This window comes from Pseudomonas sp. Tri1, assembly GCF_017968885.1.
Lineage (GTDB): Bacteria > Pseudomonadota > Gammaproteobacteria > Pseudomonadales > Pseudomonadaceae > Aquipseudomonas.
In genome coordinates this window covers 847,672-1,078,357 of sequence record NZ_CP072913.1, presented here as the reverse complement: position 1 = coordinate 1,078,357, position 230,686 = coordinate 847,672, and the positions used below count along the sequence as shown (strand labels likewise).

General features: G+C 59.7%; 198 protein-coding genes, 3 tRNA genes, 1 other RNA gene and 1 pseudogene (2 of these 203 running past the window's edge). 89 read left to right on the top strand and 114 right to left on the bottom strand.

Features of this window, described 5'->3' with window-relative positions:
• Positions 1-606: the start of a DUF1329 domain-containing protein gene (locus J9870_RS04615; RefSeq protein WP_210642893.1), read on the bottom strand. 762 nt of this gene lie to the left of the window's left edge; only the first 606 of its 1,368 coding nucleotides appear in the window; the start codon lies at positions 604-606; its stop codon lies off the left edge, out of view.
• Positions 607-628: 22 nt separating this feature from the next.
• Positions 629-2,422, bottom strand: coding sequence for a DUF1302 domain-containing protein (locus J9870_RS04610; protein ID WP_210642892.1), 1,794 nt, complete (start codon positions 2,420-2,422; stop codon positions 629-631).
• Positions 2,423-3,203: 781 nt separating this feature from the next.
• On the opposite strand from J9870_RS04610, the gene J9870_RS04605 reads away from it, so the two are divergent.
• Complete coding sequence (locus J9870_RS04605; protein ID WP_210642891.1) at positions 3,204-3,971, top strand: N-acetylmuramoyl-L-alanine amidase; 768 nt, start codon at positions 3,204-3,206, stop codon at positions 3,969-3,971.
• A gap of 43 nt (positions 3,972-4,014) precedes the next feature.
• Here the strand turns inward: J9870_RS04605 and J9870_RS04600 are convergent, their stop codons facing one another.
• The 4 genes from J9870_RS04600 to J9870_RS04585 all read right to left on the bottom strand — a co-directional run bounded on the left by J9870_RS04600 (position 4,015) and on the right by J9870_RS04585 (position 7,577).
• Positions 4,015-4,926: an SDR family oxidoreductase gene (locus tag J9870_RS04600; RefSeq protein ID WP_210642890.1), complete on the bottom strand. Its 912-nt coding sequence runs from the start codon at positions 4,924-4,926 to the stop codon at positions 4,015-4,017.
• Between the two features lie 340 nt (positions 4,927-5,266).
• A complete protein-coding gene (locus J9870_RS04595; protein ID WP_210642889.1) occupies positions 5,267-6,163 on the bottom strand; it encodes an alpha/beta hydrolase in 897 nt (298 codons plus the stop codon).
• Positions 6,164-6,169: 6 nt separating this feature from the next.
• A complete protein-coding gene (locus J9870_RS04590; protein WP_210642888.1) occupies positions 6,170-6,952 on the bottom strand; it encodes a class II aldolase/adducin family protein in 783 nt (260 codons plus the stop codon).
• A gap of 169 nt (positions 6,953-7,121) precedes the next feature.
• Positions 7,122-7,577 (bottom strand): flavodoxin, encoded by a 456-nt coding sequence (locus J9870_RS04585; protein ID WP_210642887.1) that lies wholly within the window; start codon positions 7,575-7,577, stop codon positions 7,122-7,124.
• A gap of 160 nt (positions 7,578-7,737) precedes the next feature.
• Between J9870_RS04585 and J9870_RS04580 the strand changes: the two genes are divergently transcribed.
• Together J9870_RS04580 and J9870_RS04575 are read left to right on the top strand one after the other, a co-directional pair.
• The gene (locus tag J9870_RS04580) at positions 7,738-8,214 is read left to right on the top strand and encodes a PAS domain-containing protein (RefSeq protein WP_210642886.1); all 477 of its coding nucleotides are present in this window, start codon (positions 7,738-7,740) and stop codon (positions 8,212-8,214) included.
• A 54-nt stretch (positions 8,215-8,268) separates the two neighbouring features.
• On the top strand, positions 8,269-8,874 hold the full coding sequence (locus J9870_RS04575; RefSeq protein ID WP_210642885.1) for a hypothetical protein: 606 nt from the start codon (positions 8,269-8,271) through the stop codon (positions 8,872-8,874).
• Between the two features lies 1 nt (position 8,875).
• On the opposite strand, the gene J9870_RS04570 is transcribed toward J9870_RS04575, so the two are convergent.
• Complete coding sequence (locus J9870_RS04570; RefSeq protein WP_210642884.1) at positions 8,876-9,835, bottom strand: MerR family transcriptional regulator; 960 nt, start codon at positions 9,833-9,835, stop codon at positions 8,876-8,878.
• Between the two features lie 220 nt (positions 9,836-10,055).
• Between J9870_RS04570 and J9870_RS04565 the strand changes: the two genes are divergently transcribed.
• The 7 genes from J9870_RS04565 (at position 10,056) to J9870_RS04535 (ending at position 14,634) form a co-directional block, all read left to right on the top strand.
• Positions 10,056-10,616 (top strand): antibiotic biosynthesis monooxygenase, encoded by a 561-nt coding sequence (locus J9870_RS04565; protein WP_210642883.1) that lies wholly within the window; start codon positions 10,056-10,058, stop codon positions 10,614-10,616.
• 184 nt (positions 10,617-10,800) lie between these two features.
• Positions 10,801-11,511 carry a dihydromonapterin reductase gene (folM, locus tag J9870_RS04560; protein WP_210642882.1) on the top strand — a complete coding sequence of 237 codons (711 nt, stop codon included), beginning with the start codon at positions 10,801-10,803 and terminating at the stop codon, positions 11,509-11,511.
• A gap of 20 nt (positions 11,512-11,531) precedes the next feature.
• Positions 11,532-12,092, top strand: a complete 561-nt coding sequence (gene folE / locus J9870_RS04555; RefSeq protein ID WP_210642881.1) for a GTP cyclohydrolase I FolE — start codon at positions 11,532-11,534, stop codon at positions 12,090-12,092.
• Positions 12,093-12,464 carry a dihydroneopterin triphosphate 2'-epimerase gene (gene folX / locus J9870_RS04550; protein WP_003178065.1) on the top strand — a complete coding sequence of 124 codons (372 nt, stop codon included), beginning with the start codon at positions 12,093-12,095 and terminating at the stop codon, positions 12,462-12,464.
• Positions 12,465-12,568: 104 nt separating this feature from the next.
• On the top strand, positions 12,569-12,865 hold the full coding sequence (locus J9870_RS04545) for a DUF1244 domain-containing protein (protein ID WP_063324421.1): 297 nt from the start codon (positions 12,569-12,571) through the stop codon (positions 12,863-12,865).
• Positions 12,858-13,196: a HopJ type III effector protein gene (locus tag J9870_RS04540; RefSeq protein WP_210642880.1), complete on the top strand. Its 339-nt coding sequence runs from the start codon at positions 12,858-12,860 to the stop codon at positions 13,194-13,196. Before J9870_RS04545 ends, J9870_RS04540 begins: the two co-directional genes overlap by 8 nt.
• Positions 13,197-13,383: 187 nt before the next feature.
• Complete coding sequence (locus J9870_RS04535; protein WP_210642879.1) at positions 13,384-14,634, top strand: aspartate aminotransferase family protein; 1,251 nt, start codon at positions 13,384-13,386, stop codon at positions 14,632-14,634.
• A 185-nt stretch (positions 14,635-14,819) separates the two neighbouring features.
• Here the strand turns inward: J9870_RS04535 and trxB are convergent, their stop codons facing one another.
• Positions 14,820-15,782 (bottom strand): thioredoxin-disulfide reductase, encoded by a 963-nt coding sequence (gene trxB / locus J9870_RS04530; RefSeq protein ID WP_030139882.1) that lies wholly within the window; start codon positions 15,780-15,782, stop codon positions 14,820-14,822.
• 312 nt (positions 15,783-16,094) lie between these two features.
• Here trxB and cysZ point away from each other — a divergent pair, with 312 nt between their 5' ends.
• Entirely contained in the window at positions 16,095-16,850 is a 756-nt protein-coding gene (gene cysZ / locus J9870_RS04525) for a sulfate transporter CysZ (RefSeq protein WP_210642878.1), read from the top strand.
• 40 nt (positions 16,851-16,890) lie between these two features.
• Positions 16,891-18,087: a glycosyltransferase family 1 protein gene (locus J9870_RS04520; RefSeq protein WP_210642877.1), complete on the top strand. Its 1,197-nt coding sequence runs from the start codon at positions 16,891-16,893 to the stop codon at positions 18,085-18,087.
• 138 nt (positions 18,088-18,225) lie between these two features.
• On the opposite strand, the gene J9870_RS04515 is transcribed toward J9870_RS04520, so the two are convergent.
• The 3 genes from J9870_RS04515 to J9870_RS04505 form a co-directional block, all read right to left on the bottom strand.
• Entirely contained in the window at positions 18,226-19,329 is a 1,104-nt protein-coding gene (locus tag J9870_RS04515; protein WP_210642876.1) for an NADH:flavin oxidoreductase, read from the bottom strand.
• 211 nt (positions 19,330-19,540) lie between these two features.
• Positions 19,541-20,023 (bottom strand): glutathione peroxidase, encoded by a 483-nt coding sequence (locus tag J9870_RS04510; protein ID WP_210642875.1) that lies wholly within the window; start codon positions 20,021-20,023, stop codon positions 19,541-19,543.
• Between the two features lie 115 nt (positions 20,024-20,138).
• The gene (locus tag J9870_RS04505; RefSeq protein WP_003205467.1) at positions 20,139-20,624 is read right to left on the bottom strand and encodes a peptidylprolyl isomerase; all 486 of its coding nucleotides are present in this window, start codon (positions 20,622-20,624) and stop codon (positions 20,139-20,141) included.
• On the opposite strand from J9870_RS04505, the gene J9870_RS04500 reads away from it, so the two are divergent.
• Genes J9870_RS04500 through J9870_RS04490 form a run of 3 tightly spaced genes read left to right on the top strand, consistent with a single transcriptional unit; the run spans position 20,593 to position 23,998 of the window.
• On the top strand, positions 20,593-20,931 hold the full coding sequence (locus J9870_RS04500) for a DUF3565 domain-containing protein (RefSeq protein WP_210642874.1): 339 nt from the start codon (positions 20,593-20,595) through the stop codon (positions 20,929-20,931). The genes J9870_RS04505 and J9870_RS04500 overlap by 32 nt on opposite strands.
• 58 nt (positions 20,932-20,989) lie before the next feature.
• The gene (gene pta / locus J9870_RS04495) at positions 20,990-23,089 is read left to right on the top strand and encodes a phosphate acetyltransferase (protein WP_210642873.1); all 2,100 of its coding nucleotides are present in this window, start codon (positions 20,990-20,992) and stop codon (positions 23,087-23,089) included.
• A complete protein-coding gene (locus J9870_RS04490) occupies positions 23,090-23,998 on the top strand; it encodes an acyltransferase (RefSeq protein WP_210642872.1) in 909 nt (302 codons plus the stop codon).
• A gap of 179 nt (positions 23,999-24,177) precedes the next feature.
• Here the strand turns inward: J9870_RS04490 and cysN are convergent, their stop codons facing one another.
• The 3 genes from cysN to J9870_RS04475 form a co-directional block, all read right to left on the bottom strand.
• Positions 24,178-26,076: a sulfate adenylyltransferase subunit CysN gene (gene cysN / locus J9870_RS04485; protein ID WP_135843723.1), complete on the bottom strand. Its 1,899-nt coding sequence runs from the start codon at positions 26,074-26,076 to the stop codon at positions 24,178-24,180.
• Positions 26,077-26,085: 9 nt separating this feature from the next.
• Entirely contained in the window at positions 26,086-27,003 is a 918-nt protein-coding gene (gene cysD / locus J9870_RS04480; RefSeq protein ID WP_092329398.1) for a sulfate adenylyltransferase subunit CysD, read from the bottom strand.
• Positions 27,004-27,256: 253 nt separating this feature from the next.
• The gene (locus J9870_RS04475) at positions 27,257-28,015 is read right to left on the bottom strand and encodes a Nif3-like dinuclear metal center hexameric protein (RefSeq protein ID WP_210642871.1); all 759 of its coding nucleotides are present in this window, start codon (positions 28,013-28,015) and stop codon (positions 27,257-27,259) included.
• Between the two features lie 104 nt (positions 28,016-28,119).
• On the opposite strand from J9870_RS04475, the gene algW reads away from it, so the two are divergent.
• The 3 genes from algW (at position 28,120) to J9870_RS04460 (ending at position 32,432) form a co-directional block, all read left to right on the top strand.
• Positions 28,120-29,280: a Do family serine endopeptidase AlgW gene (algW, locus tag J9870_RS04470; protein WP_210642870.1), complete on the top strand. Its 1,161-nt coding sequence runs from the start codon at positions 28,120-28,122 to the stop codon at positions 29,278-29,280.
• Between the two features lie 316 nt (positions 29,281-29,596).
• On the top strand, positions 29,597-31,699 hold the full coding sequence (locus J9870_RS04465) for a TonB-dependent receptor (RefSeq protein WP_210642869.1): 2,103 nt from the start codon (positions 29,597-29,599) through the stop codon (positions 31,697-31,699).
• A gap of 13 nt (positions 31,700-31,712) precedes the next feature.
• Positions 31,713-32,432 carry a DUF4198 domain-containing protein gene (locus J9870_RS04460; protein WP_210642868.1) on the top strand — a complete coding sequence of 240 codons (720 nt, stop codon included), beginning with the start codon at positions 31,713-31,715 and terminating at the stop codon, positions 32,430-32,432.
• 251 nt (positions 32,433-32,683) lie between these two features.
• Here the strand turns inward: J9870_RS04460 and hisC are convergent, their stop codons facing one another.
• The 10 genes from hisC to J9870_RS04410 all read right to left on the bottom strand — a co-directional run bounded on the left by hisC (position 32,684) and on the right by J9870_RS04410 (position 40,657).
• On the bottom strand, positions 32,684-33,736 hold the full coding sequence (hisC, locus tag J9870_RS04455) for a histidinol-phosphate transaminase (protein WP_210642867.1): 1,053 nt from the start codon (positions 33,734-33,736) through the stop codon (positions 32,684-32,686).
• Positions 33,733-35,076 carry a histidinol dehydrogenase gene (hisD, locus tag J9870_RS04450; protein ID WP_210642866.1) on the bottom strand — a complete coding sequence of 448 codons (1,344 nt, stop codon included), beginning with the start codon at positions 35,074-35,076 and terminating at the stop codon, positions 33,733-33,735. The genes hisC and hisD overlap by 4 nt, the downstream gene beginning before the upstream one ends.
• A 123-nt stretch (positions 35,077-35,199) precedes the next feature.
• Positions 35,200-35,835, bottom strand: coding sequence for an ATP phosphoribosyltransferase (hisG, locus tag J9870_RS04445; protein WP_210642865.1), 636 nt, complete (start codon positions 35,833-35,835; stop codon positions 35,200-35,202).
• A gap of 127 nt (positions 35,836-35,962) precedes the next feature.
• Complete coding sequence (gene murA, locus J9870_RS04440) at positions 35,963-37,228, bottom strand: UDP-N-acetylglucosamine 1-carboxyvinyltransferase (protein ID WP_025211869.1); 1,266 nt, start codon at positions 37,226-37,228, stop codon at positions 35,963-35,965.
• A 22-nt stretch (positions 37,229-37,250) separates the two neighbouring features.
• Positions 37,251-37,490, bottom strand: a complete 240-nt coding sequence (locus tag J9870_RS04435) for a BolA family protein (protein WP_135843715.1) — start codon at positions 37,488-37,490, stop codon at positions 37,251-37,253.
• 114 nt (positions 37,491-37,604) lie between these two features.
• Positions 37,605-37,910: an STAS domain-containing protein gene (locus J9870_RS04430; protein WP_210642864.1), complete on the bottom strand. Its 306-nt coding sequence runs from the start codon at positions 37,908-37,910 to the stop codon at positions 37,605-37,607.
• A gap of 8 nt (positions 37,911-37,918) precedes the next feature.
• On the bottom strand, positions 37,919-38,572 hold the full coding sequence (locus tag J9870_RS04425; protein WP_210642863.1) for an ABC transporter substrate-binding protein: 654 nt from the start codon (positions 38,570-38,572) through the stop codon (positions 37,919-37,921).
• Positions 38,573-38,583: 11 nt separating this feature from the next.
• Complete coding sequence (gene mlaD, locus J9870_RS04420) at positions 38,584-39,051, bottom strand: outer membrane lipid asymmetry maintenance protein MlaD (protein ID WP_210642862.1); 468 nt, start codon at positions 39,049-39,051, stop codon at positions 38,584-38,586.
• On the bottom strand, positions 39,051-39,848 hold the full coding sequence (mlaE, locus tag J9870_RS04415) for a lipid asymmetry maintenance ABC transporter permease subunit MlaE (protein WP_210642861.1): 798 nt from the start codon (positions 39,846-39,848) through the stop codon (positions 39,051-39,053). The genes mlaD and mlaE overlap by 1 nt, the downstream gene beginning before the upstream one ends.
• Entirely contained in the window at positions 39,848-40,657 is an 810-nt protein-coding gene (locus J9870_RS04410) for an ATP-binding cassette domain-containing protein (protein WP_210642860.1), read from the bottom strand. Before J9870_RS04410 ends, mlaE begins: the two co-directional genes overlap by 1 nt.
• A 275-nt stretch (positions 40,658-40,932) precedes the next feature.
• Between J9870_RS04410 and J9870_RS04405 the strand changes: the two genes are divergently transcribed.
• The 10 genes from J9870_RS04405 (at position 40,933) to J9870_RS04360 (ending at position 47,939) form a co-directional block, all read left to right on the top strand.
• Positions 40,933-41,907 (top strand): KpsF/GutQ family sugar-phosphate isomerase, encoded by a 975-nt coding sequence (locus tag J9870_RS04405; protein ID WP_210642859.1) that lies wholly within the window; start codon positions 40,933-40,935, stop codon positions 41,905-41,907.
• Positions 41,908-42,432, top strand: coding sequence for an HAD family hydrolase (locus tag J9870_RS04400; RefSeq protein WP_210642858.1), 525 nt, complete (start codon positions 41,908-41,910; stop codon positions 42,430-42,432).
• Positions 42,433-42,439: 7 nt separating this feature from the next.
• The gene (gene lptC, locus J9870_RS04395) at positions 42,440-43,009 is read left to right on the top strand and encodes an LPS export ABC transporter periplasmic protein LptC (protein WP_210642857.1); all 570 of its coding nucleotides are present in this window, start codon (positions 42,440-42,442) and stop codon (positions 43,007-43,009) included.
• Complete coding sequence (lptA, locus tag J9870_RS04390) at positions 42,996-43,544, top strand: lipopolysaccharide transport periplasmic protein LptA (protein ID WP_210642856.1); 549 nt, start codon at positions 42,996-42,998, stop codon at positions 43,542-43,544. Before lptC ends, lptA begins: the two co-directional genes overlap by 14 nt.
• Positions 43,544-44,269 (top strand): LPS export ABC transporter ATP-binding protein, encoded by a 726-nt coding sequence (gene lptB, locus J9870_RS04385; protein ID WP_047228667.1) that lies wholly within the window; start codon positions 43,544-43,546, stop codon positions 44,267-44,269. The genes lptA and lptB overlap by 1 nt, the downstream gene beginning before the upstream one ends.
• Before the next feature lie 163 nt (positions 44,270-44,432).
• Positions 44,433-45,926: an RNA polymerase factor sigma-54 gene (locus tag J9870_RS04380; RefSeq protein WP_025211857.1), complete on the top strand. Its 1,494-nt coding sequence runs from the start codon at positions 44,433-44,435 to the stop codon at positions 45,924-45,926.
• A 76-nt stretch (positions 45,927-46,002) separates the two neighbouring features.
• Positions 46,003-46,311: a ribosome-associated translation inhibitor RaiA gene (gene raiA / locus J9870_RS04375; protein WP_210642855.1), complete on the top strand. Its 309-nt coding sequence runs from the start codon at positions 46,003-46,005 to the stop codon at positions 46,309-46,311.
• 12 nt (positions 46,312-46,323) lie between these two features.
• Positions 46,324-46,788, top strand: a complete 465-nt coding sequence (gene ptsN, locus J9870_RS04370) for a PTS IIA-like nitrogen regulatory protein PtsN (protein WP_210642854.1) — start codon at positions 46,324-46,326, stop codon at positions 46,786-46,788.
• A 2-nt stretch (positions 46,789-46,790) separates the two neighbouring features.
• Entirely contained in the window at positions 46,791-47,648 is an 858-nt protein-coding gene (gene rapZ / locus J9870_RS04365) for an RNase adapter RapZ (RefSeq protein WP_210642853.1), read from the top strand.
• A gap of 15 nt (positions 47,649-47,663) precedes the next feature.
• Positions 47,664-47,939 carry an HPr family phosphocarrier protein gene (locus tag J9870_RS04360; protein ID WP_210642852.1) on the top strand — a complete coding sequence of 92 codons (276 nt, stop codon included), beginning with the start codon at positions 47,664-47,666 and terminating at the stop codon, positions 47,937-47,939.
• Between the two features lie 85 nt (positions 47,940-48,024).
• Here J9870_RS04360 and J9870_RS04355 read toward each other — a convergent pair whose 3' ends face one another.
• From J9870_RS04355 to pmbA, 6 genes are all read right to left on the bottom strand, one after another.
• Positions 48,025-48,915 carry a ZIP family metal transporter gene (locus J9870_RS04355; protein ID WP_210642851.1) on the bottom strand — a complete coding sequence of 297 codons (891 nt, stop codon included), beginning with the start codon at positions 48,913-48,915 and terminating at the stop codon, positions 48,025-48,027.
• A gap of 29 nt (positions 48,916-48,944) precedes the next feature.
• On the bottom strand, positions 48,945-49,556 hold the full coding sequence (locus tag J9870_RS04350) for a superoxide dismutase (RefSeq protein ID WP_210642850.1): 612 nt from the start codon (positions 49,554-49,556) through the stop codon (positions 48,945-48,947).
• A 2-nt stretch (positions 49,557-49,558) separates the two neighbouring features.
• Positions 49,559-49,999, bottom strand: a complete 441-nt coding sequence (locus J9870_RS04345; RefSeq protein WP_210642849.1) for a hypothetical protein — start codon at positions 49,997-49,999, stop codon at positions 49,559-49,561.
• A gap of 26 nt (positions 50,000-50,025) precedes the next feature.
• Positions 50,026-51,402 carry a class II fumarate hydratase gene (locus J9870_RS04340; protein WP_210642848.1) on the bottom strand — a complete coding sequence of 459 codons (1,377 nt, stop codon included), beginning with the start codon at positions 51,400-51,402 and terminating at the stop codon, positions 50,026-50,028.
• A complete protein-coding gene (locus J9870_RS04335) occupies positions 51,395-51,790 on the bottom strand; it encodes a FagA protein (RefSeq protein WP_210642847.1) in 396 nt (131 codons plus the stop codon). The genes J9870_RS04340 and J9870_RS04335 overlap by 8 nt, the downstream gene beginning before the upstream one ends.
• Positions 51,791-52,060: 270 nt before the next feature.
• Positions 52,061-53,407 (bottom strand): metalloprotease PmbA, encoded by a 1,347-nt coding sequence (gene pmbA / locus J9870_RS04330; protein WP_210642846.1) that lies wholly within the window; start codon positions 53,405-53,407, stop codon positions 52,061-52,063.
• Positions 53,408-53,660: 253 nt separating this feature from the next.
• On the opposite strand from pmbA, the gene yjgA reads away from it, so the two are divergent.
• A complete protein-coding gene (gene yjgA / locus J9870_RS04325; protein ID WP_003197830.1) occupies positions 53,661-54,185 on the top strand; it encodes a ribosome biogenesis factor YjgA in 525 nt (174 codons plus the stop codon).
• A 45-nt stretch (positions 54,186-54,230) separates the two neighbouring features.
• On the opposite strand, the gene tldD is transcribed toward yjgA, so the two are convergent.
• From tldD to mreB, 8 genes are all read right to left on the bottom strand, one after another.
• Positions 54,231-55,673 carry a metalloprotease TldD gene (gene tldD, locus J9870_RS04320; protein WP_135843693.1) on the bottom strand — a complete coding sequence of 481 codons (1,443 nt, stop codon included), beginning with the start codon at positions 55,671-55,673 and terminating at the stop codon, positions 54,231-54,233.
• A gap of 5 nt (positions 55,674-55,678) precedes the next feature.
• Positions 55,679-56,542: a carbon-nitrogen hydrolase family protein gene (locus J9870_RS04315; RefSeq protein ID WP_210642845.1), complete on the bottom strand. Its 864-nt coding sequence runs from the start codon at positions 56,540-56,542 to the stop codon at positions 55,679-55,681.
• A gap of 138 nt (positions 56,543-56,680) precedes the next feature.
• A complete protein-coding gene (locus J9870_RS04310) occupies positions 56,681-60,484 on the bottom strand; it encodes a YhdP family protein (protein ID WP_210642844.1) in 3,804 nt (1,267 codons plus the stop codon).
• Positions 60,485-60,544: 60 nt separating this feature from the next.
• A complete protein-coding gene (gene rng, locus J9870_RS04305) occupies positions 60,545-62,002 on the bottom strand; it encodes a ribonuclease G (protein WP_025211842.1) in 1,458 nt (485 codons plus the stop codon).
• Between the two features lie 55 nt (positions 62,003-62,057).
• Positions 62,058-62,654, bottom strand: coding sequence for a nucleoside triphosphate pyrophosphatase (locus J9870_RS04300; RefSeq protein ID WP_210642843.1), 597 nt, complete (start codon positions 62,652-62,654; stop codon positions 62,058-62,060).
• Between the two features lie 37 nt (positions 62,655-62,691).
• Entirely contained in the window at positions 62,692-63,180 is a 489-nt protein-coding gene (mreD, locus tag J9870_RS04295; RefSeq protein ID WP_003197820.1) for a rod shape-determining protein MreD, read from the bottom strand.
• Positions 63,177-64,283, bottom strand: coding sequence for a rod shape-determining protein MreC (mreC, locus tag J9870_RS04290; protein WP_246883134.1), 1,107 nt, complete (start codon positions 64,281-64,283; stop codon positions 63,177-63,179). The genes mreD and mreC overlap by 4 nt, the downstream gene beginning before the upstream one ends.
• 178 nt (positions 64,284-64,461) lie before the next feature.
• On the bottom strand, positions 64,462-65,499 hold the full coding sequence (gene mreB, locus J9870_RS04285; RefSeq protein WP_002555108.1) for a rod shape-determining protein MreB: 1,038 nt from the start codon (positions 65,497-65,499) through the stop codon (positions 64,462-64,464).
• Positions 65,500-65,713: 214 nt separating this feature from the next.
• Between mreB and gatC the strand changes: the two genes are divergently transcribed.
• The 6 genes from gatC to J9870_RS04255 all read left to right on the top strand — a co-directional run bounded on the left by gatC (position 65,714) and on the right by J9870_RS04255 (position 70,940).
• Positions 65,714-66,001, top strand: a complete 288-nt coding sequence (gatC, locus tag J9870_RS04280; protein ID WP_210642842.1) for an Asp-tRNA(Asn)/Glu-tRNA(Gln) amidotransferase subunit GatC — start codon at positions 65,714-65,716, stop codon at positions 65,999-66,001.
• 16 nt (positions 66,002-66,017) lie between these two features.
• Positions 66,018-67,469, top strand: a complete 1,452-nt coding sequence (gatA, locus tag J9870_RS04275) for an Asp-tRNA(Asn)/Glu-tRNA(Gln) amidotransferase subunit GatA (RefSeq protein WP_210642841.1) — start codon at positions 66,018-66,020, stop codon at positions 67,467-67,469.
• 10 nt (positions 67,470-67,479) lie between these two features.
• Positions 67,480-68,925 carry an Asp-tRNA(Asn)/Glu-tRNA(Gln) amidotransferase subunit GatB gene (gene gatB, locus J9870_RS04270; protein WP_210642840.1) on the top strand — a complete coding sequence of 482 codons (1,446 nt, stop codon included), beginning with the start codon at positions 67,480-67,482 and terminating at the stop codon, positions 68,923-68,925.
• 149 nt (positions 68,926-69,074) lie between these two features.
• The gene (locus J9870_RS04265) at positions 69,075-69,452 is read left to right on the top strand and encodes a septal ring lytic transglycosylase RlpA family protein (RefSeq protein WP_210642839.1); all 378 of its coding nucleotides are present in this window, start codon (positions 69,075-69,077) and stop codon (positions 69,450-69,452) included.
• A gap of 49 nt (positions 69,453-69,501) precedes the next feature.
• Positions 69,502-70,563, top strand: a complete 1,062-nt coding sequence (locus tag J9870_RS04260; RefSeq protein WP_210645102.1) for a calcium/sodium antiporter — start codon at positions 69,502-69,504, stop codon at positions 70,561-70,563.
• Positions 70,560-70,940 carry a carboxymuconolactone decarboxylase family protein gene (locus J9870_RS04255; RefSeq protein WP_210642838.1) on the top strand — a complete coding sequence of 127 codons (381 nt, stop codon included), beginning with the start codon at positions 70,560-70,562 and terminating at the stop codon, positions 70,938-70,940. The genes J9870_RS04260 and J9870_RS04255 overlap by 4 nt, the downstream gene beginning before the upstream one ends.
• 136 nt (positions 70,941-71,076) lie before the next feature.
• On the opposite strand, the gene J9870_RS04250 is transcribed toward J9870_RS04255, so the two are convergent.
• The 9 genes from J9870_RS04250 to J9870_RS04210 all read right to left on the bottom strand — a co-directional run bounded on the left by J9870_RS04250 (position 71,077) and on the right by J9870_RS04210 (position 83,089).
• Positions 71,077-72,018, bottom strand: a complete 942-nt coding sequence (locus tag J9870_RS04250; protein WP_210642837.1) for an AEC family transporter — start codon at positions 72,016-72,018, stop codon at positions 71,077-71,079.
• A 274-nt stretch (positions 72,019-72,292) separates the two neighbouring features.
• Positions 72,293-73,846: a galactarate dehydratase gene (gene garD / locus J9870_RS04245; RefSeq protein ID WP_210642836.1), complete on the bottom strand. Its 1,554-nt coding sequence runs from the start codon at positions 73,844-73,846 to the stop codon at positions 72,293-72,295.
• Between the two features lie 13 nt (positions 73,847-73,859).
• Complete coding sequence (locus J9870_RS04240; protein WP_210642835.1) at positions 73,860-75,224, bottom strand: MFS transporter; 1,365 nt, start codon at positions 75,222-75,224, stop codon at positions 73,860-73,862.
• A gap of 85 nt (positions 75,225-75,309) precedes the next feature.
• On the bottom strand, positions 75,310-76,755 hold the full coding sequence (locus tag J9870_RS04235) for an aldehyde dehydrogenase family protein (RefSeq protein ID WP_210642834.1): 1,446 nt from the start codon (positions 76,753-76,755) through the stop codon (positions 75,310-75,312).
• Between the two features lie 127 nt (positions 76,756-76,882).
• The gene (gene kdgD / locus J9870_RS04230; protein WP_063322936.1) at positions 76,883-77,794 is read right to left on the bottom strand and encodes a 5-dehydro-4-deoxyglucarate dehydratase; all 912 of its coding nucleotides are present in this window, start codon (positions 77,792-77,794) and stop codon (positions 76,883-76,885) included.
• Positions 77,795-78,427: 633 nt separating this feature from the next.
• Positions 78,428-79,174, bottom strand: coding sequence for a FadR/GntR family transcriptional regulator (locus tag J9870_RS04225; RefSeq protein ID WP_003197797.1), 747 nt, complete (start codon positions 79,172-79,174; stop codon positions 78,428-78,430).
• A 279-nt stretch (positions 79,175-79,453) separates the two neighbouring features.
• Positions 79,454-81,181, bottom strand: coding sequence for an ABC transporter ATP-binding protein/permease (locus J9870_RS04220; RefSeq protein WP_210642833.1), 1,728 nt, complete (start codon positions 81,179-81,181; stop codon positions 79,454-79,456).
• A gap of 92 nt (positions 81,182-81,273) precedes the next feature.
• Positions 81,274-81,834 (bottom strand): response regulator transcription factor, encoded by a 561-nt coding sequence (locus J9870_RS04215; RefSeq protein ID WP_047229017.1) that lies wholly within the window; start codon positions 81,832-81,834, stop codon positions 81,274-81,276.
• Complete coding sequence (locus J9870_RS04210) at positions 81,827-83,089, bottom strand: ATP-binding protein (protein WP_210642832.1); 1,263 nt, start codon at positions 83,087-83,089, stop codon at positions 81,827-81,829. The genes J9870_RS04215 and J9870_RS04210 overlap by 8 nt, the downstream gene beginning before the upstream one ends.
• Before the next feature lie 239 nt (positions 83,090-83,328).
• Between J9870_RS04210 and J9870_RS04205 the strand changes: the two genes are divergently transcribed.
• From J9870_RS04205 to J9870_RS04160, 10 genes are all read left to right on the top strand, one after another.
• The gene (locus tag J9870_RS04205) at positions 83,329-84,045 is read left to right on the top strand and encodes an SIMPL domain-containing protein (RefSeq protein WP_210642831.1); all 717 of its coding nucleotides are present in this window, start codon (positions 83,329-83,331) and stop codon (positions 84,043-84,045) included.
• A 1,029-nt stretch (positions 84,046-85,074) separates the two neighbouring features.
• Positions 85,075-86,676, top strand: coding sequence for an ABC transporter substrate-binding protein (locus J9870_RS04200; RefSeq protein WP_210642830.1), 1,602 nt, complete (start codon positions 85,075-85,077; stop codon positions 86,674-86,676).
• Positions 86,677-86,932: 256 nt separating this feature from the next.
• Positions 86,933-88,558 carry an ABC transporter substrate-binding protein gene (locus tag J9870_RS04195; protein ID WP_210642829.1) on the top strand — a complete coding sequence of 542 codons (1,626 nt, stop codon included), beginning with the start codon at positions 86,933-86,935 and terminating at the stop codon, positions 88,556-88,558.
• Positions 88,559-88,956: 398 nt separating this feature from the next.
• Positions 88,957-90,558, top strand: a complete 1,602-nt coding sequence (locus J9870_RS04190; protein ID WP_210642828.1) for an ABC transporter substrate-binding protein — start codon at positions 88,957-88,959, stop codon at positions 90,556-90,558.
• A gap of 170 nt (positions 90,559-90,728) precedes the next feature.
• Positions 90,729-92,144: an OprD family porin gene (locus tag J9870_RS04185; RefSeq protein ID WP_210642827.1), complete on the top strand. Its 1,416-nt coding sequence runs from the start codon at positions 90,729-90,731 to the stop codon at positions 92,142-92,144.
• Positions 92,145-92,219: 75 nt separating this feature from the next.
• Complete coding sequence (locus J9870_RS04180) at positions 92,220-93,815, top strand: ABC transporter substrate-binding protein (RefSeq protein ID WP_210642826.1); 1,596 nt, start codon at positions 92,220-92,222, stop codon at positions 93,813-93,815.
• A gap of 74 nt (positions 93,816-93,889) precedes the next feature.
• Complete coding sequence (locus tag J9870_RS04175) at positions 93,890-94,900, top strand: ABC transporter permease subunit (RefSeq protein WP_210642825.1); 1,011 nt, start codon at positions 93,890-93,892, stop codon at positions 94,898-94,900.
• 10 nt (positions 94,901-94,910) lie between these two features.
• Complete coding sequence (locus J9870_RS04170) at positions 94,911-95,822, top strand: ABC transporter permease subunit (protein ID WP_210642824.1); 912 nt, start codon at positions 94,911-94,913, stop codon at positions 95,820-95,822.
• Between the two features lie 10 nt (positions 95,823-95,832).
• Entirely contained in the window at positions 95,833-96,801 is a 969-nt protein-coding gene (locus J9870_RS04165; RefSeq protein ID WP_210642823.1) for an ABC transporter ATP-binding protein, read from the top strand.
• Positions 96,801-97,781, top strand: a complete 981-nt coding sequence (locus J9870_RS04160) for a peptide ABC transporter ATP-binding protein (protein ID WP_210642822.1) — start codon at positions 96,801-96,803, stop codon at positions 97,779-97,781. The genes J9870_RS04165 and J9870_RS04160 overlap by 1 nt, the downstream gene beginning before the upstream one ends.
• 306 nt (positions 97,782-98,087) lie before the next feature.
• Here J9870_RS04160 and J9870_RS04155 read toward each other — a convergent pair whose 3' ends face one another.
• Complete coding sequence (locus J9870_RS04155; protein ID WP_210642821.1) at positions 98,088-98,345, bottom strand: hypothetical protein; 258 nt, start codon at positions 98,343-98,345, stop codon at positions 98,088-98,090.
• A 477-nt stretch (positions 98,346-98,822) separates the two neighbouring features.
• A complete protein-coding gene (locus tag J9870_RS04150; RefSeq protein WP_210642820.1) occupies positions 98,823-100,406 on the bottom strand; it encodes a peptide chain release factor 3 in 1,584 nt (527 codons plus the stop codon).
• A 331-nt stretch (positions 100,407-100,737) separates the two neighbouring features.
• Between J9870_RS04150 and J9870_RS04145 the strand changes: the two genes are divergently transcribed.
• The 6 genes from J9870_RS04145 to J9870_RS04120 all read left to right on the top strand — a co-directional run bounded on the left by J9870_RS04145 (position 100,738) and on the right by J9870_RS04120 (position 108,711).
• Complete coding sequence (locus tag J9870_RS04145) at positions 100,738-101,454, top strand: ABC transporter permease (RefSeq protein WP_210642819.1); 717 nt, start codon at positions 100,738-100,740, stop codon at positions 101,452-101,454.
• A gap of 25 nt (positions 101,455-101,479) precedes the next feature.
• On the top strand, positions 101,480-102,382 hold the full coding sequence (locus J9870_RS04140; protein ID WP_210642818.1) for a glycine betaine ABC transporter substrate-binding protein: 903 nt from the start codon (positions 101,480-101,482) through the stop codon (positions 102,380-102,382).
• Positions 102,383-102,397: 15 nt separating this feature from the next.
• Positions 102,398-103,051 carry an ABC transporter permease gene (locus J9870_RS04135; protein ID WP_210642817.1) on the top strand — a complete coding sequence of 218 codons (654 nt, stop codon included), beginning with the start codon at positions 102,398-102,400 and terminating at the stop codon, positions 103,049-103,051.
• Complete coding sequence (locus J9870_RS04130) at positions 103,048-104,205, top strand: ABC transporter ATP-binding protein (protein WP_210642816.1); 1,158 nt, start codon at positions 103,048-103,050, stop codon at positions 104,203-104,205. Before J9870_RS04135 ends, J9870_RS04130 begins: the two co-directional genes overlap by 4 nt.
• Before the next feature lie 489 nt (positions 104,206-104,694).
• The gene (locus J9870_RS04125) at positions 104,695-105,858 is read left to right on the top strand and encodes a type III PLP-dependent enzyme (RefSeq protein WP_018611340.1); all 1,164 of its coding nucleotides are present in this window, start codon (positions 104,695-104,697) and stop codon (positions 105,856-105,858) included.
• A 327-nt stretch (positions 105,859-106,185) separates the two neighbouring features.
• The gene (locus J9870_RS04120; RefSeq protein ID WP_210642815.1) at positions 106,186-108,711 is read left to right on the top strand and encodes a sulfite reductase flavoprotein subunit alpha; all 2,526 of its coding nucleotides are present in this window, start codon (positions 106,186-106,188) and stop codon (positions 108,709-108,711) included.
• Positions 108,712-108,858: 147 nt separating this feature from the next.
• Here the strand turns inward: J9870_RS04120 and J9870_RS04115 are convergent, their stop codons facing one another.
• The 4 genes from J9870_RS04115 to ptsP all read right to left on the bottom strand — a co-directional run bounded on the left by J9870_RS04115 (position 108,859) and on the right by ptsP (position 116,162).
• Complete coding sequence (locus J9870_RS04115; RefSeq protein WP_210642814.1) at positions 108,859-110,400, bottom strand: alkaline phosphatase D family protein; 1,542 nt, start codon at positions 110,398-110,400, stop codon at positions 108,859-108,861.
• A 200-nt stretch (positions 110,401-110,600) separates the two neighbouring features.
• Positions 110,601-112,343, bottom strand: coding sequence for a PTS fructose-like transporter subunit IIB (locus J9870_RS04110; protein WP_210642813.1), 1,743 nt, complete (start codon positions 112,341-112,343; stop codon positions 110,601-110,603).
• 13 nt (positions 112,344-112,356) lie between these two features.
• Positions 112,357-113,298: a 1-phosphofructokinase gene (gene pfkB / locus J9870_RS04105; RefSeq protein ID WP_210642812.1), complete on the bottom strand. Its 942-nt coding sequence runs from the start codon at positions 113,296-113,298 to the stop codon at positions 112,357-112,359.
• Positions 113,298-116,162 (bottom strand): phosphoenolpyruvate--protein phosphotransferase, encoded by a 2,865-nt coding sequence (ptsP, locus tag J9870_RS04100; RefSeq protein WP_210642811.1) that lies wholly within the window; start codon positions 116,160-116,162, stop codon positions 113,298-113,300. Before ptsP ends, pfkB begins: the two co-directional genes overlap by 1 nt.
• Positions 116,163-116,451: 289 nt before the next feature.
• Here ptsP and cra point away from each other — a divergent pair, with 289 nt between their 5' ends.
• Together cra and J9870_RS04090 are read left to right on the top strand one after the other, a co-directional pair.
• Complete coding sequence (cra, locus tag J9870_RS04095) at positions 116,452-117,447, top strand: catabolite repressor/activator (protein ID WP_210642810.1); 996 nt, start codon at positions 116,452-116,454, stop codon at positions 117,445-117,447.
• 20 nt (positions 117,448-117,467) lie between these two features.
• Positions 117,468-118,244 (top strand): TatD family hydrolase, encoded by a 777-nt coding sequence (locus tag J9870_RS04090; RefSeq protein ID WP_210642809.1) that lies wholly within the window; start codon positions 117,468-117,470, stop codon positions 118,242-118,244.
• 119 nt (positions 118,245-118,363) lie between these two features.
• Here J9870_RS04090 and J9870_RS04085 read toward each other — a convergent pair whose 3' ends face one another.
• The 4 genes from J9870_RS04085 to J9870_RS04070 form a co-directional block, all read right to left on the bottom strand.
• Entirely contained in the window at positions 118,364-120,394 is a 2,031-nt protein-coding gene (locus J9870_RS04085) for a methyl-accepting chemotaxis protein (protein WP_210642808.1), read from the bottom strand.
• Between the two features lie 221 nt (positions 120,395-120,615).
• Complete coding sequence (gene ampE / locus J9870_RS04080) at positions 120,616-121,452, bottom strand: regulatory signaling modulator protein AmpE (RefSeq protein WP_210642807.1); 837 nt, start codon at positions 121,450-121,452, stop codon at positions 120,616-120,618.
• Positions 121,449-122,009 (bottom strand): 1,6-anhydro-N-acetylmuramyl-L-alanine amidase AmpD, encoded by a 561-nt coding sequence (gene ampD / locus J9870_RS04075; protein WP_210642806.1) that lies wholly within the window; start codon positions 122,007-122,009, stop codon positions 121,449-121,451. Before ampD ends, ampE begins: the two co-directional genes overlap by 4 nt.
• A gap of 63 nt (positions 122,010-122,072) precedes the next feature.
• Positions 122,073-124,286 carry a DUF1631 domain-containing protein gene (locus J9870_RS04070; protein WP_210642805.1) on the bottom strand — a complete coding sequence of 738 codons (2,214 nt, stop codon included), beginning with the start codon at positions 124,284-124,286 and terminating at the stop codon, positions 122,073-122,075.
• Between the two features lie 314 nt (positions 124,287-124,600).
• Between J9870_RS04070 and nadC the strand changes: the two genes are divergently transcribed.
• Entirely contained in the window at positions 124,601-125,449 is an 849-nt protein-coding gene (gene nadC / locus J9870_RS04065) for a carboxylating nicotinate-nucleotide diphosphorylase (RefSeq protein WP_210642804.1), read from the top strand.
• A 39-nt stretch (positions 125,450-125,488) separates the two neighbouring features.
• On the opposite strand, the gene J9870_RS04060 is transcribed toward nadC, so the two are convergent.
• Positions 125,489-125,794, bottom strand: a complete 306-nt coding sequence (locus J9870_RS04060) for a DUF6388 family protein (protein WP_053181942.1) — start codon at positions 125,792-125,794, stop codon at positions 125,489-125,491.
• A 303-nt stretch (positions 125,795-126,097) separates the two neighbouring features.
• Between J9870_RS04060 and J9870_RS04055 the strand changes: the two genes are divergently transcribed.
• On the top strand, positions 126,098-126,646 hold the full coding sequence (locus J9870_RS04055) for a hypothetical protein (protein WP_210642803.1): 549 nt from the start codon (positions 126,098-126,100) through the stop codon (positions 126,644-126,646).
• 9 nt (positions 126,647-126,655) lie between these two features.
• On the opposite strand, the gene J9870_RS04050 is transcribed toward J9870_RS04055, so the two are convergent.
• The 16 genes from J9870_RS04050 to rlmE all read right to left on the bottom strand — a co-directional run bounded on the left by J9870_RS04050 (position 126,656) and on the right by rlmE (position 142,201).
• Positions 126,656-126,731, bottom strand: a tRNA-Thr gene (locus J9870_RS04050).
• A 125-nt stretch (positions 126,732-126,856) separates the two neighbouring features.
• On the bottom strand, positions 126,857-128,962 hold the full coding sequence (pnp, locus tag J9870_RS04045) for a polyribonucleotide nucleotidyltransferase (RefSeq protein ID WP_058543783.1): 2,106 nt from the start codon (positions 128,960-128,962) through the stop codon (positions 126,857-126,859).
• A gap of 193 nt (positions 128,963-129,155) precedes the next feature.
• The gene (gene rpsO / locus J9870_RS04040) at positions 129,156-129,425 is read right to left on the bottom strand and encodes a 30S ribosomal protein S15 (protein WP_003197723.1); all 270 of its coding nucleotides are present in this window, start codon (positions 129,423-129,425) and stop codon (positions 129,156-129,158) included.
• Between the two features lie 143 nt (positions 129,426-129,568).
• Positions 129,569-130,486, bottom strand: a complete 918-nt coding sequence (gene truB / locus J9870_RS04035) for a tRNA pseudouridine(55) synthase TruB (protein ID WP_060739216.1) — start codon at positions 130,484-130,486, stop codon at positions 129,569-129,571.
• Between the two features lie 3 nt (positions 130,487-130,489).
• Positions 130,490-130,891, bottom strand: a complete 402-nt coding sequence (gene rbfA, locus J9870_RS04030; protein WP_003177871.1) for a 30S ribosome-binding factor RbfA — start codon at positions 130,889-130,891, stop codon at positions 130,490-130,492.
• Positions 130,892-131,050: 159 nt separating this feature from the next.
• Positions 131,051-133,573: a translation initiation factor IF-2 gene (infB, locus tag J9870_RS04025; protein WP_210642802.1), complete on the bottom strand. Its 2,523-nt coding sequence runs from the start codon at positions 133,571-133,573 to the stop codon at positions 131,051-131,053.
• Positions 133,574-133,600: 27 nt separating this feature from the next.
• Positions 133,601-135,082, bottom strand: coding sequence for a transcription termination factor NusA (gene nusA, locus J9870_RS04020; protein WP_003197716.1), 1,482 nt, complete (start codon positions 135,080-135,082; stop codon positions 133,601-133,603).
• A gap of 59 nt (positions 135,083-135,141) precedes the next feature.
• On the bottom strand, positions 135,142-135,600 hold the full coding sequence (gene rimP, locus J9870_RS04015) for a ribosome maturation factor RimP (RefSeq protein ID WP_013692254.1): 459 nt from the start codon (positions 135,598-135,600) through the stop codon (positions 135,142-135,144).
• A gap of 139 nt (positions 135,601-135,739) precedes the next feature.
• Positions 135,740-135,816 (bottom strand) — tRNA-Met (locus J9870_RS04010).
• Positions 135,817-135,913: 97 nt separating this feature from the next.
• Positions 135,914-135,999 (bottom strand) — tRNA-Leu (locus J9870_RS04005).
• A gap of 21 nt (positions 136,000-136,020) precedes the next feature.
• Positions 136,021-136,404 carry a preprotein translocase subunit SecG gene (secG, locus tag J9870_RS04000; RefSeq protein ID WP_210645100.1) on the bottom strand — a complete coding sequence of 128 codons (384 nt, stop codon included), beginning with the start codon at positions 136,402-136,404 and terminating at the stop codon, positions 136,021-136,023.
• A gap of 4 nt (positions 136,405-136,408) precedes the next feature.
• Positions 136,409-137,164 carry a triose-phosphate isomerase gene (gene tpiA / locus J9870_RS03995; RefSeq protein ID WP_210642801.1) on the bottom strand — a complete coding sequence of 252 codons (756 nt, stop codon included), beginning with the start codon at positions 137,162-137,164 and terminating at the stop codon, positions 136,409-136,411.
• Positions 137,165-137,230: 66 nt separating this feature from the next.
• The gene (gene glmM / locus J9870_RS03990) at positions 137,231-138,568 is read right to left on the bottom strand and encodes a phosphoglucosamine mutase (protein WP_210642800.1); all 1,338 of its coding nucleotides are present in this window, start codon (positions 138,566-138,568) and stop codon (positions 137,231-137,233) included.
• A 16-nt stretch (positions 138,569-138,584) separates the two neighbouring features.
• Positions 138,585-139,436, bottom strand: coding sequence for a dihydropteroate synthase (gene folP, locus J9870_RS03985; RefSeq protein ID WP_210642799.1), 852 nt, complete (start codon positions 139,434-139,436; stop codon positions 138,585-138,587).
• 8 nt (positions 139,437-139,444) lie between these two features.
• A complete protein-coding gene (ftsH, locus tag J9870_RS03980) occupies positions 139,445-141,358 on the bottom strand; it encodes an ATP-dependent zinc metalloprotease FtsH (RefSeq protein ID WP_210642798.1) in 1,914 nt (637 codons plus the stop codon).
• Positions 141,359-141,550: 192 nt separating this feature from the next.
• The gene (gene rlmE / locus J9870_RS03975) at positions 141,551-142,201 is read right to left on the bottom strand and encodes a 23S rRNA (uridine(2552)-2'-O)-methyltransferase RlmE (RefSeq protein ID WP_210642797.1); all 651 of its coding nucleotides are present in this window, start codon (positions 142,199-142,201) and stop codon (positions 141,551-141,553) included.
• A 106-nt stretch (positions 142,202-142,307) separates the two neighbouring features.
• Here rlmE and J9870_RS03970 point away from each other — a divergent pair, with 106 nt between their 5' ends.
• Complete coding sequence (locus tag J9870_RS03970; RefSeq protein ID WP_003197704.1) at positions 142,308-142,616, top strand: YhbY family RNA-binding protein; 309 nt, start codon at positions 142,308-142,310, stop codon at positions 142,614-142,616.
• 9 nt (positions 142,617-142,625) lie between these two features.
• Here J9870_RS03970 and J9870_RS03965 read toward each other — a convergent pair whose 3' ends face one another.
• From J9870_RS03965 to grpE, 8 genes are all read right to left on the bottom strand, one after another.
• Positions 142,626-143,030: an MFS transporter gene (locus tag J9870_RS03965; RefSeq protein ID WP_210642796.1), complete on the bottom strand. Its 405-nt coding sequence runs from the start codon at positions 143,028-143,030 to the stop codon at positions 142,626-142,628.
• Positions 143,031-143,058: 28 nt separating this feature from the next.
• A complete protein-coding gene (gene greA, locus J9870_RS03960; protein ID WP_210645098.1) occupies positions 143,059-143,535 on the bottom strand; it encodes a transcription elongation factor GreA in 477 nt (158 codons plus the stop codon).
• Positions 143,536-143,537: 2 nt separating this feature from the next.
• Positions 143,538-146,759 (bottom strand): carbamoyl-phosphate synthase large subunit, encoded by a 3,222-nt coding sequence (carB, locus tag J9870_RS03955; protein WP_123342831.1) that lies wholly within the window; start codon positions 146,757-146,759, stop codon positions 143,538-143,540.
• A 105-nt stretch (positions 146,760-146,864) separates the two neighbouring features.
• Positions 146,865-148,001 carry a glutamine-hydrolyzing carbamoyl-phosphate synthase small subunit gene (gene carA, locus J9870_RS03950; protein ID WP_210642795.1) on the bottom strand — a complete coding sequence of 379 codons (1,137 nt, stop codon included), beginning with the start codon at positions 147,999-148,001 and terminating at the stop codon, positions 146,865-146,867.
• A gap of 255 nt (positions 148,002-148,256) precedes the next feature.
• On the bottom strand, positions 148,257-149,063 hold the full coding sequence (dapB, locus tag J9870_RS03945) for a 4-hydroxy-tetrahydrodipicolinate reductase (protein WP_210642794.1): 807 nt from the start codon (positions 149,061-149,063) through the stop codon (positions 148,257-148,259).
• Positions 149,064-149,073: 10 nt separating this feature from the next.
• On the bottom strand, positions 149,074-150,198 hold the full coding sequence (gene dnaJ / locus J9870_RS03940) for a molecular chaperone DnaJ (RefSeq protein ID WP_003177841.1): 1,125 nt from the start codon (positions 150,196-150,198) through the stop codon (positions 149,074-149,076).
• Between the two features lie 322 nt (positions 150,199-150,520).
• Positions 150,521-152,437 (bottom strand): molecular chaperone DnaK, encoded by a 1,917-nt coding sequence (gene dnaK, locus J9870_RS03935; RefSeq protein ID WP_210642793.1) that lies wholly within the window; start codon positions 152,435-152,437, stop codon positions 150,521-150,523.
• 101 nt (positions 152,438-152,538) lie between these two features.
• Complete coding sequence (grpE, locus tag J9870_RS03930; protein WP_210642792.1) at positions 152,539-153,105, bottom strand: nucleotide exchange factor GrpE; 567 nt, start codon at positions 153,103-153,105, stop codon at positions 152,539-152,541.
• 240 nt (positions 153,106-153,345) lie between these two features.
• Between grpE and recN the strand changes: the two genes are divergently transcribed.
• Positions 153,346-155,019: a DNA repair protein RecN gene (recN, locus tag J9870_RS03925; protein WP_210642791.1), complete on the top strand. Its 1,674-nt coding sequence runs from the start codon at positions 153,346-153,348 to the stop codon at positions 155,017-155,019.
• A gap of 76 nt (positions 155,020-155,095) precedes the next feature.
• Here the strand turns inward: recN and fur are convergent, their stop codons facing one another.
• Complete coding sequence (fur, locus tag J9870_RS03920) at positions 155,096-155,500, bottom strand: ferric iron uptake transcriptional regulator (RefSeq protein WP_210642790.1); 405 nt, start codon at positions 155,498-155,500, stop codon at positions 155,096-155,098.
• A 97-nt stretch (positions 155,501-155,597) separates the two neighbouring features.
• On the opposite strand from fur, the gene J9870_RS03915 reads away from it, so the two are divergent.
• On the top strand, positions 155,598-156,125 hold the full coding sequence (locus J9870_RS03915; protein ID WP_210642789.1) for an outer membrane protein assembly factor BamE: 528 nt from the start codon (positions 155,598-155,600) through the stop codon (positions 156,123-156,125).
• Between the two features lie 59 nt (positions 156,126-156,184).
• On the opposite strand, the gene J9870_RS03910 is transcribed toward J9870_RS03915, so the two are convergent.
• Genes J9870_RS03910 through J9870_RS03900 form a run of 3 tightly spaced genes read right to left on the bottom strand, consistent with a single transcriptional unit; the run spans position 156,185 to position 158,338 of the window.
• Positions 156,185-156,487, bottom strand: a complete 303-nt coding sequence (locus tag J9870_RS03910; RefSeq protein ID WP_210642788.1) for an RnfH family protein — start codon at positions 156,485-156,487, stop codon at positions 156,185-156,187.
• Positions 156,484-156,927 carry a type II toxin-antitoxin system RatA family toxin gene (locus tag J9870_RS03905; RefSeq protein ID WP_210642787.1) on the bottom strand — a complete coding sequence of 148 codons (444 nt, stop codon included), beginning with the start codon at positions 156,925-156,927 and terminating at the stop codon, positions 156,484-156,486. Before J9870_RS03905 ends, J9870_RS03910 begins: the two co-directional genes overlap by 4 nt.
• Before the next feature lie 7 nt (positions 156,928-156,934).
• Entirely contained in the window at positions 156,935-158,338 is a 1,404-nt protein-coding gene (locus J9870_RS03900) for a sodium-dependent transporter (RefSeq protein ID WP_210642786.1), read from the bottom strand.
• A 117-nt stretch (positions 158,339-158,455) separates the two neighbouring features.
• Between J9870_RS03900 and smpB the strand changes: the two genes are divergently transcribed.
• Positions 158,456-158,938, top strand: a complete 483-nt coding sequence (gene smpB, locus J9870_RS03895; RefSeq protein WP_047229073.1) for an SsrA-binding protein SmpB — start codon at positions 158,456-158,458, stop codon at positions 158,936-158,938.
• A gap of 120 nt (positions 158,939-159,058) precedes the next feature.
• On the opposite strand, the gene J9870_RS03890 is transcribed toward smpB, so the two are convergent.
• Positions 159,059-159,826, bottom strand: a complete 768-nt coding sequence (locus J9870_RS03890; protein ID WP_210642785.1) for an FCD domain-containing protein — start codon at positions 159,824-159,826, stop codon at positions 159,059-159,061.
• A gap of 261 nt (positions 159,827-160,087) precedes the next feature.
• Here J9870_RS03890 and J9870_RS03885 point away from each other — a divergent pair, with 261 nt between their 5' ends.
• The 8 genes from J9870_RS03885 (at position 160,088) to J9870_RS03850 (ending at position 170,040) form a co-directional block, all read left to right on the top strand.
• Complete coding sequence (locus J9870_RS03885; protein ID WP_210642784.1) at positions 160,088-161,782, top strand: lactate permease LctP family transporter; 1,695 nt, start codon at positions 160,088-160,090, stop codon at positions 161,780-161,782.
• Positions 161,783-161,933: 151 nt separating this feature from the next.
• Positions 161,934-162,758, top strand: coding sequence for a (Fe-S)-binding protein (locus J9870_RS03880; protein ID WP_210642783.1), 825 nt, complete (start codon positions 161,934-161,936; stop codon positions 162,756-162,758).
• Positions 162,755-164,212 carry a LutB/LldF family L-lactate oxidation iron-sulfur protein gene (locus J9870_RS03875; protein ID WP_210642782.1) on the top strand — a complete coding sequence of 486 codons (1,458 nt, stop codon included), beginning with the start codon at positions 162,755-162,757 and terminating at the stop codon, positions 164,210-164,212. Before J9870_RS03880 ends, J9870_RS03875 begins: the two co-directional genes overlap by 4 nt.
• On the top strand, positions 164,209-164,880 hold the full coding sequence (locus J9870_RS03870; protein WP_210642781.1) for a lactate utilization protein: 672 nt from the start codon (positions 164,209-164,211) through the stop codon (positions 164,878-164,880). The genes J9870_RS03875 and J9870_RS03870 overlap by 4 nt, the downstream gene beginning before the upstream one ends.
• The gene (locus J9870_RS03865; RefSeq protein ID WP_210642780.1) at positions 164,877-167,687 is read left to right on the top strand and encodes an FAD-binding and (Fe-S)-binding domain-containing protein; all 2,811 of its coding nucleotides are present in this window, start codon (positions 164,877-164,879) and stop codon (positions 167,685-167,687) included. Before J9870_RS03870 ends, J9870_RS03865 begins: the two co-directional genes overlap by 4 nt.
• Positions 167,688-167,814: 127 nt before the next feature.
• Positions 167,815-168,105, top strand: coding sequence for a hypothetical protein (locus tag J9870_RS03860; protein WP_210642779.1), 291 nt, complete (start codon positions 167,815-167,817; stop codon positions 168,103-168,105).
• A 94-nt stretch (positions 168,106-168,199) separates the two neighbouring features.
• Positions 168,200-168,598, top strand: a transfer-messenger RNA (tmRNA) gene (ssrA, locus tag J9870_RS03855).
• 185 nt (positions 168,599-168,783) lie between these two features.
• Positions 168,784-170,040, top strand: coding sequence for an integrase domain-containing protein (locus J9870_RS03850; RefSeq protein ID WP_210642778.1), 1,257 nt, complete (start codon positions 168,784-168,786; stop codon positions 170,038-170,040).
• 102 nt (positions 170,041-170,142) lie between these two features.
• Here the strand turns inward: J9870_RS03850 and J9870_RS03845 are convergent, their stop codons facing one another.
• Complete coding sequence (locus J9870_RS03845) at positions 170,143-172,728, bottom strand: DEAD/DEAH box helicase (protein ID WP_210642777.1); 2,586 nt, start codon at positions 172,726-172,728, stop codon at positions 170,143-170,145.
• Positions 172,729-172,974: 246 nt separating this feature from the next.
• On the opposite strand from J9870_RS03845, the gene J9870_RS03840 reads away from it, so the two are divergent.
• The 4 genes from J9870_RS03840 to J9870_RS03825 are packed head-to-tail and all read left to right on the top strand — an operon-like array spanning position 172,975 to position 176,783.
• Positions 172,975-173,631 carry a hypothetical protein gene (locus J9870_RS03840; protein ID WP_246883077.1) on the top strand — a complete coding sequence of 219 codons (657 nt, stop codon included), beginning with the start codon at positions 172,975-172,977 and terminating at the stop codon, positions 173,629-173,631.
• The gene (locus tag J9870_RS03835) at positions 173,631-175,004 is read left to right on the top strand and encodes a 7-cyano-7-deazaguanine synthase (RefSeq protein WP_210642776.1); all 1,374 of its coding nucleotides are present in this window, start codon (positions 173,631-173,633) and stop codon (positions 175,002-175,004) included. The genes J9870_RS03840 and J9870_RS03835 overlap by 1 nt, the downstream gene beginning before the upstream one ends.
• On the top strand, positions 175,001-176,170 hold the full coding sequence (locus J9870_RS03830) for an XRE family transcriptional regulator (RefSeq protein WP_210642775.1): 1,170 nt from the start codon (positions 175,001-175,003) through the stop codon (positions 176,168-176,170). Before J9870_RS03835 ends, J9870_RS03830 begins: the two co-directional genes overlap by 4 nt.
• Positions 176,145-176,783: a hypothetical protein gene (locus J9870_RS03825; protein ID WP_210642774.1), complete on the top strand. Its 639-nt coding sequence runs from the start codon at positions 176,145-176,147 to the stop codon at positions 176,781-176,783. Before J9870_RS03830 ends, J9870_RS03825 begins: the two co-directional genes overlap by 26 nt.
• A 187-nt stretch (positions 176,784-176,970) precedes the next feature.
• Here the strand turns inward: J9870_RS03825 and J9870_RS03820 are convergent, their stop codons facing one another.
• The 5 genes from J9870_RS03820 to J9870_RS03800 form a co-directional block, all read right to left on the bottom strand.
• The gene (locus tag J9870_RS03820) at positions 176,971-177,588 is read right to left on the bottom strand and encodes a hypothetical protein (protein WP_210642773.1); all 618 of its coding nucleotides are present in this window, start codon (positions 177,586-177,588) and stop codon (positions 176,971-176,973) included.
• 1 nt (position 177,589) lies between these two features.
• Positions 177,590-178,978 carry an AAA family ATPase gene (locus tag J9870_RS03815; protein ID WP_210642772.1) on the bottom strand — a complete coding sequence of 463 codons (1,389 nt, stop codon included), beginning with the start codon at positions 178,976-178,978 and terminating at the stop codon, positions 177,590-177,592.
• Between the two features lie 377 nt (positions 178,979-179,355).
• Positions 179,356-181,305 (bottom strand): DUF3732 domain-containing protein, encoded by a 1,950-nt coding sequence (locus J9870_RS03810; protein WP_210642771.1) that lies wholly within the window; start codon positions 181,303-181,305, stop codon positions 179,356-179,358.
• Entirely contained in the window at positions 181,302-181,799 is a 498-nt protein-coding gene (locus J9870_RS03805) for a three component ABC system middle component (protein WP_210642770.1), read from the bottom strand. The genes J9870_RS03810 and J9870_RS03805 overlap by 4 nt, the downstream gene beginning before the upstream one ends.
• A complete protein-coding gene (locus J9870_RS03800; protein WP_210642769.1) occupies positions 181,796-183,004 on the bottom strand; it encodes an ABC-three component system protein in 1,209 nt (402 codons plus the stop codon). Before J9870_RS03800 ends, J9870_RS03805 begins: the two co-directional genes overlap by 4 nt.
• A 255-nt stretch (positions 183,005-183,259) precedes the next feature.
• Between J9870_RS03800 and J9870_RS29400 the strand changes: the two are divergent.
• Positions 183,260-183,623 (top strand): annotated as a pseudogene (locus tag J9870_RS29400) (hypothetical protein).
• Here J9870_RS29400 and J9870_RS03795 read toward each other — a convergent pair.
• Entirely contained in the window at positions 183,620-184,582 is a 963-nt protein-coding gene (locus tag J9870_RS03795; protein ID WP_210645094.1) for a LysR substrate-binding domain-containing protein, read from the bottom strand. The pseudogene J9870_RS29400 and the gene J9870_RS03795 sit on opposite strands and share 4 nt — an antisense overlap.
• Positions 184,583-184,765: 183 nt before the next feature.
• Here J9870_RS03795 and J9870_RS03790 point away from each other — a divergent pair, with 183 nt between their 5' ends.
• The 7 genes from J9870_RS03790 (at position 184,766) to J9870_RS03760 (ending at position 192,809) form a co-directional block, all read left to right on the top strand.
• A complete protein-coding gene (locus J9870_RS03790) occupies positions 184,766-186,286 on the top strand; it encodes an ABC transporter substrate-binding protein (RefSeq protein WP_210642768.1) in 1,521 nt (506 codons plus the stop codon).
• Positions 186,287-186,389: 103 nt separating this feature from the next.
• Positions 186,390-187,307 carry an ABC transporter permease gene (locus J9870_RS03785; protein WP_116834141.1) on the top strand — a complete coding sequence of 306 codons (918 nt, stop codon included), beginning with the start codon at positions 186,390-186,392 and terminating at the stop codon, positions 187,305-187,307.
• 9 nt (positions 187,308-187,316) lie between these two features.
• A complete protein-coding gene (locus J9870_RS03780) occupies positions 187,317-188,219 on the top strand; it encodes an ABC transporter permease (protein WP_210642767.1) in 903 nt (300 codons plus the stop codon).
• Positions 188,220-188,234: 15 nt separating this feature from the next.
• Complete coding sequence (locus tag J9870_RS03775; protein WP_210642766.1) at positions 188,235-189,251, top strand: ABC transporter ATP-binding protein; 1,017 nt, start codon at positions 188,235-188,237, stop codon at positions 189,249-189,251.
• The gene (locus J9870_RS03770; RefSeq protein ID WP_210642765.1) at positions 189,248-190,237 is read left to right on the top strand and encodes an oligopeptide/dipeptide ABC transporter ATP-binding protein; all 990 of its coding nucleotides are present in this window, start codon (positions 189,248-189,250) and stop codon (positions 190,235-190,237) included. Before J9870_RS03775 ends, J9870_RS03770 begins: the two co-directional genes overlap by 4 nt.
• Complete coding sequence (locus tag J9870_RS03765; RefSeq protein WP_210642764.1) at positions 190,234-191,658, top strand: M20 family metallopeptidase; 1,425 nt, start codon at positions 190,234-190,236, stop codon at positions 191,656-191,658. Before J9870_RS03770 ends, J9870_RS03765 begins: the two co-directional genes overlap by 4 nt.
• Positions 191,655-192,809, top strand: coding sequence for a M20 family metallopeptidase (locus J9870_RS03760; protein WP_210642763.1), 1,155 nt, complete (start codon positions 191,655-191,657; stop codon positions 192,807-192,809). Before J9870_RS03765 ends, J9870_RS03760 begins: the two co-directional genes overlap by 4 nt.
• Before the next feature lie 14 nt (positions 192,810-192,823).
• Here the strand turns inward: J9870_RS03760 and mdeB are convergent, their stop codons facing one another.
• From mdeB to J9870_RS03740, 4 genes are all read right to left on the bottom strand, one after another.
• The gene (gene mdeB, locus J9870_RS03755; RefSeq protein WP_210642762.1) at positions 192,824-195,523 is read right to left on the bottom strand and encodes an alpha-ketoglutarate dehydrogenase; all 2,700 of its coding nucleotides are present in this window, start codon (positions 195,521-195,523) and stop codon (positions 192,824-192,826) included.
• Entirely contained in the window at positions 195,520-195,942 is a 423-nt protein-coding gene (locus J9870_RS03750) for a hypothetical protein (RefSeq protein WP_210642761.1), read from the bottom strand. Before J9870_RS03750 ends, mdeB begins: the two co-directional genes overlap by 4 nt.
• A 60-nt stretch (positions 195,943-196,002) precedes the next feature.
• Positions 196,003-196,467, bottom strand: coding sequence for a transketolase (locus J9870_RS03745; RefSeq protein WP_210642760.1), 465 nt, complete (start codon positions 196,465-196,467; stop codon positions 196,003-196,005).
• Between the two features lie 129 nt (positions 196,468-196,596).
• Positions 196,597-197,613: a 1-aminocyclopropane-1-carboxylate deaminase gene (locus J9870_RS03740; protein WP_210642759.1), complete on the bottom strand. Its 1,017-nt coding sequence runs from the start codon at positions 197,611-197,613 to the stop codon at positions 196,597-196,599.
• 202 nt (positions 197,614-197,815) lie between these two features.
• Here J9870_RS03740 and J9870_RS03735 point away from each other — a divergent pair, with 202 nt between their 5' ends.
• On the top strand, positions 197,816-198,325 hold the full coding sequence (locus J9870_RS03735; protein ID WP_210642758.1) for an Lrp/AsnC family transcriptional regulator: 510 nt from the start codon (positions 197,816-197,818) through the stop codon (positions 198,323-198,325).
• A 30-nt stretch (positions 198,326-198,355) separates the two neighbouring features.
• Here J9870_RS03735 and J9870_RS03730 read toward each other — a convergent pair whose 3' ends face one another.
• From J9870_RS03730 to J9870_RS03700, 7 genes are all read right to left on the bottom strand, one after another.
• Positions 198,356-198,724 carry a RidA family protein gene (locus J9870_RS03730; RefSeq protein ID WP_210642757.1) on the bottom strand — a complete coding sequence of 123 codons (369 nt, stop codon included), beginning with the start codon at positions 198,722-198,724 and terminating at the stop codon, positions 198,356-198,358.
• A 26-nt stretch (positions 198,725-198,750) separates the two neighbouring features.
• The gene (locus J9870_RS03725) at positions 198,751-199,983 is read right to left on the bottom strand and encodes a D-amino acid dehydrogenase (RefSeq protein WP_210642756.1); all 1,233 of its coding nucleotides are present in this window, start codon (positions 199,981-199,983) and stop codon (positions 198,751-198,753) included.
• Positions 199,983-201,410: an amidase gene (locus J9870_RS03720; RefSeq protein WP_210642755.1), complete on the bottom strand. Its 1,428-nt coding sequence runs from the start codon at positions 201,408-201,410 to the stop codon at positions 199,983-199,985. The genes J9870_RS03725 and J9870_RS03720 overlap by 1 nt, the downstream gene beginning before the upstream one ends.
• Positions 201,411-201,414: 4 nt before the next feature.
• The gene (locus J9870_RS03715) at positions 201,415-202,098 is read right to left on the bottom strand and encodes an amino acid ABC transporter permease (RefSeq protein ID WP_210642754.1); all 684 of its coding nucleotides are present in this window, start codon (positions 202,096-202,098) and stop codon (positions 201,415-201,417) included.
• Positions 202,095-202,751 (bottom strand): amino acid ABC transporter permease, encoded by a 657-nt coding sequence (locus tag J9870_RS03710; RefSeq protein WP_210642753.1) that lies wholly within the window; start codon positions 202,749-202,751, stop codon positions 202,095-202,097. Before J9870_RS03710 ends, J9870_RS03715 begins: the two co-directional genes overlap by 4 nt.
• Complete coding sequence (locus J9870_RS03705) at positions 202,751-203,539, bottom strand: amino acid ABC transporter ATP-binding protein (protein ID WP_246883076.1); 789 nt, start codon at positions 203,537-203,539, stop codon at positions 202,751-202,753. Before J9870_RS03705 ends, J9870_RS03710 begins: the two co-directional genes overlap by 1 nt.
• A 78-nt stretch (positions 203,540-203,617) precedes the next feature.
• Positions 203,618-204,487 carry an ABC transporter substrate-binding protein gene (locus J9870_RS03700; RefSeq protein WP_079301735.1) on the bottom strand — a complete coding sequence of 290 codons (870 nt, stop codon included), beginning with the start codon at positions 204,485-204,487 and terminating at the stop codon, positions 203,618-203,620.
• A gap of 158 nt (positions 204,488-204,645) precedes the next feature.
• On the opposite strand from J9870_RS03700, the gene J9870_RS03695 reads away from it, so the two are divergent.
• Positions 204,646-205,674: a GlxA family transcriptional regulator gene (locus J9870_RS03695; protein WP_246883075.1), complete on the top strand. Its 1,029-nt coding sequence runs from the start codon at positions 204,646-204,648 to the stop codon at positions 205,672-205,674.
• A gap of 78 nt (positions 205,675-205,752) precedes the next feature.
• Here the strand turns inward: J9870_RS03695 and J9870_RS03690 are convergent, their stop codons facing one another.
• Complete coding sequence (locus J9870_RS03690) at positions 205,753-207,234, bottom strand: leucine-rich repeat domain-containing protein (RefSeq protein ID WP_210642751.1); 1,482 nt, start codon at positions 207,232-207,234, stop codon at positions 205,753-205,755.
• 368 nt (positions 207,235-207,602) lie between these two features.
• Here J9870_RS03690 and J9870_RS03685 point away from each other — a divergent pair, with 368 nt between their 5' ends.
• Positions 207,603-207,875 (top strand): hypothetical protein, encoded by a 273-nt coding sequence (locus J9870_RS03685; RefSeq protein ID WP_210642750.1) that lies wholly within the window; start codon positions 207,603-207,605, stop codon positions 207,873-207,875.
• A gap of 72 nt (positions 207,876-207,947) precedes the next feature.
• Here J9870_RS03685 and J9870_RS03680 read toward each other — a convergent pair whose 3' ends face one another.
• From J9870_RS03680 to J9870_RS29395, 3 genes are all read right to left on the bottom strand, one after another.
• A complete protein-coding gene (locus tag J9870_RS03680; protein WP_246883074.1) occupies positions 207,948-208,457 on the bottom strand; it encodes an IS110 family transposase in 510 nt (169 codons plus the stop codon).
• A gap of 193 nt (positions 208,458-208,650) precedes the next feature.
• Positions 208,651-209,097, bottom strand: coding sequence for a hypothetical protein (locus J9870_RS03675; protein ID WP_210642749.1), 447 nt, complete (start codon positions 209,095-209,097; stop codon positions 208,651-208,653).
• 202 nt (positions 209,098-209,299) lie between these two features.
• Positions 209,300-209,683, bottom strand: coding sequence for a DUF5376 domain-containing protein (locus tag J9870_RS29395; RefSeq protein ID WP_246883073.1), 384 nt, complete (start codon positions 209,681-209,683; stop codon positions 209,300-209,302).
• Positions 209,684-209,969: 286 nt separating this feature from the next.
• Here J9870_RS29395 and J9870_RS03665 point away from each other — a divergent pair, with 286 nt between their 5' ends.
• On the top strand, positions 209,970-210,983 hold the full coding sequence (locus tag J9870_RS03665) for an IS110 family transposase (RefSeq protein ID WP_210642748.1): 1,014 nt from the start codon (positions 209,970-209,972) through the stop codon (positions 210,981-210,983).
• Positions 210,984-211,178: 195 nt separating this feature from the next.
• On the opposite strand, the gene J9870_RS03660 is transcribed toward J9870_RS03665, so the two are convergent.
• The 5 genes from J9870_RS03660 to J9870_RS03640 form a co-directional block, all read right to left on the bottom strand.
• A complete protein-coding gene (locus tag J9870_RS03660) occupies positions 211,179-211,481 on the bottom strand; it encodes a hypothetical protein (protein ID WP_210642747.1) in 303 nt (100 codons plus the stop codon).
• A complete protein-coding gene (locus tag J9870_RS03655) occupies positions 211,481-220,876 on the bottom strand; it encodes a hemagglutinin repeat-containing protein (protein ID WP_246883072.1) in 9,396 nt (3,131 codons plus the stop codon). The genes J9870_RS03660 and J9870_RS03655 overlap by 1 nt, the downstream gene beginning before the upstream one ends.
• 28 nt (positions 220,877-220,904) lie before the next feature.
• A complete protein-coding gene (locus J9870_RS03650; RefSeq protein WP_210642746.1) occupies positions 220,905-222,611 on the bottom strand; it encodes a ShlB/FhaC/HecB family hemolysin secretion/activation protein in 1,707 nt (568 codons plus the stop codon).
• Positions 222,612-222,845: 234 nt separating this feature from the next.
• The gene (locus J9870_RS03645) at positions 222,846-223,745 is read right to left on the bottom strand and encodes a proline iminopeptidase-family hydrolase (protein WP_210642745.1); all 900 of its coding nucleotides are present in this window, start codon (positions 223,743-223,745) and stop codon (positions 222,846-222,848) included.
• A gap of 90 nt (positions 223,746-223,835) precedes the next feature.
• Positions 223,836-224,597: a LuxR family transcriptional regulator gene (locus J9870_RS03640; RefSeq protein WP_135843586.1), complete on the bottom strand. Its 762-nt coding sequence runs from the start codon at positions 224,595-224,597 to the stop codon at positions 223,836-223,838.
• A gap of 164 nt (positions 224,598-224,761) precedes the next feature.
• Here J9870_RS03640 and J9870_RS03635 point away from each other — a divergent pair, with 164 nt between their 5' ends.
• The 6 genes in view from J9870_RS03635 to J9870_RS03610 are tightly spaced (at most 29 nt apart) and all read left to right on the top strand, a layout consistent with a single transcriptional unit that may run on beyond the window.
• Complete coding sequence (locus tag J9870_RS03635; RefSeq protein WP_210645088.1) at positions 224,762-225,649, top strand: proline iminopeptidase-family hydrolase; 888 nt, start codon at positions 224,762-224,764, stop codon at positions 225,647-225,649.
• Positions 225,650-225,652: 3 nt separating this feature from the next.
• Complete coding sequence (locus tag J9870_RS03630; RefSeq protein ID WP_135843585.1) at positions 225,653-226,600, top strand: ABC transporter permease; 948 nt, start codon at positions 225,653-225,655, stop codon at positions 226,598-226,600.
• Positions 226,597-227,454 carry an ABC transporter permease gene (locus tag J9870_RS03625; RefSeq protein WP_135843584.1) on the top strand — a complete coding sequence of 286 codons (858 nt, stop codon included), beginning with the start codon at positions 226,597-226,599 and terminating at the stop codon, positions 227,452-227,454. The genes J9870_RS03630 and J9870_RS03625 overlap by 4 nt, the downstream gene beginning before the upstream one ends.
• Positions 227,451-228,437 (top strand): ABC transporter ATP-binding protein, encoded by a 987-nt coding sequence (locus J9870_RS03620; RefSeq protein ID WP_134922755.1) that lies wholly within the window; start codon positions 227,451-227,453, stop codon positions 228,435-228,437. Before J9870_RS03625 ends, J9870_RS03620 begins: the two co-directional genes overlap by 4 nt.
• Positions 228,434-229,405, top strand: coding sequence for an ABC transporter ATP-binding protein (locus tag J9870_RS03615; protein WP_210642744.1), 972 nt, complete (start codon positions 228,434-228,436; stop codon positions 229,403-229,405). Before J9870_RS03620 ends, J9870_RS03615 begins: the two co-directional genes overlap by 4 nt.
• Positions 229,406-229,434: 29 nt before the next feature.
• Positions 229,435-230,686: the 5' portion of an ABC transporter substrate-binding protein gene (locus tag J9870_RS03610; protein ID WP_210642743.1), read on the top strand. Its footprint extends 263 nt past the window's final position; only the first 1,252 of its 1,515 coding nucleotides appear in the window; it begins with the start codon at positions 229,435-229,437; its stop codon lies off the right edge, out of view.

Here is a 230,686-nt window from a genome sequence, read left to right as displayed (position 1 = left end):
TTCGAAGCGGATCGGCGTGAAGCTGCCATTGGTTTGCGGGGTGGCCTGGGTAATGACCCGCCGCAAGTTGCCGCCGTGATAGCGGGTAACGTGGTTCCACAGCACTTCCACGCCGTTCTTGGGAATCGGGAACGCGTAGTAGCGGTTGCCAGTGAAATTGGCCAGGCCGTTACCGTCGTTGATCGCGTTCACATTAAGCGCACTGCGCTTGGCCGCTTCGTAGATTTCCGGCGGCAGGCCCACGCTGCGGTGCGTCGGATAGACCGGGATCTTGTAGGTTTCCGGGTAGCGCTTGAACATCGCGACCTGGCCTTCGGACAGCTTGTCCTTGTACTTGTCCACGGTCGCAGCGGTGATGGTGAACAGTGGTTTTTCATTGGCGAACGGATCCGCGAGGAAGCCTTTGCTGTCCACCGCACCGGCGTTTTTGGGAATACCGCCGGTCCAGGCCGGGATCGAACCATCGGCGTTGCCGGCCTTTTCCGCACCGATTGGCGTGAGCGTGGTGCCCAGCTTGTTCGCTTCATCCGGCGAGACTGCCGCCATCACGTTCGCGGCCAGCAGGCTCAGGGCCAGGGCACCGCATTGCAGAATCATCTTGCGCATAGGGTTTTCCTTGTCAGCCAGATCAGAAGTTCACGCCAAAGCTCAACGCGAGGAAATCGCGGTCTTTGAGAACGTTGTAATCGCCGCCGAAAAAGTCGGTGTAGCTGAGGCTGGCGGTGTAGGTATTGCGGTAATCGGCATCGACACCGAGGCTGACGGCCTTGGCGCCTTCGTTGAACAAGCCATTGGGGCCGTAGCCGGCCACGTCATGGGACCAGGACACGTTAGGCTTGAAGTTCACACCACCGATCACGTTGGAGTAGTCGAGAATCGCCCGGGCGCGGTAACCCCAGGAGGTCGAAGTGACGAAGCCGTCGGTGTCGCCATTGAAGCCGTACTGGCCGTAGACCGAATCGCGGCCGTAACGCAGCTTGTCCTTGGACTCCAGCCCGCCGACGTGCACCACCGCGGCCTCGCCCACCAAGGTCAGGCGATCGGCGCCCAGTACCTGGTCGAAGAAGTGCGTCATGGTGCTTTGGACCTGGGTAATTTCCTTGCGGCGGTAGCCGGTGTTGTCCGCACCTGCCGAGGTGGCAATAGGTGAGGCCGCGCCACCGGCAATCGGGTTGAGCAGGGCCAGGGTCAGGTCATTGGTGTTGAGCTGTACCGGTGCGTTGGGGCGATAGCTGATTTCCCCGGTCCACGCGGTGCCGGTAGGCAACGTGGTGGAGAAGCTGGCGCCGTATAGGTGGATGTCCTCGGGGTACTCGAGGTAGTACTGACCGCGTCCCAGCATCACGCTTTGCGCCAGGCCCGCACCGCTGCCGGGAGAGATACCGTTGGCAACCGCGATCATCCCTGGCAGGGCCGCCAGCGTAGAGAGCCCGGCAGTGGTAGTACCAACAGTGGGCGTGCGACTGTGGTAATTCATGAAGTACAGGCCATATTCGGTGTCATCGCCGAGCCAGCGCAACGCCGTGCCCCACTGGCCGGAATCGCGCGCATCGCGGTCACCGCCGCGGGGAATAACGACCCCTTCGCTGGACACCTCAATGCCCTGGCCGAACGCCTGGGTCAGTGGTACGAATGGCGCAATCGCCGGGCTGCCCACGGTGTAGCCGCTGGTGCAACCATCGGCCACCACGTCATTGCCGAAGAACGTGCCGCAGTTGTCGACAACCGTCTGGTCCCACTCCAGTTGGTAGAACCCTTCAATGGTGAGCTTGTCGGTCAGGCCCTGGGAGGCGAACAACATGTTCACCGGAATCAGGCCTTCCTTGATCTCTGCACCCGGACGACGGAACGCAGACACGTCCACCGGGTTGATGCTGTTGATGGAGTTGCCGATGAAGGTACTCTCACCCCAGCTGACCACCTGCTTGCCGGCGCGCACCGTGCCCGGCAGATCGGCGATGGAATAGTTGTGGTAGACGAAGGCATCGAGGATCTGCGCCCCTGACGATTTGGCGCCTTCCTTGCGATTGCTGTCGCTGATGTCCTTGAACGGACGGCTCTCGTCCTTGAGTTCGAAGTCGTACCAGTACTTGCCGCGCACGAACACACCGGTGTCGCCGTACTTGAGTTCGAGGTCGTGCAGGCCCTTGAAGATTTTGGAAAAGGTCTCGCCCTTCTTGAAGTTCAGTCGCCCATCGTCACCGGTGGAGGACTGGCCCCTACCGCCGTTGACCGTGCCGATCAGGTCCTTGTCCGCATCGCGCATGCCCCAGCTCGCGCCCACGGACAGCGAGGAGTCGAACTGCCCCTCGATCTCGCCAATGTTGAATGAAACGGCCTGCGCCTGGGCACAGCAACCCAAGGCCACCGCGACGGCCAGCGCCTGCGGCTTGAAGATGGCGCGCATTGTTATTGTTGTCATGCGTCTTCCCCGGTGAGTGACAGAGGCTTCACCCTACTGCCGCCCGCCATGGGCGATAAGCGCACCAAGGAGGTATTCGTGCTGTACCTCGAAAGGATGACAGGCCTTGCGGTACGGGCCTTTGCGCCGGGCATGAACGGACTGGATGATGGACTATCAGCGCCGCGCATATTCATCGCGTTTTTTTGACTGTTGCACGCCCTGCAAAGGTGCATGTCCGGATCCGGGCTGTTTCCCAGCGGGCTCGATCCCTATGCTGGCCGGGCTTGCAGAGCAACGGGCCTGCAAGCACAAGTCGTCATGGCTCCCCTCGTGCCTGACGCACCGTCCTTCGGATGGATTGGCGTATCGATCCATCATCCCGTGTACACCGACGTTGATTTGTAGCTCCTTTGCAACGTCATGTTTAGGCCGCTGCTTTTGCAGCGGCCTTTTTTATGTGTGGTTATTTGCTGGCGCACATCAAGGATTCGTTAAACGAACCTCGATACACCGCATGAATTCTGACGCGAGTCAGCCTCTGTAATGTCGTGCTAAAACTGCTGTTTTAGTATGCCGACTTATCCGCAACTAAAGTTTTTCACTTCCTACATCACCGCCAGAGTTCGCCATAAGAAATGGCGTACACACCCTGCTTCCATTAATGATCAATTCCCAGATATCCAAACGCCTGTTCCTACAACAAAGCGAGAAACCCACTACGTGCCCGTTAAAAATTCACTGATAGGCTGAAAGTCAGTCGCCGCATTCTGCTTCGACTTTAAACTTCAGTGAGTTCTCTATGACGCCAATCGACTACAGCAGCTATCGATCAATAAAAGGTTATAACAGCCGAGTTCGTTTCCTGGTCTTTCATTACACCGCTGCTAACTTTTCATCCTCTATCAACGCATTGACCGGTGCTTCGGTCAGCGCCCACTACCTCGTTCCGGACATCAGCGATCCGAGCTATGTGAAAGCAGGTTTCAAGGAACAGCAGATTTTCAATCTGGTGGACGAGAACCAGCGTGCCTGGCACGCGGGGGTGAGCAGTTGGGGCGGTCGCAATAACTTGAATGACACCTCGATCGGCGTAGAAATCGTCAACCTTGCCACCGACAACCAAGGGCAATTTACTTTCCCGCCTTATCAACCCGAGCAAATCGAGGCAATCCAATACCTGGCGTTGAACATCCTCGAGCGCTATCCCGACATCAGCCCGGTCAACGTGGTGGGGCATTCGGACATTGCTGCCGGCAGAAAAAGCGACCCCGGTCCGATGTTTCCCTGGCAGGCGTTGTACGCCAAAGGCATTGGCGCCTGGTTCGATGAGCCGACGCAAAGGGCCTACACGCAGGCCTACCAATGCAACGGATTGCCGACCCGCGAGCAACTGCTCGGGCTGTTCAGGAAATATGGCTATGACACCTCGGCAGCCACCACCGCTGCGGGTTTCCAGCGCCTGGTGCGGGCCTTCCAGCTGCACTTTCGGCAGGCGAAATATGACGGTGTGATAGATATCGAGACTGCCGCCAACCTGGCGGCGCTGGTGAAAAAATACTTCCCCTGACCACCGTTGCCGCGTCTGACGGCAACGGGGCGAGGTAGCGAAGTCAGATGCTGTAGCGCTGCAGGTTCGCCATCATTTCCTTCAACGCTTCCAGGTTGTCATTGGGGTGTACCGCATCTTCGAAATCACAGATCTGCTGCCAATGGGCGGCGACGTCTTCGGGCGAGAAACCTTTGCGCGGGTCGAAGCCGGCCCCCAGACTGCGCTCCCAGCGCACCTTGCCCATCCAGCCGCCGCCCACTTCGAACAACCCAGAAGTTTCCTGGCAGGCTTCGCTGGCCAGATACACCACCAACGGGCTGACCAGTTCTGGCTTGAGCTGTTCGAATACCTGTGGCGGGATCAGGCCTTCGGTCATGCGGGTGCCGCCGGTGGGGGCGATGGCATTGACCAGGATATTGTTCTTGCGGCCTTCGATGGCCAGGGTGCGGGTCAGGCCATACAGGCCGAGCTTGGCCATGCCGTAGTTGGATTGGCCAAAGTTGCCGTAGATACCGGACGTGGACGCCGTGAAGATCACCCGTCCATAGTTTTGCTCACGCAGGTGCGGCCAGGCGGCGCGGGTGACTTTGTAGGCCCCTTCGACGTGGACGCGGTAGACCAGGTCCCAGTCGGCGTCGTCCATTTTGTGAAAGGTCTTGTCCCGCAGGATCCCGGCGTTGTTGACCACCACATCGACCCGGCCAAACACGTCGAGCGCATTCTGAACGAGTTTGTCGCCATCGGTCACCGAGTCGTGATTGGCCTCGGCAATGCCGCCGGCTTCGCGAATTTCGGCCACGACCCGGTCCGCGGCCGAAGCATTGGCCCCTTCCCCTTGCGCCGAACCGCCCAGGTCGTTGACCAGTACTTTCGCGCCCTGCCTGGCGAACAGCAGCGCATGGGCGCGCCCCAGGCCACCGCCCGCTCCGGTGACGATCACGACTTTATCTTCGAAGCGCACAGACTCATTCATGGCAGAACTCCAGCAGGCCGACAGGACATTGACCACGAGTGTCCGGCACAAGTCGGCCGGTCACAATCAACACGGTTGGGAGTGAATGGTGGCCGATAAGGTGGGGGGATGATGCAGGCCCAGGCCACAGCGGCATATTCGATTTCCCTGCTGGCAGCAGCACCGCTATTGCAAGCAGGCTCCACATAGTTTTTGGGGGAGCGCAAGAGGAAGGCCTGTTGTCATCCTGTGGGAGCGAGCTTGCTCGCGAAAGCGGTCTTTCAGTCAACCCATGTGATGGATGCCGACGCCTTCGCGAGCAAGCCCGCTCCCACAGGTCTGCTCCTGCAGTGCTAAATCGTCATGAACAAGCCATTTGCCTGCTCGGCATGGCGATAGCTTCGCGAAATTCCAGGTAATGCTTGAGCACTTGCACCGGCGCTTCGGTGTGCGGGTAGTGACCGATGTCGGGCAGCAGCACGGTGTCCGGGTTTGGAATCAAGGCCTCGTAGCGCGCCACCATGTGCTCACCGGAAATCGGATCGAGCGCTCCGTCGATCACCCGCATCGGCACTTCGCCGCGCTGCATCGCTTGCACCCAGCGATCACGCTGCACCCGCCGCTCGGGGATATAGGCGATGAGTTTGTGCATGATCCGCGGACCGCGATGGGTTTGCACCAGACTCCAGAAATCATCCAGCTCACTTTCGGTGGGGGCGGTGTTGGGGCCGAAAATCTGCTGAAAACTTTTAACCAGGCTTTGCCGGGAGAACGCCCGCCCCAGCAGCCACCCCAGGGGACTGAGCAACAGTTTTTGCGCCAGGACCGGGCGATGGGTTTCCGGGAACAGACCGCCATTGAGAAATACACAGCTGGCGATTTGCACGCGCGCCTCGCCATGTCGGGCGATCAGTTCCTGGGCCACGCTGTCGCCATAATCATGGGCCAGCACATGCACGGCTTGCTTCACCTTCAGATGCGCCAGCAAGGCCTGCTGCAGATCGGCCTGTTTCAGCAGGCTGTAGACATGATCCGTAGGCTTGGCGGAGTCGCCGAAACCGAGCATGTCACACGCGATCACCTGATAACGCTGCGCCAACGGCTGCCACAGGTAATGCCAATCCCAACTGGCGGTAGGGAAACCGTGGATCAGCAGCAGCGGCTCGCCCTGCCCCGCCACCCAGTAATGGATGGCATGGCCTTGGAACATGAAGGTCTGGCCGCGCTGGCGCCAGATACGCAGGGGAATCTGGGTCATTTGGCATCAGCTCCTGTAGCCCGAATCTTGCTGATCGAGCTTGCGCAGCAGTGCCGGCCAGGCAAGTGCGCCGCCCATGCCTTGGGCGCTTCTGGTCACCCCGGCGATCATCGCCCGGGCGCCAGCCAGGATCTGCGGCTCGATGGCAATCAGTTCGGCCCCACCGTTCTGGGCCAGGACCTGGATGTCACAGGCGCGCTGGAAGGTGAACATCATCAGGAAGGTATCGGCGATGGTGCCGCCGCACGTCAGCAGGCCATGGTTGCGCAGCATCAGGAAGTTGCAGTCGCCCAGGTCCGCTTGCAAACGGGCTTTTTCTTCATGATTCAGGGCCACCCCTTCATACGCGTGATAGGCCAGGCTCGACAGCACGAACAGCGATTGTTGACTGATCGGCAGCACCCCTTGTTTCTGTGCCGAGACCGCGACGCCGGCAGCGGTGTGGGTGTGCAACACGCAAGCCACATCATGACGCACCTCATGCACCGCACTGTGGATGGTGTAGCCGGCCGGATTGATCTCGTAGGGACTGTCCATCAGCTTATTGCCGGCCTGATCGACCTTGACCAGGCTCGATGCGGTCACCTCATGGAACATCAATCCGAATGGGTTGATCAGGAAGTCTTCGGTTCCGGGGACCTTGGCGGAAATATGGGTGAAGATCAGGTCATCCCAGCCGTGCAGGGCGACAAGCCGATAACAGGCGGCAAGGTCCACCCGGGCTTGCCATTCGGCTGCACTGACCTGGTCTTTGATGCTGAGTGTCGATTGGATGGGTGCTACGCTCACGGCTCGGCCCCTCTTGGTTTCTTATTATTTATATGAGTTTCGTCATAGAAACTTGATACACAAGAAATCCAGTCTAGTCAGCTCCAGCGGGGCCGGTAGTTGCATTGGCAGCCAGCTTACTGGCCGAGCGGGTCAGCGCAGCGGTAGCCCAGATGCCCGGCCAACGGCGTCAACCACGCCAGGCATCGATCAACTGGCCGAGCCATGGCTCTGCATCGGCTTCCGGGGTGACGCTTTCGCTGGCGTCCAGGCGCAGCATCGGCAGCACCTCGTCCACGCCCAGCTCGGCGAATAGCTCGCGCATCTGCTCGCCCCCTGCGCAGAAGGTGTCGCCATAGCTGGCGTCACCCAGGCCGATCACCGCGCCGGGCAGGCCGCGAAAGAACGCCGGCAACTGGTCGCGCAGGGTCGAATACAACGGCATCACATTGTCCGGCAACTCGCCCATGCCGGTCGTAGAGGTCACCGCCAGCAATGCCTGTGGGCCGAATGCCTGGATATCCGCCAGGGTGGCGCGAGGGTCGTGCCAGGCTTCGAGGCCCGCATCGCGAAACAGCTTGGCAGCGTGCCGGGCGACTTCTTCGGCGGTGCCGTATACCGAGCCGGAAAGGATGGCGACTTTCATCAATCGGGTCCTGAACTTGAATAAAAGAACCGAGATGGTAACAGTTACGCCTTCAGGGAGCGCGAATCGCTCTTAATCAGCGCCCCATAATGGCCAGTGGACAGCCAGACGGTTTCTTCTAGAATGCTGCTTCAACAAGGACGTTCAAAGGACTCTCTCCATGATCAACGCGCAACTGATGCAACTGGTCATCAATGCTTCGAACGATGGGATTGTCGTCGCCGAAAAAGAAGGCGATGAAGACAATATCCTGATTTATGTGAACCCGGCTTTCGAACGGCTGACCGGCTATAGCCGCGATGAGATCCTTTATCAGGATTGCCGGTTCCTGCAGTCGGGTGATCGCGACCAACCTCCCCTCGAACACATTCGCAAGACCTTGAAGGAAGGCGGCGCCTGCCGCGAGGTACTGCGCAATTATCGAAAGGACGGCACGCCATTCTGGAATGAGTTGTCTCTGTCCACGGTAAAAAACCAGGCGGATGGGCACACCTACTTCGTCGGTGTACAGAAAGACGTCTCGACCCAGGTCAAGGCTCAACAGCGCGTCGCCCAGCTGGAAAAGGAACTGGCCGAAGCGCGGGAGACGATTGCCCGGCTCGAGGCGACGAACGGCGCAAACAAAACCACGAATTAACGGTCAGTCACTACAATCACCAGTGAAAATGTAAATCATCATTTCGAGCAGACCATGCAGCGCGATGCCCTACTGACCCAGGATGAACTGGATTTCATCCGGACCATGCAGCACAACCCGCAGTTGAATGAGCGGGATGTCACGTCGAGCTTGTTGGTAAACGGTGGATCGCAGATCCGTGACTTGCTGACACGCCTGGCGGCAAATGAGCAGGTCACGCTGCAAGCCAATTTCGAAAACCAGCAGATGACCTTCCCGTTGCATCTGGTGGAAGACGAATTCCATGCGATGCACTTGCGCCTGGGTGTGCCGAGTATCTATGAGGACGGACCGAAGGTACGCCCATGGCGCTTAGTGCTTGAGGAGCCAGTGGCGCTGGAAGATGCCAGGAACCAGCCAGGACCTCTCTGGGTTCATGAGGTGTCCTGTAAAGGCGTGTTGCTGGAAAGCCGCAGCCGTACCAGGCCACCGAAGCAATTCGCCTTGTGGTTCAGCCCGTCAGGCTACGAGAGAATTTCGTTGCGAGGCACCTTCGAGCGGGAAACAGCCCAAGGGTTATTTGCCTACCATCTGAGTCAGAATGACCAGGACGAGACTGAACGCTTGCGCCAATACATCCTGCAACAACATCGCTTGACCCATCCGAGCATGCATCTCTAGCTCAGGTGTCCAGGTTGCCTGACAGAAATTGACGCAGGCGCTTGGGCATCACGGTCCCCTCATTGCCCAGACATGCGATCGACGATCCAGCCAGGCAGTCCTGCGCCAGGTCGGACGCATCGCCGGCCAACATCAACGGACAATCCAGGCTCAGGGCCAGTTTTTCCAGGCGCTTGGGCAGCTCGGGAACCGGTGCATGATTGGACACCAGCACCAGCGCCAAAGGCTGGACCTTCTGGCACACCAGGGTCAGCTCGTCGAACGGTAGGCCGATCGTCAGTACCCTGACGCCGATTTCCGCCTTGGACAAGAACAGCGCCGTGAGCAGCAACTCGAGTTCGCGGCATTGACCGGAGATGGCGCTGACCAGGACTCGTCGGGAATGGCCCTCGCGCTTGAACAAGAGTCGTTGGATGATGCGCGAACGCAGGAAGCCATCGAAGAACACCCATTCGCTGGTTTGCCCGAACTCCTGCTGGCGTTGCAGCAGTTGTCGCCAGAGCGGCATCAGGATGTCCTGGAAGATGATCGGGACCGCGTAGGTGGAAAAAATCTGTCCGTAGATGCGATCCAGCTCTATATCGTCAAAGGTGCCAACCGCGTTCGCCACCTGTTGTTGCCACTGGGCGTAGTCGGCTCTTACCAGCTCCGATGAAATCAATACAGAGACCGGCTGCACCGACTCGGTCTTCGCCAGGATCTTTCCTACTTTGCTGACAGCCACCCCGCGCTCGATCCAGGCCAGGATGCTACGTACCTTTTCGATATCGCCCAAGGAATACAGGCGATGCCCGCTTTCGGTGCGGGTGGGCTGGATCAGACCGTAGCGACGCTCCCATGCGCGCAGGGTCACCGGGTTAACACCGGTCAAGCGCGCCACTTCGCGGATGGGGAACAAATCCTCCCGCTTGAAGGCACCCGACGCCTGGAAAACGAAGTTATCTTCTGTGATTACGCTCATTTTGGCAGACAAGTCCGGCTGGCAAATTGGATCCCAGTTTACTCCCTCCGAGTCATATGATGACAACAAGAAACATTACCGATATGCAGTTTTGTTGTATTTCGTTCGATCAGGAATAATCCTTGCCTGTTTTTTGGTGACCAGACGCTACCCACCACCCCGGGGCGTCCCCCGCGAACCTCCTACCCGGAGTGCCGCGCCTGTCTTACGGAGATGCATGATGTCTACCTCACCCGTCACCCTGATGGTTGCCCGCCGCGTCGCCAATGGACGCTATCAGGACCTGATCGCCTGGTTGCGTGAAGGCGAACGATTGGCCACTGACTTCCCTGGCTACCTGGGCTCCGGCGTACTTGCACCACCGCCCCAGGACGATGAGTTCCAGATCATTTTCCGCTTCGCCGACGAGCAGACCCTGCACACCTGGGAACATTCCGCCTCACGTACGGCCTGGCTGGGACGTGGCAGCGATCTGTTCGCCCACCCCTCCGAACACCGGGTGCGTGGTATCGATGGTTGGTTTGGCACCGTTGGCCAGCGTCCGCCGCGCTGGAAACAAGCCGTGGCCATATGGCTCGCGTTTTTTCCCGTGTCGCTGTTGTTCAATTTCCTGTTGGGGCCACTGCTGGGCGAACTGGGCTTGTTGAGCCGCGTGTTCATCAGCACGCTGATCCTGACGCCGCTGATGGTCTACCTGTTTATCCCGATGTCGACCCATCTGCTGGCGAACTGGCTCAACGGCGCGCCACAGCGGACGTTGCCGGCGGCTCAGAATCACTGATGCCGCCACTGTGGAAGCGAGCTTGCTCGCGATAGCGGCCTGACCTTCAATATCTTCGCTGACGGTCACACAGCTATCGCGAGCAAGCTCGCTCCCACAAGACAGCACTGGATTCACCTTTGTACATAGGACCCGCCCCGCGTCGCTGTTATAGTTTCGCTCTTGCCGTGAACCGAGCCGCCCTATGTCCAGCGCCACCGCTCCGATCCTGATCACTGGCGCCGCCCAGCGCGTCGGCCTGCATTGCGCCCGGCGATTGCTCGAAGACGGCCAACCGGTGATCGCCACTTACCGCACCGAACGCCCGGGCGTGCAGACGCTGCGTGACATGGGGGCGACCGTGCTGTTCGCCGAGTTATCCAGCGAAGCCGGGATCCTGAGTTTTATCGAACAGCTCAAGCAGCACACCCAACGCCTGCGGGCCATCGTGCACAACGCCTCGGCGTGGCTGGCCGAAGCCCCGGGCGACGAAGCGGACGCTTTCAATGCCATGTTCGGGGTGCATATGCTCGCGCCTTACCTGATCAACCTGCATTGCGCCGAACTGCTGCAACGTTCAACCCCGGCGGATATCGTGCACATCAGCGATGATGTGACACGCAAAGGCAGCAGCAAACACATCGCCTATTGCGCCACCAAGGCCGGTCTCGAAAGCCTGACCCTGTCGTTTGCAGCGAAGTACGCGCCGGCCATCAAGGTCAACGGTATCGCCCCGGCCCTGCTACTGTTCAATCCCGAAGACGACGCGGCTTACCGTGCCAAGGCCCTGGCCAAGTCGGCGCTGGGTATCGAACCCGGCAGCGAAGTGATCTACCAGAGCCTGCGTTATCTGCTGGACAATCCCTATGTCACCGGCACGACCCTGACCGTCAACGGCGGGCGGCACGTCAAATAGCCTTGTTTCGAGGATGCCCCATGGCGTTATCCCTGCCCCAGAACTATCGCGAGATCCTCATCGGCCTGGGCGAAGACCCGGAACGCGAAGGCTTGCTGGACACCCCGGTGCGCGCGGCCAAGGCCATGCAGTACCTTTGCCACGGCTATGAACAGAGCGTCGAGCAGATCGTCAATGGCGCCCTGTTCGCCTCGGACAGCGATGAAATGGTGATTGTCGCCGACATCGAACTTTATTCCCTGTGCGAACATCACCTGCTGCCCTTCATCGGCAAGGCCCATGTGGCTTATATTCCTACGGGCAAGGTCCTGGGGCTGTCGAAAATTGCCCGGTTGGTGGACATGTTCGCCCGCCGCCTGCAAATCCAGGAAAACCTCACCCGGCAAATCGCCGACGCGGTGCAGCAGGTCACCCAGGCCGCTGGCGTGGCGGTGGTGATCGAAGCCCAGCACATGTGCATGATGATGCGCGGTGTCGAAAAACAGAACTCGACCATGAACACCTCGGTGATGCTCGGCGCCTTTCGCGAGTCCAGCACCACCCGCCAGGAGTTCCTGCAATTGATTCGACGGAGCCAATAAATGCCACAACTTCAGCCCGCCATGGCGCGCATCAAGGTCAAGGACCTGCGCCTGCGCACCTTCATCGGTATCAACGAGGATGAAATCCTCAACAAGCAGGATGTGCTGATCAACCTGACCATCCTCTACGCCGCCCAGGAAGCGGTGCGTGACAACGACATCGACCACGCGCTGAACTATCGCACTATCACCAAGGCGATCATCGCCCATGTGGAAGGTAACCGTTTCGCGCTGCTCGAACGCCTGACCCAGGAATTGCTCGACCTGGTCATGGCCAACGAGTCGGTGCTGTATGCCGAGGTCGAAGTCGACAAGCCCCACGCACTGCGATTTGCCGAGTCGGTGTCGATCACCCTTGCGGCGAGCCGCTGAGCTGCACGTTTTCAGCCGCAGGCCTCAAGCGGTAAGCTTGTCACCACTGCAATCCATCCCGCAGCTTGAAGCACGCCGCTTGAAGCTGTTCGCCAGAGAACACCATGAACGATCAACAACGCCTCGAGCTTGAAGCCGCCGCTTTCCGCCGATTGGTTGCCCACCTGGACAGCCGCAAGGATGTACAGAACATCGACCTGATGAACCTCGCCGGTTTCTGCCGCAACTGCCTGTCCAAGTGGTACAAGGCCGCCGCCGATGAACGCCAGATCGAGGTCAGCCTCGACGACGCTCGCGAAGTGGTCTACGGCATGCCGTACGCCGAGTGGAAAGCCCAATACCAAAAAGAAGCCAGCGCCGAACAGCAAGCGGCGTTCGCCAAAGGAAAACCCGATGCCTGACCTGAACACCCTGCGCGCCAGTCTCAAGAGTGGCGAACACGTCTTCGCCGACACCCTGGCCTTTATCGCCGCCGGTTACGACTACCAGCCCCAAGCATTCGACAACGGTGGCGTGCACAACGCCGCCGGGCAGAACGAAGGCTCCTGCAAGACCCTGGGCCTGGCCCTGCTCGAGGGCTTGAGCGATGAAGAGGCGCTGCTGGCGTTTGGCGAACACTATCGTTCGGTACTGGCCACGCCCGAGGGCAGTGATCACGGCAATATCCGGGCGTTGATGGGCCATGGGTTGGCGGGTGTGAAGTTCGAGGCGCAGCCGCTGCAACGGCGCTGATCTGAGCCCGGCTTTTTGTGGTGAGGGGGGTTATGCCCGCGCCACAAGGGCCCCATTCATCCTTGCTGACCAACACCTACCCACATCCCGACTTTTAAGATTGACCCGGCAACTTTATTTCGTTTGCCGGGCCCCTCTGCTCGCGGCTTAGATACAGGAAATCTTTCCTTCCTCCGAGCCGTCATCCATGAGCAGCGAAACCATCAGCCAATCGATTTCCATCGTGCATCCCGTCAGCCTCAGCCACGGCAAAAACGCCGAGGTCTGGGACACCGACGGCAAGCGCTACATCGATTTCGTCGGCGGCATCGGCGTGTTGAACCTCGGCCATTGCCATCCACGCATCGTCGAGGCGATCCGCGCACAAGCCACCCGACTGACCCACTACGCGTTCAATGCCGCGCCCCACGCCCCCTACATTGAACTGATGGAGCGCCTGACGGCGTTTGTACCGGTGGATTACCCGGTCAGTGGCATGCTCACCAACAGCGGCGCCGAGGCGGCGGAGAACGCCTTGAAGATCGTACGCGGCGCCACGGGCCGCACCGCCGTCATCGCGTTTGATGGAGGGTTCCACGGCCGCACCCTGGCCACTCTCAATCTCAACGGCAAGGTCGCGCCCTACAAACAGAAAGTCGGCGTACTGCCTGGACCGGTGTATCACCTGCCCTACCCTAGCCAGGACAACGGCGTCACCTGCGCAGAGGCCTTGAAGGCCATGGAGCGGCTGTTCAGCGTCGAGATCGACGTGAACGACGTCGCTTGTTTCATCGTCGAGCCGGTGCAGGGCGAAGCCGGTTTCCTGGCGATGGACGTGCCTTTCGCCCAAGCCCTGCGGCAGTTTTGCGACGACAAAGGCATTGTACTGATCATCGATGAAATCCAGTCCGGCTTCGGCCGCACCGGCAAGCGTTTTGCGTTCTCGCGACTGGGCATTGAGCCCGACCTGATTCTGCTGGGCAAAAGCATCGCCGGCGGTGTGCCCCTCGGCGCAGTAGTGGGGCGCAAGGCGCTGCTGGACAACCTGCCCAAGGGTGGACTGGGCGGCACCTATTCCGGCAACCCCATCGCCTGCGCCGCCGCACTGGCAACCCTGGACGAAATGAGCGACGCGAACCTGCAAGCCTGGGGCACGCAACAGGAAGAAGCGATCGTCAGCCGCTACGAATCCTGGCGCAGCCGTGGCCTGACGCCATACCTGGGCCGCCTGACCGGCGTCGGCGCCATGCGCGGCCTCGAACTGGCCCACGCCGACGGCAGCCCGGCATCGGCGCAACTGACACAACTGCTGGCCCTGGCGCGAGAGTCGGGCTTGCTGCTGATGCCCAGCGGTAAATCGCGGCACATCATCCGGCTGCTGGCACCGTTGACGACCGAGGCGGTGGTGTTGGAGGAAGGGTTGGATATTCTGGAAACATGCCTGGCGAAGCTCGCCTGAAATGCGGTGTTTCTGACCACACAAAAAACCTGAGGGAGCGAGCTTGCTCGCGATGACGGTGTATCAGTCAACATCGATGTCGACTGACCTGGCGCCATCGCGAGCAAGCTCGCTCCCACAGGGGGCACCGACAGAATCCAGGCATGAAAAAACCGGCCGAAGCCGGTTTCTTCATGCCTGACGGATCAGAACGAAGCGTTCTGCAGGCCGTCCAGGTAACGCTCGGTATCCAGGGCTGCCATGCAACCGGCGCCGGCGGAGGTGATGGCTTGGCGGTAGACGTGGTCGGCCACGTCACCAGCGGCGAAGATGCCTTCGACGCTGGTGGCGGTGGCGTTACCGTCGCGGCCGCCCTTGACCACCAGGTAGCCGTCCTTGAGCTCCAGCTGGCCTTCGAACAACGAGGTGTTCGGGGTGTGGCCGATGGCGATGAATACGCCGTCGACCTTGATCTCATCGAAGCTGCCGTCGTTGTTTTTCAAGCGGGCACCGGTCACACCCATGTTGTCGCCCAGCACTTCGTCCAGGGTCGCGTTGAGCTTGAGGATGATCTTGCCTTCGGCGACACGGGCATTGAGCTTGTCGATCAGGATCTTCTCGGCGCGGAAGGTTTCGCGGCGGTGGATCAGGGTGACCGTGCTGGCGATGTTGGCCAGGTACAGGGCTTCCTCGACGGCGGTGTTACCACCACCAACCACGGCCACTGGCTTGTTGCGGTAGAAGAAACCGTCGCAGGTGGCGCAGGCGGAAACGCCTTTGCCCATGAAGGTTTCTTCCGACGGCAGGCCCAGGTAACGAGCGCTGGCGCCGGTGGCGATGATCAGGGCATCGCAGGTGTAGGTCGCGCTGTCGCCAGTCAGGGTGTACGGCTTGGCGGCGAAATCCACGGCATTGATGTGGTCGAAAACGATTTCGGTCTCGAAGCGCTCGGCGTGTTCTTTCATACGCTCCATCAACGCCGGGCCGGTCAGGCCGTGAACGTCGCCCGGCCAGTTGTCGACTTCAGTGGTGGTGGTCAATTGACCGCCGGCCTGCATGCCGGTGATCAGCAGTGGCTTGAGGTTGGCACGGGCCGCATACACCGCAGCGCTGTAACCGGCAGGGCCGGAACCGAGAATAATCACTCGCGAATGACGCACTTCAGACATGACCTGCTCCTGTTGACCGGACCTTGCGGGCCGGAACGCCGGGGTGAGCGGCGCAAATAAAAAAGGACCGTTGATGCACTTGGGGAAGGCTTGGGTTCGACAGTCCTGAAAAAGAATGGGTGCAGCGTATCGAGGGTGGGAAGATTAAGGAAATACGGATTAACAATCCAGCTCATAGGTGAGCTCTATCCGCAGACGACCGTTCAATAGGGCACCCCTTTCCATAAACCTTTGTTACACGCCATGTCGCCGCTTTCCCACACAGGGCAAAGCCGGTAAGGTCGGCGCGTTCACCTTCGCTTGGAGCTTGTCATGCCCGCCCCCGTCCTGTCCGGCCCGCAATATTTGCGCGAGGGCCTCAAGCTGGTCCTGAGCCCGGGCCTGCGTTTGTTCGTACTCTTGCCGCTGGCAATCAACCTGGTGCTGTTCGTCGGGTTGATCTACCTGGCCGGCCATCAATTCAGCCTGTGGGTCGACACACTGATGCCGTCACTGCCGGATTGGCTGAGCTTCCTCAGCTACGTCCTCTGGCCGCTGTTCGTGGTGCTCGTGGTACTGATGGTGTTTTTCACCTTCACCATGCTCGCCAACATCATCGCCGCGCCATTCAACGGCTTTCTCGCGGAGAAAGTCGAAGTGGTCATCCGTGGCACCGACGACTTTCCGGACTTCAGTTGGGGCGAACTGGTCGCCATGATCCCCCGTACATTGTCCCGGGAGGCGCGCAAGCTCGGCTATTTCCTGCCTCGTGCCTTGGGGCTTTTCGTGCTGTCATTCATCCCCGTGATCAATATCGTCGCCGCACCGCTGTGGTTGTTGTTCGGCGTGTGGATGATGGCGATCCAGTACATCGACTATCCGGCGGACAACCACAAGCTGGGCTGGAACGAAATGCTCGCCTGGCTGCGGGAGAAACGCTGGCAGAGCCTGGGCTTTGGCGGCAGCGTGTACCTGGTGCTGCTGATCCCGGTGGTCAACATCCTGATGATGCCGGCGGCAGTGGCCGGGGCGACTTTGTTCTGGGTGCGCGAGCAAGGCGCCGAGACCGCGTTGGCCCGTCAGGGCTGAAGCGGTCACAAATCCATCATCCTCGCGTCACAATGACGAAATGGCCCCGGTCGACACTGGGGTCATGACCACACACCTGCACATCACGCTCGTCACCGAGACCTTCGCGCCCGAAATCAACGGTGTGGCCAATACCCTGGGCCGCCTGTACGACGGCCTGCGCGCACGCGGACACCAAGTGGAACTGATACGTCCGCGCCAGGCCGGTGATCCACGCCAGGCCAGCGACGATCAGTTGTTGTGCCGGGGCTGGCCGCTGCCGGGGTATCCGGGCTTGCAGTGGGGCCAGGCTTCGGTGCACAAACTGTTGCGGCGCTGGAAACGTCATCGTCCAGATGTGCTGTACATCGCCACGGAAGGCCCGCTGGGTTTATCGGCGTTGCGCGCGGCACGGCGCCTGGGCATCTCGGTGGTCAGCGGCTTCCACACCAATTTCCAGCAATACACCCAGCAATACGGCTTTGGATTGTTAAGTCGTGTGCTCACCCATTACCTGCGCTGGTTTCACAACCGCTCCACCCTGACCCTGGTACCCAGCCTCAGCCAGCGCCTGGAACTGGAACGGCGCCATTTCGAACGCGTAGCGCTGTTGTCGCGCGGCGTGGACAGCCAGCTGTTTCATCCGGTCAAACGCTCGGCAAGCCTGCGTGAGGCCTGGGGCCTGGGCGATGACGACATCGCGGTAATCCATGTCGGGCGTCTGGCCCAGGAGAAAAACCTCGGGCTACTCAAGCGCAGTTTCGACACGCTGTGCAGCGCTTTCCCACAGCGGCGGATGAAATTGGTGGTGGTCGGTGACGGCCCGCAACGCGTCGTGCTGGAACAGCAACTGCCCGGTGCGATCTTTTGTGGGGCCCAGCGCGGCGAAGCGCTGGCCAGCCACTATGCGTCAGGGGATGTGTTTGTCTTTCCGAGCCTGACCGAGACCTTCGGCAATGTCGTATTGGAGGCGCTGGCATCCGGACTGGCCGTGGTGGCCTACGATCAAGCCGCCGCGGCGCAGCACATCCGCCATGGTTACAACGGCGTGCTGGCGATGCCAGGGGACGAGGAAGCGTTCTGCGATGCAGCCCGTTGGCTGCTGGAGGAGCGCGAGGCGTTGCGTTGCGTGCGGCTCAATGCCCGCCAACATGCCAGCCGCCAGGGCTGGGCGTCAGTGATCGAGCAATTCGAGGCGCAGTTGCGCGGGGTTTGTGTGGGTGAGCAGGTGATGCCTGCTGCGCCGACCGTGCCCTGAGTTGTTCAGTGTTTTTTAGATCGCCATCGCGAGCAGGCTCGCTCCCACATTCGATCTCCAGCGGACACATATCTTGTGTTCAACCCAGAACCACTGTGGGAGCGAGCCTGCTCGCGATAGCGTCAGTTCAGGTATCGCTTAGACCAACGTCATCAACGCCTCACGACTGAACGGCAAGATCTCCTGTTCCCGGCCTTCACGCACTTTTTGCGCCCAGTCCGGATCCACCAGCAGTGCACGCCCCACCGCCACCAGGTCGAACTCATCATTGTTCAGGCGCTCCAGCAGTTTCTCCAGGCTGGCCGGTTGCGCGACTTTATCGGTGTTGACCATGAACTGCAGGAACTCGCCATCCAGGCCGACGCTGCCGACGGTGATGGTGGGCTTGCCGGTGAGTTTGCGGGTCCAGCCGGCCAGGTTCAGCTCGCAGCCTTCGAACTCCGGCTCCCAGAAGCGCCGTGTCGAGCAGTGGAAAATATCCACGCCGGCTTCGGACAGCGGCTTGAGAAACTCGCCCAAGGCTTCAGGGGTTTGCACCAGGCGCGCGGTGTAATCCTGCTGCTTCCATTGAGAGAAACGGAAAATGATTGGAAAGCCCTCGCCTACTGCTGCGCGTACGGCACGGATCAGTTCGATCGCGAAGCGCGAACGGTTGGCCAGACTACCGCCGTAGCCGTCGGTGCGCTGGTTGCTGCCTTCCCAGAAGAATTGGTCCACCAGGTAACCGTGGGCGCCATGAATTTCCACACCGTCCATGCCGATGCTCTGGGCATCTTTCGCTGCCTGGGCGAACGCGGCGATGACCTCGTCGATATCGGCCTGAGTCATGCCGTGGACCACCACCTGACCGTCCTTGAGCTTTTCGGTCGGACCATAGCCCGGCACGCTGGCATCCGGCTCGGTGCCGAGGCGTCGCACGTTGCCCACATGCCACAACTGCGGAACGATCTTGCCGCCTTCGGCGTGCACGGCATCCACCACTTTTTTCCAACCGGCCAGCGCAGCATCGCCATAGAAATGCGGGACGTTCGGATAACCATTGGAGGCCTTGTGCCCAACGGTCGTGCCCTCGGTGATGATCAAGCCGACCCCGGCCGCCGCGCGACGACGGTAATACTCGACGACCTTGGCATTGGGCACGCCGCCGGGCGAAAACGAACGAGTCATTGGCGCCATCACCACCCGGGTCGGCAGCTCGAATGTGCCGAGGTGGAAGGGTTTGAACAAGGCTTTTGCAGGCATGGGGGCACTCCACGGGACAAGGTCGCAGGTCGATATGACGGCGATAATATGTGGCATGCCCAGTGCTGGGTAGCACTATTGATTTGGGTGATCAAGGATCAGAAGGTAGCCAAGATGATCGACATTCGGTGGGCTGGATCCAACGTAAGCCAGGCGCATGACCTGTGGCGAGGTGATTCATCCCCTCGCTACAGGGTTTGCTGCCTGGCTTTCAGACCAACGCTTTCTCGATCGCCTGGATCACGGCCGGATCATCAGGCGCCGTGCGTGGCGAAAAACGCGCCAACACCCGACCGTCCTTGCCGAGCAGGAATTTTTCGAAGTTCCAGGTAATGTCCCCGGGAAACTCGGCGCCCTCGCCCGCCAGCAGGCGGTACAACTGATGACGGCCATGACCGTTCACTTCCAGCTTGCTGGACAGCGGAAATGACACGCCGTAGTTGAGGCTGCAGAACGCTTGGATATCCTGCTCCGTCCCCGGTTCTTGCCCGGCGAACTGATTGCAGGGCAGGCCCAGCACGGTGAAGCCTTTGGCCTTGTATTGCTGGTAGAGATTTTCCAACGCAGCGTACTGCGGCGTCAGGCCACATTTGGAGGCGACGTTGACCACCAGCACGACTTGCCCCTTGAAAGGCGCCAGAGGAAGGTCCTGACCATCCAGGGCTTTCAGATTAAGGTCGTGAAAAGCACTCATGACGAACTCCAGGTTTGCATATCTTTTCGAAACAGCCTTGGGACGATGCTAACAGCAACCGACTAAAAAGGCGCCGTATGGCGCCTCTCCAGTTCACTTGAGCGTAGCGCAGAAATCAGTGGTGATGGCCACCTTCGCCATGGACGTGACCATGAGCGATTTCTTCCTGGCTGGCGTCGCGGATGTCAACGATCTTGACTTTGAAGTTCAAGCGCTGGCCGGCCAGTGGGTGGTTACCGTCAACGGTAACGTCATCGCCTTCCAGATCGCGGATGGTGACGATCTGCATCTGGCCATCGGGTGCCGACGCGTGGAACTGCATGCCCACTTCCAGTTCATCCACGCCTTCGAACATGCTGCGGCTCAGGGTGCTGACCAGTTCGGCGGAGTACTCGCCATAAGCGTCTTCGGGTTCAACGGTCACGTTCAAGTCGTCACCGACAGTTTTACCTTCCAAGGCTTTTTCCAAGCCCTGGATGATGTTGCCTGCGCCATGCAGGTAGACCAGCGGAGCGCCGCCGGCAGAGCTGTCGATGACCTCACCAGCGTCGTTGGTCAGGGTATAGTCGATGGAGACAGCCTTATTGGCGGCGATCAGCATGGGGCGAGACCTTTTGCATAAGAATGAAGAACGGACAAGTCTAAACAAGGATTTGCCCGAAAGCGAACGGAACCCGGACAAACGGGCTTGCTCGAACAGACCGACGGTCACGGGTTTGCATCAGGACGAAGACGGACACTGGGTGGCCGAGCTGTCCTGTGGCCACACCCAGCATCTGCGCCACCAGCCACCGTGGCAGTCCCGTGCCTGGGTGCTGGACCCCGCGCAACGCATTGAAAAAATAGGCCAGCCCTTTGACTGTGGCTGGTGCGCACAGGCCCCGGTTAGCGATAACCTTGGCGACTGAATTGACGGTAGACGGCAGTTATAGCCTCGCCCTTGCCATGCACCCTTAGAGAATCCGCATGCAAACTTTTTTTATCGCGCCCACCGATTTTGGTGTGGGTCTGACCTCCATCAGCCTCGGGCTGGTGCGTACCCTCGAACGGGCCGGGCTGAAAGTCGGCTTTTTCAAACCCATCGCCCAACCCCACCCCGGCGATACCGGGCCGGAGCGCTCCACTGAGCTGGTGGCCCGGACCCACGGCCTCAAGCCGCCACAACCCCTGGGCCTGGCTCACGTCGAGCGCATGCTGGGCGACGGCCAGCTCGACGAACTGCTGGAAGAAATCATCACCCTTTACCAACAGGCCGCCATTGGCAAGGACGTGCTGGTCGTCGAGGGCATGGTCCCGACCCGCAACGCCAGTTACGCCGCCCGGGTCAACCTGCACCTGGCCAAGAGCCTGGACGCCGAGGTCATCCTGGTGTCGGCCCCGGAAAACGAAGTGCTGACCGAGCTGTCCGGCCGGGTGGAATTGCAGGCCCAGTTGTTCGGTGGACCGAAGGACCCGAAGGTCCTCGGGGTGATCCTGAACAAGGTCCGTACCGACGAAAGCATGGAAGCGTTTTCCGCACGCCTCAAGGAACACTCGCCGCTGTTGCGCAGCGGCGATTTCCGCCTGCTCGGTTGCATCCCTTTCCGCCCCGAACTCAACGCCCCGCGCACCCGCGACGTGGCCGACCTGATGGGCGCGCAGGTGCTCAACGCCGGGGATTACGAAACCCGGCGCATGAGCAACATCATCATTTGCGCGCGCACCATGCGCAACACCGTGGAGTTGCTCAAGCCCGGCGTACTGGTGGTGACCCCCGGCGATCGCGACGACATCATCCTCGCGGTGAGCCTGGCCGCGATCAATGGCGTGCCGCTGGCCGGCCTGTTGCTGACCAGCGACACCCTGCCCGACCCACGTATCATGGACCTGTGCCGAGGCGCCTTGCAGGCCGGGTTGCCGGTGCTGTCGGTGAGCACCGGTTCTTATGACACCGCCAACCTGCTCAACAGCCTGAACAAGGAAATCCCGATCGACGACCGCGAGCGCGCGGAGATCATCACCGACTTTGTCGCCAGCCACCTGGACGCCAAGTGGCTGCACCAGCGCTGTGGCACACCCCGGGAAATGCGCCTGTCGCCGGCGGTGTTCCGCTATCAGTTGATCCAGCGAGCCCAGGCCGCCAACAAACGCATCGTGCTGCCTGAAGGCAGCGAACCGCTGACCGTACAGGCCGCCGCGATTTGCCAGGCCCGAGGCATCGCCCGCTGTGTGCTGCTGGCCAAACCGGCCGACGTCGAAGCAGTGGCCCGTGCCCAAGGCATCGAACTGCCGCCGGGGCTGGAGATTCTCGACCCGGACTCGATTCGCGAGCGTTACGTCGAGCCCATGGTGCGGTTGCGCAAGAGCAAGAGCCTGAACGCGCCGATGGCTGAGCAGCAACTGGAAGACACCGTGGTGATCGGCACCATGATGCTGGCGCTCGACGAGGTCGACGGCCTCGTGTCCGGGGTCATCCACTCCACCGCCAACACCATCCGCCCCGCCTTGCAACTGATCAAGACCGCGCCGGGTTGCTCCCTGGTGTCCTCGGTGTTTTTCATGCTGTTCCCCGAAGAAGTGCTGGTGTACGGCGACTGCGTGATGAACCCGCACCCCAGTGCGGCGGAACTGGCGGAGATCGCCCTGCAAAGCGCCGACTCGGCCGCCGCGTTCGGCATCACCCCACGGGTGGCGATGCTCAGCTATTCCAGCGGCGAATCGGCCAGTGGCGAGGAAGTGGAGAAAGTCCGCGAAGCCACCTTGCTGGCCCACGAGGCGCAACACGGCTTGCTGATCGACGGCCCGCTGCAGTACGACGCCGCCGCCAACGAAACCGTGGCGCGGCAACTGGCGCCCAACAGCCAGGTGGCCGGCCGGGCGACGGTATTCATCTTCCCGGACCTGAACACCGGCAACACCACCCACAAGGCTGTGCAACGCAGCGCCGATTGCGTCAGCCTCGGGCCGATGCTGCAAGGCCTGCGCAAACCGGTGAACGACTTGCCGCGCGGCGCCCAGGTCGACGACATCGTGTACACCATCGCCCTGACCGCGATCCAAGCCGCCAACCGACCCCTGGATATTTAAATGCTGGATTTCCTGCCTGCCCCATTGCGCGGCGTGATTGCCTCGCTGCTGTTGGCACTGAACACTATCGCCTGCTGCACGCCGCTGTTCATCGTGGCGATTTTCAAACTGTTGCTGCCCTTCCCCGCCGCCCAGCGCTGCACCGACTGGCTGATGGGCCACATCCACGAAACCTGGATCAGCAACAACAAAGCCTGGATGAACCTGCTGCGCCATACCCGCTGGCACCTCAGCGGCCTGGAAGGCCTGGACTACCAGCACTCGTACCTGGTCACCAGCAACCACCAGAGCTGGGTCGACATCATGGTGTTGCAGTACGTGCTGAACCGGCGCGTCCGGCCATTGAAGTTTTTCCTCAAGCAGGAGTTGATCTGGGTGCCGGTGATCGGCCTGGCCTGGTGGGCGCTGGGGTTCCCGTTCATGAAACGTTATTCCAAGGCGTACCTGGAAAAGCACCCGGAAAAGAAAGGCAAGGACCTGGAAACCACCCGCAAGACCTGCGCGAAGTTTCGCGACAACCCGGTGGGCATCTTCAACTTCGTCGAAGGCACGCGTTTCACCGAAGGCAAGCATGCCCAGCAGCAGTCACCATTTCGCTACCTGCTCAAGCCCAAGGCCGGCGGCATCGCGTTTGTACTCGATGCCATGGGTGAGCAACTGGAGTCGATCATCAACGTGACGATCCATTATCCGGGCGGACGTCCGGGGTATTGGGATTTGCTCTGCGGCAAGGTGGACGAGGTGGTGGTGCATTTCCAGGAACTGCAGATCCCGCCGCAGTTCATCGGCAAGAACTACGATCAGGATGGTGTGTATCGCCTGGAATTCCAGGGCTGGATCAATCAGTTGTGGCAGGACAAGGATGCGTTGCTTGGGCAGATGCATCGCGAGTATCCCGCCAAGTCTTGAGGTGGTTGCCCTGGCCTCATCGCGAGCAAGCTCGCTCCCGCATAGGATTGGTGTGAACGCCAATCTTGTGTTCACTGACAATCCCCTGCGGGGAGCTTGCCCGCGATCGCGTCCCTCCAGACACCAAAAAGCCCGCAGATGATCACTCATCTGCGGGCTTTCAGTTACAGCGGCGTTACTTAGATCGCCCCACGCTTGCGCAGCAGATCCAGCACTTGCTTGACGCTCTCTTCCAGCGTCAGCGACTGGGTGTCGATCACCAGGTCGGCATCCAGCGGCACGTCGTACGGGAAGGATTCGCCTGGAATGTTGTCGCCAGCAGCGGCATACAGCCCTTGCGGATCACGCTGGGCACACACCGTCGGCGAGGCCTGGACGTAGACCGTCAACAGACGCTCCCGACCAATCAGGTCCTTGGCCTGCTCACGTCCTTCGGCATTCGGCGCAACGAACGCGGCGAGGGTCAGCAGGCCGGCTTCGTTGAACTGACGGGCAACGTGGGCCGCACGGCGCCAGTTCTCGGTACGCCCGGCACGGTCCTGCGGCAGGCCTTTGTTCAAGTCATGGCGCAGGTTCTGGCCATCGAGGACGAAGACCGCACGGCCCATGTCGAACAACTTGCGTTCCACCGCATAGGCCAGCGTGCTTTTGCCCGCGCCCGACAGGCCACTGAACAGCACCGTGGCCGGTTGCTGGCCGAAGCGCTGGGCGCGTTCTTCTACCGACACATGGGCCAGTTTTCCGTGGTGCGTGCTGCTGCCATGGGCCAACGGCTGGGCCACGATCATGCCGGCGCCGACCGTACCGTTGGTCAGCCGATCGATGATGATGAACGCGCCAGTGGTGCGGTTGCTCTCGTAACCGTCCAGGGCGATCGGTGCATCGAGGGCGATCTTCACCTTGCCGATTTCGTTGAGCTGCAACGCGCTGGCAGGACCTTCTTCCAGGGTGTTCACATCGACCTTGTTGACGATGCTGGCAATCGAGCCCGGCACATAGCTGGTGGCGCGCTTGATGTCGTATTTCTTGCCCGGCAGCATCGGCTCTTCGGCCATCCACACCAGCATCGCTTCGAAGCTGTCGGTCACCGGCGGCACGTTGTCGGCATGCACCAGCAAGTCGCCACGGGAGATGTCGATTTCGTCTTCCATGGTCAGCGTCACCGCTTGGCCAGGGCCGGCGTGCTCCAGCTCGCCTTCGAAGGTGACGATGGATTTCACGCGGCTGCTCTTGCCCGACGGCAACACCACCACTTCGTCGCCCTTGTGCACGATGCCGCTGGCGAGGGTGCCGGCGAAACCGCGGAAGTTCAGGTTCGGACGGTTGACGTACTGCACCGGGAAGCGCAGGTCGGTGAAGTTACGGTCGCCCGCCACTTCCACGGTCTCGAGGATTTCCATCAGCGACTGGCCGGTGTACCACGGCGAGCGCTCGGACTTGTTCACCACGTTGTCGCCCTTGAGGGCAGACATCGGCACGAAGTGCATGCTGGTGGGCTTCATCTTCAAGCCTTCGGCGAACTTCAGGTAGTCGGCCTTGATCGACTCGAACACGCCCTGGTCGAAGTCCTTGAGGTCCATCTTGTTGATGGCCACGACGATGTGCTTGATGCCCAGCAACGAGGCAATGAAACTGTGGCGACGGGTCTGGGTCTGCACGCCGTAACGGGCATCTACCAGGATGATCGCCAGGTCACAGGTGGACGCACCGGTGGCCATGTTGCGGGTGTACTGCTCATGACCGGGCGTATCGGCAATGATGAATTTGCGCTTGGCGGTGGAGAAGTAGCGGTACGCAACATCGATGGTGATGCCTTGCTCGCGCTCGGCCTGCAGGCCATCGACCAGCAACGCCAGGTCGATGTCGTCACCGGTGGTGCCGACTTTTTTCGAATCGCGGGTGATAGCTTCCAAGTGATCTTCATAGATCATCTTGGAGTCGTGCAGCAGGCGCCCGATCAGGGTGCTCTTGCCGTCGTCGACGTTACCGCAGGTCAGGAAACGCAGCAGCTCTTTGCGCTCGTGCTGGCCCAGGTAGGCGAGGATGTCCTCGCTGATCAAATCAGATTGGTGCGACATGACAACCCCTTAGAAATAACCCTGACGTTTCTTATCTTCCATCGAGCCTGCGCCATCGTGGTCGATGACCCGGCCCTGGCGCTCGGAAGTTCGCGTCAGGAGCATTTCCTGAATGATGTCCGTCAGGCTTTCAGCCTCGGACTCCACCGCGCCCGTCAACGGGTAGCAGCCAAGGGTACGGAAACGCACTTTCTTTTTGACGATGCGAGCTTTTTCTTCGTCGGACAGGTGCTCGAGGATGCGCTCGTCGTCGATCATGATCAGCGTGCCGTTTTTCTCGATCACTTCACGCTCGGCGGCGAAGTACAGCGGCACGATCGGGATGCCTTCGAGGTAGATGTACTGCCAGATGTCCAGCTCGGTCCAGTTCGACAGCGGGAACACGCGAATCGACTCGCCTTTGTTGACCTTGCCGTTGTAGACGTTCCACAGCTCCGGGCGCTGGTTCTTCGGGTCCCAGCGGTGCTTGCTGTCGCGGAACGAGTACACGCGCTCCTTGGCACGGGACTTTTCTTCATCGCGACGGGCACCGCCGAACGCAGCGTCGAAACCATATTTGTCCAAGGCCTGCTTGAGGCCTTCGGTCTTCATGATGTCGGTGTGCTTGGCACTGCCGTGGGTGAACGGGTTGATGCCCTGGGCCACGCCATCCGGGTTCACGTGAGTGATCAGGTCCAGGCCCAGCTCCTCGACCATGCGGTCGCGGAATTTGTACATTTCCTGGAATTTCCAGCGGGTGTCGACGTGCATCACCGGAAACGGCAGCTTGCCGGGGAAGAACGCCTTGCGTGCCAGGTGCAGCATCACGGCGGAGTCTTTACCGATGGAGTACAGCATCACCGGGTTATCGAACTCGGCGGCCACCTCGCGGATGATGTGGATGCTTTCCGCCTCCAGCTGTTTCAGATGCGTCAGTTTGTCGACCATGGCTACTCACGAAAACTTTCTTATGAACGGCCAGCGGGCCGTGTTCGAGCGGGGAATCCTAGCACAGCGACCTCTTCTAATCAGGGCGCCAACTAGATCGAAACAGCATATGGATATGCCTGGTGGTTCGGGCGTTGCAACAGACTTTTGTGGGAGCGAGCTTGCTCGCGATAGCAGTGTATCAGTCGGCATTGAAGTTGACTGACCCTCCGCTATCGCGAGCAAGCTCGCTCCCACAGGGGATTACACGTGATCAAATGGGATTCGGGCAATCGATAAAGATGTGTTCCAAAGCAAAGCGTCGCGCCAGGTGCTCGCCCAGCGCCTGCACACCATAGCGCTCAGTTGCATGGTGCCCGGCGGCGATGAAGCTGATGCCGTTTTCCCGGGCGCTGTGGAAGGTCTGCTCCGACGCCTCGCCGCTGAGGTACAGGTCAACCCCGGCCAGCACCGCCTGATCGATATAACCCTGGCCACCGCCGGTGCACCAGCCGACCCGGCGGATCATCTGCTCGCCTTCGATCAACAACGGCTCGCGGCCCATGACCTCCTGGACCTTGCGGGCGAAATCCCGGGGCGTCATCGGTTCGGACAGGGAACCGACCAGGCCGACGACCTTGGGATTTTCCGGATCCAGCGGCCCCTCGACGGTGATGTCCAACTGACGGGCCAATTGCACGTTGTTACCTACCTCAGCGTGCAAATCCAGCGGCAAGTGATACGCCAGCAGGCTGATGTCATGCTTGAGTAACGTTTTCAGGCGACGCTGCTTCATGCCCGTGACACAGGGGTTCTCGCCTTTCCAGAAGTAGCCGTGATGCACCAGGATCAGGTCGGCACCGGCCTCCACGGCGGCATCGAGCAACGCCTGGCTGGCGGTGACGCCGCTGACGATGCGCGTCACCTGGGGCGCGCCTTCGACCTGCAGGCCATTGGGGCAATAATCGGCAATCCGGCTGCTTGCCAGGTAGCGGTCCGCTTCTTCGACCAGGGTGTTCAGGGCTACGGCCATGAAAAGACTCCTAAATATCCCGTTCAGAGGCACGCGCGGCCTCGTATAATGCGCGTCATTATGGGCGGTCTCATACCGCCTGCAACCTTTGTAGGACGTGCTTAATGCTCAAGGCGCTGCGTTTTTCCGGCTGGCCGCTGTTGGCTGGCGTGCTTGTCGCTCTACTGATTATCCAGCGCTACCCGGAATGGGTCGGCCTGCCGAGCCTGGACGTCAACCTGCAGCAGGCGCCGCAAACCAAGGCGGTGCAACAGGGGCCGGTGTCCTATGCCGACGCCGTGACCACCGCAGCACCGGCGGTGGTCAACCTGTACACCACCAAAGTCATCAACAAACCCAGCCACCCGCTGTTCGAAGATCCGCAATTCCGGCGTTTCTTCGGCGACAACTCGCCCAAGCAGAAACGCATGGAGTCGAGCCTGGGTTCGGGCGTGATCATGAGCCCAGAAGGTTATTTGTTGACCAACAACCACGTCACCGCCGGTGCCGACCAGATCGTGGTCGCCCTCAAGGATGGCCGTGAAACCCTGGCCCGCGTGATCGGCAGCGACCCGGAAACCGACCTCGCGGTGCTGAAGATCGACCTCAAGAACCTGCCGGCCATCACCATCGGCCGCTCCGACAGTATCCGCATCGGCGACGTCGCCCTGGCCATCGGCAACCCGTTCGGCGTCGGCCAGACCGTGACCATGGGCATCATCAGCGCCACCGGGCGCAACCAGCTGGGCCTGAACAACTACGAAGACTTCATCCAGACCGATGCCGCGATCAACCCTGGCAACTCCGGCGGCGCGCTGGTGGATGCCAACGGCAACCTCACCGGGATCAACACGGCGATCTTCTCCAAGTCCGGTGGCAGCCAGGGCATCGGTTTCGCCATTCCAGTGAAACTGGCCATGGAAGTGATGAAGTCCATCATTGAGCACGGTCAGGTGATTCGTGGCTGGTTGGGCATTGAGGTCCAGCCGCTGACCCAGGAACTGGCCGAATCCTTCGGCTTGTCCGGGCGGCCCGGGATCGTCGTAGCGGGGATTTTCCGCGACGGCCCGGCGCAGAAGGCCGGCCTGCAACTGGGTGACGTGATCCTGAGCATCGACGGCGAACCGGCCGGCGATGGCCGCCGCTCGATGAACCAGGTGGCGCGGATCAAGCCCACCGACAAAGTCACCATCCAGGTGATGCGCAATGGCAAGGAGCTCAAGCTCACCGCTGAAATCGGCCTGCGCCCACCGCCAGCACCGGTGGCGGTCAAGGAAGAACAGTAACTGCAGCTACTTCTTGGGCGGCCTTGCGCCCGTCTTTGATCGTTCCCACGCTCTGCGTGGGAATGCATCCCGTGACGGTCTGCGTCACTTCCAGAAGCGGAACGCGGAGCGCCCCTGGCGACATTCCCACGCAGGAGCGTGGGAACGATCGATTTCCAGCCTTAAAAATCACAGGGTTGTGATTTGTTCCATGAGCGCTTGCTCCCCTCGCCACAAAAACAGCGCCTGGCTCTACTTTTTCTGCAACTCAGAAATAGCATAAATTCTCATTAGTAGTGTTATATTGTTTCAAATATAAGATTTGGAACAACATAACATGTCATCTCTGAAACGGATGTCTCTCGCCAGCCTGGCCCTCGGCCTGCTGGGCGATCCCGTCTACGCCGAAGAATCCCAACCACTGGAGCTGGACGCCATCAGCGTCACGTCCGAGTACGAATCGCCCACCGGCCCCGTAATGGGCTACCGCGCTACCCGCTCGGCCAGCGCCACCAAAACCGACACCGCCCTGCGCGATATCCCGCAATCGATCAGCGTGATTCCCGCCAGCGTCCTCAAGGACCTGGGCAGCACCAACGTCGAACGGGCGCTGGAATACGCCGGTGGCGTGTCGAAACAAAACAACTTCGGCGGCCTGACGCTCTACGAATACAGCGTGCGCGGCTTCACGACTTCGGAGTTCTACAAGGACGGTTTCAGTGCAAACCGCGGCTATCCGAGCACGCCGGACGCGGCCAACATCGAACGCATTGAAGTGCTGAAGGGGCCGGCCGCCAGCCTGTATGGACGCGGCGATCCGGGCGGCACGGTGAACATTGTCACCAAGAAACCCCAGCCCGAAGCCTTCACCACCCTGCAAACCAGCGCCGGCAGCTGGGATCGCTACCGCACCGCGCTGGACGTCAACACGCCACTGGACACCGAAGGCAACCTGTTGTCGCGAGTCAACCTGGCGGTCGAGGACAATCACAGCTTTCGCGATCACGTCGACAGCAAGCGCTTATTCGTAGCCCCGTCCATCAGTTGGCAACTGAGCCCTGACACGCGTCTGTTGGTGGAAAGCGAAATCGTGCGCCACAGCTCGACGTTCGACCGCGGCATCGTCGCACCGAACAACCGCTGGAGCGGCGTTTCCCGCTCGACCTTTTTGGGCGAACCCAACGACGGCGACATCGACAATCACAACAACCTGCTCCAGGCCGCCCTCGAACATCAGCTCAGCGACGCCTGGCAACTGCGCCTGGCCAGCCATTACAAGCAGGGCGAACTCTGGGGCTTCGCTTCCGAGGCGCGCCCGCTGAACGCCGACGGCCACACGGTGAACCGCCGTTACCGCGAGCGCGACAACAATTGGCACGACAGCATCACCCAACTGGAGTTGCGTGGGCTGTTTGACCTCGGCCCCTGGCAGCATGAGTTGTTGATCGGCACTGAATACGAGGACTACCGCAAGAACGAGCGCGTGACCACCATCGCCGGCGCTTATCCCATCGATATCTATCAGCCGGTCTACGGCCAGCCGAAACCCAACGGCACGCGCTCCGGCACAGACTTTTTCGAGCGTGTGCAAAGCCGTGCCCTGAACCTCCAGGACCAGATCGTCTTCACCGACAAACTGCGGGGGATGATCGGCGTGCGTTATGAGCATTTCGAGCAGAGCATCGACGACCAGACCACGCAGCTCACCAGCCGCCAGCGTCATGACGCCGTCACACAACGGGCCGGCCTGCTGTATCAACTGACACCCACGCTCGGACTGTTCGCCAACGCCTCCACCTCGTTCAAGCCCAACAACGGCTTGGATGCCGGCGGTAAATCCTTCGACCCGGAAGAAGGCGTCGGCTATGAAGTCGGAATCAAAAGCGAGCTGTTCGACGATCGCTTGAGTACCACCCTGGCAGCGTTCCATATCGAGAAGGAAAACGTCCTGGCGCTGGACCCGGCCACCAATACCAACCGCGCCATGGGCAAGGCGCGCAGCCAGGGTTTCGATTGGCAAGTGACTGGGCAACTGACCGACGCCATTCGGGTGATCGGCGCCTTCGCCTACATCAACGCAGAAGTGACCGAGGGTGACGAAACCATTCCCACAGGCAGCCGGATCCTCGGCGTCGCCAAGCACAGCGGCAGCCTGCTCGGCGTCTACGAATTCCAGGACGGACACCTGCGCGGCTCGGATGTCGGCGCGGCGTTCACGTATGTCGGAGATCGCTCGGGCGAAGCCGGCAAGGATTTCGAACTGCCGGCCTACCACACCGTGGATCTGCTGGCCCATTACAAGGCCAGCGACAACGTCACCGTAGGCCTGAACCTGAACAACGTCCTCGACGAAAAATACTACGAGCGCTCCTACAGCAACTATTGGGTTACCCCCGGCGAGCCGCGCAACTTTACCGTCAGCCTCACCCTCGATCTGTAAAAGGAAAATCTGCATGAAATACCCCAAGACCTTCGCCCTGCTTGGCCTGCTCCTGGCCACACAAGCTTCAGCCCATGGCCTGTGGACCGAACAACGGCGCGGCAACATCGAAGTGATCTACGGCCACGGTGCCGAGGACAATGCGTTCAAGGCGCAGAAAATCAATGGCGCCTGGGCCTATGACTTAGACGGCAAAATGATCCCGGTGACCGTGGAGCGCCTGCCCGACCACGCACGCCTGCACCCCCTCAAGCCGCCGGCAGTCATGGCGGTGGCATTGGACAACGGCATGTGGTCGCAGACCGCCGACAAAAAGTGGATCAACGAAGGCCGCAGCAAGGTGCCCGGCGCGATTGAATCGACCCATACCTTCAAATACAGCCTGGCGATCTATGAGCCGGGGGCGAAGCTGCCAAAACTCGATCAGGTCAAGTTCCTGATCCTGCCGGAAGTCGACCCACTGACCATAGGCCCAGGCCAATCATTGCCGGTACGGGTGCTGCTCGACGGTAAACCGGCGGCTGGGGTGAAGTTGGTGGGCGACTACCGCAGCGCGCCGAACACCGTGTCGACTGAAACCGACGCTGAAGGGCGGGCCAAGGTGCTGGTACGTAATGAGGGTTTGAATGTAATTGCCGCGCAGATGGAAATGGCGCTCAAGGACAATAAGGACGTGGCGACGCGGGGGGTGTTTACTTCGCTGACATTCCTGGGTGAGCCGCATCACGAGTAAGGCGCAAAACCTGTGGGAGCGAGCTTGCTCGCGATTGCGGTGGATCAGCCAGCACTGAAGTCGACTGAAAGTATGCCATCGCGAGCAAGCTCGCTCCCACAAGGGATTTGCGGTGAAACGCCAATCTCGTGAACGCCCCAAAACAAATGTGGGAGCGGGCTTGCTCGCGAAGACGTCAGATCAACCAACATCAAAGTGACTGACACTTCGCTTTCGCGAGCAAGCCCGCGCCCACAGGTTCAGCGGTGGTTTCAGAGCTCGCCGAGGGCTTCGATCAGCGCCTGGTTCTGCTCCGGCGTGCCAATACTGATTCGCAGGAACTGGGCGATCCGCTCCTGCTTGAAGTGCCGCACGATGACCCCTTGCTCGCGCAATTTGGCCGCCAACCCTGCCGCATCGTGCCGGGGGTGGCGGGCGAAGATGAAGTTGGCGGCCGAGGGCAGCACTTCGAAGCCCTTGGCCTGCAACTGCGCCACGACCCATTCACGGTGCTCGATGACCAACCGGCAGGTCCGGTCGAAGTGCTCGCGGTCGTCGAACGCAGCGGCACCGCCGACATTCGCCAGGCGATCCAGCGGGTAGGAGTTGAAGCTGTTCTTGATCCGCTCCAGCGCTTCGATCAAATCCGGATGCCCCACCGCCAGGCCCACCCGCAGCCCCGCCAGTGAGCGGGACTTGGACAACGTCTGGGTCACCAGCAGGTTCGGATAACGGTCCACCAGGCTGATGGCCGTCTCGCCGCCGAAGTCGATATAGGCTTCATCGACCACCACCACCGAATCCGGGTTGGCCTTGAGTATCTGCTCCACCGCCTCCAGCGCCAGCAGGCAGCCGGTGGGGGCGTTCGGGTTGGGGAAGATGATCCCGCCGTTCGGCTTGGCGTAGTCCGCCGGGTCGATCCGGAACTGCGCGTCCAACGGCACCGCATCGAACTCAATGCCGTACAGCCCGCAATACACCGGATAAAAGCTGTAGCTGATGTCCGGGAACAGTAACGGCTGGTCGTGTTGCAACAATCCGTGAAAAATGTGCGCCAACACTTCATCCGAACCGTTGCCCAGGAACACCTGGTTGTTCTGCACGCCGTAATAGCGGGCCACGGCGTTTTTCAGCAGGTCGCTGTTGGGGTCCGGGTACAGGCGCAGGTTGTCATTCAGCTCGGTCTGCATCGCCGCCAACGCCTTGGGCGATGGCCCGTAGGGGTTCTCGTTGGTATTGAGCTTGACCAGGCGGGTCAACTTCGGCTGTTCACCTGGCACGTAGGGCACCAGGTTCTTGACGAACGGGCTCCAGAATTTACTCATTTCAATTTCCCCTGCTCGTCAATGAAGCGCTCATCAAGAATGCGGTATTCGGCGCTGCGAGCGTGGGCGCTCAGCGATTCGCCACGGGCCAGCACCGAAGCGGTCTTGCCCAGTTCGGACGCGCCCTGCTCGGAGCAGAAGATGATCGACGAACGTTTCTGGAAGTCATACACCCCCAGCGGCGACGAGAAACGCGCGGTGCCGGACGTCGGCAACACGTGATTCGGGCCGGCACAGTAGTCGCCCAAGGCTTCGCTGGTGTGGCGGCCCATGAAGATCGCACCGGCGTGGCGGATCTGCGGCAACCAGGCCTGTGGGTCGGCAACCGACAGTTCCAAGTGTTCCGGCGCAATGCGGTTGGCAACCTCGATGGCCTGCTCCATGTTCTCGACCTTGATCAACGCTCCACGGCCGTTGATCGAGGTGTTGATGATCTCGGCGCGATCCATGGTCGGCAGCAGCTTATCGATGCTGGCGGCCACCTTGTCGAGGAACTCGGCGTCCGGGCTGACCAGGATCGCCTGGGCATCTTCGTCGTGCTCGGCCTGGGAAAACAGGTCCATGGCGATCCAGTCCGGATCGGTCTGCCCGTCACACACCACAAGGATTTCCGACGGGCCGGCAATCATGTCGATGCCTACCTGGCCGAACACGTGGCGCTTGGCGGTGGCGACATAGATGTTGCCCGGCCCGACCACTTTGTCGACCCTCGGCACGCTCTCGGTGCCATAGGCCAGCGCGGCAACAGCCTGGGCGCCGCCGATGGTGAACACCCGGTCCACACCAGCGATGCAGGCGGCGGCCAGCACCAGTTCGTTGATTTCACCGCGCGGAGTCGGAACGACCATGACCACTTCGGTCACGCCAGCGACCTTGGCCGGGATCGCGTTCATCAGCACCGAGGACGGATAGGACGCCTTGCCACCTGGCACGTACAAGCCGGCGCGATCCAGCGGCGTGACCTTCTGGCCCAGCACCGTGCCGTCGGCTTCGGTGTAGCTCCAGGAGTCCTGTTTCTGTCTTTCGTGATAGTCGCGTACCCGCGATGCGGCTTTTTCCAGGGCTTCGCGTTGGGCTACGGTGATCCGGGTCAGAGCCAGTTCCAGGCGCTCGCGCGGCAGGATCAGGTCGGCCATGGACGCCACTTGCAGGCCGTCGAATTTCTGGGTGAACTCCACCAATGCTTCATCGCCACGCTCGCGCACGGCCTTGATGATGTCCAGCACCCGCTGATTGACCGAGTCGTCAGACACACTTTCCCAGCTCAGCAGATGATCCAGATGATGTGCAAAATCCGGGTCGGCAGCGTTGAGTCGGCGAATCGAAGTGGGAGCGGTCATAGCGAGGGCCTCATTAATGGCAAATGCTCAGGCGCCCTAAGCTACCAGTCCATTCGCGTGGGCACCTGAGAAAATTGGCTATGACACGGATAGACGGGCGCGACTCAAGGTCGCGCAGGTGAATCAGCCGCGGTGTCGCGATTCCACTGCCTTGCGCAGGGTATCGATCAGAGCCTGGATACGGGCGTGCTGCATTTTCATCGATGCCTTGTTGACGATCAGCCGGGAGGTGATGTCGGCGATGAAGTCCTGGGGTTCCAGGCCATTGGCCCGCAGGGTGTTGCCGGTGTCGACCACGTCGATGATCTTGTCTGCCAGGCCGATCAGCGGCGCCAGCTCCATCGAACCGTACAACTTGATGATATCGACCTGACGACCCTGCTCGGCGTAATAACGCTTGGCAATGTTGACGAACTTGGTCGCCACGCGCAAACGGCCCTTGGGCTCTGGCGCGCCGACTTTACCGGCGGTCATCAGCTTGCAGCGGGCGATTTTCAGGTCCAGGGGCTCGTACAGGCCCTGGCCGCCGTATTCCATCAGCACGTCTTTACCGGCAACGCCCAGGTCGGCGGCGCCATGTTCCACGTAAGTCGGCACATCGGTGGCACGCACGATCAACAAGCGCACATCGGCCTGGGTCGTGGGGATGATCAGCTTGCGGCTCTTGTCCGGATTCTCGGTCGGCACGATGCCCGCTTCAGCCAGAAGCGGCAGGGTGTCGTCAAGGATGCGGCCCTTGGACAGTGCGATGGTCAACATGGGAAACGTCAGTCCTTATCAAGGTACTCATGCCCGGTCGCAAGCGGCGCCGGACACACATCGAGGGTGCAAACACCCTCGATTTGAAACTATTCAACCGGCACATCCTTGTGCCATGCAGCCGGGACTAGCCCGGTACGCGGCGGATCTTGGCGCCGAGCATCTGCAGTTTTTCTTCGATGCACTCGTAGCCACGGTCGATGTGGTAGATGCGGTCGATCAGCGTATCGCCTTCGGCCACCAGGGCCGAGATCACCAGGCTGGCCGAAGCCCGCAGGTCGGTGGCCATCACTGGCGCGCCCTTGAGCTTCTCGGTGCCAGTGACGATGGCGGTGTTGCCTTCAACCTGGATCTTGGCGCCCATGCGGTGCAGTTCGTACACGTGCATGAAACGGTTTTCGAAGATCGTCTCGATCACCGCACCGGTGCCTTCGGCAATGGCGTTGAGGGAGATGAACTGTGCCTGCATATCGGTTGGGAACGCCGGGTACGGAGCGGTCCGCACGTTGACGGCTTTTGGCCGCTTGCCATGCATGTTCACTTCGATCCAGTCTTCGCCGCAGGTGACTTCGGCGCCGGCTTCCTTGAGTTTTTCCAGAACGGCCTCGAGGATGGTCGGATCGGTGTCCTTGACCTTGACGCGGCCACCGGTAACCGCAGCAGCCACCAGGTAGGTGCCGGTTTCGATCCGGTCCGGCATCACTTTGTAGGTGGCCGAATGCAGGCGCTCGACGCCGTCGATGGTGATGGTGTCGGTGCCAGCACCGCTGATCTTGGCGCCCATGGCGATCAGGAAGTTCGCCAGGTCGACCACTTCAGGCTCACGCGCGGCGTTTTGCAGCACGCTGCGGCCCTTGGCCAGGGCGGCGGCCATCATGATGTTCTCGGTACCGGTCACGCTGACGGTGTCGAAGAAGAAGTTCGCGCCGCGCAGGCCACCTTCAGGGGCCTTGGCCTTGATGTAGCCGCCTTCGACGTCGATCACCGCGCCCATGGCTTCCAGGCCACGAATGTGCAGGTCCACCGGACGCGAACCAATGGCGCAACCGCCAGGCAGCGCAACTTCCGCTTCACCGAAACGGGCAACCATCGGGCCCAGCACCAGGATCGACGCACGCATGGTTTTCACCAACTCGTACGGGGCGATCAGGGTCTTGATGGTGCGTGGGTCGATCTCGACGCTGAGCTTCTCGTCGATCACCGGCTCGATGCCCATGCGGCCGAACAGCTCGATCATCGTGGTGATGTCGTGCAGGTGCGGCAGGTTGGCCACGGTCACCGGGCCATCGCACAGCAGGGTCGCGGCCAGGATCGGCAGGGCGGAGTTCTTTGCCCCGGAGATGCGGATTTCGCCATCAAGACGAACGCCGCCGGTAATAATCAGTTTATCCATAAGAATCTCGACGCCCTTGGGCTCAGGTGCGCTCGGCCCAGGCCGCGCTGCTGAAAAATTTCATAGTGACCGCATGGATGCTGCCATCGGCGATCCACGGGTTCAAATGGGCATAGATGCTCTGCTGACGCTTGACTGGGCTCAATGCCGCCAGTTCATCGCTAATCACGTTCAGCTGAAAGTTGCAGCCTTCGCCCTCAACTTCAATGACAGTTCCGGGCAGCTTTCCTTCAAGGAAGCTCTTCACTTCTACGGCCTGCATGCTCAACCTCTATCGGCGCCCTGTGCGCACGGGTCGCACATCATACAAAAAAGCCCCGCGCCTGCGAACCCCGCGAAGCAGGACTCTGACGGGGGGCTTTTTCAATGATGTGGGTCAGGGGTGCGCCAGCAGCTCGGTCAGTTCACTGACCTGGGCTATCTCGCGCATGTCTTCGGGCATCCCTCGGATGCTCCACGTTTTACCGGCAGCCTTGGCGTCGCGCATGAAGCACAGCAGCAGCGACAAGCCGACACTACTGGACTTTTCTACGCCCGAGCAATCAATGACCAGCTCGGCACTCCTGGAGGACTTGATCAGCGCCTGGCCCTGCTTGCGCAAGGCCGGGCCGGTGCGGTAGTCCAGCACGCCACTGAGCATCAGCTCACCGGCCTCACTCAGACGAACGGCCGACTCACTCACCGACTCAATCATTGTGCCTGCTTCTCTTTGGCTTCTTCGGTCACTTCCTTGGCCTTGGCGACTTCACCGGCCCAACCATCGATGGTCTTGTTCAGGTCGTTGCCATTGCGCTGCATCGCGTCAGCGAACTGATCACGGAACAACTTGCCGATGTTGATGCCGTTGATGATCACGTTGCGCACTTTCCACTCGTCGTTGATTTTCTCGAGTGTGTAGGACACAGGGTAGACCGCGCCATTGCTGCCCTTGACCTGCATGTCGACGCTGGTGCGGTTGCCACTTTCGTCCTTGGCTGGCGAAACGGTGATGCCCTGGTTGTTGTATTCGAGCAAGGCATTGCCATAGAACTGCATCAGGCTGCGCTTGAAGTTTTCCTGGAAGCGAGTCATCTGCTCAGGGCTCGCCTTGCGCGAGTACTTGACAGTCATGATGCTCTTGGAGATGCCGTCGGCGTCCACCACCGGGCCGACGATACCGTTCAGTGCGTCATAGAAGGCGCCCGGGTCCTGCTTGTACTTCTCTTTGTTGGCGGCAAGATCGGCCAGCAACCGGGTCGTGGTGTCCTGGATGATTTCGTGGGCCGAAGGCGCAGCCACGGCGTTCGCCATCAGCGGCAGCGCTGCAAGCAACACCAACAGGCCACGTCGCAAGATAGAGATCATTCAAAAGCTCCTCATTTGGCGTCTTTGCTAACGGTATTGAGCAGGAATTTACCGATCAGGTCCTCGAGCACCAGCGACGACTGCGTGTCGTGGATGGTCCCGCCATCCTTGAGCAGGGTGTCTTCCCCGCCCACGCTGATACCGATGTATTTCTCGCCCAGCAACCCAGCGGTGAGGATAGATGCAGTGGAATCAGTCGGCAGGTTATCCACGCGCTTCTCCAACTGCAGCGTCACTCGGCCAGTGAAACTGTCACGGTCCAGATCGATTGCCGTGACCTTGCCGATGGTGACACCGGCCATGGTCACCTTAGCTCTGACCGTCAAACCGGCGATATTGTCAAAATAAGCATAAAGTTTATAAGTATCGGTGTTTGCCGTCGGCGCCAGGCCACTGACTCGCAGGGCCAGCAGCAGCAAAGCCAGGATGCCAGCCAGCAAGAAAAGGCCGACACCGATTTCCAGGGTGCGGTTTTGCATCAGAAATCTCCAAACATCAAGGCGGTCAGAATAAAGTCAAGGCCCAGGACTGCCAGCGAGGCGTACACCACGGTCTTGGTTGTGGCACGGCTGATCCCCTCTGACGTGGGCTCACAGTCATAGCCTTGAAACACGGCGATCCAGGTCACCACGAAGGCGAATACGGCACTTTTGATAACACCGTTGAGCACATCGTCGACAAAATCGACGCTGTTCTGCATGTTGGACCAGTAGGAACCGTCATAGACCCCCAGCCAGTCGACGGCCACCCATGAGCCCCCCCAGATCCCCACGACGCTGAAAATGATCGCCAGCACCGGCAGGGAAATGAAGCCAGCCCACAAACGCGGGGCAATAATGTATTTGAGCGGGTCGACGCCGATCATTTCCAGGCTGGACAACTGCTCGGTGGACTTCATGTTACCGATTTCGGCCGTCAGCGCCGAGCCAGCGCGCCCGGCGAACAGCAGCGCAGTCACCACGGGCCCGAGTTCGCGCAGCAATGTCAGGGCAACCATCTGCCCGACCGCCTGCTCCGAACCGTAGCTGGACAAGATATTGAAGCCCTGCAGCGCCAGCACCATGCCGATGAAGATCCCCGAGACCACGATGATCACCAGGGACATCACCCCAACCGAATGCAACTGCTTGACCAGCAGGCCGAAACTGCCGCCCGTCGAGTTGCGCCCCAGCAAGGCATGCATCAGGAACAGCGAGGAACGCCCCAGTATCGCTACCACGTCGATGCCGGAACGGCCGAACAGGCGAATTCTTTCTATCAGTGATTTCTTGCGCATCAGCGCTTCCCCAGCAGATCGGTACGGTAATCCGTGGCCGGAAAATGGAACGCCACCGGCCCGTCCGGATCACCTTTCATGAATTGGCGAATGCGCGGGTTGCCCGAATCCTTCAGCTCCTGGGGCGTGCCCTGCCCCAGCACCTGGCCGTCGCCGATCACATAGATGTAGTCGGCGATGCTGGCCGTTTCGGCCAGGTCGTGGGAGACCACGATGCTGGTGATGCCCAGCGCATCGTTGAGCAGGCGGATCAGCCGCACCAGTACGCCCATGGCGATCGGGTCTTGTCCGACGAAAGGCTCGTCATACATGAGGATCTTCGGATCGAGGGCAATCGCCCGCGCCAGGGCGACGCGACGCTTCATGCCACCGGAAAGCTCGTCCGGCATCAAATCGAGGGCGCCACGCAGCCCGACCGCCTGCAACTTGAGCAGGACGATGTCACGGATCATTTCTTCCGGCAGGTCGGTATGGACCCGCAAGGGGAACGCCACGTTCTCGAACACATCGAGATCGGTAAACAAGGCGCCGCTCTGGAACAGCACCCCCATGTGCTTGCGCGCATCGAACAGGTCACTGCGCGAGAGCTTTGGAATGTTCAGGCCATTGACCCAGACTTCCCCGGCACTGGGGCGCAATTGCGCGCCCATCAGCCGCAGCAGCGTGGTCTTGCCGCACCCGGAAGGCCCCATGATACCGGTCACCTTGCCGCGCGGAATGCGAATATCGATGTCATTGAAAATGCTGCGCGTCCCTCGCTTGAAGGACAGTCCCTTCAGCTCGACCGCGTAGGCGTTGTCGGCACTCATCTAAACTCCTTGCGATGCAGCCTCACATCCGAATGCCCTGGCCAACCGATAAACGCCGGTACCGCCGGGCATGCGAACCGGCGGCGAACTATATCACTGCAACAGCCAAGCGCCCAAGGCCCAAGCCCGCGCCTGTTCAGTCTGAACAAGGTAAAACGCGTCACTTTGTGTCAGGACTTGCGGATCGTTCGAACAAAGCATGACGAACTAACGTGAGGGAATTGTTCATTGCCGCTATAATCGCCGCCTTTTCATCGGGCTATACGATTTCTGACATGAGCCAATCCAGCGACCTGATTCAATCGGCACAACGTACCATCCGCCTCGAGCTCGAAGCCGTACAAGGCTTGCTGCCTCATATCGACGCTGATTTCGTACGCGCCTGCGAGATGATTCTGGCCAGCAAGGGCCGCGTGGTCGTGGTCGGCATGGGCAAGTCCGGGCACATCGGCAACAAGATCGCCGCCACCCTGGCCAGCACCGGCACCACGGCCTTTTTCGTCCATCCGGCCGAAGCCAGCCACGGTGACATGGGCATGATCACCCGGGACGACGTCATCCTGGCCCTGTCCAATTCCGGTTCCACCAATGAGATCATCACCCTGTTGCCCCTGATCAAACGCCTGGGCATCCAGTTGATCAGCGTCACCGGCAATCCGGATTCGCCGCTGGCCAAGGCCGCTGAAGTGAACCTCAATGTCCATGTCGAGCACGAAGCCTGCCCGTTGAACCTGGCGCCGACCTCCTCCACCACCGCCGCCCTGGTCATGGGCGATGCCCTGGCCGTCGCCCTGCTGGAAGCCCGAGGGTTCACCGCTGAGGATTTCGCCTTTTCCCATCCCGGCGGCGCCCTTGGCCGGCGCCTGCTGCTGAAAGTCGAAAACGTGATGCACGCCGGCCAGGAGTTGCCGCAGGTACAGCGCGGCACGCTGCTCAAGGACGCGCTCATGGAAATGACGCGCAAGGGGCTGGGCATGACGGTGGTGCTTGAAGCCGACGGCAAGCTCGCCGGGATCTTCACCGACGGCGACCTGCGCCGCACCCTGGACCGTACCATCGACATCCACAGTGCGACCATCGAGCAAGTCATGACACCCCATGGCAAGACCGCTCGCGCCGAGATGCTCGCCGCCGAGGCCTTGAAAATCATGGAAGACCATAAGATCAGCGCCCTGGTGGTGGTCGACGACGAAGACCGCCCGGTAGGCGCCCTGAATATGCACGACTTGCTGCGTGCGGGAGTCATGTAAATGAGCACAGACCTGCTGCAACGTGGCAAAGCGATCAAACTGGCCGTATTCGACGTCGACGGCGTACTGACCGATGGTCGGCTGTATTTCCTCGAAGACGGCAGCGAGTTCAAGACTTTCAATACCCTCGACGGCCAGGGCATCAAGATGCTGATGGCCGCCGGGGTCCAGACCGCCATCATCAGCGGCCGCAAGACGCCAGTGGTCGAGCGGCGCGCGAAAAACCTCGGCATTCCACACCTTTACCAGGGTCGCGAAGACAAACTGGTGGTACTGGACGAACTTTTGGGCCAACTCAACCTAAGCTATGAACAGGTCGCCTACCTCGGCGATGATTTGCCGGACCTGCCGGTGATTCGCCGGGTCGGCCTGGGCATGGCGGTCGCCAACGCGGCGGCCTTCGTACGCGAGCACGCCCACGGCATTACCACAGCACGCGGCGGCGAAGGCGCGGCCCGTGAATTCTGCGAATTGATCCTGCGCGCCCAGGGCCGCCTCGAAGCGGCCAACGCCGCATACCTGTGAGCCAATTATGCTGAGCAAGAAGATTCGCACCATTGTGGTGTTCGGCAGTATCGCGGCGATCTTTGCCGCGGTGGGCTACTGGAACATCAGCCCGGAACGCTTCCTCGATCAACCGGCAGCCACGGTCGAAGAAAATATCGACTGGTACGCGACCAACACGCATACCCTGCAATACCTGCCCGACGGCAAGGTGCAGTATGAGATGACGTCCGACAAGGTCGACCATGTAAAGGCCACCGATATTACGCTGGTGACCAAACCGGACCTGAACATGTTCCGCGGCACCGAGTTCCCCTGGCATGTGCAGAGCCTGCGCGCCGAAGTCAACTCCGGGGGCACCGAAGTGGAACTGATCGATTCGGTACGCGTGGCCCGAACCGATGAAAAAAACCGTACGACCATCATCACCAGCAGTCGTATGACCGTGTTCCCACAGCAAGAATATGCGCAGACCGAGCAACCCGTTAGAATCGACGGCGCCGGGGGTGTATCGACCGGCACGGGAATGAAAGCGTATTTGAAGGAAAGCAGGATACACCTGCTATCGAACGTAAGAGGACAGTATGAAGCTCGCTAAAACCCTCCCTATTTTGCTCAGTCTGGGCGCAGCACTGGGAAGCGCGAGCGCCTGGGCTCTTCCCAACGATCGCGACCAACCTATCCGTATCCAGGCCGACGACGCGCAACTGGACGACAAGAACGGTGTCGCCACCTACAAGGGTGACGTGATCATCACCCAGGGCTCGATGAAGGTCACCGGCAACACCGTGACCATCACCCGCACCCAGTCCGGTGATATCGACGTAGTGACCTCGGTGGGCAACCTGGCCTATTTCGAACAGATTCAGACCGCGGGCGACACCAAGCCGGTGCAAGGCTACGGGGTGACCATCCAGTATCACGCCTCCCAGGATCGCGTCGTGCTGATCGACCGCGCCAAGGTCGTGGACAAGGACGGCAACGTTACCCAAGGCGAGAAAATCGTCTATGACACGAACAAAAAGCTGGCCAGCGCCGGTCGCGCTACGGGCAGCAAAATCACTGAATCCCGTCCTCGCATCGACATGGTGATCCAGCCGAAAAAGAAAACCGACGAGCAGAAGGCCCAGTAATGGCAACTCTGAAAGCTCAGCATCTGGCCAAGAGCTACAAGAGCCGTCAAGTCGTGCGTGATGTCAGCCTGTCCATCGACAGCGGCCAGATCGTCGGCCTGCTCGGCCCTAACGGCGCGGGCAAGACCACCTGCTTCTACATGATCGTCGGCCTGGTCCAGGCCGACCAGGGGCGCGTGCTGATCGACGACCTGGACGTCAGCCACCAGCCCATGCACGGCCGGGCAAAGGCCGGTATCGGCTATCTGCCCCAGGAAGCGTCGATCTTCCGCAAGCTGTCGGTTGCCGACAACATCATGGCCATCCTCGAGACCCGCAAGGAGCTCGACAAGGCCGGTCGCCGCCAGGAACTGGAAAGCCTGCTGCAGGAATTCCACATCAGCCACATTCGCGACAACCTGGGCATGAGCCTGTCCGGTGGCGAACGGCGCCGCGTGGAAATCGCCCGCGCCCTGGCCACCGCACCGAAATTCATCCTGCTCGACGAACCGTTCGCCGGCGTGGATCCGATTTCAGTGGGCGACATCAAGCAGATCATCCACCACCTCAAGGCCAAGGGGATCGGCGTGCTGATCACCGACCACAACGTGCGCGAGACGCTGGATATCTGCGAAACCGCCTACATCGTCAATGATGGCCAGTTGATCGCCGAAGGCGACTCCGCCACCATCCTGGCCAATGAGCTGGTCAAGGAAGTGTATCTGGGCCACGAGTTCCGCCTGTAAGCGCAAAGTGTCTGGCGAATCGCCCTGGCGCCGCTAATTTATTATGGCGGCGCTCTAGGCAAACACTTCAGTTTCAGGCATATAATTTGCTTAAGTTTGGCGCTTCGGCGCCCTGTAGTGGATGGCGCATGTGCGCCGGCGAATAAGGTGTTAAGCCCCTGCCATGAAACCATCGCTAGTCTTGAGAATGGGCCAGCAGCTGACGATGACACCGCAGCTGCAACAGGCCATCCGCCTGCTCCAATTGTCGACCCTGGACCTGCAACAGGAAATCCAGGAGGCCCTGGAGTCCAATCCGATGCTCGAACGCCAGGAAGAAGGCGACGACTTCGACAATACCGATCCGCTGGCCGACAACGTCGAGCAAAAGACCAACACCGAAATCCCGGAACCGTCCTACCAGGAAGCCGCCCCGACGGTGGACAACCTCGAGGATGGCGAATGGAACGAACGCATCCCCAACGACCTGCCGGTGGACACGGCCTGGGAGGACGTCTACCAGACCAGCGCCAGCAACCTGCCGAGCAGTGACGACGACGAGTGGGACTTCACCACCCGCACCTCTGCCGGCGAGAGCCTGCAAAGCCACCTGCTGTGGCAACTGAACCTGGCGCCGATGTCCGATACCGATCGCCTGATCGCCGTGACCCTGATCGACTGCATCAACAACCAGGGCTACCTGGACGAGACTCTCGAAGAAATCCTCGAAGCCTTCGACCCCGAGCTGGACATCGAGCTGGACGAGATCGAAGCCGTCCTGCATCGCATCCAGCAATTCGAACCGGCCGGCATCGGCGCCCGCAACCTGGGCGAATGCCTGCTGCTGCAACTGCGCCAGCTGCCCGCCAAGACACCTTGGCTGGCCGAAGCCAAGCGCCTGGTCACCGACTACATCGACCTGCTGGGCGGTCGCGACTACAGCCAGCTGATGCGCCGCATGAAGCTCAAGGAAGATGAGCTGCGCCAGGTCATCGAACTGGTCCAGAGCCTCAACCCGCGCCCAGGCTCGCAAATCGAATCCACCGAACCCGAATACGTGGTCCCCGACGTGATCGTGCGCAAGCACAACGATCGCTGGCTGGTGGAGCTCAACCAGGAGTCGGTGCCCAAGCTACGGGTCAATGCCCAATACGCCGGTTTCGTCCGGCGCGCCGACACCAGCGCCGACAACACCTTCATGCGCAACCAGTTGCAGGAAGCGCGCTGGTTCATCAAGAGCCTGCAAAGCCGCAACGAAACCCTGATGAAAGTCGCCACCCAGATCGTCGAGCATCAGCGCGGCTTCCTGGAGTATGGCGACGAAGCGATGAAACCGTTGGTCCTGCACGACATCGCCGAGGCGGTGGGCATGCACGAGTCGACGATTTCCCGGGTAACCACCCAGAAATTCATGCATACCCCCCGAGGTATCTATGAACTGAAATATTTTTTCTCCAGCCACGTCAGCACCTCCGAAGGCGGCGAATGCTCGTCCACAGCCATCCGCGCGATCATCAAAAAACTGGTGGCGGCGGAAAATCAGAAAAAGCCGTTGAGTGACAGCAAGATCGCTGGTTTACTGGAGGCACAAGGCATTCAGGTGGCCCGCCGTACCGTCGCCAAATACCGCGAATCCCTCGGGATCGCACCTTCGAGCGAACGCAAGCGGTTGATGTAACGGGCCACGCCACAGCGTTCCAGTGGCAGGCATTTCTGCCTGCCGCTTTATGCACTGGCAACGAAGGAGAAGCTGTATGCAAGTCAACATCAGTGGACACCAACTGGAAGTGACCGAACCCCTGCGCACCTACGTCGGCGAAAAACTCGACCGATTGGAAAGGCATTTCGACAAGATCACCAACGTGCAAGTGACGATGACCGTCGAGAAGCTGCTGCAGAAAATCGAAGCCACGTTGCATATCCCCGGCGGAGAAGTGGTTGCCAACGCGGAGCATTCAGACATGTATGCCGCAATTGACCTGCTGACCGACAAGCTGGATCGCCAACTTAAAAAGCATAAGGAAAAGACCCAGAGCCTCCTCCAGGGCGCGACCGGTCGTTAACCCCCCCAATCCATGATCCGACTAGAATCCATCCTGACCCCCGGCCGTTCCCAAGTGAACGCGCCGGGCGGCAGTAAAAAGAAAGCCCTCGAACAAATTGCCAACCTGATCCACCGCGAAGTGCCGGATCTGGAAATGCAGGACGTCTTCGAGGCCCTGGTTGCCCGTGAAAAACTCGGTTCCACCGGTTTTGGCAACGGCATTGCCATTCCCCACTGCCGCCTCAAGGGTTGTAGCGCGCCCATCAGCGCACTGTTGCACCTTGAAGCCCCCATAGATTTCGACGCCATCGACGGCGCCCCGGTCGACCTGCTGTTTGTACTGCTGGTCCCGGAAGCGGCAACCGATGCGCATCTTGAGCTGCTGCGCCAGATCGCCAGCATGCTGGACCGCAAGGAAGTTCGCGAAAAACTGCGCAGCGCACCGAGCAACGAAGCCTTGTATCAGGTTGTCCTGGACGAGCAGAACGGTCATTAAACATGCGCATGATCATCGTCAGTGGCCGCTCCGGCTCCGGTAAAAGCACGGCGCTCAATGTGCTTGAGGACAGCGGCTACTATTGCATCGACAACCTGCCGGCCGGCCTGCTGCCGGAACTGGCCGAACGAGCCCTGATCCACACCGAACTGGCACAGCCGCTAGTAGCGGTGTCCATAGATGCACGTAACCTGCCGAGCCATCTGTCGCGCTTTCCCGAACTGCTAGAGGAAGTACGCAGCCGGCATATCCAGTGCGATGTGCTGTACCTGGATGCCGATGAAGAGACGCTGCTCAAGCGTTTTTCCGAAACCCGTCGGCGCCACCCCTTGAGCAACGCCAGCCGTTCCCTGGCCGAAGCCATTCATGACGAAAGCCAACTGCTGAGTCCGATTGCCGACCTGGCGGACCTGAAGGTCAATACCACGAACCTGAACCTGTATCAGCTACGCGACACTATCAAGTTGCGCCTGCTGAACCAGCCGGAGCCAGGCACTGCGTTCCTGGTGGAATCTTTTGGCTTCAAGCGTGGCATGCCGGTAGACGCCGACCTGGTGTTCGATGTGCGCTGCCTGCCCAACCCTTATTGGAAACCGGAATTGCGCGAGCAGTCCGGGCTTGACCAGCCAGTGATCGACTACTTGGCGGCCCAGCCGGACGTCGAGGAAATGTTTCAGGATATCTCCACCTACCTGCTCAAATGGCTGCCCCGCTTTGCCGCGAGCAACCGCGCCTATGTCACGATCGCCATCGGCTGCACCGGCGGTCATCACCGCTCTGTCTACCTGACCGAACGCCTGGGTCAGCTCCTGCAACAATCCCTGAAGAACGTCCAGGTTCGCCACCGCGACCTCAGCTAAAGGATTCACATCGCGATGCCTGCTCTGGAAATCGAAATCATCAACAAGCTGGGGTTGCATGCCCGTGCGTCGGCCAAGTTCGTCGGGATTGCCGGCCAATTCAAGGACACCACCATCCGGGTCGGGCGCACGCCTGAGTCCATGATCGACGGTAAAAGCATTATGGCGATGATGATGCTCGCCGCCGGCAAGGGCACCAGGATCCACCTGCACACTGAAGGCGAACAGGCACAGGAAGCGTTGGATGCGTTGGTGGCGCTGATCAACAACTATTTCGACGAAGGCGAATAATTGCCCCAGGCTCAGGGCGGATTTTTTGTGGCGAGGGAGCTTGCTCCTCGCCACAAAAGCCAAAGCTCATAGCCCGTCGATTGCGTCACGCCAACGCCGTATCCATCACCATCATCAGGCAAAACCCCACCAACAACCCCAGGCTCGCCAGCTTGTCGTGACCATTGCGGCGCGATTCGGGGATGACCTCATGAGTCACCACCAACAGCATCGCCCCGGCCGCCAGCGCCAACCCCAGGGGCAACAACATCTCCGCCAGGCTGACCAGCCACGCGCACAGCAGCGCAAACAGCGGTTCGACCAGCCCTGACGCGGCGCCAATCATGAAGGCCTTGATTCGCGACATCCCCGCGGTGGCCAGCACCAGTGCGATCACCAGCCCCTCAGGTACATCCTGCAAGGCGATGCCCATCGCCAGACTGTCGGCATCGGGCATGCCGCCGCCCGCTGACACGCCGACGGCCATCCCTTCGGGAATGTTGTGGGCCACGATGGCAAATACAAACAACCAGATCCGCGGGGCAATGATCGGACGTCCCGGTGCCTCCACCAGCCGCTCAGGACTGGCGGACACCTTGCGATCCACCAGATACAGCCCGAACGCCCCCAGCAGGATGCCGAAACTGATCAGCCCGCTGGCCGCCCAAGGTGTGAGCCCCAGCTGTTCAGCGGCGGCAATGCCCGGCACGATCAGCGAAAATGCCGTGGCGGCCAGCATCACCCCGGCACCGAAGCCCAGCAGCGAATCGCTCACGGCCTCGGGCATGCGCCGGATGACCAACACCGGCACGGCGCCCAACGCCGTACCCAAGGCGCAAAGGCCACCGCCCTGCAACGCACGCAGCAGTTTCGGCTCCAGATCCAGCCACGCCAGGCCCTGGGCCACCAGCAATGTCAGCCCGGCCAACATCAACAGCGACCCCAAGGCGTAGCGGAACATCCGTGCGCTTCCAACCGCCAGGGTTTGAGTATCCATAGTCAGCCTTGGATTGTTTTCATGAAGATTCAGACCAGCGCAGACTGATAGCGACGCGCCACTTCAGGCCAATTGATCACGTTGTAGAAAGCGTTGATGTATTCGGGCCGACGGTTCTGGTACAGCAGGTAATAAGCGTGTTCCCAGACGTCCAGGCCAAGAATCGGCGTATGACCGTGCATCAATGGGCTGTCCTGGTTGCCACTGCTTTGCACCACCAGCGTTTTTTGCGCGGTCACGCACAACCAGGCCCAGCCGCTGCCGAAACGGGTCAGTGCCGCTTTGGTGAAGGCTTCCTTGAACTGTTCCAGACCACCCAGTTGCGCCTCGATCGCCGCCGCCAGGGCACCGTCAGGTTGACCACCGCCCTGGGGTGACATGACTTCCCAGAACAACGAGTGGTTGGCATGCCCACCACCTTGGTTGATGACGGCGGCCCTCAGGCCTTGCGGCAATTGCTCCACGCTGGACAGCAGTTTTTCGACCGGCCATTGGGCGTATTCAGTGTCTTGCACTGCGGCGTTGAGGTTGTTGATGTAAGTCTGGTGATGCTTGGTGTAGTGGATCTCCATGGTTTGCGCATCGATGTGCGGCTCCAGGGCGTCGTAGGCGTAGGGCAATACAGGCAAAGTGAAAGCCATGTTCAATGAACTCCATAATGAAGAGGGGCAGTACGCGGCCGAGCCGAAGTCGTATTGCCGTGCAGCAGGCGCTGGGTGCGTGGGTATTCACCATGCTCGCTGATGAAATTCAGCAGCTCGACATAGGTCTTGTGACTCTGGCGCATCGCCGCCGCACGCAACGCTGGCGCCTGGCGCTCGTCCTGCATCGTCTGCAGCAACCGCTGATGGATGGCGCACAGGTACTCGGCGCTCTCCTCCGGCTGGTTCAGGCGCAGGTGCAGATCCGCCAGGTTGTGGTGGGAGACGACGCAAGCAGCCACGGCTTCGTCGGCGTCGGCCCAACGCCCGAATAACACTTGGGCCAGGGCCAGCGCTTGCAGATAGCCCTCACGGGCATCCACCAGCTCGCCAAGCATGAAACAGCGATTGGCCCGTTCGATCGTGCGTTTCCAATGTTCCATGATGAGTCCTCCATAGAGGTGTCGGGTTACACGCCGCCAGCCGTGAGCTTTTCCGGGTCCAGCAGGACCTCCAGTTCGCTGCGCGTCAGGTCGGTGTGTTCCAGGGCGACATCGATGACCGGCCGGCCCTGCTGATAAGCCTTCTTGGCGATTTCAGCGGCCTTCTGGTAACCGATGATCGGGTTCAACGCGGTGACCAGGATCGGGTTGCGTGACAACGCCTCCTTGAGCCTGGCCTCGTTGACCTTGAATGTGGCGATGGCCTTGTCGGCCAGCAAACGGCTGGCGGTGGACATCAGGGCGATGCTGCTCAGCAGGTTCTGGGCGATGATCGGCAGCATCACGTTCAATTCGAAATTGCCCGATTGACCGGCGATGGTGATCACCGTGTCATTGCCAATCACCTGGGCCGCCACCATCGCAGTGGCTTCGGGAATGACCGGGTTGACCTTGCCGGGCATGATCGAGGAGCCCGGCTGCAGGCCTTCGAGTTCGATCTCCCCCAGGCCGGCCAACGGCCCGGAATTCATCCAGCGCAGATCGTTGGCGATTTTCATCAGCGACACTGCCGTGGTCTTGAGCTGCCCGGAGACCGCTACGGCGGTGTCCTGGGAACCGATCAGCGCAAACAGATTCTTGCCCGGGGTAAATTGCACTTGCGTCAGTTGCGTCAGTTGCTGGCTGAACAGCTCGGCGAATCGAGGATGAGCGTTGACCCCGGTGCCGACTGCCGTACCGCCCTGGGCCAAGGCTTGCAGGCTCGGCAGCAAGTCCTGCAAGTGGCCGATATTGGCTTTGAGTTGCTGCGCCCAACCATTGAGCACCTGGCTCAAGCGAACCGGCATGGCATCCATCAAATGAGTACGACCGGTCTTGATGAACGGATGAACCTCCACGGCCTTGCGCTCGATCACCTGCACCAGGTGCAACAGCGCCGGCAGCAATTGCTCATGCAAGGCCAGTGCAGCGCTGACATGAATGCAGGTTGGAATGATGTCGTTGCTGCTCTGGCCGCAGTTGACGTGATCGTTCGGGTTGACCGTCTCCCCCAACAGACGACTGGCAAGGGTGGCGATCACTTCGTTGGCATTCATGTTGGAGCTGGTGCCGGAGCCGGTCTGGAAGATATCCACCGGGAAATGCTCCATGAACTGGCCCTCGAGCAACCCCTGGGCCGCGTCGACGATGGCTTTGCCCTGAGCCACGCTGATTTGTTCCAGTTCGACGTTGGCCCGGGCGGCGGCGGCCTTGGCCAGGATCAGGGCACGAATGAACTGCGCCGGCATGCGCTGACCGCTGACTGGGAAGTTGCCCACGGCACGCTGGGTCTGCGCGCCATAGAGTGCGTCCGCCGGGACTTGCAGTTCGCCCATGCTGTCGCGTTCGATACGGGTATTACTCATCGGGAGTTCCTTGCACCAGTTCTATAAGAGGAATCGACGGTTCCAGGACGCAGGTCGCCAGCGCCCAGGCATGGCTCTGCCAGCGCTTGAGGCGGCAGCGGCAAAGTGATTGTCGTTCGAGGTCACGCAGTGGGCGCCAGGCCTGGTCGAGACAGAGAGAGCGCCAGTGCCAGGGCAACGCGACATCGGCGGCGGTATCGAGCAACAAGCGGAACTCGGTTTCGCAAATCATCCACGGCGAAGTGCCAGTGCAGCAGGCCAGATAGCGCCCTTCGGCCAGGTAGTGCTCGATCAACCGCGGTTCATCCGGGCTCAGCGCACAACGGATCTGGCGACTCATCCAGCGCCAGCTTTCAAGGTAGGGTTGCTCGTGCAGGGCAGAACTCATGACCGCGGCTCATTCGTCAAATGAGATTCATTATTAGATGATAATAAGAACCAACACAAGTCTCGTGAGATCACGTTGTGGCGAGGGGATTTATCCCCGCTGGGTTGCGAAGCAGCCCGGAGTTTCAGCCAGACACAACGCAGTATCCGATGTTTTAGGGAGCGCTACGCTCCCCCGCAGGGATAAATCCCCTCGCCACAAGGGTTCTGCGGGCACAAAAAAAGGCGCGCCATCCAAGCGAATGACGCGCCTTTGGTAGCGCGATGAACGTTAGCTACCCGCCACCGTCATCCGCTCGATCAGCACCGAGCCGGTGCGGATGTTGCTGCGCAGTTCCAGGTCGTTGCCCACGGCCACGATCTGCTTGAACATGTCGCGCATGTTACCGGCGATGGTCACTTCCTGGACCGCAAATTGAATCTCGCCGTTCTCGACCCAGAACCCCGCCGCGCCGCGCGAGTAATCCCCGGTGACCATGTTCAGGCCATGGCCCATCAGCTCGGTCACCAGCAGGCCACGCCCCATCCGCCGCAGCAAGGCAGCCTGGTCTTCGTCACCATGGGTCACGAACAGGTTGTGCACGCCACCGGCATTGGCGGTGCTCGGCATGCCGAGCTTGCGGCCCGAATAGGTGCCGAGGATGTAGGACACCAGTTCACCGTTTTCCACGAACGGCTTGGCGTAGGTCGCCAGGCCATCGCCGTCGAATGCCGAGCTGCCCATGGCTTGCATCAGGTGCGGACGTTCGTCGATGGTCATCCATTCCGGGAACAGTTTCTGGCCCAGCGCGCCTTCGAGGAACGACGACTTGCGGTACAGGTTGCCGCCGGACACCGCCGAGAGGAAGCTGCCGAACAAGCCACCGGCCAGCTCGGCAGAAAACAGCACCGGCACCTCACAGGTCGGCACCGGTCGCGCGCCCAGACGGCTGGCCGCTCGTTGCGCGGCTTTCTGGCCAATGCTCACCGGGTCCGCCAGCAAGGTGCCCTGGCGGTTCACGTCGTACCAGTAATCGCGCTGCATCTGGCCGTTGGCTTCGGCGATCATCACGCAACTGAGGCTGTGGCGGGTCGATGCATAACCGCCGATGAAACCGTGACTGTTACCGTAGACCCGGCAGCCCTGGTGGGTATTGAGCGTCGTGCCGTCGGCGTTCTTGATGCGCGGGTCGGCATCGAACGCCGCTGCTTCGCAACGCAGTGCCTGTTCGATGGCCTGTTCAGGGGTAATGTCCCACGCGTGGAACAGGTCGAAATCCCGCAACTCCTTGCACATCAGTGCGGCATCGGCCAGGCCCGAGGCTTCGTCCTCGGAGGTGTGCTTGGCAATCGCCAGTGCAGCAGCGACGGTTTCGCGAATGGCCTCCGGGCCGCTGGCCGAGGTGCTGGCCGAACCCTTGCGCTGGCCTGCGTACAAGGTAATGCCAAAGCCCTGGTCGCGATTGAACTCGACGGTTTCCACCTCGCGCTGGCGCACCGAGGTCGACAGGCCCTGCTCCAGCGACACCGCCACCTCACAGGCACTGGCGCCCTGGCGCTTGGCTTCGGCAAGGATCTGCTCGACTTGTTCCTGCAGTGCCGGCAATGCTTGCGGGCCGACGCTCTGAACTGCACTCATGGTGTATCTCCACTCAAATTCTGCTTTCGGTTAGGCTTTGTACGAAAAGTGCCTGCGCAACGATCATGCTGCGTTGAAAACAGGCTCGGAATGCTCATTTACAACCAGTAGACTCCGCTTCCTCGCCTGTTTTCGCCTTGCCTGATCGTCGCTCGGCTACTTTTCGTACAAACCCTATGGCCTTCGAGCGACCGGGCCGGACAAGCGGCCCCCGACTGGTTATCATGGCGGCGTTTCTTTGCGGACTGCCACCATGGTTGATTCTTACGACGACTCCCTCTACGAGGGTGAAAAAAGCAAATCCCAGGTCAAACGCGAGCTGCATGCTCTGGTTGACCTCGGCGAGCGCCTGACAACACTCAAGCCTGACTTGCTGGCCAAACTGCCCCTGACCGACGCCTTGCGCCGGGCCCTGGCCGATGCGCCCAAGCACACCGCGAATATCGCGCGTAAACGGCACCTGCAATTCATCGGCAAACTGATGCGCGATCAGGACACTGACGCCATTCTGGTTCTGCTCGATCAACTCGATGCCTCCACCCGGCAGTACAACGAACGCTTCCATAACCTGGAACGCTGGCGCGATCGCTTGATCGCAGGCGATGACGGTGTGCTGGAAAAATTCGTCATCGACTACCCGGAGGCTGATCGCCAGCAACTGCGCTCCCTGATCCGTCAGGCCCAGCACGAGTTGGCGCAAAACAAGCCACCGGCCTCGAGCCGTAAAATCTTCAAGTACATCCGTGAGCTGGACGAGACTCAACGCGGCCTGCGCTGAGTCACGACCCCGGGTGGAGGCCTCGCACTCCACCCAGCGCTCCCGTCATGCGCCCGTGCCACCCACGGTAATCGCATCGATCTTCAGGGTCGGTTGACCGACGCCTACCGGCACCGATTGCCCATCCTTGCCACACGTCCCCACGCCACTGTCCAGCGCCAGGTCGTTACCGACCATCGACACCTTGCTCATTGCCTCCGGCCCGTTGCCGATCAGCGTCGCGCCCTTGACCGGGGCGGTGATCTTGCCGTCTTCGATCAGGTAGGCCTCGCTGGTGGAGAACACGAATTTGCCGCTGGTGATATCCACCTGGCCGCCACCGAGGTTGGCGCAGTAAATGCCCTTTTTCACCGAGGCAATGATTTCCGCCGGATCGCTTTGGCCACCCAGCATGTAGGTGTTGGTCATGCGCGGCATCGGCAGGTGCGCATAAGACTCGCGACGACCGTTGCCGGTGCGGGCCACGCCCATCAGCCGGGCGTTGAGTTTGTCCTGCATGTAGCCCTTGAGTACGCCGTTCTCGATCAGCGTGGTGCACTCGGTCGGCGTACCTTCATCGTCGACGCTCAGGGAACCGCGACGCCCGGCCAGGGTGCCGTCATCGACGATGGTGCAGAGTTTCGAGGCAACCATTTCACCCATGCGCCCGCTGTAGGCTGAACTGCCCTTGCGGTTGAAGTCGCCTTCCAGGCCGTGGCCCACCGCTTCGTGCAGCAGCACACCGGACCAACCGGAACCCAACACCACCGGCAACGTGCCGGCCGGAGCCGGAATCGCCTCAAGGTTGACCAGCGCCTGGCGCAACGCTTCGCGGGCGTAACCCATGGCGCGGTCTTCACTGAGGAAATAACGGTAGTCGGTACGCCCGCCGCCGCCATGGCCGCCACGCTCGCGTCGTCCATTCTGCTCGACGATCACGCTGACATTGAACCGCACCAGCGGCCGGACGTCCGCCGCCAGGCCGCCGTCGGTGGAAGCCACCAGAATCCGCTCCCAGACCCCGGCCATGCTTACCGTCACTTGCTGGATACGCGGGTCCAGGGCGCGGGTGGCAACGTCAATGCGCTTGAGCAACTCGACTTTTTCGGCGCGGCTCATGACTTCCAGCGGGTTGTCCGGCGCATACAGTTGCGCCACATCCTGGCTGCTGAAGGCCTGGACCGTGCCATTCTGCCCGGCCCGGGAGATCGAGCGAGCAGCACGGGCAGCGGCGCCAAGCGCCTCGAGGGTAATGGCATTACTGTAGGCAAAGCCGGTTTTTTCCCCGGACTGGGCCCGCACACCCACGCCTTGGTCAAGGTTGAAACTGCCTTCCTTGACGATGCCATCTTCCAGCGACCAGGACTCGGAGATCTGCCCCTGGAAATACAGGTCGGCCGCATCGATGCCCGGGCCGGCCAAGTCGCCCAGCACGCCTTGCAGGCTGTCCAGGGTAACGCCGCCGGGGGCTAAAAGGTGTTCACTGACTGAGGACAACAACCCGCTCATATGTTTTACGCCTTGAATTCGTCGTCTTGAACAGGCCGCTGTCGTGCGCCCTGCGAGAAAAAGCGCCGGTGGCTACCCACCGGCATGCGCGCCCGGATGGACGCCTGTTCGCTGCTGTCGCGCTCGGCCAGCAGCACGGCTTCGCCTTGATCCTGTTGCGCCAGCACACGCCCCCACGGGTCGACAATCGCGGCATGACCAAAAGTTTCCCTTGGCCCCGGATGCAAGCCCCCTTGGGCGGCCGCCAGCACATAGCACTGGGTCTCGATGGCCCGGGCGCGAATCAGTACCTCCCAATGGGCGGCACCGGTCACTGCGGTGAACGCCGAGGGCGCCGTGATCAGCTCAGCGCCGGCCGCGCGCAACTCGCTGTACAGCTCAGGGAATCGCAAGTCATAACAAACCGTCAGGCCAACCCTTCCTACGGGGGTATCAGCGACCACTACCTGGCTGCCATAAGCATAGTCATCAGACTCGCGGTAGCGCCCGCGATTGTCCGCCACGTCCACATCGAACAGGTGCAGCTTGTCGTAGCGCGCCACGATCTCGCCCTGATCATCGACCAGCAACGAACAGGCATGGGCCTTGGCCTCGGGCTGATCCACCGGCGGCAACGGCAACGTACCGGCCACAATCCATAACTTGAGGTCGCGGGCGACCTGTTTCAACCAGGGCAGGATCGGGCCCTGACCAAAGGCTTCGGCGCGACCGATGTCGGCGATGTCCCGTCGGCCCATGGCCGCGAAGTTTTCAGGCAACACCGCCAGCCTTGCACCGGCGGCGGCGGCCTGTTCCAGCAGCTCCCGGGCACGTGCCAGGTTGGCGAGCACATCGCTCTGGCTGACCATTTGAATCACTGCGACTGGCATGGCAGTTCCCCGTTGTTTGGTAGTGCCCCTGTGGGAGCCAGCTTGCTCGCGATTGCGGTGGATCAGTCAACATCAATGTTGGATGCACCGGCCCTCATCGCGAGCAAGCTCGCTCCCACAGGGGTTTGTCATCGCCTGTCAGAACGGCTTGTCGAAGGTGATCTTCGGCTCTTTCCACGGGCCCTTGACGTCGTATCTTACGCTGGCAAAACGCGCCACGCGGTCGCCGATCAGTTTGTCGATCAAAAACAGCGCCCCTCCCACGGCCGGTGCGCCAACGATCAGCGCGGCGATCGGCAGGTTGTTGGTCACCGGCAACGTCACCAACAACTTGGCATCGACCCGGTCGGCCACCATGTCCAGCGTTCCGTTGAGCTCCAGGTTGCTGGAAGGCCCTGTCAGGGTAATAGGTTCACGGGTCACGTACACACCGTTGCTCGCCACCAGCAGCCCCTTGACCCGGTCATAGCTCAGGCCCTTGCCGAACAGGTCGGAGAAGTCCAGGCGCAGGCGTCGACCGATGGAGTTGAAGTTCAGCAAACCGAATACCCGCAAAGCCTGGGCGCTGCCTTCGACCTCGACGAACTGCCCTTTACTCAGCGACGCATCGAGACTGCCGGAGAAACGCTTGGTCGCGACCCACGCCGGCGAACCCGGCCAGCGCCCATCGACGTCCATGTGGAACTCCTGGCTGGTCACGCTCGGAGCGAAGCCCCAGCCCTTGAGTACATCAGCCAGGTTCTTGCCGCCGATGCGGCCCTTGTACCAACTGCTGGTGGCACCGGGTGCACCTTCCCAGGCGCCGTTGCCCTGCAAGACCATGCCCTTGAGCCCCATGTCCAGGTTGTTCAGTGCGATGCCCTTACCGGTCGGACGTACCTTCAACGACCAGGCACCGATCAGGTCCGGGCCTTGGAACAACTGACCGATGGCGATATCCATCGCCGGAATTGCAGAGGGATCGACCGAAGCCAGAGGATCCGGTGCGTTTTCGTCGGACTGCACCGTTGGGTCCACGGCTGGCAGGCGCACATAGTCAAGCTTGATACCAATCGGGGCGGCTTTGGCGTCTGGCAGGCTGACGCTGCCCTTGGCCTGCTGGCTGTCGAGCCGCAGGCCCCAGGCGTCCGGCTTACGATCAAGCAGTACCGAAGCCTGGTCCAGGGTCGTTCCCATGGCGGTTAGCTTGTCGATTTTCAGATCGGCGCTGCTGAGCAACTGCTTGGCGCTGCTGCCAGGGTCCTGGCCGGCGTACTTGCTCACCAGGGTCTGCCAAGGGTTGACGTCCAGTTCCGATAGCGTTCCCCGCAGTCGCAAGCCCTTGGCGCCAGGCAGGACGGCGTCGCCTTGCCCCAGCAACAACTCGCCACGACCGTCGGCGAGCTTCCCGCTTGGCGCCGCATAGGTGAAGCTGGCCAGGTCGCCATAATTGACCCAGTAACGCCGTTCCGGCCCTTGCAGGGTCATGCGAAACACCGTGTCGCGCCCGACATCGGCGGCCATGCCAAAGGGTGCCGGCAAGTCCACTGCCACGCCCTTGAGGCTGGAGTTGACCGACAACTGGCTGTCGGCACCATTGAGAACCAATTGCAGCTGGTAAGGCACCACCCCGGAGACCGGCAACGGCTGGGTGACGTTCAGCCAACTGCTGAGTTTCTTGATCTCCACCTGCCCGGACGCGGCGACTCGCGTGTTGAGCGCACCGGCACGGCCCTCGGCGAAAATCTGCGCCGTCACCGGGCGATCGAAGGCCCGGGCGCTGATACCCTTGCCGCTCAGCCCTTTGCTGCTGTCGAAACGGAAGTCGCCCTTGAGTTGGGTCAGCTCCAGTGCCGGCTCACTGAGTTTGAGCCGGGCCTGGTCGGTGGCGAAGTCCACCAGGATCTTCGGCTGCTCGCCCTTGACCAGCGGGATATCGAGCTTCACGCTGCCCTGCAGCGCGCCCTCGCCTTCCCAACCAGCGAAGGTTTCGGCGGTACCGATCGGTGCCGTCTGGAGGATTTTCAGACCGTCGCCCAGCCCACCGGCAAACCCGCCGTCCAGCAACAGATGGGAACTCTGCCCGCTGGGTACGTGGGGGATGTTCACCGAAACATCCTTGACCTGGGTCTCCAGCAATTGCCCCTGGCTGGCATAGATGCGCACACCGCTGTCTTCGACGAACACGTCACCACTGACCTTGCTGACCGAAGGCCAGCCCGGCTGGAACGCCAGTTCGGCATCGTGCACCTTGAAAAACAGGCTGATACTGCGAGCTGCGTCTTCGGCACCATGGTTCAGCGAGCCTTGGTACTGGAAAAAGCCCTCATCCACGGCGCCTTTGACGATTGCTGTGCGCAGCCACTCATCCAGCGCCGGGCTCAAGACCGCGGGCAGGTACTTGGCGGTGTAACGCCCGTCGCCGTCCACCAGGCCGACCCGCAGGTCCATGTAGTCTTCCTGGCTATGGTCGAAATGCAGGCGGATCAGGAAATCGCCGGCAATCCGGCCCTCCTCCCCCAGCACCTTCAGGTACGGGGCGATCAGGGTGAAGCCTTGTTTGTCCAGCTTCCAGGTCAGCCGGGCATTGGCCTGCAGGTATTGCCAGGGCTTGGCGAAGATCGGGTCCAGGTGCAGGGAGAAATCCTTGCTGTCCATGCGCAGCTCGCCGCCACCGAGGTCGCCACTCAGGCTCCCCGATACATTGCGCGCCGCTGGGGCACCGCGGTAGGCATCGAAACCTACCGTGTCCAGATTCGTGGCGAAGCTGATTTTTTGATCACCGGTGTTCTGCGGTCGGTAATCCACCAGCACATTACGCAAGCCACCGGTGACCTTGAGCCGGTCGATGGTCGTCGCGACGCCTTCGGGCAACGGCGCCAGGGCATGCAGCAATGGGGTCAGCGGCGCGAGGTCAAGGCGATCGGCTTGCAGGTGCCAAAGCTCTTCGGTCTTTTCAGTGGCGCTGCTCTGTTGCAGTTGCAGGCGTGACTCCCAGCGGGTTTCGCCCAGGTTCATCGCCAGGGAATCGAAGGTCGCGGTAAACCCCTGGTTACCACGCTGGAAATAGCCATTGAGGGCCAGGTTATGGATGTGCACCGGCTTGCGTTCGGCGTAGGCTCCCTGGATGTCAGGGGCGTCCAAGCGCATGGCCGCGCTTTGCAGCATACCGTCCCCCCAACTCAGCCAGAACTCGCCACCGGCCTTGATCCGGGAAAAATTCCATTGCTGGGTCAGGCGTTTCGGCAGCCATTTGGACCAGTCGCTTTGCGGCAGGCTCAGGTAGGCATCGGCCTGGCCATTCTTCCAATCGCTGGCGCGGATGCGGGTGCGCAGGTTGATCGCCACGGGCTGGCCGTCGGGCAGGGTCAAACGGGCGTCCAGGCGCTGACGGGTAGCGCCGGTGCGCAGGCTCAAACCGACGTAGGTCAGGGTCAACGGTGGTTGTTCAAGGGGCTGCAAGGTCACTTGGCTATCGAGCAGCGACAGCTTGGAAATCACCTGCATGCGATCGAGCAATTGTTGCGGATCGAGGGGCTGATCGTCTTGCACCGGCAGACCTTCCAAGGCCCACTTACCGTCGGCGCCCTCCTTGAGGCTGATCTTCAGGCCACTGAGCTCCAGGTGCGCAATGCGCACCTGACGTGCCAGCAGGCTACCCCACAAGTCCGGCACGGCCCGCACCTGATCCAGGTGCAGGGCATTGGCGCCCTCGCCGACCACCACGTCGCGCGCTGCCAGGATCGGCGCCAGGGCGCTCCAGCTGCCCTCGAGGCTACCAATGTGCACCGGCATGCCCAGCGCCTGGCTGGCCCGAGTCTGGACCTCGGCACGATATTCGGCCACCAGCGGGACCAATTCCCGGCCGAGGCTGACGTATAAGGCCAGCAGCACCAAAAGAAGAGCACACAGGCCCAGCCCCCAGCGGGTCAGCGCAGCCAAAATGCGTGTCAAACGCTCCATGTCAGTGGGCTCCCTGGGCAAAGCCGGTCAAATCCGCATGCCCGCCGCTTCCCAAGCCCTTCAGAGCAACACCACGTCGTATTGTTCCTGGGAATACATGGTTTCCACCTGAAAACGAATCGTACGGCCGATAAAAGCTTCCAGTTCGGCGACATTGCCCGACTCTTCATCTAGCAGGCGGTCCACCACTTTCTGGTTGGCCAACACTCTATAGCCGGTAGCCTGGTAAGCGCGCGCCTCCCGGAGAATTTCCCGGAAGATTTCGTAACACACGGTTTCGGGAGTCTTGAGCTTGCCTCGGCCCTGGCAACTGCTGCACGGCTCGCACAACACTTGCTCGAGGCTTTCGCGGGTGCGCTTGCGGGTCATCTGCACCAGGCCCAGCTCGGTGATGCCGATGATGTTGGTCTTGGCGTGGTCGCGCTCGAGCTGTTTTTCCAGGGTCCGCAACACCTGGCGTTGGTGCTCTTCATGCTCCATGTCGATGAAGTCGATGATGATGATCCCGCCCAGGTTGCGCAGGCGCAGTTGGCGAGCGATGGCCGTGGCCGCCTCCAGGTTGGTCTTGAAGATGGTTTCTTCGAGGTTGCGATGGCCGACGAACGCCCCGGTATTGACGTCGATGGTACTCATGGCCTCGGCCGGGTCCACCACCAGATAGCCGCCGGACTTGAGCGGCACCTTGCGCTCAAGGGCTTTCTGGATTTCGTCCTCGACCCCGTACAGGTCAAAAATTGGTCGCTCGCCAGGGTAATGCTCAAGGCGATCAGCGATTTCCGGCATCAGCTCGGCGACGAACTGGGTGGTCTTCTGGAAGGTTTCCCGGGAGTCGATGCGGATTTTCTCGATCTTGGGGCTGACCAGATCCCGCAGCGTGCGCAGGGCCAGGCCGAGGTCTTCGTAGATCACGCTGGGGGTGGCGATGGTCTTGATCTGCGCGGCGATCTGGTCCCAGAGCCTTCGCAGGTAGCGGATGTCCATGAGGATTTCATCGGCCCCGGCCCCTTCGGCGGCGGTGCGCAGGATGAAACCACCGGCTTCCTTGATGCCCTCTTTTTCCACGCAGTCGCTGACCACCTGCTTGAGGCGCTCGCGCTCGGCTTCGTCTTCGATCTTCAGGGAGATGCCGACATGAGCGGTGCGCGGCATGTACACCAGGTAGCGCGACGGAATCGACAGTTGGGTGGTCAGGCGCGCGCCCTTGGAGCCGATGGGGTCCTTGGTGACCTGCACCACCAGGCTCTGGCCTTCATGGACCAGCGCGCTGATGCTCTCCACGGCGGGCCCTTCGCGCATGGAAATTTCCGAGGCATGAATGAACGCCGCCCGATCCAGACCGATGTCGACGAAGGCTGCCTGCATACCCGGCAACACCCGCACCACCTTGCCTTTGTAGATGTTTCCGACAATGCCACGCTTTTGCGTGCGCTCAACGTGGACCTCTTGCAGCACACCGTTTTCAACCACCGCCACGCGCGATTCCATCGGCGTGATGTTGATCAGGATCTCTTCACTCATGGCAGGGTCTCGTTCAGGCATATTCACGATTATGGCCGCATCAGTCAGACGGCGCTCAGCGCGCGCTCAAAGTTTGCCAACAGGGTATGCCGAAATGGCCCAGTAGTTCTGCGGTTTCGCACAGCGGCAGGCCGACCACGGCCGAATAACTGCCCTCAAGCCCGGCGACAAACACCGCCCCCAAGCCCTGGATGCCATAGCCGCCGGCCTTGTCCCGGGGTTCACCGCTGGCCCAGTAGGCCGCCGCTTCCTGCTCCGTGATCGAACGAAAGCGCACCAGGCTGCGCACAACGCGGGACTCGCAACGCTGCCCATCCCGTATGGCAATGGCAGTCAATACTTCATGTTCGCGACCGGACAGACTCAAGAGCATCGTCATGGAGTCAGCCTGGTCCAGTGGTTTGCCGAGAATGCGCCCGTCCAGCACCACAGCGGTGTCGGCGCCCAGCACGCAGCCATCCACATCGGCGTGCAGGGCGCATCGCCCGGCCTCGGCCTTGCCGCGCGCCAGGCGCTCGACATAGGCCGAAGGGCTTTCGTGATCCAAGGGAGTTTCGTCGATGTCCGCACTGACGGCGGTAAACGGCACGCCGATCTGCGTAAGCAGTTCACGCCGACGCGGCGAGCCTGAGGCTAGGTAAAGCGGTTTCATCAAGACATCTCCCTATCAAGGCCAATGCCTGACCAAATCAGTTGATTTTGAAACGCAGGCGCAGACCACGCAAACCGAAGCTGACCCAAGGCCAGAGCAAGGCGCTGACCAGAGCCGGCAGCACCAGGGCCAGGGTCGGCTGACGATTGCCGGTCAGTGCGCTGAGCCACAGTTGCACCAGTTGCGCCAGGCCGAAGATCACCAGGATCACCAGGCACTGTTGCCACATGGGGAACATCCGCAAGCGTTGTTGCAGCGACAGCACCAGGAACGTAATCAGCGTCAGGATCAGCGCGTTCTGCCCCAGCAACGTGCCATAAAGCACGTCCTCGGCCAGCCCAAGGCACCAGGCGGTGACCATGCCGACCTTGTGCGGCAGCGCCAGCGCCCAGAATGCCAGTAGTAAAGCCAGCCACAGCGGCCGCAGGATTTCCATGAACTGCGGCAGTGGCGAAACGCTGAGCAACAGGCCGATGGCGAAGGTCAGCCAGACCATCCAACCGTTACCGGATTGAGTACTGCTCATTCTTCTCGTGCTCCCCTGGTGGCTGGCGCGGTGGCCGGCGTGGAGACAGGTGGTTTGGCTGCGGGCCGGGCAGGCTGGGACGCCGGCGCATGAGTGGTCGAGCGGGTCGGTTTCGCAGCAGGCGCGGTGGCCGGTGCAGCCGCCGGCGTTGTTGCCGGAGTCGCCGGAGTTGCCACCGTCGGCGCAGGTGCTTGTGGCTTGGGCACGATGGCAGGAACTGGCGCCGGGCTGGCCGTGGCCGGGGCAGACGACTCGCCGCCTTGCCGGTCCTGGGCTTCCTGGGCCACGGCAGCGTCGTTGGCGCGTTCTTCGGGTGTGCGGTTGTCGCTGAAGACCAGCAACAGGTAACGGCTGCGATTCAATGCGGCCGTCGGCACCGCGCGAACGATGGCAAACGGCTGGCCGGAATCATGGATGACTTCCTTGACCGTCGCCACCGGATAACCGGCCGGGAACCGCTGGCCAAGACCGGAGCTGACCAGCAGGTCGCCTTCCTTGATGTCGGCGGTATCGGCCACGTGCCGCAGTTCCAGGCGCTCCGGGTTGCCGGTGCCGCTGGCAATCGCGCGCAAGCCGTTGCGATTGACCTGCACGGGAATGCTGTGGGTGGTATCGGTCAGCAGCAGCACCCGGGAGGTATAGGGCATCAACTCCACCACCTGGCCCATCAGGCCGCGGGCGTCGAGCACCGGTTGGCCGAGGACCACGCCGTCGCGCTCACCCTTGTTGATGATGATGCGGTGGGTGAAGGGGTTGGGGTCCATGCCGATCAATTCGGCCACTTCGACCTTCTCGTTGACCAACGCAGAAGAGTTGAGCAACTCACGCAGCCGCACGTTCTGCTCGGTAAGGGCCGCCAGCTTCTGCATGCGCCCCTGCAACAGCAGGTTTTCGGTCTTGAGTTTTTCGTTTTCGGCGACCAGCTCGGTCCGGCTGCCAAACTGGCTGGCCACACCTTGCCACAACCGCTGCGGCAGGTCGGTAATCCAGTAGGACTCCATCAACACCAGCGACATCTGGCTGCGCACGGGCTTGAGCAGCGTGAAACGGGCATCGACCACCATCAGCGCAACCGATAGCACGGTCAGCACCAACAGGCGCACACCCAATGAGGGGCCTTTGGCGAAAAGCGGTTTAATAGGCCGCTCCTCCCAGGCAAATGTTCTCTTTATTCATACGGCATCAAACCGGCCTGGATACGAATGACAGAAGATAAACGCCAACGGGCAGCACTGCAAAGTGCTGCCCGGGAGCGAACAACATAGACTACTGCGGCAACATTTATTCGCTGGAGAGCAGGTCCATGGTGTGCTTGTCCATCATTTCCAATGCACGGCCACCGCCGCGGGCAACGCACGTCAACGGGTCTTCGGCCACGATCACCGGCAGGCCGGTTTCCTGGGCCAGCAGCTTGTCGAGGTCACGCAGCAACGCACCACCACCGGTCAGCACCAGGCCGCGCTCGGCGATGTCCGACGCCAGTTCCGGCGGCGACTGCTCCAAGGCGCTCTTGACCGCCTGGACGATGGTCGCCAGCGACTCTTGCAGTGCTTCGAGCACTTCGTTGGAGTTGAGGGTGAAGGCCCGTGGAACGCCCTCGGCCAAGTTGCGACCGCGTACGTCGACTTCACGCACTTCGCCACCCGGGTAAGCCGTGCCGATTTCCTGCTTGATGCGCTCGGCGGTGGACTCGCCGATCAGGCTGCCGTAGTTGCGACGCACGTAGGTGATGATCGCTTCGTCGAAACGGTCGCCGCCCACACGTACGGATTCGGCATAGACCACACCATTGAGGGAGATCAGGGCGATTTCAGTGGTACCGCCGCCGATGTCGACGACCATCGAGCCGCGTGCCTCTTCGACCGGCAGGCCGGCACCGATGGCAGCAGCCATCGGCTCTTCGATCAGGAACACTTCACGGGCACCGGCACCGAGGGCCGATTCACGGATGGCACGACGCTCCACCTGGGTGGACTTGCATGGAACGCAGATCAGCACACGAGGGCTGGGCTGCAGGAAACTGTTTTCGTGAACCTTGTTGATGAAGTACTGCAGCATCTTTTCGCAGACGCTGAAGTCGGCGATCACGCCATCCTTCATCGGACGAATGGCGGCAATATTGCCCGGTGTACGGCCCAGCATGCGCTTGGCTTCGGTACCGACAGCCACGACGCTCTTCTGGTTACCGTGGGTACGGATAGCCACGACCGAGGGTTCATTCAGGACGATACCGCGCTCGCGCACGTAAATAAGGGTGTTGGCAGTGCCCAGGTCAATGGAGAGATCGCTGGAAAACATGCCACGCAGTTTCTTGAACATGGGAAAGGGACCCTAGGCAACGCGTGGGTAAAAAAGTGCGGCAAACTCTAACAACGACAGGGATTTTGGGCAAGGCGCCAATATGTTAAATTGGCCGCTTTTCTGTGCACCAAACCCCACAATCGCGGCCGTAAAGCCGTAGAAATGCGGTAGTGTTCCGACAATCTAACACACGGACAGACTGCGTCCGTTTTGTTTTCCACTGGAGAATCCCATGGCGCTTGAACGCTCCGACGTGGAAAAAATCGCTCATCTGGCCTGTCTGGGCCTCAATGAAGCCGATCTTCCACACATTACTTCTGCCCTGAACAGCATTCTGGGGCTGGTCGACGAGATGCAGGCGGTCAATACCGACGGTATCGAACCACTGGCTCACCCACTGGAAGCCAGCCAGCGCCTGCGCGCCGACCTCGTGACCGAGTCCAATCACCGCGAGGCCTACCAGTCCATCGCACCAGCGGTCGAAAACGGCCTGTACCTGGTTCCGAAAGTCATCGACTAAAGGGAAAGAGCCTCTCATGCATCACATGACCCTGGCCGAGATCGCCCGCGGACTCGCCGATAAAAAGTTTTCCTCCGAAGAGCTGACCAAGGTTTTGCTGGCGCGTATCGCCCAGCTCGATCCTCAGCTCAACAGTTTCATCAGCCTCACCGAAGAACTGGCCCTGGGCCAGGCCAAGGCCGCCGACGCCCGTCGCGCCAACGGTGAGAGCGGCGCCCTGCTCGGTGCGCCGATTGCCCACAAGGATCTGTTCTGCACCCAGGGCATCCGCACCAGTTGCGGCTCGAAGATGCTCGACAACTTCAAGGCGCCGTACGACGCCACCGTGGTTGCCAAGCTGGCCGCCGCCGGCGCCGTGACCCTAGGCAAGACCAACATGGACGAATTCGCCATGGGTTCGGCCAACGAGTCGAGCTACTACGGCCCGGTGAAAAACCCGTGGAACCTAGAACATGTACCAGGCGGTTCGTCCGGTGGTTCCGCCGCCGCCGTGGCCGCGCGCCTGCTGCCGGCCGCCACTGCCACCGACACCGGCGGCTCGATTCGCCAGCCGGCGGCGTTCACCAACCTCACCGGTCTGAAGCCGACCTACGGCCGCGTCTCGCGCTGGGGCATGATTGCCTACGCCTCCAGCCTCGACCAGGGCGGCCCGCTGGCCCGCACCGCCGAAGACTGCGCGATCCTGCTGCAAGGCATGGCCGGCTTCGACCCGAACGACTCCACCAGTATCGATGAACCGGTACCGGACTACAGCGCCAGCCTCAGCGGTTCGCTGCAGGGCCTGCGCATCGGCGTGCCGAAGGAATACTTCAGCGCCGGTCTCGACCCGCGCATCGCCGAGCTGGTCCACAACAGCGTCAAGGAGCTGGAGAAGCTCGGCGCGGTGGTCAAGCAAATCAGCCTGCCGAACATGCAGCATGCGATTCCCGCGTACTACGTGATCGCCCCGGCAGAAGCGTCTTCTAACCTGTCGCGCTTCGACGGCGTGCGCTTCGGCTATCGCTGCGAGAACCCGGAAAACCTGATCGACCTGTACAAACGCTCCCGCGGCGAAGGCTTCGGTGCCGAAGTACAGCGCCGGATCATGGTCGGTGCCTACGCGCTGTCCGCCGGCTACTACGATGCCTACTACCTCAAGGCGCAAAAAATCCGCCGCCTGGTGAAGAACGACTTCATGGCCGCCTTCAACGAGGTCGACATCATCCTCGGCCCGACCACGCCAAACCCGGCCTGGAAACTCGGCGCCAAGAACAGCGATCCGGTCGCCGAGTACCTGGAAGACGTCTACACCATCACCGCCAACCTCGCGGGGCTGCCGGGCCTGTCCATGCCGGCCGGCTTCATCGATGGCCTGCCGGTGGGCGTACAATTGCTCGCACCGTATTTCCAGGAAGGTCGTCTGCTCAATGTGGCCCACCAGTATCAGTTGAACACTGACTGGCACACTCGCACCCCAACCGGCTTCTGAGGAGAAACACATGCAATGGGAAGTCGTGATCGGGCTGGAGATTCATACTCAGCTCACCACCCGGTCGAAAATTTTTTCCGGTAGCTCCACCACGTTCGGCTCCGAGCCCAACACCCAGGCCAGCCTGATCGACCTGGGCATGCCCGGTGTGCTGCCGGTGCTCAACGCTGAAGCGGTGCGCATGGCGGTGATGTTCGGTCTGGCGATTGACGCCGAGATCGGCCAACACAACGTATTCGCCCGCAAGAACTACTTCTACCCGGACCTGCCCAAGGGCTACCAGATCAGCCAGATGGAGTTGCCGATCGTTGGCAAGGGCCACCTGGACATCGCCCTGGAAGACGGTACGGTCAAGCGCGTCGGCATCACTCGGGCGCACCTGGAAGAAGACGCCGGCAAGAGCCTGCACGAAGAATTCAACGGTGCCACCGGCATCGACCTGAACCGTGCCGGTACGCCGCTGCTGGAAATCGTCTCCGAACCGGACATGCGCAGCGCCAAGGAGGCCGTGGCCTACGTCAAGGCGATCCATGCGCTGGTGCGCTACCTGGGCATCTGCGACGGCAACATGGCCGAAGGCTCGCTGCGCTGTGACTGCAACGTATCGATCCGGCCCAAGGGCCAGGTCGAGTTCGGCACCCGCTGCGAGATCAAGAACGTCAACTCGTTCCGCTTCATCGAGAAGGCGATCAACAGCGAGATCCAGCGCCAGATCGAACTGATCGAGGACGGCGGCAAGGTCATCCAGCAGACCCGCCTGTACGACCCGAACAAGGACGAAACCCGTCCGATGCGTAGCAAGGAAGAAGCCAACGACTACCGTTACTTCCCTGATCCGGACCTGCTGCCAGTGGTCATCGAGGACTCGTTCCTCAATGACGTACGCGCAACCCTGCCGGAACTGCCGCCGCAAAAACGCGAGCGCTTCCAGGCGCAGTTCGGGCTGTCGAGCTATGACGCCAACGTCCTGGCCACCAGCCGCGAACAAGCCGATTACTTCGAAAAAGTCGTGAGCATCAGCGGCGACGCCAAACTGGCGGCCAACTGGGTGATGGTGGAGCTGGGCAGCCTGTTGAACAAACAGGGCCTGGAAATCGACCAGTCGCCGGTCTCGGCCGAGCAACTGGGCGGCATGCTGCTGCGGATCAAGGACAACACCATTTCCGGCAAGATCGCCAAGATGGTCTTCGAAGCCATGGCCAATGGTGAAGGCAGCGCCGACGAGATCATCGAAAAGCGCGGCTTGAAGCAGGTCACCGATACCGGCGCCATTTCCGCCGTGCTCGATGAAATGCTCGCGGCCAACGCCGAGCAGGTCGAACAGTACCGCGCCGCAGACGAAGCCAAGCGCGGCAAGATGTTCGGCTTCTTCGTCGGCCAGGCCATGAAAGCCTCCAAAGGCAAGGCCAACCCGCAACAGGTCAACGAACTGCTTAAAAGCAAGCTCGAGGGCTGATTGCCATGGAGCCAGTCTTGCTGTCTGGCTCAATTCCCTGTGGGAGCGAGCTTGCTCGCGATAGCGGTGGTTCAGCTTGCATTGATGCTGAATGTGACGCCGTCATCGCGAGCAAGCTCGCTCCCACATTTGGATCTGGAAAACCCACCATGAAGCGTCTGTTCGGCGCCTGCGCCCTGCTGTCCCTGCTGGCCGGTTGCGCCAGCCAGAGCGGGACGGTCGATCCACACGGCTACGACCAGACCGGCGTCGCCTCCTATTACGGTGCAAAACACCACGGCAAACGCACCGCCAGCGGCGAGCGTTTCGACCAGCACAGCCTGACCGCCGCCCATCGCCAGTTGCCGTTCGGTACACGGGTGAAAATCACCAACCTGGGTAACAATGACAGCGTGGTGGTGCGCATCAACGACCGTGGCCCATACTCCCGAGGCCGTCTGATCGATGTATCCCGCGAAGCAGCCGAGCAATTGGGCATGCTACGCAGCGGCACCGCACGTGTACGCGTGCAAGCCCTCGACGATTGATAGACGGAGCCTGGCCATTTCCCTGATTACCGCCCTACCGTTGCTCAGCCTGCTCGAATTGCTCGGCGGCCTGCTGTTACTGATCGCTGGCGCCGAGCTGCTGGTGCGGGCCGCCATCGGCCTGGCGATACGCTTGCAAGTGCGGCCGCTGATCATCGGCCTGAGCGTCGTCGCCTTCGGCAGCAGCGCACCACAAATGGCCGTCAGCCTGCAGGCGACCCTGGCGCAGAACGCTGACATCGCCGTGGGCAGCGTGATCGGCAGCGGCATCTTCAATATCCTCGTCACCCTCGGGTTGTCGGCGCTGATCATTCCGTTACGCGTCTCGCGCCAGTTGGTGTGCCTGGACATCCCATTGATGATCGGCGCAAGCCTGCTGGTGTTCGTGCTGGCCTGGAACGAGGAACTGACGCAACTGGACGGCGTGCTGCTACTGATGGCCCTGGCGGTGTACCTGGGCCTCTTGCTGCGCCAGTCGCGACACTCAGGACGACCGCATCCGGTGGGTGTCGATGTGGCGCAAGGGTCTTGGCCCAAGAGCCTGGCGATGATTGTACTGGGCCTGGCGATGCTGATTTTCGCCGGGCATCTGCTACTGGGCGCGGCGGTGGAAGTGGCGACGGACCTGGGGTTGTCGGAACGCGTCATAGGCCTGACCATCGTCGCCGTCAGCACCTCGTTGCCGGAACTCGCCACCTCGCTGATCGCCGCCCTGCGCGGCCAGCGCGACATCGCGGTGGGCAACGTCATCGGCAGCAACCTGTTCAACCTGCTGGGTGTGCTCGGGGTAACCGCCCTGGCCGCGCCGACACCACTTTCGGTCTCGCCCAACGCCCTGGATTTCGACCTGCCGGTGATGCTCGGCGTAGCTGTACTGTGCCTGCCAGTGTTCTATTCCGGCTACCGCGTCACCCGCGCCGAAGGCCTGTTGTTTCTGGGCTTGTACCTGGCCTACGGGCTGCACGTGGTGTCGTTCACCACCGGCATGCCCTTGGCCGGCCAACTGGAACGCTTGATGCTGTTCTATGTGCTGCCGGCCTTGCTCGCGTTTTTGCTGTTCACCTCCCTGCGCGCCTGGCGCCGCCAACATCACAAGAGGGATTTGCCATGACCGACACTCCGAAGACCGGCCTGGACATGCGCCGCCAAGTCATGGGCGACGCGTTCGTCGATCGCGCCTTGGGCAATGCCACGGACTTCACCCAGCCGCTGCAGGACTTCGTCAACGAACATGCCTGGGGCAGCGTCTGGAGCCGCGAAGGTTTGCCGTTGAAAACCCGTAGCCTGATCACCCTCGCCGCCCTCACCGCCCTCAAATGCCCGCAGGAATTGAAAGGCCACGTACGTGGCGCGCTGAACAATGGCTGCACGGTGGAAGAGATTCGCGAGGCGTTGCTGCATTGCGCGGTGTACGCAGGCGTGCCGGCGGCGATCGATGCGTTTCGGGCGGCGCAGGAAGTGATCGACAGTTATCAGAAATCTGAGTGACTGGGAGATCGCTATCGCGAGCAAGCTCGCTCCCACAGGTGATCGCGGGTGTACCGGAAACTTGTATACACCGCAGATCCACTGTGGGAGCGAGCTTGCTCGCGATTGGCCCTAAAGCACACTACAACCCCAGAACCTAGATCCACCCACCCCACTGCAACACAAAGATCCCCAGGTTGGTGGTAACCGCCGCCATCAACGTGGTGATGACGATGATCGCCGCCGCCAGTTCATGGTTGCCCTCGGCTGCCCGGGCCATGACGTAACTGGCGGCTGCGGTCGGGCTGCCGAAGTACAGGAACAGAATCCCCAGCTCCGCTCCGCGAAAGCCCCAGAGCCAGGCCCCAAGGGTGGTCAGCAGCGGCAGCCCGACCATCTTCACCAGGCTCGAACTCAGGGCCATCTTGCCGCTCTTGCGCAAGGCCGCCAGCGACAGCGTGCCACCGATGCAGATCAGTGCCAGGGGCAAGGTCATTTGCGACAGGTATTTGGCCGAAGTCTCGAACCAGTTCGGCAGGCCGATCTGCCAATAAGCGAATGGCGCGGCGACGATCACGCTGATGATCAACGGGTTGCTGATCACACTTTTGCAGATGCTCCACGGGTCGGACTTGATCACCGGGCTGTAGACCGCCAACACGATGGTCGACAAGGTGTTGTAGAACAGGATCACCAGCGCCGCGAGAATCGCCCCCAGGGAAATCCCGTAGTCGCCATACATGCTCGCCGCCAGCGCCAGGCCGATCACCCCGTTGTTGCCGCGGAACGCACCTTGGGTATAGATGCCGCGATCTTCGCGCGGGCATCGCCAGATCGCCCAGCCCCAGGCCATCGCAAAACTCACCAGGGTAGCCACGGAGAAATAGATCAACAGGTCCGCCTGCAATGCCGCGTGCAGGTCGGCATGGAGGATGCCGAGGAACAACAGCGCCGGCATGGTGACGTTGAACACCAGGGACGAGGCGATGTGGATGAAGTTGTCGTTGATCCAGTAGATGCGCTTGAGCAACACCCCCAGAAACAGCATGGCAAACACCGGCGCGGTGATGTTCAGGGTTTCGAGGAAAATTGCCAGCATGCCGGGGGACCTTCAGAGGGGTGTCGTTAGGTGGCTAATAATAAGCCACTCACGGCACTGGCGTCTGGTAGAGCGCTATCGCGAGCAGGCTCGCTCCCACATTTTTTTGGAGTGCTCACAGAAACTGAATTCACTCCAGTCCCTGTGGGAGCGAGCTTGCTCGCGATAGCGGTGCGTCAGCCTGCATTAATGCTGAATGTACCGTGGCCATCGCGAGCAAGCTCGCTCCCACATTGGATCTTTGACGATCGCAAAATCTGCGTTCGCCGCAGGATCAGGTAATCGGCGCCGGGTTGAACAACGTGATGTCGTTGTACAGCTTGTGCCGTTCGGCCCAGGTCTGTTTCTTGCCGCTGGCCACATCCAGGTAATAGTGGAACAGCTCCCAACCGAGCTCTTCGATCGTCGCCCGTCCGGTGGCGATCCGGCCGGCGTCGATGTCGATCAGGTCCGGCCAGCGCTGGGCCAGTTCGGTGCGGGTCGAGACCTTCACCACTGGGGCCATGGCCAAGCCGTACGGCGTGCCACGGCCGGTGGTGAAGACGTGCAGGTTCATCCCCGCCGCCAGTTGCAGCGTGCCGCAGACGAAATCGCTGGCCGGTGTGGCGCAGAAGATCAGGCCCTTTTGCTTGAACCGCTCGCCCGGGCCGAGCACGCCATTGATCGCGCTGCTGCCGGACTTGACGATCGACCCCAGGGATTTTTCGACAATGTTCGACAGCCCGCCCTTCTTGTTGCCCGGCGTGGTATTGGCACTGCGATCCGCCTCGCCTTTGGCCAGGTAACGGTCGTACCAGTCCATTTCGCGCACCAGCTCCTGGGCGACTTCCCTGGTTTGCGCCCGGGAAGTCAGCAGGTAGATCGCATCACGCACTTCGGTGACTTCGGAAAACATCACTGTCGCCCCCGCCCGCAACAGCAGATCCGAGGCATAGCCCAGCGCCGGGTTGGCGGTGATGCCGGAAAACGCATCGCTGCCGCCGCACTGCATGCCCAGGATAAGCTCCGAAGCCGGCACGGTTTCGCGGCGGCGCTGGTCGAGTTTCTTCAAGCGGGTCTCGGCCAGTTCCATGATCTGCTCGATCATTTCGGTAAAGCCGTGGCTGGAATCCTGCAAGCGATACAACCACGGTTCGCTGAGGTCCACCGAGCTGTCGTTCTCATGCATCACCTGCCCGGCCTGCAATTTCTCGCAGCCCAGGCTGATCACCAGCGCTTCGCCCCCCAAATTCGGGTTGCGTGCCAGATTGCGCACGGTACGAATCGGGATGTACGCGTCGGTGGCAGTGATCGCCACGCCGCAGCCGTAGCTGTGGGTCAGCGCCACCACGTCATCGACGTTCGGGTACTTGGGCAGCAATTCGTCCTTGATACGCTTGACCGCGTGGTCCAACACCCCGGTCACGCACTGCACCGTGGTGGTGATGCCAAGAATGTTGCGCGTACCGACGGTCCCGTCGGCGTTGCGATAGCCCTCGAAGGTGTAGCCCTCCAGCGGCGCATCGGCCGCCGGCACATCGGTGGACAGCGGCAGGCTGTCCAGCGGCGGCGCGGTGGGCATGCGCAGTTGGTCTTCCTTGACCCAGCTGCCACGGGGGATCGGTTGCAGCGCGTAGCCAATGACCTGGCCGTAGCGGATCACCTCGCCACCCTCGGGAATGTCTTCCAAGGTGACCTTGTGGCTCTGCGGTACGAAGTCCACGGTGACCAGGCCATCCGGGAACTCGGTCCCGGCCGGCACGCCCTGGTCATTGACGACGATCACCACGTTGTCCCGCTCGTGCAGGCGGATGTAACGGGGCGAATCGGCATGTTCAATCAGTTGCATTGACGCCGCTCCTTCAGGATTTGACTTCAGACAGGCTGGAGATGTCGGCATCCTTGGCCGTTGGTTCTTTGAGCACGACACGCTTGATCGGCCCCACGATGACCAGGTAGCTGAACACCGCCACCAGCGCGTTGCAACCAACGAACACCAGTGCCCACTTGAACGAGCCGGTGGCGCTGATGATGTAGCCGATGACGATCGGTGTCGTGATCGACGCCAGGTTGCCGAAGGTATTGAACAGGCCACCGCTCAAGCCGGCGATCTGTTTTGGCGAAGTATCGGAAACCACGGCCCAGCCCAATGCACCCACGCCTTTACCGAAGAAGGCCAGGGCCATGAAGCCCACCACCATCCATTCGATGTCGACGTAGTTGCACGCCACGATGCTGCTGGACACCAGCAGGCCGGCGATGATCGGTGCCTTGCGGGCGAAGGTCAGCGAGTGGCCCTTGCGCAGCAGGTAGTCGGAAATCACCCCGCCCAGCACGCCACCGATGAAACCGCAGATCGCCGGCAAGGACGCGATGAAACCGGCCTTGAGGATGGTCATGCCGCGTTCTTGCACCAGGTACACCGGGAACCAGGTCAGGAAGAAGTAAGTGATGCCGTTGATGCAGTATTGGCCCAGGTACACGCCGAGCATCATGCGGTTGGTCAGCAATTGGCGAATGTAATCCCACTTCGGACCGTCGGTTTTCTTATCCTTGCCCTTGTCCTGGTCCATGTCGACCATCGCACCGTTGGCGGCGATGTGATTGAACTCGGCTTCATTGATCATCGGATGCTGGCGCGGGCTGTGGATCACTTTCAGCCAGATCAGCGAAAACACGATGCCAATCACGCCCATCACGATGAACACATGCTGCCAACCGAAGCGGTAGACGATCCAGCCCATCAGTGGCGCGAACAGCACCGTGGCGAAGTATTGCGCCGAGTTGAAAATCGCCGAGGCGGTGCCGCGCTCTGCGGTTGGGAACCAGGCGGCGACGATACGTGCGTTGCCTGGGAAGGATGGCGCTTCGGCCAACCCAACCATAAAGCGCAGCATGAACAGGGCAACCACGGCCGTGGACAGGCCGAATTCACCGACATAGCCTTGCAGCACGGTGAACAGCGACCAGGTGAAAATGCTCAAGGCATAGATTTTTTTCGACCCGAAACGGTCCAGCAGCCAGCCGCCGGGGATCTGCCCGGCCACGTAGGCCCAACCGAAAGCGGAGAAGATATAACCGAGGGTGACGGCGTCGATGCCGAGGTCTTTTTGCAGGCTGGAGCCTGCGATGGCGATGGTGGCACGGTCGGCATAGTTGATCGTCGTCACCAAAAACAGCATGAGAAGGATCAAATAGCGGACGTGAGTCGGCTTGGTCGCTTGCATGTAAAAGTACTCCCACTATTTATTTTTATGCGGGTCAGCAGATTGTACGGCCGGGACTGGATGACCAGCCCGGCCGGTGTTGCATTTACGATCCGATGTAAGAGGTCTTTACCACGGTGTAGAACTCTTGCGCGTAGCGACCTTGCTCACGCGAACCATAGGACGAACCTTTGCGCCCGCCGAACGGCACGTGGTAATCCACGCCGGCAGTCGGCAGGTTGACCATCACCATGCCCGCCTGGGAATGGCGCTTGAAGTGGTTGGCATACTTCAACGAGGTGGTGGCGATACCGGCAGACAGACCGAACTCGGTGTCGTTGGCCATTGCCAACGCCGCCTCGTAGTCAGCCACACGCACGACGTTGGCCACCGGGCCGAAGATCTCTTCACGGCTGATGCGCATCGAGGCTTCGCTGTCGGCGAACAGGGTTGGCGCCAGGAAATAACCTTCGGTGTCGCACGTCACCAGGCCACCACCGCTGACCAGCCGTGCACCTTCGCTCAGGCCGATGTCGATGTACTTCAAGTCCTGGTTGAGCTGGGCTTCGGAAACCACCGGCCCGATGTCAGTGCCGGCCTTCAAGGCATGACCGACCTTGATCGATTGCATGCGCTCGGCCATGGCCGCGACGAACTTGTCGTGAATGCCAGCGGTGACGATCAAACGGCTCGAGGCCGTGCAACGTTGGCCGGTGGAGTAGAACGCGCTCTGTACCGCCAGCTCGACGGCCTGCTTGAGGTCGGCGTCGTCGAGGATGATCTGCGGGTTTTTGCCGCCCATCTCCAACTGCACCTTGGCCTGGCGCGACACGCAGTTGACAGCGATCTGCCGCCCCACGCCTACGGATCCGGTGAAGCTGATACCGTCGACTTTCGGGCTGTTGACCAGGACTTCGCCGACCACACGGCCGCTGCCCATCACCAGGTTGAACGCACCGGCCGGGAAACCGGCGCGGGAAATGATTTCCGCCAGGGCCCAGGCGCAACCCGGTACCAGCTCGGCGGGCTTGATCACCACGCAGTTGCCGTAGGCCAGGGCCGGGGCGATTTTCCAGGAGGGGATGGCGATCGGGAAGTTCCACGGGGTGATCAGGCCAACCACACCCAAGGCTTCACGAGTGACTTCAACGTTGACGCCCGGACGCACCGACGGCACGTAATCGCCGGACAGGCGCAGACACTCGCCGGCGAAGAATTTGAAAATGTTACCGGCGCGGGTCACTTCGCCGATGGCTTCGGGCAGGGTCTTGCCCTCTTCCCGGGCCAGCAATTGGCCGAGTTCTTCACGGCGAGCGAGGATCTCGCTGCCGACTTTGTCCAACGCATCGTGACGGGCCTGAATGCCCGAGGTCGACCAGGCCGGGAACGCGGCGCGGGCGGCTTCGATGGCGGCATTGACTTGCGCTGCGTCAGCCTTGGCGTATTCACCGATGACATCGGACAAGTCGGACGGGTTGACGTTAGTGCAATAGTCAGCACCGGCCACCCATTGACCGTTGATGTAGTTATCGAAACGCTTTGAATCTGCCACGGAGCTACTCCTTTTACAAAAGCTGTCTAGGAACGCAGAGCGTCCCTGGCTGCGTTCCCACGCCGAGCGTGGGAACGATCAAGCCTTGCAAAAAGCCGCTGATTGCTCAGCGGCCTTGTCGGGTCGGTTACTGCTTGCCTTGCTTGTCGATCAGCGCGGCGAGGGCTTCATATTCTTCCGGCAACAGGTCGGTCAGCGGCGTGCGCACAGGGCCTGCGTCATAGCCGACGATCTTCGCGCCTGCCTTGACGATGCTCACCGCGTAACCGGCCTTGCGGTTACGGATGTCCAGGTACGGCAAGAAGAAGTCGTCGATGATCTTGCCGACGGTCTCGTGATCGTCACGAGCAATGGCGTGGTAGAAGTCCATCGCGGTTTTCGGGATGAAGTTGAACACCGCCGAGGAGTAGACCGGCACGCCCAGGGCCTTGTAGGCCGCGGCGTAGACCTCGGCGGTCGGCAGGCCGCCCAGGTAGCTGAAGCGATCGCCAAGGCGACGACGGATCGACACCATCAATTCGATATCGCCCAGACCATCCTTGTAGCCGATCAGGTTCGGGCAGCGTTCGGCCAGGCGTTCCAGTTGCGTGGCGTTCAGGCGGCAGACGTTGCGGTTGTACACCACCACGCCGATCTTCACCGATTTGCACACGGCTTCAACGTGGGCGGCAACACCGTCCTGGCTGGCTTCGGTCAAGTAGTGTGGCAGCAGCAACAAACCCTTGGCACCCAGACGCTCGGCTTCTTGGGCGTATTCGATGGCCTGGCGAGTCGCACCACCGACACCGGCGAGGATTGGCACGCTGGTGGCGCAGGTATCGACAGCGGTCTTGATGACTTGGGAATACTCGCTGGCGGCCAGGGAGAAGAATTCACCGGTGCCGCCCGCTGCGAACAGTGCAGAGGCGCCATACGGGGCCAGCCACTCGAGGCGCTTGATATAGCTGGCGCGATTGAAATCGCCTTGTGCTGTGAAATCGGTGACCGGGAACGACAGCAGGCCAGACGAGAGGATGGACTTCAGTTCTTGTGGATTCATTATTCGAACACCCTGGACGCAATGATGTGTTGTAGGAAACGGTTCAGCTTCAAGTGAAGTTGTAGGTCATCGTACAACTTAAAATACGAACGTCAACTGCATTTCGTCTTTTGTCGGGTGTGGAACGCGAGGATTTTTTCTTGAGGCCTTGCAGGTCGGCCGTTGAACATCGCTGGAAGACTGATGGATCTTGCGGCTCAAGGACGCCCGAACCGCTCTGGGCGTCGGCTCGAATCCCCCTACTCGGGTAGGCGCTTTTGCCCCCACTGACTGAGTTCGAGGAGGCTACGCCACGCAAGAATGTGACATTGACTGTAACCAACGCCGACTTGAAAGCGTTCAGCGGCAAATTGGTTGAGCTTCGTTACGAGGTTAGTTACGAGAGTTGGGATCCCGATAAATCCGAGCCGCAAATGTTGCGGATTGAGACGTAGGGCTGCGCGCCTACTATCAGACAGGCACCCAATACAAAGCCGGCCACCATTTCCCCGCTGGGCTGCGAAGCAGCCCCTGAAACTGAAACCTCTGTGTGCCAGGTTGGATTGAGTCACCGCCTTTGGGGGTTGCTGCGCAACCCAGCGGGGATAAATCCCCTAGCCACAGGAACAGTGACTTCATCTCAACTGACAGAAGCTACCCCTGCGCTTGCGCCTCTTCATGAGCCTGGCGCAGCCGCTCGCGGCTGTTGGTCAGGTGCAAACGCATGGCCGCACGGGCCGCCTCGGAGTCCTGGCGGGCGATGGCGTCGTAGATCTCCTCGTGCTCCCGGCTCAGGCGGTTCATGTAGCGTTGCTGGTCATCGTGGGCCAGGCGCGCCGAGTTCACCCGGGTACGCGGAATGATGCTGGTGCCCAGGTGGGTCATGATGTCGGTGAAGTAGCGGTTGCCGGTGGACAGGGCGATTTCCAGGTGGAAGGCGAAGTCCGAGGCGACTGCATCGCTGGCGTGGGCGGCGCTTTCGTTCAAGGCGTCAAGGGCGGCGCGCATCGCCGCCAACTGCTCGTCGCTGCGGCGCTGTGCCGCCAGCCCGGCGGATTCCACTTCCAGGCTGATGCGCAATTCGAGGATCGCCAGCACGTCACGCAAGGTGACCACCGTGGCCGGGTCGATGCGAAAACCGCTCGGGCTCGGCGTGTCCAGCACGAAGGTGCCGATGCCATGGCGGGTTTCCACCTGGCCGGCGGCCTGCAAGCGGGAAATCGCCTCGCGCACCACGGTACGGCTGACGCCATGGGCTTCCATGATCGCCGACTCGGTGGGCAATTTATCGCCACGCTTGAGCAGGCCGTCGCGAATCTGCTCGGTCAACACCGTCACCAGCTCCTGCGCCAGGCTGCGGCGCTTGCGGGGAAAGCGTGGTACTTCGATCGGGTTTTCCATGGGTCTGTGTCTCGGCAAAACGGCTGAATGCGCATCATCATAGCGCAACGTGGTTGTATGATCACCGTGGGTGCAATGGCGAGTCTGGAGCTGACACCGAGTCGCCTTCATCGCGAGCAGGCTCGCTCCCACATTGGATCGGTTGTAGGCATGAACATCCGATTCACCACAAACCCGTGTGGGAGCGAGCTTGCTCGCGATGGCGGCGGGTCAGCCACAGCAACATCAACTGACCTACTGCTATCGCGAGCAAGCTCGCTCCCACAGGTTTTGAGGTGTTCAGGCGGTTACGGTGCGCTCCACCAGTTGGCCATTTTCAATACGCACGTGTCGCGGGTGGAAACGTTTCAAACTGCTTCGGTGACCAACGCTGATGATGCTCAGGCCTGGCAATTGGTCGATCAGCGCCTGGTACAGCGTCGCTTCGTCTTCTTCATCCATCGCCGACGTGGCTTCGTCCATGTACAACCATTGCGGTGCATAAAGCAATGCACGGGCAAAGGCCAGGCGTTGTTGTTCGCCAGGCGAGAGCATGCGCTGCCAGTGGTTGCTTTCATCCAACCGCGCAACCAGGTGCGGCAGGCGACAGGTTTCCAGCACCTGTGCATAACGCTCGTTGGGATAGACGTCGCCAGCCTGTGGATAACTCAACACTTCACGCAGGCTGCCAATCGGCAGATAAGGCTTTTGTGGCAGGAACAGATAACGCGCCGCTGGCAGAAGAATATGGCCATGCCCGGCGGGCCACAAATGCCCCATTGCGCGAAACAGCGTGGATTTACCACTGCCCGAGCGACCACTGAGCATCACCCGCTCACCCGGTTCAACGGTCATGTCGGTGTTGCTGAGCAGATGACGACCGTCAGCCAGGTCCAGCCCCAGGTTGCGCACCTTCAATGCGTCGCCCTGGTTTTGCACATCAATGGCCGGCACACGGTCTTCGTTCTCGCTCATGGCCTGGCGGAAGCTCAGCAAACGATCACAGGTGGCGCGCCACGCGGCGAGGTCGGCGTAGGCGCTGATGAACCAGCTGAAGTTCTCCTGCACATTGCCGAACGCCGAGTTGATCTGCATGAGCTCGCCCAACTGGATCTTGCCGGCGAAGTAGCGCGGCGCCGCAACGATGAACGGGAAGATGATCGCGATCTGGCCGTAGCCAGAGGTGAAGAACGTCAAGCGCTTGGACACCCGCATGATGTCCCAGAAGTTATGCCAGACCAGGCCAAAACGCCCGCTCAGGCGGCGGTTCTCGTTCGGTTCGCCGTTGTACAGCGCAATGCTTTCGGCGTTCTCGCGCACCCGCACCATGGAGAAACGCAGGTCGGCTTCGAAGCGTTGCTGGTTGTTGTTCAGGGTGATCAAGCGACGGCCGATCAGATGCGTCAACCAACTGCCCACCGCCGCATACACCAGTGCGCACCAGAACATATAGCCCGGGATGGTGTAGCCGAACACTTCGATGCTGCCCGACACCCCCCACAAAATGATCGAGAACGACACCAGGCTGACCACAGTGCGCAGCAGCCCCAAGCCCAGGCTCAGGGTATTAGTGGTGAAGCTGTTGAGGTCTTCGGAAATCCGCTGGTCCGGGTTATCGGTATAACCGCCCTGCTCCAGTCGGTAATAGTTCTTGTCATTGAGCCAACGGGCAAAGTGTTGCTCCGTCAGCCAGGCCCGCCAGCGAATGGTGAGCATCTGCGTCAGGTACAAACGGTAGACCGCGCCCAGGATCGCCACCGCGGCGATGCCGCAGAAATACAGGATCAACTGCCAGAACGCCGCGCTGTCCTTCTCTTGCAGGGCGTTGTAGAAATCCTTGTACCAACTGTTGATCCACACCGAAATCGCCACGCTGAACAGCGACAGCGCGATGACAGCGATCAACAACGTCCAGGCCTTGCCCTTCTCCTCACTGCGCCAGTACGGCGTGGTCATTTGCCAGACACGGCGGAAAAACTGCCCGCGCACCGCGTCATTGACCGCGGAATATTCAGCGTTCTGATTCATGGTTAAGGCTCAAATAAAGAAAAGACTCGGGCCGATCATAGAACAACGGCCCGATGTGTCGCGAGGGTGGACAACACCTGTTCAGCGCAGGTTCAGCGACGCACGGGACGCTTTTGCAATTTGCGCTGCAAAGTCCGCCGGTGCATGCCCAAGGCGCGGGCGGTGGCGGAGATATTGCCTTCGTGCTCGGTCAGCACCCGCTGGATGTGCTCCCATTGCAGGCGATCCACCGACATGGGGTTTTCCGGCACCAGGGTGTCGAGGTCGGCATGCTCGGACAACAGCGCCGCCAGCACATCATCGGCGTCAGCCGGTTTGCACAGGTAATTGCAGGCACCGCGCTTGATGGCTTCGACCGCGGTGGCAATGCTCGAATAACCGGTGAGGATCACCACACGCATTTCCGGGTCCAGCTCCAGCAGCTTGGGCAGCAGCACCAAGCCCGAGTCACCGTCCATTTTCAAGTCCAGGGCAGCGTAGTCCGGCAGGTCGGCCTGGGCGATGCTCAGGCCTTCCTCGGCGGAACCGGCAGTGCTCACGCGAAAGCCGCGACGGGACATGGCCCGGGCCATCACGCGGGTAAAAGTAGCGTCGTCATCCACCAGCAACAGGTGCGGCAGTTCTTCGCCGTCGACTTGGATCTCGTCACTCATGTTCGTCTCCTCGGTCGGCATGGGGCAGGCGCAGCTCGGTGAGCGTGCCGCCTTCCTCATGGGGGTAGAGTTTCACCGAGCCGCCGGCGCGTGTCACGCTGGCTTTGCTCAAAAACAGGCCGAGGCCGAAACCTTTGCCCTTGGTGGTGTAGAACGGCTTGCCAATCTGCTCGGCAATCGCCAGCGGCACACCAGCGCCATGGTCGCGAATGCTGATGGTCAGCTCATAGGCGTTCCAGTCCAGCGCCACTTCCAGGCCTTCGGGGCAGGCGTCGGCAGCGTTGTTCAACAGGTTCAGCAACGCCTGGGTCAGGTCCGGCGGCGGCGCCATGCGCGGCACCGGGCCCTGGCCCAGGCGCTGGAAGCGATAACTGGCCTCCGGGCGCATCAGGTGCCAGCGGTTCAGGGCCTCGTCGAGCCAGTCAGTGACATCCTGCATGTCGATGGCCAGCCGGCGGTTGGCCTCGGCGGCGCGCACCAGGTACTGCAGGGTTTCCTTGCAGAGCTTGACCTGATCCTGCAACACGCTGAGGTCCTCTTGCAGTGCCGGGTCGTGGTGATCCTGGCGCATCTCCTTGAGCAGCACGCTCATGGTCGCCAGCGGGGTACCCAATTCATGGGCGGCGCCAGCGGCCTGGGTCGCCACGGCCAGCAATTGCTCATCCCGCAGGCCCTCTTCACGGCGGATGGCCCGCAGTTCTTCCTGGCGACGCAGTTCCTCGGCCATGCGCGCGGCAAAAAACGTGATCACCGCCGCCGCCAGCGCGAAACTCAGCCACATGCCGTAGATCTGCAGGTTCTCCCGGGCGATGGGGAAGGTCTCCAGCGGGTAGAAACGCGCCAGCAGCAAGGTGTACAGCGCCAGGGCTATACCGGAAAGGATCAGCGAAAACCGCCATGGCAACGTCACGGCGGCGATGGTCAGCGGCACCAGGTAATAGGAGACGAAGGGGTTGGTGGAGCCGCCGGAGAAATACAGCAGCGCGCTGTGGATAAACAGGTCACAGGCCAGCTGCACGGCGTATTCGAGCTCAGTCACCGGCCACGAGGTGCGCAGACGGATGGCCGTCAGCGCACAGAGCACGCTGGAACAGGCCAGGGTGATCGCCAGCTGCAGCCAAGGCAGCGGCAGCAGGTCGAACCAATAGGCGAGCCCCACGGAACCGGCCTGGGCAGCCAGGACCAGAATGCGGATAAACGTCAGGCGCCAGAGGTTCTGGCGAGAGGCGGAAGTCAGTTGCAAAGGGGCGAGCATGAGCTCTCCTGATGAGCGCTCCAGGCGGATCGCACGGAGTATAACCAAGGCGTGGGTTGCACAGACAACTGTGCGGCAAAGCGCCACAGCCTCGAAATGACACACTTCGCCACAAAAGCTCCACGACCCCTCGTATCTGTATAGAAGTTGTAACTGTGCGAACCCGCCCATAAAAGCTAGAGTCTTACCGTTCACGCAGGCCCGGACCTTACCCCTGCGCCTCATCCCAAGGAGCTTTCATGCACACGTTCAGTCGCCCCGCCGCCCTGCTCGCCCTCAGCCTCGGCACTCTCGCCAGCCTGCCGGCCCTGGCCGCCGATGAGCTGCACTACAACCAGATTTCCCTGCGTGCCGAAGTCAACAAGGACGTGGCGCGCGACCTGATGATCGTCACCCTCTACACCGAGGAACAGAACACCGACCCGGCCAAACTCGCCGCCACCGTCAGCACCACGCTGAACAAAGCCATCGGCCAGGCCAAACAGGTCAAGGACATTACCCTGCGCCAGGGCAGCCGCAGCAGCTACCCGATCTACGACAACAAAGGCGGGAAAATCACCGGCTGGCGCGAACGCGCCGAACTGCGCCTGGAAAGCGCCGACTTCGCCGCCCTGTCCAAGCTCACCGGCGAATTGCTCACCGATATGAAAATGGGCGGCATGGACTTCGCCATCTCCACCGCCGTGCGCCAAAGCAGCGAAGACGCCCTGCTCAAGGACGCCGTCAACGCCTTCAAGGCCCGCGCCCAACTGGCCACCGACGCCCTGGGCGGCAAGGGCTACAAAATCGTCAACCTGAACTTCAACACCAACGGTTACCCACAACCGTTCATGCGCCCGCAGATGATGATGAAAGCCGCGTCCATGGATGCTGAGTCGGTCACGCCGGAAGTCGAACCAGGCACCAGCCAAGTGACGATGACGGCGGATGGGGTGATTGAGGTGTCGATACCGTAATGATGGGCTGACAGAGACGCCAGCCCAGTGCCCCTCCTTGTGGCGAGGGGATTTATCCTCGCTGGGCTGCGGCAGCGGCCCTTTTCAAAGCTGTGTGTATATCCGTTTTTTTGGTAACGACGACTAATGGTTCCGCCCTTACGGCGGCTCACTTTTGAGAAGCCCGGAAGCCGGCCCAGTCAAAAGTAAGCAAAACGCTTTTGCCCCACCACTCGGTGCCTCGCTTAGGCTCGGCATGCCTGAACGAAGGCATTGCTCCGTGGGCCGCCGCGAGGCGGCCTGACAGCCGACCTATTTCTTATGGCTGTACTCCGACCCAATTGTGGGAGCGAGCTTGCTCGCGAAGAGGCCGACAAACTCAACATCTTCATCGACTGTGACACCGCCTTCGCGAGAAAGCCGCTCCCACAGGGGAAACGCGGTCTCACCAAGAGCCAGGTCGGCTATAAGGCCGCCTCCCGGCGGACGTAGATTTTGGCGCCCCGTTAACCACGCTGGCCGAACGCAGGCATTGTGGAGTGGGCATCCCGGCATGGATGCCGGGATAGCCGCGCTGGGCCATGGATGGCCCTTCGCGGCGGGCCCACGGAGCAATGCCTGCGTTCGGGCACACCGAGCCTAAGCGAGGCACCGAGTGGTGGGGCAAAAGCGTTTTGGTTACTTTTGCGCTCTTCAAAAGTGACCCGCCGTAAGGGCGGAACCCTAAGCCGCCGTTACCGCAGCAATGGATATGTACTCAGCCAACAACATTCTGGCCGGCTGTCAGGCCGCCATCGCGAGCAAGCTCGCTCCCACAGTTTGATCGGAGTACGACCGGGAGAAACAGGTCGGCTGTCAGGCCGCCTCGCGAGCAAGCTTTGCTCCCACAGATCTGAAGGGTGTTCGACCGGGGGAACCAGGCCGGCTGTCAGGCCGCCTCGTCCAGAGCGCTATGCCCAAACCCAACAGTCCCCCTCACTTTTCGATATTTCCAACACCCCCACCCGCAACGCTACTCTCCTGAAAACCTCACCACCCCCAAGGGATTTCATGGACAGAACCACCTTCAAACCACTCCTACTCACCCTCGCCCTGATCAGCAGCACCCCAATGGCCCAGGCCGCCACCACCCTGGTCTACTGCTCCGAAGCCAGCCCCGCCGGGTTCGACCCCAGCCAATACACCAGCGGCACCGACTTCGATGCCTCAGCCGAAACCGTGTTCAACCGGATCACCCAATTCAAGCGCGGCGGTACCGAGGTCGAGCCCGGGTTGGCCACCAGCTGGGACGTGTCACCCGACGGCCTGGTCTACACCTTCCACCTGCGCAACGGCGTGAAATTCCACACCACCGACTATTTCACCCCCAGCCGCGACTTCAACGCCGACGACGTATTGTTCACCTTCCAGCGCCTGCTCGACCCGCAACACCCATTTCGCCAGGCCTACCCCACCGAGTCGCCGTATTTCACCGACATGGGCCTGAACACCACGATCAAAAGCGTCGAGAAAGTCGACGAGCACACCGTGCACTTCAACCTGAACAACGTCGATGCCGCTTTCGTGCAGAACCTGGCGATGAGTTTCGCCTCCGTGCAGTCCGCCGAATACGCCGAGCAGTTGTTGAAGGAAGGCAAGGCCGGGGACCTTAACCAAAAACCCGTCGGCACCGGTCCGTTCGTGTTCAAGCGCTACCAGAAGGATTCGCAGATCCGCTACGCCGCCAACACCGCGTACTGGAAACCCGAGGACGTGAAGCTCGACAACCTGATTTTCTCCATCACCCCGGACGCCGCCGTGCGCTTGCAGAAGCTCAAGCGCGGCGAATGTCAGGTCAGCGGCTACCCGCGTCCGGCTGACATCGAGGTGATCGAGCAAGACCCGAACTTGCAAGTGCTCAAGCAGCCAGGCTTCAACCTGGGCTTCCTGGCCTACAACGTCACGCACCCGCCCCTGGACCAGCTTAAAGTGCGCCAGGCGCTGGACATGGCCATCGACAAACCGGCGATCATCAAGGCCGTGTACCAGAGCGCCGGCCAACTGGCGCAAAACGCCTTGCCGCCAGCCCAATGGTCGTTCGACCCGGCCATCCAGGACGCGCCCCATGACGTGACCAAGGCCAAGGCGCTCCTCAAGGAAGCCGGAGTTGCGCCCGGTACAACCATCAATTTATGGGCAATGACAGTGCAACGCGCCTCCAACCCCAATGCGCGAATGTCTGCGCAGATGATCCAGCAGGATTGGGCCAAGATCGGCATCAAGGCCAACATCGTCAGCTATGAATGGGGCGAGTACATCAAGCGCGCAAAAAATGGCGAGCATGATGCAATGATTTACGGCTGGACCGGCGACAACGGCGACCCGGACAACTGGCTAGGTGTGCTGTACAGCTGCGCGGCGGTCAAGGGCAGCAACTACGCCAAGTGGTGCGACCCGGCCTATGACCGACTGATCCAGCAGGCCAAGGTCTCCACCGACCACCAGCAGCGGATCGATTTGTATCGACAAGCGCAGCAAATCCTCAAGCAACAGGTGCCCATCACGCCCATCGCCAACTCCACGGTCTTCCAACCGATAAACAGGCAAGTGGTGGACTTCAAACTCAGCCCGTTCGGCCTTACACCCTTCTACGGCGTGGGTTTGAAGAGGTAGAACCTGCTCCAAACCGGTGCGTAGAGACCCCCGCGACGCACCGGCGCGGAGCGCGATTTGCTCCAAAAAACCCTGCGCAAACGGTCAACTGCGTCAGAAGTTATACAGATGCGACATTAAGGTACGTTCGTGCCACTGAATCGGACTTGTGACCGCTCTGGATCTTGCATTGGGTATGGGGCCTGCATAAGTATCCGCAGGACGACTCACGAGGTCGCCCTCAAATCCAAAAATGACAACAAATCATGAGGCCAACATGCTTAAACAAGCGGTCATTCCGTTTTTAGTCGGCGCGAGCTTATTAGCCAGCGCATCTTTCGCCCAAGCCGCGACTAACCTGGTGTTCTGCTCCGAAGGGAGCCCGGCCGGTTTTGACCCTGGTCAGTACACCACCGGAACCGACTTCGACGCCTCCGCAGAAACCGTATTCAACCGTCTGACCCAGTTCGAACGTGGCGGCACCGCTGTGATTCCTGGCCTGGCGACCAAGTGGGACATTTCCGAAGACGGCCTGACCTACACCTTCCACCTGCGTGAAGGCGTCAAGTTCCACACCACCCCGTACTTCAAGCCAACCCGCGAGTTCAACGCCGACGACGTGCTGTTCACCTTCAATCGCATGATCAGCAAGGATGACCCGTTCCGTAAGGCGTACCCGACCGAATTCCCGTACTTCACCGACATGGGCATGGACACCAACATCGCCAAGGTCGAGAAGCTCGACGACAAGACCGTCAAGTTCACCCTCAACGCCGTTGACGCCGCGTTCATCCAGAACATGGCCATGCACTTTGCCTCCATCCAGTCCGCCGAGTACGCCAGCCAGTTGCTCAAGGCTGGCAAGGCCCCCGATATCAACCAGAAGCCCATCGGCACCGGTCCGTTCGTCTTCAAGAGCTACCAGAAAGACTCGAACATCCGCTTCACGGGCAACAAGGAATACTGGAAGCCGGATGACGTGAAGATCGACAACCTGATCTTCGCCATCACCACCGACCCATCGGTGCGCATCCAGAAGCTGAAAAAGAACGAATGCCAGGTCACCCTCTTCCCACGTCCGGCCGATCTCAAGGCGATCAAGGAAGACAAGAACCTGAAGATGCCGGACCAACCGGGCTTCAACCTGGGCTACATCGCCTACAACGTGATGGACAAGATCAAGGGCAGCGACCAGCCCAACCCGATGGCCCAGCTGAAAGTGCGCCAGGCACTGGACATGGCCGTCAACAAGCAGCAGATCATCGATTCGGTGTACCAGGGCGCCGGCCAACTGGCCGTCAATGCCATGCCACCCACCCAATGGTCCTACGACACCACCATCAAGGACGCACCATACAACCCGGAGAAAGCCAAGGAGCTGCTCAAGGAAGCGGGCGTCAAGGAAGGCACCGAGATCACCCTGTGGGCGATGCCGGTCCAGCGTCCGTATAACCCGAACGCCAAGCTGATGGCCGAAATGCTGCAATCGGACTGGGCCAAGATCGGGATCAAGGCCAAGATCGTCACCTACGAGTGGGGCGAGTACATCAAGCGTTCCAAGGGTGGTGAAAACGGCGCCATGCTGATCGGCTGGAGCGGCGACAACGGTGACCCGGACAACTGGCTCAACGTGTTGTTTGGCTGCGACTCGCTGCAGGGCAACAACTTCTCGAAATGGTGCGACAAGAAGTTCGACGACATCGTCAAGCAAGCCAAGCGCACTTCGGATCAATCCAAACGCACCGAGCTGTATAAGCAAGCACAACACATCCTCAAAGATGCTGTCCCAATGACACCCATCGCTCACTCGACGGTGTTCCAACCCATGCGCACCAACGTGCAGGACTTCAAGATCAGCCCCTTTGGCTTGAACTCCTTCTACGGCGTCAGCGTCAGCAACTAAGGTGACCTGTGGCGAGGGAGCTTGCTCCCGCTGGGCCGGCCCGAATCTTCGGGCGTAACGGCCCCTCTTGTGAGCGCGATGGCGGTGTACCAACAACGCCATCGCGAGCAGGGCTCGCTCCCACGGCATACCGTTGCTTTAGGCCAAGACCCAGGAAATCGCCTGCATCCAAAAGCACTGCGTACCACAGCAGTTGGTTTAGGACGTATCGCCTTTTCCCACAAGTCTTTCAGGCATTACGCATTTACTGTCTGGCCCACGGCTCATACCGTCAGGGCCTGATCGGTTTGCTGGCCCTGCGGCATCACTGCGCAATGGATTGAACTCAGTGCCCCGGAAATGTCCCCGGAAGGACGCCGGTTCACTGTTACAACACCCCGAACGAGAGAGGGAGCGTCATGCGCCATACCTTGGTTTTATCCACCTTGCTGGGCACTGGCATGCTGGCCGCGGCGTCCATGGCCCAGGCCGCCGGCAGCAACCTGGTGTTCTGTTCCGAAGGCAGCCCGGCCGGTTTCGACACCGCGCAATACACCACGGCTACCGACAACGACGCCGCCGAGCCGCTGTACAACCGCCTGGCCGAGTTCGAAAAAGGCGCGACCAATGTCGTCCCGGGCCTTGCAACAAGCTGGGACATCTCCGAAGACGGGCTGAAGTACACCTTTCACCTGCGCGAAGGGGTGAAGTTTCATACCACCGATTACTTCACACCGACCCGGGACTTCAACGCCGACGACGTGCTGTTCACCTTCAACCGCATGCTTGACCCGCAGCATCCGTTCCGCAAGGCCTACCCCACCGAGTTTCCGTACTTCAACGGCATGAGCCTGAACAAGAACATCGCCAAGGTGGAAGCGACCGGGCCGTTGACCGTGGTCATGACCCTCAACAGCGTGGACGCCGCCTTCATCCAGAACATCGCCATGAGTTTTGCCGCGATCCTGTCGGCCGAATACGCCGAGCAGTTGCTCAAGAACGGCAAGCCCAGCGACATCAACCAGAAGCCGATCGGCACCGGGCCGTTCGAGTTCAAGAGCTACCAGAAAGACTCCAACATCCGCTACGTCGCCAATAAGCAGTACTGGGCGCCGGAGCGGGTCAAGCTGGACAACCTGATTTTCTCCATCAACACCGATGCCTCGGTACGGGTGCAAAAGCTCAAGGCCAACGAATGCCAGATCACCTTGCATCCGCGTCCGGCCGACGTACCGGCCCTGAAGAACGACCCTAAGCTGCAACTGATCGAGAAGCCCGGTTTCAACCTTGGCTACATCGCCTATAACACCCGCCACAAACCGTTCGACCAGGTCGAAGTACGCCGGGCGCTGGACATGGCGGTGAACAAGCAAAGCATCCTCAACGCCGTGTACCAGGGCGCGGGGCAACTGGCGGTCAACGCCATGCCGCCGACCCAGTGGTCCTACGACGACACGATCAAGGACACCACCTACAACCCGGAAAAAGCCAAGGAGTTGCTCAAGGCCGCCGGGGTCAAGGACGGCACCGAAATCACCCTCTGGGCCATGCCCGTGCAACGCCCGTACAACCCCAACGCCAAGCTGATGGCCGAGATGCTCCAGGCCGACTGGGCCAAGATCGGCCTGAAAGTGAAGATCGTCAGCTACGAATGGGGCGAGTACATCAAGCGCACCAAGAACGGCGAGCACGACATCAGCCTGATCGGCTGGACCGGCGACAATGGCGACCCGGACAACTGGCTGGGCACGCTGTACAGCTGCGACGCCATCGGCGGCAACAACTACTCCATGTGGTGTGACCAGGATTACGACAAGCTGATCAAGCAGGCCAAGGTCGTCACCGACCGCGACCAGCGCACCGTGCTCTACAAACAGGCCCAGCAGTTGCTCAAGCAGCAAGTGCCGATCACCCCTGTTGCCCACTCGACGGTCAACCAGCCGCTGAGTGCCAAAGTCGAAGGGTTCAAAGTCAGCCCCTTCGGTCGCAACGTGTTCTCAGGCGTCAGCCTGACCCCATAACCGATAGCCATACAGTCTGGGGGCCCATGTGGGCCCTCACGCAGACGTCTTGCCTGAATTCGTCGATTAGGCGCCATGCAAACGTTTGCGATCTGTAAATGAGTTGTAAAAACCCATAGCCGTATCACCAAAAAAGACCGGCATTAAAAAGAAAGAAAGGAGCGTTACCCATGAAACTGAGCAGTACCGCGATATTGGCCCTGGCCATCAGCAGCATCACCGTGACGGCGTATGCCGAATCCCAGAGCCAGGCGGTCACTCCGGTGGCCCTCAAGACCACCAGTGAACAAAGCGAAGCCAAAGGTTTCGTCGAAGGCCAGTCAGTGACGGGTTCGACCCGCAACTGGTACGCCAATGAGCAGTTCAAGCGCGGCGCGAAGCTCACTTACCGCAAGAACGGCGAAGCCCGTGAGACCGACCGCCGTATCAACTGGTTGCAAGGCACCATCATCAAGTACAACTCGGGCTTCACTGAAGGCACCGTGGGTTTCAGCACCGAAGTGGCCGCCTACAACGCCATTGCCCTGGATCAGGATCGCAAGGACCTGGCGTCCAACAACGGCGGCGCGCCGACCACCCGTCCTGGCGCTGGTAACAACCGGACCCTGACCCGCGAAGGCGGCGACGCCGTCGGCCAATGGAGCAAACTGGGTCTGGCCAACGTCAAGGCTCGCGTGTCGAACACCACCCTGACTGCCGGCCGCCAGAACTTCAGCAGCCCGATGGTCGACGTCATCGGTAACCGTGCCCTGCCTTCGAGCTTCCAGGGTGTGAGCCTGCACAGCGAAGAATTCGAGAACCTGGGTTTCGACATCGCCACCTTCGACCGCAACTCGCCACGTACCGAAGAGAGCCAGCGCAAGTTCCGTTCCGAATACGGCGACAGCACCGTTGAAACCGATCACGTCAACACCGCCGGTATCACCTACCAACCACTGGCCAGCCTGAAAACCAGCCTTTGGGCGACCCAGGCCGAAGACCTCTGGAACCAGTACTACTTCGGCGCCACCCACGAACTGGGCGACAGTTCGGTGCTGAGCCTGACCACCGGCCTGAACTACTACAAGACCGTGGATTCGGGCAAAAGCAAGCTGGGCGAGATCGACAACGACACCTACTCCCTGTCGTTCGGCCTGACGCATCAGGCTCACAGCCTGACCTTCTCGTACCAGGAAGTGAACGGTAACGAGTACTTCGACTACCTGCACGAAACCAACGGCATCTACCTGGCCAACTCCCTGCTTTCGGACTTCAACGGCCCGAACGAAAAATCCTTCCAGATCGCCTACGGCCTGAACATGGCCGAATACGGCGTGCCTGGCTTGAAGTTCAACGTGTACCAGGCTCGCGGTTGGGGCATCGACGGTACTCACTACAACAGCACCGGTTATAGCGATGTGAAGGCCATGGACGGTGAACACCACTACGAATACGGCATCGGCGCATCCTATGCCGTACAGAGCGGTCCACTGAAAGCCACTGCGATCCGTGCGACCTACACCGCTCACCGCGCCAGCGAAAACCAGGCCGACGGCAGCCTCAACGAGTTCCGCCTGGTCACCACCATCCCGTTCAACATTCTCTAAACTCCCACCGGGCGGTCGACTCACAAGGTCGGCCGTCCGGTCTTTTGCCATTTACCCGATTGCAGAGGATTGACGATGAACATGATCCCCCTACGCGCCGCCATCGCTGCCGCGCTGCTGAGTGTCGCTGTTGGCGCCACGGCCAAACCCCTGGTGGTTTGTACAGAAGCCAGCCCGGAAGGCTTCGACATGGTCCAGTACACGACTGCAGTCACTGCCGACGCCGTGGCAGAAACCATTTTCAACCGCCTGGCCGACTTCAAGCCCGGCACCACGGAAGTGATTCCGGCCCTGGCCGAATCCTGGGACATCAGTGATGACGGCCTGACGTACACCTTCCACCTGCGCAAGGGCGTCAAGTTCCACACCACCGACTACTTCAAGCCGACCCGCGACATGAACGCCGACGACGTGGTCTGGAGCTTCCAGCGTCAGTTGGACCCGAATCACCCCTGGCACAAACTGTCGAGCGTGGGCTTCCCCTACTTTGAAAGCATGGGCTTCAAAGAACTGCTCAAGAGCGTCGAGAAAGTCGACGAACACACGGTCAAGTTCAGCCTGACCCGTCGCGAAGCGCCATTCCTGGCCGACATCGCCATGGCCTTCTCCTCGATCTACCCGGCCGAATACGCTGACCAGTTGCTCAAGGCCAATAAGGCCGGCGATCTCAACAGCAAACCGGTCGGCACCGGGCCGTTCATCTTCCAGCGCTACAACAAGGACGCCCAGGTGCGCTTCAAGGCCAACCCGGACTACTTCCGTGGCAAGCCGCCGGCCGATGCCCTGGTACTGGCCATCGCCACCGACAACAACGTGCGCATGCAAAAGCTCAAGACCAACGAGTGCCAGATCGCGCTGTATCCAAAACCGGATGACATCCCCAGCATCAAGAAAGACCCTAACCTGAAGGTCGCCGAGCTGGACGCGATGACCGTCTCCTACACCGCCCTGAACACCAGCCACAAATACATGAGCGACGTGCGGGTGCGTAAAGCCATCGACCTGGCCTTCGACAAGGAAGCCTACGTCAACGCGCTGTTCGGCAAGGGCAACGCCACCGTCGCGGTCAACCCGTATCCGCCAACCCTGCTGGGCTTCAACCACGACCTGAAGAACCCACCTCGCAGCCTGGACAAGGCCCGCGAGCTGCTCAAGGAAGCCGGCGTGCCGGAAGGCACCGTGTTCACCCTGTTCACCCGCAACGGCGGCGGTCCGACCAACCCCAACCCGATGCTCGGCGCGCAGATGATGCAGGCCGACCTGGCGAAGGTCGGGATCAAGGTCGACATCCGCGTGATGGAATGGGGCGAAATGCTCAAGCGCGCGAAAAACGGCGAGCACGACATGGTCTCCGCCGGATGGGCGGGCGATAACGGCGACCCGGATAACTTCCTGACGCCTATGCTCAGTTGCGAGGCCGCCAAGAACGGCGAAAACTACGCGCGCTGGTGCAACGAGAAATTCCAGGCCCTGATCGACCAGGCTCGCGCCACAGTGAACCCTGAGGAGCGCATCAAGCTCTATGAGCAGGCCCAGGTGATTTTCAACCAGGACCAACCATGGATCAGCATGGCCCACACCCGGATGTTCACGGCAATGCGCAACAACGTAGAGGGTTATGTGATTAGCCCGCTCACCACCAACAACTTCGCCACCACCCAGGTGAAGTAGATAAGAAGACGCCCGGCATCCCTTATCCGAGGGTTGCCGGGCACGCCTAACCGGCTGATGAGGTACACCTGAAGATGTTTAGTTTTATTGCCCGCCGACTGGGATTACTGATCCCCACGTTCTTCGGCATCACCTTGCTGACTTTCGCGTTGATTCGCATGATTCCCGGCGACCCCGTGGAAGTGATGATGGGCGAACGTCGGGTCGATCCCGAAATGCATGCTCAGGCAATGGAACGCCTTGGCCTGAATAAACCGCTGTATGCCCAGTACCTGGACTACATCGGCAAACTGGCCCACGGCGACCTCGGCGAATCGCTGCGTACCCGTGAAAGCGTATGGACCGAGTTCAGCTCCCTGTTTCCCGCGACCCTGGAACTGTCCATGGCCGCCCTGTTGTTCGCCGGTATCCTGGGCCTTTTGGCCGGGGTGATCGCGGCACTCAAGCGAGGGTCCCTGTTCGACCATGGGGTGATGGGCATCTCCCTGGCGGGATACTCGATGCCGATCTTCTGGTGGGGCCTGATCCTGATCATGTTCTTCTCGGTGTCCCTGGGTTGGACCCCGGTGTCCGGGCGGATCGACTTGCTCTACGACATCGAGCCCAAAACCGGTTTCATGCTGATCGACAGCCTGTTGGCCGATGAGCCTGGGGCATTTCTCGACGCGCTGCATCACCTGATCCTGCCGGCCATCGTGCTGGGCACCATTCCGCTGGCGGTGATCGCCCGCATGACCCGCTCTTCAATGCTCGAAGTACTGCGCGAAGACTACATCCGTACCGCCCGCGCCAAAGGCCTGTCGCCGTCGCGCGTGGTGTTCGTGCACGGCCTGCGCAACGCGTTGATCCCGGTGCTGACCGTGGTCGGCCTGCAAGTTGGCACGCTGCTGGCCGGTGCGGTCCTGACCGAAACGATCTTCTCCTGGCCGGGCATCGGCAAGTGGCTGATCGAAGCCATCGGCGCCCGGGACTATCCCGTGGTGCAGAACGGCATCCTGTTAATCGCCTGCCTGGTGATTCTGGTCAACTTCGTCGTGGACATCCTCTACGGCTTTGCCAACCCACGCATTCGTCACCAGCGCTGAGATCAAAACAATGAGTACTCCAACTACCTCGGTAGCAGTCGATCAAAGCCTGCTGTACCCGTCCCCGTACAAAGAATTCTGGCACGCGTTTTCCCGCAACAAGGGTGCCGTGGCCGGATTGATGTTCATGATCCTGGTGGTGTTCTGTGCGCTCTTCGCACCCTGGGTCGCCCCCCATGACCCGAGCGAGCAGTACCGCGACTTCCTGCTGACCCCGCCGGCCTGGCTCGAAGGTGGGCAAATCCAGTTCCTGCTGGGCACCGACGAACTGGGCCGCGATTTGCTCTCGCGCCTGATCCAGGGTTCGCGCCTGTCGCTGCTGATCGGTTTATCGTCGGTGGTCATGTCACTGATCCCGGGCATCCTGCTGGGGCTGTTCGCCGGGTTCTTCCCGCGCATCCTCGGCCCGACCATCATGCGTCTGATGGACATCATGCTCGCCCTGCCCTCGCTGCTGCTGGCCGTGGCGATCGTCGCCATCCTCGGCCCTGGCCTGATCAACACCGTGATCGCCATCGCCATCGTCTCGTTGCCGTCCTACGTGCGCCTGACCCGCGCCGCCGTGATGGGCGAGCTGAACCGCGACTACGTGACCGCCGCCCGCCTGGCCGGTGCCGGCCTGCCGCGCCTGATGTTCATCACTGTGCTGCCCAACTGCATGGCGCCGCTGATCGTCCAGGCGACCCTGAGCTTTTCCTCGGCGATCCTCGACGCCGCCGCCCTGGGCTTCCTCGGCCTGGGCGTGCAGCCGCCTACCCCGGAGTGGGGCACCATGCTGGCCTCGGCCCGCGACTACATCGAACGCGCCTGGTGGGTGGTGAGCCTGCCTGGCCTGACCATTTTGCTCAGCGTGCTGGCAATCAACCTGATGGGCGACGGTTTGCGCGATGCGCTGGACCCGAAACTCAAGAATGCCGCCTGAGGAGATTCCCATGTCACTGCTAGAAATCAAGAATCTCAACGTTCGCTTCGGCGACGCCACTGCCGTGCCGGTGGTCGACGGCCTGGACCTGACCGTGGAAAAAGGCGAAGTCCTGGCCATCGTTGGCGAATCGGGCTCGGGTAAATCGGTGACCATGATGGCGCTGATGGGTCTGATCGAGCACCCTGGCATCATCACCGCCGACGCCGTGAACTTCGACGGCAAAAACATGCTCAAGCTGAGCAACCGCCAGCGCCGGCAGATCGTCGGCAAAGACCTGGCGATGGTCTTCCAGGACCCGATGACAGCGCTCAACCCCAGCTACACCGTAGGTTTCCAGATCGAAGAAGTGCTGCGCCTGCACCTGAAGATGTCCAGCAAGGCCGCCCGCAAGCGCGCCATCGAGCTGCTGGAAAAAGTCGAGATCCCGGGTGCCGCCAGCCGCATGGACGCCTACCCGCACCAACTGTCCGGCGGCATGAGCCAGCGCGTGGCGATTGCCATGGCCATTGCCGGCGAGCCGAAACTGTTGATCGCCGACGAACCGACCACCGCCCTCGACGTGACCATCCAGGCACAGATCATGGACCTGCTGTTGGCCCTGCAGAAAGAGCAGGACATGGGCCTGGTACTGATCACCCACGACCTCGCCGTGGTCGCTGAAACCGCCCAGCGCGTGTGCGTGATGTACGCCGGCCAAGCGGTGGAAGTGGGCAAGGTGCCCGAACTGTTCGACATCCCCGCCCACCCGTACAGCGAAGCACTGTTGGCGGCGATTCCGGAACACAGCATGGGTGCCGAGCGCCTGGCGACCTTGCCCGGTATCGTCCCCGGTCGCTACGACCGTCCGCAAGGTTGCCTGCTGTCGCCGCGCTGCCCGTACGTGCAGGATAACTGCCGCCAGCAACGCCCTGCTCTTGACCCGAAATCCAACAGCCTCGCCCGCTGCTTCTACCCGTTGAACCAGGAGGTGGCGTGATGGCCGTCGTACTTACCGCCCGTGACCTGACCCGTCATTACGAAGTGTCCCGTGGCATGTTCAAGGGCCATGCGACCGTGCGTGCCCTCAACGGTGTGTCGTTCGAACTGGAAGCCGGCAAGACCCTCGCCGTGGTTGGTGAATCCGGTTGCGGCAAATCCACCCTCGCCCGGGCCCTGACGCTGATCGAAGAACCGTCCTCCGGCTCCTTGAAAATTGCCGGCCAGGAAGTGACCGGCGCCAACAAGGCCGAACGCAAGCAATTGCGCAAAGACGTGCAGATGGTGTTCCAGAGCCCGTACGCGTCCCTCAACCCACGACAGAAGATCGGTGATCAACTGGCCGAGCCATTGCTGATCAACACCAAGCTCTCGGCCACCGAGCGGCGGGAAAAAGTCCAGGCGATGATGAAGCAGGTAGGCTTGCGCCCCGAGCATTACCAGCGTTACCCGCACATGTTTTCCGGCGGCCAGCGCCAGCGCATCGCCCTGGCCCGCGCCATGATGCTGCAACCCAAGGTGCTGGTGGCGGACGAACCGACGTCGGCGCTGGACGTGTCGATCCAGGCTCAGGTGCTGAACCTGTTCATGGATTTGCAGGAGGAATTCAACACCGCCTACGTGTTCATTTCCCATAACCTGGCAGTGGTGCAACACGTCGCCGACGACGTAATGGTGATGTACCTCGGCCGCCCGGTGGAAATGGGCCCTAACGAGTCGATCTACAGCCGCCCGCTGCATCCGTACACCCAGGCGCTGCTGTCGGCCACCCCGACCATCCACCCGGACCCGAACAAGCCGAAGATCAAGATCGTCGGCGAACTGCCCAACCCGCTCAACCCACCGTCCGGCTGCGCCTTCCACAAGCGCTGCCCCTACGCCACCGAGCGCTGCAAAACCGAGGAACCGGCCTTGCGTCTACTCGATAACCGGCAGGTGGCGTGTCACTACGCCGAGCAGTTCCTCGAAGGCGCGCCGTAGCCATTCACCCCACCACCTGATCGTTCCCACGCTCTGCGTGGGGACGCCTCAACGGACGCTCCGCGTTCGGCTCTTGGGACGCGGAGCGTCCGTGGCTGCATTCCCACGCAGGAGCGTGGGAACGATCAGCAATGCTCCTGGCACTCCGAGTTGCCTGGTTTGGGGGCTGCTGCGCAGCCCAGCGGGGATAAATCCCCTCGCCACAGGGGGAAGTCTTCGCCTTGGGCCATGCACCCTGCATAAAAAACCCTCCAGCCCCGACTGAGTCTCAGTTGGGGCTGGAGGGGTTTTCTTTAGGTCAGAGATCTACGTCTGGCTATCGCCTTCCCCCTCTTCATCTTCATCACCGTCCGGCGGATCGACTGGCGAACCATCATCGTCCTCGCCATCGTCCGGGTCACCAGCCTCCGAATCGGACGCCGCCAGCATCAACTCACCCTGCACCACTTGCCCACTCGACGCGTGCTGCTCGTGCTCATCGCATTCCGCCCACACGGCCGTGGAGCCCAGGGACAGCATTACCAAAACCTTCAGCAAAAACATCATGCGTAGAAGCTTGTTCATAGCCAATTCCTTCTTTTCCGGATAAAGCCGGGGGCCTGATGGCGCTCAAGAAAATCTAGTTCTGAACAGGCCGGTTCACCAGATAGGACGCTTCAGAACAGACAGAAATGCCGCAACGCGACAGATTGGTTTCGAATAAGTGTTATTTCCAAACCAACTAACACCCAACATTCAATGTGGGAGCGGGCTTGCCCGCGAAGAGGCCGACACATCCAACATCCAGGCAAGCTGGCCCACCGCCATCGCGAGCAAGCTCGCTTCCACGAGGGGATCTGTGCCAAACACAAGTTTTTCGCCCACTGAAGATCCAGTGTGGGAGCGAGCTTGCTCGCGATGGCGGTGGGTCAGCCAGCGCTGAATTGCCTGACAGTCTGCTATCGCGAGCAAGCTCGCTCTCACAGGGGATGGGTGGCGCCCAGGTGGAAATAAAAAACCCCGCAGCTTTCGGTGCGGGGTTTTGGGTGTATAGCTCAGCGCTTAATGATGCTCACGCGTCGCACGGAATTTCACATCCGGCCAGCGCTCTTCCATCAGCGCCAGGTTGACCCGGGTTGGGGCCAGGTAGGTCAGGTGACCGCCGCCGTCCAAGGCAAGGTTTTCCACGGCTTTGTTGGAAAACTCTTCGAATTTCTTCTTGTCGCCACATTCCACCCAACGAGCGGAGTACACGGTGATCGGCTCGTAGGAGCACTCGACCTTGTATTCCTCTTTCAAGCGGCTGGCGACCACGTCGAACTGCAGCACACCCACTGCGCCGAGGATGATGTCGTTGCTGCGTTCCGGGAAGAACACCTGGGTGGCGCCTTCTTCGGCCAGTTGCTGAAGGCCCTGACGCAGTTGCTTGGACTTGAGCGGGTCTTTCAGGCGCACGCGGCGGAACAGTTCTGGAGCGAAGTGCGGGATGCCGGTGAAGCTCAGGGTCTCGCCTTCGGTAAAGGTGTCGCCGATCTGGATGGTGCCGTGGTTATGCAAACCGATGATGTCGCCGGCGAAGGCCTCTTCCAGTTGCTCGCGTTCCGAGGAGAAGAAGGTCAGGGCGTCGCCAATGCGTACGTCCTTGCCGGTGCGCACGTGGCGCATCTTCATGCCTTTTTCGTATTTGCCCGAGCAGATGCGCATGAAGGCGATGCGGTCGCGGTGCTTGGGGTCCATGTTCGCCTGGATCTTGAACACGAAGCCTGCGAACTTCTCTTCCACCGGCTCCACGGTGCGCTCATTGGCGACGCGGGCCAGCGGGCGCGGGGCCCAGTCGACCACGGCGTCGAGCACATGGTCGACACCGAAGTTGCCCAGGGCGGTACCGAAGAACACTGGGGTCAGTTGGCCGTCGAGAAATTCCTGCTGGTCGAACTCATGGCAGGCGCCCTGCACCAGTTCCAGTTGTTCGACGAAGCGCTCGTACTCGTCGCCCAGGTGCGCGCGGGCCTCGTCGGAGTCGAGCTTCTCGATGATTTTGACGTCGGTGCGCTCATGGCCGTGACCGGCGGTGTAGACGATGATGTAGTCGTCGGCCAGGTGGTACACGCCCTTGAAGTCGCGGTAGCAGCCGATCGGCCAGGTGATCGGCGCCGCCTTGATCTTCAGGACCGCTTCGATCTCGTCGAGCAGTTCGATCGGGTCGCGGATGTCGCGGTCGAGTTTGTTGATGAAACTGACAATCGGCGTGTCCCGCAGACGGCAGACGTCCATCAGCGCGATGGTGCGTGGCTCGACGCCTTTACCGCCGTCGAGGACCATCAGCGCCGAGTCCACCGCCGTGAGGGTGCGATAGGTGTCTTCGGAGAAGTCTTCGTGGCCCGGGGTATCGAGCAGGTTGATCATATGATCGCGATACGGGAACTGCATGACCGACGTGGTAATGGAAATACCCCGTTGTTTTTCCATTTCCATCCAGTCGGAGGTGGCATGGCGGTCGGACTTGCGAGATTTCACCGTGCCGGCGACCGCAATCGCCTTGCCCATCAGCAAGAGCTTCTCGGTGATGGTGGTCTTACCGGCATCGGGGTGGGAAATAATGGCGAAAGTGCGGCGTTTCGCGACTTCGGCGGCCTGTTTGGTCATGGGAAATCGCCTGGCAGGTGATTCAAAAAAGGGCGGCGATTATAGCTCAACTTGTGCCAGGAACCGAACCGTTGAGCACATCCAGGGTGGCCAGATCTTCCTCGACATGGGAACCTTTTGCCGCGTGGAGGCGTCCACCACCCTGCTACGGCTATTCGTCAGGGTCTGAAAAATCAGCAAGTTAGCCTGACGAGGCTGCGCTCATGGCTCGAATGACAGGCCGTTTACCGGCATTGAAAAGAGCTGCTTCTCGCGAACGTTTTCCCGGCAACCAGTGATGGTTCGCCGCCCGGGAAGGCGTGCGCCGACTGAAAGACAAAGGAGTCCGCCTGTGGCTATCCGCTATGGCAAAGGGCTTATCGGAGGTGCGGTCGTCGTCGCTCTCCTGGCCCTGTTGGTCCACTGGATCGGCATCGATACGATCCAACGCTACCACGACGATCTGCTGTTTTACCTGCAAGCGCACCTGATGCTTGTCCTGGCATCCATGCTGGCTGCCCTGCTCGTGGGCATCCCGGCCGGCATCGCCTTGAGCCGCCCCAGCCTGGTCGGGCGCGCCGAGCGCTTCATGCAAGTGTTCAACATCGGTAACACCGTACCGCCCCTGGCCGTACTGGCCATCGCCCTGGGTATCCTGGGCATCGGCAGCGGGCCCGCCATCTTCGCCCTGTTCCTCGCCTCGTTGCTGCCCATCGTGCGCAACACCTATGAAGGCCTGAAAAACGTCCAGGGTTCGCTCAAGGAAGCCGCCGTCGGCATCGGCATGACCCCGCGCCAGGTGCTGTGGAAAGTCGAATTGCCCAATGCCGTGCCGATCATCATCGGTGGCGTGCGGGTGGCGCTGGCGATCAACGTCGGTACCGCGCCTCTGGCGTTCCTGATCGGCGCCAACAGCCTCGGCAGCCTGATCTTCCCCGGCATCGCCTTGAACAACCAGCCGCAGCTGCTGCTCGGCGCGGCCTGCACCGCCCTGCTGGCGTTGCTGCTCGACGGCCTGGTGACACTGGCCAGCCGCCTCTGGCTGGAGCGCGGTCTGCGCCCGTCATAAGCCTGGCCGGATAAAGGAATCGTTTATGAAGAAGTTGAGCTTGATACTGGGCTGTGTCCTGCTGTTCGCAGGATTCGCCCACGCTGCTGAAAAACCCCTGATCCGCCTCGGCGCCCGGGTGTTCACCGAACAGACGCTGCTGGCGGAAATCACCGCGCAATACCTGCGCAACAGGGGCTACGACGCGCAGATCACCGGTGGCTTGGGCAGTAACCTGGCCCGCAGTGCCCATGAAACCGGGCAACTGGACATGCTGTGGGAATACACCGGCGTGTCGCTGGTGGCCTACAACCACGTCACCGAGAAACTCGACAGCGCCCAGTCCTACGCCCGAGTGAAGGAACTGGACGCGAAAAAAGGCCTGGTCTGGCTGACCCCGTCGAAATTCAGCAATACCTACGCCCTGGCCCTGCCGGAAAAAATCGCCCGCCAATACCCGCAGATCAACAGCATCAGCCAGTTGAACACGGTGCTGCAGGCCGAAGCCGACGATAACCACCTGGTGGCCCTGGACACTGAGTTCGCCAACCGCTCCGATGGTTTGGCGGGCATGGTCGAGCAGTACGGCATGAACCTGACTCGCAAGAACATCCGGCAGATGGATGCGGGGCTGGTCTACACCGCCCTGCGCAACGGCCAGGTATTTGCCGGCCTGGTGTACACCACCGACGGCCGGCTGAACGCGTTCAAGCTGAAGTTGCTGGAAGACGACAAGCATTACTTCCCCGACTACACCGCCGCGCCAGTGGTGCGCCAGGCGTTCCTCGACGCGCATCCGCAACTGGCCGAACAGCTCAAGCCCCTGGCCGAGCTGTTCGACGACGCAACCATGCGCCAGCTCAACGCCCGCGTGGACGTCAACCACGAAAGCCCTTCCACCGTTGCCGCCGATTTCCTGCGCCAGCATTCCCTGCTCTCAACCCAATGACCTGGAGGAAAAGCCATGGATTTTCTTGACGCCTTTTCCCATCTGGACTGGCCGCTGGTACTGAACCTGACCTGGCAGCACATCACCCTGGTGGGCATCGCCGTGACCCTGGCGATTGTGGTCGGCGTGCCGCTGGGCATCTTCATGACCCGCTTCCCGGCGCTCGCCGGCCCGTTACAGGCCAGCGCCACGGTGCTGCTGACGATTCCGTCGATTGCACTGTTCGGCCTGCTGCTGCCGTTCTATTCCAAATTCGGCCAGGGCCTGGGCCCGATGCCGGCGATCACCGCCGTGTTCCTCTATTCCCTGCTGCCGATCATGCGCAACACCTACCTGGCCTTGACCGGCGTGGAACCGGGCATCCGTGAGGCCGCCCGCGGCATCGGCATGACCTTCGGCCAGCGCCTGCGCATGGTCGAACTGCCCATCGCCGTGCCGGTGATCCTGGCCGGCGTGCGCACTGCCGTGGTCATGAACATCGGTGTCATGACCATCGCCGCCACCATCGGTGCCGGTGGCCTGGGCGTGCTCATCCTCGCTTCCATCAGCCGCAGCGACATGTCGATGCTGATCGTCGGCGCCGTGCTGGTCAGTCTCCTGGCCATCTTCGCCGACCTGCTTCTGCAATGGCTGCAACGCTCGCTGACCCCAAAAGGATTACTGAAATGATCGAACTTCAAAACCTCAGCAAAACCTTCAAGAGCAACGGCAAGGACGTCAAGGCCGTGGACTCGGTGAACCTGATCGTCAACGAAGGCGAGATCTGTGTGTTCCTCGGGCCGTCGGGCTGTGGCAAAAGCACCACGCTGAAGATGATCAATCGCCTGATCCCGCCCACCTCGGGCAAGGTGTTGATCAATGGCGAGGACACCACCGGCCTGGACGAAGTGACCCTGCGCCGCAACATCGGCTATGTGATCCAGCAGATCGGCCTGTTCCCGAACATGACCATCGAGGAAAACATCACTGTGGTTCCGCGCCTGCTCGGCTGGGACAAGCAGAAATGCCACGACCGTGCTCGCGAGCTGATGAGCATGATCAAGCTCGAACCCAAGCAATACCTGCATCGCTACCCCCGTGAACTGTCGGGCGGCCAGCAGCAACGAATTGGCGTGATCCGCGCCCTGGCGGCCGATGCGCCGCTGCTGTTGATGGACGAACCCTTCGGCGCGGTGGACCCGATCAACCGCGAGATGATCCAGAACGAGTTTTTCGAGATGCAACGGGCGCTGAACAAGACCGTGATCATGGTCAGCCACGACATCGACGAAGCCATCAAGCTGGGCGACAAGATCGCGATCTTCCGCGCCGGCAAGCTGGTCCAGTTCGATCACCCGGACACCTTGCTCGCGCATCCGGCCGATGAGTTCGTCAGCAGTTTCGTCGGCCAGGACAGCACCCTCAAGCGCCTGTTGCTGGTCAAGGCCGAAGACGCGGCGGACAACGCCCCGTCGGTCAGCCCGGAGACGCCTGTAGCTGAAGCACTGGAGCTGATGGACGAACATGACCGGCGCTATGTGGTGGTCACCTGCGCCGAGAACAAGGCCCTGGGGTACGTCCGCCGTCGCGACCTGTACCGCCAGACCGGCACCTGCGCGCAGTTCCTGCGCGAGTTCAACTCCACGGCGGCCTACGACGAGCATTTGCGGATCCTGCTGTCGCGCATGTACGAATTCAACCGTTCGTGGCTGCCGGTGATGGACGCCGAACGGGTGTTCCTTGGCGAAGTGACCCAGGAATCGATCGCCGAGTACCTGAGCTCCGGCAAGTCCCGTGGCGGCAAGACCAGCATTGTTTCGCCGGCCGAGACAGCGTCGGCCTGATCGGGCACAGCAGCCTTCGACTGATCGTTCCCACGCTCTGCGTGGGGATGCCTCCACGGACGCTCCGCGTTCGGCTTTGGGGACGCGGAGCGTCCCGGGCTGCGTGCTCACGCAGAGCGTGGGCACGATCATCAGCCTCCTTGAAAAACCGATCCAAGGGAACATCAATCTGTCACGCAGGTCGGTTACATCATGAGCTGTCGCGGGCCGCACGACGGATGTGTGCAAAAACGCGACATTTTTAGTTGATCTCAGGCCCCTCACGCCCTAAAGTTCGCGCCGAACGTCCATGCTGGAAACGATCCATCCGGCTCAAGTACTGACGACGAGACAGCAAGGCCAAGGGCATCATGCATCCCATGGCCTTTTTGCTTTCGGCGACATGCCTTGGGAAGTAGGCGAACCAAAGTGGGGATACGGAGGACGTTCACGAGGGCTGCTTGCCCTCACACCCATTGATCCTGATGTTTGCCAGTAGGAGTCCCAAGTATGTCGATCCAGGTCGAAGATTATTTCGCGCGCGAAACCTTCCAGAAAATGAAAGCGTTCGCCGACAAGCAGGAAACCCCGTTCGTGGTGATCGACACCGCGATGATCTCCAAGGCCTATGACGACCTGCGCGCTGGTTTCGAATTCGCCAAGGTCTACTACGCCGTCAAGGCCAACCCGGCGGTGGAAATCATCGACCTGCTCAAGGATAAAGGCTCGAACTTCGACATCGCCTCGATCTATGAGCTGGACAAGGTCATGAGCCGCGGCGTCGGCCCGGACCAGATCAGCTACGGCAACACCATCAAGAAATCCCGCGACATCCGCTACTTCTACGAGAAGGGCGTGCGCCTGTATGCCACCGACTCCGAAGCCGACCTGCGCAACATCGCCAAGGCCGCGCCGGGCTCGAAAGTCTATGTGCGTATTCTCACCGAAGGTTCGACCACCGCTGACTGGCCGTTGTCGCGCAAGTTCGGCTGCCAGACCGACATGGCCATGGACCTGCTGATCCTGGCTCGTGACCTGGGCCTGGTGCCGTATGGCATTTCGTTCCACGTCGGCTCGCAACAGCGCGACATCAGCGTCTGGGATGCGGCCATCGCCAAGGTCAAGGTGATCTTCGAACGCCTGAAAGAAGAAGACGGCATCGTCCTGAAGCTGATCAACATGGGCGGCGGCTTTCCGGCCAACTACATCACCCGCACCAACAGCCTGGAAACCTACGCCGAAGAAATCATCCGCTTCCTCAAGGAAGACTTCGGCGACGACCTGCCGGAAATCATCCTGGAGCCGGGCCGTTCGTTGATCGCCAACGCCGGCATCCTGGTCAGTGAAGTGGTGCTGGTGGCGCGCAAGTCCCGTACCGCTGTCGAGCGTTGGGTGTACACCGATGTGGGCAAGTTCTCCGGCCTGATCGAAACCATGGACGAAGCCATCAAGTTCCCGATCTGGACCGAGAAGAAAGGCGAGATGGAAGAAGTGGTCATCGCCGGCCCAACCTGCGACAGTGCCGACATCATGTACGAAAACTACAAGTATGGCTTGCCGCTGAACCTGGCCATCGGTGACCGCCTGTACTGGCTCTCGACCGGTGCCTACACCACCAGTTACAGCGCCGTGGAATTCAATGGCTTCCCGCCGCTGAAGTCGTTCTACGTATAACGCGCTGATCGCCGGACCCGAAAGCCCGTGACTGTGTCACGGGCTTTTTTGTGGGAGCAAGGCTTGTTCGCGATGCAGGCAATGCGGTTTTTCAGAAGTCGAGGCGCCTGTTTCGCGAGCAAGCTTTGTTCCCACAGCCCGGCGGGGTGATGCGACGTTTCGATAAATCCTCTCGCCACAAGGAGGTGCTCGATACATCATCCACTTGGCTATCGGGCACAAAAAGCCTCGCTCATCCCCATAAAACATAGCTTTTATGTGTGTTTATGAATGATTCTCGATAACATGCGCGCCGTGATGAACAGTAATGACTCAAAGGCGAGTGACGTGTTGAAGAAAACCCTGTTCCAGTTGCACTGGTTTTTTGGCATCAGTGCCGGGCTGGTCCTGGCATTGATGGGCATTACCGGGGCGGCCGTATCGTTCCAGGACGAGATCCTGCGGGCGTTGAACCCGCAGGTGTTGATGGTCGAGAAACAACCGGCCGGCGTCCTGCCGCCTGCAGAACTGGTGGAACAGATCGAGGCCGCTTCCGGTAAAACCGTCGCCATGCTCTGGGTCGAGACCGACAGCGGCAACGCCGCCCGGGCGATCTTCGCCGCCCCACCCGGGGAGAAACGCGGCCCAATGCGCTATTTCAACCCCTACAACGGCCGGTTCATGGGCGATGTGGTGGGCCAGGACTTCTTCGGCCTGATGCTCAAGTTGCACCGCATCCTCGCCCTGGACGACGTGGGCCGGCAGATCACCGGGGCCTGCACGCTGATCCTGGTGTTTTTCTGCCTGTCCGGGCTGTACCTGCGCTGGCCGCGCCAGTGGCAAAGCTGGCGCGCCTGGCTGACCCTCGATTGGGCAAAAAAAGGCCGCAGCTTCAACTGGGACCTGCATTCGGTGGCCGGTACCTGGTGCCTGGTGTTTTATCTGCTGGCGGCACTGACCGGGCTGACCTGGTCTTACGAGTGGTACAACAAAGGCGTGACCCGCCTGCTTTCGGATTCACCCAAGGAGGAACGGGTGCGCAACCGCGGCCCGGCTCCTGAGGGCCCACCGCCGGTCGCCGATTACCGGGCGATGTGGAGCAGCATCTATAGCGCCGCCGGTCCGGACCTGTCCGCCTATAACGTGCGCATGCCACCTGTGGCCGGGCAACCGGCCACGGTGTTCTACCTGCTGAAAAACTCCCCCCACGACCGGGCACTGAACCAACTCATCCTCGACCCGGTCACCGGTGTCGTCAGCCAACACAGCCGCTACAGTGACAAGAGCCTCAAGGCGCAGTTGCTGACCAGCATCTATGCCTTGCATGTCGGCAGTTATTTTGGCCTGCTCGGGCGGATCCTGGTGACCGTCGCCGCGCTGACCATGCCGCTGTTCTTCATCACCGGCTGGTTGCTGTACCTGGACCGTCGCCGCAAGAAGCGCCAGGTCAAGCAGGCACGCCAGGCACTCGCCGCCAACCCGAGCGATGCGCCGGCGTGGCTGATCGGTTTCGCCAGCCAGAGCGGTTTCGCCGAACAATTGGCCTGGCAGACCGCCGGCCAGCTCCAGGCCGCCGGGTTGCCGGTGAAGGTCCAGCCGCTGGCGGGTGTCAGCGAGCAAGACCTGAGCAGTTCCACCCACGCTTTGTTCGTTGTCAGCACCTTTGGTGACGGTGAAGGGCCGGACAGCGCCCGGGGTTTCGAGCGCAAGGTGCTGGGCCAGGCCCTGAGCCTGGAGCGCTTGCAATATTCCGTACTGGGCCTGGGCGACCGACAATACGAAAACTTCTGCGGTTTTGCCCGGCGCCTGCACGCCTGGCTGGCGGAGCAAGGTGGCAAAACCCTGTTCGCACCGGTGGAAGTCGACAGCGGCGACCCTTACGCCTTGCGTCACTGGCAACAACAATTGGCTGAGCTGACCGGCCAAGCTCCGCTGGACACCTGGCAGGCACCAAGCTTCGATAACTGGACACTCAGCCAACGCACCTTGCTCAACCCTGACAGCAGTGGCTCGGGCGTCTACCTGCTGGGCCTCACGCCCCCCAGCCCGAGCAGTTGGCTGGCCGGCGACCTGGTGGAGATCCTGCCGCGCAATGACCTGGGGGCCATCGAACACTTCCTCGACGGCCTGGGTATCTCCGGTAACGCGCGCGTGCAGGTCGACGGCTTGCCACAAAGCCTCGACCAGGCCTTGGCGACCCGCCACCTGCCGGAAAACCGCGCCCATCTGGTCGGCCTGCATGCCCAGGCATTGGTGGATGCACTGGCGCCGCTGGCGCTGCGCGAATACTCCATTGCCTCGATCCCGGCTGACGGCGTACTGGAGCTGATCGTGCGTCAGGAATGCCACGCCGACGGCAGCCTGGGCGTCGGTTCCGGTTGGCTCACCGAACACGCGCCGTTGGGCTGCGCCATCAGCCTGCGGGTGCGCCGCAACAGCGGCTTCCACCTGCCGCCCCAAGGCGTACCGATGATCCTGCTGGGCAATGGCACGGGCCTGGCCGGTCTGCGCAGCCTGCTCAAGGGCCGCGTCGCCGAAGGCATGCAACGCAACTGGCTGCTGTTTGGCGAGCGCAACCGCGAACACGACTTCCACTGCCGCGACGAACTACAGGAATGGGTGACCTCCGGCGACCTGGAACGCCTGGACCTGGCGTTTTCCCGGGATCAGCAAGAAAAAATCTACGTCCAGGATCGCCTGCTGGAATCGGCGGCACTGCTCAAGCAATGGCTCGCCGACGGCGCAGTGATCTATGTCTGCGGCAGCCTGCAGGGTATGGCGTCAGGGGTGGATCACGTGCTCAACATGGTACTGGGACGCGAGGAAGTGGAACGGCTGATCGAGCAAGGGCGATATCGGCGGGATGTCTACTGACGGCCCCCAATTGCAAGTAACACCTCATCCCCCTGTGGGAGCGAGCTTGCTCGCGATAGCGGAGTGTCAGCCGACCATGATGTCGACTGACCCGCCCTCATCGCGAGCAAGCTCGCTCCCACATGGGTCTTGTGCTGGGCTCCGGATTCAAACCGGCTGCAACTTCTTCTCGAACACCGCCACGCCTTCCAAGTCCCGTAACACCACACTCATCTCCCCGCTCTGTCCGTCAATATTCACCTCGCCAAAGAACTGATACCCGGCAAACGGCGAGGTGTTCTGGGCCGGTGGTGCCTTCTGGAATACCACTTCGGGGCCGAAGGTCTTGTCCAGGGCATTGGGGCCGAAGCTGCCGGCGTTCAACGGCCCAGCGACGAACTCCCAGAACGGTTCAAAATCCTGGAACGCGGCCTGTTCCGGGTGGTAGTGGTGGGCGGCGCAATAGTGGACATCGGCGGTGAGCCAGACGTAGTTGCGCACTTGGTGCTTGCGCAAGTAACCGAGCAACTCGGCGATCTCCAGTTCGCGCCCCTGGGCCGGGCCCGGGTCACCGTTGGCGACCGCCTCCCAGCGCGGCACGCCGGGGCTGACCTCGCCATCCGGCACGCCCAGACCGATGGGCATGTCGGCGGCGATGACCTTCCATTGGGCGCGCGAGTGCTTCAATCCGCGCTTGAGCCAATCCAACTGTTCGCGCCCCAGGAAGGGCTTGGCCGCGCCGAGGTTGGCGTCATTGGCTGCGCGATAACTGCGCATGTCCAGCACGAACACATCCAGCATCGGCCCGTAACCGAGCTTGCGATAAATTCGCCCGCCGTCGTCGGCCTTCTGCAAGCGCATCGGCGCGTACTCCAGCCAGGCCTGCCGCGCCCGGCCAACGAGGCTGTGGATATCCTTGTTCTGGTAGCGCTCGTCCAGTTGCTTGCCTGGCGACCAGTTGTTGACCACTTCATGGTCGTCCCATTGCCAGATCTGCGGCACCTCGGCATTGAAGCGGCGCACGTTTTCATCCATCAGGTTATAGCGGTAGTTGCCGCGATACTCATCCAGGGTCTCGGCAACCTTGCTCTTGGCGTCGGTGGTGAGGTTGCGCCAGACGCGACCGCCCTCCGTGGGGATCTGCGCCGGTACCGGGCCGTCGGCGTAGATGGTGTCGCCGCTGTGGATAAAAAAGTCCGGCAGGCGCAGGCGCATGGCTTCATAGATGCGCATGCCGCCGATGTCCGGGTTGATCCCGAAACCCTGGCCGACGGTGTCGCCGCTCCAGACAAAGCGGATGTTGCGCTTGAACTGCGGCACGCTGCGCAAATGACCGAGCCAGGGCTCGCTGGCAACGCCACTCCGGGCGTCTTCGAAATGCACGCGGTAGAAAATCGCCTGGTCCGGTGGCAGCCCCGTGAGTTCGACCCGGGCGGTGAAATCGCTGCGCGAGTCGACCAGTGGCGAGACGATGCGGCGCGGATTACTGAATTTGCTGCGGGTGTCCCACTCCACCACCATCCGTGCCGGGCGGTCGCTGCGACTCCAGATCATCGCCCGGTCGCCCTGCAAATCGCCCGATTGCACACCATCGGTGAGCACCGGACGATCCTTGACCGAAGCCATCACCGCCGGCGCCAGCCCCGGCAACAACAACCCCGCCCCCACAGCCTGCATCACACGGCGACGGCCCAGGTCGAATTCGCTCATGGTGCTCTCCCTTAAATGGGGAGACTTAAGCATGGCAGTGTTAATCGGGTGTGACAGGGATCTTGTGAACACCCCAAAACCATTGTGGGAGCGAGCTTGCTCGCGATAGCGGTGTATCAGCCGACAAAAATGTGGTCTGACACTCCGCTATCGCGAGCAAGCTCGCTCCCACAGGGGATTTCATTGCTTCAAGGGAGGGGTCAGGCCTTTGCCGGCTCCAACGCCATCTCCACCACCTCAGGCCGTTTGAGCAGTGCATACGCCACGGCCGTCAGCAGGCTCCCCGCCACGATCGCCAGCAAGTACAACAGCGCATGGTTGATGGCATTAGGGATCAGCATCACGAACAGGCCTCCGTGGGGGGCCATGAGTTTGCAGCCGAAGTACATCGACAGCGCACCGGTCAGCGCGCCACCGGCAATGCTGGCCGGGATCACCCGCAGCGGGTCCTTGGCGGCGAACGGAATCGCCCCTTCGGAGATGAAGCACAGCCCCAATACCAGCGCGGCTTTACCGGCCTCGCGCTCGGTCTGGGCGAACTTGCGCCGGGCGATGAAGGTGGCGATGCCCAGGCCAATCGGCGGCACCATCCCGGCGGCCATGGTCGCGGCCATCGGGGCATAACTTTGCGAAGCCAACAGCCCCACCGAAAACGCATAGGCGGCCTTGTTGATCGGCCCGCCAAGATCGACGCACATCATCGCCCCCAGCAATACGCCCAGCAGAATCGCGTTGGTGGTGCCCATGCTGTCGAGGAAGTGGGTCAGCGCCTCGAGCATGCCCGCCACCGGTTTGCCAACGATGTAAATCATCACCAGCCCGGTGACCAGGCTCGCCAGCAGCGGGATGATCAGGATCGGCTTGAGCGCTTCCAGGCTCTGGGGCAGACGTGCGTAGCGGTTGATCGCCTTGGCCACGTAACCGGCCAGGAAACCGGCGATGATCCCGCCGATGAAACCGGCGCCCAAGGTGCTCGCGAGCATCCCGCCGATCATCCCCGGCGCCAGGCCCGGGCGGTCGGCGATGGAATAGGCAATGTAACCGGCCAGCAGCGGCACCATCAATTTGAACGCGGTGTCGCCGCCGATCTGCATCAGCGCCGCCGCCAGCGTGCCAGGTTCCTTGAACGCGGTGATGCCGAACACGAACGACAAGGCAATCAACAGACCACCGGCCACCACCATCGGCAGCATGAACGACACGCCGGTCAGCAAGTGTTTATAGACACCGGTCTTTTCCGACTTGGCCGGGCCTGAGGCACCGCTCGCGGCGCTTTCCTGACGGCCTTCGACCAACGCCTTGTTCAGCGTCGCTTCGGCTTGTTTCAAGGCGATACCGGTGCTGCAGCGGAAGATCTTCTTGCCGGCAAAACGCTCGGTGGCGACTTCGATGTCGGTGGCCAGCAGCACCACATCGGCCTCGGCGATGGCCTCGGGGCTCAACGGATTGCGTGCGCCCACCGAGCCCTGGGTTTCCACTTGCAGGTCGTAGCCAAGTTTCTTCGCCGCCTGCTGCAACGCCTCGGCGGCCATGAAGGTGTGGGCAACGCCGGTTGGGCAAGCGGTGATGGCAACCAGACGCGGAGCGCGGTCAGCCGATACCGGTGCAACCTCTTCCAGTACGTCCGACTCGACAAAAACCTTGGCTTCTTCGGCGCCGCGACGCAGCACCGAATCGACATCTTGCAGGGCTTGCGCCGGGGTGCTGCGGAACAGGCGCTTGCCGACGAAGCGCGACATATCCACCGGGCCGCTGGCGACCAGCAACACCCACTCGGCCGCTTCAAGGGTCGCTGCCGACAACTGGCGTTCCGGGTGAGCCGCATCATGTACTTCGACACTGGTGCTCCAACCCTGGCGCTGAGCCGCCGCGTCCAGCAGGCGGGCGCACAACACACTGGTGACCATGCCGTTGGGGCAGGCCGTCACAATGGCTAATTTCATCTTGCGAACCCTCTTATTGTTCTGTCAGGGGGCGCACGCGCACGCCCTGTTCAAGCGACGCCAGCAACGCGGTGTCGTGGATACCAAAACCGATCTGCGTGACTGCCATGGCCGCAATGGCCGTGGCGGTGCGCAGGGTCTGCTCCGGCGTGTCGGCGCTGAGCAGGCCGTGCAGCATGCCGGCCAGCAGCGAATCCCCGGCGCCCACGGTGCTGGCGACGCTGACCTTGGGTGGCGAGGCATGCAGGGCCGAACCGACGCTGAACCAATTCACGCCATCAGCACCGTGGGAAATCACCACATGCTCGATGCCCTGGGCATGCAGACGCTGCGCCGCTTGGGCCTGGGCCAATTCGCTCACCACTTCGCAACCCAGCGCATCGGCCAGCTCTTCGGTGTTCGGCTTGATCAACCACGGCCCCGCTGCCAGTGCAACGCGCAACGCTTCACCACTGGTGTCGAGGGCCACGTTCAGGCCGAGTTTTTTCAAGCGTGTGATCAACGCCTGCAACCATTGCGGGCTGACACCACGGGGCAAGCTACCGGCCACCACCACGACGTCGTGGCCGGGAGCGATCTGCTCCAGGCGCTCCAGCAACGCCTGCTGCGCGGCTTCGTCGACTACTGGGCCCGGACCGTTGAGATCAGTGATGCGGCCATCCTGCTCGGCCAGCTTGATGTTGCTGCGGGTTTCGCCGGGCACGCGGATAAAAGCGTCGACAAACCCGCGTTGGATGAACAGCGCCTCGAACATCTGGGCGTTGTCTTCGCCAAGAAAACCACTGACCGTCAGTGTATGGCCGAGGTCGGCCAACACCTGGGCCACGTTCACGCCCTTGCCGGCGGCGTGGGCGTGCATGGCGTCGCTGCGGTTGACCTGGCCCGGTTCCAGGCGCGCCAACTCCACCGTGAGGTCAAGCGCCGGGTTCAGGGTCAGGGTAAGAATCTTCGCCATTACAGCGCCTCCACTAATGCGCGCACGTCATCGGCGCTGCCCACGGCCAAGGCCTCTTGGGCCAGGGTTTGTACCTGCGCGAGGCTCAGTTCGCGGACCCGCGCCTTGACCTCGGCAATGCTGCGGGCCGAAACGCTCAACTCGTCCACACCCAGGCCCACCAATACCGGCACCGCCAACGGGTCGGCCGCCAATTCGCCGCACACGCCGACCCATTTGCCATGGGCATGGGCGGCACGCACGGTGATGTCGATCAGTTGCAGCACCGCCGGATGCAAGCCATCGGCCTGGGCCGAAAGGGTTGGGTGACCACGGTCGATGGCCAGGGTGTATTGCGTCAGGTCGTTGGTGCCGACGCTGAAAAAGTCGACTTCCTTGGCCAGCACCGGCGCCAGCAACGCGGCGGACGGGATTTCGATCATGATCCCCAGTTGCAGGTCCGCCACCGGGATTTCCAGGCGCAGGCGCTCGGTCATGGCCCGGGCCTGGCGCCACTCATCGACGCTGCCGACCATCGGGAACATGATCCGCAATGGACGGTTGTCGGCCGAGCGCAGCAACGCGCGCAATTGTGCTTCCATGATCAGCGGACGTTGCAGTGTCAGGCGAATGCCACGCACGCCGAGGAACGGGTTTTCTTCTTTCGCGATCGGCCAATATGGCAGCGGTTTGTCACCGCCCACGTCCAGGGTGCGCACCACCAATGGCCGCCCGCCCAAGCCATCGAGGACCTTGCGATATTCGGCTTCCTGGGTCGCTTCGTCTGGCGCCTGGTTGTGGGCCATGAAAATCAGTTCGGTACGCAACAAGCCGATGCCCTCGGCACCCTGCTCCACCGCGCTGGCGACGCCGGCGCTCTCACCGATGTTGGCAAACACTTCCACGGCGTGGCCGTCACGGGTCAGCGCCGGTTGATGGCGCTGCTCGGCGGCGACCTTGAGGCGCTGCTCGCGGGTGTCGCGCTCCTCAGCGGCCCGTTGCAGAGTGGACGCATCCGGGTCGACGTGCAGGCGCCCGCGCTGGCCGTCCAGCAACAACGACGTGCCCGGCGCCAGCAGCAACACGGCCGCACCGGCACCTACCAGCGCCGGAATACCCAAGGCCCGGGCAACAATGGCGCTGTGGGCGGTGGCGCCGCCGCGCGCGGTAAGAATCCCTGCCACCCGGGTCGGGTCCAGACGGGCCACGTCAGACGGACCGACTTCATCCATCACCAGGATGTAGGGTTGATCGGGTTCGTTCGGGGTCTGGACACCGCACAATTGCGCCAGCACCCGACGGCCAACGTCCCGCAGATCGGCGGCTCGTTCAGCGAGCAGCGCGTCCTGCAAGGCCTCCTGCTCTTTCGCGGCGGCTTCGATCACGCCCATCCACGCCGCTTGCGCGCTTTCACCCAGCTTCAAACGGGTGTCAACTTCGTCGGTCAGCTCCGGGTCGTCGAGCATTTCCTGGTGGGTGATGAAAATTTCGCGAATAGCCTTGGCCTTGGCGCGTTCGACCAGGCCTTGGATATCGCGGCGCACCTGGTTCAAGGCGTTCTGCAGGCGCTCGCGTTCGATGGCCGCCGACTCACCGCGCAACGGATAATCGATGGCTTGCAGCACTTGGATGTGGGCCGGGCCGATGGCAATGCCCGGGGCCGCAGCGACGGCCTGAATCAGGCTACCGGATTCGGGGGCGAGCATGACGGTGGTGATTTCGGCCATCGCGGGCTCTCGCGGCGCACTCGGTGGCGGCAGCGGCTCGACTTCTTCGCCAAGGCCTTCCTCGATGGCCGCCAGCAGCGCCGGCAACGCGTCGTTGGCAATGCTCGGTTCGGCAATGAACTCCAGGACCTGACCACGACGAGCGCCCAGACTCAGCAGTTTGCTCAGGCTCTTGACCGACACGGCACTGTCCTGGCCGTCAACGATGCGCACGCGGATTTCGCCTTCGAAACTTTTCGCCAACTGCGCGAGGATCTTCGCCGGACGTGCATGTAAACCATGGGCATTGGCCAGGCCGATGCGCGCGCTGGGCCAGTCGGCGGGTAGTTCACCGCCGAGCACTTCCAGTACTTTGCGGCTGCTGGTGGCGCGGCCCAGCTCGTGGCCACGGCCTTCGATCAGCAACGCGCAGAGCCGCTCCAGCAAGGCCTGGTGGGCTTCGCCGAGGCTGGCGAGGCAGAACAGCCCGCTCAACGGCTGGCCGAGGTAGCGGATCGGTTTGTCCGGGGTCACGAAGGCCAGGCCCGGGCGCTTGACGGTCTGTTCGCTATGCAACCACCACAGGCCATCGCCCAGGGGCAGCGCTTCGACTTGTTGCAGCACGCCAGCAAAGCCGTTACTGACACAGTCAGCCTGGCGCAGCAGCCGAGCGCCGCGCCACACCAACTCTTCGAAATCGTCAGCCGACACACCGAGGCCGATCATCTGCGCGTCCAGGGCCAGTTCCTGCGGCGCGCCTTGCAACAGTTTCAACAAGGCCTCGGCGGAACCGGCACGGCGCAGGGCTTGGCCGACGTCGGTCTCACCCAGGGCACGGGTCAGCAGTTGCAACAGGCGCAGGTGTTCGTCGGACTTGGCCGCAATGCCGATGGCCAGGTAAACGATCTGGCCATCGCCCCAGTCCACCCCTTCGGGGAATTGCAGCAGGCGCACGCCGGTCGAATTAACCAGACTGCGGGTTTGCGGAGTACCGTGGGGAATGGCAATACCTTGGCCAAGAAAGGTCGAGCCCTGGGCTTCGCGGGCCTGCAAGCCGGCGAGGTAGCCCTCAGCCACCAGGCCATCGGCCACCAGTTTGTCAGCGAGCAGTTGCAGCGCAGCGTCTTTATCCACAGCCGTCTGAGCCATGGATATCTGCTCTAGAGTGAGCTCGAGCATGCTTTCTCCTTTTTGGCGTCCGGTTGGCGCCAGGTATTGTTTTGAATGAATCAGCTTAGCGTTACAGGATGGCTTTTGGCGGTATCGCGGCAGCACGGCCAAAAAATCCTGCTAACCTTGAAAATACGCTTGCTGAAACGTTTAATCTAGAAAGATTGGCACGTTACTCGATAATCTCTCATCCTTGAAGTGCAACTTGTCGTAAGCGCTTGGACGGTGACCGTCATCTCGAATCGGGTAGGATGGCCCTTATTGTCGGGGCAAACTCGAAAAAATAAGGAAAACCGGGTTGAAACTCAGTGATATTGCCCAGTTGGCCGGTGTGTCCGTGACCACCGCCAGCTATGTCATCAATGGCAAGGCCGAACAACAACGCATCAGCAGCGCCACCGTCGAACGGGTGCGGGCGGTGGTCGAAGAACATGGTTTCACCCCCAACCCCCAGGCCGCCGGGCTGCGCAGCCGGCACACCCGTACCCTGGGTTTCATCCTGCCGGACCTGGAAAACCCCAGTTACGCGCGTATCGCCAAGCTGCTGGAACAGGGCGCACGGGCACGGGGCTATCAATTGCTGATCGCCAGCTCCGACGACGCTCCCGACAGCGAGCGGCAATTGCTGCAGCTGTTCCGCGCCCGGCGCTGCGATGCGCTGATCGTTGCCAGTTGTTTGCCAAGCGGTGACGACAGTTACCGTCAATTGCAGGCCAAGGGCATTCCGATCATCGCCATCGACCGGGTGATGGAGCCTGCGCACTTCTGCTCGGTCATCAGCGACGACCGCCAGGCCAGCCTGCAACTGACCCGCAGCCTGCTGGAGACCCATCCTCGGCAAATCGCGCTGATCAGCGCCCGCCCCGAGCTGAGCATCAGCCAGGAACGGACCGCTGGCTTTCGCGAGGCTTTGGCCGGGTTCGAAGGCCAGGTGCTGATCGAACACGGCGAGTCGTTCAGCCGTGAGTGCGGTCGCCAGTTGATGAATGAAATGCTCGCGCGTCTGGGGCACCTGCCCGATGCGCTGATCACCACTTCCTATGTGCTGTTGCAAGGGGTGTTCGACGCCCTGCACGATTTCCCGCTCAAGTCGCGCCCGCTGCGCCTGGGCACCTTCGGCGACACGCAATTGCTGGACTTCCTGCCGCTGCCGGTCAACGCCATGTCCCAACAACATCAACTGATCGCCGACAAGGCGTTGGAATTGGCACTGGCGGCCATCGAAAACGATGACTACCGCCCCGGTGTGCAGGCCATTGCGCGGACCTTCAAGCAGCGCATTCATCAGGGCTGAGCATTTTTTAGGATTGAAGCGTGGAGCTGATCGACACCCACACCCACCTGGATTTCCCGGACTTCGACGCGGACCGCCCGGCGCTGCTGGCCGCAAGCCGCGCCTTGGGCGTCCGGCAAATGGTGGTGTTGGGGGTGTATCGGGACAACTGGCAGCGGGTCTGGGACCTGGTGCAAGGCGACCCCGACCTGCACGCCGCCCTGGGCCTGCACCCGGTTTATCTGGACCAGCATCGCCCCGAAGACCTGACGCAATTGCGCGAGTGGCTGACCCGCCTGGCTGGGCATCGACAGCTGTGTGCGGTGGGGGAAATCGGCCTGGATTACTACATCGAAACCCTGGACCGTGAGCGTCAGCAGGCGTTGTTCGAAGCGCAACTGCAACTGGCGGCGGAATTCGAACTGCCGGCGCTGATCCACGTGCGCCGCAGCCATGCCGCGGTGATCGCCACCCTCAAGCGCATTGGCCTCAAGCGTGCGGGGATTATCCACGCCTTCGCCGGCAGTTTTGAAGAGGCCCGCGAGTACATCAAGCTTGGCTTCAAGCTCGGCCTCGGCGGTGCCGCCACTTGGCCCCAGGCCTTGCGCATGCACCGGGTGCTGGCGAAATTGCCGCTGCAAGCGGTGGTGCTGGAAACCGACTCACCGGACATGGCCCCGGCGATGTTTCCCGGACAGCGCAACAGCCCGGCGCATTTGCCGGCGATTTGCGCGGCACTGGCAGGGATCATGGCGGTGACGCCTGAGCGTCTGGCCGAGGCCAGTACCGCCAACGCCCGCGAACTGTTCAACTGGTAAAACACCTGCGGGAGCGAGCTTGCTCGCGATAGCGGAGTGTCAGGCAACTAGTTGTCGACTGATGCTCCGCCATCGCGAGCAAGCTCGCTCCCACAATGGTTCTGTGACAGGCCTAAAAATCACACCCGAAACGCATTGATCAACTGCTTGAGCTGCACCACCTGCGCGGACAACTCTCGGCTGGCGTCTTCGGTCTGGTGCGCGCCTTGCGCGGTACGTTCGCCGGCACGGTTGATTTCGACAATGTTCTGGTCGATGTCGTGGGCCACTGCTGTCTGCTGCTCCACGGCAGCGGCGATCTGCTGGTTCTGGTCAACGATCATGCCGACAGCACCGAGGATATTTTCCAGGGCCTGCTGGACCTTTTCCGACTGACCGACCGTGCCGCTGGCCATCTCATGACTGGTACCCATGGCCTTGACGGCGGCCCCCACGCCGCCATGCAGACGGCTGATCATCGCTTCGATTTCTTCGGTCGATTGCTGGGTTCGCTTGGCCAGGGTCCGCACTTCATCGGCCACCACCGCAAAGCCGCGCCCCTGCTCTCCAGCCCGAGCCGCCTCGATGGCGGCGTTGAGGGCCAGCAGGTTGGTCTGCTCGGCGATGCTCTTGATCACGTCCAGTACCCGGCTGATGGCCTGGCTGTCAGTCGCCAGTTGATTGATCACCTGCACCGACTGATCGATCTCGCTGGCCAACCGGGCGATGCTGCCCTGTTGGGACTCCACCAGCCCACGCCCGCTGAGGGTTTCGTCGTTCACACTATGGGCGCTGCTCACCGCTGCGGCGGCACTGCGCGCCACTTCCTGGGCCGTGGCCGACATCTGGTTCATCGCCGTGGCCACCAGTTCGATCTGGCTGCGCTGCCCGGCGACGGCCTGGTTACTCTGGGCCGATACCGTTTCCACCTGCCCGGCCTGGCGTTCGACTTCAGCAACGGTGCGGCCGACCTGCTCGATCAAGTCATGGATCTTCGCCACCGTGCCGTTGAACACTTCGCCCAACTCGCCCAGCTCATCCTTGCTGCGAGCCACGAAATTGACCGTCATGTCCCCTGCGGCGACCTTGTCCATCATCTGGCCGAGGTCTTGGAGCGTGGTGCGGGTCGAAGCGTAGAAGCCGGCATACAGATAAAAAATCAACAGAAACACCAACGCCAACGCGGCGGCTTGCAACACCATATGGCTGCGATTCTGCTCCAGACGCTGCTGCAACTGGACACCGAGAAAGCCCTGGGTCGCCTCATTCAGCCGGTAAGTCTGCTCCATCAGGCTGCTGACCTGCTCATAAAATGCCGGCCATGGCGCATCGAGGGTGTCGGCCATCACCACCTGCTCTTCGATCAGCTCACTGGCCTTTTTAAGGGTGCTCTTGCTGCCGCTGGCCTGATCGGCAAGAGCCTGCCCGGCGGCCTTGCTGGAGCCCAGGGCATCCTGCAGCTTCAAGTCATATTCACCCTGGAGTTTTTCGATCTGTGCCAGCAACTCGTCGAACCGGGTGCTCGACGCCGAATTGAGAAACCCCAATCCCAGCGAGGAAGCCCCCAGCGCCCGGCCATCGCCGAGGAGCTGGGTGACCTTGGGGGTAATGCCGATAATCAGTTCGGTGAGCTGACGAATATCGCTCTGGTTGTCGCGGCTCAGACCCGCCTGGCTGGCGATGATCTGGTTGAACATCTGCGCACTGTTGAGCAGCTTGCCAATCGACGAGCTTTTGCTTTGCAGGGAGCTTTCGGCCTGCTGGGCCTTGAACGCGGCAATCATTTCGTCGCGTTTGGCATCGAAGGCGCTGACCTGCTCAGGCTCGACCGCCATGGCCGTCATGCCTTGCAGGCGCGCAAGCACGTGTTGCTCGAGGGTGCCAATCTGCGCTTCCACATCACCGGCCTTGCCGGACTGGCCCAGGCTGGCGTTGATTTGCACCAGGTTGTTCAGGGTTTCCAGGTCCCGCCGCAGGGTCAGGCTACTGCCCAGCAGGTCGAGGCTTTGCAGCTCCACTTGGGTACCTTGGAACTCCCGATAGGAATCACGCACCAGAAAGAAATTGGTCACCAGCATCGGCAGCAGAAACAACACGCTGATCAGGCTGAACTTCATGCCGAAGCTCAGGCGGTTCATCAGCGCGACGGCGGGCCAGAGCAAACTCTTCACTAGGAAGTCTCCCGGTAGGTTTTTTATTTTTATGGGCAGGCGCGCAGGGACAGCAGAAAGCCACTATTCGGGCGCTGTCTCTGTATAGCTTAAATCGATGGGGAGATTTGTAACTTAAGGTTAACGAGAAAGGCCTGACATGATTTTGTGGCGAGGCCGTTTATCTGTGGGAGCAGGGCTTGCTCCCACAGAACTCCCTCGCCACCAGAGAACGTGCTTGCCTAAGCCAACACCGTCCACAACGCAAACCCGGCATACCAGAGCACCGCCGAACGCAGCAGCAACTCCCAGAGCCGATCCAGGCTGTTGATGCCATCCGGCCCGGCGACGGGCGCGGGAATCTCGCCGGCCACCAGGCCAACCTTGTCGATGAGGTCGGCGGCGCTGATGTTCCAGTTCAACAGCTCATGGAGCATGACCCGGCTGACCGCCACGAAGTTGCCCACCAGGGCGAAGCTCGCCGCCAGCAGCCGCACCGGCACCCAGTCGAAGGCATGGCGCATCTGCGCGGCCCGCTCGGCCACGCCGGCGTTCTGGCTGTGCTCGGCGGCCAGGGCCAGCAGGCGATAGCTCAGGGCCGCGACCGGGCCCAACAGGAAGTACCAGAAAATCACCGCAAAAAAACTCTGGTAGGCCTGCCACAACAAATGCCCCTGGACCCGCTCCAGCAACCGTTCGCCGTCATCGGCTTCAATACCCAGGTCGCGCTTGGCCACATGGGCCGCCGCTTGCAGGTCTTCGCGACGCCACGCATCGCGAAACGGCCCCAGGTCTGCCAATAGATCGCCGCGCCCCAGGCTGTAAATCACCACCAGCAAATGCACCGGCAACGCCAGCAGGCCATAGGCCACCGGCTCCAGCACCCACAGCAGCAGCGCCAGCACTGCCACGGGCAGCAGAACCATCACCACCAGCACCAACCAGGGCCGGTTAGCCCAACGCGGGCTCGCCTCCAGCTTGTTCAGTTCGCGCAACCAACCGCCGTCGCGCTGGATCCGCTGGCGCAAGGCCGAGAACTTCTCGATCCACACCGCCAGCAGCAACACCAGAAAACTCATTGTCCTTCCCCTTCTGTCAGGGCCACGCGATAGCGCGCCCAGTCAAATGCCGGCCCCGGATCGGTCTTGCGCCCAGGGGCAATGTCGCTGTGCCCGCAGATACGCTGCACCGTGATCGCCGTGAACGCTGCCTGCAACTGCCGGGTCAGGTCCACCAGTACGGCATATTGTGCGTCGGTGAAAGGCAGATCATCGGTGCCTTCAAGCTCGATGCCTATGGAAAAATCGTTACACGTCTCCCGCCCCTCAAAGCACGAGACGCCTGCATGCCACGCACGATCCAGACAGGAGACAAACTGGGTCACGTTGCCGTCACGCTCGATCAGGAAATGCGCAGACACGCGCAGGTCGGCAATACCGGCAAAGTAGGGATGTTCCGTGACATCCAGACGATTCTGGAAGAATTCCTGCACCTTGCCCGTGGCGAACTGTGCCGGCGGCAGGCTGATGTTGTGGATCACCAGCAGAGAGATCTCACCCTCGGGGCGCGCATTGAAGTTGGGCGATGGGCAATGACGCACGCCATCGCACCAACCGCTCGCGGGGTCCAGCTGCATACAGGTTCCTTCGAAGACGACCGTGATGCCACCAGTATGCCGTGATCGGACCTGATCGCGCGATCACTTGCCGCGATTGAGCTGACGCAGATTGCCCAGCACCGACTCCAACGCCCGATCGAACAGCAGGGTATCGTCCAACAGGCGCACTGCGCCCCGGCGAAACTCCAGGGCCAGGCTGGTGCGGCTATGCTCCTGCACTTTCAGGCCGGTGCGGTTGACGAAGATGTACTTGCCGGTGGCCTCGATGATCGCCGCCAATTTGCACCGCAGGCTGTTTTCATCGTCCTCCTGGAACTCAACCCAGCTGCCCAGGCGCAATTGATCCACCTGCATCAGGCCAACGTCATCGGCCGGCAAACGTACCTCGGCGTTGTCCGCCGGAGCATTGTGAGCGGAACGCAGGACAATTTTCTCCTGCACCTGGACCATGACCGGCGAATCGAACGACTGGGCCTGCTCCGTTGCCTGCCCCATGCGCTCCAGGGCCTGCACGTGCAGAGCCTCCAGTTCGCTGAAAAATTCGCTGGTGGCAAACGGGTCGAACGCCGATCGGTTCAGGCCTTCGCGCAAGGCCTTGAGCAGCTCTGGCACTATCGCCAGCAAACGCAGGCCAGCATCGGGTTCATCATGCGGCTGGACGCTCCAGACCAACTGTTCCAGGGTCGATACGTCGGCCTGCCACTCGGCCGAATACTTGCCGTGCTTGAAACAGGTCAGCAACAACACCTGGCTCCAGGCGTGTTGCACGAACTCCACCACCGCTTGCGGCAACACCTTGCCCAGCATGACCTGATTCAGCGCCCCCTCGACTCGCTGGCGCGCCAGCTCGGCCTTGGCCCGCCCCTCTTCAGCATCACGAATGCGCTGTTCAAGCAGTTCACTGCGACGCCGCTCATCGCTGGTGAAGGCCAGGAAGTCGGCCAGCAGTTCGGAGAAAATCGCCGGATCGTCGACGAAATCATTCAATAAGCGCTGCACCACCTGCTCGATGCGCAGGTACAGGCTATCGCGCTGATGATCGTCGCAAGCGCCCCAGCCCATGGCCGCGGCGGCAATTTCATTGAGCAGGCGCCGGGCCGGATGATTGCCGCGGCTGAAGAAGCTCTTGTCTTGCACCGCCACCTTGAGCATCGGGATCTGCAGGCGACCGATCAGGGCCTTGAGGGAGTCCGGCAGGTTATGGTCGTCGAGGATGAACTCGAACATCATCGAAATCAGGTTGATCACGTCCTCGTCGGCGCCTTCGACCACCCGAGACTTGCCACTCCTGACACTGACCCGGGTCAGCAGTTGTTCGAGCTGGCTACGCAGATCAAATTCGTCCTGAAGGGTTGGCGCCGGAACATATTGCTGCAAATGAGAGAGCAGTCGCAGCAGGTCACGGGTCGAGATCGGCTGGGCCGCAGCGCTGGCCTCCAGCGTCGGCGCCACACTGCCACGCACTTGCCGTAGCAGCTTCTGCAACGCGGCGAATACCTCGTGCACGCTGTCATCCACCTCCGCAGCCCTGGGCTTGGCAGCGTTGTCGACCGGGGGCAGGGGGCTATCGTCGACACGATCCGAAGCACGGCGGGACGGCAAGACCTTGAGATCCGGCAAGACCCCAGTGGCAGCAAGCAACTGATTGGCCTCGGTATAGAGCTGGTCGCACTCGCTAAGCACATAGCGTTCGAACAGTTTGAGCAGGATCAGCTTGACCTTGATCCCCACCCCTAGGTTGCGTCCGGCCTGGAGAAAGCTCTCACATAACAACGCCGGACTCAGGGGATTCTGCTGAGTCGTCAACGGCCGGTCCAGCAATGCGCCAAGGCGGGCCGTCAATTGATCGAGCGACACACCATCGCGCCCGAGCACCCGCGTGACCATGGTCTCGACCGCCAGATGGCGCTCCAGGTCGTCATGCGTCGGCTGAGCCTGGAGGCCCGGGGCCAGAACGGGGGCCAAGGTGGCTTGAGTCAGATCGTATTGGGCCAGGCCAACAAAAGCCTCGAAAAACTGCTCGATAAACCCGCGCTCAATACTTTTGCGTTTCAGGCGCAAGTCGCGCATGGCTTCGAAGAACAAGTTCTGTTCGACATCGTTGCGCGCCCGGTCTGCCATTTCGAACAGTGTATCGTCGGCATTATCGAACAGCCCCTGCAAACCGAAGCGCAACTGCTGCGCAGCCTTGTCGCGAACCTGCAGCAGAATCACAGGCAGGCGGGCGAGCGGCGAATGATTCGCCTGATCGGTAGAAACCTTGTGCAAAGGCACTACATTCCCGTCGTTATGCATCCAAGCCTCCTGAAACGGCATTCTTCGGTTCGCAACGTCAAAGCTATGACGTCAATCGAAAGGCGGATTATCTGGCAAAAGAACCCCGTCGTACCAGCAGACTCTGTGACGCAGCTCGAAATACTTCGCAATAAGTGACCGGGGAATCGGGTAAATGTTGCGTGCATGCGACCAAATGCAGGTTTCGGTACCCGCACTTGGGTCCGCTCACTTTTGGCTTGGTGACCGGCAATAGACGCGCTCAAAAAGGCAACAATGTTTGTGAGACTGGCCTGCAGGCCTATAATCGGGCCACTTTGTTTGTGGAGCCCGTTATGCCGAACCTACGCCTCGCCGATCTGACCGCCGAAATCGAAGCCAACGTGCGCCGTGCGTTGCTCGAAGACATCGGCAGCGGCGACATCACTGCGCAACTGATCCCCGCCGAACGCTTGGCCAAGGCCACCATCATTACCCGCGAGACCGCGATCATCAGCGGCACTGCCTGGGTCGATGCGGTGTTCCGGCAATTGGACCCGCGCGTCGCAGTGCATTGGCAAGTGCGCGATGGCGAGCGGGTGAATCCCAACCAGGCGCTGTTCCACCTCGAAGGCCCGGCCCGCTCGCTGCTGACCGGCGAACGCAGTGCGCTGAACTTCCTGCAAATGCTCTCGGGGGTCGCCACTCGGGCCCGCTACCTGGCCGATTTCGTCGCCGACACTCAGGTCAAGCTGCTGGACACCCGCAAGACCCTGCCCGGGCTGCGCCTGGCCCAGAAATACGCCGTCACCTGCGGCGGCTGCCATAACCACCGCATCGGGCTCTACGATGCGTTCCTGATCAAGGAAAACCACATTGCTGCCTGCGGCGGCATCGCCCAGGCCATCACCGCCGCCCACAAGATTGCGCCGGGCAAGCCGGTGGAAATAGAAGTGGAAAGCCTGGCGGAATTGAAAGAAGCGCTGGCGGCCAATGCCGACATCATCATGCTCGACGAACTGAGCCTGGACGACATGCGTGAAGCCGTGCGCCTGAATGGCGGCAAGGCGAAACTGGAGGCCAGCGGCGGGATCAACGAAAGCACGTTGCGCCCGATTGCCGAGACCGGGGTGGACTACATCTCGATCGGGGCGATGACCAAGGATGTGAAGGCGGTGGACCTGTCGATGCGGTTGAGCCTCTGACAACAAAAAACGCCAGCCTCGAAAAGGCTGGCGTTTTTTTCAGACCACCAGATTATTCATCTCGCAGTATTCATCCCATTCCACACCCAACACCTCGGCCGCTTCCTTGTGCAACGCAAGGCGCTGCGCCTCGAACTCTTCAGGCGTGCTGGTGTACTTGAGCGTCAACTCCCAAGGCTGCAGCCCCTGGGCTTCAGCCTCATCCTCGAATGCCCACTGGATCTGGTCTTTCTGATCGTCGGCGGACAAGTCCTTGATCTCTTCCAGCAGTTGGGGCGCGTCCAGCACGTACTTCTTCAGCGCTTCTTCGTGTCTGGCTTCCTGGGTCAATTCTTTAACAGTCATGGCGTTCTCGTTGATCTGGGGAATGGAAGATGGATCTGGATCATCAAGGATCTCTCTGACGCAAAAAACCGTGTGAAGCCCGGTTTATCTGGCCTTCAGAACCATTCGGGGATCATCTGAAAACTGCTGGGCGATGCACATGCAGGCAACGAATATAGGACGTTTTGCTGACGATTTACATGGTTCTTTACATCTATCCCACAAAAAACCATGCGCATGAGAAACCAGGGGAGCCTGGGAACATCTGTCAAAATAACCAGTCATAGCCATGTGCCATGCCGGCACTTCACAAGGACCCCAGTGATGCGCAGCTTTTCGAAACGTTCGTCGACCCGGCTTGCTACCGCGGCTTTGCTACTCGGCAGCCTGACCTTGGCTGGTGCTGCTCAAGCGGCTGTCGAAGTCTCCTCCGCTACGCCGTCTTACGACGACGCCATTCCTGCTCTTCATCATGACCAATTTGATAAGTACAAGCTCGTCAAGACCAATGTCAGCGCCAGCGCCTTGGAAAGCCTGCCAAAAACCGTGAAAAACAATACTGACGAACTGGAAAACCAGAAGCGCGTCCTTGCCGAACAGGCCCGTCAGATCGAAGAGCTCAAGCGCAACAGTGGATCCAGCTCCAACTCCAGCAGCAAGGAGATTGACGAGCTCAAGCGCACGATCAAGGAACAGGAAGACGATCTGAAGGACCTTGGCAAGCAGGTGGAAGAACTCAAGCGCAATAGCGGCTCCAGTTCGAGTTCGAGCAACAGCGAGATTTCGTCCCTGAAACGGGAGCTCAGCGATCAGGACAGTCAGATGGACCAGCTCAAACGCACGGTCGAGGAACTGAGCAGGAAGGTGAAATAACGAGGGGGATGGTGCCCGAGACAGGAATCGAACCTGCGACCTTCGCGTTACGAGTGCGCTGCTCTACCGGCTGAGCTACACGGGCGGTGGCTAAAACTAGCACCGTCCCCCGTAGCCAGGCAACCTGCGACACAGGGATTTTCACCACACAGCAAAACGCCCCGAACCAGTCGGGGCGTTTGCTTGTTCAGCGGCTAAGCGAAGGGCTGATTAAACGCCCGATGCCTTGGCTGCTGCCACGTCTTTGATGGACAGCTTGATACGGCCGCGGTTGTCCACGTCCAGTACCAGCACTTCCACCTCCTGACCTTCTTTCAAGATGTCGGTCACTTTCTCGACGCGAGCATCGCTCAGCATGGAGATGTGAACCAGACCGTCCTTGCCCGGCAGGATGTTGACGAAGGCGCCGAAGTCGACGATGCGTTCAACCTTGCCTACGTAGATCTTGCCGATCTCGGCTTCTGCGGTGATGCCCAGGACGCGCTGGCGCGCTGCTTCTGCCGCTTCCTTGGTTTCGCCGAAGATCTTGATCGAGCCGTCGTCTTCGATGTCGATCGAAGCCTTGGTTTCTTCACAGATCGCACGGATGGTCGCGCCGCCTTTACCGATGACATCACGGATTTTGTCGGTGTCGATTTTCATCGCGATCATGGTCGGAGCGTTTTCCGACAGCTCGGTACGGGACTGACCGATGATCTGGTTCATCTGGCCGAGGATGTTCAGGCGCGCTTCCAGGGCTTGGCCCAGGGCGATTTCCATGATCTCTTCGGTGATGCCCTTGATCTTGATGTCCATCTGCAGTGCGGTGACGCCTTTGGCGGTACCAGCCACTTTGAAGTCCATGTCGCCCAGGTGGTCTTCGTCACCCAGGATGTCGGTCAGGACGGCGAATTTCTCGCCTTCCTTCACCAGGCCCATGGCGATACCGGCAACCGGCGCCTTCATCGGCACACCAGCGTCCATCAGGGCCAGGGAAGCGCCGCAGACCGAAGCCATGGAGCTAGAACCGTTGGACTCGGTGATTTCCGATACCACGCGAATGGTGTACGGGAACACGTCAGCGGCTGGCAGCATGGCCTGGACCGAACGACGGGCCAGACGGCCGTGACCGATTTCGCGGCGACCGGCGCCACCCATGCGGCCACACTCGCCTACCGAGAACGGAGGGAAGTTGTAGTGCAGCATGAACGGGTCTTTCTTTTCGCCTTCCAGGGTGTCCAGCAGTTGCGCGTCACGGGCGGTACCCAGTGTGGCAACGACCAGGGCCTGGGTTTCGCCACGGGTGAACAATGCCGAACCGTGGGTCTTCGGCAGGACGCCAACTTCGATGTTCAGCGGACGTACGGTGCGGGTGTCGCGACCGTCGATACGCGGCTTGCCGTTGACGATGTTTTCGCGAACGGTGCGGTATTCGATTTCACCGAAAGCGGCTTTGACGTCGCTGGCCGATGGCTGGCCTTCTTCACCCGACAACTTGGCGACCACCTGGTCTTTCAGCTCGCCCAGACGTGCATAACGGTCGGCTTTGACGGTGATGGTGTAGGCCTGGGAGATCGCTTCGCCGAACTCGGCACGGATCGCGCCCAGCAGTTCGGTGGCTTCGGCTTGTGGAGCCCAGGCCCAGGTTGGCTTGGCTGCTTCGGCGGCCAGTTCCTTGACAGCGTTGATCACCACCTGGAACTCGTCGTGGGCGAACAGTACGGCGCCCAGCATCTGGTCTTCGGTCAGCTCCTTGGCTTCGGATTCAACCATCAGCACCGCTTCGGAAGTACCGGCCACGACCATGTCCAGGCTCGACGCCTTCAGTTGCTCGTAGGTCGGGTTCAGCAGGTAGCCGGTGCTTTCGTGGAACGCGACGCGGGCAGCGCCGATCGGGCCATCGAAAGGAATGCCGGAGATGGCCAGGGCAGCCGAGGTACCGATCATCGCAGCGATGTCCGGATCGGTTTTCTTGCTGGTGGAAACGACGGTGCAGACAACCTGCACTTCGTTCATGAAACCTTCTGGGAACAGCGGACGGATCGGACGGTCGATCAGTCGGGAAGTCAGGGTTTCTTTCTCGGAAGGACGGCCTTCACGCTTGAAGAAACCGCCAGGGATCTTACCGGCAGCGTAAGTCTTTTCCTGGTAGTGAACAGACAGAGGGAAGAAGCCTTTGCCTGGATCGGCTTGCTTGGCACCGACAACGGTCACCAATACGCTGACGTCGTCGTCAACGGTGACCAGCACTGCGCCGGAGGCCTGACGGGCGATACGGCCAGTCTCGAGGGTAACGGTCGACTGACCGAATTGGAATTTTTTGATTACCGGGTTCACGGTGTCCTACCTTCTTTGTGGCTCTTGGGGAACTTGTCTTCTTGCGAAATTCTTGGGCAATGGCGGGAATCGGCCCGACGTCTGTCCAGGGTAAAACGTGTATCCAGATAAAACTTGAGGCTGGGAGCCTGCCATACGCCAGCGGGAACCCCCTGACGCACGACAGACAACCAACCTCTAGCGCAATCGCTGATTAGCGACGCAGACCCAGGCGAGCGATCAGAGCGCTGTAACGGCTCACGTCCTTGCCTTTCAGGTAGTCCAGCAGCTTACGACGCTGGTTTACCATGCGGATCAGACCACGACGGGAGTGGTGATCTTTACCGTTGGCCTTGAAGTGACCTTGCAGTTTGTTGATGTTGTGGGTCAGCAGTGCAACTTGCACTTCTGGCGAACCAGTGTCACCAACAGCTTGCTGGTAGTCAGCTACGATTTGAGCTTTTTCTTGAACGTCGAGAGCCATGAGGCAATCCTTTTAGTCAGGAAGCTGTTTCAAAGAAACAGCTTCAACAGGCCAGGGACAAATCCCTGTATCTATAAATGAGTAGTGACCGTGCCTGTTAACAGCCACACTCGCCAGCCTGCTGTTACGCAGACTGGTTCCGGTCATTCCGACCGAATCAGTCGACGCGGCGCAATACGCCCGTCTTCGCTCACTTCACCGATACCGATGAAGCGACCATTGTGATCCTGCACCCGAACCATGCCGAACTTCGGCGCGTCCGGGGCACGTACCGGCTGGCCGTTGAGCCAGTAGAACGCGCTGTGTTCCGAGAACTGCAACAGCGGCCAGTCCAGCAGCCCGCTGTCCGATGGCATCAGGAAACGGTCGACCGCTTCGTTGCCGCCTTCGGCATGTACCGCTTCGAGCTCTTCGAGCGTGACCGTCTGGGCCAACGTGAAAGGCCCAGCCTGGGTCCGTCGCAATTCTGCCACGTATGCGCCACAACCGAGCTGCTCGCCGATATCCTCCACCAGGGTACGGATATAGGTGCCTTTGCTGCAATCCACGGCCAGCCGCGCAGTGTTACCGTCAAAGGCCAGCAATTCCAAGCGCGCAATAGTAACAGAACGCGGTTCGCGCTCCACTACTTCGCCTGCACGAGCCAGCTTGTACAACGGCTGGCCATCACGCTTGAGGGCCGAGTACATCGGCGGTATCTGACTGATTTGCCCGCGAAATCCTGGCAGCACAGCTTCGATATCAGCCTGACCAACGGTCACCGGGCGCTCCAGCAAAACCTCACCCTCGGCGTCCGCCGTGGTGGTGGTCTTGCCCAGTTGCGCCAGGGTTTCATAACCCTTGTCGGAATCGAGCAGGTACTGGGAGAACTTGGTCGCCTCACCGAAGCACAGCGGCAATACGCCGGTGGCCAACGGATCGAGGCTACCGGTGTGCCCGGCCTTCTCGGCATTGAGCAGCCAGCGAACCTTCTGCAACGCCGCGTTGGAAGTGAACCCCAACGGCTTGTCGAGCAGGATGATGCCGCTGACGTTACGACGGATACGTTTGACCTGAGCCACCGATTACTCCTTGGTGTCTTCGGGTTCAGCCGCAACCGGGTGCTGACTGTCTTCAGCCACGGCACGCTCGATCAACGCCGACAGGTGCGCCCCCCGCACGACGCTTTCGTCGTAATGGAAGTGCAGCTGTGGAACGCTGCGCAACTTCATCTCCCGGGCCAACTGCATACGCAGGAAACCGGCTGCCGAGTTGAGCACCTTGATGCTTTGGGCGATTTCTTCGGCGCTGTCCTGCCCCATCACCGTGATGAAAATCTTGGCATGACCGACGTCACGGCTGACTTCCACAGCGGTAATGGTGACCAGGCCGACGCGCGGGTCTTTGACTTCGCGGCGGATCAGTTGGGCCAGCTCACGCTGCATCTGATCGCCGATTCGTTGGGTACGGCTATATTCTTTTGCCATGTCTTGTTACCTGTTACTGCCCCACGGTCAAACCCGTGAGGTCTGAAAGCGGCAAACGCCCGGCCTGACAAAAGCCAGACCGGGCGTTGCGTTTAGAGCCCGCCAGCGAGGCAGCGCATGTTCATGCGGCTGCCCGGTGCGGCTCTTGAAGTACGCGAGTCAGAGGCTGCGAGCAACCTGGACCTTCTCGAAGACTTCGATCTTGTCGCCGACCTTGACGTCGTTGTAGCTCTTGACGCCAATACCGCATTCCATGCCGGCACGAACTTCGGAAGCGTCATCCTTGAAGCGGCGCAGGGATTCCAGCTCGCCTTCGAAGATAACGATGTCTTCACGCAGTACGCGGATTGGACGGTTACGGTGAACGACACCTTCGATCACCATGCAACCGGCGATCGCGCCGAACTTCGGCGAACGGAACACGTCACGTACTTCAGCCACGCCCAGGATGTTCTCCCGCACGTCGCTGCCCAACATACCGGTCAGGGCTTTCTTGACGTCTTCGATGATGTCGTAGATCACGTTGTAGTAACGCATATCCAGGCCTTCCTGCTCGACGATCTTGCGAGCGCCGGCATCGGCACGCACGTTGAAGCCGAACAGTACAGCGTTGGAGGCCAGTGCCAGGTTGGCATCGGATTCGGTGATACCACCGACACCGCCACCGACCACACGCACTTGCACTTCGTCGTTACCCAGGCCATTCAAGGCGCCGTTCAACGCTTCGAGGGAACCACGGACGTCGGATTTGAGGACGATGTTGAGCGTCTTCTTCTCTTCCTGACCCATGTTCTCGAAGATGTTTTCCAGCTTGCCTGCGTGAGCACGAGCCAGTTTGACTTCGCGGAACTTGCCTTGACGGAACAGAGCCACTTCACGGGCTTTCTTCTCGTCAGCCACAACGCTCATCTCGTCGCCAGCGTCCGGGGTGCCGTCCAGGCCGAGGATCTCGACCGGGATAGCCGGACCGGCTTCCTTGATGGACTTGCCGTTCTCGTCGAGCATGGCACGTACACGGCCGTAGTTCGAACCGACCAGTACCATGTCGCCTTGGCGCAGGGTACCGTCTTGAACCAGGACGGTCGCAACCGGACCACGGCCCTTGTCGAGACGCGATTCAACGACCACACCACGGCCTGGAGCCGAAGGTGTCGCAGTCAGTTCCAGGACTTCGGCTTGCAACAGAACAGCTTCGAGCAGTTCGTCAACACCGGTACCCATCTTCGCCGAGACCGGTACGAATGGAGTGTCGCCACCCCACTCTTCGGAGGTCACGCCGTGAACCGACAGTTCGCTACGGATGCGATCGAGATCGGCGCCCGGCTTGTCGATCTTGTTCACCGCAACCACCAGCGGTACGCCAGCAGCCTTGGCATGCTGAACGGCTTCGATGGTTTGCGGCATCACGCCGTCGTCCGCCGCAACCACCAGGATCACGATGTCAGTCGCCTTGGCACCACGGGCACGCATCGCGGTAAACGCGGCGTGACCCGGGGTGTCGAGGAACGTCACCATGCCGCGGTCGGTTTCAACGTGGTAGGCACCGATGTGCTGGGTAATACCGCCAGCCTCACCTGCCGCAACCTTCGCACGACGAATGTAGTCGAGCAGGGAAGTTTTACCGTGGTCAACGTGGCCCATTACGGTCACGACCGGCGCACGGGAAACCGCCTCACCTTCAAACTTCAGGGACTCGGCCAGGGAGTCTTCCAGGGCAGTGTCGCTGACCAGGGTCACTTTGTGGCCCAGCTCTTCAGCAACCAGTTGGGCAGTTTCCTGATCCAGTACCTGGTTGATGGTGGCTGGCGTACCCAGCTTGAACATGAACTTGATGATTTCAGCAGCCTTGACCGACATCTGCTGGGCCAGATCGCCCACAGTGATGGTCTCGCCGATCTTCACTTCACGCACGACAGGGCCGGTAGGGCTCTGGAAACCGTGGGCGTTGCGCTTCTTCAGCTTGGCCTTGCCGCGACCGCCGCGACGGAAGCCATCGCTTTCTTCGTCGGTGGTACGTGGCGCAACGCGTGGTGCCGGCGCCTTTTCCTTGACCGAAGCACGATGAGGAGCATTTTTGCGCTCGCCATCACCACTGCCACGACGGTTGTCGTCGGCACGTGGCTTGTCCGGACGACGCTGTTCGTCGCGCTTGCGAGTATCAGCCGCAGGTGCAGGCGCTGGCGCCACGACCGGTGCGCTTTCACGCACAGGCTCGGCGACTGCGGCAGGTGCCGCAACAGCTTCGACCGGAGCCGATTGCGCAGCAGCAGGCTGGCGACGCGCTTCTTCTTCGGCGCGACGCTTGGCTTCTTCTTCAGCCTTCTGACGTGCAGCATTTTCTACTGCGCGACGTTCTTCCAGTTCGCGTTTGCGCTCGGCTTCGATTTCTTCCGGGCTGCGCTGTACGAAGACTTTCTTCTTGCGTACTTCAACGCTGATGCTTTTGCTACCGGCAACACGCAGGGTGCTGGTGGTTTTACGCTGCAGAGTGATCTTGCGCGGTTCTTCCACTTTCGCCTTGTGACTGCTCTTCAAGTGAGTCAGCAGGGACTGCTTCTCACTGTCGGTCACATGTTCCTCGGCGGCGGTGTGCGGCAGACCTGCCTCACGCATCTGCTGCAACAGGCGCTCTACCGGTGTTTTGACCTCATCGGCCAGTTGTTTCACCGTGACTTGCGTCATGCACTTCTCTCCTCAGGCCGCGCCTAATTACTCGAACCAGTGGGCTCGGGCGGCCATGATCAACTTGCCGGCACGATCATCGTCAATGCCGTCGATGTCGAGCAGATCGTCAATAGACTGCTCGGCCAGGTCTTCGCGGGTAATTACGCCGCGCACCGCCAGTTCCATCGCCAAATCCTTGTCCATGCCCTCAAGCGAGAGCAGGTCTTCGGCCGGATGGGCGTCTGCCAGCTTTTCCTCAGTAGCGATAGCTTTGGTCAACAAACGATCCTTGGCCCGAGCGCGAAGCTCGTTGACGATCTCCTCGTCAAAGCCGTCGATGTTGAGCATTTCTTCCACCGGTACGTAGGCAATCTCTTCCAGGCTGGTAAAGCCTTCATCCACCAGCACCTGCGCCAACTCTTCATCGACTTCCAGCTCGTCGATGAAATTGCGCAGGATGTCGCCGGTTTCAGCTTGTTGCTTAGCCTGGATGTCCGATTCGGTCATCACGTTCAGGGTCCAGCCGGTCAGTTGGCTAGCCAGACGCACGTTCTGACCACCACGACCGATGGCCTGAGCGAGATTGTCTGCGCCAACGGCGATGTCCATGGCATGGGCATCTTCGTCGACGATAATTGCCGCCACTTCAGCAGGCGACATGGCGTTGATCACAAACTGAGCCGGGTTATCGTCCCACAGGACGATGTCCACACGCTCGCCGCCCAACTCGCCGGATACGGCCTGGACACGCGAACCACGCATGCCGATGCAAGCACCCTGCGGGTCGATGCGCTTGTCCTTGGAGCGGACCGCGATCTTGGCACGCGAACCCGGATCACGGGAGGCAGCCATTACTTCGATCAGGCCTTCAGCAATTTCCGGCACTTCGATGCGGAACAACTCGATCAGCATTTCCGGCGCGGTACGCGACAGGATCAGCTGCGGGCCGCGGTTCTCGGTGCGGATTTCCTTGAGCAACGCGCGCAGGCGCACGCCAACTCGGAAAGTTTCGCGAGAAATAATGTCTTCACGGGCCAGCAACGCTTCGGCGTTGTTGCCCAGGTCGACGATCACGTTGTCGCGGGTAACTTTTTTCACGGTGCCGGAGATGATTTCCCCCAGGCGCTCGCGATAGGCGTCGACAACTTGTGCACGCTCTGCTTCGCGAACTTTTTGCACAATGACCTGCTTGGCAGTCTGTGCAGCAATGCGACCGAACTCGATGGATTCGATTTTTTCTTCGACGACATCACCAACCTTGGCGCCAGGATGCGTTTCTGCAACCTTGCTCGGCCAGGTTTCGATAGCCGGATCGTCCAGGTCGGCTTCCTCGACTACCGTCCAGCGACGGAAAGTCTCATAGGCACCGGTGTGGCGATTGATTTCCACACGCAAATCAACTTCGTCTTCAAATCGCTTTTTAGTGGCAGTGGCCAGAGCCAACTCCAGCGCTTCAAAAATAACGTTAGCCGGTACGCCCTTTTCATTGGATACCGACTCAACAACCAGCAGTACTTCTTTGCTCATCGTACGCCTCGCCTTTCGCAAGCCATTGGATCCGCGGGATCCGCAGTATCTGGCACGTATCAGTCAAAACTGGGAATAATGTTGGCCTTGTCGATCATATCGATCGGCAACAGGAACTCATGGTCATCTACCTGCACCACGACGTCCTGCTCTTCTACACCGCGCAGAAGGCCTTGAAAGTTGCGTCGACCTTCGAAAGGCGAGCGCAGCTTGATCTTCACTTGTTCACCGGCAAACGAAGCAAACTGTTCAAGGGTGAACAGAGGGCGTTCCATGCCAGGCGAGGAAACTTCAAGGGTGTATTCGGAGGTGATTGGATCTTCGACATCCAGTACACCGCTGATCTGACGGCTGACGATGGCGCAATCATCCACCAACACGCCGCCTTCCTTATCGATATAAACGCGCAACAGTGAGTGGCGACCTTGAGCCGAAAACTCAATACCCCAGCATTCATAGCCAAGGGCCACGACCACCGGGGCCAACAAGGCCTGCAACTGTTCTAGCTTGCTCGACACCTGAACCCCCTCGTGCATGTTTGTGCATGCTGTGCAAATAAAAAAAATGGGCGAATCGCCCATCCCTGAAACGCCGTCGAATAGCGGCGTTGTAAAGTGTCCAGCTAACAAAAAGCCCCTTGGAAGGGGCCCCTGAAACTGGTTGCGGGAGCCGGATTTGAACCGACGACCTTCGGGTTATGAGCCCGACGAGCTACCAGACTGCTCCATCCCGCGACAAAGCTGGGGCGGAAGTATACGACCGATCCCTTACAGGGTCAATGTAACCCTTCCACCTACAAGAAAGCCCGCAATCGCGGGCTCTCCTGATAATTGGTACCGAGAAGGGGACTCGAACCCCTACACCCTATGGGCACAACCACCTCAAGGTTGCGTGTCTACCAATTCCACCACCTCGGCAATACAGCGTTTGAAACCTTCTTACTTCTGCTCTTGAGCTGGAGGTACGTCAGTCGCCGGGTTGGCCGACTTTTGCTCTTGAAGCACCGGGACATCATCAGAAGCCGGTTGTTGCTTTGGCGCTTCCAGCACTGCTGGGTTTGGCAAACCTACTTGAGTCAGCTCATGAGCCTTCTCTTTAGCAAAGTAACCTAACCCCAAGCTAGTCATGAAGAAAGCGGCGGCAAGTATAGCAGTAAACTTACTAAGAAAGGTAGAGGAACCTTGGCTTCCGAACACAGTATTTGAAGCACCTGCACCGAAAGACGCACCAGCATCCGCACCTTTACCCTGCTGCAGCAATACGAGAGCAACTACGCCCAGTGCACCCAGCAGATGAAAAACGACTACGACTGTTTCCAGCATTTTTTCAGTTTCCCGCGGCGCGACAAATCGCACCGAACTCATCTGCATTCAGGGACGCTCCACCAATGAGCCCCCCATCGATATCCGGCATGCCGAACAGTTCGACCGCATTGGCCGCCTTCACGCTGCCGCCGTATAGAAGCCGCACACCTCGTGCCACTTCAGAATTCTCTGCCGCCAACTGCGCGCGAATGGCGGCGTGCACATCCTGCGCTTGTTGCGGCGAAGCAGTCAGCCCGGTGCCAATGGCCCAGACCGGCTCGTAAGCTATGACCGCCTTTGCAAAAGCACCGACACCCAAGTCTTCGATGATGCTGCCCAGCTGACGCCCGACAACTTCAAGGGTCTTCCCAGCTTCACGCTGCTCGAGGGTTTCCCCTACACACAACACCGGAATCAGACCACAGGCCTGAGCCGCAGCAAATTTGCGAATCAAGGTGCTGTCCTGCTCGCGCATGATCAGGCGACGCTCTGAATGCCCGACCAAGACCAGGGAACAACCTGCATCCACCAACTGACTCGGCGCAATTTCACCGGTCAACGCGCCTTGCATGGGCTCCACCGCAGAGTTCTGCGCGCCGACCGAAATCGACTTACCCTTCAAGCCATCAATCACTTGATTGATATACAAGCAGGGCGGGAATACCGCGACATCAACACCGCTTGGCAAGGCCAGATGACGAAGGCCATTGATCAGCTCAGCGACGCTGGCGCGGGTACCGTGCATCTTCCAGTTACCAGCTACCATAGGGCGACGCATGCTGTACCTCGTCGGTCAAAGTGGGCGCAGATGTTACCCAACCGATTCATGACTGGCAAGCCGAATTCAGGCAGAAACTTCAGTAACAAGTTTTGCCAGCTCTTCGGCATAACCGCGAACCTGTGCCTCATCCTCGCCCTCGACCATGACACGCACCAATGGCTCAGTGCCGGACTTGCGCAACAACACGCGCCCGCGCCCGCCCATCGCCTGCGTTACACGCTCGCTGGCCTGCTTGACCGTCTCATGCTCGATCGGGTTCTCACCACCACCGAAACGTACGTTGATCAGCACCTGAGGACATTTACGCAAAGCCTGGCGCGACTGTGCGAGCCCTTCATTGCGCGCCTTGAGCGCCATCAGTACCTGCAAGGCAGCGATGATCGCATCACCCGTGGTGGTATGGTCGAAGCACACGATGTGACCGGAGTTCTCGCCCCCAATCACCCAACTGCGCTCCAGCAACTCCGAGATCACGTAGCGGTCACCCACATTGGCCCGCACGAAGGGGATATCCAGTTCCGCCAAGGCCAACTCGAGCCCGAGGTTGCTCATCAACGTACCGACCACTCCGCCCTGCAGCTTGCCGCGCGCGTGCAGATCGCGAGCAATGATGAACAGCAACTCATCACCATCGACAACCGTACCGGTGTGATCGACCATCAGGACTCGATCACCGTCGCCATCGAAGGCAATCCCCAGATCTGCCTGTTCGGCCAGCACCGCTGCCTGCAACGCCTCGGTATGGGTGGAGCCACAGTTGTGATTGATGTTCAGCCCGTTTGGCTGGGCAGAGAGCACAGCCACCTCGGCACCCAACTCGCGAAATACACTCGGCGCGACTTTATAGGTTGCACCATGAGCGCAATCGACCACGATTTTCAGGCCCGAAAAGCTGGTACCGGTCGGTACGCTGCCTTTGCAGAACTCGATGTAGCGCCCCGACGCATCGTTGATCCGCGACACTTTGCCGATCTTGCTCGACTCAACCACCGTCATCGGCGTGTCCAGCAGCTCTTCGATCATCAGCTCGATATCATCCGGCAGCTTGGTACCCTGGCCGGAGAAGAACTTGATGCCGTTGTCATCATGCGGGTTGTGCGAAGCACTGATCACGATGCCAGCCTGGGCCTGGAATGTACGCGTCAGGTAGGCAATGGCCGGCGTCGGCATCGGGCCCAACAGCATCACATCGGCGCCCGCCGACGTCAGGCCGGCCTCGAGCGCCGATTCGAACATGTAGCCGGAAATTCGCGTGTCCTTGCCGACCAGCACCTTGCAGGCTCCCATTTTGCGGAATGCCATGCCGGCCGCCCAGCCGAGCTTGAGCATGAAATCAGGGGTAATAGGGTATTCGCCGACCCGACCACGAATACCGTCGGTGCCAAAGTATTTCTTGCTCATAAGTGCTCCGTCATTCTTATTCGGCTGAATCCACTGCTGCGATCATCCGCACAACGTCCATCGTTTCGGCCACATCGTGCACCCGCAATATGCGCGCACCTTTTGTAATGGCCAAGGCAGCGAGCGCGAGACCACCATACAGGCGCTCTCCCACCGGACGACCCAGGGCATTGCCTATCATGCTCTTTCGCGAAACCCCGACCAACAGGGGCCGCCCCAGCGCATGCAAGGCATCCATATGTTTGAAAAGGCTCAGATTATGAGCCAGCGTCTTGGCAAAGCCGAACCCTGGATCAAGAATGACCCGCTCGGCCGGAATGCCCACAGCAGCACACTGATCCAGACGCTCCGCCAGGAACTCACCGACTTCCCTGGTCACATTCTGATAGTGCGGGTCGTTCTGCATGGTCCCGGGCTCGCCGAGCATATGCATCAGGCAAACCGGCAAACCAGTGGCGGCGGCAGCATCCAGGGCGCCATCGCGCTGCAAGGATCGTACATCGTTGATCAAGCCCGCGCCCAGTCGCGCAGTTTCGCGCATGACCGCCGGCGTGGAGGTATCGACCGATATAATGACATCGAGTTCGCGGTGTATACGCTCGACAATTGGCGCAACTCGCTCCAGCTCTTCGGTAGGCGAGACAGCCCGTGCGCCCGGCCGGGTCGATTCGCCACCAACGTCGATCAGCGTCGCACCGGCGGCCACCATCGCCTCGGCATGCCGCAACGCAGCGTCGAGCTGGCTGAATCGACCACCATCGGAAAAGGAATCGGGAGTGACATTGAGAATGCCCATGACATGCACATGGGCCAAATCAAGAACCCGGTTGCCGCAAGGCAACCGGGTCGAGGACTGAACAGAAGTCATTTCAAGCCTTAGACGTCAGCAGCCGGACCGCCGATCGGCGTTTCAGGACGCTCGCCCTGTACCGCAGGAGGCGTACCCGAGGTACCGGTACCACCACCAGACCAGTCCCGCGGTTCACGGGGCACACGGCCGGCCATGATGTCGTCGATCTGGTCGGCATCAATGGTTTCGTACTTCATCAGGGCGTCAGCCATGGCATCGAGCTTGTCACGGTTGTCCGTGAGAATCTGCCTGGCAGTGCCATAGCATTGGTCAATGATGCTACGAACTTCGGAGTCGATCAGCTTGGCCGTCTCGCCAGAGAAACTGGCGTGCTGGCCGCTACCGCCACGACCGAGGAACACCTCGCCCTCCTCCTCGGCATACATCAACGGCCCCAGCTTCTCGGACAGCCCCCACTTGGTGACCATGTTTCGAGCAATCTGGCTGGCACGCATGATGTCATTGGAGGCACCAGTGGTCACGCCGTCGAAGCCCAGGGTCATCTCCTCGGCAATACGACCGCCATACAACGAGCAGATCTGGCTGATCAGCGCTCGCTTGGACAGGCTGTAGCGATCTTCTTCCGGCAGGAACATGGTCACACCCAGGGCACGACCGCGCGGAATGATCGAGACCTTGTAGACCGGATCATGCTCAGGTACCACACGACCGACGATTGCATGACCCGCCTCGTGGTAAGCCGTGTTCTGCTTTTCTTTCTCCGACATGACCATGGATTTGCGCTCCGCGCCCATCATGATCTTGTCCTTGGCCAGTTCGAATTCCTTCATTTCCACGATGCGCTTGCCGGTACGAGCGGCGAACAGCGACGCTTCGTTGACCAGGTTCGCAAGGTCGGCACCGGAAAAGCCCGGCGTACCGCGAGCGATCACTGCCGGAGCAACATCGTCACCCATCGGCACTTTGCGCATGTGGACCTTGAGGATCTGCTCACGACCACGAATGTCCGGCAGCCCCACCACAACCTGACGGTCGAAACGGCCAGGACGCAGCAGCGCAGGGTCGAGTACGTCCGGACGGTTGGTGGCGGCGATCACGATGATGCCGTCATTCATTTCGAAACCGTCCATCTCGACCAACAACTGGTTGAGGGTCTGCTCGCGCTCGTCGTGACCGCCACCCATGCCGGCGCCACGATGGCGACCAACGGCGTCGATTTCGTCGATGAAAATGATGCAAGGGGCGTGTTTCTTGGCCTGCTCGAACATGTCACGAACACGGCTGGCACCCACGCCAACGAACATTTCAACGAAATCGGAACCGGAAATGGTGAAGAACGGCACCTTGGCTTCGCCGGCAATAGCCTTGGCCAGCAAGGTTTTACCGGTACCCGGCGGGCCGACCATCAGAACGCCGCGTGGAATACGGCCGCCCAATCGCTGGAACTTGCCCGGATCGCGCAGGAATTCGACCAGTTCACCGACCTCTTCCTTGGCTTCGTCGCAACCTGCAACGTCGGCCAGGGTAGTCTTTACCTGATCTTCCGAGAGCAGCCGGGCCTTGCTTTTACCAAAGCTCATCGGCCCGCCCTTGCCGCCGGCACCGCCCTGCATCTGGCGCATGAAGAACATGAACACCGCGATGATCACCAGGATCGGGAAGCTGGCTACCAGGAGTTGGGTCCAGATGCTTTGCTGCTCAGGCTGCTTGCCTTCGACCACGACATGATTGTCCACCAGGTCGCCGATCAGACCATTGTCCTGGATTGCCGGACGAATGGTCTTGAAGTTGTCGCCATCGGTGCGCTTGCCGGTAATCACATAGCCATCGACGGCCACGCGCTCGACCTTGCCATCCTTGACCTGCTGGATGAAGTCGGAATAGTTGAGGGTCTGCGGCTCGTTAGGGCTGGAGAAGTTGTTCATCACGGTCACAAGGACAGCGGCGATGATCAACCACAGGATCAGATTCTTTGCCATATCGTTCAATTAACTACCCTCTGAAGCAAGCTCCGCTACTGGCGCGCGCTTCGCATGATATTCACCGGCCTAACTTACTACATTACCTACGACTCTGGCAGGCGCCGTCTGTAACCCTTTGTGAAACTTTGGTCGCGTAATTTTCGTTACGCAACTTTCGCAACGCGAGACAAAAAAAACTATCGCCCCGTATCAAAGACGCTCATCGCTGGCTGCGCCTTCAATCCCGCGGAAGCCTCGCGCCAGCAGATACTGCTCGCGAGAGCGGTCGCGGGACGACAATGGCTTGCGCATTTGCACCTTGTCGAACAGTTTGCGCATGCCCTTGTGGTACTCGTCGAAGCCTTCACCTTGGAAGACCTTGATCAAAAAATCACCGCCCGGACGCAAAACCCGCCCGGCAAGATCCAGGGCCAGCTCGCTGAGGAACATTGCACGAGGCATGTCGACAGCCGCTAATCCACTCATATTGGGGGCCATATCGGAAATCACAAGGTCAACCTGCGTATTTCCGACGGCCTCCAGAATTTTTGCCAGGACGGCGTCTTCCGTGAAATCCCCCTGGATGAAGGTCACATCGGGGATGCTGTCCATTTCCAGGATATCGGAAGCGATCAAGCGGCCCTGACCGCCGATCAGACGACTGGTCACCTGGGACCACCCACCTGGCGCCGCGCCGAGGTCGATCACAGTCATGCCTGGACGGATCAAACGATCCTTTTCCTGAATCTCCAATAATTTATAGCTGGCACGCGAGCGATAGCCGTCTTTTTGCGCCATTTTGACGTACGGATCGTTGAAATGCTCTCTGAGCCAGTTCTGGCTAGTCTTGGAACGGGCCACGGGCCACCTCTAAAAATAAAACGGGTCGTGATTAAGTGGGCGGTCCCGGACTTGCTCGGGTAAACTGGCCGCCGCTTTTTACAAGATCAGACGCAGGGGTCAGATTATGCCGCTCACTCAAGAGCAGAAGAAACAATACAAATCCATTGGCCACCATCTGAAACCGGTTTTGACTGTGGCTGACAACGGTTTGACTGAAGGCGTACTCGCCGAACTGGAACGCGCGCTGAGCGATCACGAGCTGATCAAGATCAAGCTCAACATCCTCGATCGCGAAGCCCGCCTGGCTGCCGTTGCTGAACTGTGCAAGACCGGCAAGGCAGACCTGGTACAGGTCATCGGCAAAATGGCACTGATTTATCGCAAGAATTTCAGCGTCAACAAGCAACTGTCGAACGTTCACCGCTTCAAGTGATACCAAGGGTCAAGGGTGTGCTTCGCACACCCTGCCACTCCATCCGGGAACCGGCTGCAACACCAGCACCAATCCGGAAAACCCCAGCACCAGGTAACTGAATACCTGCCACTGGCTCGCTTGCGGCCAGCCAAGACGCACCGCAAAAAACATCCCGCACGCGTACAACGCCATGAGCAGCAATTGCCCACGAATGTCGCGCCATAGACTGGCAAGGCCCTCGGCCTGAACCAGCACCAAAGCCTGGAACACCACACACACCGCGCAGAATCCCACCAACAGCGCCGTCAGCATGCCGGCAATTTCATCGATAAGCAGCGGCGCCAGGCCGATTCGGCCCAGCACCGGCAGCAAACCGACGTGCAACAACCAGACGCCGCCCACCCATAACATCTGGGTGAGCTGCCAGATCATGGCGCCAGCACGCAGCGGGCGCCTTCGCTCAGATATGACGGACTTCGACAATCTCATACTCGATGACGCCACTTGGCGTCTTCACAGCCACCACATCTCCCTCTTCCTTGGCAATCAAGGCGCGAGCGATAGGCGAACCAACAGAGATCTTGCCAAGCTTGATGTCTGCCTCGTCCTCACCAACGATCTGGTAAGTGACGCTTTCATCAGTCTCGACGTTGGCGATTTCCACGGTAGTACCAAAGATTACCTTGCCGGTGTGCGGGATCGTCGTGACATCGATGACGACCGCATTCTGCATGCGGCCTTCGATGTCGCGGATACGCGCCTCGACCATACCCTGCTGCTCGCGAGCAGCATGGTATTCGGCGTTTTCCTTCAGGTCACCCAGCTCCCGGGCGGTGCCAATGTCCTGGCTGAGCTTCGGACGAATGACCTTGGTCAGGTGAGCGTGTTCTTCTTCCAGGGCCTTCGCGCCCTGAACAGTCATCGGGTACTTGGTTATGCTCATGCCTTCAATCCTGCATGTAGATCCTGCAAGCGACGCACGGTCTTCTCGGGACCGAACTTGAGCGCTTCGCAGATCGCTTCGCCGGCAGCAATGGTCGTGGTGCAGTAGATCTTGTGCTGCAGCGCATTGCGACGAATGGAGTAGGAGTCAGCGATCGACTGACGACCTTCGGTGGTATTGATGATCAGCGTGACTTCGTCATTCTTGATCATGTCGACCACGTGCGGACGCCCTTCGGTCACCTTGTTCACGCGGCGCACTTTCAGGCCTGCCGCTTCGATCAGCTTGGCAGTGCCGGCCGTGGCGACCACTTCAAAGCCCAAGTTGATCAGATCACGGGCCACGCCTGCAACCAGTGGCTTGTCGTCATCACGCACGCTGATGAACGCCGTACCGCCAGTCGGCAGCACTTCGCTGGCGCCCATCTGGGCCTTGGCAAAGGCTTCGCCGAAGGTATCGCCCACGCCCATCACTTCACCGGTGGACTTCATTTCCGGGCCGAGGATCGGGTCCACGCCAGGGAACTTGGCGAATGGGAATACCGCCTCTTTCACGCTGTAGAAGTTCGGGATGATTTCCTTGGTGAAGTTCAGCTCTTTCAGGGTCTTACCGGCCATGACCCGTGCAGCGATCATCGCCAGGGAAACACCGATGCACTTGGAGACGAACGGTACGGTCCGGGAAGCGCGCGGGTTGACTTCGATGACGTAGATATCCTCACCCTGCAGGGCGAGCTGCACGTTCATCAGGCCGATGACACCCAGCTCCAGGGCCATTTTCTTGACCTGCTCGCGCATCTCATCCTGGATGTGGGCCGGCAACGAGTAAGGCGGCAGCGAACAGGCAGAGTCACCGGAGTGAACACCGGCCTGCTCGATGTGCTGCATGATCGCGCCAATCACCACGTCCTTGCCGTCGCTGACCGCATCCACGTCCATTTCGATGGCGCAGTTGAGGAAGTGGTCCAGCAGCACCGGGCTGTCGTTGGACACCTGGACCGCTTCGCGCAGGTAACGCTTGAGTTCGTCTTCCTGGTACACAATTTCCATCGCACGACCGCCCAGTACATAGGACGGACGCACCACCAGCGGGTAACCGATCTTGGCTGCGGCACGAATCGCTTCGTCCTCGCTGCGCACGGTGGCGTTCGGCGGCTGACGCAGGTTCAGGCGCTCGACCATCTGCTGGAAGCGCTCACGGTCTTCGGCGCGGTCGATCGCATCCGGGCTGGTACCAATGATCGGCACACCGGCAGCTTCGAGGGCGCGAGCCAGTTTTAGCGGGGTCTGGCCGCCGTACTGGACGATCACACCTTTAGGTTTCTCGACGCGGACGATTTCCAGCACGTCTTCCAGGGTCACTGGTTCGAAATACAGGCGATCGGAGGTGTCGTAGTCGGTGGATACGGTTTCCGGGTTGCAGTTGACCATGATGGTCTCGTACCCGTCATCGCGCAGGGCCAGTGCCGCGTGCACACAGCAGTAGTCAAACTCGATGCCCTGACCGATCCGGTTAGGGCCGCCACCCAGGATCATGATCTTGTCGCGGGTCGACGGCGCGGCTTCGCATTCTTCTTCGTACGTGGAGTACAGGTAAGCAGTGTCGGTGGCGAACTCGGCCGCGCAGGTGTCGACGCGCTTGTAGACCGGGAACACTTCCAGCTTGTGGCGATGAGCACGCAGGCTCTTCTCGGTCACACCCAGCAGCTTGGCCAGGCGCATGTCGGAGAAGCCCTTGCGCTTGAGGCGGAACATCGTGTCGTGGTCGATGCTGGACATGCCCAGGGTCTTGACCTTCTCTTCTTCCTTGATCAGATCTTCGATCTGTACCAGGAACCAAGGGTCGATCATGTTCATGCCGAAGATCTGCTCGACAGTCATGCCGGCACGGAAGGCATCAGCCACGTACCAGATGCGCTCGGCGCCCGGCACGGTCAGCTCGCGCTTGAGCACGCTCATGCTTTCCGGATCATTCAGGTCCAGCTTCGGATCGAGACCGCAGACACCCACTTCCAGGCCGCGAAGGGCTTTCTGCAGGGATTCCTGGAAGGTCCGGCCGATGGCCATGACTTCACCGACCGACTTCATCTGAGTGGTCAGGCGGGCGTCAGCCTTGGCGAACTTCTCGAAGGCGAAACGTGGCAGCTTGGTGACGACGTAGTCGATGGACGGCTCGAAGGACGCCGGGGTCTTGCCGCCGGTGATGTCGTTCGACAGCTCGTCCAGGGTGTAGCCCACGGCCAGCTTGGCAGCGACCTTGGCAATCGGGAAACCGGTGGCTTTCGAGGCCAGGGCCGAGGAACGGGACACCCGCGGGTTCATCTCGATGACCACCATGCGGCCGGTATTCGGGCAGATGCCGAACTGGACGTTGGAGCCGCCGGTTTCCACGCCGATCTCACGCAATACCGCCAGGGAGGCGTTACGCAGGATCTGGTATTCCTTGTCGGTCAGGGTCTGGGCCGGTGCGACGGTAATCGAGTCACCGGTATGCACACCCATCGGGTCGAAGTTTTCGATGGAGCAGACGATGATGCAGTTGTCCTTTTTGTCGCGGACAACTTCCATTTCGTATTCTTTCCAGCCGATCAGGGATTCGTCGATCAGCAGCTCTTTGGTCGGCGACAGGTCCAGGCCACGGGCGCAGATTTCTTCGAATTCTTCACGGTTGTAAGCAATGCCGCCACCGGTGCCACCCATGGTGAAGGATGGACGGATGATGCATGGGAAGCCCAGGCGTTCCAGGACCGCATTGGCCTCTTCCATGCTGTGGGCGATACCCGAGCGCGGGCAGTCCAGGCCGATGGATTTCATCGCCTTGTCGAAACGCGAACGGTCTTCGGCCTTGTCGATGGTGTCGGCGTTGGCGCCGATCATTTCCACACCGAATTTCTCCAGGACGCCTTCGCGCTCCAGGTCCAGGGCGCAGTTCAGCGCGGTCTGGCCACCCATGGTCGGCAGCAGTGCGTCCGGGCGTTCTTTCTCGATGATCTTGGCAACGGTCTGCCACTTGATCGGCTCGATGTAGGTGGCGTCGGCCATGGCCGGGTCGGTCATGATGGTGGCCGGGTTGGAGTTCACCAGGATGACGCGGTAACCCTCTTCGCGCAGGGCCTTACAGGCCTGGGCGCCGGAGTAGTCGAATTCGCAGGCCTGGCCGATCACGATCGGGCCAGCGCCGAGAATCAGGATGCTTTTTATGTCTGTACGTTTTGGCATGGGTTTGTCACTCAAATCCGCAGGTCAGTCGGCTAGGCCGTCGAACAATCTTTGTAGCGCCCGAAGGGGCCGCCGCACTCGGGGCCGCCTTCGGGCTTCACGCCGTCAGCGTCGCTTGGCCATCTCATTGATGAAGCGATCGAACAGCGGCGCCACATCGTTCGGGCCCGGGCTGGCTTCAGGGTGGCCCTGGAAGCTGAACGCGCTCTTGTCGGTACGCTCGATGCCTTGCAGCGTGCCATCGAACAGCGACTTATGGATCGCTCGCACGTTGGCTGGCAGGGTCGCTTCATCCACCGCAAAACCGTGGTTCTGGCTGGTGATCATGACCACGCCAGTGTCCAGGTCCTGCACCGGGTGGTTGGCACCGTGGTGGCCGTGCCCCATCTTCAAGGTCTTGGCGCCCGAAGCCAGGGCCAGCAACTGGTGGCCGAGGCAGATACCGAATACCGGGATCTCGGTTTCCAGCACGTCTTTGATCGCTTGGATCGCGTAGTCGCAAGGCTCGGGGTCACCCGGGCCGTTGGACAGGAACACGCCGTCGGGCTTGAGGGCCAGGACGTCCGCCGCTGGGGTTTGCGCCGGCACCACGGTCACGCGGCAACCACGCTCTACCAGCATGCGCAGGATATTCAGCTTGACGCCGTAGTCATACGCAACCACGTGATACGGCAGCTCGGACGCTTCGATCGTCGCGTGACTGTCGGTTTTCAGATCCCAGACCGTGGAGCGCCACTCGTACTGCTTCTTGGTACTGACGACTTTCGCCAGGTCCATGCCTTTGAGACCCGGGAAACCCTGGGCGGCAGCGATGGCGGCTGCTTCGGAAACGTTGTCACCGGCCATGATGCAGCCGTTCTGCGCGCCTTTTTCCCGCAGGATGCGGGTCAGGCGACGGGTGTCGATACCGGCGATCGCCACAACATTGTTGGCTTTCAGGTAATCGGACAGGGACATCGTGTTACGCCAGTTGCTCGCTACCAGCGGCAAGTCACGAATGACCAGGCCGGCGGACCAGACACGATCAGACTCGGCGTCTTCTGGCGTGGTGCCAGTGTTGCCGATGTGTGGGTAAGTCAGGGTAACGATTTGCTGGGCGTAGGAAGGATCGGTAAGAATTTCCTGATAGCCGGTCATTGCGGTGTTAAACACCACCTCACCAACGGTCTGACCGTCGGCTCCAATGGCTTCGCCGCGAAAAATGCTGCCATCAGCAAGGGCGAGTATGGCTGGCTTAGTCAAGAAGACCTCCCGTAAATAAAGCCTGAAAGGGCGATCGCAGGTTGTAAAAAAGCGGAGTGACGTATGGACACGTCACCCCGCTTCTTCACTGAATTATTCTGCGCGCTTTTAGTGGACACACTAAAGCTGTAGCTTACAGAAAAAGGCTTTTTTGGTCCACCGCTAATGAGCCTTAAAGGCAGGGGAATGCGACAGGTCGTCGCGAAGCGGTGTAAAACGGGGGGCTCAGTATAACTGAACCCCCTGCCAATGGCATCAACGCAGGTCGAGAACGTCCTGCATGTCGTACAAGCCAGGCTCGCGACCATCCAGCCACAACGCGGCACGTACGGCGCCCTTGGCGAAGGTCATCCGGCTGGAAGCCTTGTGCGTAATCTCCAGGCGCTCGCCTTCTGTGGCGAACAGCACGGTGTGATCGCCCACCACGTCACCACCGCGCACAGTGGCGAAACCAATGGTGTCGCGCTCTCGAGCACCGGTGTGCCCCTGGCGCCCATACACAGCCACTTTCTGCAGATCACGACCCAGCGCATCGGCAATCACCTCACCCATGCGCAAAGCTGTTCCCGAAGGCGCGTCAATCTTGTGCCGGTGATGCGCCTCGATGATCTCGATATCCGCATCGTCACCCAAGACCCGAGCCGCCATGTCCAGCAGCTTCAGCGACAGGTTCACGCCCACGCTGAAGTTCGCCGCGAACACGATCGGAATGTCTTTACCCGCCTCGGCCAGCAGTTGCTTTTGTGCAGCGTCCAACCCGGTGGTGCCGATGACCATGGCCTTGCCATGCTTGCGGCAAATGGCGAGGTTTTTCAGCATCACCTCCGGCAGCGTGAAGTCGATCAGAACATCAAACTCATCGAGCACACGCTCCAGACCACCGGACATCGGCACGCCGATACGCCCCAGCGATGCCAGCTCGCCAGCATCGGCGCCGACCAGCGTACTGTCAGGCCGAACGATGGCAGCCGTCAGGCCCGAAAGCGGCGAGCGCTGCTGCACCGCCTCGACCAACGCCTTACCCATGCGCCCCGCAGCGCCCATCACAGCTATACGTCGCATGGCGACCTCCTTACAGATCGCCGAAGAAGCGCTTCACGCCTTCGAACCAACCGGTGGTTTTCGGAGAGTGACTGTTGTCATCCGCCAGCGAGCTGCGGAACTCCTCCAGCAATTCACGCTGGCGCCGGCTCAGGTTGACCGGAGTCTCCACCGCCACACGACACATCAGGTCACCCGCACCGCCACCACGCACTGGCGCAACGCCCTTGCCACGAATCCGGAACTGCTTGCCGGTTTGCGTACCCTCAGGGATCTTCAGCTTGACGCGACCGTCAAGAGTCGGGATCTCAAGCTCGCCGCCCAAGGCTGCATCGACAAAACTGATCGGCACTTCGCAGAACAGATGCTTGCCGTCGCGCTGGAAAATCGCGTGCTCACGCACATTGATGACAACGTACAGGTCGCCGGTCGGGCCACCCTGGGCACCCGCCTCGCCTTCGCCGGACAGACGAATGCGGTCACCGGTATCGACACCGGCCGGCACTTTCACCGACAGCGTCTTGTACTCTTCGACACGCCCTTCGCCGTGGCAGGAGTCGCACGGGTCGGAAATGATCTTGCCCTGGCCATGGCAACGCGGGCAGGTCTGCTGCACCGAGAAGAAGCCCTGCTGCATGCGGACCTGACCGATGCCACCGCAGGTTGGGCACGTCACAGGCGAGGAGCCCTTCTTGGCGCCCGAACCATCGCACGGCTTGCAATTGACCAGCGTTGGAACGCGGATATTGACGGTAGTACCGCGCACCGCCTCTTCCAGGTTCAACTCCAACGTGTAGCGTAAATCGCTGCCACGCTGCGCGCCGCCTCGAGCACCGCCGCGACCACCGCCGAAGAAGTCGCTGAACACATCGCCGAAAATATCGGAGAAATTCTGACCGCCAAAACCGGCGCCGCCGCCACCCATGCTTGGGTCGACGCCGGCATGACCGTACTGGTCGTAAGCCGCGCGCTTGCTCGAATCGGACAGTACTTCGTAGGCCTCGTTGGCCTCCTTGAACATCTCTTCCGACGCTTTGTCGCCGGGATTACGGTCCGGGTGGTGCTTCATCGCCAAGCGACGATAGGCCTTTTTCAGGTCTGCCTCGCTGGCCCCCCGCTCGACACCCAATACTTCGTAAAAGTCACGCTTTGCCATTAGTCTTTGCACTCTTATAGGACGTCCGGCAAACCTCTCCTGAACCTTGCCAAACTCGTTGAGCCCCAATACAGGCCCGGACCCAACTCACGTCAATTCAACGATCCTGGTCTTTAATCTTTCAGCCAGGTACCCGGCCAAAACGCGGTGTATGTCGTTCGGAAAGCAGGAGCATTCCCGATCACACCGCCAGCATCCGAGCGCTGTCGCATGCTGTAAAAATTCACTGACTCCAGACACGCCAACGCGGGAGCAAGCTCCCGCGCGGCGACATCCTACCAGCCACCGCACAAATGCAGTCAACCGGCCGACCAACAAGCGATTACTTGTGGTCTTTCACTTCTTCGAACTCGGCATCGACGACGTCGTCAGCCTTTTCAGCCGACTCGCCTTGCTGCGCAGCGCCTTCCGCGGGCTGGGCCTGCTCGGCGTACATCTTCTGAGCCACTGGAGCAGAGACCTTGGACAACTCTTCGATCTTCGCCTCGATGGCAGCCTTGTCGTCGCCTTTGACGGCAGCTTCCAGGGCAACCACGGCCGCTTCGATGGCGGTTTTCTCTTCCGCAGTCACTTTTTCGCCAGCATCAGCGATCATTTTGCGAGTCGAGTGCACCAGGGCATCGCCTTGGTTGCGAGCGCTGGCCAGCTCTTCGAACTTGCGGTCTTCCTCGGCGTTGACTTCAGCATCGCGAACCATCTGCTGAATTTCTTCCTCGGACAGACCGGAGTTGGCCTTGATCACGATCGACTGGGTCTTGCCAGTGGCCTTGTCTTTCGCGCCGACGTGCAGGATGCCGTTGGCGTCGATGTCGAAGGTCACTTCGATTTGTGGCACACCACGTGGAGCCGGTGGAATCTCGGCCAAGTCGAACTTGCCCAGGGATTTGTTCTGGGCAGCCTGCTTGCGCTCGCCTTGCAGCACGTGGATGGTCACGGCGCCCTGGTTGTCGTCGGCGGTCGAGAACACTTGGGATTTCTTGGTAGGAATCGTGGTGTTTTTCTCGATCAGCGCAGTCATCACGCCACCCATGGTTTCGATACCCAGGGTCAGCGGGCTGACGTCGAGCAGCAGAACGTCCTTCACATCACCAGCCAGAACGGCGCCCTGGATGGCAGCACCCATGGCAACGGCTTCGTCCGGGTTAACGTCTTTACGCGCTTCTTTACCGAAGAAATCGGTCACCAGCTTTTGAACCAGTGGCATACGGGTCTGACCGCCCACCAGGATCACGTCGTTGATTGCGCCAACGTCGATACCGGCGTCTTTCATCGCGATGCGGCAAGGTTCGATGGTGCGCTGAACCAGGTCTTCCACCAGCGCTTCGAGCTTGGCGCGGGAGATTTTCACGTTCAGGTGCTTCGGACCGGTGGCATCTGCAGTGATGTACGGCAGGTTCACGTCGGTCGACTGGCTCGAGGACAGTTCGATCTTGGCTTTTTCAGCAGCTTCTTTCAGGCGCTGCATGGCCAGCGGGTCACCCTTGAGGTTCATGCCGCTTTCTTTCTTGAACTCGTCGACGAGGTAGTCGATCAGGCGGATGTCAAAGTCTTCACCACCGAGGAAGGTGTCACCGTTGGTGGCCAACACTTCGAACTGGTGCTCGCCATCGACTTCAGCGATCTCGATTACCGAGACGTCGAAGGTACCGCCACCGAGGTCATAAACGATCACGGTGTGATCGCCCTTGGCCTTGTCCATGCCGTAGGCCAGAGCGGCTGCGGTCGGTTCGTTGATGATACGTTTTACGTCCAGGCCCGCAATGCGGCCGGCGTCTTTGGTCGCCTGGCGCTGGCTGTCGTTGAAGTAGGCAGGAACAGTGATGACCGCTTCAGTCACCGCCTCGCCGAGATAGTCTTCGGCGGTCTTCTTCATTTTCTTCAGGATTTCAGCCGAGATCTGTGGCGGCGCCATTTTCTGGCCGTTCACTTCAACCCAGGCGTCGCCATTGTCAGCCTTGGCGATTTTGTAAGGCACCATCTTGATGTCTTTCTGAACGACTTCTTCGTCGAACTTGCGACCGATCAGACGCTTCACCGCGTACAGGGTGTTATGCGGATTGGTCACTGCCTGACGCTTGGCCGACTGGCCAACCAGAATCTCGCCATCGTTGGCGTACGCAATGATCGACGGCGTGGTACGCGCGCCTTCAGCGTTTTCAATCACTTTGGCCTTGCCGTTTTCCAGCACGGAGACGCACGAGTTGGTGGTCCCCAGGTCGATACCGATAATCTTGCCCATGTTAACTCTCCCGGAACTTGGATTTTGTTGCCGCAGCAGTGGTGGCTAACTGCGGTAGCACTTAAACGCTTGACTTCTTAATGGGGCCGTTATGGCCGATTTCAAGCCTGCTCATCAATAGAAGGCGAAACCGGTGCCGGCGTCTTGCTGACCACCACCATGGCCGGGCGCAACAGACGACCGTTGAGCAGGTAACCTTTCTGGAAAACCTTCAGGACGCTGTTAGGCTCGACGTCTGCGCTTTCCTGCATCGCCATGGCCTGGTGGTGCTCGGCGTTGAAAGGCTCGCCGTGTGGATCAAGGGCCTCGAGCTGGTAGCGCTTGAGGGTGTCCTGGAACATTTTCAGGGTCAGTTCGATGCCTTCGCGCATCGGACGAATGTTCTCGTCGTCCGGATTGGACAGTTCCAGACCGCGCTCCAGGCTGTCGATGATCGGCAGCAGGTCGCTTGCGAAACGTTCCAGGGCGAATTTATGAGCCTTCTCTACATCCTGCTCGGCGCGACGGCGGACATTCTGCAGGTCGGCTGCTACACGCAACGCCTGATCCTGCGCACCGGCCAGTTGCTCCTCGAGCACTTGTACACGCGCCGCCAGGTCGTCACCCGAACCCTGGGGAGCCTGATTGGCGTCTAGATTTTGCGTGTCCTGCGTCTGTTCGTCAGCCATAGATTTCTCCTTTCAACTTCGTCCGCGAGCTCGACTCGCGCTTCTGCCCCGGTATATGGGGCCGGGTTTTTAAGCTTCAAGGGCCGTCCGACGAATTAACCTTACAAAAAACAGCTGCTTTTCATTCCTCGCCGCGCTAAGAAACTCATTGCCCCAAGCAAATCGAGCTAAGCAAAGGCATTGTCAGCCCGAAACAAAACACTGTATAAATAACCAGACCTAAAGCCTGGGAGCGGCCTTATGCTGGTGCACCTGTCCGTACATAACTACGCCATCGTCGAACACCTCGACCTCGAGCTCGATCGAGGCATGAGTGTGATCACCGGTGAAACCGGTGCCGGCAAATCGATCATGCTCGACGCCCTGGGCCTTACACTGGGCGATCGCGCCGACAGTGGCGTGGTGCGCCCCGGTGCGGACAAGGCCGACATCCTGGCGACATTCGACCTGGTCGACATCCCCGAGGCCAGCACCTGGCTGGCCGAACGCGATCTGGACACCGATGGCCTGTGCATCTTGCGCCGGGTCATTACTGCCGAAGGCCGCTCCCGGGGCTACATCAACGGCACGCCCTGCCCCTTGGGCGACCTCAAGGCCCTCGGCGAACTGTTGATCGATATCCATAGCCAGCATGAACACCAGTCCCTGCTCAAGACGGATACTCATCGCCGCCTGCTGGATGAATATGCCGGCGCCACCGATCTGGCGCGCCAGGTGCAACTGGCCGCCCAGCGCTGGCGCCAGACCCGACAGGAATTGGACCGCCTCTCCAACTCCGGCGACGAACAGCGGGCACGGCACCAGCTGTTGAGCTATCAGCTCGAAGAGCTGGAAAACCTGGCCCTGGGCGAAAATGAACTGGAAGAACTGGAGCAGGAACACAAGAACCTGACCAACGCCGAAACCCTGCTGGGCATCTGTCGCCAAGTGGTCGAGCAATGCAGCGAGAGCGATTCGGGCAATGTGCTCAATGCGCTGACGGCGAGCCTGAACCGCCTCTCCAGCGTAAACAATTCGGTGGGTGCCCTGAGCGAAGCGACCAACCTGCTGACGAGCGCGCAGATCCAGGTCGAAGAAGCCGTCGGGGAACTGAACCGGTTTCTTGATCATTTCGACGCCGATCCGGCGCGCCTCCAGTACCTGGAAGAGCGCCTGGACACTATTTATACGCTGGCACGCAAACACCGAGTCCAGCCAACCGACGTTGCCGAACTCCAGCAGCGGTTACTGGAAGAGCTGGAAACCCTGAACGCCAACGATGAATCCATCGAGCGCCTGGGAGACGAACTGGCCTCCTATGCCCGTCATTATCAGGAAAGGGCAAACGAGCTCAGCGCACTGCGCCACCAAGCCGCAACCGGCCTGGCCAGTGCCGTGGAACAGGAAATCCAGCGCCTGGGCATGCCGGGCGGGCGTTTTACCATCGAGCTGCGCCGCAACGCTGGCGACGAGCTTCAACCCAATGGGCTGGAGCAGGTGGAGCTACTGGTCAGTGCCAACCCCGGGCAACCGCTCAAGGCCCTGGCCAAGGTCGCATCCGGTGGCGAACTGTCACGGATCAGCCTGGCCATCCAGGTCATCACGGCGCAGACCTCGCGCGTACCGACGCTGGTATTCGACGAAGTGGACGTGGGCATTGGCGGCCCCACGGCGGAGATTGTCGGCCAGTTGCTGCGCCGGCTGGGTGAGCGTGGCCAAGTGCTGACGGTGACTCACCTGCCCCAGGTCGCCGCCCAGGGACACCAACATTTATTCGTGCACAAAGTGCGCGGCGAAGACGCCACGCGCACAGCAGTGTCCAAACTCAACAAAAACGAGCGTGTGGAAGAAGTGGCCCGAATGCTCGGGGGGATCGATCTCACCAAGGAATCCCTGGCTCACGCGAAAAAAATGGTCGTCGCCGCAAAAATCTAATAAAAGCCGCACAGCAAGAAGGCGCCCCTAGGGTCGCCTTCTTTCGTTTTGGGAGCTGTGGGCTCACGCAACGAGCTTACTTCCTCTTGCGTACATGCAAGACGAGATGGTGATCGATCAGCTCGAAGCCATACTCTTCAGCAATTTCTTTTTGCAGCGCTTCGATTTCCGGACTGATGAATTCGATAACCTCACGGGTATCCACGTTCACCATGTGATCGTGGTGTTCCCCGTCAGCCAATTCAAAGACCGCATGACCGCCATCGAAATTATGACGAGCCACAAGACCCGCAGCCTCAAACTGAGTCAGAACACGGTAAACCGTGGCCAGACCAACGTCCTCGCCAGCCTCCATAAGCGCCTTGTAGACGTCTTCGGCACTCATGTGACGCTGCTCTGCGGAATCGAGCATTTGTAGAATCTTGACCCGTGGCAGGGTCACTTTGAGGCCGGCTTTGCGTAGTTCGCTATTTTCAACCATGGTCAGCTTTCTCGCGATGCTGCTTCGCAGCTTCTCTTAATGCGGGTATGATCGGCGTTTACGTTGTCCCAGCCAAGATAGTGGAAGTCGCCCACCGATGCAAAACACCAAGCTCTTGCTAACCAGTTTCACCTTTGTGGGACTGCTCGCACTCGCCGGTTGTTCATTCCCCGGGGTTTACAAAATCGACATCCAGCAGGGCAATGTCGTCACGCAGGACATGATAGACCAGTTACGCCCGGGAATGACCCGCCGGCAAGTACGGTTTATCATGGGCAACCCTCTGCTGACCGACACGTTCCATGCCGATCGCTGGGATTACCTGTACAGCTTGCAGCCTGGCGGCGGCGAGCGCCAACAGGAACGCATCAGCGTTATCTTCAGCCCCAATGACCAACTCGTCAGCCTGTCGGGCGATTTCATGCCTGGCGTGAGCCGCGACGAGGCCATCATGGGCAAGGACAGCGGCACCACCGTGACCGATCCAACCCAGAAGGCCGAACAGCCAAAACCGGAAAAACCGGCCAAGCCAGGTTCGTTGCTGGACCAGATCCAGAAGGATGTGGACAAAGTCGAAACCGTACCGGTCCCGACTCCAGAACCTCTGGATACCTCGCCGCAATAAAACGCGACGTAAAAAAACCCGGCATGCCGGGTTTTTTATTGCCTGCGATTCAGGCTTGGCTATTGATCAGATTGGCGTGCTTGAGCAGCCTTGGCCGCACGCAAGCGACGAATTTCTTTCGGATCGGCCAGCAAAGGTCGATAAATCTCCAGCCGATCAGCCGCCTGCACCACCCGCCGATCAGGATCGGCGATCACTTTGCCAAAAATCCCCACCGGGCAAGTCGCCAGATCCAGCTCCGGGAACGCATCAGTAATGCCCGATGCCTTCAGCGCTGCGCGAACACTCGTGCCGTGCGGCACTGCAAATGTGCGCAAGACTTGGCGGTCGACGCTGGCATATACCACTTCTACTTCGATCAACGCTTGAGCTCGGCATTCTGCTTGGCACGCTGGCAGAACGCGTCGACCAGGGTATTGGCCGCCTGATTGAACAGCGGCCCCAATGTGGCTCGTACCAGCGGCCCCGCATAATCGAACGACAGATCGAGGCTGATCTTGCAGGCCTTCTCACCCAGTGGCTTGAACACCCAGACACCGTGGAGCTGATTGAAAGGCCCCTCTTCCAGATTCATCTCGATGGACTGCCCAGGCACCAGGGTATTGCGCGTGACAAAGCGCTGGCTCAACCCGCCCTTGGCGATGTTGAGGCCGGCGCGCATATGGATTTCGGAGCTCTCAAGCACCTCGGCGGAGGAACACCAAGGCAAGAACTCCGGGTAACTCGCCACATCATTGACCAAGTCATACAGGGCCTGTGCCGGATAGGGCAGCAAGGCTGAGCGTTGAATGTGTGTCGTCATGTAAGCGTCACTTCCACAGCTGGGCGGCAAACACTACGAGAATGCCGATGGGCGCCACATAGCGCATCAAGAACAGGCTCAAGGCGAACAAGACAGGGCTGCGCAGCGACAACTCATCACGCACCGCCTCACGCCCCATGATCCATCCTGCAAACACCACGAAACACAAACCACCCAGTGGCAGCATGATCCGTGATGTGAAGAAATCAATCACGCCGAAGAAGTCCAGCCCTCCGGTTGCTCCCCACTGGTAGAGGTGGAACAGCCCGTCTTCGTTCACGAAAAACTTGGCCTGCTTCCATATATTGAAGGAAAACACCGTACCCAGACCCACGAACCAGCAGGTAAACGCCAGCCAGAACGTTACCCAGGCGCGGCTGAGCCGGGTCCGTTCAACCAAGTAGGCCACCATCGGCTCCAGCAGGGAAATGGCCGAACTCCATGCCGCAATAGCCACCAGGACAAAAAACACCACGCCCATCACCTGACCGAACGCCATGCTGCCAAAGGCAAAGGGCAGACTGACAAACATCAGTCCTGGCCCTTCGCTGGGGTTCAGGCCGGCGGCGAACACAATCGGAAACAAAGCCACACCCGCCAGCAGCGACACGAAGGTATCCAACAGTGCGACGCCGACAACGGTCCGGGTCAGGGACGCCCCCTTGGGCATGTAGGCGCCGTAGATCATGATCGAGCCGACCCCAACGCTCAGGGAGAAGAAGGCATGCCCCATGGCGGGCAACAGACCGTCCAGCACTTTCTGCGGCTGGAAATCGAACATGAAGTGCAGGCCCTCCATGAAATGCCCCGTGGTCATGCTGTACCCCAGCAGCACCAGGATCATCACGAACAGCAGCGGCATCATGATCCGCAGGCTGCGCTCAAGCCCCGCGACGACGCCTCGGGCAATCACCACCGCAGAGAGCACCATGAAGATCGTATGCCAGAGGGTCAGTCTCCAGGGATCGGCAATCACGTTGCCAAAGTAGGCACCGACCTGATCAGGCGTCACACCTTGAAAGTCCCCACGCCCCATGTCGATGATGTAGTCCAGCGACCAGCCACCCACCACACTATAGAAAGACAGGATCAGCAGCGCCGTGATCATCCCGGCGAACGCGCCCCACGACCATTTGGGCGAATGCCCCGCCGCCACCGCCAGCACCTTCAAGGCATTGGCCGGGCTTTGCCGGGCACGACGGCCGATCAGGGTTTCGGCCAGCATCACTGGCGCCCCGATCAGCGCAATGCAGGCCAGAAACATCAGTACGAAGGCGCCGCCACCGTAGACGCCGACCATGTAGGGAAATTTCCAGATACTGCCCAGCCCCACCGCCGAACCGGTTGCAGCGAATATAAAGACCCAGCGGCTAGCCCAACTGCCGTGGACAGAAACCTTGTCTGTCGACATCGTGATCACGCCCAGCGTTCGAAAAAGAGGCCGCATTGTCCGGGATTCACTCAACGTGCTCAAGCACGCAGCTTCACCGTAGCCGACACGCACGCAACTGCCTATAATGCCGCCCCTATGGCTAAACAGAAGAAACACCCCACAGGGACCATCGCGCAAAATAAAAAGGCGCGACACGATTACTTCATCGAACAACGTTTCGAGGCTGGCATGGTCCTGGCCGGCTGGGAAGTAAAGAGCTTGCGTGCCGGCAAGGCGCAACTGGTCGACAGTTATGTCCTGCTCAAGGACGGCGAAGCCTGGCTGCTGGGCAGCCATATCACGCCGTTGACCACCGCCAGCACCCACGTGATTGCCGACCCGACGCGATCGCGCAAACTGCTGCTCAACAAACGCGAGCTGGAAAAACTCTTCGCGTCTGTGCAGCAGAAGGGTTACGCCTGCGTCTGTACGTCGTTGTACTGGAGCAAGCACTTGATCAAGTGCGAGATTGCGCTGGGCAAGGGCAAGAAGGAATACGACAAGCGCGATACCGAACGCGAACGCGACGCCGGTCGCGAGTTGCAGCGCGCGGTGCGCAACAAGGGCAAGGAAGACTGATTCTTTCGCCTTGAGACCATTGTGGGAGCGAGCCTGCTCGCGATGACGGCGACACATCCAGCATTGATGTGCCAGACAGGCCGCTTTCGCGAGCAAGCTCGCTCCCGCAGGGTCCGAGCACTACATCCCCTTGCGCCGCTCCGCCCGCGCCACCCGCTGCACTTCCTGCCGTACCTCTTCCAAGACTTCCTGCACATACAAAATATGCCGGCTGGACACTTCCCGCGCCTGCTCGGCCTGCCCGTCCATAATGGCTTGATACAATTCTCGGTGCTGACTGATCAGCATGTCGCGGGTTTCGCTGCGCTGCTTGTACATACCGCCGATGTTGGTCACCACGTTGCGCTTGAGCAAGTCGAACAACCCCCGAATCGTGTGTAGCAGCACCGCGTTATGACTGGCCTCGGCGATCGCCAGATGGAACCGGGCATCGGCCGCACCCTCCTCTGCCCGGCTCACTTCATCGTGGCGGGAATAGCAATCCTGCAATTCTTCGAATGCCGCCTTGAGCCGCTCGCGGTCCACATCCGTAGCTCGCAGCGCAGCGTAATAAGCACAAGAAGCTTCCAGCGTATGGCGAAACTCCAACAGGTCACGCTGCGCCTCGGGATTGCTTTCCAACAGTTGCAACAGCGGATCACTGAAAGTCGAACCCAGCGACTCCACTACATAATTGCCGCCGCCCTGGCGGCTGACCAACAGGCCCTTGGCCGCCAGCTTCTGGATCGCCTCGCGCAACGAAGGGCGTGACACACCGAACTGTTCGGCCAGGGTCCGCTCAGCCGGCAGCCGCTCACCGGATTTCAGCGTGCCCTCAAGGATCATTCCTTCAAGCCGCTCGACAATATCGTCAGACAAACGGCGCTGACGAATCTGATCAAACCCCATAACTCGATTCTCCACGGTCCCGACGGCTCGCCGGGCTCTCTATTCTGGCCCATCCGGGCCCAGTCCACACCCACCAAAAACCGCTTTCACTCACGGATCAGATGCTCTCTGCACCGCTTATTCGACGAAAGTTTCAGGGCGGCAAATTGACACACGACAACCAAGGCTTTTACCCTAGCCAACAGCGATTGTAAATTGGTATTACCAATTAACCAAAGCGCTGGCAGTGCCTGACCAACAACAATTAGGGGCCCACCCACTATGCAAACCTGGCAACAGCTCTACAGCCCGCTCGGCAGCCTCGGCTTGTCCGCACTCGCGGCCGTCATTCCCATCGTATTTTTCTTCCTGGCCCTGGCGGTGTTTCGCCTCAAGGGGCATGTGGCCGGCAGCATCACCCTGGCCCTGGCGATTGCCGTCGCAATCTTTGCGTTCCAGATGCCCGCCGACATGGCCTTCGCTGCCGCCGGCTACGGCTTTGCCTACGGCCTGTGGCCCATCGCCTGGATCATCGTCGCCGCCGTGTTTCTCTACAAACTGACGGTCAAGAGCGGCCAGTTCGAGGTGATCCGCAGCTCGGTGCTGTCGATTACCGATGACCAACGCCTGCAAGTGTTGCTGATCGGCTTTTGCTTTGGCGCATTCCTTGAAGGTGCCGCAGGCTTCGGGGCGCCGGTGGCGATCACTGCTGCGTTGTTGGTCGGCCTGGGCTTCAACCCCCTATATGCCGCAGGCCTGTGCCTGATCGCCAACACCGCCCCAGTGGCGTTCGGCGCGCTGGGTATTCCGATCATCGTGGCCGGCCAGGTCACTGGGATCGATGCGTTCAAGATCGGCGCCATGACTGGTCGCCAGTTGCCGCTGCTGTCGCTGTTCGTGCCGTTCTGGCTGGTGTTCATGATGGACGGCCTGCGCGGCGTGCGGGAAACCTGGCCGGCGGCGCTGGTTGCCGGCTTGAGCTTCGCCGTCACCCAGTACTTCACCTCCAACTTCATCGGCCCGGAACTGCCAGACATCACCTCGGCCCTGGCGGCGTTGATTTCCCTGACGCTGTTCCTGAAAGTCTGGCAGCCCAAGCGCACCGCAGGCGCGCAGATTGCTGGCGCCACCTCGAGCGCAACGGTCACCGCCAGCGTCGGAGGTTTCGGCCAACCGCGCAGCACCGTGGCTTCACCCTACAGCCTGGGGGAAATCATCAAGGCCTGGTCGCCCTTCCTGATCCTAACCGTGCTGGTGACGATCTGGACCCTGAAACCGTTCAAGGCGATGTTTGCCGCCGGCGGCTCCATGTATGGCTGGGTGTTCAACTTCGCCATCCCGCACCTGGACCAGATGGTGATCAAGGTCGCGCCAATCGTGGTCAATCCGACAGCCATCCCGGCGGTCTTCAAGCTTGATCCGATTTCCGCTACCGGCACGGCGATTTTTTTCTCGGCATTGATCTCGATGCTGGTGTTGAAGATCAACCTTAAAACTGGTCTTACCACTTTAAAAGAGACCTTCTACGAACTGCGCTGGCCGATCCTGTCCATCGGTATGGTGCTGGCGTTCGCCTTCGTTACCAACTTCTCGGGCATGTCGTCGACCATGGCCTTGGTGCTGGCCGGCACCGGCGCGGCGTTCCCGTTCTTCTCGCCCTTCCTGGGATGGCTGGGGGTATTCCTGACCGGCTCCGATACCTCGTCCAACGCTCTGTTCAGCTCCTTGCAAGCCACTACTGCGCACCAGATCGGCGTCAACGACACCTTGCTCGTAGCTGCGAACACCAGTGGCGGCGTGACTGGCAAGATGATTTCGCCACAATCGATCGCGGTGGCGTGCGCGGCGACCGGGCTGGTGGGCAAGGAATCGGATCTGTTCCGTTTCACCCTCAAACACAGCCTATTCTTTGCAACGATCGTCGGCCTGATCACGTTGGCCCAGGCCTACTGGTTCACCGGCATGTTGGTGCACTGAGTACTACAGGCAATACCGAAAAAACCGACGCCGAACCTCGATTCGGCGTCTGCTATTGATCACCGGGTCTGCAAGGCTGCTGAAAGATTTCCTGTCTATATTTCAGCAGCCTCAGCGGACGGATAACCGGGACCACCCGGAGACACGCCTGATGAGCGAGCTTTTTTACAACGCCGTGCCGAACGCGACCCGTGTCGCCCCGCCATTGCCCGAGCCTCGGCAGTACCCTAGCGAAAAACCGCAACGGGTCTACCTGTTCGGCACTTGCGTGGTGGACCTGTTCTATCCCGAAGCCGGGATGGATGCGATTCACCTGCTGGAGCGCGAAGGAATCCGGGTGGACTACCCGCAAGGGCAAAGTTGCTGCGGCCAACCGGCCTACACCTCGGGATACACCGAACAGGCACGGACGGTAGCGCGAGCGCAACTGGCCCTGTTTGCTGGCGATTATCCGGTGGTGGTGCCCTCGGGCTCCTGCGCTGGCATGCTGCGCGAGCATTACGCCGACTTGTTCAAGGACGAGCCCGACACGCTCGAACAGGTTCGGGCCCTCGTGGCCCGAACCTATGAGCTGGCCGAATTCCTGCTGTTTGTCTGCAAGGTGCAGCTGCAGGACAGCGGCGAGCCGGTGAAAATCGCGCTGCATACGTCCTGCTCGGCCCGGCGTGAAATGAACACCCACCTACATGGTCGTGCGTTATTGGCGCAGTTGGGCAACGTGGAGCGCGTCGAGCACAGCCATGAAAGTGAATGCTGTGGTTTTGGTGGCACGTTCAGCGTGCGCATGCCGGATATTTCCGGCGCGATGGTGGCCGACAAGACCCGCGCGCTGAAGGAATCCGGCGCGCATCAGGTCGTCAGCGCCGACTGCGGCTGTTTGATGAACATCAACGGCGCGCTGGAAAAACAGCAGGAGGCGTTACGCGGTCAACACCTGGCGAGTTTCCTCTGGCAGCGTACCGGAGGTGCCGCATGAGCACGCCGACGCTGATCCCGACCATTGAGGTGCAGGAAGATTTTCGCGCCCGGGCCCACAAGGCTTTGGACGACACGCAACTGCGAAACAACTTTCGCAGCGCGATGGATTCACTGATGACCAAGCGGGCAACGTCCTTCAGCGATGCCCACGAAAGAGAACACCTGCGAGTGCTCGGCAATGCCGTCCGCGCCCGCGCGTTATCCAAGCTGCCCGACCTGCTCGAGCAACTTGAAACCAACCTGACCCGCAACGGTGTGAACGTGCACTGGGCGGAGACGGTGGACGAGGCCAATGGCATCGTCCTCTCGATCATCCGGGCTCACGAGGCGCGGCAAGTGATCAAGGGCAAATCGATGGTCAGCGAAGAGATGGAGATGAACCATTTCCTCGAGGCTCGGGACATTGAATGTCTCGAATCCGACATGGGGGAGTACATCGTCCAGCTCGATCACGAGAAGCCTTCACACATCATTATGCCGGCGATCCACAAGAACGCCGGTCAGGTCGCGTCCTTGTTCCACGACAAACTCGGCGTGGAGTACACCAAGGACGTCGACCAACTCATTCAGATCGGTCGCAAGGTATTGCGGCAGAAATTCTTCGAAGCTGATATCGGCGTCTCGGGCGTCAACTTCGCCGTGGCCGAAACCGGCACGCTGCTGCTAGTGGAAAACGAAGGCAATGGGCGGATGTCCACCACCGTACCGCCGGTGCACATCGCCGTAACCGGCATCGAAAAAGTCGTGGAAAACCTGCGCGATGTCGTGCCGCTGCTCTCGCTGCTGACCCGCTCGGCCCTCGGCCAGCCGATCACCACCTACGTCAACATGATCTCCGGCCCGCGCAAGCCTGACGAACTTGACGGTCCCCAGGAGGTTCACCTGGTGCTGCTGGACAACGGTCGCAGCCAGGCGTTTGCCGACAGCGAATTGCGCCAGACCCTGAACTGCATCCGCTGCGGCGCCTGTATGAATCATTGCCCGGTCTATACCCGAATCGGCGGTCATGCCTACGGCGAGGTGTACCCGGGACCTATCGGAAAAATCATCACGCCGCACATGGTCGGCCTCGCCAAAGTCCCGGACCACCCGAGCGCGTCTTCGCTGTGTGGCGCCTGCGGTGAGGTGTGTCCGGTGAAAATCCCGATTCCCGCGCTACTGCGGCGGCTGCGAGAAGAAAACGTCAAGGCGCCGGACAGCCCGAACCAAGTGATGCGCGGCCAGGGCAGCAAATACTCGCCCAAGGAGCGGTTCATCTGGAATGCCTGGGCCCGGCTCAACAGTTCGCCGCGACTGTATCGGCTGTTCGGTTTCCTCGCCACGCGCCTGCGCGCCCTGACACCCCAAAATATCGGCCCATGGACCCAGAACCACAGCGCACCCAAACCCGCCGCCCGCTCATTGCATGACCTGGCTCGCGAACACCTGAACCAGCAGGGAGACCGCCGATGAGCGCCAAAAACAATATCCTCGCCAAGCTGCGCAAAAGTCTGACGGGCGCCACGCCGGTTGCCGACAACTTCGATGTCGAGCTGGTGACGCAAACCTACCGCTACGCGCCCGAGCAGTGCATTCCACAATTGCGCAAATTGATGGAAGCGGTGCACACCGAAATCCATCTGACGTCCGGTGAAGGCTGGCCGGCGCTGCTGGCGCAGTTGCTGCGTGACCGCCAGTTGCCGAGTTTGCTCATCGCCCCGACCACTGCGCACGGGCAAAAAATCACACAGTTTTGGGCAAACAATCCCGACCTGCCACCTCTCAAGGCCTACGACCGCCCGGTAGAGGAATGGAAAGCCGAACTGTTCAACGACACGCCTGCCAGCCTGACCGGAACCCTCGGCGCCATCGCCGCCACCGGTAGCCTGATTCTTTGGCCAACGCGGGAAGAGCCGCGACTGATGAGCCTGGTGCCACCGGTGCATTTCGCCCTGCTCAAGGCCAGCGAAATCCGCGACAACTTCTATGAAGTGCAACAGGAATTCGAATGGGCCCAAGGCATGCCCACCAACGCCCTGCTGGTGTCAGGCCCGTCGAAGACCGCCGACATCGAGCAAGTCCTGGCCTATGGCGCCCATGGTCCGAAGGATCTGGTGGTTTTGATTCTGGAGGACCAATGACTCTTCCGGCTCCTTTCCTGCGTGATGTCCAGCAACTGATTCCGCCAAAACGACGTTTCGACGATCCGCTGTCGACCTTGGCCTTCGGCACCGACGCCAGTTTCTATCGGCTGATTCCGAAACTGGTGGTACGCGTCGAATCCGAAGATGAAGTGATCGCCCTGCTGAAACTGGCCCAACGAGACCAAGTCCCGGTCACCTTCCGCGCCGCCGGCACCAGCCTGTCCGGGCAAGCCATCAGCGACTCGGTGCTGATTGTGCTTGGGGATAACTGGAACGGCCGCGAGATTCGCGAACACGGCACACAGATTCGCTTGCAGCCCGGCGTGATCGGCGCCCAGGCCAATGCCTGGCTGGCACCGTTCGGGCGCAAGATCGGCCCTGATCCAGCCTCGATCAACGCCTGCAAGATCGGCGGTATCGTCGCCAACAACGCCAGCGGCATGTGCTGCGGCACCGCGCAGAACACCTATCACACCCTGGCCGGTATCCGCCTGGTGCTGGCCGATGGCACGCGTCTGGATACCGAAGACGAAGCCAGCGTGGCGGCTTTTCGTACAAGCCATGGCGAACTGCTGGACCGCCTCGCGACTCTGGGCCGCGAAACCCGCGCCAATACCGAACTGGCCGCGCGAATTCGCCACAAATACCGTCTGAAAAACACCACCGGCCTGTCACTCAATGCCCTGGTGGATTTCGACGAGCCTGTGGATATCTTGAGCCATCTGCTGGTGGGCTCCGAAGGCACCTTGGGCTTCATCAGTGCGGTGACCTACAACACAGTCATCGACCACCCGAACAAAGCCTCGGCACTGATCGTCTTCCCGGATGTGGAAACCTGCTGCAACGCCGTCACCGTGCTGAAAAGCCAACCAGTTTCGGCCGTGGAACTGCTGGACCGGCGCAGCCTGCGCTCGGTGCAGGACAAGCCGGGCATGCCGGATTTCGTACAGCATCTGTCGATCAATGCCTGCGCCCTGCTGATCGAATCCCGCGCCGCGTCCTCGTCGTTGCTACAAGAACAACTGACCCGAATCATGGCATCGCTGGCCGGCTTCCCAGTGGAAAAACAGGTCGACTTTACCGAAGACCCACGGGAAAACGCCCGGCTCTGGGCGATCCGTAAAGACACCTTTCCAGCCGTGGGCGCGGTACGCAAAACCGGCACCACGGTAATCATCGAAGACGTGACCTTTCCGGTGGAACAACTGGCCATCGGGGTGAACCGCCTGATCGAGCTGTTCGACAAACATCACTACGACGAAGCGATCCTTTTCGGACACGCGCTGGAAGGCAATCTGCACTTCGTCTTCACCCAAGGCTTCAACAACCCAGAAGAAGTCGCACGTTACCAGGCGTTCATGGATGACGTGGCGCAGTTGGTGGCGGTGGAATTCGGCGGTTCGCTGAAAGCCGAACACGGCACCGGGCGCAACATGGCGCCGTTCGTCGAGCTGGAATGGGGCAGCGATGCCTATCAATTGATGTGGCAGCTCAAACGCCTGCTCGATCCCAACGGCATCCTCAACCCGGACGTGGTGCTCAGCGAAGATCCGCAGATCCACCTCAAGCACCTCAAACCGCTGCCGGCCGCCGACGAGATTGTGGACAAGTGCATCGAGTGCGGTTTCTGCGAACCGGTGTGTCCATCCAAGGACCTGACCTTGAGCCCGCGCCAGCGCATCGTGATCTGGCGGGATATCCAAGCGAAGAAACGCGCCGGCACCGACACCACCGAACTGGAACGCGCCTACCAATACCAGGGCATCGACACCTGCGCCGCCACAGGTTTGTGCGCACAACGTTGCCCGGTTGGCATCAATACCGGCGAGCTGGTGAAAAAGCTGCGCAGCCGTGAGGCGACAAATACGAAAACCGCCAACTGGATTGAAGGAAATTTCGCCACCACCCTGCAAGGCGTGCGCTTCACCCTGCACGTCGCCAACGGCGCACGCATGCTACTGGGCGCGCCACGCCTGGCAAAGCTTTCGGCCTCGTTGACGCGGCTGTCCAAGGGTCAGGTTCCGCAGTGGACCAGCGCCATGCCCCAGCCGGAAAAGGCCATCCGCTTCAGCCCTGCCGTATCCGATGAACGCCCCAGAGTGGTCTACCTGGCGGCCTGCGTGTCGCGGGTGATGGGCCCGGCGGCAGGGGATAAGGAGCAGATGTCGCTGTACGAAAAAACCCAACGGCTGCTGGAAAAGGCCGGCTATCAGGTCGTCTTTCCCGACAACGTGGACAGCCTCTGCTGCGGCCAGCCTTTTGCCTCCAAAGGCTACGTAGAACAGGCCGAACACAAGCGCCAGGAACTGATCGGCGCACTGCTGCACGCCAGTCGCGGCGGGCTCGATCCTATCTACTGCGACACCAGCCCCTGCACGCTGCGGTTGGTTCAGGACCTTGGCGACGTGCGCCTCGATCTATACGACCCGGTGCGTTTCATCCGCACTCATCTGATGGATCGTCTCGACTTCACCCCCCAAGAGGCGCCCATCGCAGTACACGTCACCTGCAGCACGCAGCACCTAGGCGAAAGCCAGGCGCTGATCGACCTAGCGCGCAAGTGCAGCAAGAACGTGGTCATCCCCGAAGGCATTCACTGCTGCGGTTTCGCTGGCGACAAGGGCTTCACCACGCCGGAGCTGAATGCCCATTCGCTGCGCACGCTCAAGGACGCGGTGCAGCATTGCAGCGAAGGGATTTCCACCAGCCGCACCTGCGAGATCGGTCTTACGCAGCACGGCGCCATTGACTACCACGGGCTGGTCTACCTGATCGATCGGGTGACCCAGGCCAGGGCGACCTGAAGAAAAATAGAACCCTGGCGTAGGGTCGCAGTCCACTGATCAAGTCCCGCAAATGCGGGACCGTCCCTAAATTGGTAGCCGTACTGATGGCCGGCGATGCCTGCGCCCTCAGTTCAAGGAGAGACACATGAAACGCTCTGTACTGCTAGGTCTGTTCGTTACTGCCTCCATGCTGGCGTCGTCCTCATTTGCCGCCGGCGGCACGGAAAGCCTCTGCGAAACAAACCTGCAAACCATTGCCAACGCCAAAAACCAAATCCAGGCGCCAGACCTCAGTGCACGCGTCGAAGCCAGCGTCCAGCAAGCCAAAGCCCATCAGGCTCAGAACACCAAGGAAGGCACTGAGAAATGTATCTCTGAAACCACTCAAACCATTCAAGAGATCCAGAAGGCAAACAAAGACGGTAAAAACTCCTGACCGCTGCGGGCCAACCTTCGGGTTGGCCTCAGACGCGGATTGGCGTACACTGCAGCTGCTTGCCGCTTCAACAGCTTCAAGAAGCGCCAGGCTCGGGGCCGTTTAGGATTCGACGCCGGTTGCGAAACTTTAGGTGCATGCCGAGTTGGTAACAGAACTCGTAAATCCACTGTTGCAACTTCCTATAGTTGCCAATGACGAAACCTACGGTGTTGAAGCTTCGAACGACCAAATGGCGTTTGCTGCCTAAAACACTTCTGGCGCCTTCGGGCCCAGCAATCACCAGGGGATGTCTGTAAACCCAAAGTGATTGTCATATAGAACAGAATCGCCGTGCAGTACGTTGTGGACGAAGCGGCTAAAACTTACACAACTCGCCCAAAGCACCCTGCCCGTCGGGTCGCTGAGGGTTAACTTAATAGACACGGCTACGCATGTAGTACCGACAGCGGAGTACTGGCGGACGGGGGTTCAAATCCCCCCGGCTCCACCATTTCATCATCTAAAGACGTCCACGGACGTCTTTTTTTGTGCCTGGAATCCAGTAAATACAGGGCTTCCAGCGCCATCAGCGTCCCATGACGTCCGATAAAATCTACAACCATTGGTATTCCACATGGTATTCCAAGCCCTTCAGTGGTAATTTTTGGAATACCAAACGATGTCGTAGAATACCTATTGTGCGCTCAAGCCACCCGCCTCTCTGATCGCCAGCTCAAAGCCATCAAGCCAAAAGACAAAGATTACGTCCTCAGTGATGGCGACGGCCTACAATTGCGAGTGAGAATTAATGGCTCTACGCTGTGGAACTTCAACTACCGGCATCTGGTAACGAAGAATCGCATCAACATGGGACTGGGCACCTACCCAGAGCTCTCTCTCGCGCAAGCCAGAAAGAAAACGGTCGAAGCTAGAGAACTGCTCGCGCTGGCCATCGACCCGAAAGAGCAACGCAATGCGTTGGAGCAAACAAAAAAAGCAGCCACTGAGCATACATTCGAGAACGTAGCTGCTACTTGGTTCGAGCTGAAGCAGGATGTCGTTACACCGGCCTATGCCGAAGACATATGGCGCTCTCTCACCCTCCACGTATTTCCAAAACTCGGAACTGTACCCCTCTCGCAAATCACTGCGCCGATGGTCATCGAATTGCTCCGCCCTCTGGAAACGAAAGGCAGCTTAGAGACAGTGAAGCGGCTGACTCAAAGGCTCAATGAGATCATGATCCATGGCGTGAACTCGGGAATAATCTTCGCCAATCCACTCAGCGGCATCCGGGGCGTTTTCAAAAAGCCGAAAAAACAGAACATGGCAGCCCTCCGCCCCGAAGAGCTGCCAGAGCTAATGGTAGCCATCGCTAATGCGAGCATAAAAAGAACAACACGTTGTCTGATCGAATGGCAACTCCACACCATGACCCGTCCAGCGGAAGCCGCCACGACTTCCTGGGCCGACATCGACCTCGACAAGAAAACGTGGACGATCCCAGCGGAGCGTATGAAAAAACGACGCGCTCACGTCATACCTTTGACCGAACATGCACTTGCCCTGCTAGAAACGATCAAACCCTATAGCGGCCATAGGGAGTACGTATTCCCTGCAGACAAAGATCCGCGAACTCACTGCAATAGCCAGACGGCAAACATGGCCTTGAAACGCATGGGCTTTGAAGGTCGTTTGGTAAGCCACGGCATGCGGTCCATGGCCAGTACCATCCTGAACGAACAGGGGTGGGACTCGGAGCTGATCGAAGTCGCACTTGCGCACGTAGATAAGGACGAAGTGCGTAGCGCCTACAATCGTGCGGATTACATTGAGAGAAGACGCCCGATGATGATCTGGTGGAGCGAGCACATTCAGCATGCAGCTACCGGTAGTTTGTCGATCGCAGCCGTTCAGGAGACAAGGGGACTGAAACGAGTATCGACCGGCTAACCACACCTCACATGCCCAAAGTCGAGGAGCGGGAAGGAGAAACAAGAGTAGTGAGAATTGAACAAGCGCCCCTGCCTCAAATCAGGGACGCTTCAGATACAGCTATACCTCTTCCATGTATTTCACGGCAGGTCTACTTCGCAGGTACTTGCAGATCGAAGCGAAGTCGATGCCACGCTGCTTGAGTACATCAGCTGCTTCCGCCTGCCACACCAGATCGCCTTGCTCATAGAAGCTTGCGCGGAGCTCCCGTACCGTCTGCAAGGCGTGCTCTGCAAACCTGCGAAAATCACTGAGCTCCCAGTACAGCAGCCCATCGGCGTGAACCACTGCAGCCTGCCGGATTTTCCGCGCCGGAGTCACCAGTACGGTCAGGAAGTCGCAGCCCTTGGACTCCTCGACATTCAATCTCATCCAATCTGGATGGGAGGTTGCCTGCCGAGCCTTGTTCACAGCAAGGGTACCGTCTGTAGTGTCGACATAGTCTTCAAAAACGATGCACTGCGAGTCGGAAATCCACCAAGGATCAGGTGAGCCATCTGATTCGATTTTTCCGGCACTGAACCCGAGCAAGCTTCCCAAGTCTTTTTGCGCCAGCTCAAAAGTATCAGGATGCTGAAGCCCTTCAAGGATCAACTTTTCTTTCTTTGCGAATTCACGGTCATGAGTTGCTCCAAGGCGGGTCAGCTCAGCGCCGACCCGTTCAACTTGACGCTGCAGCGCGATGTCATCGGACTGAGCCGTTACAGCGTCGTTGACCTCTCGGCGAGCGAAGGCTGTGAGCCAGGTGATGTTGGGAGCGCATTTATGAGCGTCTCGAAAGTACTGTCTGGCCTTTGCGGCGAGCGAGGTAATACCGCTTTGCGCACCAAGGTGACAAGCCGAGCCAGCCAGGTAGTTCCAGAGTGCACGGTAGCCTCTGAGCTCCGGTGCAATGAGGACGCCTAGCACCCGCTCAGCAGAACTAACCGCACTTTCATAGTTGTGGTGCCAAAGCGCCGTCTGGTAATCGATTTCCCATCCCACCGCCTGGTGCAGCTCTTCGATCGCAGGTAGGAATTTCTGCTGGGCGCGCTTACGCTCTTCGACGATCTGATTGTTGGCTTGCTCCCAATCCAGATCGTTCTTCAAAAACATCTCAAAGTTTTCGATCAGATCGGCCAAGGTTGCGTCTTTGGACTGCAAGGCGCCGAAGGAAATCTCGGCCTGAAGCTCGGGATGGAAGAAGGGTCTGCGCCGAACGTCCGCCAGGTAGTCAGGCAATTCCTCCCCCGAAACCACGACCGCTGAATAATCTTCCAGTGACCGTGTGCAGCGGCCGATTGCCTGAACAACACGTGTCTGAATTCGCTCGTTATAAAGCGCATTAGCCCCCATCCGAGTCATTAGGAATCGTTCCTGAGAATTCACCGCTTTCGGCAGCCCCTCAATAAATAGCAGTCGGCATTCGTCGCCAGCGAAATCTATCCCGTCATACCGGTTTGCCACGACAGCAACTGCGTGATCGCAGTTGACGAAATCCGCCTTGGACTCCTCGATATCACCTGCGTGATAGACGGGATACTTCAATGAAGTATCGACCTGTTCTGCGATGGCATCCTCTGCCCGGTCACTGGGTACCAGGACGACGCTACGCCCAGCACGCTTCATCAGCTCAGTTCGCAGGACAGTTGTTTCGTCCGTTGTAAGAGACATTTCGGGAAAAATGAAGAAACGGCGCCCGACCCCTTGTGTGTCCCATCCTGCAGGAGCTGGCAGTCGTTTTATTGCCTTACGGCCGGTCAATCGCTCTAGATCACCGCCCGCACCCAAAGTGGCGGACATGTAGATCCGTTGCTTTGCGGCTCCAAACGCTGGGTGCGAGAACGTTGGAGGAAGAAGAGGACGTATCAGGATCTCCTGAGACGATAGATACACATGACAGGCATCGATGTGGTCACGCAGTAGTGACCATGGATACTTCAGGTCGCAGCCAGCGGTGTGTGTATCCAGTATTTCTACCAACTGAGGACTGAGCAAAGCAAGCGTTGGAGTAGCGAGCTTATCTACCCAAGTACGATCTACAACATCCTCCCAGACTCCGCGCAGCCGGGACAGATCTGTCGGTGTCAGATATGGCGTGAGTGCGTTAGCCAGGGCCTGATGCAGCACGCCGTGATTCGGTTCGAGTCGGCTTATGCGCAATGTCCAATGTGAAGCGATGTAGTTTTCGCTGGCATGCGCATCATCGACAAGAATGATGTCAGCATTGTCGAAATACGGGTTGGTGTTGAAGAGGCCAGAGTAGGTCGTAATCGCGATTTTTTCTGCCTGCTGGTAATCAGCTTTTGCGGAGGGCGAATACTCGCGCTGCTTGCCTACGAATGTAGCGACGGAGAGCCCGTATTTGTCGTTCGCCTGCTCTGCCACTTGGTGAACCAGCTGCCTAGTAGGGCACAGGTAGACCACGCGCTCTTTGTATTTCCTTCGACGCCACTCCGCGATCAGCAGACCCACAAGGGTCTTCCCACTTCCCGTCGGTAGCTGCAGCGCGACGTCTGAATGATCAAGGGCCGAGGCTGCATAAGCTTGCATCATCTCAGCCTGATGGGGCAACACATCTGGGAACTTGCGTCGTGTAAGTTCACGGAACAGCTTGTCTGGTGTCTCCGGCACTGACCCTCCGGTCGGCGGCGTCTTGAAAGCCATATTCTTCAATCCTTTTAGTTGATCCCCAGTGATATTTTCTACCGACGACAGACCCGACAGTTGACTGCGTCATCTGTATGACGGACGGGTCTTTATCTCAAGGTTTGAGCAACGGCTCAAGCCTGCTCACAATGCAGCCGGCCTTCGCAAATTTTGGTCGAGCCGTGATATTGCCCTATGCGACCCTCACTCTGGGAAGCCCAAAAATAGGAACTCTAGTGGACTTAAGCCCAGTCAGGGTATTTCTTGGCTTCAAAGCACCTTGACATTGTCAGATTTATTTTTGCATTATCTGACAATGTCAAAACCGGTATTCACTGGGGGCTGCACGAAATGAGCGATGGGCCACATAGAAGCTTGAAGTTGCGAAAGCCATGGAAAGAACTGGCAAAGCGAGCGGACCAAGACACCTACGATGCATCCCAGATCGCAGAGGCAACGACGCACGCAGTTGCCAGCGACTTCAAAATGGAGGTCTCGTGGCATCTGATGGAAGCCTTGAAAGCTATCTTTACGGGCGGTGATAACTCTCTGGAAATGCCGGAACTAGCGCTGGATCAACTTGAAAATGCGAAAGCCCTAGCAGCAGCCTCCGTTTTTGGAACGAATCTTGTGGAATGGAGCATCACCCTCATCCATGAAGGCAAATTTGGAATTGAAGCATTCCATGAGGCGGTAGGCCTCGCCGCCAAGGACCGCTGCCACGCAAACATACGGTCGATAGAAGAACACTACCTTCGCGACTCGAATGAGCAAAGAGCAGAGCACGTGAGTAAGAGACTCCAGAATGCCATTTCTACTCTATCGAGCACCCAACTCGGTCTGGATCTTGTGGGCCCAGAGGCCACTCGAATCCTCCCTCCTAGGAAGATGGAAGGTCTTGATGACGGGGTATCGTTGTGATGAATACCTTGCCGCCTAAGGAAATAGCTGTAGATATACTTGAACCTGACGCCCGCAAAAGAAACGGTGTGGTCCCGTGTTACATCGAGAAGAACATCGAGTTCGACCTCGAGGCTCTCGCATCCTTCTCATCCCATGACAAGTGGGAGCCCGTAACTCATGACGCACTACTTATAGCCGCTGCAGTCGAGTTCTGTGATCGCATCCTTGTCCGTAGCACCATGAGTTGGGGCAGGCGGTTCATCGTGCATGTTCCAGTACACGATGTTGAACGGTGGTCGAGTAACAAGGTAGATCGAGCGCTCGTCAACGCGCTGAACCTCCTGACCGGCGACGACTGGCACTTCAACTATCGATCTCGAAAACAAGCCGCACAGAGACCGCCACAAGGCCAAATAGCTTTTCCTTCCGATGCAGAGGCGGTCATTGCCTTCAGTGATGGAATGGACTCACGTGCGGTCTCTGAGCTAGAGAGCAAGCGCCTAGGTAAACGCCTGATTCGTCTTCGAATAGGGAGCAAACAACACGACATTTCAAAAAAGGAACGCCAAAGGATTCCATTCACGGCCATCCCATATTCAGTCAAACTTGATGACTCAAGAAGCGCCGAGAGAAGTGCGCGCAGCCGCGGATTCAAGTTCAGCATCATATCCGCAATTGCGGCGTATCTAATTGATGCTCCAATGGCCATCATCCCCGAAAGCGGACAAGGTGCCCTTGCACCTGTGCTCCTTCCTGTTGCACATGGGTATGAGGACTATCGAAATCACCCCGTGTTCACCAAGCTTATGGAACGCTTTATCGAAGCCCTTCTTGGTTATCGATTCCAGTACACCTTCCCTAGGCTTTGGATGACGAAAGGCGAGACCCTGCGTGAGTTTGTGGAAACCTGTGGCCCTCACGCGAATTGGATAACGACCAGGTCGTGCTGGCAGCAATCCCGACAGGTAGCCGTTTCAGGCGCGAGAAGGCAGTGCGGCATATGCGCCGCGTGTATGCTTCGCCGCCTTAGCGTCCACGCTGCAGGATTAGAGGAGCCACCAACGAATTATGTATGGGAATCCCTAGACAGCCCGACCTGGGAAACAGGCGCAGCAAAAGAATTCACCAGTTTTACTAAAGCCTTGCGACAATACGCTATCGCAGGGGTACTCCATTTCGAGCACCTTTCTTCGATTCGGGAATCTTCGCAGTACGATCTGATCAAACGCCGCAGAACGAGCGAACTGGCTCGAGCTCTGGCCGAGTCGCCACATGCCGTGGCGCAGAACCTTGACAGGCTCTTACAGCAACATGCCAGGGAATGGTCAGCATTCACGAGCGATATGAGATCAGAGTCGTTCGTGAGGAAGTGGATAGATGGCGCATCATGACCAAACCAGATTTTGAACTGAACCCAGCTGAGCTGGGTGAACGACTGAAGGTCGCGCGCGAAACGGCGGCCATGACCCAAGATGCAGCGGCCAAAGCAATTGGCTTTGCTCGAACCACTCTCGTGGCCATTGAAAAAGGGCAGCGCTCTGCAAGGCTTGACGAGATTCAGATGCTTAGCCGTTGTTATGGAGTATCTGCTAACTCTTTGCTGCGCCGAGAAGCGGTCCATGTGGATCTTGTTCCTCGTTTCCGCTCACTTCCGGACACCGGTGATGTCGGCATCGAGCAAGCTGCTCGGATGCTGAATGATCTCGTTAGGGCGGAAGTAGAACTTGAAAATATTTTAGGCATTCGGAAAACCTGGAATTATCCGGCCGAAAAAATCATCTTACCTGGCGATGTGCGCAAACAAGCAGAGCACGATGCACATAGCCTCAGAAACTGGCTAGGACTCGGAGATAGCCCGATTCAAGATCTGTTTTCGCTCATAGAGATGCAACTTGGAATTCGTGTCTATAGTCGGAGACTTGAATCGAAAGTGTCGGGGCTGTTTGCCTATGACGACGCCGTCGGCGCCTGTATGCTGATAAATGCAGTACATCGGAAGGAACGTCGAACCCAAACTGGCGCCCACGAGCTCGGTCACTTTATAGCGACGCGGCATCAACCCGAGATCTATCAAGCCGAAAAGTATGAGAACTCGCGTGAAGAACGGTACGCGAATGCTTTCGGTAGCGCTTTTTTAACGCCTGCTCGTACTGTCATGGAAAAGTTCAAGGAAGTGACCATTGGATCAACCCACCTCACTCGCCGGCACATCATCCTGCTTGCTCATTTCTTTGGCGTTTCACGCCAGGCAATGGTGATGAGGCTCGAAGAGCTGGACCTGACGAAAAGTGGAACTTGGGATTGGTTCATGGATAATGGCGGCATAACCGACGACCAAGCCCAACAAGTACTAGGCTCGATAGCTCATGATTCCCCGTCTATGGAAGGCGCGCAATCATCGAGACTTTTTTTGCTAGCTATCGATGCTTGGAAGAAGGATCTAATCAGTGAAGGGCAGATTTCGGATATGCTTAAGCTCGAACGGGCGAAGGTACGCGAGTTGCTTGATGAGGCAGAAGAGGATGAAGTTGATGACCTTTTCAAGCTGCCTCACTAATCAGGATAGCATTCTCGTTCTCGACGCGAGTGTCATCATAAACTTGCTAGCGACCGATCATGCAAACGCAATACTACAAGCACTTCCGACTCCTATTGTAGTCACGGAAAATGTCATACGTGAGATTGAGCAAGGGACAGTAAATGGCCGGCCAGAGTCGAAACAGCTTTTAGACCTAATCCACAATCGAATTTTAAGAAGTGAAGAGCTATCTAGCATTGCATTAGAGCACTTTTTCGACCTGGTATCCGGATCCACGGCGGCCTCACTCGGAGACGGTGAAGCCGCAACACTAGCGCTAGCACATAGCAACGGATATACAGCTGCCATCGATGAAAAAAAAGCAACAAAGATCTCCTCTGGACGCTTTGAAAGCCTGCGCCTGATTACAACTGTTGATATTCTCGCCTATGAGCCTGTACGGATTTCACTCGGAAATGAAGTCTTAGCTAGGGCCACCTTTCAGGCATTGAAAAGAGCCAGAATGCAAGTTCGTGAAAATCAATTCGAATGGATTCAAGGAGTTATCGGATCTGAAAACGTAGGCTTATGTCCAAGTATAAGGCGTCTTGCAAAGCTTCAGGCAGCAGAGCGTTGCCGTTATAATCAATAGCGGATACTGGATAGACACTTACATCTAGGGCTAGAATTGCCAAGACCTAAAAACTAGACAAGCTCAAGTAACGCAATCCTGCTGACCCTATACCTCCCAAAGCTAATGGCACATCCGCCTCGTATCACAGCACTATTTTACTAAAACGTGCCACACAAGCTTGGCGGACAGTTAAATTTTTACTATTTTACTGCCGCCCAGTAGCTCGGGCTAACAGGCTCTGAAAATGCGCAGGCAATTTATTCATCCCGCGATAGAAAAGCAGCTCCTTTGCGCGCTCAAGAGTTAACCCACTACTTTTTAGCTGAAGTTTTTCGATAGTCCAATGCCCCTTAGTGGTAAGTCCCTCCACGACTACACCCGGCTCATCTCCTACTTGCTCAAGAAATCCAATATGCTGCTCGGGTTGATCAAGATAAGGGTGCACGATCCAAAACACAGTAGCGTCATAGTCTTGACCTTCTTTCTCAACTGTATCTAAGTCGAGTTTAATAGAGAAGCCATTACAGTACTCACATACTACTACTAAATTCTTCGCATGAAATGTCCACTTCTGATATTTCCTCTTGGGCGCAATATGATCTCGGTGCGCCGTTCGTCGACCGACGGCTCCAACCGGAAGAGTGCACCATGCGCATCGACTATCTTGCACCTCCATTCCATGCCTCATTACCTCCGACCTGAAACTCTTTATTGCGTTGGTTCGTGATTTATCCCATTTCTCGGGACGATCGGCTTCGGGAATAGCATCCAATTTAGCCTGCACGAACGCATCTATAGTGGCCGGCTGATTAATTTTCAGCATTTCAATCGCCACCCAATACTTTATCGATAGTCGTCAGTATCTCCAGGAATGCGGGATTGTCGTCCGCCACTACATTACTGAGTCTATGTCTAATTTGTTGGAGCTTGGGGCGATCTATATTGGCGGAATTAGAAAGCATTTGAAGCGCATCAGAGAGGTCTCGCTCAACGTAGAAGTTCGTAGCTGCGCCAACTCCAAAGACTCTATAAAGGATGTTTTCGGGTGTTCTGCCGTAAACTTCACCCTCAAACGCACTGAATTTCCAGTGGCCGGCTTGATCAGTCTCTGCAACTACAAGAGAAGCAGATGCATCTACGTCAGAGACTAGGAAGTGGGAGTGAGTAGCAATCAATACATGTGCCGATTTCAAGTGCCGCAGTGCTTTTAAGAGAGTCGGTATATATCTGATCTGCCATGACGGATGCAGGCTAACTTCAGGCTCGTCTATGGTAATCACACACCCCTCCGCTGCGTATTCAAACAGGCGAGTGACCGTGCCAATGATGCATCGTTCGCCAGAGCTCAGATCGGAAAACGCAGTTCTTTGCCCATTCTTGTTGACTATTAAACGAACCTCATCCGCCAGACGCAGTTTCCGGATGATTTCCATCCCTTGTTCCCAAGATATACCGGTTTCATCGGTTTCGTCTCTGAGTGCTTCTACAGGTAGAGTAAATGTTCTTCTCCGGCGCTTAATCCCAGGATTAACTGTCTCTGCAGTTTCGCAGAGCGCACCGAGCCGGCCGAAAAACAAGCCAATATCGGCTTCTAATATTGGCCTACCACCTCTATCTTGTAAAAAACTGATGTAATCTGCCATACTTCTAAATTGCGTCCGCCTTGCAATGCGATCAAGATCTGCGAATCCATCGGCGCTAAAGGCTTCAATGGTCATATTGCGCAATTCAATTTCAAAACTACCACTAATATTAAGCACCTTCAGCCACTCACCTATTGCTTGTCGATAGCCATCCGATTGGAGGCCATTTAAGAGGCTTGATATGACTTTCGCTTCGAGGGCTCCTGTCGTGACCATATTTGTTGCCTGGCGCAGACCTAAATACCGGTAAAAGGAATTATCATCATTGCGTGAGTATCGAAATTTATCTGTAGGTAGGTGAGCAACGGCCAACGCACTACTTGGAAACGGAACATCTTCCAAATTGACAGGTTCATTATTCATATAAGCTGTAAGAGTTGTACCTTGTCGCTCCAAACTATACGTACTACCCCCACATCGAAATTCGATTGTTCCTGACTTAGGAAAACGAAAGTGCTTTGGCTGCTCTTCTGGCGACTTGAGTAAAACATGCATCATCTCGAGTTCATCTACCAGACTGGCGATTGCCGTACTCTTGCCAGACCCATTCGGACCAATGACAACCGTCACTTTCGGTCCTGATTTATTATCGTTGACGTCGTGTAAGGGAAGTGACATATGGTCCGACGTATATGACACAATGTAGAAAGGCTTTACTCCCACTATTTCTCTCCTAACTGCCGCTCATTCGCCTATCGTTTTTCGTACGGAGCGATAAAGTCAACGCGTTGCTATTCAGGTGCTGCACTGGGGCTACATGAACGAAGCCCCCACTCGCTCGCGTTTCCGAAGTGGAGATCGGCGAGATCGAAGTGGTGATTACGCTAAAATCATGTCTGCACCGATGGGCGATTGATGGAATTTTTTTGTGCCTGAGTGGCTTGCGGATTGCTAAGTGCACAGATCTAGTTTTGCTCACGGTCGACGTCAGATACAAATACGCTCGCTTAAGTGCTGCCCAAGTATGGCCAATCCTCAGGAACCAGCTTTAGCCCTCCACGCCAACGCTCTATGACCGCAGACTGGAACCAATCTTCATCAATGTCTGCGTGTTCAGTTACTATTACCTGAAAGCTCGATGCTACAGTTTGGACGGCGGAAAACACGTACTGGAACATACGCTTAACGGCACTACGGTCGTCTTCGGAAAGGTCATTTACTGACATCTCAGCCGCTAACTCACGTTCTGCAGGAAAATAGACTTGAGATGGCTGATCGAGAAATAGAAATCGTGGGACAGGACGTTCGCGCAGAGCAAACCAGTTGTGGAGGGCCAAGTGGGCAATAAGATGGTAGCCAACCCAGTTCTCGCCGCTTCCCATCCGGCTCATTGGGACAGGCCCGTTGTCAGTGTCAGCAACCAATGTTAGCCGCTTCGTGTCGAGCCGCAACGGTGACGCTGAATGCTCAAGCATTAAGCCCTGCGCTCCCGTTGACATCTGTCTGCTCAAGATTGACCCAATTGAAGTCATGCGTTCATTGACAGCTTCATCGCTAAGGTCATTCTCCAGTGCGATATAAGCTGCGCGTAACTCTTCGGCCCGACGATGTAGCACCGCTGTGTCTGGCAGATCCGGGATGCTCTCCAAGTAAAGGCTGATACGCCCTTGCACCAAAGCACGTCGAGCGACCTCGTCATGGATTAACCGTAACGGCTCACTTGCAGCTCTGACAGCTTCGAGCTGTTGCCGGTTTGCAATCAGTGCCGCACGAACGTGCTCTAGACGAAGTGCAACTTCGCTAGCAGCACGCTCTATCCGCGGCGAGTTCTGGACAACCGTCTCAAGCCGCGAAGCGACACTTTGAAGCACACCTTTTAGCTCTGCTAGCTCAGGCTGCTGCACATCTTCTGGCAAAACCTGCGCGCACAATGGGCAGGAGTGGCCTGGAGTTGTGTCGTCAAATACGCCAATGGATACTAAACGGCTGTGTTGTTCCCTAGTCTCTCGTGAATATCCATTCGCGTCTCGTTCAAAGGCGCGTACGGCATCCAATTCGTCCTTCAGTCGGCGCTGCTCATTCAGTAACTCACTTCGCTCATCACTTAGACGCCTGTACTCTCCACCGTCAGGAATCTCACCAAAACGCCCGAGATTGACTATTCCTGCTTCTCGCAGGGCTGCGATAGTCTCGTGCCAGTTCTCCGTTACCATAGCGGAGAGTCCAGCGTCTCGTGCTTGCGCCAGGAGTGCGGACGCCTTTCCAACGCCGTCCCCTCGGATAGAGTTCAATTCGGCAAGCTGTCGTTCCACCGAACGAAGCTGATCGCGAAGGCGTCTTAGCTCTTCGCGCTTGCGAACATACTCATCGTCAACCGCCCCCAGAAAGTAGGGCAAGGTGTCCTTAAGGGCCTGAGCGAAAAAACTATCGTCGGCACCATGAAAAAGCTGATGGCGCCGAATGATCTCGTCCTGTGGCTGAAAACAAAATGCAAGGGCATGACGCACATTTGCAGACAGAGGCAATCGGGTCTGACCAACTGGCGGTTCATGTAAATTTTCCGATATTCCCGTCCACCCGGACAACTGCGATAACAGCCCACGGGTATTGGTGGTCTGTCTTACCCCAGCGGCATCAGGAGCCTCTGCTGTGTCACCAATGTAGACAAAGCACTCTTCGCTAGAGCGAAATCGTGCAGAGGGACACTTTCTCGCGACAAACGCCTCACCAGAAGTCAACTGCAAACGGAGTCCGAACCAAGCAACCGCACGCCGAATGGGCCCCTCAGGAACTCGACACTCACCAGAACCGAAGCAGTAGTCAACAATATCTACCAGTGCTGACTTGCCCGTCTTTGACGCTCCAGTGACGATACTGACACCGTCCGGATTGAGCGAAAGGATTCTCCGACGGCCGTCATGGCTATATATGACAATTTCCAGAATCTTTAACGTCATGGCCGGACTCCCAGTAATGCCATTACTGTGTTAGCTACACCAGTTTCAGTAAACCAAGAGCCAAGAAAAGCTGCCTTCTTAAGACAGGCCTGGGTCTCCGGAGAAGAACGACGCAAAAATAAATTTGCACGCCTCTTCCACTCCTCGTTCGCAACGACAGCTTCAGCCGAAATCTGCAGAAATTGTCGTGTACCTCCAAAGATCAGTGCGTCCTTCGTGAACGACACCATGACACGGGTCCGAATAGCAAAAGTCGCTTGGAGCGACGAGTTCTCGTCGATCCAAACTGCAAGTGATGTACGAGTGGTGCGCGGTAATGCTTCGCGGGTGTTTTTGTGCAACACGAAGGGGAGTACGAGATAGCACTCGGCAAATGTCAGTGCACGCCTCCCCTCCTCTCCTCCAGCAGCAGCAAAGTACCAAATCAGTGATGCGCAGAATGCCGGGTTCAGAAGCGCTCGCTCTTCAATCGATCGATCAAGCCAAGCCGTCATGTAACACCCTCAGTACCATTGAGCACGGTGTCCAATAGTGTCTTGAAATCAGGGTGCCAACCTATGTTGCCTTCATCGGCGATCATGTGCAGAGACCCTCGGCATAGGAACGGTTCTGTTACACCGGGACGAATCGGAATGGACGTTCGCTCGGCCCATTGTAGAACTGATCTTGCAGCTGCCTTCCTTTCAGCGTCGGTAGCAGCTTCGCCGACCTCATCGCACACGGCATCAAAGACGTTTTCCCACTCCTCGGTTAGCCGCTTCTCGAATCGACTAATATCGAGCGTGACCACAAGATCCTCACGCACCCAACGGGATCGTTGCTCATACGCCCTATAAAAATCACGTATTGCACTAGAAACCCTTCGACGTCCAGCATCGATAATTTCTAGCTGCTTGACGAATCGGTAGTGCCGATGCGCGACTGCCGTTGTATCGTCGAGTACAAAGTCGAGCAAATCGTCATCGATGGGTAAGGAGTCTTGTCGAAATTGATCGCGCAAATCGCTCATTTCGGACTCTATCTCGACTGACGCAATCCGCGCGCCAGGGCTGGAGGTGAGCTGCCCAATAACCTTGCGCAACCACCACCCCTCAAGTCGGTCCAAAAACGGCGTTTGGTTAGCACGGTCAACAGCCCAGAAAATGACTGTACGGAGTTCTTGGTCTAGATCAGAAATAGTCGGAGCAGCGTCGATAACAAACACGCGCTCGAGCATCGCAAGTCGCTGCTGGGCACTCAACAACTCATACGCCCGATAAGCGGCGGCGTTCGCTGCATTCGTCGACGTGCGCGCGACCACATCCAAAATATCTCTAGCAGCTACAGCATCGCGGTCTTCAATTTTCAGCTTACTGGCAGCCGAGCGAATCGGCGCGACACCGGTAGTTACGAGTTGAAGAGAAGCCGTAGATAGGATTTGACTGACCGCACCTCCTTCAATCCAGACGCGAAGAGTCTTCCATAGATCAGGGCAGCTATCCGTGAGCGCTGCCATGCGACTGGCGTGATGTTTAGTTTGCAGGAAAGTACTCGGATCTCCGGTGTTGGACTCAAAAGCAACATCATCAAGCACCTCTACAGATACCTGAAAGGACTCATCGTGTTGGAGCCTTTGCAACGACCAGAGCAAGGCTGCTCTCACCTGATACAGATATCCGAGCGCTGGATTAACTGCAGCAAACTGACTAGGTGTTGGCATCCTGCCCTCCAGCCACATTACACAAAAGTGCACATGACAAATTTCAGTTAACGAGATCGCTCATGCATACGGCGAGCAATGCTCATCCGGTCCCGGCTGCCCCGCGAATCGAGCGAACCATCGAATAGTGGCAAAGTGTATGCATGCCTGCAAGACATGTTTTCACTGCGAAAGACACAGGCTGTCCGATTCCTACTCAAGAAAAATACAGCCCTACATCACTGCTATGACATCCCCACCATGGAGCTTCAAACCATGTCATTGCAGTGCCCTCGCTGTAACTCACCCAAAATCGCCTCTCTCCACCAGGCCATGAATTGCAGCCGCCATCGGTACGGTTGGCGGTGCAGCACGCGGCGTCAGTGCAGCTCTTGCAGGCGGTCAGGCAGGTGCCTCCGTCGGCGCTATTGCCGGCGGTCAGGCAGGTGCCTCCGTCGGCGCTATTGCCGGCCCGCTCGGAATCACCCTCGGAGCCGTTTCTGGCGCCATCCTCGGCGGGCTTATAGGCGGCGCTGGTGGCTGTGCATTGGGCGCTCAACTCGGCGACAAACTTGACCGCCATGCCCTCGCCCACAATCTCTGCCTGATCTGTGGGCATCGCTTCAATCTGCCTGCTTAAACCGTCCTCCCCTTCTCTCTTTTAGTACGTCCGGACAGTGCCGCGCGCCCCTTCGCTTTCCCCAGATCAGCAATCAGAAAATCCCTGAACGCAGAAACCGCTGCCGGTAAATTGCGGCCAGCCATGCTTTGCAGTTCGATGCGTCGTGCCTGCATGCCTTCGTCGAGGATCGGCACGCATCGCAGGGCCTTGTCCGCCACCTGCTTTTGCAAGGTCATCTCGCTGGCCAGGCTGATGACGCCTTCTTCGCGGACGAAGCTATAGAGCGCGGCAACGTAGTTGGTGGTCAACACCGGGTCGAACAACAACCCCTGTACACCGCAACAGATGTCGAACAGTTGCCGTATCGTGGTGTCGGCCTTGGGTAACGCAATGGGCCAGGGTTGTAGCTCAGCGAGGCTGACCGCTTCACGCCCGGCCAAGGGATGGGAATTGGCGATCACGGCAAAAATCGCCCCGCTCAGGACATGTTCGACCTTGATTTCCTTTTGCGGCGTCAGGCTGAAGGTCATCGCCAGATCGGCTTCACCGGAACGAACCTTTTCGGTCGCTTCCGCCGGTGCACAGACCTCCAATGTGAAATGAATGCCCTGGTACTCACGCCTGAACGCGCTGATGGTCCTGGGCATGTATTCCAGTGCAAATCCTTCCGAGCAGGCAACGTGCACATGACCTCGTTGCAAGCCATGCAGCTCGGTAATTTCCAGCACCACCTGCTCGGCCTCAAGCTGCGACTTGCGCGCATAAGCCGCCAGTCGCGTCCCCGCCTCGCTGAGCACCATGCCGCGGGCACGACGCTCAAACAGGCTGGCGTCCAGAGCCAACTCAAGCTTGGAAATTTGCCGGCTCACCGCTGACGCTGCGACATTCAAGCGCACGGAAGCTTCGCTGATCGATCCGCATCGCGCTACTTCCAGAAAATAACGCAGTGCCGTGGACTGCACACCATACAACTGCATCGGCACCCCCAAGGTTTGCCTTTTTGGCAATGCAAGTATCGAAATATTATTCTTGTGGCATTGATAGCCTTTCCCTACATTCGTGTCTAGACCAAAAACATTACTTGAGCTTCTCATCCTCCTTTACGCATTTGCGATTCGCTGCCCTTTGATTCAACCACTCTCGCCAACGGAGACGACGGCATGGGCATCAAAGGTTTCGCCTGCAGCATTGCGCTGTTGGGCCTCATCAGCAGTTTCCCGGCTCATGCCGGTAAAGCCAACGACACCCTGGTTTACGCTTCCGACAGCGAACCTGAAAACATCAGCCCCTACCACAATGATTTACGCGAAGGTGTAATTCTCGGCCGGCTGATCTGGGACAACCTGATCTACCGCGATCCCAGCAGCGGCGAATACAAACCCATGCTGGCCACCAGCTGGAAACAGGTCGACGACACCACCATCGATTTTGAGCTGCGCAAAGGCGTCAAATTTCACAACGGCGACGCCTTCACCGCCGACGATGTGGTGTTCACCCTCAACTACGTGGTGTCGCCCGAAGCGAAAGTCGTTACCGTGCAAAACGTAGACTGGATCAAGGGCGCCGAAAAAACCGGTGACTACAGCGTCCGCCTGTATTTGAAGAAGCCTTTCCCTCCGGCACTGGAATACCTGTCCAACGCCGTCCCGATGTTCCCCAAGCAGTACTTCGAGAAAGTCGGCCTGGCCGAATTCAGCCGCAAGCCAGTGGGTACCGGACCGTACAAAGCGACGTCGGTGGTGGCTGGCGAAGGCGTGACCATGGAGATCAATAAGGACTACTTTCCGGACAGCCCTCAAGGCAAGCCCCATATCGGCCACCTCAAGTTCCGGGTGATTCCGGATGCAGAAACCCGCCTGGCCGAGTTGATGACCGACGGTGTCGACTGGACTTGGCGCGTGACTTCGGATCAGGCAGTCGACCTTAGAGGTATGCCGAACCTGACCGTGACCAGCGGCGAAACCATGCGCATCGGCTTCCTGATTCTCGATGCCCGGGGCACCTCCACTGAAAACTCGCCGATGAAGAACCTCAAGGTGCGTCAGGCCATCAACCATGCGATCAACCGCAATGCACTGGCCACGCAAATGGTGGGGGGTGAAGCCAAACCCTTGCAGGTTGCCTGTTATCCAGGCCAGTTCGGCTGCGATACCTCCGCGGCCACGGTCTACAACTACGACCCGGCCAAGGCCAGGGCGCTGCTCGCCGAAGCCGGTTACCCAAATGGCTTCGAGACAGAAATCTTCGCTTATCGCGACCGTGATTACGTCGAAGCCATCATCGGCAACCTGCGTGCCGTGGGCATCAACGCCAAGCTGCGCTTCTTGAAGTACGCCGCACTGCGCGATCAGCAACGTGGCGGCAAGGTGCCCATGTCGTTTCAGGCCTGGGGCTCGTTCTCGATCCTCGACACCTCGGCGTCGGCCGGCACCTGGTTCAAGGGCAATCCGGACGACAACATCAAAGACCCGCAAGTCCAGAGCTGGTTGCAGACCGCTGACAACGCCCTCGACCCGCAATTGCGCAAGGACAACTACCGCAAGGCGCTGCAGCGCATCAGCGAACAGGCGTACTGGGCGCCGCTGTTCAACTACTCGATGAACTACGCCTACACCTCCGAGCTCGCGTTCACGTCGTACCCGGATGAGCTGCCGCGTTTCGTTCAGTCCAGCTGGAAGTAATCCGCAACCGAGCGGATCGATCGAGGGGTGCCGTGGTGCGGACTAAACCGCACCACGGACACGTCCTCACACCTGTCATCCATTGGATATGAGGAAACTTGCCATGCTTGGATTCCTTCTGCGCCGTCTGGGCATCGCCATTTGCGTTGCCATTACCGTGTCGGTGATCAGCTTTTCTCTTTTGCACCTGTCCGGCGACCTGGCCACTGCCATTGGCGGACCGGAAGCCACTAGCGAACAGATCGAACAGATCCGCGTGCAGTACGGTTTGAACAAACCGCTGCCGACCCAGTACTTCAACTGGCTGGGAGACTTGTTGCAGCTGGACCTGGGCAACTCTTTTTTCTTTCAGGAATCGGTCTACAACCTCGTCGCCAGCCGCTTGCCGATTACCCTCGGGTTAGGGGCCATGGCGCTGGGTATCGCCTTGCTGGTGGCGATTCCGCTGGGCGTGCTGGCCGCGGTCAAACGCGACACCTGGGTTGACCGACTGGCCTTGAGCATTGCGGTGCTGGGCCAGGCAATGCCCAGTTTCTGGTTTGCGCTGATGTTGATCGTGGTGTTTGCGGTGACGCTCAAGTGGCTGCCAGTGTCCGGTAACTCGACCATGCTGCACTTCGTCATGCCGGCCATTGCCTTGGGCTACTACGCGACTCCGGCAATCATGCGTCTGACGCGCGCAGGCATGCTTGATGTGCTCAGTTCCGATTACATCCGCACCGCCCGCGCCAAGGGCCTGCGCCCTGCCCGCGTGTTGTTCAAGCATGCCCTGCGCAATGCCTTGATTCCGGTCGTCGCACTGGCGGCGGTGGAGTTTGGCTTCATGCTCGGCGGCTCGGTGGTGATCGAAACCGTGTTCTCCCTGCAAGGCATCGGACAGCTTGCCTGGGACGCCATCGCCCGTGACGACTTTCCGGTGGTACAGGCCGTGGTCCTGCTGATTGCGGTGATCTACATCATCCTCACCTTGCTGGCCGATGTGCTCAACGCACTGCTCGACCCGCGCATTCGCGTGCGCTAGGAGGTTTACATGAGCACCCCCACGACCCTCGCGATCAATGACTACCTGCCACCACCGAGCAGCCTGAGCCGAGTACTTGGCAAGAGCTTTCGGCATCGTGGTTTCGCCATTGGCGCGGTGCTGTTGCTGATCATCTTCGCGGGTGCACTGTTCGCGCCGTGGCTGGCACCTTACGACCCTTATGCGCAAGACGTGATGCTGCGCATGAAACCACCGGTATGGATGGCCAACGGCACCTGGGAGTACCCCCTGGGAACCGACAAGCTGGGCCGTGATTACCTGTCGCGATTGCTCTACGGCGCACGTATTTCGCTGTTCATCGGCATTGCGGCGGCGCTGATTTCCGGCTTTATCGGCACCGTCATGGGGCTGTTGGCCGGTTACTACGGCGGCAAGGTCGATGCGCTTATCAGCTACCTGATCACCACCCGGCTGGCGATGCCGGTCGTGATGGTCGCGCTGGCCTCGGCCTCGCTGATGGGCGGCTCACTGAAAGTGGTGATCGTGCTGCTCGGCTGCCTGTTATGGGACCGTTTCGCGGTGGTGGTCAGGGCTTCGGTGCAACAGATTCGCGATGCTGAATATGTGGCCTCGGCCCAGGCGCTTGGCTGCTCGACCCTGCGCATTCTGGTCAGCGAAATCCTGCCCAATCTGGTCGGCGCGCTGATCGTCGTCGCGACGCTGGAAATGGCCCACGCGATCCTCCTGGAGTCGGCACTGTCATTCCTCGGCGTGGGTGTGCAGCCGCCGACACCGTCCTGGGGTTTGATGATCGCCGAAGGCAAACCCTACATGTTCTTTTCCCCGTGGGTCATCGCCATTCCCGGTGTCGCCCTGATGATTCTGGTACTGGGCATCAACCTGGTCGGCGACGGCCTGCGCGATCTGATCCTGCCCGACGGCCGTAACTGATAGAGGGTACCGAACATGGCACTACTCCATGTAGAAAACCTGCGCGTGGATATCCCCATGGGCAACAGCCCGACGCCGGATGACATGCTGCATGCAGTGCGCGGTCTGAACTTTGAAGTCGAGCGCGGTGAAATGTTGTGCATCGTCGGTGAGTCCGGCTGCGGCAAATCCTTGACCTCGCTGGCGCTGATGGACCTGTTGCCACGCAAGGCCCAACGCACTGCGTCCCGGCTGACGCTGGACGGTATCGACATGCTGGGCCAGAGCGAGCGGCGCATGTGCGACCTGCGCGGCAACCGCCTGGCGATGATCTTCCAGGAACCGATGACCTCGCTGAACCCGGCCTACAGCATTGGCGATCAGCTCAGCGAAGTGTTGATTCAGCATCGTAAGGTGTCCCGCAAGGATGCCCTGGCTCGCGCCGCGCAGATGTTGGAGAAAGTCGGTATCAGCAATGCCACCGAACGCTTGCGTCAGTATCCGCATCAGCTTTCGGGTGGTTTGCGCCAGCGGGTGATCATTGCCATGGCGTTGATGTGCGAACCGGACCTGATCATCGCCGATGAGCCCACCACTGCATTGGACGTGACCATTCAAGCGCAGATCCTGCGCTTGATCCGCGACATCCAGAAAGAACTCGGCCTGGCGGTGATCTTCATCACCCACGACCTTGGGCTGGTGGCACGGATCGCCGATCGGGTCGCCGTGATGTATGCCGGGGAAATCGTCGAGACGGCCCCTGCCCTGCAACTGTTCGAGAACCCGCAGCACCCCTACACCCGTGGTCTGCTGGCCAGTATTCCCATCCCTGGCCGGACCAAACCGGGTGAGGCGCTGGGTTCTATTCCGGGCCTGGTGCCGAGCCTGGTAGGCGAACAGCACGGTTGTGCGTTCCGCAATCGTTGCGCTCAGGCGATACCGGCCTGCGCGCAAGACATCCCCGAAGTCGAGCAGGACGGACACATGGCGCGCTGCCTGTTCGCCGCTCCGGACCCAGCACCGATCCGCCATCAGAAGAGTGCATGGTCATGAAAAAAGACATCGCTTTGGAGCTGTGTGACATCCGTCGCGAGTTTCGGATCAACAAGGGCTTTTTCAAACCCGCCGCCACCCTGAAGGCCGTGGATGGCGTTTCCCTGCGTCTGATGCGTGGCGAGACCCTCGGCCTGGTAGGTGAGTCCGGTTGCGGAAAAAGTACCCTGGCAAAGCTCCTGCTCGGCCTGCTGCCGCCTACCAGCGGCGATGTGCTGGTCAATGGCAAACATCTGGCGGCGACTGATCGCAAGGAAATGTCCCGGCACATTCAGCCGATATTCCAGGACCCGTACTCATCACTGAACCCACGCAAGACCCTGCGCGAAATCATTACCCTACCGCTGATCGTGCATGACATCGGCAGCCCTGCCGAGCGCCGCAAGAAGACCCAAGAGATGCTTGATGTGGTCGGCCTGCCCAAGCGGGTGATCGACAGTTACCCGAGTCAGCTGTCCGGCGGACAACGCCAGCGGGTCGCGATCGCACGGGCGCTGATCATGCGCCCCGATGTATTGATTTGCGACGAGCCCACATCAGCACTGGATGTGTCGGTGCAGGCGCAGATTCTCAACCTGCTGCAAGACCTCAAGCGCGAATTCGGCCTGACTTATCTGCTGATCAGCCACAACCTCGCGGTCATCGAACACCTCGCCGACCGGGTAGCGGTGATGTATCTGGGGCGCATCGTCGAAGAACGCACTCGCGAATCGTTGTTCGCCAAACCCGGCCACCCTTATACCCGCGCCTTGCTGGACTCGGTGCTCACGCCCGATCCGCGCCTGGGCATTCCCGAAATCGGCCTGCACGGCAGCTTCCCCAATCCGATGTCACCGCCGTCCGGGTGCGCCTTCCATCCGCGCTGCCCGAGCTGCTTCGCACCGTGCAAAACGGCCTACCCGGCCAATGATTCGATTATCGGGGGCAACGTGCGTTGCCACCTTCACGACAATCCTGCCCAAACACTGGAGCTTGTCCACTCATGAGTCGTTCACTGGCCATCAGCAACACCACAGAGCAATTTAACAACGGCGAATTTTTCAATCTGCTTGAACGCAGCGTCGCCTTGCCCACCGAAAGCCAGGCAGCGGACAGCCAGCCCGAGTTGTATCGCTACCTCAATGACTTCATCACCCCCCACGTCGAAGCGATGGGCTTCAGCGTCAAAATCTATGACAACCCGGTGGCAGAGCGCGGCCCTTTCATGATCGCCACACGCATTGAACATCCAGAACTGCCGACCGTGCTCAGCTACGGCCACGGTGATGTGGTGCGCGGCTATGAAGCGCAATGGCGTGAAGGCCTGTCGCCGTGGCAAGTCACGGTGGAAGGCGATCGCTGGTACGGCCGCGGCACAGCGGATAACAAAGGCCAGCACCTGATCAACCTGACCGCGCTTGAACAAACGCTCAAGGCTCGCGACGGCAAGCTGGGTTTCAACGTCAAGCTGCTGCTGGAAATGGGCGAAGAAGAAGGCTCGCCGGGCTTGAATGCGTTCTGCGCCGCGCACAGCAAAGAGCTCGCGGCGGATATTTTCATCGCCTCGGACGGCCCACGCCTGGCGGCATCACGACCGACGATTTTTCTGGGTTCACGTGGGGTGTTCAACTTCGAGCTGGTGGTCAATTTGCGCGAGGGCGCCCATCACTCTGGCAACTGGGGCGGGTTGCTGGCCAACCCTGGCATCATTCTGGCCAATGCCATCGCGAGCATGGTCGATGAACACGGTCGGGTGAAAGTAGCAGGCCTGCAGCCCGAAACACTGCCGGAGCCGGTTCGGCAGGCATTGGCTGATATTGATGTTGGTGGCGGGCCGGGCGATCCGGAAATCGACGCCAACTGGGGTAACCCGCAGCTCTCGCTGAGCGAAAAGGTGTTCGGTTGGAACACCCTCGATGTCATCGCCTTCAAGACCGGCAACCCGGACGCCCCCGTGCACGCGATCCCTGGTAAAGCCAATGCCCACTGCCACATCCGCTTCGTGGTGAACAGCGACTACACGACCTTTATCCCGGCTGTTCGTGCCCACCTGGACGCTCATGGCTTCAGCAATGTCGAGGTCAAGCAAAGCCGCATCGATGTGATGCATGCCACTCGGCTGGACCCGCAAAGCCCATGGGTCAATTGGGCACTCGGCTCCTTGGCACAGACCACCGGCAAAAAGCCTGCGCTGCTGCCAAACCTCGGTGGCTCGCTGCCCAACGATGTGTTCGCGGACGTGCTCGGCCTGCCAACCTTGTGGGTGCCGCACTCGTACCCGGCCTGCTCACAACATGCGCCGAACGAGCACTTGCTGGCACCGGTGGTCAAGGAAAGCCTGCAAATCATGGCAGGGCTATTCTGGGACCTGGGCAACGACGCGGCACGCCTGACCCAGGAACATCAGTTACGGGAGCAGGCGCAATGAGTGCCAATCCACAACAGGCGCTGGACTGGCTCGCCGACCAGCGCCCAGCCATGGAAGCGCTGCTGCAGCGTATCGTCGACACCGACTCCAACAGCTATGACAAGGCCGGCGTCGACGCTGTGGGCGCGCTGCTCGCGGCTGAATTGGAAGCCGACGGCATCCTGCTCAAGCGCATGCCGGTCGATGGTTTTGGCGACGTGATGCTCGCCGAAGTGCCGGGCGCCACAGGAAAGCCGGTGCTGTTGCTCGGCCACCGCGACACGGTGTTTCCCAAAGGCACCACCACGACTCGCGGCTACAGCCGCGACGCCAACCTCGCCTACGGCCCCGGCGTCGCCGACATGAAAGGCGGCCTGGTGCTCAATTGCTTCGCGCTCAAGGCTCTCAAACGCGCCGGTCTGTTGCCCTATCCGGTACAGGTTCTGTACACCGGTGACGAAGAAATCGGTTCCGGCAGCGCCAGAACCCATATCGAAAAAGCCGCCCGTGGCGCGCGTGCGGTGCTCAATACCGAACCCGGCCGGGCCAGCGGCAACGTGGTCAGCGCACGCAAAGGCGGTGCCACGCTGATCATCGAAGTCAGCGGCCGCGCGGCGCATGCCGGGGTCAATCATGCCGACGGAGCCAGCGCCATCGAGGCCCTGGCACGCAAGATCGTCAAGCTCCATGCCTTGACCGACTACCCGGCAGGCATCACCACTAACGTCGGCCTGATATCCGGTGGCACGTCCAGCAACACCGTCGCGCCCAGCGCCTGCGCGCGGCTGGACGTGCGCTTCATCGAACTCAAGCACTGGGACCGGATCCTTACCGCAATCCTGGCCATCGTCGCAGAAGAAGAACTGATCGGCACCAGCGCCATCCTCAAGGAAGCGACAACCTTTCTACCGATGGAAGCCCATCACAGCGAACGGCTGCTGCACATCTATCAACAACAAGCGCTGGCGCTGGGTTTCAGCGTCGAAGGCGAGTTCACCGGCGGTTGCGCCGACTCCGGATTCACCGCCAGCCTGGGCATTCCCACCCTGTGTGGCCTCGGGCCGGTGGGTGGCAAGGTCCATACCGATCGTGAATACCTGGAGCTGGACACGCTGGTGCCCCGTGCTCAAGCCTTGGTGGCAACCATTCTGGCTGTCGGCGAGAACCGTTAGGTCATTGCCCGGTTTCAAGCCTCCCAAGGGACTACGGCGTCAACGTCAATGGCGTAGCGTTCAATGGCCTGGGCACAGACACTGGCGTCCAGGCGCCCCTCATGCACCAGTGAGGTCAGCGCACTCAAGACAATCTGGTGGCGGTCCACTTCGAAGAACCTGCGCAGTTGGTTGCGGGTATCGCTGCGGCCAAACCCGTCAGTGCCGAGCACGGTGTAACGGGCATCGAGGTAACTGGCGATCAACTGGGGCAAGGCGCGCACGTAATCGGTACAGGCAATGATCGGCGCCGAATCGTCGAGGCATTCTTGAACATGACTGCATTTCGCAGGTTGTCCGGGGTGCAGGCGATTCCAGCGCTCCACTTCCCGCGCATCCCGAGCCAGTTCGGTGAAACTGGTGACGCTCCAGACTTCGCTGCCGATGTTCCAATCGCCGGCCAACAACTCGGCCGCCGCGATCACCTCCAGCAGGATCGCGCCGGAACCCAACAACCGGACGCTGCCGCGCGCGTCTTTGCCTTCATGCCGGGCGAACCGGTACATGCCCTTGATGATCGCCTGCTCGACACCTTTGGCAAGACTGGGCTGCGGGTAGTTCTCGTTCATCAACGTGACGTAGTAAAGCTCGTCGACCTGACGCTCCAGCATCTGGCGCATGCCGTGATCCAGAATCACCGCAAACTCACTGGCGAACGCCGGATCGTAAGCACGGCAATTGGGCACCATCGACGCCATCAAGTGGCTGTTGCCATCCTGATGTTGCAAACCTTCGCCGCCCAGCGTGGTACGCCCCGCGGTGGCGCCGAGCAGGAACCCGCGAGCGCGCTGGTCGGCCGCTGCCCAGATCAGGTCGCCGATGCGCTGGAAGCCGAACATCGAGTAGTAGATGTAGAACGGCAACATCGGCAGGCCATGCACCGAGTAGCTGGTCGCGGCAGCCACCCAAGAACTGATGGCGCCGGCCTCGCTGATGCCCTCTTCGAGAATCTGCCCGTCCAGGGCTTCTCGATAACTCAGGATCGAACCAATGTCTTCCGGCTCATAACGTTGCCCCACGCTGGAGTAGATGCCGATCTGCTTGAACAGGCTGGCCATGCCGAAGGTACGGGCTTCATCCGCCACGATCGGTACGATTCGCGGCCCCAGTTGCTTGTCCCGCAGCAAACCGCTGAGCATGCGCACGAAAGCCATGGTGGTGGACATTTCCTTGCCTTCGGCGGTGAGGGCAAACCCGGCGTAGCTGTTGACGTCAGGTACAGCCAACGATGCCGAAGTGGTGGGCCGCGACGGCATGTACCCGCCCAATGCCCGGCGACGTTCATGCAGGTAACGCATTTCGGCACTGTCGTCGCTGGGTTTGAAGAAGCTCAGCGAGGCGGCCTGTTCATCGGTCAACGGCAAATTGAAACGGTTACGGAAAGCGATCAAGGCGTCCTTGTCGAGTTTCTTCTGCTGGTGCACGGTCATCTTGCCCTGCCCGGCGTCGCCCATGCCGAAGCCCTTCTTGGTCTGGGCCAGGATCACCGTAGGTTTCTTGCCCTCGAGCATCGCGCTTTGGTACGCGGCAAAGATTTTCACCAGGTCATGACCACCCCGTTTGAGGCGATCGATCTGTTCATCGGTCAAGCCTTGGGCCAAATGCGCCAGGGCTTCGTCCTGGCCGAAGAAGTGCTCGCGGTTGAAGCGCCCATCCTTGGCCGCGAACGTCTGGAACTGGCCGTCGACCGTGGCCGACAATGCACGGACCAGCGCGCCGTCTTTATCCCGGGCAAACAATCCGTCCCAGTCGGAGCCCCAGACCAGTTTGATGACGTTCCAGCCGGCCCCGCCGAACAGCGCCTCCAACTCATCGATGATGCGACCGTTGCCACGCACCGGACCGTCCAGGCGCTGAAGGTTGCAGTTGACCACCCACACCAGATTATCCAGCCCTTCACGCGCCGCCAGGGTCAGTGCCGACATGCTTTCCGGCTCATCCATTTCACCGTCGCCGAATACCCCCCACACAGTGCGCCCGGTGGTGTCCTGTAAACCACGGTGCTGCAGGTAACGCATGAACCGCGCCTGGTAGATCGAGCTGATCGGACCGATGCCCATCGAGCCGGTCGGGAACTGCCAGAAGTCCGGCATCAGCCACGGATGCGGGTAACTCGACAAACCCCGGGCGCCATTGGTACGTGCGCTGATCTCTTGCCGATAATGTTGCAGGTCCTGTTCCTCGAGGCGCCCTTCCAGAAAGGCTCGTGCATAGACGCCTGGCGCCGAGTGCGGTTGATAGAACACCAGGTCGGCGCCACGGGTGTCGGTGCGCGCCTTGAAGAAGTGGTTGAAACCCACCTCGAACAAATCCGCAGCGCTGGCATAACTGGCGATGTGGCCACCCAGTTCCCCATAGGCCTGGTTGGCCCTGGCAACCATGACCAGCGCGTTCCAGCGCATGATCGAAGCCAGTCGCTCTTCCAGCGCCAGGTCGCCCGGAAACACCGGCTGCTGCTCGACGCTGATCGTATTGATATACGGCGTGCCATGGCTGGGCCGCCAACCGATCCTGGAAGTGCTGGCCACGGTCACCAGCATGTCGAGGATCTGTTTTGCCCGGGCCGTGCCGCCGTGGGCGATGACGGACAGCAGCGCCTCCTGCCACTCAGTCATTTCCTGTACATCTTCAGCTATCTGGCCCAGCAATTGGGTCTGGCTATCGGACCGGCTCATGAGCAACTCCTGCAGGTGTCGGGCAACCCTTCAAGGTGGTGCGAACGGTTCACTCGGGCGAGGCTTTTCACCTGTTCTACCGCGGCAATGACCGAACGTTCGGTCGCCCCGTCTGAAGCAATCGGGTAGATGCAGGGCGGACTAATGGAAAGGTCGTGCAATAAACGCTCATCCAGTTCACCGAGCACGACAAAACAGTATTCCCCCCTGGCCACTCGCACTTCAGCGAGCTGGCCAGGCACCGGGTTCACAGCATCGACACGGATCAGCGCCACATTGTCAAAACAGCTGAAACCCTGATGGATCAAATCAATATGGTCGCTATCAAGCCCGCACGCGATGACCACGATACGTGTGCAATTCGAAGGCTCGCGCATCCACTTCAGGGCATTGGTACGACAGCCGGCAGCTTGGCTCATAGGCGTTGCCTTTGTTGTTTGGAACGGTTGATTCAACAGGCGAATCGGCGCCGACACTGGCTAAATGACGCCGTGCGCCTGCAGCACGCTTTTCGCCAGACTGCGGGTCGCCGAAAGCACTTGCTCTACCTGTTGATCCATCGCTGCGGTGGACGAGGCTATCGTTCCCAGTTCGACGACGCGCAACGGGTGGCCGTGCACGGACCCCAGCCAGGTCAAGCCGGGCACCGTGCCGACTTCGACATCCAGTAAAAAACTGCCGTGGGAGACGGCGCGCAACAGCTGGCTGGCATAACACGCGTCCCCACCAGCCGATTGCTCAGGGGCAGACCCGCCCCGCAACCAGTCGACCATCAACGCCTCGGATTGCTGGACGGCCAGATAAGCCACCTGATCCCAGTCATCTATCGCTACGTGCAGCTTGTCGATCATGTATTTGGGCAACGCGGCGCTGGTAACGATGACCACTCCGGCATCCGCCGAAGGTTCCTTGATCCAGACTGCGGATTGCGATATCGCATGCATGGCGGTACTCCCGGCGGCTTGGTAGGAGCAGCTTGCTCCGGATGGCGATGAGGCTGTGACATTCAACATTGATGCCGACTAACCCACCGCTTCATGAGCAAGCTCGCTGCTACAGGTTATTGGCGCTGATCAGCCGTTGCGGAACAGGAAACTGTAGGCGTTCAGCGCAGGTGCACCACCCAGGTGTGCGTAAAGCACTTTCGAGCCTTCGGGGAATTCGCCACGGCGGACCATTTCGATCATCCCGTGCATGGATTTGCCTTCATACACAGGGTCGGTCAACACACCTTCAAGGCTGCCGCACAGACGAATGGCTTCCAGCGTACCTTCGTTGGGCAAACCATATTCGGGGTAGGCGAAGCGTGTATCGAGCACCACGTCGTCTTCGGTGATCTCACGCCCCAGTTCCACCAGCTCAGCGGTGTGCCGGGCGATGCGCAGGATCTGTGCCTTGGTTTTCTCTGGCTTGGCCGAGGCATCGATGCCGATAACGTTCTTCGAACGGCCGTCCGCGGCGAAACCGACGACCATGCCGGCCTGGGTACTGCCGGTCACGGAGCAGACCACGATGTAGTCGAACTTGAACCCCAGTTGTTTTTCCTGCTCCCGCACTTCCTCGGCAAAGCCGACGAACCCGAGGCCGCCGTAGGGATGTTCGGAACAACCCGCCGGTATCGGGAACGGCTTGCCACCGCGCTCCAGCACATCGTTCATGGCCTTCTCCCAGCTGGGCCGGATGCCGATGTCGAACCCTGCAGCGTCCAGTCGTACATCCGCGCCCATGATGCGAGACATCTCGATATTGCCTACGCGGTCATACACCGCATCGGAGTAGTTCACCCAGTTTTCCTGGACCAGCACGCACTTCATGCCCAGGTGTGCGGCGACGGCAGCGACCTGGCGGGTCTGGTTCGACTGGATCCCACCGATGGACACCAGGGTGTCGCAGCCCTGTTCGAGTGCCTCGGGAACCAGGTATTCAAGCTTGCGCGTCTTGTTGCCGCCAAAGGCCAGGCCACTGTTGCAGTCTTCACGTTTGGCATACAACTCGACCTTGCCGCCCAGGTGTTCGCTGAGGCGTTTCAAGGGCGTGATGGGAGAAGGACCGAAGGTCAGCGGATAACGTTTAAAACGATTCAGGTTCATGATCTCTGCTCCTTGTTTATTGAATATCCAAGCGCCAGACCGAAAGGCAAAAAAGGCTGCGTTCCAGGTTCTTTCAGAGGGGCTTCGATGAGTTCAATATTAAGAACAAAGCCAAAAATATGTGTTGCAAGTTTCAATCAACTAAAGAAACATAAATCATCGACTATCATTTAAAACATATTTTTATTGTGCAGAAGCCAATATGAACGCAACAAACAACCACAAGAAACCCGGCAGCCCAGGCACAGAGCCGCACCCGCTGGATCGAACCGACCGAGCCATTCTCAAGACCCTGCAGCGAGACGCCTCCATCTCCAATGTGGCGCTCGCCGAGAAGGTGAAACTGAGCGCGCCGGCCTGCCTGCGACGCGTCGAACGCCTCAAGCAGGCGGGCCTGATCAAGGACATTGTCGCGTTGCTGGACAATCAAGCGCTCGATGCAGGGATGGTGGTGTTGATTGGCGTGGTGCTGGACCGCTCGACGCCGGAATCCTTCGCAGCCTTCGAAGCTGCGGCGCAAAAGGTGTCCGGCTGCATGGAATGCCATGTGGTGACAGGGGAGTTCGACTACTTCATGTTGATACGAACCAAGGACAGCAACAGCTTCAACCGGCTCCACGCCGAGCAATTGCTTTACCTGCCCGGGGTTCGCCAGATTCGCTCGTTCATGGGGTTGCGCCAGGTCTTGTCGACCACCCAAATCCCCCTTTGAGGCCTGAAAGAGAGAGTCGGCTCTGCCCTCTCAAACACCAGCAGCAGGTTTCACGGCTATAACCATGATCTCGACCAGCACATCAGGCCGCGCCAGATTTGCCTGAACAGTGGCCCGTGCCGGAGCACTGCCGGTTGGCAGCCAGGCGTCCCACACCGAATTCATCAGCGCGAAATCACGGTCAATGTCTTTGAGCCAGATCTGTGCGCTCAAAAGCTGGCCCTTGTCGCTGCCTGCCAACGCCAACAAGGCTTCGATCTTGGCCAGCACCTGCCGCGTCTGCTCTTCGATGCCAGACTGCAGATCAGTGGGCACTTGGCCGGAGAGGTAAAGCAGATCGCCGTGACTGACCACGCCAGACATCCGCGCACTGCTCTGAAAACGTTGAATCGTTGCCATCGGGTTTAATCCATGAATTTAGAAAGTTAAGGGGTTGTGCTGCCGATCAACCGGACCAGACGCTGGGCACTACCGAACGCCAAGGTCATGCCCAGCGCTCCCTGGCCGCAATTGACGAACAGATTGTCACAACCACTGACGGCCAGAATCGGCCGCCCGGTGGGGGTCGCCGGACGCCAGCCGGTCCAGGGCTGACAATCATCGGAGTTCCATCCCTGGCCGAACAATGCCTGCGTCGAGGCTTTCAGTTGTTCGATACGCTTGACGGGAATCGACGCATCCAGCCCACACAACTCGACCATCCCCGCGACGCGCAGACGATCACCGATCCGGGCGAACACCGTTTTGCGCCGCATGTCAGTAACGCTGACCGTCGGCGCATTCATCGAATCAGTGATCGGCAACGTAATGCTGTATCCCTTGAGCGGGTAGACCGGCATGCGCACACCGAATGCTGATAACAACCGTGCACTGTAAGCGCCAGCCGCCAGCACCACTGCCTGCGTCCCTAAGAGACCAGGGCCGTCGATGGCGTGGTGGATCTCCAACGCGGTGATGCGCCCGCGTTCACGTCGGAAAGCGGCAACCTCACTGTCGAATAGAAAACGCACACCCTGCTTGCTCAGTAACCTTGCAAGCTCCTGACAAAGCTTGCGCCCATCGACCGCGCATTCGCTGTCGGTATGGATCGCGCCGTGAAACGCCTTCTTATAGCCCTCAAGTGCAGGTTCGATCGACAAGGCTTCGGCGGGACTCACTATTTTTTGTGGCCTGGAGCCTTGGGCGGCCTGGAATTTCACCTGCTCGCCGGCCTTGCGCAGGCTTTCAGCATCCGGGTACAGAACCAGTTTGCCGGTACGGGCGAAATCGCAGTGCACCTTTTCCTGACTGATGAAGGCGTCCAGCGCCAGCCGACTTTCATGCGCCAGTTCCAGCAACTCGACAGTGGTCTGACGCGAAATGGATGTACGGCAGGCCGCGAGAAATTCCATACACCAGCGCCATTGTTCCAAGCTCCATTGCGGCGAAAACTTCAGCGGGCCGTTGCGCTCCAGCAGCATCTTTGGAATGCCCGGCAACAGCGAGGGATCCGCCAACGGCTGCACGTAGCTGTAGCTCAGTTGCGCCCCATTGGCCGCACTGGCCCCCATGCCCGCCTCCCCCGCACGATCGATAACCGTGACGTTATGACCCGCCTTGTGTAAAAACCAGGCACTGCTCAAGCCGACAATTCCAGCGCCGACGACACAGATTTCCATTACGCCACCACTCTGTCCGACAGGTCCCAACCCACAGGCCGCAATTGGTGCCAATCACTGACTTGCTGATAGGCGTGGGCGATCCGCAGGACCAATGGTTCGGCGAAAGCACGACCGACAATCTGCATCGAGACCGGCATGCGTTGCTCGTCGAAGCCCACCGGCAGCGCCACGGAGCAGAGATTGAGCAGGTTGGCGAAACGGCCGAGCAGGGCCAACGGCGTCCCGTACTCATCGACCTGACTCAACGGCACACTGCCAATGGCGTTGGTTGGAAACGCACAGGCATCGACATTGGACATGGCCTCGTCCATGGCTCGACGGGCAACACGTCGCTGGTGGTGCAAATGGATATAGGCCGCCGCGTCGACGGCGCGTCCGCTCAACACCCGACGCTGCACATGAGGATCGAAGCGCAGATCATCACGCTCGAACAAACTGCCAAGGCTGGCGTAGCCTTCGGCGCTCATAAGGCCACCGGCGACGCGCATGCATTGCTCCAGCGAAGTCGGTAGCGGCTGTTCGACCAGGTGCATGCCCAGTGCGGCCAATTGCTCCAGCCCCCGGTCATAGGCTGCCAATACGCCAGGCGCGATGTGTGCGCGCTCGGCCTGTGGCAGCACCCAGATGCGCAGACCGGCCACCGGAAGATTCAAGCCTGCTGCGGCGCTGAAAACTGGCGATTTGGCCGAGACCGGGTCCAGCGGGTCCGGTCCCAGCAGCGCGTCAAGCATCCACGCAGCGTCTTCGACAGTGTGCGTAATCGGCCCCACCGAATCCAGCGATGGGCACAACTCAATCAAACCGTGACGGCTGACCAACCCACGCGTGGTTTTCAACCCAACCAGACCACACATGCCCGCAGGAATCCGCACCGAGCCGCCGGTGTCGGTGCCCAATGCCGCGCTTGCCAACCCGCCGGCCACGGCCACCGCTGAACCACTGCTGGAACCACCTGGAGCACGATGCACGTCGCGGTCCCATGGGTTCCACGGCGTGCCCATCACGGCATTTGTGCCCCACCCGCCGAAAGCAAATTCAACGGTGTGGGTCTTGCCCATGATGATCGCCCCGGCGCGCTCCAGTCGCTGGACCGCCGTGGCGGTGAGCCGCGAGATACGCGGCGTCTGCGCCAGCGAACCACCGGTTATGGCCTTGCCGTCGATCTCGAACAAATCCTTGATCGCGATCGGAATGCCATGCAACGGGCCCAGGTTGATACCTGCGGCCCGCTGCCGATCGGCAGCGATGGCGGCACCGAGCGCGCGTTGAGGATAGGCCTCGACATAAGCATTGAGTTGCCCGTTGAAGCGCTCGATCCGCTCCAGTTGCGCGCAGACCAGGGACTCGCTCGTGAGTGTTCCGGACTCCAGTGCTTGCCGCAACTGGCCAATGCTGTGGGAAGCGGTTCGATCCATGATGCTCATGTGTTCAACCTCGAATGGTTTTGCGTCCGCGAGAAAATCGTACTTCCAACGCTCGCGACAACAGAGAAAGAGGGAAAGCGATGACGAAATAGAACAGCCCCACCAACAGGAAAATATGCATGGGCAAAAAGGACTCGGAGGCGATGGCCCGGGCCGCCAGCATCAACTCATCGGTGGCGATCAGGGCGCACAGGGAGCTGTCCTTCAGAATCGACACGTAGGCATTGAGCAACGGCGGCAACATGCCGCGAATGGCTTGCGGAAAGATCACGGCGGTGAAGGCTTGCAATGGCGTCAGGCCGGTGGCGATGGCCGCCTCACGTTGGCCTCGATGCAAGGAATCCAGTCCTCCGCGCAGGATCTCCGCGACGTAGGCGCTGCCCTGCAACCCCAAACCGATGGCTCCGGCCCAGTAACCCGACAGCGTCAGCCCGAGGCTGGGCAAGGTGAAATACAGCGCCAGCAGCAACGCCAGAAGCGGCACCGCGCGCATACCTTGAATGAAAAACACGGCCAGACGCTTGAGCAATGCGCTGGGACTCTTCATCGCCCAGGCCAATAACGCGCCCAACAGCGCCGCCAGGGCGAAGCCTGTCAGGGACAACTCGGCGCTGACCCGTGCGCCGAGTAGCAGGCGAGCGACCCAGTCGCTCCAGTACTCCGGGTATTGCTGGAAAAAACTGATCATCGCGCCGCCCCCAGATGACGTTCAAGTCGGATGAATCCCACGCCAATTGGCAGGATCATCGCCGCATAGATGCACATCACCGCCAGATAAATCAGCGAGGTCTGGAACGTGGAGGTCACCAGATTGCGGGCCAGGAACATGATTTCCGGCACGGCAATGGCCGAGGCGATGGACGTATCCTTGATCAGTTGCGTGACATAGTTGGCATACGCCGGCAACGCAACGCGCAGGGCCTGGGGCAAGAGGATGTAGCGCAGAATCTGCATACGGTTCAGGCCGACGGCCTGGCCGGCTTCATGCTGGCCGACGTGCAACGATTGCAAGCCGGCGCGGAAAGTATCGGCCAGCACTGCGCTGCCTACCAGGCTCAAGCCGACGATGGCCGCCAGCCACGCGGGCAAATTGATGCCCAGGTAGGACAGCCCAAAGTAGATCAGAAACAGGTGCGCCAGTGCAGGCACATTGCGCATCCATTCGATGAAACAGGCGATGGCGCCGTGCACCAGTCGCGATCGGCTGAACGTCAGTAAAACCGCCAGCACCAGGCCACCGGCGCTGGCCAGCACCAAGGTGCAGAGGGCAATTTCCAGCGCACTCATTGCGCCTTTCAACAGCAAGGGCAACAGCCCGAGGAAAGCTTCCAGATTCGCCATCAAGCGCTCTCCACAGCCATACGCCCGAGAAAGCTGCGGGTACGTTCGTGACGAGGGCTGTCGATGACTTGCGCCGACGGCCCTTGTTCGACAATGCGCCCGCCGTCCATGAAGATCACCCGATCCGCCACATCGCGGGCAAACCGCACTTCGTGGGTGACCATGATCATGCTGCGGCCCTCTTCGGCCAGTTCGCGAATCACCGCCAACACTTCGCCTACCAACTCGGGATCCAACGCCGAGGTCGGTTCGTCGAACAGAATCACTTTCGGTTGCTGAGCCAAGGCCCGGGCGATGGCGACCCGCTGTTGCTGACCACCGGACAATTGTTCGGGATAAGACTCGGCCTTGTGCCGCAGATGGACTTTTTCCAACATCGCGTCGGCCAACTCATACGCCTGCTTGCGCGGCATGCCTTGGGCCTTGATGGGACCGAGCGCGACGTTATCGCGCACGCTCAAGTGCGGCCAGAGGTAGAACAACTGGAACACCATGGCGATCTCGCGGCGCTGCGGGGCCATCTCCCGGTCACTCATCAGACGCAAACGCCTGCCGTCCTTGACCTGCCCGATCAGCTCGTCTCCCAGCCAGATCTCGCCACGGGTAGGTTTTTCCAGGTAATTGATGCAACGCAGGCAGGTGGACTTTCCAGATCCGCTAGGGCCAATCAGCGACAAGGTCTCACCGGGCTTCAACTCCAGGCTGATGCCCTTGAGCACTTCCAGGTCGCCATAGTTCTTGTGTAATTCGTGCACGCGCAGCAACGCGTCGTCAGACAGGCTCGACATCTTGGCTAACCTCTTTTTGTTTTAGGCATGGCGATGAATCGGTGCATCTGCATGAGCCCGCCCCATCGCCGCACACACTTATTTGCAGCCAGGTAGCGTCCAGTCCGCTGGGCGATCGACGCCGAGCCGCAGGTCCTTGCCTTCGGGCATGAACCAGACATCCTGGGTCAGGCCGTAGCGAGCGCCGATCTTGCGCATCTCACAGTTTTTCCAGAGCGTCTGAATCTGTGCGTTGACCGCCGTCACCAGTTCCGGGCTGGCCTTGTTGAAGCCGAACACCACCTGACCCAAGCCCGTCAGCAGCGGGAAATTCGGATCGTTGTCGACAAAGGCGTTGAAATGCAGGTGCCATTGCTCATTGCGGGAAATGGCGTATTGCATGACCGGTGGATCGCCGATCACCGCATCGATACGTCCGGCGAGCAGATCGCGAACGGCCGCGTCGGACGTGTCGTACAGGGCGACTTGCAGGCCATCGATCTTGCGCATCTCAGGGATGAACGAAAAACCGGTGATGGTCCCGACTTTCTTGCCTTGCAAATCCTTGAGGCTGTTCCAGTTGGTCTTGTCTGTCTGGGTGATGCCGTTCTTGAAGTAGTGAATAGGATCGCTCAAGGCCATGATTTTCGAGCGTTGCTCGGTCCAGCCCATGGTGCCTGCCATGACATCCACCCGCTTGGACTGCACCGATGCAATCGTCCCTGACCACTCCATCAATGCCGGCTTGACCTTAAGCCCCAGCTTTTCGGAAATTTGTTGAAGGATTTCACCGTCATAGCCGACCATCCGACTATCTTGATACCCTGTTCCTGGCATATCACCACTGAAGGCGATGGTCAGGCTTCCCGGCTCTACTGTCTCCAATGCGAACACCGGTGCCGCAGCCAGCACAGACACCAGAAAACCGGCACAAATACCGGAAAAACGCTGAACCTTGGACGTCTTCATCGGATGCTCCTCGATAGTTTTTATTGTGGCAGCAGAACGTTTCGCATGGCCCCATCGTAGTGGGACCGGCGCTATAACTGGTTGGATGCTTTGCACGAATGATTGAATATTTGCGACATTCTGGCGGTGCAGAGAACGGGACATCCCAGGAAAGCCTCGTGGACGGGCTCGATCATGGGCAGGCGCGTCACCCGCCCATCCGCCGCGGCACCGCCGAGCTGTCTATTGGCATCATGTTGTGGCCACGCTTCCCCTTGCTGTCACTGTCAGGACTGACCGATGCGTTGCGGCACGCCGCCGATACGGGCGATCAAAGCCGCCCCATCCGCTGCCAATGGAAAGTACTCGGCACGCCCGGGCAAAGAGTCATTTCCAGTAGCGGACTGGACGTGCCCATCGACAGCGAACTCGCTGATCCGGCGCGTTTCGACTACATCGTGGTGATTGGTGGATTGCTCGACTCCATCGAGGCGGTGCCGAAAACCTATCCCACGTTCCTCCACCAGGCCGCGGCGGCACAGGTGCCGTTGATCGGTCTGTGCACCGGCAGCTTCGTGCTCGCGCGACATGGCCTGATGGAGGGGCGAACGGCGTGTGTCCACGCCTACCATGGCGACGACTGGAAGCGGCTGTTTCCGTCGTTGCGCTTTGTCATCAACAGAGACTTTCTGATCGACCAGGACCGGATCACCTGCGCGGGTGGCGTGTCAGTGATCGAATTGGCCCTTCACCTGATCGGCCTGCATTGCGGACCGGATCGTGCGGGCAAAGTTGTGCACCAGATGACGGTGGCGAAGAACACGTCCAACAGTTTCGTCGACCGACGCAAGGCGCTCGGCTACGCCAGCTCCTCCAACCGTCGGCTGCACGAAGCCGTGATGTTGATGGAAAAACACATGGCCCAACCCCTGGATATCGAGGCCATTGCGCATCTGGTCGGCACCAGCAAGCGGCAATTGGAACGCCTGTTCGTCGCTGAAACCAACAACAGCCCGGCCCAGTTCTACCGCCAGGTCCGACTCAGGTTCGGCAGATGGTTGCTCGTGAGTTCCGATCGCCAGATCGGCGAGATCGCCTTTGAATGTGGCTTCGCTGATGCGCCGCATTTTATTCGACACTTTCAGAGCATGTTTGGCCTGTCGCCAGGGAAGCTACGCAAGGCCTTGATGCAACAAGAGGGGAAGTAGCGCTGCAAGTGAGTGTCCTGATACACGGCCCAGCGCTGTGTTTTGAAGATTCGCAGTATCGATGGCATGAACCGAGCGTCAGATACCCGGCCCCATCACCCGCGCAGGCAACCTGGCCAAACGATCCCAACCGTCTGCGCTGATCTCGCTGCAGTTAAACAACGACAATGTTTGCAGCGGCAACTGCTCCAACACCGGCACCACGGCTGAAGTGATCTGCGATTCCCCAGGATCTGCCGCAAGCGTCAAATCTCGTAGTGGCATACCCGAGAGATGGGCCACTCCGACGTCTGTGAGCCAGGGACTGTCATACAAACCCAAGCGCTGCAAAGGCAGATCCCGCAGACAGGCGAGATCGGCATCGCGCAGGTCCAGACCACTTATTTCAAGTTGCTCCAACGGCAATCCCAACTCGGCGAGCTTACGCAAAACCTTGCCATCGACACCGCGACAGAAACTGAGGTTCAGCCGCTTCAGCGGCAGGCCAGCCAGTTGCTTCAACTCCTTCCAAGTGATGTCGTTCAAGGAAAGGTCCAGGGATTCCAAGTCCAAACCACGCAGGTCGCTCAAGGTATCTGCACACACGCCTTGCACATCGGAAAGCCCCAGCCGCTTCAGTGGAAAAGCGTGCAGCACATCGAGTCTTTCGATCACTTGGCGGGACGACTTGAGATCCAGATCGGCGAGCGGCATGCCTTCCAATACTTCAAGATCGTCATCAGCGATATACGAAGACTGGAGCGACAGCCGTTCGATGGGCAGCTCCCGAATCGCGTCGAGCGTGGCGTCTGTTGCGTAACAGTGATCCAGACTCAGCGCGCGCAATGCCGTCAGGCTGGAAAGCCAGGAAGGGTCCTTCAGGATTGCGCTGCTCCAACCGAGGGACAGTTGTTCGAGTGGGTGATTGCGTAAGTGCGCCATCCCACGGGAAGTCAGCTCGCCGACGCGTTCTAACGTGAGTGTTCGTAACTGGAGTTTCGACAGGGCGAGAAGACCGTCGTCGGTGACGTCATCGCAACGGTTCAACGACAATTCCTGCAGCGGGCTATTGCTGAGTTGCTGGAGGAAAGCGTCGTCGAAGTCTTCGCCGTAGGTGCCTAACTTCAGCCGGCGAAGTCGCTCGACTGAAGGCAGGCTGGTGGCGTTATCGTTGCGAGAAAATCCGCTGATTTCCAAGGTGTCGAGGGCCAAGCCTGGCAAGCGTCGCCACACATCCGGGCCGCAGCTGAATCTCGGGCTGTTGAGTTTCAGCGTGCGCAAGGGCAACCCAGCCAGGGCGTCACACCACTCTGGCTCGGCATTGTTCAACTCCACATGGTCGACCGGCAGGTTGCGAAGTTGAGGCAGCAATGGGCCGGGGCGATTTTTATGGGCGGTGGTGTTCAGGTGAGCAACAACGACGTTAGCCGCCGGATCGCACAGGCCAGCCGCAACGCGTACACCCTCCAGTGATGCCTCTGCGGTGTCGAGCAGGTCGTGATAGAGCGACGCTCGCGCGGCAATGTCATCGGGGTTGGCCGCGAGTTGGGCGATCAGCGCGTTGCGGTTGGGGGTCTGCACGGTCTAGGAGTCTGCGAAAGGAATTGAAAGGAAATATGACCGATAGGGAAGCATAAAAAAGAGTCTTGCTGAAGAGGCTGCCAGGGTTGGGTCGCGCCATATCGTTTTCACCTCCCTCGCCACGATCCCGTCTCTAGCCATGACGATGTGTCGAATGGACGGCTGGTTCGAGCCCGTTGATAGCTGCGAACCCAATGTAGGGAAATGCAGCCGCTGAAAAGCCAACGGTCCTACATGAAGCTCGGAAAGTGGCGTCTTGTAGCACTTGAGCGGGGCGGCCTATAGTTCCTCGTCGCCCAAATGGCGGCTCGGGTTTGGCGACTCGATTGAACGAGGTAGCTCCCTTTCAATTGAATGAGGTACTACCGATGAATCGATACATGCCCATCACCGGCATCGACTGCATCCCCGCTACCCTGCTGATCGACACCGAAGCCCCCCTCGATGTCCTCTTCGAAACCGCTGATTACCGCATCCGCACCGTGACCCAACTGCTGGAAAACATCGCGTTTCGCTCGGAGATCAGTTCCGACACGCTAGTGCTCTCCGACCTTTGCAAAATGCTGACGATAGCGCTGCGCGATGGGTGTGATGTGATGGATGTGATTGGCAGACGATTGCGGTCGCAGGCGGCGGAGTAAATAAAGATGGCGCAGTTCTGAGAACTGCGCCATGGAAGAAAAGGGGACTGGAAGAAAAGGGGACAGTTTTATTTACTTAGGAAGCAGAACATCAGCCCGCTTACGCTTAAAAATAAATCTGTCCCCTTTTTTCAATTGACGTGCAGCGATATTTTCGACGGCCAGGATGTGCTGGGTTCTTGTGCGAACCAATTGAATTCGTTTACGCGCCAAATCTCGTAGCGCTCGTTCGTGCGGAGGATGAATATAGCCCGTCGGCAGAATCCCCAGTCGCAGCAAATGCGCGAGAAATACGGCATCATCCTTATCGTCCGAGTGCTTCAAACCGTCATAGCGTTTCATCGCCACCGGGTTCGCCAATTTGACGTTCAAGCCCGCAGCCATAAGGCCATCGACAAGCCAATACCAGTTGTACGTCGACTCGACCACCACGCCGGCCAACTCGTCACGGTGCGGATCGAGGAGCGCAATGATCGGCGTTAGCTCATTGGGACAGCGCCGGCTCACCAAAACTCTATCCGTTTCGTCGGTAACCACGACAACGCTGTTGTTCGAATGCAGGTCTATGCCACAGAATTTCATCACGGCCTCCTCAGCAAAAGTCTAAGTTCGCACCTTGAATTTTGCGCCACCTCTGTGAGGTGGGGAGGCCGGCCAGATGATTCTCAGATTTATTTAGAACTGAGCAAACAAATAAATCCGTCCCCTTTTCGCTTAAGCTTGCCCCTTTGAACTTCACAAAATAAATCCGCCCATTTCGTGTATTTTTGCATTATCATCTCACCCAAGATATCTGATCTTCATCTAAGTAATAGAGCCCCTCAAGCCTCCCTGAAATTTCAGAAAGATCGAGAAGAGGTTCTGAAACATATGAAATAGGAAATATCGCCCTCACCCCTTGTGCTCTTTCAGAATAATCATCCCAAGAGGGTTTAACCATTCCATTCCAAAATGTAACGGATGAGCCATCTTCAAGAAAAACAACAGGCTTTAAGTATTCTACCGCCCCACTACCATCCCAGTACAGGTACCCCAAGTAACTAGAACCATCTACCCCAACAAATTTAGTCCGAACAATTATTTGAGCATCAGCACAAACCACCTTCTCAGCGAGAGGACGGACCGTCAACTCATCCTCAACAGACTCATCCATGGGAAAGTACCAGACGCCATAACTAGCCAAGTCATCAACACTCAACTCATACACTTGTTTATCAGCCATATTTGCGCACCTACTTAATCAAACGCTTCAAAAAAGGGGACAGATTTATTTATAAATAGAGAAAAACCAACAAGCCTGCGCTCTCTGCGTTTACAAAATAAATCTGCCCTCTTTCCTGCATAAAATAAATCTGTCCACTTTCGATCCTTTTTTGACACCTGCCCCCTTCTTGTTCGCTCTAGCAACTTCTCACAAGAACAATTTACACTTCAACTTCTCTCCCCCCAACCATCGGCCCCATTTCAATAAAATTAATCCATGCCAACATGGCAGCTTCAAAAGAAAAAAGGCTTATAAGCTCGAAATAACTCTCATCATAGAGCGAGTAAATTTTCACCTGATCCTTGGTTAACTCTGCCCCCCAAGCATCGCGACTCCAATCTGCCAAACCAACCGTTGAATCCTTAACTAACCCTATTCGCTTGACTCCCTCTTTCAGCCAAGAAATAGTGCCCAACAACTCTTGTCCGCCATCGTCCATTAAGAGACAAGCAAGTGGACTAACCCCGTCCACTTTGACAACATCTGAACTACAGCCCGGAGAAAATGCACCCGAGATTTCACTCCATAAAAATTGCAGTCTCATTATACAAACACCTAAAGCTTGGGATATACAGTAGTTTTCGGATTCACGTACCCTTCAACTCTAACCCCACTAGGGGTTACGCCACTCCATTTATTACCCTCAATTGTTTTATTCTGTTAAAAAAGAAAAAAGGGGACAGATTTATTTACAACCCGAGCAAAACCAACAAATCTGCCCGTCTGCGTTTCACAAAATAAATCTGAGAATCATCTGGCCGGCCTCCCCACCTCACAGGGGTGGCGCAAAATTCAAGGTGCGAACTTAGACTTTTGCTGAGGAGGCCGTGATGAAATTCTGTGGCATAGACCTGCATTCGAACAACAGCGTTGTCGTGGTTACCGACGAAACGGATAGAGTTTTGGTGAGCCGGCGCTGTCCCAATGAGCTAACGCCGATTATTGCGCTCCTCGATCCGCACCGTGACGAGTTGGCCGGCGTGGTGGTCGAGTCGACGTACAACTGGTATTGGCTGGTCGATGGCCTTATGGCTGCGGGCTTGAACGTCAAATTGGCGAACCCGGTGGCGATGAAACGCTATGACGGTTTGAAGCACTCGGACGATAAGGATGATGCCGTATTTCTCGCGCATTTGCTGCGACTGGGGATTCTGCCGACGGGCTATATTCATCCTCCGCACGAACGAGCGCTACGAGATTTGGCGCGTAAACGAATTCAATTGGTTCGCACAAGAACCCAGCACATCCTGGCCGTCGAAAATATCGCTGCACGTCAATTTGGGCATAGTTTTAGCTGTAATGAAATCAAAGGCTTTTCAGCCGCATCTGTTGACAGGCTGGGCCTGCCAATAGATGTGGCTTTGGCGATGAAGGCCAATGTGGTGGTCATCCAAGCGCTCGAGGCGCAGATCGCCGAGCTAGAAGCGCGACTGCTTCAACAGGCCAAGCTACGACCTGAATATTTGTTGCTAAAAACGATGCCAGGCGTGGGTGAAGTACTGGCAACGATCATCATGTTGGAAACCGGTGACATAGACCGTTTTGCAGAGGTCGGCAACTTCGCCTCTTACGCTCGCTGCGTAAAAAGTGCGCATTACTCCAACGGAAAAAAGAAAGGTGAAGGCAACGCAAAAAATGGCAACGCTTACCTCATTTGGGCTTTCATTGAAGCAGCCAATTTTGCCCGGCGTTTCAGTGACGATGCCAAACGATTTTTCGAGAAAAAGAAAGCCAAGACAAACAGCGTGGTCGCGACCAAAGCACTGGCTCATAAATTGGCGCGTGCGAGCTACCACATACTTAAGGAGAAACAGCCTTTTGACGCTAAACGCTGTTTCGCCTGAAGGGCGAGTTAGGTGATGGCCGGCCAACCAAAAGGGGACTGGGCATGGAAGAAAAGGGGACAGATTTATTTACAACCCGAGCAAAACCAACAAATCTGCCCCTCTGCGTTTCACAAAATAAATCTGTCCCTTTTTTGCTCCTCTTTTTTGCTCAAAAACCCTAGGGACAGACCACATCTTGTCGCCGAACAAAAATCAATATAAGAAATTCGTCTTTACACTGCCACCACGCTGATAAGTCATAACAAATGAATGCCAATTTTCACCGCGGCCGACAGCGTTGGCTTTTAGTTTTTCAACGAAATCATAAATTAGAAAACTATCGAAATCAGTCTCAACGTCATGAAACTCAACTTCATTTTTCTTCACAGTCAATTCCGCTTCCATGCACCCCTCTCCTACTTCAACCTTATAACAAAAGAAGTCGTACCCGTGCACAATCCCAGACTCAACCAACTCAAATATTTTTTTAACCAGCTCAAGATCATTGGTTACCACTACAAAACCTCCGGCAGCTCATTAGCTTCATTTTTAAAGATTAATGTTTTTGCTTTCCCATCTATAGTATATGTTAACTGTATCGCATCGGGCCTTGCCGAGGCTGGGTCATCTCGCCTGAACTTTATCGTCGTTGCCCCAACCGTTTTAGAGGGATCATTTAGCGCCTCTTTTATTCTGTGCTCATAGAAAACTTTATACGCCGAGTTATTGAAGTTCTGATCCTGCGGGAAGAGATTGTATCCATCACACGTCCCACCCTGACTACACGCTTGAGCATGCCCGCCAACGTCCGTTTCGCGTCCTTCCTTACCAGCGGCTGTCTGCCTGGAATCCCTCGGGACTTTGACATTAGCAGGCGTAAACGTCAGTTCTTCTACCATGCCATGACTGTTTGTAACGAAAGAGTCACCATTATCTAGCTCATACCGAGTATTAGGGCTCCTGGCCTCTGGATTATTAAGTATTTCGTAAGTGGGCGACCCTTTGACTGACTGGTTGGTATCCACCTTCACGACAGGATACGAAACATTCGTCTCGGTTGTACTTTCGGCGACATTCGGTTTCGATCCGTCAGGCGTTACCGACGATTGATTGTTTTTCGGCCCCGCTTCCACCCACCCCTTCGACGGCGTATCCCCAAATTCCTTAGCCCAATCCGGATGTTTCGGATCAATCTCCAACCCATCGGTCCCCTTCGTTATACCATCCGAAGGTCCCTTACCAACGATGCCGACAACCTTACCCGTCGCAGCACCTGCAGCATTTGTAACCGTCCCCAAGGCTATATTCAGCAGCGTCGTTGCGCCACGAACGTACACATCGCCCGACTGTTCACCCCGACCCTGCTCGTGGCGAATCTTGAAGAGATTATCGCTAATCTCCAGGTCAGCCTTATCTTTGTCACTGAGTTCGCTTGCAATCGATTTCGATACTGAATCTTTTGCCGCAGCGATTTTGTCGCCAAACAGCTTGTCGACCACCACGTTCCCAGCGAGACCGACCGCCATTTTGGCGGGCCCCATGACTGCCTGAATCCCCAAGCCCAGGAGCTGCGCTTGTTCTACTGGAAGACCGTCCAAGTACGTCTGCAACCGCGCAGTTTCTTGCAGCAGCTTTCTACCCGGCGTGTCCACCTGCACGTCTTCGACCTTCCGCCACTTCAAGGTGCCATCGGTATCTGTATACCAAGCAAGGGTACGAGGCTTTTTCTCCGAATCATTTGATACACAGCCCCCCTTGGCATCGCAGCTTTCTTGCAGCTTGGCAAACTCTGCAAATCTCTTCGCGAAGCTTTGGATAGCGGCTACATCCTCAGGCTTCAGCTCCTGGATATCCCCAGCATCCTTACCATTGCGAACCAAGTTCTTCGCAACATTCAGCGCAACCTCATCCCCCAGCGCAGCTCTCGCCGCAGCAGGCACCTCATCAATTGAAACCCGCTGCGCCTGGATGTTGGTCCAGATCTGCTTGGTGGCCTCCACCGGCCCATTAACCAACTTGAGCGCGTCCTCATACGCTTTCAGGCTGCTATCGGGGTAGCTTTTGATGCTGTTCTTCCAAGCCTGCACCGTCCCAGAGGTATCCATCACCGCGTCCACCGAGGACTTGGTGACGTACAAGTCGGTCCGAGATTCCTCATCCTTGGTGATCTCGTAGGCCTTGCTCACGTCCCGGTTGAGCCCTGCCGTCGAATCGGTCCCGGTCTGAGCATCATTGCGTACCGCCACTTCACCGGCCCCAACAGTCGCCCGCACGATCTGTTGACGATCCTTTTCGTACTCCCAACCGCTGATGCTCCAGCCGTTTTTATCTTTCTCGCCTTTGCCAACCTGACTGCTGTCCTGGGCGCCGCCTCCCCCCTGGGAGTAGCTGCCACCCACGTTCAGGTAATAGCCATGTTCCTTGTCCTTACCGGCGATATCACTGAAGCCCAGAGTCCCAGTGTCCAGTTTGAGGTTGCCGTTGTCGGCGGCGATCAGGGCACCATCCAGTTGAGTGTGATCCTCGGTCCGGATATCGACTTTGTTTTTGCCGGTGATGCTGGTTTGCTGCTCGACCCAATGGGTCTCACCGGTCGTCTGCCCATATCCCACAGAGCCACTGACGCCAGCCCCTGGACCAAAGGTCGCTGTAACGCTGAGGTCGAACTCTTTGCCTTTGACTTCGCCTGTGTCAGGCACCGAGGAGACATTCAGGTCGCCGCCGACACGGCCAACAACCTCATCGCCGCGCAGGGTGGCACCGCTGATGTTGGTGTCTTTGCCGCTGGTGAAGCCCAGGCGATTGCCCGCGTAGAGATAGGCTTCTTGCTGGCGGTTACCTTCGCGCTCAAGATTGCCCTTGCCGATGTTCACACTGACGTAGACGCCTACGCCTTGAGAACCGAATGTCAGGCCTGCCTCGCCACCACCGTTGTGTCGGTTGCTCTCACTGTCGCTGGCGTTCTGCGCCGACCTGATGTTCAGCTCATTACCGGCATCGAGCGCAATATCTCGCCCAGCCTTGACCTGAGTGCCTACCAGGTTGATGTCATGGCTGGCGTCCACGTTGACATCCCTTCCAGCGGCAACCTGAGTGGCCGTCGAACTGCCGTAAACGCCGTCCTCGGTGGCAACACCGTAGCTGCCACCGACACCCAGTTTAAAGCCGCCACTGGTGCCACCATGAATCCCACTCCAGCTTTGGCGATCAGTGCTTTCCTGGCTGACACTTCCCTTCGCCACATCCAGCGTGACGTCGCGACCTTTGACGTTGATATCCCGCCCGGCCTTTAGCTGACCCCCTTTGACCGTGACGTCGTTACCGGCATTGAGATTTAGGTCGTTGCCCGCATCGAACGTCGACGCGCGGTTGGTCTGCTCAATGACCTGCTGACTACTGGTTTGTGTGCTGTTGCCGAACTTGACGTCAACGGTCGGTCCGTTGACGAATTGAGTGACGGCATCAATGCCTTTAAGGGTGCTGGACGCCTTGCTGACGCCGTTCTCCCCTTTCCCTGCGCCACTGACCGCGTCCTTGGTGTTGCCGTAGTTATGATTGAACGAAATGCCAAGCCCATTACGACTGGCTTCGCGCTCCTGCTCGGTCAGTTGGGTCTCGCGTGCAGCATCGATGTTGAGATTGCGTCCGGCCGTGAGGCCAATGTCACGGGTGGCACGCAGATCAGAACCCGTCTGGTTGATATCGCGCTGAGCGTTGATGGCAACATCTTGCCCTGCACTGATCTGGCTGGCGGCAGCGGTCTGCTGTTCCAGACGGTTCTTTTCCTTGAGGCTATCGGCACCTGCAAAGAAATTGATCCCATTGGCATCCGAAGAAACACCGATCCCAGCTTGCTTGTTTTTCTCCCAATCCCGCTCGGAACGACTGTTCTGCGCAGCCAGAACATTCACATCACGCCCGGCATTCAAACTGACATTGCGCCCGGCATCGATGCCACTACCCACCAGGTTGATATCGCGCTCAGCCTGTAGAGTTGCATCACGATCAGCCGTCACCTGGCTACCAACGCTGGTACTGCTTTGCGCAATCCGGCCCGACTCTTTGGCCGAGGAGAACGACAAGAAACCACCCGAGACCGAGAGCCCGGTTTTCTTCTTGTATTGCTCGCTATGGCTGTAAGCGGTGTCGTTGGCAGAGACGAGGTTGATGTCGCCGCTGTCCTTGACCAGGCCCGCACGCAGTTCAACGTCATTACCGGCAGTGGTTTCGCTGGCGCGCAAACGCAAGTCATTGCCCGCGACCAGCACCACATCGTTGCCCGCCTCCAGCTCGCTGGCCACTTGGGAGGCTGTGGTTTTCAACTCGCTTTTGCCGCTCTTGGACAAGCCGAGGAAACCCGATTTGGTTTTCTTGCTGTAGGAGCCGTGCTCTTCGATACCTGAGAGCACCGCCACATCACCAGTGGCCCCAACCACCAGATCATTGCCGGCGCTCAACTGACTGCCGATCACCGTGACGTTGCGGCCGCCGTCCAGCGTGACACCGCCACTGGCGGCTTGGCTGGTATTGACGGTCAGGTCTTGCCCGGCCTCCACCACCGACGCAACGTTGGTGCTGTCATAGCTTTCCCGTTGTTCGCTTTTACTGCGGCCAAAAGAACCTTTGCTTTTCTTCGAGTAGAACTCTGCGGCTTCGTCCTTCGCGGACAACAGACTGATGTCGCGACTGGCGTCGAGGGCAACGTCCTTGGCCCCTTTCAGCTGACTGGCCACCAGGCTCAGGTCTTGCCCGGCCTTGGCGCTTAGATCCCCACCTGACTGGATAACCGAAGACTGCTGGCGAACAAGGTCGCTGCTGCTTTTGACTTTTTTACTTTGGGAGAAACGATGGCTTTCGTTGGCCGCAGACGTGATAGCGATATCGCGCCCGGCAGTCAGTGCCAGGGTACTCTGGGCGATGACGTTGCTGGCGACCACCCTCAGGTCCTGCCCAGCGGTCACCTTCATCTCGCGGCCCGCGGTAGCGCTGGAACCATGTTGGGTGATGGTTTGGTCCCGGTGCCTGCTACCCATCGTGTTGCTGTCCACCTGCTCGGCAGAGGTGATGTTCACATCACGCACCGTCTGCAAGTTCATGTCGTTACCGCTCTTGAGCATACCTCCCTTATTGGCAATATCCCGCCCAGCGCCCGCGCTCAGGTCATGACTCGCCTCAATCCGCGCCGCGCTGTCAGCAAAATCGCGTTGCTCAGACTTGTAGCCAGTGCTGCTGGCATGCCGGGTAATGGTTCGCTCATTGGTCACATCACCGGCCACGGCAACAACACTGACATCCCGGCCAGCAATAACCCCGCCGGCCCGGTTAGTAAGATCATTCCCCGCCAACGCCTCAAGACGATTCCCCGCCTCCAACAACCCGCTGTTTACCAAACTGTCGCCAGCCGTCGCCCTCAGGTTGCTGGCCGCACGCAAGGTGCCCGCGTTGTTCAAATTCTTACCCGCAATCAGGCTGACATCAGAACCCTGAATCAACGCCCCATTAGCCGCCAGACGATTATTGGCCTGGGCCAGATAAAGCACCGGCACCAACACCTGTTCGTTGTTCACCGTCCGGTTTTCCATCCAGACGATGTCGTGGGTCAGGGCCGCGACTTGTTCGGCGCTGAGGCTGACGCCCAGGGACAGGTTGAGGGCGTCCTTGCTGGCGATGGCGTTGTTCATCAGGTACTTGAACATGCCGTCGTCGGAGGTCTGGCCGTCGAGGAAGCGTTGGCCGGTTCGGGCGATTACGGCTTGCTGGATCAGGCGTTGTTCGTAGAAGCCGTCACCCAAGCGCTTGGCGGCGGTGTCGGGGTCGTAGCCCAGGTTTGTCAGCAGGTAGTCCGAGCTCATGAACTGGCGCATGTCGGTCAGCGCCGGGTTGGTCTCGATCAGATACTTGTGCGGGTTGGATTTGATCGAGCTGTCCGGCAGGCCGCGCACCTGTTGCAAGCCGCTGCCTTGGGTGGGCGTGGCCGAGCCGTCGCCGCTCATGCGGAACAGGCCGTTTTGCCCGGTGGGCAAGTCAAAACCCGGCAGGGCCAGCGGATCGACCTGTTTCTGGGTCAGGTTCGGCGGTAGCTGCCGATTGACGTTGATGCGGGTCGAGAAGGCGTTGTCAGCCTGGGTATCGGTGCGCGGGCCGGCGCCGACGTAGTTGTAGCCGCCACGCACGACGCTGTTGTCGGCGTTGCCCTGGGTGCGGACATCGACCGCGCCGCCGGCCTGGATAATCGCGGCATAGGTCTGGCTGTCGGTGGTGGCGGTCTGAGAGCCAAGCTCGGGGATTTCGCGCTCGGTCATGCCGATGAAGCGGCTCATCGCGGCTTCAAGGCCACCCAGGTCATTGGCGTTGTAGCCTGGGCTCTGCAGCCAGTATTTATTGGTGAAGTCATTCGCGGCGGCGCGCCAGCCACCTGGGCTGCGCGTGCGCTCGGACATGAAGGTACGCGAGGTTTCGGTCTCGCCGGTCTCGATGCCGATGTTGTTCAGGCTGACGAGGTTGGCGGTCAATGCGCCGCCGACGCCGATGCTGCTGCTCCGGTTGGTCAGGGTGTCGCCCTGGATATTCAGGTTGCCGCCGGTGGTGATGCTGGAGGCGGCGCTGGCGGCGGTGACTTCGAACTTGTCGCGCTGGATGATCTGCCAGACGTGGTTTTCCTTGCCGCCGCTGCAATCACCGGCATTGACCCCTTCGATGCAGGCCACTTCCCTGATCGAGGCGGTGTAGATGCCGGCGTCGTGGGTGGTCAAGACCTCGCGGACGTTGTCGATAGTGCTGGCGGCCAGGCGCATGTTGCCGTCGCTCTGCAGCGTTCCGGAGCTGTTGAGGATGCGGCTGGCACGGGTGCCGAGGCCGTCGCGATCGATGCTCAGATCACCCAGGCTGTAGATATCGGCATAGCGGTTGGTCAGGCTATTGACGCGCAGGCTGGTATTGGCGCCGCTGAAGATCAAACCGTGCTCGTTGAGCAGGTCGCCGGTCGATACGCCGAGCGCCCCGGCACTGCCCAGCGTGCCGTAGTTGTTGATCGTGGCGGCAGTGATGCTCATGTCCGCCGCAGAGGTCAGGCGACCGTAGCTGTTAAGGACACCATCGACCACGACGGTTGTGTTGCCGCCGCCCGCGATGCTGCCGTTTTGCTCCAGATTGATCAGCGCGGCCTTGAGGCCCAAGGTGCCGAGGCTGCTCAAGCGGCCGTTGCCGGCATAGGCGCCGGTCAGTTGCAGGTCAATCGCCCCATCGCCGCCGATCAGGCCATCAACCCGCCAGTTGCTGCCACGGCCTTCCATGCTATTGGCGCTGAGCAACTGGCCGGTGGCCGTCTGGGTCAGCTGATCGACATGAACCACCAGGTGCCCGGCCTGGATCGCGGTGCTGTTGGTCCAGCGGTCAGCCGTCACCGTCAGGTTGCCGTAGGTCACCAGTTGCCCACCTGCCTGGCCCAGATTGGCCTGGCTGATGCCAAACAATCCCAGGCCGGTGTGCAACAGCTTGCCACCCACGTTCTGGACGCTGCCGGTGTCGAAGCCCACATCATTACTGGCGGTTTCAAGGGTGCCGTCGCTGTTATCGAACAGCCCCCCGATGTTGAACGCCGTGGTGCTGTTCTTGCCTAGGGTGCGCAGTTGGCCTTTCTGGTTGCTCAGGCTGGCCGCAAGAATATCCAGGCTGTCCTGGCTTTCGATAATGCCGGCGTTGTTGTTCAGCGCACCCGAAAGGTCAAAGTCGATGCGACTGGCGCTGATCTGCCCGCCGCCACTGTTGTCCAGATCTCGGCCAATGACCTGGACCTTGCCCGTGGCGTACATCCCGCCGCTGCGGTTGTTGATATCCGCACCCGCGTTGCTGATCACGATATCGCCCGCTTGCGCGGCCAGGCGCCCGCCGTCGTTGAACAGCCCCGCCAAGGCTTGGATGTTCAGTCCTTGGGCCTGGATCGTGCCGCCCTGGCGATTCACGTCATAGCCATTTTTCAGCACGCCGGTGGTGCGCGCCTCCAGCGCGGCCTTGACGCTGGACAGCACGCCACCACGGTTGTCCAGGTTGGTGGCGAAGACACTCAGGTTGGCGTCCTGGGCGATGATGCTGCCGCCCTGGTTATCGATATCGCCCGCGACATCCACGGTGACCAAGCCTTTGCCTTGCAGCGTGCCTTTGGCGTTATTCAGACTGGCAGCATCGAGCTCAACCTCGCCAGTACGGCTGGCGATCAGGCCTTTGTCGGCGTTGTTCACCGCGCCAGTCGCGCTGACCAGCAGCTTGCCATTGGCGGCGACGGTGCCTTTGTTGCTGTTGTCCAGGCTGGCGGTGCGCACGGTCATGACGCCTTGGCTGGATAGCTCGCCGCCCTGGTTTTTGATCGCGCCGGTGTTGGTGATGTCGAGGTTTTTGCCAGCCATGACCAGGCCGGTCAGGTTGTCCAGGCTGCCGAGGATCAGCGTCGCGCTGTTCAGGCTCGACAGTTCACCTGCATTGTTTTCCAGATGGCCCAGGTTGGCCGTCAGCAGGCCCTGGCTATTGATCAGGCCGCCCTGGCTGTTCAGGACCTGATTGGCGGTCAGGTGCAATTCGGTGCCGCCAAGGATGCGGCCTTTATTGCGGTTATCCACAACGTTGCCGATGACGGTAGTCTTGCGCTGCCCACTGAGGGTGCCGCCCTGGTTGTTCAGCCCGGCGCTGGTCGTGACATTCAGGTCGCGACTGGCGATGACGGTTTTTCCGGCGTTGTTCAACTGCTTGGCAGAGAGGGTGACATCACCTGTGGTGTTGCGGCTGTTATCGGCGTTGACCCCGGCTTCGATGATGCCGTTGTTGCTCAGCGTGCCACCGCTGTCCAGGTGAACGCTGTCGCGCGCCACCAGGTTGTTCTGGCTGGTCAGGTCGCCCTGGGTCTTCACGTCCAAACGGCTACCGGCGTACACCTGGCCGCGGGCTTCCAGGCTGTTGGCCTGGATGTTGACGGCACCGGCGGCGGCCGTCTCGGCCATGCTCAAATGCCCATTGGCATCAAGCTGAATATCCCCCCCACTGGCGACCATCTTGCCGTCCAGCTTCACCCCAACCCCAGCTTCAGTCCCCACCAGCTTGATCGCGCCGGCGTACATGCCACCCAACGCCGAAGAATCGATAGCCAGTTCCGGCTTGGCGCTGCCGTCGTCGGCGCGGGCGGTGGCATTCAGGGTGCCGGCGTTAACGTCGTTGCGCCCGGCGACGATGGTCAGATTCTTGGCCTGGATCTCGGCGTTGATCTTGGCGCTGCGGGTGATGATTTCGAAACGGTCGACGTTGTTGGCGTTAAGGCCGGCGCCTTCAATGGTGACGCTGCCCTGATCCACTTGATAGCGGTTCACCTGGCCGTTTTCGATGATCGGCTTACCCGTGGTCAGGGTCGCCTTCGGGGTGTTGATGAACCCGCAGCCATTGCAGGTGATGCCATAAGGGTTGGCGACGATGACATGGGCCGACTGCCCCGCCACTTCGGTGTAGCCGCGCAGCTGGCTCGGGTTGCCGCCGTTGACTTCGTTGAGGATGACCCTGGCGGCCGTGCCCTTGAGGTTCGGGTTGCCAAGGATGATCCCGCCCAGTTGTGTGGATTGGGCGGGGTTGGTGGCGTTGTTGAGGATCACGCCGTTGCTGCCGACGTTGTAGTCCTTGAACTGGTTATGGGAAAGACCGTTGCCATTGGGTTTGGCGATATTGACGATGGGCACGCCGTTGCCCGCCCGGTCGAGGCCGGTGCCCGGTGCACTGACCACGATGCCGTCGGCCTGGGCCCACATCGGTTGCCAGAACATGACGTTGGCCAACAGGAATGCCAGGCCGCGCTTGGGCATGCCCCAGAACTGCTCGCGGGGTTGCAGGGCAGCAGAGGGTTGGCGGGCCAGGAAAGTGTATTGGCGATCGTCCATGTTCAGGTCTCGTTGCAGCAGAATTTGTTTAAAGGAGTACATCCACGCGGAAGTAGATCGGCGCTTCGCGCTCGGTCAGGGCATCCGGACGTTCCAGGGAGTGGGCGAAGGTCACGCTGGCGCTCAGGTGCTCGCCGCGGGCGAATAACTCCAGCGAGTTGCTCGACATGCGCCCGTGCTCGTCGCCGTTGTAGCGATTGCCACGAATCACGCCCTGGTCATAACCGAGGCTGGTGCCGTATTCGGCGAACACCGGGCGCAGCCATTCCAGGGTCACCGGGCGACTCCAGCGCAGGTCGTTGCGCCAGTAGCCGCCGCTATCGCCGGACAGTGTCTGGTCCTTGTAGCCCCGGATCGACGACAGCCCGCCCAGGCTCATGCGCTGCGAGCTGAACAGCGCATCCTCGCTGCGCTGGCCGGTCATCAAGCTGCTGAAGCTGAAAGACTCGCCGCCCAGCATGAAGGGCTGCAAGTAGCTGAGGGTGGCGGTGTATTTGCGATAGCGCGCATCCGGTAGCCCAGGCCCCGGGTCGTGATCGCCCTGAGCATCCAGGGCTCCGATACCCTCTTGCATGCCCAGGTCAAGGTTGACGAAGGCATTGCCGACTCGCCGCCCATGGTTGATGCCGAACTGCGCTTCGCTGATGCGATTGCTGCTCTCGGCGAGTTTGCTGTCTTCGATGAAGTTGTTGGTGCGCAGGTACGCCAGGCCCGTATTGAGGGAGGTCTTGCTCATGGCATCGCGATGGATCACCCGTTCCAGGCGCACCTGATGGTTCTGGCTGTCGCCGCTCTGCTTGAAATTGAAGCCGTTGGCCTGGCCCAGGGCGCGGTATTCGCTCTGGCTGTAGGTGTAACTCAGGTTCCACCAACCAAAGGGCAGGTTGTAATAGAGCATGGCGTTGCGCGAGGTTTTCTGGTGATCGCTGACGGCATCGTGGCCGCCACGCAAGGCCAGTTGATCGGCCAGGCCAAGGGGGCTGTCCCAGTCCAGGGAGGTACCCCATTGCTGTTCGCCGGTACTCTTCTGGCCATCGTTGTGCCGCGACAGGCCGGCGCGCCAAGGTTTCTGCGGGGTGTTCTTGACCAGCACTTCACTGCCGCCGATGTTCTGCCCGGGGGTCAGCTCCATCGTCGCCTGGTTCGATGGCAGGCGATTGAGCTGATCGACCATCTGCTCGATCTCCCGCAGGTTGACCAGGTCGCCGGTCTTGCCGGGAAAGGCCATCGCCAATTCACGATCCGACAACTTGCTGCCCTCGGCGCGCTTGAGCCCTTCCAGCCGCCCCTCGACCACCAGCACTTGCAGGTGACCGCTGGACAGGTCCTGTTGCGGCAGATAAGCGCGGCTGGTGATCAGGCCTTTTTCCAGGTAGTGGTCGGTGATGACCTTGAGCAGCTGGTTAAGCTGTGGCACGCCCAGGCACTGGTTGACGTAGGGCTTGAGCAGCCGCTCGCGCTCACTGGCCGAAAGGCTGTCGGCGCCCTTGAGTTCGATGGTCTTGATCGGGAAGCAGCGGGTATCGACAGGTGCCGTTGGCTGAGTCGGCTTTGCTTCCTTGCCGGGCAGGTCCTTGAGTTCTTCCAGGCGTCGACGCTGCTCTTCGAGCAAGCGATTCTGGCGCTCGCGGATCAGGTCTGTGTCGCCAGGGGTGGGTGCAGCGTAAGCGAGCGTTAGCGGAGAAAGGCACAGCAGAGCCAGGCATAACCTCGCCCAATGGGCGGGTAAGAACATGTTCGATCCCTCGATACAGATATGACAGCAAGCTCGTAAGCGGACGAAGAGCCGAATGCCGGCTTACCCCTACGAAACACTCACATTGCTGATGCGTAAAACCACGCGCATACCAGACCTTGCATATCGCTTTCGGTTCAAGAGAGCGGAATTTTCCTTTCAAAAAAAGAGACGCGTCTCACAGGACGCGTCGAAAAAAACAACAAAAACGACGGCTCGGATTGCGCAGACGGCCTACAAACACTCATCCAGGAAACTCACCACAGTTCCCATGCAAGCCATCCGCTCCTCGATATGGGGCATATGGCTGGAGTGTTCGAACAACGCCCAGCGAATGTCGGGAACATGATCCACATAGGGCTTGACCACCAACGGCGTCGCTTCATCGTATCGGCCTGAAATCAACAGGGTCGGCACCCTGACGCGAGACAAGCGATCGGTGATGGACCAGTCCTTCATGCTGCCGATCACATGGAACTCGGTGGGGCCATTCATGGCGTGATAAACGGTAGGATCGGCATCGATCTGGGCAAAGGTACGGGCGACTTCGTCGGGCCAGGGCGTGACACGGCAGACATGACGGTCGTAGAAAACCCGAGCGGCCTCAAAGTACTCGGTAGACGTCAAGGTTCCAGCCCGCTCGTGCTTGAGCAGTGTTTGCTGCACCTCAATGGGTAGAAGCTGGCGCAAGCGATTGACTTCAAGGAGCCAGGTGGACATGTCCGCCGGGGAGTTGGCGATGATCAGCGCGCGCAAGCCCGCAGGCTGGAGCACCGCGTGTTCGCTGGCCAGCATGCCGCCCCAGGATTGCCCCAAAAGTGCGTAATTGTCGCGAATGCCCAGATGATCCAGCAGGTTCCCCAACTCATCGAGAAAGAGCGCCACGTTCCAGAACGAGGGGTCTTTTTCCGGAAGATGGGTGGAACGCCCATTACCCAGTTGGTCGTAATGAATCACCGGATAGCCACTGTTGGCAATATCCTTGAAAGCATCGACATAATCGTGTGTACAGCCCGGGCCGCCATGCAGGATCAGCAGCGGCGTACGGCCACTGCTGAAATCGCCAGTGATGCGATACCAGGTCTGATACGGACCGAAAGGTGCAAAGCCTTCGTGTGTTACGGGAAGATCCATTTCGTGCCGCCCCCTAGAAATCCTGCGGCACACGATACCGGGGACTGGCCGGCGGAATAACTAGAGAAACAGATAGGTTTTTGCCCGATTTCAGCTATCGAGCAACCGATAATGCACTGCCCTGACCACGGCCTGGACCCGATTCCTGGCGCCGAGCTTGTGCATTGCAGAAGTCAGGTGGAGGGTGATGGTGGCCAAGGAGCGATTGAGTTGCCTGGCAATGTCCGCCGCCGTCAACCCCTCAGCGGCTAATCTCAAGCACTCACGCTCGCGTTTGGTCAGGCGAACCGGGCATGTGCGGGCTTCCTTGACGAGCAGCGGAAAAGCCGCCTCTTGCAGGGCATGGGAAATCAGGCTGAAGTCGCCCAGCGTCTGCCGGACATCCTGCAGTGTGCTGCCCTTCGTATCGGCGCGCAGCCCGGTCAATGTCGCAAAGCCGCCCTTGGGCAAATGCATCGGCACCGTCACGCCACAGGTCATGCGCGAATCCTGCAGATAGCTCACGACCGGTGCATGACTCTGGCCGATGAACGGCTGCAGCACCGTGTCGGCCTCCGGTCGATAGGACCAGACAAAAGGAGAAATGGCATTGATTGCCAGATGCTGGACGGGGTCGATCTGGTAATAACCCTCTTCACACCAGAGCGAGTGCCAATCACGGGGGGTATTGCGCAACTTCAGCACAGTCGGGGTGATCAGTGCCCCATCATGATCCAGCGGCACCGGACTGTAGTCGTACACCAAGGCTTCAAAGCCTAACGCCTGGGCCATCCCCAGGGCGTTATCCATCTGCTCGTCCAGGCTCCTGCCAGACAAAAGACGGGTATTGAAGTCAGACAGCTTGGCCTGCATCCATTCAGCTCCCTTATTAATTTCAATCCTGAAATCGTGCAAGTAGAATGCCACGCCTGAGCGAGGGAATGCCAGATCAAACCTATAAGAATTGCTAGCTTATGGGCACGTAGCTTCCTCGGTAAGGTTTAGCCAAAGAGCGGCACCTGGGCAGGAGAGCAATGATGTGGCGTGAGATCGAGCCGGACCAGCGATACGACCTGGAAGTCGACGGTCATCATCTGGTGGCCTATGGCTTTGGCGACGGCGACGAGGTGCTGTTGTGCCTCAATGGCGGCCCGGGATTGCCTTGCGATTATCTGCGTGACAGCCACGGCTGGCTCAAGGAAAAGGGCTTGCGGGTCATCGCTTTCGATCAGTTGGGTACCGGTGCCTCGGCCAGGCCTACTGACGAATCCCTGTGGGACATCACCCGTTATGTGGCGGAGGTAGAGACCGTCCGCCAAGCCCTCGACCTGGGCAAAGTGCACCTGCTAGGGCACTCCTGGGGTGGCTGGCTGGCGATCGAGTACGCCATTCATCACCCCCAATCGCTGAAAACCCTGATCCTGGAAAATACCGCCGGCGATATCCCTCACCTGTCCCGGGAGCTCGAACGTCTACGGGCGGCCCTGGGCAGTGAGACCGTCGCGATGATGCAGCGCCATGAAGCCTTGGGCACCCTGGATCATCCGCAATACCAGGCGGCCATCACCCTGCTCAACTATCGCCATGTCTGCCGTCTGGACGAGTGGCCAGCACCGGTGACACGTTCCCTGGGCGACTGGAACATGGGGCCCTACATGACCATGCAAGGCCCCAACGAATTTCTCTATACCGGCAACCTCAAGGACTGGAATCGCATCGAGCAGATGGCCGGCTTCGAAATGCCCGTGCTGATCACCACCGGTCAACATGATGAACTGACGCCAGCCTGCGCAATGCGCATGAAAATGGTGCTCAAGGATGTACAACTGAATGTGTTCCCCAACAGCAGCCACATGCCCTTCTACGAAGAGCCCCAAGCCTATTTTCCAGTCCTGCTGGATTTTCTGCACCGCCATCGGAACTAACCCATGAACCTGGCGCGCTACCGTTTCATACTGTCGCGCCCGCTACAGCTATTGCCGGTGCTGTTTGGCATCAGCATGATCACCTTTGTGCTTGTGCGCTCAATTCCCGGGGATCCCGCCCGGGCACTGCTGGGCTCGCGCAGCACACCGGAGGCGCTGATCAGGATTCGTGCCCAGTACGGTCTCGACCAGCCGCTGTGGATGCAGTACTTCTACTTTCTCAAGAACCTGCTCAAAGGCGATCTCGGCCAATCGCTGCTCTACAAAGTCGATGCCTTGAAGTTGATCAGTACCCGCATTGAGCCAACCCTGTTCCTGGTGCTCGGCAGCGTACTGCTGGCGCTGCTGATTGCCGTGCCGCTGGCAACGGTGGCGGCGCGCAACAAGGGCGGCTGGCAGGATCACCTGATTCGTCTGTTCACCACGGCAGGGCTCGGCATGCCGGCGTTTTGGCTAGGCATCATGTTGATCCTGCTGCTCAGCGTGCAGTTGGGGCTGTTCCCGGTCTCAGGCTATGGACGTACAGGGTGGGACAAACTGCATCACATGATTTTGCCGTGCCTGACCATTGCCTTGGCACTCTCCGCCGTGCTGGTGCGCAATCTGCGTGCCAGCATGCTCATGGAGCTACAAGCCGATCATGCCACCGCCGCACGGGCCCGGGGCTTGTCCGAGCGGGCGATATTTCATCGGCATGTGCTGCCCAACTCCCTGGTGCCGGCGGTCAACCTGCTGGCGGTGAACATCGGCTGGTTGATCAGCGGCACGGTGGTCATCGAAAGTCTGTTTGCCATTCCCGGCATCGGCCAATTGCTGGTACGCGGCATCTTTACCCGTGACTACATGGTGGTCCAGGGCGTGGCCATGGTGCTGGCCCTCGCCACCGTCACGGTCAATTTTCTCGCCGATGTGCTGACCGTGATGATTGATCCGCGGGTGAACATGCGATGAGCGGCCAGACCCTCAGTCCCGCCTGGCGTCTTGCGCTGCGTTTCGGCTTGCGCAACGGTCGCCCGGCCACCGTGCTGGGCCTGGCGATTCTGTTTGGCTGGCTGTTGCTCGCACTCTTGGCCCCCTGGGTCGCGCCCTTCGATCCGATTGCCCAGAACACCGATATCCGCCTGCTGGGGCCGAGCCTGGCCCATCCTTTCGGCACGGATAATTTCGGTCGCGACGTTCTTTCCCGAGTGATCTGGGGCGCGCGCATCGACTTGCAGATTTCCGTGATCGGGGTGATTTTCCCGTTCTTGATCGGCACTTGCGTCGGCGCCTTGGCCGGCTATATCGGTGGCCGGTTCGACACGATCTGCATGCGCCTGATCGATATTATCCTGGCCTTCCCCTTCCTGGTGCTGATGTTGGCAATCATGGCCATCCTCGGCCCCGGCCTGAGCAGTTTTTATATTGCGATGGCTTTGGTGGGTTGGGTGTCCTATGCACGGCTGATCCGCTCGCAGATTCTGGTGCTCAAGGAAAGCGATTTCGCCTTGGCAGCAAAAAGCCTGGGCTTCGGTCATGGACGCATTCTGTTTCGGCACCTGTTGCCCAATGCCATGTTCGGTTCGATCGTGTTCTCCATGTCCGACGCAGTGCTGGTACTGCTCAATGGGGCGGCGGTCAGCTACCTCGGCCTGGGGGTTCAGCCCCCCACCGCCGAGTGGGGCACGATGGTCGCCGAGGGCCAGAGTTTTATCACCAACGCCTGGTGGATCTGCACCTTCCCGGGACTGGCGATCGTCACCCTGGCCATGGGCTTCAGTCTGCTGGCCGACGGTGTCGCCGAGCACCTCGGAGAGCGTCCATGAGTACACCGGTGTTGCACGTCGAGGACCTCAGCGTAATCGCCGGCCACGGTGAGGGCGAAGTCACGCTGGTGGATCGTGTGTCATTTGACCTGGCCGAAGGCGAAATCCTCGGTCTGGTGGGTGAAAGCGGCTCAGGCAAGACGATGGCCTGCCGGGCCTTGATGCGCTTGCTACCCTCTTCAAACCTCCGGGTCCAGGGCAAGGCCGTGCGCCTTGCCGGTGAGGACCTGCTGTCGCTGGATGAGGCCGGCATGCGGGGCATACGAGGTCGGCGGCTGGGGATGATCTTTCAGAACCCCGGTAGTCATCTTGACCCGTTGATGCGTATCGGCGAACAGATCGGCGAGGGCATACGCCTGCATCAGGGGGCGTCCAAACGTGAAGCTCGGGCGAAGGCCATTGATGTGTTACGCCAGGTGGGCATTCCCGATCCGCTACGGCGGGTCGACAGTTATCCCCATGAGTTTTCCGGTGGCATGCGTCAACGCGCCATGATCGCCGTGGCATTAGGTTGCAACCCTCAGGTGCTGATCGCCGATGAGCCGACCACCGCCCTGGATGTCACGGTACAGGCACAGATCCTGCGCCTGCTCCTGGATTTGCGCGACCAACGTGGCCTGTCAATCATCATGATCACCCACGACCTGGGGGTCGTCGCCCAGACCTGTGACTCGATCGCGGTGATGTACGCCGGTCGGCTCTGCGAGCACGGCACCAAGCTTGATCTGCTGGCTCATCCCCGACATCCCTATACGGCGGCCCTGATCGACTGCCAACCGGCTACCAGCACCGGCCATGCCATGCTCAAAACCATCGCCGGCCAGCCGCCTCTGCTGGATGCGCTGCCCACCGGTTGCCGCTTCAATCCACGCTGCCTTCAGCAGGGCAGCCAGTGCACGCGGCTGTTGCCACAGATGCAAGTCACGACCGAGACACACCGAATCGCCTGCCATTACCCGCTGCCTGAGGGGGCCTCGTCATGACCCTGTTGCAAGTGAAGGATCTACAGGTGCGCTTCGCCGCCCCTGGCAGTGGTCCGTTCGGGATCAACAGGCAATGGGTGAAAGCCGTCAACGGTGTATCGCTGAGTCTGGCCACCGGGGAAGTGCTTGGGTTGGTGGGTGAGTCGGGCAGCGGCAAGAGTACCCTGGGTCGGGCCATCTTGCGCCTCACTGAGGTCAGCGCCGGACAAATCCTGTTCGATGGCGTGGATATGGCTCAAGGCAAGCGGATCGACATCGAGCGATTGCGCCACGAAACCGCGATGATTTTCCAGGATCCTTATACCGCCCTCAATCCGCGATTGAGCATTGGCGACACCCTGGCTGAAGTGCTGCGAGTGCGATGTGCGATCCCTGCATCACTGATTCGCCATCGGGTCGATGAATTGCTGACCCTGGTCGGCCTGCGGCCGGAGCTGGCCAACCGCAAACCGGGTTCGTTGAGTGGCGGTCAATGTCAACGTGTGGGAATCGCTCGGGCACTGGCCATCGAGCCACGGTTGATCATCGCCGATGAATGCGTGGCCGCGCTGGACGTTTCCATCCAGGGACAGATCATCAACCTGCTGCTGGAGCTGCGGCAGCGCATGAACCTGGCGATTCTGTTCATTGCCCATGACCTGGCGATCGTTCGGCGGCTATGTGATCGGGTCGCCGTGATGTACCTCGGCGAGATCGTCGAGCAAGGGCCCACGGAGGCCGTGTTCAGCAGCCCGCGACATCCCTATACCGTCGCGCTGATCCAGTCCATTCCACACATCGACCCGACTCGATCGTTGCTGAGCGACCCCCTGCCTGGCGAGCCCCCCAGCCCCCTGAACCTTCCATCCGGCTGCGCTTTTCACCCGCGCTGCCGGTATGCACAACCCGTCTGCGCAAAAACGCCGCCCCCCATCCATGACATCAATGGACATCGTTATAGCTGTGTGCTCGGAGAGCCATTGCTCTAAAAAAACATTCATCAATAGGGAGTCTGACCATGCGATCGAAACATTTGAAGTTGCTGACCGCCGCGACGTTGACCGTTTGTACCCTGGCGGCCGGTGTCGCCCAGGCTGCGGGCGTGCTGACCATCGGTTGCCGTGAAGAAAGTACGACGTTCGACCCGATCAAAAGCGCGCAAAACCGTGATAACTGGGTGTTCTCCAATGTTTACGACGTATTGGTGCGCGTCGACAACACCGGCACCAAGCTGGTACCGGGGCTGGCCGAAAGCTGGCACGTTTCCGACGATGGCCTGACCTATACCTTCAAACTACGCTCGGCCAAGTTCTCCGACGGCTCACCGATTACCGCCAGCGATGCAGCGTTCAGTCTGTTGCGCATTCGCGACAACAAAGGGTCGCTGTGGAGCGACTCCTACAAGATTATCGACAAGGCCCAAGCAACCGACCCGCAGACACTGGTGGTGACACTCACGAGCCCTTCAGTACCCTTCCTCGCGCAGCTGGCGTTGCCCAACGTCTCCATCCTGTCGCAAAAGGCCATGGAAAAAATGGGGGAGGAAGCCTACGCCCAGGACCCCGTTGCCTCTGGCGCCTTTATCGTCAAGGAGTGGCTACGCGGTGATCGCGTGGTGCTGGAGAAGAACCCCAACTTCTGGCAGGCCGACAAGGTGAGCCTGGATGGCGTGGAATGGATCTCCATCCCGGATGACAATACGCGGATGCTGAAGGTACAGGCCGGTGAACTGGATTCGGCGATCTTCGTGCCCTTCTCGCGCGTCGAAACCCTGAAGAAAGATCCCAACCTGGTCGTGCACATGGATCCCTCCACCCGCGAGGACCACCTGCTGATCAACCATGAGCACGGACTGCTGGGCAAGCCTGAAGTACGTCAGGCCCTGGACCTTGCGATCAACAAAAAATCCCTGGTCGATACCGTGACGTTCGGCCATGGCCAAGTGGCTTATTCCTACATCCCTAAAGGCGCGCTTTATCACAATGCCGATAATCTGCAGCGCCCGTACGACCCGGAAAAAGCCAGGAAAATGCTGGCGGATGCAGGCGCCTCAGGCCTGAAGCTCAATTATGTGGTCAATGCGGGCAATGAAGCCGACGAGCAGATCGCCGTGCTGGTCCAGCAACAGCTCGCAGCGGTCGGCGTGACAGCCACGTTACAGAAAGTCGACCCGACCCAGAGTTGGCAAATGCTGATCGACGGCGATTACGATCTGTCCGTGATGTACTGGACCAACGACATCCTCGACCCGGACCAGAAGACCACCTTCG

Coding starts and splice junctions, on each gene's coding strand:
- J9870_RS03810 (WP_210642771.1), bottom strand. CDS start 181,305: ATGACGTTAAAGATTCTGGAAATTGTCATATATAGCCATGACGGCCGT.
- J9870_RS04520 (WP_210642877.1), top strand. CDS start 16,891: ATGGCCCCGGTCGACACTGGGGTCATGACCACACACCTGCACATCACG.
- garD (WP_210642836.1), bottom strand. CDS start 73,846: ATGCAACTGATTGAACATGCCGATTCGCCCCGTTACATCCGCCTGCAC.
- algW (WP_210642870.1), top strand. CDS start 28,120: ATGCTCAAGGCGCTGCGTTTTTCCGGCTGGCCGCTGTTGGCTGGCGTG.
- J9870_RS03630 (WP_135843585.1), top strand. CDS start 225,653: ATGAACCTGGCGCGCTACCGTTTCATACTGTCGCGCCCGCTACAGCTA.
- nadC (WP_210642804.1), top strand. CDS start 124,601: ATGCCGAACCTACGCCTCGCCGATCTGACCGCCGAAATCGAAGCCAAC.
- pta (WP_210642873.1), top strand. CDS start 20,990: ATGCAAACTTTTTTTATCGCGCCCACCGATTTTGGTGTGGGTCTGACC.
- J9870_RS04070 (WP_210642805.1), bottom strand. CDS start 124,286: ATGCATAACGACGGGAATGTAGTGCCTTTGCACAAGGTTTCTACCGAT.
- J9870_RS04165 (WP_210642823.1), top strand. CDS start 95,833: ATGTCACTGCTAGAAATCAAGAATCTCAACGTTCGCTTCGGCGACGCC.
- J9870_RS03860 (WP_210642779.1), top strand. CDS start 167,815: ATGAAACGCTCTGTACTGCTAGGTCTGTTCGTTACTGCCTCCATGCTG.
- J9870_RS04110 (WP_210642813.1), bottom strand. CDS start 112,343: ATGAAATTAGCCATTGTGACGGCCTGCCCCAACGGCATGGTCACCAGT.
- J9870_RS03635 (WP_210645088.1), top strand. CDS start 224,762: ATGTGGCGTGAGATCGAGCCGGACCAGCGATACGACCTGGAAGTCGAC.
- raiA (WP_210642855.1), top strand. CDS start 46,003: ATGCAAGTCAACATCAGTGGACACCAACTGGAAGTGACCGAACCCCTG.
- J9870_RS03845 (WP_210642777.1), bottom strand. CDS start 172,728: ATGGCTTTCAAGACGCCGCCGACCGGAGGGTCAGTGCCGGAGACACCA.
- J9870_RS04175 (WP_210642825.1), top strand. CDS start 93,890: ATGTTTAGTTTTATTGCCCGCCGACTGGGATTACTGATCCCCACGTTC.
- J9870_RS04125 (WP_018611340.1), top strand. CDS start 104,695: ATGTCGATCCAGGTCGAAGATTATTTCGCGCGCGAAACCTTCCAGAAA.
- gatA (WP_210642841.1), top strand. CDS start 66,018: ATGCATCACATGACCCTGGCCGAGATCGCCCGCGGACTCGCCGATAAA.
- J9870_RS03620 (WP_134922755.1), top strand. CDS start 227,451: ATGAGTACACCGGTGTTGCACGTCGAGGACCTCAGCGTAATCGCCGGC.
- mlaE (WP_210642861.1), bottom strand. CDS start 39,848: ATGCGCAAGAAATCACTGATAGAAAGAATTCGCCTGTTCGGCCGTTCC.
- rng (WP_025211842.1), bottom strand. CDS start 62,002: ATGAGTGAAGAGATCCTGATCAACATCACGCCGATGGAATCGCGCGTG.
- mdeB (WP_210642762.1), bottom strand. CDS start 195,523: ATGAGCCGGTCCGATAGCCAGACCCAATTGCTGGGCCAGATAGCTGAA.
- ampD (WP_210642806.1), bottom strand. CDS start 122,009: ATGCAGCTGGACCCCGCGAGCGGTTGGTGCGATGGCGTGCGTCATTGC.
- J9870_RS03820 (WP_210642773.1), bottom strand. CDS start 177,588: ATGCTGAAAATTAATCAGCCGGCCACTATAGATGCGTTCGTGCAGGCT.
- J9870_RS03900 (WP_210642786.1), bottom strand. CDS start 158,338: ATGTCGACAGACAAGGTTTCTGTCCACGGCAGTTGGGCTAGCCGCTGG.
- J9870_RS04435 (WP_135843715.1), bottom strand. CDS start 37,490: ATGCAGGCCGTAGAAGTGAAGAGCTTCCTTGAAGGAAAGCTGCCCGGA.
- rpsO (WP_003197723.1), bottom strand. CDS start 129,425: ATGGCTCTCGACGTTCAAGAAAAAGCTCAAATCGTAGCTGACTACCAG.
- mreD (WP_003197820.1), bottom strand. CDS start 63,180: ATGAGCAGTACTCAATCCGGTAACGGTTGGATGGTCTGGCTGACCTTC.
- tpiA (WP_210642801.1), bottom strand. CDS start 137,164: ATGCGTCGCCCTATGGTAGCTGGTAACTGGAAGATGCACGGTACCCGC.
- J9870_RS04580 (WP_210642886.1), top strand. CDS start 7,738: ATGATCAACGCGCAACTGATGCAACTGGTCATCAATGCTTCGAACGAT.
- J9870_RS03785 (WP_116834141.1), top strand. CDS start 186,390: ATGCTTGGATTCCTTCTGCGCCGTCTGGGCATCGCCATTTGCGTTGCC.
- J9870_RS04575 (WP_210642885.1), top strand. CDS start 8,269: ATGCAGCGCGATGCCCTACTGACCCAGGATGAACTGGATTTCATCCGG.
- J9870_RS04315 (WP_210642845.1), bottom strand. CDS start 56,542: ATGCCAGTCGCAGTGATTCAAATGGTCAGCCAGAGCGATGTGCTCGCC.
- J9870_RS04355 (WP_210642851.1), bottom strand. CDS start 48,915: ATGGATACTCAAACCCTGGCGGTTGGAAGCGCACGGATGTTCCGCTAC.
- J9870_RS03790 (WP_210642768.1), top strand. CDS start 184,766: ATGGGCATCAAAGGTTTCGCCTGCAGCATTGCGCTGTTGGGCCTCATC.
- rbfA (WP_003177871.1), bottom strand. CDS start 130,891: ATGGCAAAAGAATATAGCCGTACCCAACGAATCGGCGATCAGATGCAG.
- J9870_RS04505 (WP_003205467.1), bottom strand. CDS start 20,624: ATGCTGATCGCCGCCAATAAGGCTGTCTCCATCGACTATACCCTGACC.
- gatC (WP_210642842.1), top strand. CDS start 65,714: ATGGCGCTTGAACGCTCCGACGTGGAAAAAATCGCTCATCTGGCCTGT.
- J9870_RS04255 (WP_210642838.1), top strand. CDS start 70,560: ATGACCGACACTCCGAAGACCGGCCTGGACATGCGCCGCCAAGTCATG.
- J9870_RS03645 (WP_210642745.1), bottom strand. CDS start 223,745: ATGGATCTTCCCGTAACACACGAAGGCTTTGCACCTTTCGGTCCGTAT.
- ftsH (WP_210642798.1), bottom strand. CDS start 141,358: ATGGCAAAGAATCTGATCCTGTGGTTGATCATCGCCGCTGTCCTTGTG.
- J9870_RS03615 (WP_210642744.1), top strand. CDS start 228,434: ATGACCCTGTTGCAAGTGAAGGATCTACAGGTGCGCTTCGCCGCCCCT.
- J9870_RS03915 (WP_210642789.1), top strand. CDS start 155,598: ATGCAAAACACCAAGCTCTTGCTAACCAGTTTCACCTTTGTGGGACTG.
- J9870_RS03870 (WP_210642781.1), top strand. CDS start 164,209: ATGAGCGCCAAAAACAATATCCTCGCCAAGCTGCGCAAAAGTCTGACG.
- glmM (WP_210642800.1), bottom strand. CDS start 138,568: ATGAGCAAGAAATACTTTGGCACCGACGGTATTCGTGGTCGGGTCGGC.
- J9870_RS03730 (WP_210642757.1), bottom strand. CDS start 198,724: ATGGCAACGATTCAACGTTTTCAGAGCAGTGCGCGGATGTCTGGCGTG.
- pfkB (WP_210642812.1), bottom strand. CDS start 113,298: ATGGCGAAGATTCTTACCCTGACCCTGAACCCGGCGCTTGACCTCACG.
- J9870_RS04300 (WP_210642843.1), bottom strand. CDS start 62,654: ATGAAACCGCTTTACCTAGCCTCAGGCTCGCCGCGTCGGCGTGAACTG.
- J9870_RS04475 (WP_210642871.1), bottom strand. CDS start 28,015: ATGGCCGTAGCCCTGAACACCCTGGTCGAAGAAGCGGACCGCTACCTG.
- J9870_RS04465 (WP_210642869.1), top strand. CDS start 29,597: ATGTCATCTCTGAAACGGATGTCTCTCGCCAGCCTGGCCCTCGGCCTG.
- infB (WP_210642802.1), bottom strand. CDS start 133,573: ATGACGCAAGTCACGGTGAAACAACTGGCCGATGAGGTCAAAACACCG.
- J9870_RS04360 (WP_210642852.1), top strand. CDS start 47,664: ATGCCTGCTCTGGAAATCGAAATCATCAACAAGCTGGGGTTGCATGCC.
- J9870_RS03795 (WP_210645094.1), bottom strand. CDS start 184,582: ATGCAGTTGTATGGTGTGCAGTCCACGGCACTGCGTTATTTTCTGGAA.
- J9870_RS03770 (WP_210642765.1), top strand. CDS start 189,248: ATGAAAAAAGACATCGCTTTGGAGCTGTGTGACATCCGTCGCGAGTTT.
- J9870_RS04345 (WP_210642849.1), bottom strand. CDS start 49,999: ATGGAACATTGGAAACGCACGATCGAACGGGCCAATCGCTGTTTCATG.
- J9870_RS03705 (WP_246883076.1), bottom strand. CDS start 203,539: ATGTCGAGCCTGTCTGACGACGCGTTGCTGCGCGTGCACGAATTACAC.
- lptB (WP_047228667.1), top strand. CDS start 43,544: ATGGCAACTCTGAAAGCTCAGCATCTGGCCAAGAGCTACAAGAGCCGT.
- J9870_RS04610 (WP_210642892.1), bottom strand. CDS start 2,422: ATGACAACAATAACAATGCGCGCCATCTTCAAGCCGCAGGCGCTGGCC.
- J9870_RS04160 (WP_210642822.1), top strand. CDS start 96,801: ATGGCCGTCGTACTTACCGCCCGTGACCTGACCCGTCATTACGAAGTG.
- J9870_RS04540 (WP_210642880.1), top strand. CDS start 12,858: ATGCCTGACCTGAACACCCTGCGCGCCAGTCTCAAGAGTGGCGAACAC.
- ptsN (WP_210642854.1), top strand. CDS start 46,324: ATGATCCGACTAGAATCCATCCTGACCCCCGGCCGTTCCCAAGTGAAC.
- J9870_RS04490 (WP_210642872.1), top strand. CDS start 23,090: ATGCTGGATTTCCTGCCTGCCCCATTGCGCGGCGTGATTGCCTCGCTG.
- dnaJ (WP_003177841.1), bottom strand. CDS start 150,198: ATGGCAAAGCGTGACTTTTACGAAGTATTGGGTGTCGAGCGGGGGGCC.
- J9870_RS03965 (WP_210642796.1), bottom strand. CDS start 143,030: ATGATCTGGCAGCTCACCCAGATGTTATGGGTGGGCGGCGTCTGGTTG.
- J9870_RS03750 (WP_210642761.1), bottom strand. CDS start 195,942: ATGAGCCAAGCTGCCGGCTGTCGTACCAATGCCCTGAAGTGGATGCGC.
- J9870_RS04240 (WP_210642835.1), bottom strand. CDS start 75,224: ATGCAAGCGACCAAGCCGACTCACGTCCGCTATTTGATCCTTCTCATG.
- J9870_RS03865 (WP_210642780.1), top strand. CDS start 164,877: ATGACTCTTCCGGCTCCTTTCCTGCGTGATGTCCAGCAACTGATTCCG.
- J9870_RS04150 (WP_210642820.1), bottom strand. CDS start 100,406: ATGACCAAACAGGCCGCCGAAGTCGCGAAACGCCGCACTTTCGCCATT.
- J9870_RS03745 (WP_210642760.1), bottom strand. CDS start 196,467: ATGCATGCGATATCGCAATCCGCAGTCTGGATCAAGGAACCTTCGGCG.
- J9870_RS03665 (WP_210642748.1), top strand. CDS start 209,970: ATGAAATTCTGTGGCATAGACCTGCATTCGAACAACAGCGTTGTCGTG.
- cysZ (WP_210642878.1), top strand. CDS start 16,095: ATGCCCGCCCCCGTCCTGTCCGGCCCGCAATATTTGCGCGAGGGCCTC.
- J9870_RS04500 (WP_210642874.1), top strand. CDS start 20,593: ATGGAGACAGCCTTATTGGCGGCGATCAGCATGGGGCGAGACCTTTTG.
- J9870_RS04140 (WP_210642818.1), top strand. CDS start 101,480: ATGAAGAAGTTGAGCTTGATACTGGGCTGTGTCCTGCTGTTCGCAGGA.
- pmbA (WP_210642846.1), bottom strand. CDS start 53,407: ATGAGTGCAGTTCAGAGCGTCGGCCCGCAAGCATTGCCGGCACTGCAG.
- J9870_RS04205 (WP_210642831.1), top strand. CDS start 83,329: ATGCACACGTTCAGTCGCCCCGCCGCCCTGCTCGCCCTCAGCCTCGGC.
- ampE (WP_210642807.1), bottom strand. CDS start 121,452: ATGAGTTTTCTGGTGTTGCTGCTGGCGGTGTGGATCGAGAAGTTCTCG.
- J9870_RS04055 (WP_210642803.1), top strand. CDS start 126,098: ATGCGCAGCTTTTCGAAACGTTCGTCGACCCGGCTTGCTACCGCGGCT.
- J9870_RS04195 (WP_210642829.1), top strand. CDS start 86,933: ATGCTTAAACAAGCGGTCATTCCGTTTTTAGTCGGCGCGAGCTTATTA.
- recN (WP_210642791.1), top strand. CDS start 153,346: ATGCTGGTGCACCTGTCCGTACATAACTACGCCATCGTCGAACACCTC.
- J9870_RS04545 (WP_063324421.1), top strand. CDS start 12,569: ATGAACGATCAACAACGCCTCGAGCTTGAAGCCGCCGCTTTCCGCCGA.
- J9870_RS04310 (WP_210642844.1), bottom strand. CDS start 60,484: ATGGAGCGTTTGACACGCATTTTGGCTGCGCTGACCCGCTGGGGGCTG.
- gatB (WP_210642840.1), top strand. CDS start 67,480: ATGCAATGGGAAGTCGTGATCGGGCTGGAGATTCATACTCAGCTCACC.
- J9870_RS04180 (WP_210642826.1), top strand. CDS start 92,220: ATGAACATGATCCCCCTACGCGCCGCCATCGCTGCCGCGCTGCTGAGT.
- hisD (WP_210642866.1), bottom strand. CDS start 35,076: ATGACCGCTCCCACTTCGATTCGCCGACTCAACGCTGCCGACCCGGAT.
- J9870_RS03800 (WP_210642769.1), bottom strand. CDS start 183,004: ATGCCAACACCTAGTCAGTTTGCTGCAGTTAATCCAGCGCTCGGATAT.
- tldD (WP_135843693.1), bottom strand. CDS start 55,673: ATGAGCGGGTTGTTGTCCTCAGTCAGTGAACACCTTTTAGCCCCCGGC.
- J9870_RS03830 (WP_210642775.1), top strand. CDS start 175,001: ATGACCAAACCAGATTTTGAACTGAACCCAGCTGAGCTGGGTGAACGA.
- lptC (WP_210642857.1), top strand. CDS start 42,440: ATGCTGAGCAAGAAGATTCGCACCATTGTGGTGTTCGGCAGTATCGCG.
- J9870_RS03885 (WP_210642784.1), top strand. CDS start 160,088: ATGCAAACCTGGCAACAGCTCTACAGCCCGCTCGGCAGCCTCGGCTTG.
- J9870_RS04570 (WP_210642884.1), bottom strand. CDS start 9,835: ATGAGCGTAATCACAGAAGATAACTTCGTTTTCCAGGCGTCGGGTGCC.
- J9870_RS04515 (WP_210642876.1), bottom strand. CDS start 19,329: ATGCCTGCAAAAGCCTTGTTCAAACCCTTCCACCTCGGCACATTCGAG.
- J9870_RS03890 (WP_210642785.1), bottom strand. CDS start 159,826: ATGGGGTTTGATCAGATTCGTCAGCGCCGTTTGTCTGACGATATTGTC.
- J9870_RS04225 (WP_003197797.1), bottom strand. CDS start 79,174: ATGGAAAACCCGATCGAAGTACCACGCTTTCCCCGCAAGCGCCGCAGC.
- cysD (WP_092329398.1), bottom strand. CDS start 27,003: ATGGTCGACAAACTGACGCATCTGAAACAGCTGGAGGCGGAAAGCATC.
- J9870_RS03835 (WP_210642776.1), top strand. CDS start 173,631: ATGAATACCTTGCCGCCTAAGGAAATAGCTGTAGATATACTTGAACCT.
- J9870_RS04595 (WP_210642889.1), bottom strand. CDS start 6,163: ATGACCCAGATTCCCCTGCGTATCTGGCGCCAGCGCGGCCAGACCTTC.
- J9870_RS04265 (WP_210642839.1), top strand. CDS start 69,075: ATGAAGCGTCTGTTCGGCGCCTGCGCCCTGCTGTCCCTGCTGGCCGGT.
- J9870_RS04380 (WP_025211857.1), top strand. CDS start 44,433: ATGAAACCATCGCTAGTCTTGAGAATGGGCCAGCAGCTGACGATGACA.
- dnaK (WP_210642793.1), bottom strand. CDS start 152,437: ATGGGCAAGATTATCGGTATCGACCTGGGGACCACCAACTCGTGCGTC.
- J9870_RS03970 (WP_003197704.1), top strand. CDS start 142,308: ATGCCGCTCACTCAAGAGCAGAAGAAACAATACAAATCCATTGGCCAC.
- J9870_RS04155 (WP_210642821.1), bottom strand. CDS start 98,345: ATGAACAAGCTTCTACGCATGATGTTTTTGCTGAAGGTTTTGGTAATG.
- murA (WP_025211869.1), bottom strand. CDS start 37,228: ATGGATAAACTGATTATTACCGGCGGCGTTCGTCTTGATGGCGAAATC.
- J9870_RS04340 (WP_210642848.1), bottom strand. CDS start 51,402: ATGAGTAATACCCGTATCGAACGCGACAGCATGGGCGAACTGCAAGTC.
- J9870_RS04220 (WP_210642833.1), bottom strand. CDS start 81,181: ATGAATCAGAACGCTGAATATTCCGCGGTCAATGACGCGGTGCGCGGG.
- smpB (WP_047229073.1), top strand. CDS start 158,456: ATGGCTAAACAGAAGAAACACCCCACAGGGACCATCGCGCAAAATAAA.
- dapB (WP_210642794.1), bottom strand. CDS start 149,063: ATGCGACGTATAGCTGTGATGGGCGCTGCGGGGCGCATGGGTAAGGCG.
- cysN (WP_135843723.1), bottom strand. CDS start 26,076: ATGTCGCACCAATCTGATTTGATCAGCGAGGACATCCTCGCCTACCTG.
- secG (WP_210645100.1), bottom strand. CDS start 136,404: ATGCTGGAAACAGTCGTAGTCGTTTTTCATCTGCTGGGTGCACTGGGC.
- folE (WP_210642881.1), top strand. CDS start 11,532: ATGGCGTTATCCCTGCCCCAGAACTATCGCGAGATCCTCATCGGCCTG.
- mreB (WP_002555108.1), bottom strand. CDS start 65,499: ATGTTCAAGAAACTGCGTGGCATGTTTTCCAGCGATCTCTCCATTGAC.
- J9870_RS04565 (WP_210642883.1), top strand. CDS start 10,056: ATGTCTACCTCACCCGTCACCCTGATGGTTGCCCGCCGCGTCGCCAAT.
- fur (WP_210642790.1), bottom strand. CDS start 155,500: ATGGTTGAAAATAGCGAACTACGCAAAGCCGGCCTCAAAGTGACCCTG.
- folP (WP_210642799.1), bottom strand. CDS start 139,436: ATGACTTCTGTTCAGTCCTCGACCCGGTTGCCTTGCGGCAACCGGGTT.
- J9870_RS04335 (WP_210642847.1), bottom strand. CDS start 51,790: ATGAGTTCTGCCCTGCACGAGCAACCCTACCTTGAAAGCTGGCGCTGG.
- carB (WP_123342831.1), bottom strand. CDS start 146,759: ATGCCAAAACGTACAGACATAAAAAGCATCCTGATTCTCGGCGCTGGC.
- lptA (WP_210642856.1), top strand. CDS start 42,996: ATGAAGCTCGCTAAAACCCTCCCTATTTTGCTCAGTCTGGGCGCAGCA.
- J9870_RS03740 (WP_210642759.1), bottom strand. CDS start 197,613: ATGAACCTGAATCGTTTTAAACGTTATCCGCTGACCTTCGGTCCTTCT.
- J9870_RS04400 (WP_210642858.1), top strand. CDS start 41,908: ATGAGCACAGACCTGCTGCAACGTGGCAAAGCGATCAAACTGGCCGTA.
- J9870_RS04460 (WP_210642868.1), top strand. CDS start 31,713: ATGAAATACCCCAAGACCTTCGCCCTGCTTGGCCTGCTCCTGGCCACA.
- J9870_RS04115 (WP_210642814.1), bottom strand. CDS start 110,400: ATGAGCGAATTCGACCTGGGCCGTCGCCGTGTGATGCAGGCTGTGGGG.
- J9870_RS03805 (WP_210642770.1), bottom strand. CDS start 181,799: ATGACGGCTTGGCTTGATCGATCGATTGAAGAGCGAGCGCTTCTGAAC.
- J9870_RS03780 (WP_210642767.1), top strand. CDS start 187,317: ATGAGCACCCCCACGACCCTCGCGATCAATGACTACCTGCCACCACCG.
- trxB (WP_030139882.1), bottom strand. CDS start 15,782: ATGTCTGAAGTGCGTCATTCGCGAGTGATTATTCTCGGTTCCGGCCCT.
- J9870_RS04535 (WP_210642879.1), top strand. CDS start 13,384: ATGAGCAGCGAAACCATCAGCCAATCGATTTCCATCGTGCATCCCGTC.
- J9870_RS04405 (WP_210642859.1), top strand. CDS start 40,933: ATGAGCCAATCCAGCGACCTGATTCAATCGGCACAACGTACCATCCGC.
- J9870_RS04350 (WP_210642850.1), bottom strand. CDS start 49,556: ATGGCTTTCACTTTGCCTGTATTGCCCTACGCCTACGACGCCCTGGAG.
- J9870_RS03650 (WP_210642746.1), bottom strand. CDS start 222,611: ATGTTCTTACCCGCCCATTGGGCGAGGTTATGCCTGGCTCTGCTGTGC.
- J9870_RS03875 (WP_210642782.1), top strand. CDS start 162,755: ATGAGCACGCCGACGCTGATCCCGACCATTGAGGTGCAGGAAGATTTT.
- mlaD (WP_210642862.1), bottom strand. CDS start 39,051: ATGCAAAACCGCACCCTGGAAATCGGTGTCGGCCTTTTCTTGCTGGCT.
- J9870_RS04190 (WP_210642828.1), top strand. CDS start 88,957: ATGCGCCATACCTTGGTTTTATCCACCTTGCTGGGCACTGGCATGCTG.
- nusA (WP_003197716.1), bottom strand. CDS start 135,082: ATGAGCAAAGAAGTACTGCTGGTTGTTGAGTCGGTATCCAATGAAAAG.
- folX (WP_003178065.1), top strand. CDS start 12,093: ATGCCACAACTTCAGCCCGCCATGGCGCGCATCAAGGTCAAGGACCTG.
- J9870_RS03720 (WP_210642755.1), bottom strand. CDS start 201,410: ATGAGCATCATGGATCGAACCGCTTCCCACAGCATTGGCCAGTTGCGG.
- J9870_RS04600 (WP_210642890.1), bottom strand. CDS start 4,926: ATGAATGAGTCTGTGCGCTTCGAAGATAAAGTCGTGATCGTCACCGGA.
- hisG (WP_210642865.1), bottom strand. CDS start 35,835: ATGTTGACCATCGCACTGTCCAAGGGCCGCATCCTTGACGACACCCTG.
- rapZ (WP_210642853.1), top strand. CDS start 46,791: ATGCGCATGATCATCGTCAGTGGCCGCTCCGGCTCCGGTAAAAGCACG.
- J9870_RS03775 (WP_210642766.1), top strand. CDS start 188,235: ATGGCACTACTCCATGTAGAAAACCTGCGCGTGGATATCCCCATGGGC.
- J9870_RS29395 (WP_246883073.1), bottom strand. CDS start 209,683: ATGAGACTGCAATTTTTATGGAGTGAAATCTCGGGTGCATTTTCTCCG.
- J9870_RS04215 (WP_047229017.1), bottom strand. CDS start 81,834: ATGAGTGACGAGATCCAAGTCGACGGCGAAGAACTGCCGCACCTGTTG.
- J9870_RS04170 (WP_210642824.1), top strand. CDS start 94,911: ATGAGTACTCCAACTACCTCGGTAGCAGTCGATCAAAGCCTGCTGTAC.
- J9870_RS03825 (WP_210642774.1), top strand. CDS start 176,145: ATGACCTTTTCAAGCTGCCTCACTAATCAGGATAGCATTCTCGTTCTC.
- folM (WP_210642882.1), top strand. CDS start 10,801: ATGTCCAGCGCCACCGCTCCGATCCTGATCACTGGCGCCGCCCAGCGC.
- J9870_RS03685 (WP_210642750.1), top strand. CDS start 207,603: ATGAATCGATACATGCCCATCACCGGCATCGACTGCATCCCCGCTACC.
- J9870_RS03725 (WP_210642756.1), bottom strand. CDS start 199,983: ATGGAAATCTGTGTCGTCGGCGCTGGAATTGTCGGCTTGAGCAGTGCC.
- J9870_RS04135 (WP_210642817.1), top strand. CDS start 102,398: ATGGATTTTCTTGACGCCTTTTCCCATCTGGACTGGCCGCTGGTACTG.
- J9870_RS04130 (WP_210642816.1), top strand. CDS start 103,048: ATGATCGAACTTCAAAACCTCAGCAAAACCTTCAAGAGCAACGGCAAG.
- yjgA (WP_003197830.1), top strand. CDS start 53,661: ATGGTTGATTCTTACGACGACTCCCTCTACGAGGGTGAAAAAAGCAAA.
- J9870_RS03700 (WP_079301735.1), bottom strand. CDS start 204,487: ATGAAGACGTCCAAGGTTCAGCGTTTTTCCGGTATTTGTGCCGGTTTT.
- J9870_RS03675 (WP_210642749.1), bottom strand. CDS start 209,097: ATGGCTGATAAACAAGTGTATGAGTTGAGTGTTGATGACTTGGCTAGT.
- J9870_RS04410 (WP_210642860.1), bottom strand. CDS start 40,657: ATGAGTGCCGACAACGCCTACGCGGTCGAGCTGAAGGGACTGTCCTTC.
- J9870_RS03710 (WP_210642753.1), bottom strand. CDS start 202,751: ATGGCGAATCTGGAAGCTTTCCTCGGGCTGTTGCCCTTGCTGTTGAAA.
- J9870_RS03640 (WP_135843586.1), bottom strand. CDS start 224,597: ATGCAGGCCAAGCTGTCTGACTTCAATACCCGTCTTTTGTCTGGCAGG.
- J9870_RS03760 (WP_210642763.1), top strand. CDS start 191,655: ATGAGTGCCAATCCACAACAGGCGCTGGACTGGCTCGCCGACCAGCGC.
- J9870_RS03735 (WP_210642758.1), top strand. CDS start 197,816: ATGAACGCAACAAACAACCACAAGAAACCCGGCAGCCCAGGCACAGAG.
- ptsP (WP_210642811.1), bottom strand. CDS start 116,162: ATGCTCGAGCTCACTCTAGAGCAGATATCCATGGCTCAGACGGCTGTG.
- hisC (WP_210642867.1), bottom strand. CDS start 33,736: ATGAGTAAATTCTGGAGCCCGTTCGTCAAGAACCTGGTGCCCTACGTG.
- J9870_RS03905 (WP_210642787.1), bottom strand. CDS start 156,927: ATGACGACACACATTCAACGCTCAGCCTTGCTGCCCTATCCGGCACAG.
- J9870_RS04585 (WP_210642887.1), bottom strand. CDS start 7,577: ATGAAAGTCGCCATCCTTTCCGGCTCGGTATACGGCACCGCCGAAGAA.
- J9870_RS03880 (WP_210642783.1), top strand. CDS start 161,934: ATGAGCGAGCTTTTTTACAACGCCGTGCCGAACGCGACCCGTGTCGCC.
- J9870_RS04250 (WP_210642837.1), bottom strand. CDS start 72,018: ATGCTGGCAATTTTCCTCGAAACCCTGAACATCACCGCGCCGGTGTTT.
- J9870_RS03715 (WP_210642754.1), bottom strand. CDS start 202,098: ATGATCAGTTTTTTCCAGCAATACCCGGAGTACTGGAGCGACTGGGTC.
- J9870_RS03625 (WP_135843584.1), top strand. CDS start 226,597: ATGAGCGGCCAGACCCTCAGTCCCGCCTGGCGTCTTGCGCTGCGTTTC.
- grpE (WP_210642792.1), bottom strand. CDS start 153,105: ATGGCTGACGAACAGACGCAGGACACGCAAAATCTAGACGCCAATCAG.
- kdgD (WP_063322936.1), bottom strand. CDS start 77,794: ATGAATCCACAAGAACTGAAGTCCATCCTCTCGTCTGGCCTGCTGTCG.
- J9870_RS03655 (WP_246883072.1), bottom strand. CDS start 220,876: ATGGACGATCGCCAATACACTTTCCTGGCCCGCCAACCCTCTGCTGCC.
- J9870_RS04510 (WP_210642875.1), bottom strand. CDS start 20,023: ATGAGTGCTTTTCACGACCTTAATCTGAAAGCCCTGGATGGTCAGGAC.
- J9870_RS04200 (WP_210642830.1), top strand. CDS start 85,075: ATGGACAGAACCACCTTCAAACCACTCCTACTCACCCTCGCCCTGATC.
- J9870_RS04605 (WP_210642891.1), top strand. CDS start 3,204: ATGACGCCAATCGACTACAGCAGCTATCGATCAATAAAAGGTTATAAC.
- J9870_RS04425 (WP_210642863.1), bottom strand. CDS start 38,572: ATGATCTCTATCTTGCGACGTGGCCTGTTGGTGTTGCTTGCAGCGCTG.
- J9870_RS04185 (WP_210642827.1), top strand. CDS start 90,729: ATGAAACTGAGCAGTACCGCGATATTGGCCCTGGCCATCAGCAGCATC.
- J9870_RS03680 (WP_246883074.1), bottom strand. CDS start 208,457: ATGAAATTCTGTGGCATAGACCTGCATTCGAACAACAGCGTTGTCGTG.
- J9870_RS04210 (WP_210642832.1), bottom strand. CDS start 83,089: ATGCTCGCCCCTTTGCAACTGACTTCCGCCTCTCGCCAGAACCTCTGG.
- J9870_RS03765 (WP_210642764.1), top strand. CDS start 190,234: ATGAGTCGTTCACTGGCCATCAGCAACACCACAGAGCAATTTAACAAC.
- J9870_RS04060 (WP_053181942.1), bottom strand. CDS start 125,794: ATGACTGTTAAAGAATTGACCCAGGAAGCCAGACACGAAGAAGCGCTG.